Here is a 222199-nt window from a genome sequence, read left to right on the forward strand (position 1 = left end):
CCGTCAGCTGGGTGCAAAAGCTCGGCGGACTTCACGACGTTCGTATAGAGAGTGCTGAGTTCATTACGGATGCACAGTCGTTAACTCTCACACTGAATGACTTGAACGGAAATTTCACGGGTCTCCCCGAGTACGAAGGCTTTAGACCGGCGGCGCTAATCTTTCGAGAGGCTAAATCGCTGTTCTTCGACATCGACCTCACCGATGGTGGTGTGAGGATATCAAATCTTCTAATTGAGAAGACTGTCGCTGGATTCAGGCTGGGGATTCAGCTGAACATAGGCATTGGTTCGGCGTCTGAAGTGCGGCCAAGCATAATCTCCGAGTTCACCGCGCTGGTTATCAGAGATCTTCAGGACCAGAATGTCCGCTCCTGACCCAAAGCGGACATTGACGCTTAGAGAGGGCGAGATCGGCGTATCTCCGAGGGCAGACCGCGCCGATGATTTCAGGCATCATGCCCGCCGGGGATTCGCGGTTCGGAAGGGGTGAGCGGCGGTGCACAAAGAAGCCTTCGTGATGGCGGTCTACAGCGACTTCGCCGGCCAGGTGCGCGGCAAGGGGTATCCCGCGCGGGAGCTCGACGAGCGCTGGGACAAGGGCGTCGGCTGGACGCCGACCAACGTTATGATCAACTGCTTCGGCGCCATCCCGGCGACGCCCTGGGGTGCTTCCGGTGACCTGCTGCTGCGGCCGGACCGCGCCGGCGATTGCGTGATCGATTTCGGCGACGGCAGCCCTGTCGAGCGCTTCATCCTCGGCGACGTCGAGGAAATGGACGGCCGGCCCTGGGCCTGCTGCCCGCGTTCCTATCTGCAGGCGGCGATCAAGGAACTCGCCGACGACTTCGGGCTCACCCTTCGCGTCGCCTTCGAGCACGAGTTCACCCTGGTTGGGCTGGAGCCGCGTCTCGGTTCCGCTTATGGGTTGGAGGCGATCCGGCAGATCGACGATTTGCCGGAAGTGATCCTCGCCGCCATCGACCGCGCCGGCCTGGAGCCCGATACCTTCCTGCCGGAATATTCGCCGGGCCAGTTCGAGGTCACGATGCGCCCGGCCCTGGCACTCGAGGCGGCCGATCGCGCCGTGAAGCTGCGCCAGATCGTGCGCGCCGCCGCGCGGCGCAAAGGCTGGCGCGCAACCTTCACGCCGATCATGAGGCCCGGCGGCGTCGGCAACGGCGTCCACATCCATTTCAGCCTGGAAGACAAGAACGGCAAGCCGCTCTCCTACGATGCCAATGGCCCTCACGGCGTCTCCGCCGCCGCCGCGCCCTTCGTCGCCGGCATCCTGGCGCAGGGCCGCGCGCTCTGCGCGGTGACGGCGCCGAGCCGCATCTCCTATGACCGGCTGCGGCCCAATGCCTGGAGCGCCTCGGTCACCAACCTCGGTGCCCGCGATCGGGAAGCCCTGGTGCGGATCTGCCCGGTCTCGGAGAAGCCCGGCGCCAAGGTCGAGAAGAGCTTCAATTTCGAATACCGCGCCGCCGATGCCGCGGCGACGCCGCACCTGGCTTTGGGCGCGATCGTGCGCGCGGGATTGATGGGACTGCGGGGCAAGCTGGCGCTGCCCAAGGCCGCGACGGTTATCGACATCGCGAAGATGTCGGAAGCGGAGAAGAAGGCCAATGGGATCGAAGCGCTGCCGAGCAGCCTCGGCGACGCGCTCGACCAGTTGGAGCAGGCGCCCGCCGCCTTGATGCCCGAGGGATTGAAGATGCCCTATCTCATGCACAAGCGCGGTGAGCTGCAATTCACCGCGGAGATCGAGCGCGAGACCCTGTTCTCGATGTATGCCCAAGTCTACTGATCGGATCATCACGCATGTCGGCACCTGAATGGAACGGCTTCGTGCCGGGCGATCCCGATCCCGTGCTCAGCCACGGCGCCGAACGCCAATCGCCCTTCCTCCTGGTCAGCGATCACGCCGGCAACGTGGTGCCCAAGGGTCTCAACGACCTCGGCCTTTCCGCCGCGCATCTCCATGACCATATCGCCTGGGACGTCGATATCTGGCCGATCGCGATCGCGGTCGCCGACGCACTCGATGCGCCGCTGTTCGGCCAGGCCTATTCGCGGCTGGTCATCGACAGCAACCGCAAGCCCACCGCGCGCGACAGCATCGCCAAAGTCAGCGACGGCGTCCTCGTGCCGGGCAATGCCGATCTCACGGTCGACGAATGCAAGCGGCGCTACGAGTTGATCATGCGCCCCTACCAGGACCGCATCGCCGCCGAGATCGCCCGGCGACCGAAGCCGCTCTGCATCGTCGCGATGCACAGCTGCACCGCCCAGCTCTCCGGCGGCAAGCTGCGGCCCTGGCATATCGGCGTCATCAGCGGCCCGGACGACCGCATGCGCCGGCGGGTCTTCGACCTGCTCGCGGCGGATTCCGGCGGCCTCGTGATCGGCGAGAACGAGCCCTATGTCGTCAGCATGGAGAATGACTACACCCTCCCGGTCCACGCCGAGGCCGCCGGCATTCCCTATGTCGAGTTCGAGATGCGCAACGACAGCTACAAGGACCAAGCCAGCCGGAAACGGGCCGCCGTCTTGCTGGCCCGGGCGCTCAGATCCGCCTTTGCAGGCCTCTGAACTTGCCGCGACTGGAACATCGATAAACTCTTGCTTTCCTTGGATGGGCCGAAGAGGACGTTGCCGTTCACGGGCGCGGCTTGTCCGCTAAGCGCCGACAGCGGACCCCGCCCCAGTCGCGTCCGATCCTCAATGCACCGCGGCGTACATGATGCGCTGCTCTGTGGCGCTTTTGCTGTCCATTTCCTCGACGATGCGGCCTTGCCGAGCGACCAGAATGCGATCGGACAGGGCCAGGATCTCCGGGAGATAGGACGAGATCACGATCACCGCCATGCCGGTATCCGCGAGTTCGTTGATGAAGCGGTGGATCTCGACGATCGAGCCGACATCGACGCCGCGGGTCGGCTCGTCGAAGATGATCATCTTCGGCTTCTGCACCGCCGATTTCGCGATCACCACTTTCTGCTGGTTGCCGCCGGACAGCTCGATGATGCGGGCATTGGGGTCGATCGCCTTGATCGCCAGCCGCTCGGTCCATTGCCGGGCCATCGCCCGCGCCTCGGCCATGGAGATGACGGCCAGCGGGTTGACGCCCTTGGCGACGGTGCCGAGCTGGATATTGGCGGCGATCGACATGGTTTCGAAGAAGCCCTCGACCTTGCGGTCCTCGGTCACGTAGACGATGCCGTCGCGCACGGCAGGCCGCGGTGTGCGATAGCGTACCGACTGGCCGTTGAAGCTGATCGTGCCGCCGTGGAAGAAGTCGCGCTTCAGGACGCCGCTCACGATCTTCATGGTCTCGGTGCGGCCCGATCCCACCAGGCCAAAGAGGCCGGTGATCTGCCCCGAGAAGACCGAGAACGAGGTGTTGCGGACCACCGTGCCCATGGAGAGGTTCTGGATGCTCAGCACCTTCTCGCCATAGGGTCGCGGGGTGCGATCCTTTCCGCCGCCGCTGTAGAGCTCGTCGGTCAGGCTGCGCCCGACCATGGCCTGGATGATGCGGTCGCGGGTGAAATTCCGCGTCAAGTCGCTGGCGGAGACCTTGCCGTCGCGCAGCACGGTGATCCGGTCGGAAAGCTCCAGCGCCTCTTCCAGCGCGTGGCTGATGAAGATGATCGAGACACCGTCGCGCTGCAGCCGGCGCACCAGGTTGAAGAAGTGGAACTTCTCCTCCGGGGTCAAGGTCGCGGTCGGCTCGTCGAAGATCATCAGCCGCGCCTTGTGGTGCACGGCGCGGGCGATCTCCACCATCTGCTTCTTGCCGGCGCCCAGGGAGGAGACCAGCGCCATCGGATCGACGTAGAAGTTCAGCGACAGCAGGAAGCGCTGGGCCTGGATGTAGAGCCCGCGCAGCCGGTTGAACATCTTCTCGTCGCCGAGATAGATGTTCTGCGCCACCGTCATCGAGGGCACCAGGTTGGTCTCCTGGAACACCATGGCGATGCCCTGGTCGAGCGCATCGGCGGGAGAAGCGAGTTGCGCCGGCTTGCCGTCGAACAGCATTTCGCCTTCGGAGAGCTGATAGACGCCGGCCAGCACCTTGGTGAGCGTCGACTTGCCGGCGCCGTTCTCGCCCAGGATGGCATGGATCTCGCCCTTTTCCAGGGTGAAGTCCACGTCCTTGATCGCGGCGACGCCGCGGAAATCCTTGGTGGCTTTCCTGAGCTCCAGCAGCGCGGTCATCGCACGGCCCCATCCTGGAGACGCACGATCGCACCCGACCCCTTGGCGCCGGCCAGCAAGACGCCGTCCACCTCCACCAGCGAGGTAACGCCATGGATGCTGCCGTCGGCGCGGCTGTGGAAGCTTTCCAGCGGGCGCATGTTCGCGTCGCAGCGCACCACCAGGCCGTAGGACCAACTCGGCGACCAGGGCTTCAGCATGTTGAGCTTCTTGCGCGCGCCGCCCTGGATCGGCTCCAGGAAGCTCAAGCCGCTGGAAAGCGAGGGCGCAATCCAATAGGCGGGATCGATGGTCGCGACCATGCGGCGGCGATAGTCCTCCTCGCGCAGGACGAACTCGATCAGCTGGTTGCGCGGCGCGAAGAGCGCAAGCCAGAAGCCGCCGCCCGCGGCCGGTGCGATCCGGGCCGGGTAGGCCGGCAGGTCGGAGAACACGGCGCGCGACCTGCCGGCATCCAGGGCGACGATGCGGTGACGCCAGGATTCCGCGGCCAGGATCGTGCCGTTCTCGCCGAGCGCCAGGCCATACGGAAAGGCGAGATTGCGGGCGAGCGGCGTCGCTTCGCCGCTCTTGGCGAGGGCGATCCGCCAGACGCTGCCGGTCGCGCGCCGGTTCATCAGGTCGCGCTTCCAGTCGGACATCCTGTATTCGGCGGAACCGTTTGCGACGACCAATGTGTCCGGATCGAGGAACGAGGCCGCAGAAGGCGAGCGCAGCGGCACGCCGCCGGCCGCCTTGATCTCGACGCCGTCATGGCGGCCGCCCTGGACCAGGATCCCCTGCCCGTCCAGGCCGATCGCCAGCGCGCCGGCCGCGTCGGCAGCGAGGCAGGTGATCTCGCTGGAGAAGCTGCGCACCCCCGAGGCCTCCAGGGCGGCGCCGGCGGCACGCAGTCGCATCAGCGCCGCGCCGCCGGAGCAGACCAGGCCGGCGGGCGTCGCGGTCAGATTGTCGATGCCGGCCATGCGCAGCACCACGCTTGCCGCGTCGAGCGCGTTGTTCGGCTTCAGCGGCCCGTCCATCATCGGGACAGTGCTGCCGGGCTCGTCGAAGCCGCGGAAATTGGCGTAGAGCCGCTTCAGGGCTTCCATCATTCGGGGCCCCAATAGAAGTCCTGGGCGGTCCAGTTCGGATCGGCGTCGGGGAGTCTGTAACGCCCGATCCGGTTGTTCGACACACCGCCCAGGTAGAGATAGCCCTTGTGCTCGCGCATCGAGGTTATCATCGGGTGGTTCTGGCCGCCGAGATCCCAGAGCGCGTCGAGAATGTTGCCCTGCTCGTCGAATTTCACGACGCAGCCGGTGTTGATGTTGGGATAGAGCCAGAGATCCGGCGCCACGCGCCGCGCCATGCGGCGGCGGAAGGCGGGCATCGACAGCGCGAGGTCGAGGGCCGGCGTGCGCATGCCGAGGAGGGCCGCCCAGTAATTGCCATCCGAGGCGCGGTTGATGTTGTCCGGATAGCCGGGAAGATTCGAGAGGACGGTCTCGATCCTGCCCTTCTTCGGCCCGTCGAAATAATAGCGCTGGATGGTGGCGATCCAGCTTTCGGCAAAGAAGAAGGAGACGCCGTCATTCGCCATGCAGACGCCGTTCGGGAAGACCCGGCGGTGGATCTCCGTTTTGGTCGTGCCGTTGCGCGGGTCATAGACGATGATGCGGCCGTTGCCGCGGCTCTCCAGCGCGTCGGTCGCCCATTCCTCCTGCTCGTAGCGGACAGTCGCCTCGCTGAAATAGACGCGCCCGTCCGGCGCGATGTCGAGGTCGTCGGCAAGGCGCAGGCGCGAATCGTCCACCACCGAGAGGAAGCTGCGGTTGGTCTCGTCGGTGAGTTTCACCACCTCTTTCTGCGGCGTGACCTTGTAGAGACCCATGCCGCCGATGCAAACCAGCAGGTTGCCGTCGCGGTCGAACTGCATGCCGAGCGGATGGCCGCCGATATGGGCGAAGACCTCATGGCGTTTGTGGTCGGGTCCGAAGAAGCGGACGATGTCGCCGTGCCGCGTGCCGCAATAGAGGTTGTCGTCGCGGTCGAGGATCACATCCTCCGGTCCGTCGATCTGGCCGAGACCGATGATCTCCACCGAGCGCAGCCGGTCGTTGAGTGCATAGGGTGATTGGGGATCTGTCGCCGAGGGTGGCGGCGGGAGCTGGAGATAGGCCGGCGAGACATACATCTTCGACAGCCATTTGTGCCGGTTGCGCAGCCAGCGCATATCGACGAAGACCGCGGCGATCAGCACGCCGCCGAGGATGGTCGAGTTGACCGGGCCGGAGATGCCGAAGTTGGTGAGGTTGTTGCTGAGGATCAGCACGAAGAGCGCGCCCATCGCCGCTTTGGCGACCGAGCCGCGCCCGCCGCCCAGCGAATTGCCGCCGAGCACGGCGGCCGTGAGTGCGGAGACTTCGAGGCCGACGCCGGTATCCGCGCCGGTGCTGCCGATGCGGGCCGCGAACAGGAAGCCCGCCAGCGCACTCAACGCACCCGACCAGACATAGGCGAAGAACACCGTGCGCCGGACGCTGATGCCGGCATTGTAGGCCGAACGCCTTGCGCCGCCGACGGCGGTCAGGCGCCAGCCGGGCCGCATGCGCGAGAGCACGATGTGCCAGGCGATGGCGATGACCGCGGTCACCCAGAGCGAGAAGGGAATGCCGAGCACCGTGCCGGTGCCGATGAAATAGAGGAGATCGGAATCGGAATAGCCCGCGACGATCGCGGTCGACATCCGCAGGAACAGGATGTCATAGATCGAGCGGAAGATGATCAGCGTGACCAGGGTGGTGAGGAAAGCGCGGAGCCGCAGGAAGCCGATCAGGTAGCCGTTCATCGAGCCGCAGACCACACCCATCGCCACCACGCCGAAGCAGGTGAGGCCGACCGAGAGGCCCTGGACATTGGTGCCGATCAGCGAGGCCAGCACCGCCAGGGTGAAGACCGAGGCGACCGAGAGATCGATGCCGCCCGACATCAGCACGATCGAGAGGCCGAGCACGATCAGGCCGAACTCGGCCACCTGGAAACCGAGATCGGTGATGCTGGACGCGGAGAGGAAGCCCGGCGAGATCGTGCCGAACACCGCCACCAGCACGATCAGGGCCAGGAACGGGACCGCGTTGTCGATCCAGCGCTTGGCCAGGATCTCCCCGATCAGATGATCGGGGAGATACCTGTACCGGATGCGCGTGAGCGTATCGCTAGTCATGGTCTCTTTACGCCGATGCCAGTGCCTACTTCAGCTGGTCCAGGGTCCAGCAGTTATGCGACGCGACCCATTCCTTGGTCTGCAAGGTCAGCGGCGTGAAGTAGGTGGTCTGGATCTCGCCCGCCTTGGCCGGGGAGAGCAGGAGCTCGACGATCGCCTGGTTGAGCGCATTGCCCTGCAGCGGCACGTCATAGCTGACGATGAGATCGAGCAGGCCCTTGTTGATGTTGTCGCAGCCGGTCTGGCTGCCGCCGCCCGAGGTCACGATATAGACCTGGTCGGACTTGCCGGCCGCCTCGACCGCCGCACCGGCGCCGACATCCTGGTTGTCCCAGTTGCCGACGATGCCGCAGAGATCGGGATGCTGCTGCAGCACCGTCTCGGTGATGGCGCGCGCCTTGGCCGGGTCGTAGGTCGCGGCCTGGTCGGCCACCACCTTGATCTCCGGGTTCTCGGCGAAGATCTTGTAGTAGGCATAGAGCTCATAGAGGTTCGAGGCGGCGGTCGGCTGGCCTTCCAGGATCGCCACCTTGCCGGAGGTGCCGGAGCCCTTGCCGCACTTCTTCACCAGCGCGTCGGCCTGGATCAGGCCGACCTTCACCCAGTCGGCGCCGACATAATAGTCGGTCGGCACCGTGGTCTCGAGATTGACCTGCAGCACCTTGATGCCTTCCTTGACCATGCGCTGCTCGAGCCGCGCATAGGATTGCAGGTCTGGATTGTGAATGATGGCGAGGTCCGGCTTCTCGGCGATGATCGCGGTGATCGCCCGGGTGCCGGCGTCGGTGCTCCAATTCGGGTCGCGGATCTCGAAGCTGTAGCCGAGATCCTCGGCCTGGCGCTTCATGATCGCCGCCCAGCCTTCGGTCAGGTCGAAGCCCATGGCGAGCGGCACGAACACGACCTTCTTTCCCTTCAGGCTTTCATAGTAGGGATCGCGCTTGGCCTTGTTGTCGAGCCCCTTCTGTTCCTGCGCCATGGCGCCGGAGAAGACCGATGTGCCGAGTGCCACGGCGAGCGCCGCCGCGATGATCTTGAACGTCCTCATGATATCCTCCGCCTCCTGGTTCTTATGGTCGTTGTGTTCGTCTTCAGATGTCGCCCTGCTCCTGCTGCGCCGTCTGCTCGTCGCGCGGGTTGATGATGCTGTCCACGACGATGGCGCAGAGCAGGATGATGCTCTTGATCAGGTTCTGCTCGATGTAGGGCACGTCCATGATCGTCATGCCGTCGAGCAGCACGCCGACCAGCAGCGTGCCGACCAGAACGTTGCGCACGCCGCCGCGCCCGCCGGAGAGTCCGATGCCGCCCAGCACGACGACCAGCAGCACGTCATAGATCATGGTGGAGTTGTAGACCCGGGTGCTCATCCCCGATGAGGCCGCCGCCATCACCAGGCCCGCCGCATAGGCGATCAGCGCGGTGATAACGTGCTCGGCGACGATCATCGGCCGCACCGGCAGGCCGACGATGCGCGCCGCCGCGGGATTGTCGCCCATCGCATAGACGAAGCGGCCGAAACGGGTCCAGCGCAGCACCGCCCAGGTGATCAGCGCCAGGGCGAAGAAGGCGATGATCAGCATCGGCATGCCGAGGATCGTGGTGCGGCCGAGGAAGTTGAAGAAAGCGGAATCCTGTGGCGTGTTCTGCACATCGACCTGGAACAGCCAGCCGCGCCCCACGCCGTAGACCACCAGGCCCATGGCGAGCGTGGTGAAGATCGCGGGGATGGTGGCATAGGCGATCAGGATGCCGTTGACGAGCCCGATCAGCACCACGAAGCCGGCGCCGAGCGCCAAAGCCGGACCGAGCTCCCAGCCGGAATTGGTGGTGAGCGAGAGTACCCAGGAGACCGAGACCACCATGGTCGCGATGAGCGCCAGGTCGATGCCGCGGGCGATCACCACCAGCGCCATGCCGAGGCCGAGGATGCCGAGGATCGAAACGCTGCGCACCAGGGCGATCAGGTTGCCGCTGGTGAGGAAGTTGGGCAGGGTGATCGCGAAGACCACGCACATGGCGACGGCCAGAGCAAGCACGACGCCTTCCTGCGTGAGTCTGATCTTGCGCACCCGGCCTCCCACCATCCGAACCGGCGCTGCCCCATGATCGCGACGAGGAGGGTCTTGTTCGCTTGCGCCGAGCGGCGCCGACGCTCGCAACGGCCGGCGCTTTTCCCCCGCCACAATCGTCAATTTCCGCAGGCGGGCAAAGCCGCTGGGTTTGAATATCAGTTATGATAGGCGCAGCAGCCGTTCACGCGCGGGACGTCGGGTTGTATGCGTAGCGCCTGGAAGATTCAGACAGCCGAAGGAATACCGCCCGTGCCGCGAACCCCCGGAAACGCCCTGATCACCGGTGCTGCCAGCGGAATCGGCCGCGCCATCGCCAAAGCGCTTTCCGATGCGGGCCATCGCGTGGTGTTGACCGACCTCGATCTCGCAGGTGCAACGGAACTCGCGAAGGAGATCGGCGACAAGGCCGCCGCCTTGCAACTCGACATCACCGACCGCGCCCGCGTTGACGATCTTCCCAACCTGGTTCCGCCCGGATTCGGGCCGATCGACATCCTGGTCAACAATGCGGGCCATGACATCGGCGGCCGCACGCGCTTCGACCTCGGCGCCGCCGACGATTGGTCCAGCATCATCGACACCAATCTGAACGGGCTGATGCGGGTCACGCGCGCCATGCTGCCCGGGATGGTGCAACGCAACAGCGGCGACATCGTCAATATCAGCTCGATCAGCGCGATCCGGCTGGTGCCGGACATGGCGGCCTATACCGCCAGCAAGGCCGGTGTCCGTGCCTTCACCGATATCCTGCGCGGCGATCTGGCCGAGACCGGGATCCGCGTGACCGAGATCCTGCCCGGCCTGACCAAGACCAACATCATTCTGAAGCGCCATCGCGGCGACAAGGCGGCCGAGCAGGAATATTTCGAGCGTTTCAAGATCGCGCTCGACCCCGAGGATATCGCGCGCAGCGTGCTTTTCGCGCTCGACCAGCCCGAGCACGTGCAGATCGCCCAGCTCTACATCCTGCCGGTCAACCGGTGGTGAGAGACTGAGTCTGCGGCACCCCCACCCTAACCCTCCCCCGAAGACGGGGGAGGGAGAAGAAAGGGTGGCTCCCCCGAAGACGAGGGAGGGGATTCTCTTTAGTACATCACCATGCCGCCGTCGGCGACCAGTGTCGCGCCGTGCACATACGATGCTTCCGGCGAAAGCAGCCAGGCGATCGCGGCGGCGATCTCCTCTGCCGAGCCAAGCCGGTTGAAGGAGGTCATGCCTTCGATCCGCTGCTTGATGCTGGGATCGCCGAGCGGGCCGGCGGCGAAGGGCGTGTCGATCATGCCGGGGGCGATGGTGTTGACCGCGATGCCCTTCGGCCCCAGCACGCGCGCGGCATTCTTGGTCAAGGCGAGGATCGCGCCCTTGCTGCTGGCATAGGCGGCGGTCCCGGCGAGGCCGCCGCCGCGCAAGCCGGCGACGCTGGCGACGGTGCAGATCCGCGCCCCCGCCTCCATCGCCTTCGCGGCCTCGCGCATGCAGAGAAAGGTGCCGATCACGTTGACATCATGGATCCGGCGATATCTCTCGGCGGTCAGCTCGAAGAACGGCGTCGTGTCGTAGATGCCGGCGATGGCCGCCAGTGCATCCAGCCCGCCCAGGGTCCTGCGCACCTCGTCGAAGGCGCGGACCACCGCCGCCTCGTCCGCCACATCGACCGCGATCACCGGATGGTCGCCGACCACCTTCCTAGCCGCGTCGGGATCGCGGTCCATCGATACGACCTGCCACCCACGCTCGATCAGGAGTGTCGCCGTCGCGGCGCCAATGCCGCTGCCCGCCCCGGTCACCACCGCACGCTTCTTATGCTCTGCCATCATCTTCCAATCCGAGACTCGCCGCGATCAGTGGACCGCGGCATACATGATCTTCTCCTCGGTCGCCTCGTCCGCCGCGAATTCCTCGACGATGCGGCCCTTGCGCGAAACCAGGATCCGGTCGGAGAGGTTGAGGATTTCCGGAAGATAGGAGGATATGACAACCACCGCCATGCCTTCGTCGGCAAGCCGGTTGATGATCGCATGGATCTCGGCGATCGCGCCGACATCGACGCCGCGGGTGGGTTCGTCGAAGATGACCAGCTTCGGCTGCTGCACCAGGGCCTTGGCGATCACCACTTTCTGCTGGTTGCCGCCGGAAAGCTCGACCACCGGCGCATCGGCCGAGATCGCGCGGATGCTCAGCGACTTGGTCCAATGCTCGGCGACGTTGCGCATCTCCGTGCCGCTCACCACTGCACTGCGGTGCTCGGCCGAGGCCAGCAGGCCGGTATAGATGCTCTGGGCGATCGACATCGTTTCGAAAATGCCCTCGGACTTGCGGTCCTCGGTCACATAGGCGATGCCCTGGCGGACGGCCGGCGCCGGCACGCGGTAGCGCACGATCTTGTCGCCGAGGCGGGTCACGCCGCCATGGAAGAAGTTCCGCTTCACCACGCCGGCGACGATCTTGGCGCTCTCGGTCCGGCCCGAGCCGATCAGGCCGAAGATGCCGGTGATCTGCCCGGCATAGACCGCGAAGGAGCTGTTCCGCACCATCCGGCCCATGGAGATGTTCTGCACGCTCAGGACTCGCTTGCCGTAGCCCCTGGTCTTGCGGCCGGCGGCATGGGCGCCGTAGAGCTCGTTGGAGAGGCTGCGGCCGACCATGGCGCGGATGATCTTGTCGCGGTCGAAATTCGCGGTGACGTCGCTCGCGACCAGCTTGCCGTCGCGCAGCACGGTGATCCGGTCAGAGATCGCCAGCGCCTCTTCGAGGGCGTGCGAGATGAAGATAATGGCGCAGCCGCGCGCCTTCAGACGCACGACCAGGTCGAAGAAATGCTGCTTCTCCTCCGGGGTCAGGGTCGCGGTCGGTTCGTCGAAGATGATGATCCGCGCGTTCTTGCGGACCGCGCGGGCGATCTCGACCATCTGCCGTTGTGCCGCTCCCAGGGAGGCGACGTTCAGGGTGGGATCGACCGGGAAGTTCAAGGATTGCAGGAACTGCTGCGCGGCGATGGTCAGCGGCCGCAGCCGGTTGAACGCCTTCTCGTCGCCGAGGAACAGGTTCTGCGCCACGGTTAAGGAGGGCACCAGGCTGGTCTCCTGGAACACCATGGCGATGCCATGCCGCAGCGCCTCGGCCGGCGAGGCGAAGCTGACCTCCTTGCCGTCGAGCAGGATGCTGCCGTGGGTCGGATCGACCACGCCGGCGATCATCTTTGTGAGCGTCGACTTGCCGGCGCCGTTCTCGCCCAGCAGCGCATGGACCTCGCCGGCCTCCAGCGACATCGAGATGTCCTGGACCGCCGCGGCGCCGCGATATTCCTTAGTGATCTCCCGGACCTCGAGCAGGGGCGCCATCGTCAGACCTCCCGCTCCTGCGCCAGGTCGACCGAGACCAGCGCGTTGTCGCCCTTGCAGGCGACGATCAGCTCGCCGCGGGTCTCGAGGCAGCTGGTGACGCCGTGGCGCTTGCCGTCGGCGCGGCTGTGCAGCGAGGTGGTCGGGATGAAGTCGCCGTCAAGCTTCACCGCAAGCCCGTAGGAACGCGATGGCGCCCAGGGCTTGAAGATGCCGAGCGTCTTCACCGCGCCGCCCTGCATCGGCTCCTTGTATGAGAGGCCGGCACGCAAGCTGGGCGCGATCCAATGCGCGGGCTCGATGGTCTGCATCATCCAGTGGCGATAGCGGTCCTCGCGCAGCACGAACTCGACCAGCTGGCTGCGCGGCGCGAAGACCGAAAGCCAGGCGCCGCCGTCCGGCGCCGGCGAGAGGCGCCCGGGATAGCCCGGCAGGTCGTCGAGCAGGACCCGCGGCGCGCCGCGCTCTTGCGTCGGGAAATCGAGCAGGCGATGGCGCCAGGCCTCGGAGACCGCGATGCGGCCGCCGTCGCGCAGCAGCAGCCCGTTCGGGAAGGCGAGATGCGCGGCGAGGCAGACGGGATCGCCGCGCTCCAGCGGCACCCGCCAGACCGCACCGGCCGCGCGGTGCTCGAGGAGATCGCGCCGCCAGTCCTCGGCGCCATGGATGTCCGACCCGACCGCCACGAAGAGCGTGTCCGGATCGGCAAAGCAGAGTGCCGTCGGCGCGATCAGCTTCCTGTTGCCGAGCCCGGCGATGGTGCGGCCGTCATGGGCGCCGCCGACGATCGCGATGCCCGAGGCGCCGAGGCCGACCGCGAGGCTGCCATCCTCGGCTGCGGCGAGCGCGGTGATCGCGCTGTCGAATTGCAGGATCTCCTCGGGCTCTGCGCCCTCATGGTGCAGGCTGTCCAGCAGCAGCACGCGCTTGCCGCTGGTGAACAGCAAGTGATCGTCCTGCCAGACCAGGTTGTCAGGCGCCGGGCATTCCGCCAGCAAGGCCGCCTCGTCAAGCGCCCGGTTGGGACGCAGCGCGCCGTCCATCGACGGCACCGTCGCCGGCGGCCGCATCCAGGGCAGCACTTTGCCAAGCGCGCCGATCATGCTTTGCCCCAATAGCTCGTCGTGGCGCTCCAGGCGGGGTCCGCCTTCGCCAGGACATGCTTGCCGATCCGGTTGTTGAGGATGCCGCCGAGATAGAGCGCGCCCTTATGCTCGCGCATCGAGGTGATCATCGGATGGTTCTCGGCGTGGAGATCCCAGAGCGTCTCCAGCACCTTGCCCTCGCCCGATATCTTCACCACGCAGCCGGCATTGATGTTGGGATAGAGCCATTCGTCTGGCGCCACTTCCAGCGCCATGCGGCGGCGGAAGTCAGGCATGCGCAGCGCCAGATCGAGGGCGGGCGACCGCATGCCCATCAGTGCCACCCAGTAGTTGCCGTCGGAAGCGCGGTTGATGTTGTCGGGATAGCCCGGCAGGTTCTCGATCACCCGCTCGACCTGGCCCTCCCTCGGGCCGGCGAACCAGTAGCGGCTGATGCGGCAGGCCCAGCTTTCGGCGAAGAGCAGCGACTGGCCGCCGGTCTCGGCGCAGACGCCGTTCGGGAAGACCAGCCGGCGCAACACGGTGCGGGTCGTGTTCTTCGCCGGGTCGTAGCAAACGATGCGGCCGCTGCCGCGCGATTCCAGCGCGTCGGCCGGCCAGGTCTCCATGTCGTAGCGGGTCGTGGCTTCGCTGAAGAAGACCCTTCCGTCGGGCGCGATGTCGAGATCGTCGGCGAGGCGCATCCGCGAATCATCGATGATCGAGAAGGGCGAGCGGTTGGTCTGGTCGGTCGCCTTCTCGGCGCGGCCATCGGGATGGACGCGGTAGAGGCCCATGCCGCCGACGCAGACATAGAGGACGCCCGCCGGGTCGAAGGCCAGGCCGAGCGGGTGGCCGCCGATATGGGCGAAGACCTTGCCTTCCTTGTAGTCCGGCGCGTCGAAGCGCACGATGTTGCCGAGCCGGTCGCCGCAATAGAGATGGTCATTCGCGTCGAAGATCACATCCTCGGCGCCGTCCAGCCGGCCGAGGCCGATCAGCGAGACATCCGCCAGCCGGTCGTTCCGCGCATAGGGCGAGGCGGACTGCTCGGCATCGGGCGCCTCGGGCAGACGGAAATAGGTCGGCGACATGTAGAGCCGCGACAGAATCTTCTCGCGGTTGCGGATGAAGCGCACGTCGATCGCGATCGCCAGCAGCAGGATCAGGCCGAGGACCAGTTGCCCCGCCCCGCTCTGCAGCCCCATTTGCACCACGCCGAGATTGATCATCAGCACGATGATCGAGCCCATCAGCGCCTTGGCGACCGAGCCGCGCCCGCCGCCCAGGCTGGTGCCGCCGACGATGACGGCGGTCAGCGCGAAGATCTCCATGCCTGCGCCCGGATAGGAGCCGCCATTGCCGAGCCGCGCGGCATAGAGGAAGGCCGCGAGGCCGGCCAGCGCGCCGGAGAGAACGTAGGTGAAGCAGACCGTGCGCTTCACCGAGATGCCGACGTTATGCGCCGAGCGGCGCGAGCCGCCGACCGCCATCACGTGCCAGCCGAGCCGCGAGCGCGAGAGGAAAAGATGGATCGCGATCGCGACCACGATCAGCACGACCAGGCTGGTCGGGATGCCGAGCGGGCTGCCCATGCCGGCGAAATCCCAGATCGTGGAATCGTAGAACCCGGCCGAGATATCGACCGCGAATTCCAGCAGCAGCACATCGACCAGCGCACGGATCGTGATCAGGCTGACCAGGGTGGTGAGAAAGGCCCGGAGGCGGAAGTAGCCGACCAGGATGCCGTTGATCAGGCCGGCGAAGGCGCAGACCGCGATCACGCAGGGCAGGATGGCGATCACCGGCCAGTCGAAGAGATTGGAGAGCGCAAGGGCCGTGAAGTTGCCGAGGGCGAAGATCGAGCCCACGCTCAAGTCGATGCCGCCGCCCATGATGACGATCATCATGCCGAGCGCCACCAGGCCGAACTCGCCGAGCTGCCTGCCGCCGTCCGAGATATTGGCGCCGGTGAAGAAGCCGGGTGCGGCGATCATGAAGCAGCCGATCACCAGCACCATGAAGGTCGCGGGCACGGCGCTGTCGATCCACTGCTTGGACATGATCTCGCCCAAGACGTGGCTCGGCACAAGCCGCGCGCGCCACTTGACCAGCGCCTCGAAAGGATAGCGCGACGCCGACCGCTTCGAGGCGGCCGGCGCGGCGGCGAGAGTCTCGTCCATGCTCGTCATCTGCAATCGCGGAAGCGGACCGGCCGGGGCCGGCCCGCTTCCACTGCGTGCTTACTTGAAGGAATCCATGGTCCAGCAGGAGCTGGGCGTGATGTTGTCCTTGGTCAGCATCACGCCCCGGGTCGGCAGCGTGAATTTGAAGGCGTCCGGCGCCGGGTTGGTCTGCAGCAGGATGCGGATCACGGTGTTGATGTCCTGGGCCTGGCCGCGGACGTCGTAGCTGAAATAGGCCGAGTAGGTGCCGTCCTCGAGCCGGTCGCAGGCCGCTTCCTTGTAGCCGCCGCCCGATGAGACGACGAACACCTTGTCCTGCATGCCCGCTTCCTTGACCGCCGAGCCGGCGCCGATATCCATGCCGTCCCAGAAGCCAATCACGCCGCAGAGATCGGGATGTTGCTGCAGCACGGTGCGGGTGATCTCCTGGGCCTTGCCGGCATCCCAGTTGGCCGACTGGTTGGAGACGACCTGGATCTCCGGATGCTTGGAGAAGACCTCGGTGACGCCGCGGATCTGGTAGGCGCTGGCGGCGGAGGTCAGGATGCCCTGCACGATCGCGACCTTGCCGGAGCGGCCGGAATCCTTGCCGCATTTATCGACGATATACTGCGCCTCGGCCATGCCGTTCAGCTGCCATTCCTCGCCGATGTAATAGCTCGGATAGGCCGACTTGATGTTGACCGAGATGAACTTGATCCCCGCCTCGGTGCCGCGCTTCAAGAGCTTGGCATAGGATTGGAGATCCGGATTCTGCAGCACGATGATGTCGGGCTTCGAGTTGATCAGCTGGTCCATCGCCTGGACGCCGACGTCGGTGTTCCAGTTCGGGTCGCGCACGATGATCTCGTAGCCGAGCTCCTTGGCCTGGATCTCCATGCCGGCGAGCCAGCCCTTGGAGAGGTCGTAGCTCATCGAGAACGGCACGTAGCCGATCTTCTTGCCCTTCATCGATTCGAAATAGGGCGCGATGGTCGGGTCGTTGATGCCCTCGACCTCGGTCTCGGCCGCAACCGGGCGGATCGCGGTCAGCGACAGGATCGTCGCCAGGCTGAGCAGGCCGATGCCGGCCGCCTTCTTCAGATTGATCATGGTTCCCTCCTCAGATGTCCCCTTGTTGCGATGTCTGCTCGTCGCGCGGATTGATCAGCTGGTCGATGGCGATGGCGGTCAGCAGGATCAATCCCTTGATCGCGTTCTGCGCGGTGAACTGGATGTTCATAATGGTCATGCCGTTGAGGAACGTGCCGATCAGCAGAGTCCCCACCACGACGTTGCGCACCCCACCCTTGCCGCCGGAAAGGCCGATGCCGCCCAGCACCACGACCAGGATCACCTCGTAGATCAGCAAGGTGTCGGTGATGCGGGTGTTCATGCTGTTGATCGCGGTCGCCTGCACCAGGCCGGCGATGAAAGCGACGATCGCCGAGACGGTGTATTGCATGACCAGAACGGGGCGCACCGGCACGCCGGTGATGCGCGCGGTCGCGCGGTTGTCGCCGATCGCATAGGCGAAGCGGCCGAACTTGGTCTTGTTCATGACCAGCGCGATTGCCGCGGCGATCACGGCGAAGACGATGACCGGCATCGGCAATCCGTAGACGCGGCCCTTGCCCAGCTCGTCGATCCAGCCGAGATTCTTCGGCAGGTAGACCGTATCCTGGCTGATCAGGCCGAAGCGGCCGAAGCCGTAGATGCAGGCAGCGGTCGCGAGCGTCGCGAAGAGCGGCGGAATCTCGATATAGGCGACCAGGAACCCGTTCAGCATGCCGACCAGGATCGCCGCGCTGCAGCCGATCAGCATCGCCGTCGGCACCGGCATGCCGTTGTTGATGAGCTGCAGCGCCCAGGCAACCGACATCGCCATCAGCGCCACCATGGAAAGATCGATGGCGCCCGCGATGATCATGGCGCCCATGGCGACACTCAGGATGCCGAGCACCGAGACGCTCTGCAGCAGCAGGGCGACGTTGTTCGCGGTGAGGAAACCGGGCAGGAACAGCGAAAATCCGAGGAACAGCAGGACGAAGATCCCGAAGACGATCTTCTCCTGCGTGATCAGCCGCCTTCTGCCACCATCCCTTATTGCGAGCGCGGCGCGAGTCAAGGCTGCATTGCTCCGCCCGGGGCGGGCAACGGTGCAGTTCCGGCAATCATGTCATCCTCCCGGCTCCGCCCTTTCGATGCGCGATTCCACGCGCCGCGAACGGTTCGCCAGGGTCGTTCTTAGGGGAGAAGGCTGGGGAAAGGCAGTCCCGGAGTTCTCATAGCAGTTATATCGAATGTGGCGCGGCACGCTGGGGTGTGCCGCCGGCGCCCCAACACAAGCACGAAATGTGTGCGAGATGCCGGTTGACCGCGCGGCCGATCTGCAAGCACAATTGTGACTGGGCTCTGACAATTGGTCGGGGCCAGCGAAACCGGTTCCAATAACCCAGAAGTCAGCCGCAGCCGAAGGCGCGGAAAACCGGTGTCAGGGGTCGCATGGAACTGAAGCAGCTCAAATATTTCCTCTGCGTGGCGGAGCTCGGCAGCTTCTCCAAGGCCGCCGTGCAGCTCTCCGTCGCGCAGCCGATTCTCAGCCGCCAGATCCGTTCCCTGGAGCACGACCTCAACGCCGAGCTGTTCTACCGCAACGGCCGCGGCATCGTGCTGTCCGAGGCCGGCAAGCTGCTCGAGGCCTATGCCAAGGAGATCGTGCAGACGGCGGGCAAGGCCAGCTTCGAGATCATGGCGATGAAGTCCTCGCCGCGCGGCCGGATCACCATTGCCATGCCGCCCTCGATCGGCTGGGTGCTGACCGTGCCGCTGGTCATGCGCTGCCGCGGCGAGTTCCCGATGATCGCGCTGCACGTGGTCGAGGGCTTCAGCGGCCATGTCACCGAATGGCTCTCCACCGGCCGGATCGACATCGGCGTGGTCTATAACGCGCCGCGCCTGCCGTCGCTGCTGACCGAGCCGTTGCTGGAAGAGCGGCTGGTGCTGCTCGGCCCCGCCGACGACCCGGCCAATGTCGGCAGCGGCCCCGTGCCCGCCACGCGGCTGGAAGACATCCCGCTGATCCTGCCGGCACGGCCGCACGGCCTCCGCCTTTTGATCGACCGTACGCTGGAGAAGCTCGGCATCGTTGCGAATGTCCAGCTCGAGCTCGACGCCATGGCCTCGACCCTCGGCCTGGTCGAGGAAGGCGCCGGCTATACCATCTTGTGCGATGCAGCGGTGCAGCCGCTGGTGCGGGCGGGCCGAATCAAGTCCTGGCCGATCGACGCGCCGAAGATGACGCGGCAGCTGATGTTGGCGACCTCGACGCAGCGGCCGACCAGCGTCGCGACCCGGGTCGTCGCAAAGCTGATCCGGGCCCAGGTGGCGGAGCTTTTCGCAACCGCACGCGAGACCCAGGCGGCCGAATAGCGCGCCGCATATCGAAAAGCGACAGTCTGTTATGCCAATTAGACGTATGGCGCTGCCGCGCGCGACTGCCTGATAGTGCCTCTCGATTTTCACCAGCATTTCGAGATCATCGTGACAGGCAAGCATTACGGTTTCGTCGGCGTCGGACGGATGGGCGGTCTGATGGCCGGCCGCCTGCTCGACGCCGGGCATACGCTCAGCGTCTTCGACACCAGCGAGGAGGCCCTCGCGCCCCTGCTCGCGCGCGGCTGCCATCGTGCGGATTCGGCAGCCGTCGTCGCCTCCGAGGCCGAGATCGTCTTCGCCAGCCTGCCGACCCCGGCTATTGTCGAGAAGGCGGCACTCGGCGAGACCGGCGCGATCAAGGGTTCGAAGATCAAGACCTTCATAGACATGTCGACCAGCGGCCCCCGCGCCGCCCAGCGCGTGGCGCAGGGCCTTGCCGAGAAGAAGATCGTCGCGGTCGATGCCCCGGTCAGCGGCGGCCTCGCTGGCGCGAAGAACGGCACGCTCGCCGTCATGGTCTCCTGCCCGAAGCCGACCTACGACGCGCTGGAATCGACCCTCAAGAACTTCGGCAAGCTGTTCTTCGTCGGCGAGAAGCCGGGTGCGGCGCAGACCATGAAGCTCGCCAACAACCTGCTCGCCGCCTGCGCGCTGGCAATCTCCTCCGAGGCCATGGTGATGGGCGCCAAGGCCGGGCTCGACGCCCAGACCATGCTGGACGTGATCAACGTCAGCAGCGGCCGCAACAGCGCCACCCAGGACAAGTTCCCGAAATCGATCCTGCCGCGCACCTTCGACTTCGGCTTCGCCACCGGGCTTTCCTACAAGGACGTCTGCCTCTGCCTCGACGAGGCGGAATCGCTGGGCGTGCCGATGATCGTGGGTTCCGCGGTGCGCCAGCTCCTCGCCGTCACCAACGCGCTTTACGGCCCGGAATCGGACTTCACCTCCATCTGCCGGAGCGTCGAGCAGTGGGCGAAGGTCGAGGTCCGCGGCTGAGCCGCCCCTGACCATGGCGCAATCGCTCGCCCGGCGGATCGCAACGGCGGCAGCCGCGACGCATTTCGAGGACTTCGCGCCCGAGGTCGTCGCGAAAGCCAAGCTCTGCCTGCTCGACTTCTTCGCCTGCGCCTTCGAGGCCCGCGACCTGCCCTGGAGCCAGCGCGCCGCGACCGTCGCCAGCCGGCAGCCCGGCACCGCGACGGTGCTCGCGACCGGCGCCACGGCGACGATCGGCGCCGCCGCCTTCGCCAACGCCGTCGCCGGGCACGGCCTGGTGCGGGAAGACATGCACGCCGGCAGCGTCAGCCATCTCGGTGTCGTGGTCCTGCCGGCCCTGCTGGCGCTGAGCGAACGCCACACTGTGCATGGCCGCGATTTCCTCGCCGCAGCGATCGCCGGATACGAGACCGGCGCGAAGCTCGGCCGCGCGCTGATCACGCCGGAGTTCGCGCGCCTCTTCCGGCCGACCGGCTTCACCGGCCCGCTCGCCGCCGCGATCGCCGGCAGCCGACTCATCGGCAGCGATGCCGACCGCACCACGAGCGCCCTGGGCTTCGCCGCGAACACGACGGCGGGCCTCAACCAATGGCCGCACGAAGGCAGCGACGACATGTTCTTCCACCCGGGGTTTGCGGCCCGCAACGCCATCGCCTGCATCGAGCTGGCCGCACTCGGGGCGCAGGCCTCGGAAGGCGCGCTGGACGGACCGGCTGGCTTGCTCACCGCCTATCTCGGCGGCAAGGCGATTCCGGAGATCAGCCTGTTCGACGGCCCGCCCGAGCTGCTCGCGGTCTACAACAAGCCGGTGCCGGCCTGCAATTTCGCCCAGACGCCCTGCCAGGCCGCACTCGCCGCGGTGGGCGGGCAATCCCTGCCGGTCGACCGCATCCGCCAGATCCGCGTCGCCGCCTCCTATGCCGCCGTGCATTACCCGGGCTGCGACCATGTCGGGCCGTTCACGAGCCGGCTGCAGGCCAAGATGAGCATCCAGTTCGGCGTCGCCGCGGCGCTCCGTTACGGCAAGGTGGCCGAAGCGAACTATGCCGCCTTGAACGATCCCGAGGTGATGCGGCTGGCGAGCCTGGTCGAGCTGGAAGCCGATGCCGGCTTCACCGGCGCCTTTCCGGCACGCCAGGGGTCGCGCGTCGAAATCGAGACCACCGACGGCCGACAGCTTGCCGCCAGCCTGCCCGACGTCATCCCCGCAACCGCGGCGGAGATCCGTGCGCGCTGCCATGCCTCGGCGGCGGAAACACTCGGCCCGGCCGGTGCCGCAGAAATCGAACGCCTGGTCGATGACCTGGAGAATATCGCATCGGTCGGCAGCCTGCCGCGACTGGCGCAATCCCGGTCGGCCTGGCGTGCCGCCGTTCGCTAATCACGCAACAAGACAGATCAAGGAGAGAATCATGGGCAACCCGGTCTTCGAGAAGGGCATGGAAATCCGCAAGTCGGTGCTCGGCAAGGAATTCGTCGAGAAGTCCTTCGCCTCGGCCGACGACTTCAACATGCCGATGCAGGAGCTGACCACGGAATACTGCTGGGGCGCCGTCTGGGGCCGCGACGGCCTGCCGAAGAAGACCCGCAGCATGCTGAACCTTGCCATGCTCTGCGCGCTCAACCGTCCGCATGAGCTGAAGATGCACCTCAAGGGCGCGTTGACCAACGGCGTTACCAAAGAAGAGATCCGCGAGATCCTCCTCCAAGTGGCGATCTACTGCGGGATTCCCGCCGGTGTGGACGCCTTCCGCATCGCCCGCGAAACCTTCGCCGAACTGGATAAGGGGGCGTAACGCCCCCTTCTTCTTTCTGATAGAGTGCGACCGTGACTGAAAAACTGCCCGAATACGAGCTCTTCGCCATCCGCTACGCGACCCGCGACGGGCGGCGCCACGAGCATTTCATCGGCGGCGATCCGCATGACGCGCCCATGCCGATGGACTATTTCACCTGGGTCGCGATCGGCAAGGAGCGCACCTTCGTCATCGACACCGGCTTCACCGAGCCGGTCGGCACGCGCCGGAAGCGCAGCTTCCTGCGCTGCCCGGTCGATTCGCTGAAGCTGCTCGGCGTCGATCCCGATAAGGTGCAGGACGTGATCCTGACGCATCTCCATTACGATCACGTCGGCAACTTTCACAAGTTCCCACAAGCGCAGTTCCACCTGCAGGACCGTGAGCTCAACTACGCGACCGGGCGCTCCATGCGGCATTCCTACTGCTCGCATGCCTTCGAGGTGGAGGACGTGGTCGGTATCGTGCGCTTGAACTTCGGCAAGCGGGTCACCTTCCATGACGGCGATGCAGAATTGGCGCCCGGCATCTCGCTGCACCTCACCGGCGGACATACGGCCGGGCTGCAATTCGTGCGTGTCCACACCAGGCGCGGCTGGGTCGTGGTCGCCTCCGACGTCGCGCATTACTACGAGAACATGGACAGCGTCCGGCCCTTCACCACCGCCTATCACATCGGCGACATGCTCGAGGCCTATGACAAGGTGAAGGCGCTTGCGCCCAGCCGCGACCACATCATCCCGGGCCATGATCCGCTGGTGATGCAGCTCTACCCGGCGCCGCGGCCGGAACTGCAGGATGCCATCGTGCGATTGGACGTCCCACCCCGCAGGGACACATGACCGGCCGTGTTTATCTCGCCCCATTCTTCGAACATCAAGAGAGCCGTCCGCAGGCGCTCTGAAATGAGAGCCCTGAGGATTCCCAACAAGAGAAATGAGCGGTCCGACACATCGGTGACACTTTCCGCGGTTTAGCGTGGGGGGCGTCGATGCCTTGGAAGGAGTGTTCGGTGAACACCCGCGCTCGAGACCAGCCGGCCGCAATGTTGATGCGCTTGGCGTCTGGGAAGTAGTCCGGGCAGCCTGCGATGACCAGGCGCCCAGACATGAGCTCAATGGACGCTTCAACCACATGATCCCAGTCTGCCAGGTCGTCATGCGGTGTTTGCTCACGAATCTCGACCACCACGGGGACGTCCATGTTTCTGGCTGTGCCAACGCCGATTGTCCCTGGAGCCACCGCCAGTAATCGAGCAGTCGCCGTGTCATCCCAACTCTCAGACAAATCGCCAGATACCCCTTTCGTCCTGAACACAGAGCTGGAAGTGGTCGGCAAAAAGTGAAAGCTCAACTGACTGCATTTGAGATTTTATCGTTCATTCAACGTCGCGTCGGATGTCCGCTCAGGATCACGAGCGGACACGACTTGCTGCTGCTATCTCTTCGTCACGGCTTAGAGTTGGCCTTCCGCCAAGCTTCGTACTCGTTGTTGGCGTCCGGGTGCAGCGGGTAGTAGCGCTGCAAGGGCGCACCCTCGGTCAGCTTCAGGCGCGAGAAGACTTCCCACTCGTGGTGCTTCTGCGATTCTGCGATCACCGCCGGTGCCATGGCGACCGGGAGCACGACCACCCCGTCGTCATCGGCGACGATGATGTCGCCCGGGATCACCGTGACATTGCCGCAGGCGATCGGCACGTTGACGGCGTTGGGATAGATGCTGGTCTGCACATGGTAGTTCGGGGTCCAGCCGCGCAGCCAGAGGGCGAGATCGAGCTTTTCGACATTGGGCCGGTCGCGCATGCAGCCGTCGATGACGATGCCGGCACCGCCCCGACCCCTGAAGTAGGTCGACATCATGTCGCCGAAGACGCCGGAGCTCATGTCGCCGCGGGCATCGACCACGACCACATCGCCCTCCTGGACGTGATAGAGCACATGGCGATGGAGCTGCGTCTCCGGATCGGCATATTCGCCCTCATTGAAGAGGTCCGGCCGCTGCGGCAGGAATTGCAGGGTCAGCGCCGGGCCGACGATCGACTTGCCGTGGTTCTGCGCCACCGGCCCCACCATGTGCGGATTGCGGTAGCCCATATGACCGAGCGTGCCGGCGACCGTTGCTGCGCCGATATCCCGGAGCGCTTCGATCAGCTCTTTCGGCGGTCGGGTGATGTCGGGTGTATGCGTCATCATTCACTCCAGCTTGAAATGCTTCACCAGTTCGTCACCGAGCCGTCAGGGCGCCTGAGATGCGGCGCTTCCCAGAAGCGAAAGCTCTCCTTCTGCACGGCGGCTTCATTGACCTCGACGCCGAGGCCCGGCAGGTCGCTGACCGGGTAGTCGGTGCCGTCGAGGCGCGGCTGCACGGGAAAGAAGTCGGCGTTGTCGAAGCCGAGCCTGACTTCCGGTGCGCGCGTCTCGAGCCATGCAAAGTTCGCGACCGCCGCCGCCAGATGCACGGTGGCGGCGGTGCAGACCGGGCCCAGCGGATTGTGCGGCATCAAATCGACATAATGCGCCTCGCTCCAGCCGGCGACCTTCATCGCCTCGGTGAGCCCGCCGACATTGCAGACATCGAGCCGATTGAACTGATGGATGCCGCGCTCGATATAGGGCAGGAACTGCCACTTGCTGGCAAATTCCTCGCCGATCGCAAACGGGATCTCGGTCATCTTGCGCAGGGATTCATAGGCCTCCGGCGTTTCGTCCCGGATCGGCTCCTCAAGGAAATCGAGCACGCCGCGGCCGAGCTTATTGCAGAAGCTCGCCGCCTCCGCCACCGACAGGCGATGGTGATAGTCGATGCCGAGGACCACCTCGCCGCCCAGCGTCTCGCGCGCCTTGTTGAGCATCCTGGCGGTCGGGCCGATCGATTCCCGCGGATCGAACACGTCCTTGCTGCTCTGCCCGAGGGGAAAGAAGCGGATTGCCGGCCAGCCTTGCGCACGGAGTTCCTTGGCCTTTTCGATGGCCGCATCGCCCTCGGCCTCGTCGCCGGTGGAGGCGAATGTCGGAATCCGGTCGCGCTGCTTGCCGCCGAGCAAATCGTAGACCGGCACGCCGAGCGCCTTGCCCTTGATGTCATGGAGCGCGATATCGATCGCGGAGATGGCCGCCTGGAGCACGCGCCCGCCTTCGAAATACTGGCTGCGATAGGTCTCCTGCCAGATTCGCCCGATCTGCATCGGATCCCGGCCGATGAGGAATTCGCGATAATGCTCGATGGCACCGGTCACTGCCTTCTCCCGGCCGCTGAGACCGCTCTCGCCCCATCCGAAGATGCCCTGGTCGGTCTCGACCTTGACCAGCATCTGGTTGCGGATCCCTACCCAGACCGGATAGGGCTTGATCGCGGTGATCTTGAGCTTCGGAATCATCAATCAGCCTTAAGCGCCATTTCGGTTTCTCCGTCGAAAAGATGCAGGCGCTCCTGGTCGAAGGCGAGCCAGATCTGCTCATCGGGCTCGACCGCGATGCTCGGCGGCACGCTGATGTTGACGATGGCGCCGGAGAGAAAGGCCTGCACGAAGGTGACGTCGCCGGTCGGCTCGACTGTATAGGCCTTGGCCGGAATGGCGCCGGGGACGGCGCTCTTGTGCAACGTGATGGTCGAATGGCGCGCGCCCAGCACGATCTTCCTGGTTGCCGCGTTCTCGACCTTGCGGGCATTGCGCGGCGACAAGGGCAAGCTCCAGCCCTCGGCGCCGGTCAGCACCATGGTTCCATCGGCGATCGAGGCTTCGAGCGGGATCAGGCTCATAGCCGGGCTGCCGATGAAGCTCGCAACGAACATGTTGACCGGATGCGCAAAGACCTGGGCCGGCGAATCGTATTGCTGCAGGTAGCCGCCGTTCATCACCGCCATCTTGTCGGCCATGGTCACGGCCTCGAGCTGGTCGTGTGTCACATAGATGATCGTCGCCTGCAGATCGTGGTGGAAGCGCTTCAGTTCGGAGCGCATCTGCACCCGGAGTTTGGCGTCGAGATTGGAAAGCGGCTCGTCCATCAGGAAGACGGCCGGGTTGCGCACCAGCGCCCGGCCCAAAGCCACGCGCTGCTGCTGTCCGCCGGAGAGCTCGCGGGGCCTGCGCTCGAGGAGATGGGTCATGTCGAGGACCCGGGCCGCTTCCTGAACCCGGCGGTCAATCTCGTCCTTAGGGAGCTTGCGCATCTGCAACGGGAAGGCCAGGTTCTTGTAGACCGACTTCTGCGGATAGAGCGCGTAGTTCTGGAACACCATGGCGATGTCCCGGTCCTTGGGATCGAGATCGTTGACCACCTGCTCCCCGATAATGATGTCGCCGGAGGTGATCGGGATGAGGCCGGCAACCAGGTTAAGCGTCGTCGTCTTGCCGCAACCCGAAGGTCCGACCAGGGCCACGAACTCGCCGTCGTTCACCGTCAGCGACACGTCCTTGACGGCATGGAAGCTGCCGTAGCTCTTCACTAGATCTTTGAGAACGACGCTGGCCAATGCTTGACCTCCCTAATGCTTGACCGCGCCTTCTGTGAGCGCGCGCACGAAGTATTTCTGCAGGATCAGGAACAGCACCACCACCGGCACGCTCATCATGAAGCTCGCGGCCATCAGGCCGGGGAAGTCGGTGGTGTTTTCCGAGAAGAAGCGCTGGATGCCGACCGGCAGGGTCAGCTGCTCGTTCTTGCTGAGGAAGGTGTAGGCGTAGATGTACTCGTTCCAGGCGCCGATGAATGAATAGATAGCGGTGGCGATGATGCCCGGAACCGAAAGCGGCATGACGATCCGCACGAAGGCCTGGAAGCGCGTCGCCCCGTCGATGCGCGCCGCCTGCTCGAGCTGGATCGGGATATTGTCGAAGAACCCCTTCAAGAGCCAGATCGAGAGTGGCAGGCCGAAGGTGAGATAGGTCAGCACCAGCGAACCATGGGTGTTCACCAGCCCGAGCCAGCGCATCAGGATGAACAGCGGCACCAGGAAAATGACCGCCGGAAACATGTTGCGCAGCAGCACGGCGAAGAACAGGAAGTTCCGTCCGGGGAAGGTGAAGCGGGAGAAGGCATAGGCCGCCGGCACCGCGACGACCACGCCGAGGATCGTGGTCAAGATCGAAACGACGAGGCTGTTCCAGAAGAAGCGCAGGAAGTCCTGGCCGACGCTGTTCTGCGGATCCAGAAGCTTCTGATAGCTGGCGAGCGTCGGTTCGGAGGGCCACCATTGCGGTGGAAGCTGCATCGCCGCGAAGCCGGACTTGACCGAGGTGAGCAGCATCCAGAGCATCGGCACGGCCGTGTAGAACAGCATCAGCACCAGAAAGATCCGCCCGCCCCAGCGCCAGCCGTCCACGCGCTTGCGGCGTCGGGTCGGCGTCGAGGTCACAGCACCAGGCCCGGTCATGTGCCCTGCTCCTTCTTCTTGTCGCCGCTCAAGGCGCGCACATAGAAGTAGCCGAGCGTCATCAGGATGACGAAGAGCAGCACCGAATAGGCCGAGGCAACGCCCCAGCGCTGGCGGCCGAAGGCGAGTTCGTAGATATGGGTGATCCAGATATGCGAGGCGTTGGACGGCCCGCCCCCCGTCATGATCCAGGGGATGATGAAGGAATTGAAGTTGGCGACCGCGAGCAACAGGATCGTCACGGTCGAGACGTTGCGGAGATGTGGGAAGGTGACGTGCCAGAAGCGCTGCCAGGCGTTGGCGCCATCGACCTGGGCGGCGCGCAGCAGTTGATCAGGCACCGTCTGCAATCCGGCCATGATCATGATCATGGCGAAGGGGAATTCGCGCCAGATGTTGACCACGATCAGCGACGGCAAGACCGTGCCGACGCTGTCGATGAAATTGGGCGGCCGGTCGGTGATGCCAAGACCGACCAGGATCGCGCCGATGACGCCGAAATCGGAGTGATAGATCCATTTCCAGATATAGGAGGCGGCGACCGCACTGATCACCCAGGGAATGATCAGGATGGCGCGCAGGATTCCCCGCCCCATGAAATCGCGGTGCAGCGCCAGCGCGGTGGCAAATCCCAAAGCGAAGGAGATGATCGTGGAGGCGAGGGTCCAAATCAGCGTGTTCACGGTCACCCGCCAGAACACCGGGCTGACCAGGATGGCTTGGTAGTTGTCGAGGCCAACGAAGACCTTGTCCTTGAGTTGCAGCGCCGCCGGCGTCGCATAGAAGGAGAGATCGACCGTGTAGTAGATCGGATAGGCGATGACGATCAGCATCACCACGATCGCCGGGAGCACATAGGCGTAGTCGGCGCGATGCGCCCAGACCCGGCGCGGCAGGCCGGATCGTGCGAGTTTATGGGGAGCTTCGGCCTGGCCGGTCGCAATCGTCACTGCGGCGTGCCCCTGCTTTTCGGGAAGACGCCGGCTGCGCCGTCAGCGCAGCCGGCGATCCGTTGGATACGACAGCGTAGGATGCGACGGCTTAGAGTCCGCCACCGGCCATCAAGTCCTCGACCTTCTTGGCCGCATCATCGGCGGCCTGGTCGACGGTCATCGCCCCGGTCAATGCGTTCTGCAGCATGTCCGGAACAATGATGTTCATGATCTCCGGCGATTCCGGCAGCGCCGGGAAGGGGATGCCGTAGGGCAACATGGAGGTCGTCACGTCCAGGAACTTGATTTTGTCCAGACGCTCCTTCATCCACTTGGTCTTGAAGCCGTTGAGATTGCCCGGGTTGGAGCCGGCATAGGCCATCTTCAGCGACCATTCGGGGCTGGTCCAGAAGCAGATCAGCGCCTTGGCGGCCGCCTCGTCCACCTTGCCGCCGTCCACATATTCCGGCTTCAGGATGTGGATGTTGGAGCCGCCGAACACCACGGCACGCTTGCCGTCCGGCCCGGTCGGAATGAGGCCGTAGCGCATGTTGTCGATGACGGTCTGCGCCTTCTCCTTGTCGGCGCCGGTCGCCTTCTTCTGCAGATCGAGCATCACGTTGTAGTCTGAAGGGTGCGAGATCATCATGCCGAGCTGGCCGCCGAGGAAGAGCGGCTGGTTGTCGGCCTGCTGGTTGGTGAGCGCCGAGACCGGCACCGACTTATCGCGGACGTACATGTCATAGGACGCCTGCAGCGCCTTCTTGCTCGCCGCGCTGTTGAGCTGCACCTGCTTGTAGGTCGGGCTCGCGGTCGCTTCGTCGAAGACGCCACCGCCGTAGCCCCAGAGCTGTGGCATGAAGCGGTAGGGCGTGTTACCGGCATTCTTCCGGGCGACCAGGCCATAGCCGGCGATGCCGAGCTTGTCGTGGATCTGCTTCGAATACTTGACCACGTCGTCCCAGGTCGCCGGCGCCTTGTCCGGATCGAGCCCGGCGCGCTTGAAGATGTCGGCGTTCCAGATGAAGGCCATGGTCTCGTTGTTGGTCGGAATCCCGTAGGTGACGCCGTCCCAGGTGACCGCCTTCATGGCACCCGGCCAGAAGTCCTCGGTCGACCAGCCCACATCCTCTGGCTTCAGCGGCTGCAGATAGCCTTTGGCGGCGAACTCGGTGCCCCCCAGGATCTGCAGGCGGACCGCCATCGGCGCGGCATTGCCCAGGAGTGCGGTGCGAAACTTGTCGAGCAGATCGTTATAGGTGAGCGCCTGTTCCTCGAGCTGGATGTTCGGGTAGGTCTTGCGGAAGGTTTCGAAGAAATCTTTGTAATACTGGCGCAGCAGGTCGGGATCGCCTTCGAACACGCCCTGATACCAGAAGGTCAGGCGCCCCTTGTAATCGAGCGGCGTGATCTTTCCGCATTCCTTCGCGGTGTCGAATTCCGCCGTGCCGGCGATGGACCGGACGTATTCCGGCGACCATTTGCTCAGGTCGACCGGCGGCTCCGCCAGGACTGGCGTCGACACCAGCGATGCGATTGAAGCGATAACGACGGTGCCACGCAGGATGGCACCGCAGCCGAGTTTCTTCCTCGTCATCAGTATCCTCCCAGGTTCTTCTCATTGCGCGCTGCTTCGAGGCAGGCGTTTGGTCGATTGATCGCAAGCTACGGCGACTTAATTCTTATGTATTCTTTCGACGAGTTCGTACGTTTTCAGATCACAGCTTGTGTGTCAACGCGTTTAGATCGTACATTGTAGGGAGAGCCGCGCGCTGATAACAGCGTCCTGGTCCCGAAATCGTTCCCTGGACGACAATGAGCACCTTCAAAGCCAAGCCCCCCGCCGGCACCGACCTCATCGGTGCTTCCAAGGAAGGCGCCTCACTCTATGAATTGATCCGGGAAGACATCATCGAGGGTCGGCTCGCCGCCAATGAGCGACTGGTGGTCGCCGACCTCGCGCGCCGTCACGGCACCTCGACCAATCCCGTGCGCGAAGCGCTGCAATTGCTGCGCGGCGAGGGCTTCGTCGTCTTTTCTCCCAACCGCGGGGCGCGCGTCAGGCCGATCGACCAGGACTTCGTCCGCGACATCTACGAGATCGGCGTGCTGATCGAGCCGGCGCTGACGCGCTGGTTCGTCACCATGGCGACCGCCGAGGACATCTGCGAGCTGGAACGCATCCAGGGCCTGATCGAGGAGAACAATTTCGCCGACCAGTTCCGGCACAGCGAGCTCGACACCGCCTTTCACATGGTGATGTACGAGCGGCACTATAACCGCCACGCCACCGAGCTTTGGTGGAAGCATCGCGAGGTGCTGCGCGCGGTCGCCCGGCGCTTCAACTTCACCCTCGCCCGCCGGGCCGCGATCATGAACGAGCATCGCGCGCTGATCACGCTGGTGAAGGCCGGCGAACCCGACAAGGCGGCCGAGCTGGTCGCGCGCCATGTCGAAGGCTCGGGCCGGCATGTTCTCGAGCACATGCGGGCACGCAACGCGGCCCAGGCCGGATAGAGCGGAGGTCGTTCCACCTCGCCCACGCGACCATTTTCATACGGGACAGGAAGATGAAAATCACAGGCGTCCGGCCATGGCTGATCGAATCCAAGGCTTCCTATTGGGGAGAATTCTTGTTCGTCGAGGTGACGACCGACGCGGGTATCAGTGGCTGGGGCGAGATCACCACCACCACCAGGCTCGCCAACCGCGCCCTCTGCACGATCCTCAAGCAGATCGGACTCGGCGTGACGGGCGAGGATCCCGCCCAGATCGAGTATCTCTGGCACAAGATCTTCCGCAGCTTCACCTATATGGGCAGCCGTGGCGCCGCGGTCGAGGCCTTGAGCGCGATCGACATCGCGCTCTGGGACATCCGGGGCAAGGTGCTCGGCAAACCGATCTATGCGCTGCTCGGCGGGCGGGTGCGGGACGAGATCGCGCTCTATACCCATCCCGACCAGCGCAAGTTCACCAGCAAGGAAGGCGTGATCCGGGAAATCAAGGACATCCTGGAATCCGGGCACACCGCGCTCAAATTCGATCCCTTTCCGCACCAGCGCAAGGACAAGGGCGAGCTGCAGGACGGCTATCTCGACGGCAGCATGGACCGCAAGGACCAGCGCAAGGCCGCCGAGCTCACCGCCCTGATCCGCGAGACGGCGGGGCCGGATGTCGAGATCCTGATCGATGCGCATGGCCGCTTCGATGTCCCGACCGCCATTCGCCTCTGCAAGAGCCTTGAGGAAGCCGGCCAGATCGACTGGTTCGAGGAACCCTGCCCGCCGGAGAGCCTGAACGCGCTTGCGCAGGTGCGCAAGAAGGTCAGCGCACCGATCTCCTGGGGCGAGCGCGGGCATACCCGCTGGGACTTCGTGCCGGTCCTGGAGCAGAAGCTCGCCGACTACATCATGCCGGATGTCACCTGGACCGGCGGCATCAGCGAGCTGAAAAAGATCTCCACCTTGTGCGAGGCCTATTACATCCCGGTCTCGCCGCACGACGCGGCGGGGCCGATCAACGTGGTGGCCGGCGCGCAGGTGATGATGACCGTGCCGAACTTCTACAAGCTCGAAACCTCGGAGTGGAACCTGAGTAAGTACGATCACCTTATAGACCGGCCGCTCGACAATTCGAACGGCAGCCTGAAGCTCAGCTCGGCGCCGGGCCTCGGCATCGAGATGAACCGCGACTACCTGCAAGCCCACGAGATCCAGCTGGGCTAGCACTCGACCCTGAAGCATCGGCCATAGTGCCAACCAGCGGCGGTAAATCGGCCGCCCATCGGGAAGAGGACCAGCCATGTCGAAGACGCGCCGCGAAGAATCCGTCCTGAACCAGGTCAACACGAACTCGAGGCCGTCGGAGCTTCGCATCACCGACATGCGCGTCGCCGAGATCGTCGGCGCCCCGTTCACCTCGGCGCTGCTCAAGATCTACACCAATCAGGGCATCGTCGGCCTGGGCGAAGTCCGGGACGGCGCCAGCGCCACCTATGCATTGATGCTGAAGAGCCGGCTACTCGGCGAGAACCCTTGCGACATCGACCGCCTGTTCCGCCGCATCAAGCAATTCGGCGGCCACGGGCGCCAGGGCGGCGGCGTCTCGGCGGTGGAGATCGCGCTTTGGGACCTGGCCGGCAAGGCCTATGGCGTGCCGATCTACCAGATGCTGGGCGGCCGCTTCCGCGAGCACGTGCGCTGCTACTGCGACACCGATGCCAGCGTGCCGAGCGGGACCGCGACCGGCAAGCGCCTGAAGGAGCGCATGGACCTCGGCTTCACCTTCCTGAAGATGGATCTCGGCCTGATGCAGATCGCCGACATCCCCGGCTCCGTCGTCGCCCCGGCCGGCTCGCTCGAAGGCTACCGGGTCCGCCCCGACCGCGGGCCGATGAAGACCTTGGAGGAACGGCGCACCCGCAATGCAGTCTATGACGTCCACAACGTGATGCATCCCTTCACCGGCCTGCATTTCACCGACAAGGGGCTCGACCTGCTGGAGCAGTATATCGCCGAGGTTCGCGCGGTGATCGGGATGGAGATCCCGCTCGCCATCGACCATGTCGGCCATATCTCGCTGCAGAACGGGATCCGCCTCGCGCGCCGGATCGAGAAATACGTCCCGGCCTGGCTGGAGGACGTGATCCCCTGGCAATACACCGACCAGTACCGGCAGCTCCAGGAAGCGACCACGGTGCCGATCTGCACCGGCGAGGACATCTACCTCAAGGAAGCCTTCGAACCGCTGCTGAAGAACGGCGGCGTGTCGGTGATCCACCCGGACCTGCTGACCTCCGGCGGCATCCTCGAGACCAAGAAGATCGGCGACATGGCGCAGGATCACGGTGTCGCCATGGCAATCCACATGGCGGAAAGCCCGATCGCGGCGATGGCGGCGGCCCATGTCGCGGTCGCCACCGAGAACTTCATGGCGCTCGAATATCACTCGGTCGAGGTCCCCTGGTGGGACGACATCGTGACCGGCCTGCCGAAGCCGATCGTCAAGGACGGCTTCATCCATGTCCCCGACAGGCCGGGCCTCGGCATCGACGACGTGGTCGATGAGGTGATCGCCCAGCACCTGCAGCCGCACGCCACCGGCATCTGGCAGCCGACCGATCGCTGGGACGACGAGTATTCCTGGGATCGCACCTGGAGCTGAGTGCCGAGCATGAAGATCACCGATCTCCGCTGCGCCGTCATCGGCAAGCACCCGATCGTCCGCATCGTCACCGACGAAGGACTCTATGGCCTCGGCGAGGTCGAGTTCACCAAGACCTATCTCAAGCCCTGGGTGCTGCATTTCAAGGAGGCGTTGATCGGCGCCGACCCGACCGATGTCGAGCGCTGCATGCTCCGGATCCGCCAGCGCGGCAGCTTCAAGCCCTACGGCGCCGCGGTCAGCGCCATCGAGCACGCGCTCTGGGACATCGCCGGCAAGGCCCTCGGCGTCCCGGCCTACAAGCTGCTCGGCGGCAAGGTGCGCGACCAGGTGCGCACCTATAACGGCTCGATCCGAAGGAAGCGCACCGGCGACCGGCCGGAGGACTATGCGGCCGACGTGAAGTGGATGATGGAGCGGCCCGAAAAGTTCTTCATGGTGAAGCAGGGGATCTCCTTCCACTCCAACATGAAGGACACGGTCCCGGACTTCCATTACGGCGTGCGGCAGGGCCAGTCCGGCTATCACGGCATGATGGACCAGGGGGTGATCTCCGAGCGCGGCTTCAACCATATGCTCGATTGCGTCGCCGCCATGAAGGAGGTGCTCGGCGACAAGGTCAGCCTGGCGCTCGATTGCGGGCCGGGCTGGATGCTGCCCGACGCGATCAAGTTCGCCCGCGCGGTCGAGAAGTACAACCTGATGTGGCTCGAGGACATGCTGACCGGCGACTATGTGCCCTGGGTCAATCCTCAAGCCTATCGCGAGCTCACCCAATCGACCTCGACGCCGATCCATACCGGCGAGCAGATCTACCTCCGGCACAACTTCAAGGATTTGATCGAGAACCAGGCGGTGCGGGTGATCGGCCCGGACCCGGCGGATGTCGGCGGCATGGCCGAGCTGAAATGGATCGCCGAGCACGCTTATATGCACTCGATCCTGATGGCGCCGCATGGTACTGCCAATGGCCTGCTGGGCCTGGGCGCGCTGATCAACGTCTGCGCCACCCTGCCGGCCAATTACATCGCCTTCGAATACCCGAGCGCCTCAGACCCCTGGTGGGAGGAGATCGTGATCGGCCTCCCGAAGCCGATTGTGAAGGATTCGATGATCGACCTGATCGAAGCACCCGGTCTCGGCCTCGACATCGACGCCGAAGGTGCCAAAAAGTACCTCATGGAAGAAGACCGGGGATTCTTCGACTGACCTAGCCCGCCCCGCGCGCCGCCCAGAGCGCGCCGCGCTGGAACAGCGTGCGCATCTCCGGCACCTCGAACTCCTTCGCCACATGGCCGAGCGAGGAATAGAAGACGCGGCCCTTGCCGTGCCGCCGCTTCCAGGCGACCGGCATCACCACCCCTTCGACCCAGGGCAGGATGTCGCCGGAGAAGGTGGTGGTGGCGAGCACCTCGTTCGACGGGTCGACATGCATGTAGTACTGCTCCGAGCGATAAGGGAAGCTCTTGAGCCCCTGGCAGATCGGGTCCTCCGGCTTGGCGATATCGACGCGGTAGTCGATGATGTTGCCGGGATGGGCGACCCACTGCCCGCCGCACATGAACTGGTATTCGACGGATTCGCGGAAGGCATCGCCCATGCCGCCGTGCCACCCGGCCAGGCCGACGCCGCCCTCGACCGCCTTGGAGAGGTTCTGCACCTCTTCCTTCTCGATCTTGGACATGGTGATGATCGGCACGATCAGGCTCAGGTCCTTGATCGAAGGATCGGCGAATGCCTCGGTCGTATTCTCGACGTAGACCTTGAACCCCTCGGTCTCGAGCATCTCGGCGACGATCTTGGAACATTGCTCCGGCTCGTGGCCGCTCCAGCCGCCCCAGACGATCAATGCTTCGCGCATTCCTCCCTCCATCCCGTTCTTGTTCACGCCGCGAGCTTGCGCCGGACCAGGCTTTGCTCCAGCGGCGCCGGCCGCTCCGGCCGCGTGGCGATCGCGATCGCCTTGCCGCTCTTCGCCGAGCGGTTGAAGGCTTCCATCACTTCCAGAACATGCAAAGCCAGGGCGCCGCTGGCGCGATGCGGGCGCTTGCTCCGGATCGCATGCGCCATGTCCGCAAGCCCGATCGAGCGGTAGTTGCCGTCGGCATAGGGCATGTCGGTCTTCAACGGCACCCACTTGTCCTTCTCCGCGGCGAACTCGATCTCGCCGCCGAAGCGGTTGGGATCGGGCACGACCAGGCTGCCCTTGGTACCGTAGATCTCGATCGGCAGGTGTCGGTGCGCCGGCACGTCGAAGCTCATCGACATCTGTATGAGCGCGCCCGAGACGAATTCCAGCACGCCCGCGGCATGAGTCGGCACCTCGACCGGGATGCTCTCGCCCGAGCGGGGCTTCGAGGTGATGGTGCGCGTCTTCCTCGGCATCGCCGTCATCGCCGCGACCCGCGCCACCGGCCCCAGCAGGTTCACCAGGTCGGTCACGTAGTAAGGCGCCATGTCGAGCACCGGCCCGCCACCCGCCTGGTAATAGAAATCCGGCGCCGGGTGCCAGCGCTCATGGCCGGGGCACATGAAATAGGCCGTGCCGCCGACCGGCGTGCCGATCTTTCCGGCATCGATCAGCCTGCGGCAGGTCTGGTGCGCCCCGCCGAGGAAGGTATCCGGCGCGGAGCCGACCCGGAGCTTCTGCCGCGCCGCGCGCTCAACGAGTTTTTTGCCGTCCTTGAAGGCGACCCCCAGCGGCTTCTCCGAATAGACATGCTTCCCGGCATCGAGCGCCTGCAGGCCGACGGATACATGGGCCTTCGGGATGGTAAGGTTGAGGACGATCTCGATCGCGGGATCCTCGAGCAATGCTTCGACCGTCATCGCCTTCAGCCCGAACTCCTTGGCCCGCGCTTGCGCTGCCGCCGGGTTCATGTCGGCGAGGCCGCAGATGTCGAGGATCGGAAAGCCCTTGGCCGCGGCGAGATAGGCGCCGGAGATGACGCCGCAGCCGATCACGCCGATGCCGACCTTGTTCATGCATCCTCTCCGTCGCTGCCCTGTCTCGGTTTCGCCGGCCCGGTCGAGCTCCAGGGCGCGCCATAAAGCTGCTTCAGCGCCGCGGCCGCGGCGCCGCGGGCCCAATCCGTATCGTCCGCCTCGGCGTCGAGCGCGATTTCCGAGACGTCCCCGAGCCAGGCGGGCAGCGTGCGGTCGAGCGCGCTGCGCAGCGCGGTCATCAGCGGCTCGCCGAGCGCAAGGGTGGAGCCGACCAGCACCACCCGCGGCGGCGCGAACAGCGTGATGAGATTGGCGATCGCGAGGCCGAGCACTTCGCCCGCGCACCGCGCCGATGCGGTCAGGGCGTTGTCGCCGGCGGCGATCAGCTCGGCGGCCAGCGGCATGGCGCGGCCGAGCCGGATCGCCTCGCGGAATCGCGCATCCCCGGCGACCGGCGAAAGGATGGCGAGCTCGGTCGCCTGGTCGGCGAGGCGCGAGACCGCGGAACCGTTGGCGGCCATGGCGAGATCACCCAGGTTGAAGCTGATGCCCCTGGCGCCGCGGAAGAACTCGCCGCCATGCATGACACCGAGGCCCAGCGCGTGCTCCGCCGTCACCACCACGAAGTCGTCGAGATCGCGGCAGAGCCGGAACCAGTGCTCGCCGATGGTGATGGCGTTGGCGTCGCTCTCGATCAGGGTCGAGAGCCCGAGCCGCTGGAACAAGGCCTTGCTGAGCGCGACATCGGAATCCTTGAGGATCGGGCTGTGCCGGACCACGCCGGTCGCATGCTCGACGACCCCGGGCAAGGCGACGCACAGGCTCTCGACCCGGTCGAGTGTCAGCCCTGCATCGGCGACGCAGCGCCGCACGCCATCCTCGACCAGGTCGGCGATCACCTCGGCCGGCTGGCGGTCGACGCGCACAGTCTGGGCAAGGGTCGCCAGCACGTCGCCCTGGAAATTGGTGACCACATGGACGATCCGGCTGGGCGCGATCTTCACGCCGACCACCCGCGCCGCATCGGGGTTGAGCTCCAGCTGGACTCGCGGCCGACCCCGCCCGGCATCCCGGACCGTGCCCAGCTGGCGGGTGACGATGAGGCCGTCGTCCAGCAAGGCGGCGGTGATCGCCGAGACCGTGGTCGGGCTCAGCTCGGTTCGTTCACAGATCTCCACCCGGGCAATCGGTCCGTGCCGCCGGATCGCGTCCATCACATGGAAGCGATTGATCGCCCTCATAAATTCTGGGTCGGCCGTCTTCATCGCTGAGGTCGCGTTTAATTCGGGTCACTGATTTATTCCCGCAAGGCACCCTCACCTGTCAATGGCGGAGATCACCGAAAACGCAGATCCGACCAATTGCCGACTTGACAGAGATCAGTCTCGGAAGATGATTTAATCCGTGTCACAAAAAAATATAGGTCCGGAGCCAATCCGCCGGCCAACCCTGCGCAACGAAAAAAATGGGAGGAAACTGCGATGCGTATCAACAGCCTTGGGTTTCTGAAGGCGCTTGCCGGCGCCGGGCTTGCCCTCGCCCTCAGCGCGACAACTACCCTCGCCCAGGACGTCATCGTCCGGATGCTGCATGTGAACGAGACCGGCGATCCCTTCTGGAAGAAGATCGCCGAGGACTACAACGCCACGCATAAGGGCGTGAAGGTCATCGTCGATTACATGGAGAACGAGGCCTACAAGGCGAAGCTTCCGACCTTGCTGCAGTCCGACGACCGGCCTGACATCATCTATTCCTGGGCCGGCGGCGTCATGCGCGCGCAGATCGAGGCCGGCTACATCCAGGACATCAGCGCCCACAAGGCTGAGTTCGATCAGGTGATCTACCCGGCGCCGCTCGGCGCCTATGAAGTCGACGGCAAGCTCTACGGTGTCTCGGTCCAGCTGAGCGAGGTGCTGCTGATCTACAACAAGGCGCTGCTGGCCAAGGCCGGGGTCGATCCCGCCGAGCTGAAGACCTGGGACGGTTTCCTCGGCGCCCTGAAGAAGACCAAGGGCGCCGGCGTCACCCCGCTCATCATGGGCGGCGCCGACAAATGGCCGATGCACTTCTTCTATTCCTATCTCCTGATGCGAATCGGCGGCGCGGACGTGCTGACCACGGCGGAGACGACCGAAGGCGGCTTCAAGGCCCAGCCCTTCATCGATGCCGGCGCGAGGCTGAAGGAGCTTGCCGCGCTCGAGCCGTTCCAGGAAGGCTGGCTCGGCACCAAATACCTGCCGAGCCAGGGCCAGTTCGGCGACGGCAAGGGCATGATGGCGCTGCAGCTCAACGGCTTCATCCCGGGCCAGCAGAAGAACGCGACCGACGGCAAGGGCATCGCCAACGACCAGATCGGCCTCGCGCCCTTCCCGGAAGTCCCGGGCGGCAAGGGCAAGATCACCGACACCTTGGGCGGCGTGCAGGGCTTCCTGGTGACCAAGGATGCGCCGAAGGAGGCGATCGACTTCCTGAAATACTTCGTCTCCGCCGAGGCGCAGAAAGCCGCCGCGGAGGCCGGCGTCTATGTTCCGGCCACCAAAGGCACCGACGCCTTCATCAAGAACCCGCTGGTCGCGGAAGTCGCGCGCGCGATCTCCAGCTCGACCTGGCATCAGAACTTCCTGGACCAGGACCTCGGGCCCTCGGTCGGCCGCGTCGTCAACGACGTCTCGGTCGCGATCGCCGCCGGCGATATGACTCCGGAAGACGGCGCCCAGCAGATCCAGGACGCCTGGGATCAACGGTAGCCTCGGCCTGGGAGGGCTCCGGCCGCGGCCGGGCCCTCCCCCCTTTTTTTGACGCAGGATCGCGAGCAGCATGGCTGACACGACCGCGCCTCCGCCAGGCAAAGCGAGCTACACCCGCAGCGGCGGACTGACGGCGCTGATCTTCCTGCCGCCGGCGCTCACCCTCTTCACCGTCTTCGTCATCCTGCCGATCGGCGAGGCGGGGTGGTACGGCTTCTATAATTGGAACGGCCTGGCCGCGCTGGAGAATTTCGTCGGGCTCGAGAACTACCGCCAGCTTCTCGGCAACAAGACTTTCCATCAGGCCTTCGTCAACAATCTGCTGATTATCGCGGTCTCGCTGGCGGTGCAGCTGCCGCTGGCGCTGGCGATGGCGGTCCTGCTGGCCGACCGTCTGTTCGGCGCGGTCACCTTCCGCATGCTGTTCTTCCTGCCCTATATCCTGGCCGACGTCGCGGCGGGCCTGATCTGGCGCTTCATGTTCGACGGCGATTACGGCCTGATCTCGCAGACCTGGCAGGCGCTGGGCGGCGACCCGCTCTACATCCTCGCCGACCGGAGCTGGGCCTACGTCGCCGTGCTCACGGTCATCGTGTGGAAGTATTTCGGCTTCCACATGATGCTCTATGTCGCCGGGCTGCAGAGCATCGACCGCAATCTCTACGAGGCCGCTGCGATCGACGGCGCCAGTCCCTGGCAGCGCTTCCGCTACATCACGCTGCCGGGCTTGGCGCCCATGATCAAGCTCTCGGTCTTCTTCTCGCTGCTGGGCTCGCTGCAATTCTTCGACATGATCGTGTCGCTGACCGGCGGCGGGCCGCTGAACTCCAGCCATACCATGGTCTCGTTCCTCTATTACTTCGGCATCGGCCGCATGCGGATCGGCTTCGGCTCGGCCGTCGGCGTCATTCTCTTCATTCTCTGCGCCAGCGTGGCCTTCGGCTACAAGCGCTGGCTGATGCGGGACCAGGATGACTGAGACAGCGCTGCAGCCCCGCCGCTCCCGGAAGCGCGCGCCGGCCCTGCCGGGCAGCGACGTGGTGCCGGCCTCGCTGACGGCGCCGGTCACCGGGCTGCCGCGTCTCCTCATTCTCTGCTTCGTCGGGGCGCTGGTGATCGTGCCGTTGCTGGCGACGGCGATCGGCGGGTTCAAGGAGCTGGGCGAGCTCCGCACCAATCCCTTCGGCCTGCCCAGGGTCTGGCAATGGGAGAACTACGGCGGCATCCTGGCCAGCGCACGCTATTGGCGGATCCTCGGCAATTCGCTGTTCATCTCCGCAGTGACCGTCGCGCTCACGCTGGCGGTGGCGGCGCCGGCCGCTTTCGCCTTCGCGCATCTGCGTTTCTTCGGCCAGCGCTTCCTGTTCAACTACTTCATCCTCGGGCTCACCTTCCCGTTCGCGACCGCCATCCTGCCGCTCTTCATCAAGGTGCGCGATCTCGGCCTGCTCGACACCCATTGGGGCATCATCCTGCCGCAGGTCGCGTTCAGCCAGGCACTCAGCATCCTGCTCATGCGCAATGCGTTCCGGCAGCTGCCCTCGGAGCTGCTCGACGCCGCGCTGGTCGATGGCTGCGGCTATGGACGGTTCTTCCTCTCGATCGTGCTGCCGCTCTCGCGCCCGATCCTGGCCACGGTCGCGGTGATCACCTTCGTCGTAAGCTGGAACAACTTCCTGCTGCCGCTGGTGGTGATCAACACCAATGCCAAATACCCCTGGACCCTCGGGCTGATGGATTATCAGGGCGAGTTCATCGTCGCCTGGCAGCTGATCCTGGCCTTCATCACGCTGACCATCGTGCCGGCCATTCTGATGTTCATGCTGGCGCAGAAGCACATCGTCTCCGGTCTGACCGCAGGCGCCGTCAAGGGCTGACGATGCGCATGACATCGCTGTCCGTCTCATAGGTCAGGTCCGCTTCGCGCCATCAGCTGACGCTCGGCGGGGCGCCCGAAAGCTCCCGGCGGGCGCGTTCGTCTCACAATCGCAGTTGGTGGAATTGACCGGCGTGCCCGTGGCGCCGTTGCGCGATGCCCTGCGGACGCTGGAAGCTGAGGGCGTGCTCACCATTCACCCCCAAGCCGGGATTCAGTTCATCAAGCCGGGGATGGAACTGGCGCGCTCAACCTATCAGTTCCGCGGTATCATCGAGGCGGCCGCTGTCGCTGTCTATGCCGAGACCGCAGACGACGCCGCCATACTCGACCTTCTGCGTCGCCACCGCGAGGTTGAGCTATCCCTTGAGCGCGACGGGCTGACTGCGCAGAGCGCCGCAGACTTGGAACTGCTGGAAGAGTCGCTCCAAGGCACTATTGTGGCGAGCCTCAATAACCCGCTGATCGATACGAGCTATCGGCGCATTCGAAACTACCTGAGACTGCTTCGTCTCGACCGGAAGGTGACCGTGCCGCTCGCCCTGCGTTCGCTGCGTGAGCACATGGTGGTGCTGGAAGCCTGCCGCGCGCGCAACCCCGCGGCGGCCGTTGCCGCCATCCAGGCCCATTTCGCGGCTGCTTTGCAGCGCAATCTCGGGCTCTACTAGGGGTGTGAAAAGACGTTCAACAGTGCCCGCAGGACGAAATCATCAGACCGGGTGATCGCAGGAAAATGCACTGCCGTCGCCCAACCCGGATTGACGGCGCTCGCGCCTATAATTCCGACATCGATTCGGTCCATCACACCGTCGCTGTCTGCGGCGCTAAGTGCGGCCCATGGCCGCGACGACCTCGTCCGTCGAGAGCACGGCATGGGCCAGGAACCGATAGTTGATCATCGCGGCCTGGTAGCCGTCGCCCCAGACCGGATGCCGCGGCCCGGCGGTCGCGTCCTTGACCACGGCGACTTCGAAACCTTGCTCGAGGAACTCGCGCAAGTGCGATTCGACGCACATGTTCGCCAGCATGCCGCCGAGGATGATCTTGCTGATCCGGCGCTTGCGCAGCTGGAGCACCAGGTCGTTGGTCTGCGGCCCGAACACCTTGTGCGGGCTCACGACCACCGTCTTGCCGTCCTCGATATAGGGCTTGAACCGGTCTACCCAGTCGGCGCCGGAGTTTGCGAATCCTTCCAGCGAGAGCGGTCCCGTGCGCTCGAACGTGTGCGTATGGAATTCATCGGATTCGAGCGGCCCATTGAACGCCCAGGCGCTGTCGGTCGGATAGAAATAGTGCGGCGAGATGAACACGTGATAGCCGCCGGCTTTCGCCGCCTTGAAAAGCCGCTCGATGTTCTCGACCGTGTGATTCTCGGTGACGCTGGCGCCGACGGCACCCCAGTTTTTGCCAGTCTCGCTCAACACGTCGTTTTGCGGGTCGATGATCACGACTGCGGTGTCGCCGGCCTGAACCGTCAGGGCCTGGGGCTCGGCCGCCGCAGCCGAGCGCCAGAGCGCCAGCCCGGTCGCCGCACCGACTCCGCCGATCAGGAGACTGCGGCGCGATGGAGACGGAGGATCGTCGTGGTTCGTCATCGTGGGATTCCTTGCCTTTGGTCTGCGGACGGGATGGGTGGAACTAGTCGGCCTCAACCTGATCCCAGCGCACCTCGATCTCACGCATCTTCACAGCGATGTCGGTCGGCGAGAGGATGCCTTTGCGCAACAGGATGTTGGAGAACGCGACGATCCACCGCTCGTAATAGGTCAGCTTCCCGACCATCTCCGCGCCGAGCGCTTCGACGCCACAGCGTTTCTCCTCGGTGTTGATGATCTTGTGGAAGTCGAGCACGTCGGCCAAGGCGTGGCAGCGCTTCTCCCATGGCTCCAGTTCATGGTCGATCTGCCGGATTCGATCCGCCCCGAGCCCGCCGATGTCGTTGGGCAGCCGCTTAACAAGCTCTTCGGTCCGGCTCATCGTTCGGCTCCTTGCGGCGGCAGCGTGGCCGGAATGACGCCGATCATGGTATCGCGCGTGACCAGCGCGGCGAGCTCGACCTCGTTGAAGGTCTCGGTGCCGGCGGGACGCTGCGGCAAGACCAGATAACGCACCATGGCGGTTGAATCGTGGACCCGCACTTCGACGTCGTCGGCGATGATGGTGCCGAACTCCGCCAGGACGGCGCGTGGCTCCGTCACGGCGCGGGCGCGGTAAGGCTTCGCCTTGTACCAGTCGGGCGGAAGTCCGAGCACCGGACGTGGGTAGCAGGAACACAGAGTGCAGACGATCAGGTTGTGCACCTTGTCGGTGTTTTCGATGACGATGAGCTGCGTATCATCGTAGAAGGAGATGCCGAACTCCTCGCAGGCGGTCCGGCCATTGGCCAGAAGCCGTGCCTTGAAATCCGCGTCGGTCCAGGCCCGGGCGACGACCTTGGCGCCGAGCGCCGGATTGCGGGAATCCAGGACCTCGATCTGACGCCGGATCTCGCCGGCGCTGAAGTACTTCTTCTCGATCAGCAGTTCCCGGATCGCCGTCTCCAGCATGTCGTAGTAGCCGGGTCGTCCGGCCGGAGCGACCTCGGCATGGGGATGATCATGGTCGTGTTCGTGATCTGCGCTCATGGGTCAGGCCCCTTCCAGCCAGGTTTCGTAGACCTCGACGCGCAGCCCGTCCCGTGGCGAGCCGATATAGTCCGGCCAGATCTCCGTCATCGCGATCGCCAGGCGGTAGTAGTGCAGCTTCGCACCCGCGTTCCGGCCGTAGCCTTCTTCCTCGTTGTCGATCGCGACCGGCTCGATGATCGACTCGACCGTCGCCGCTTTGCCGCGGAGATAGATGGGGACGCGGTAATGCCCGATCGGCGCGCGCGTCTCGATCCGGACCCGATCGCCGGGCTTGAAGATCGGGGCCTCGCCCGTCGCCGTGGTAAGCCCAAGGGCGGCACTTTTCTCGCTCAAGGCCTGATTGGCCATCGGTCGCTCCCTCCGCAATGCAGACGCACCCTAGTGCCCTGCCGCTGCTGGTTCTTTCGGCTTCGCCGGGCGTATTGCCGGTTCGCACGGCCGGCCTCGCATTTCAGGATTTTTCAGGTCCAGCCCAATGACGCCGGGGCCGGCACGGCGAGAGATTCGGGGCCCAGCAGGGAGGGCTCTATGTCGGAAACGTCAGTCGATTGCGGGTTTCCAACCCGGTCCGCCACCGAGCCCTGGCTCGGGACCGACAGGCCGAAGAGTTTCGTGACCGAGGAGAACTGTTGGCGCCTTCCGCCCCAAGGGTACCCGGCGGTCACCGGATCGCAAATCCAGGCCACGCGCTGGCGGAGCCTCGACCGCCGGCCCCGCGACTGCAGCGCCGATGCATCGGACGCTTGTCACGTGGTCAAACTGGTGCTGCGCAGCACGGATATGTACCTGGCGGTCGGCGCAAAAACGGTCCAGGACGGGATCGCCGCCCCTGGCATGTTCCATGTCACGGAGCCGGGGACACGTGCCGCTGCCTTGTTTCGCGGCCCGTACGATGCGTTGCATCTTTATGTTCCCGATCGCCTGATGCGCGAATGCGCTGGCAGCCTGCATCGGGATGGCTCCTCGTCACTTCCTTCTATGGCGGCACTCGCCAGGGATCCGGCTGTGGATTCGCTTGCGCGCGCGCTCATGAATGCCGAGCTGTCCCAAGGAGAGGTCAGCATCCTCTATGTCGATTGCATCAGCATCGCCCTCGTCGCGCGGCTCCTTCATACCGCCGTTCCCTCGACGGGATCCAAGCGGACGAAGGTGGCGGAGATGGCGCGCTGGCGGCTGAAGCGGGCCATCGAGTTCATCGAGACCGGCTTGGAGCAGACCCTCAGTCTCGCCGATATCGCGGGTGCATCGGGTCTTTCACGGATGCACTTTGCCGCGCAATTCAGGGCTTCCACCGGGTTGCGGCCTCATGAATACGTGCTCAGGCGACGCGTCGAGCGGGCGCAGGAAATGCTGGCCCGGACCGAGAGGCCGATCGTGGATATCGCCATGTCGGTCGGCTTCCAGACCCAATCCCACTTCACGACAATCTTCAAGCGGTTCGCGGGGCAGACACCGCAGGCCTGGCGACGCAGCTTTGCGGGTTCGTAGAAGCCACGATTGGTCTGCATTATCGCGCCGCTAGGCGCCCGCAGCCGCTCTTGCCATCTTGTCGAGGCCGGCGGTCATCGTGGCGACAATTGCGTCGAACGCGGGCCCCAGACCATGGCGTCGCGCGAGCCAGCCAGGCTGGTTGTAAGACAGCCAGGTCACCCCGTTCTCGTCCTGCCAAACCAGAGTCCTTAAGGGCAGATCGACGGCGATGCTCTGCGCGGCCTCCATCAACGGCGTTCCGGTTCTGGCGATCCCGAAGATGAGCAGGTCGGTGGGTCGCAGGGACAGTCCGGCGTTGGCGGCGCCGGCCGCGTGATCGATATGCGTGAACACCGTCATCCCACTGGCGCGGACCTCCGCCTCGAAGCGATTCATCGTCTCCTCGGGACCGAAGGTGCTCCTGATCGTCGTCAGCCCGTCTACCACCGCCATCCACCCATGCGCATGCTGCGTCTCCCCGCCTCCATCATGAACCGATGGCGGCAGCCGTCTTTCGAGATCGCACGAGACGCGATACTGCCGTTGTCGTGTGAACTGGGAAGACTGCGCCATCGCCCCCCCAGCATGCTGACGGCAGTTCTGTCGAAGAGGCGGGGATGAACGAATCACCGAAGATGCGGGCCCTCATCGTTTCGGCGAGCCAGGGTGGCTTCGAAGAACGGCTGGTTGCGCGTCCGACCGCCGGCAGCGGAGAAGCCCTGGTGCGCATCGCCGCCAGCGGAATCAATCCGCTCGACACCAAGATCCGGGCCGGCGCGGCAGCGCATGCGCGGCATCCTCTTCCCGCCGTTCTGGGGCTCGATCTTGCCGGGACCGTCGTGGCGGTGGGTTCGGGCGTATCCGCCTTCAAGCCGGGCGACGAGGTCTTTGGCATGACGGGCGGTGTCGGCGGCATTCAAGGTTCGCTGGCCCAGTTTGCCGCGGTCGATGCGCGGCTGCTGGCGTTGAAGCCGCGCAATCTCTCCATGCGAGAGGCGGCCGCCGTTCCCCTGGTCTTTATCACCGCTTGGGAAGGGCTGGTCGACCGTGCCGCCGTGACGGCCGGTCAGAAGGTCCTGGTGCATGGGGGTGCGGGCGGGGTCGGACACATGGCGGTGCAGATCGCCAAGGCCCACGGCGCCGAGGTCTTCGCCACCGGGTCGGCGGCAAGCGCGGAGTATCTGCGCGCGATCGGGGCGGTCCCGATCGACTATCGCAGCGAGACGGTCGATGCCTATGTGGCGCGCTGCACCGGCGGCAACGGCTTCGACCTGGTCTACGATACGGGCGGCGGCGCCATACTGGATGCAAGCTTCGCCGCCGTCCGCCGCTTTGGTCATGTCGTCAGCTGCCTTGGATGGGGCGCCCATGCCTTGGCACCGCTCTCCTTCCGCGCGGCCAGTTATTCCGGCGTCTTTACGCTGCTGCCGCTGTTGACCGGCGAGGGTCGGGACCACCACGGCGAGATCATGACGGAGGCGGCCCGGTTGATCGAGGCCGGAAAGCTGAAGCCGAGGCTCGATCCCCGCAGCTTCACTCTTTCGGGCGCGGCCGAAGCCCATGAGGCCGTCCAATCGCAAACCGCGAAAGGCAAGGTTGTGGTCGATATCTCTCCGGCCGATGACCGGCTCGACGAGGCACTGGAAGAGACCTTCCCGGCCAGCGATCCGATCTCTCCCGCGGTCCCGCGGTGAGACGCAGCCCCCAGCAAAAGGAGCCCGCATGCCATTCGTCAATGTGAAGCTGATCGACGGAGTCTTCTCCCCGGAGCAGAAGCACGAACTGGCCAAGGCTCTGACCGACGTCATGGTGCGGTTCGAGGGTTCCGAAGCTTTCCGCGAGGTGGTCTGGGTCCTGATCGAGGAGCTGCACACCGATGGCTGGCATATCGGAGGGCGTCCGTTCGCGGGCCCGAAATCCCTCATGGAGATGCTCGGCCGTACCAAGACCGTCTATGAGGCGATCGACGGCCACCCGACCACGCGCTCCGAGTTCGCAACGGCGGCGCCGGTGGTCGACTGAGGCGCGCGCAGGGGTCATTGAGCTGTTCTGGAGAAGGATGCAAATGAGCACAGTCGATCTGACCGCGCTATCGCGCCGCACCATGCTCGCAGGCGCAGCCGGCGTCCTGGCGGCCGCGCCACTTGCCGGCTGCTCGACACCAGACAAGCAAAGCAGTCTCACGCCGCCTCCGGCAAATCCAAGCAATGGAGATCGACGCATGTCGAAGATCGTCACGAAGGACGGGACCGAAATCTACTACAAGGACTGGGGCTCGGGTCAGCCCGTGGTGTTCAGCCATGGATGGCCGCTCACATCCGACGCTTTCGAGGACCAGATGTTCTACCTCGCCTCGAACGGCTTCCGGGCGATCGGTCATGACCGGCGCGGCCACGGGCGATCCAGCCAGCCATGGCACGGCAACGATCTCGATACCTACGCCGACGATCTGGCGGAGCTGGTGACCCAGCTCGATCTCCGGGACGCCGTGCATGTAGGCCATTCCACCGGGGGCGGAGAGGTCGTGCGCTACATCGGTCGCCATGGCAACACCCGCGTCGCGAAGGCGGTCATCATAGGCGCCATCCCGCCGTTGATGCTGAAGACCGCGGCCAACCCGGGCGGCACGCCGATCGAGGCCTTCGACAAGATCCGCGCCGCGGTCGTCGCCGACCGCTCACAGTTCTGGAAGGATCTCTCCATGCCGTTCTACGGCTATAATCGGCCCGGGGCGAAGGTCTCCGAAGGAGTGCGCGAAGCCTTCTGGCTGCAGAGCATGATGGCCGGCTTTCCCGCCTCCTATTTCTGCATCAAGGCCTTCTCCGAGACGGACCTCACCGAAGACCTCAAGAAGATCGAGGTGCCGACGCTTATCATCCATGGCGACGATGACCAGATCGTCCCCATCGCGGATTCGGCCCTGCTCTCGGTAAAGCTTGTCAAGCACGCTCGGCTCATCACATATCCAGGGGCGCCCCATGGGCTTTGCAGCACCGAGAAGGATCGCGTGAACCAGGACCTCTTGGCGTTCATCAAGGCCTAATGACTCTGAGCAGGACCAGCTGGCGGCCGCCAAGCTCTTCAAGTCCGTGCCACATATTGCTAAGCTGCTCCGGGGCTATTCAAATACTGCTTTGTCGCCGCGGAGTTCTACTTGGCTCGGGACCTGCAAATCGACTACGGCCGGCGACAGCTCCGACGCGGGGGAACCCCTGTTGCCTTGGGCGATCGCGCCTTCGACGTCCTGGCGGTACTCGCGAAAGCCGAGGGGGAGATCGTATCGAAAGACGACTTGATGTCCCTGGTCTGGCGCGGCTCCGTTGTCGAAGACAATGCTCTTCAAGCCCATATATCGGCGATCCGAAAGGCGCTGGGACCCGACCGAACCATCCTGAAGACGATTTCCGGACGCGGTTATGCTCTTCAGCCTATTGGCTTGAAGACGGCAGTAGACGTGGATGGCCGGCCGGATCCTTCCACGTCTCACGCTCCGGTTTCACCGGCCAGCAATCTGCCAGTCACCGGTTCCGCTCTATATGGCAGGGATGAAGCCGTCGCCAGCCTGAAATCCATGATGATGCAGTATCGCGCGGTGACCGTCACCGGACCCGGTGGCATTGGAAAGACCGCGCTGTCTCTGAAAACAGCGCACCAGCTGCACTCCTTACTGCAAGCCAGGTCTAGTTTCGTCGATCTGGCCCCTATTGTTGAGCCGTCGCTGGTCGCAAGTGCGGCCGCCAGCGCGATGGGTCTGCACATGGGCGCCGAGACGATCTCCGGCGAACTTGTCGCCGCAAGGATCGGCGGCAGCAGGATCCTTTTGGTTCTCGACAATTGCGAGCATCTCATTTCCGCGGCAGCGTCTTTCGTTGAAGCGCTGCTCCGCCTCTGCCCTCAAATATTGATTCTCGCGACCAGCCGCGAGCCTCTCCGCGTCGCGGGCGAGTATGTCTACCGGCTCTCCCCATTGGACGTTCCCTCTTCAGAGGCCTCCGATCCGGACGTGATTCATGCCAGCGCTGCCGTGGAGCTCTTCGTTGATAGAATTCGCGCTGCGGACTCGACGGCCACGATCTCGGCGGGGCAAATTCAGGATCTGGCGACCATCTGCCGACGGCTCGATGGCATACCCCTGGCGATCGAGTTCGCCGCCGCGCGCGCGGCCGTTCTGGGGGTTACGCAGGTTGCAGAACATCTCGATGATCGATTCAGGCTCCTGACGGGAGGCCGAAGGGCCTCACTGCCGCGACAGCAAACCCTGCGGGCCACGCTGGATTGGAGCTATGAACTCCTGCCGGCGTCCGAGCAGCGACTGCTGCGGCATCTTGCAGTGTTTCCCGGCGGGTTCGCCGTGGACGCCGTCGCAGCAGTGCTGGCCGATTCCGCGGCCAGCCCAGTCGTGATTCTCGATGGCATCGGCAATCTTGTCGCCAAATCGCTCGTCGTCGCCGACCGGACGCCCGGACGCTGGCGTCTGCTTGAGACCATCAGGGCCTATGCCATGGAAAAGCTGGCGGAGGCCGGCGAGTCGCTGGGGGCGGCCCGCCGGCAGGCGCAATTCCTCTGCCGACTCTTCTCCAGCGATGTCGCCGAAGGGCTCGGCCCGCTCAGCAAGGCCAATGTCGCCCGCTTTGTCGCGGAGATCGACAATGTGCGTGCGGCTCTCGATTGGTGTTTCTCGGCGGTGGGTGATGGAGCGACGGGTGTTGCGCTGACGGCTGCCTATTCGCCCGCGTGGCAGCACTTGGCGCTGATGGCGGAATGCGGCCATCGTGTCGGCGTCGCCATAGAACGCCGGGACCCCGCTCGCGATCTCGATGAGCGTCTCCTGATGCATCTTTCGTTGCATCAAGGTGTTGCCTTCGGTTACGCGTTTCAATCGCACGAGAAGACTCAGCGTGCCGCCTTGACCGCGTTGGCGCTTGCCGAGCAGTTGGGGGATAGGCCGAGCGAACTTCAGGCTCGCCACTTGCTTTTCTCCACATACATCCTGAGCGGCAACGTCAATGCCGCGTTGCCTGTTGGGATGCGACTGCGCGACGTGGCGCGGCAGGCGGGCGACGATCTTCGAATTGCAGCGGCGGAGCGACTGGTTGGCTTTGCAATTCAGATGAAGGGCGACCTCCGTGAAGCCGAGGCTGCATTTCGCCGTGCGCTTTTGACGGCGCCCAGGCAGGAAATCGACGACTACTCGTGGTCCAGGTTCAACGAGCGGGCCATGGCACGGGCGATGCTGGCCAAGGTGCTTTGGCTGCAGGGAAAGGTCGACCAGGCCGTGGTCGAAGGACGGCGTGCTCTGGAGGAAGCCGCGGATGAGCCTAACGCGGCGACACGGTGCAATCTTCTCCGGCACTCCTTGTGTCGGATAGAGATGATGACCGGTCACCTCGATGCAGCAAGACGCTCCGTGGCGCTCCTGAAAGAGTTGTCGGAGCGTCTGGGCTATCGAGTCTTCGGTATGACGGGGATCTGTCTCGATGGCGCGTTGCTGATAAAATGCGGCGACTGCGTGGACGGAACCCAAGTTCTCCGCGCCTCCCTGGCCACATGCGCGGACAGCGGCTGGACCGGCTGGTTCACGGAGTTTCTGGCTATCCTCGCGGAAGGCCTCGTCGCGATCGAACGCTACGATGAGGCATCGGCGGCTGTGGACGAAGCACTCGAGCGATCCGCCCAGGGGGGCGAGCACTGGTATCTGCCGGAGCTCCACCGGCTCAAGGGCCGATTGGCATTGCACCAGAGGGACGAGGGGCGAGCTGAAGCCTGCTACCGCCGCTCCTTGCAGATCTCCTTGGATCAGGGTGCTCGCTTCTGGCAGCTGAAGACGGCGCTTGACCTGGCCGAACTCAAGAGGCGCCAGGAGCTGAAGGCCGAGGCCCGCGCCGTCCTCGGACCGGTCTATCAGAGCTTTACCGAGGGGTTTGGAACGCCGGATCTCAGGGCGGCCCGCACGCTCCTGAGCGCCCTACACTGAGGACGGAATCCGGTCTTCAGCAGCCGCTCTTGGTAACCTTGCAATGTTGCAGACAGAAGGCCGATGGTCGAACGCGCTGACGCTTTGAAGACGAGTGTAAGGATGACCGCCCGACCGGGCTTTCTGCTCCTGGTCCTCACCCTTTCATACATGCTGGCCTTCATCGACCGGCAGATCCTCAGTCTGCTGGTAGGGCCAATCCGGCAGGATCTCGGTATCAACGATGTCCAGATAAGCCTGCTGCAGGGCATGGCGTTCGCGCTCCTCTACATTCTCTGCGGCCTGCTCGCCGGTCGCCTGGCGGATCGACATAATCGATCGATCATGATTGCGGCAGGGATCTTCTTCTGGAGCGCGATGACGATGGCCTGCGGCTTCGCGCGGGGCTTTGGCAGCCTATTCATCGCCCGTGCCGGCGTGGGTGTCGGAGAGAGCGTGCTGGCCCCGGCGGCCTATTCGCTGTTGGCGGACGCCTATTCCCCCAAGGACCTTCCGCGCGCGGTTGGGATCTACACGATCGGCGGGATCGTCGGAATCGGCCTCGCTTATCTCGTGGGCGGCCTGGTCATTGGCTATGTGACCGACGCTGCCGCCAGCGCCGTGAACATTCCGTTTGTCGGCGATCTCAGACCTTGGCAGGCCGTGTTTGTAATCGTTGGCCTCCCTGGTCTGCTGGTCGCGGCTCTCGCAATGACGATCCGCGAGCCGTCGCGTCGCGCACTGCTGCGTGACTCTCACAAAGAGGTCGTTGCGAATGTCTCGACGACCGACGTGCTCCGGTTCATGGCGAGGGAATGGCGCACCTATGGCAGCCTCATTGCAGGCGTTTCGTCACTTTCGATCCTCGGCTACGGTTATTTCAGCTGGTTTCCCACGTTTCTGATCCGCTGCCATGGAATCAGCGCCGCCGACGCGGGGGTCCAGCTGGGGCTCGTGGTCATCGTCTTCGGACCGATGGGCGCGATCTGTGGGCCGAGAATCGCAGCGCGCCTGTCGGAACGCGGATGGACGGATGCGAATGTCCGCACCGTGCTCTTCCTTGCCCTGCTGCTCGTTCCTCTTTCATCCGGCGTGCTGGCGCCGAACAACGCCTTGGCAGTCGCCGCCTGCATTCCGACGGTCGCCATTCTCGCCGGCTATCTCGGCCTCTCGATTGCCGCGCTTCAAATCGTGACGCCGAACCAGATGCGTGCCTTCGTCGCGGCGATCTTCCAGCTCTTCGTGACGCTCCTCGGGCTGGGGCTCGGCCCCATGGTTGTCGCCCTGCTTACCGATCGGGCATTCGCGGATGACCGCGCGATCGACAAGTCGCTGACGATCGTCATGTCAGTCTCGGCGCTTCTCGCTGCCATGTTTCTAGGGATCGGACTTCGATCTTATCGCGCGATGCTGAAGAAGGCCGAATTGTGGACGCGCGAGCCGAGCTGAAGCAGAGCTTGCAACCGGATGGCCGCTTTGCGCCGCCAGAAGCGGACATTGCCAGAGATGATCTGCGTGATAGGCCGCCACTACATCCGCAACGGTTTTAGGGGGGTTCGTTAGGTCGAAGAGGCGGCGACTCTCGGCATCACTGACAGTATGGAAGAAATCCTCGCGTCTTGATCTGGGCATTCGGCCACCACAGAAGAAGCAATGATAGATCGTCGCCTTCGCGCCGTCTGCGCCGACGATGTGCCACTCCTGCATCTTCACGTCGTAAGTGATCGGAAAATTCGGCTCCGCGGCCATATGGGCGATTACCGAGCATTCACATTCCGGCGCCATCTTGTTGGGCATTCGCCGCACTCCCGGCGGTTGAGTATCATCGCTGGAATGTACTAAGTTCGAGATAGCGATCCAAGAGATTGGAGCCCCTGCATATCCGCTCCTGACCTAAGCGAACCGAAGGGCATGCGATAAGAGGCCGAGGCTGCGGCGGATTTCTTGGACCGGTAAGAAAGACCCCTCCCCCGAGATCGGGGGAGGTGAAGGTTGAAAGCCTTCGTGATGATCGATGGCGCCGCGATCCAGCTACGCCTTCACCGCCAGAACGGACATGCAGTCGCCGGTCTTGACCAGGCCGGGGAAGTGGCGGGCGGCGGCGAGGCCGGACATTTTCGCGCGGTACTCGGCGGGCTTCACGCCGGTGTGGTCGGTGGGCCAGATTCTCGCGATGAGGTCGCCCTTGGCAACGCTCTGGCCGAGGTCGATGCAAGGCTCGATCAGGCCGTCGTTCTCGCTGAAGGTGAAGCAATCGCGGTCCGGCATGTCGAGCATTTGCGACGGTTGACGCTCGATCTCGCCCTTCATCGCGCCGGCATGGATGAGCAGGTTGCGGACGCCGCGCCTGGCGATGGCGACGGTGCGGGCGGTGGTCGTGCCGCCGCCGCCGAGCTCGGTGGAGATGAAGGTCTTGCCCATCGCCTCGGCCGCGGTGTCGTACATGCCGACACTGTCGATCTCCAGCAGCATCATCGAATAGGGCGCATTGAAGGCCTCCATCGCGGCGATGCAGGCCTGCTCATGGCGCTTGTCGGGCAGGCGGTGGGCGCAGCAGAACGGCACGAACTCCAAGGTCTTGCCGCCGGAATGGATGTCGAGCACGACGTCCGCCAGTGGCAACAAGGTGCGCTGGAAATAATCGGCGATCTTCTCGGTGACGGTGCCGTCGGGCTTGCCGGGGAAGGTGCGGTTCAAGTTGCCCTTGTCGATCGGCGAGGTGCGGGTGGCGGCACGGAACGCCGGGAAGTTCATCGCCGGCACGATGATGACCCGGCCGCTGAGCGCCGAAGCCTCGATCGTGGCGGCGAGATCCATCAACGCGACGGGGCCCTCGTATTCGTCGCCGTGATTGGCGCCGGTCAGCAGCACGGTCGGCCCCTTGCCGTTCTTCGCGACAGTGATCGGGATCATCACCGCGCCCCAGGCGGAATCGTCGCGGCTGTAGGGCAGCCGCAGGAAGCCGTGCTGCACGCCGTCGTGCGTGAAATCGACGGTGGCGGAAATGGGATTGGCCCGCGTCTCTTGTTCGGACACTGCGATCGACTCCGGAATACTCAGTGGGACTTGCGGTCGGGATACTGCTTCATGCGCTGGACGCTCATGGAGATGTGGCTGCGGCGGATATGGCCGACCGCCTCGAGGTCGCCGAGCTCCATCGCCGCCAGGATGTCGGCCACCTCGCGGCGGAAGACGATGATCTCGTCCTTGAAGTTGAGATGCGGCACCGATTTCAGCCAGATCCGCGTGGTGAGATAATAGAGTCGCTCGGAAATCTCGCGTAAGGGCGCGTTGCCGATCATCGCGCTCAGCTCCTGGAAGAAATCCATGTTGAGCTGGGCCACGGATTTGGCATCCGGCGCCTTGTTCTCGTCGCAGCGCGCCAGGATCTTGCGCACGCGCGCGAGATCGGCCGGGCTGCGCGGGATCGGGTCGAGCTTGCCGATCAATTCGGCCAGCTCCATGCGCAACTGGTAGACCTGGGACAAGGCGTCGATATCGACGTCGGTCACGAAAGTGCCGACACCGTGGCGGCTCTCCAGCAGGCCTTCGCTCTCCAGGCGCGACAGCACGCGGCGGATCGGCGTCCGGGAGACCTCGAACTCGCGCGCCAGTTCTTCCTCGCCGAGGCGTTCGCCGGGCTGGTATTCGAGCAGGCAGATGCGGTCGCGGATCGTCTTGTAGATCCGCTCGAACCGCCCGCGCGACATGCTGAGCGGCCGATCCTGGTTGTCGTCGAGCGGGTTCATACCGAATCCATCACCGCGCGCAGGAACTGTTTCGTGCGTTCGTTTTGCGGCGCGGCGAACAGCTGTTGCGGCTCGCCCTGCTCGCAGATCTTGCCCTGGTAGAAGAAGCAGACCCGGTCGGCGAATTCCTTGGCGAAACCCATCTGGTGCGTCACCATCAGCATGGTCAGGTCGTGCTCGCTCCCCAATTTGCGGATTACCTGCAGCACCTCGCCGCAGAGCTCCGGATCCAAGGCCGAGGTCACCTCGTCGAACAGCATCACCTTCGGCCGCATGGCGAGCGCCCTTGCGATGGCGACTCGCTGCTGCTGGCCGCCGGAAAGCTGTGCCGGATAGTGCCCCTTCTTGTCGGCCAAGCCTACCATATCCAGCAGCTCGGCGGCGCGCTCTTCCGCCTCGCGCTTCTTCATGCCGAGCACGGTGACCGGCGCCTCCATGCAATTGGCGAGCGCGTTCATATGCGGGAAGAGATTGAAATGCTGGAACACCATGCCGATCTTGGACCGCACCCGCCGGAGGTGCTTCGGGTCCGCCGGCGCCATGCCGCCGCCCTTCTGCATATGGGTCATCGGTTCGCCGTCGACCCAGATCACCCCGCCGTCGATTCGCTCCAAGGTCATCAGCATGCGGAGCACGGTGGTCTTGCCGGAACCCGAGGGACCGATGATCGCCACTTTCTCGCCGCGGCCGACCTCGAGGTTGAGATCGTCGAGCACGGTCAAGGCGCCGTAACGCTTGGTGACCTTCTCGAACCGCACCATGGGTTGATGGCCGGCGGATTCGTTCATCGCACCCTCCTGAGATTTAGGCGCCGCTCCAGCCAGCGGATACCCGCCGAGGTGACCAGGCTGAGAATGAGGAAGATCAGCCCGACGATGGTCATCGGCTCGGTGTAGCGGAAATTCTCGGTGCCGAGATTCTTCGCAGTCTGTACCAGTTCCAGCACCGCGATCGCGGAGAGCAGCGGCGTATCCTTGAACAGCGCCACCAGATAGTTGCCTAGCGCCGGCACGATCGGCGGGATCGCCTGGGGCAGGACGATGTTCTTGAAGGTGTTCCAGCTGCTCAAGTTGAGCGCGGTGCAGGCCTCCCATTGCCCGCGCGGCACGGCTTCCAGCCCGGCGCGGTAGACTTCGGAGCAATAGCAGGCGTAGTGCACGCTGAGCGCGATGATGCCGGCGGTGAAGGCGTCCAGCGTGATGCCGAAGCGCGGCAATACGAAGTAGATGAAGAAGATCTGGATCAGGAGGGGGGTCGAGCGCACGAACTCCACGAAGGCGGCGGTGAGCCAGCCGACCACCGGGCCGCTCATCCGCATGATCGCCAGGATGAGGCCGAGGATCGCGGCGATGATGAAGCCGAGGAATGTTGCCTCGATAGTGACGATGGCGGCCCTGGCGAGGATCGGCAGAACTTCGAGCGCGTAGTCCCATCTCCAATCCATGGCCTATCCCCTCCCCCGCGCCATGCCGCGCGTCGCCCGCCGCTCGACCCAGCGCATGAAGATGGTGATGCAGAGCGAAACCACGAGATAGAGCAGCAGCGCCAGGGTGAAGATCGGGATGGTCTGCATCGTGGTGTCGTTCATGGTCTTCGCCTTGAACGTGAGGTCGGTCATTGTGATGGTCGAGACCAGCGCCGTGGATTTCAGTAGCTCGATGAAGAGATTGCCCCAGGGCGGGATCATCGCGACCAGAGCCTGGGGCAGGATGATCCGGCGCAAGGCCTGGACCCGCGTCATGTTGAGCGCGGTCGTCGCCTCCCATTGTCCGCGGGTAACGCCCTGGATCGCACCGCGCACAACCTCGGCGCCATAGGCACCGACGTTGAGGCCGAGGGTGACCACCGCCACGGTGAAGGCTTCGAAGTTGAGGCCGAAACCGGGCAGGACGAAGAAAGTCCAGAACAGCTGGACCAGCGCCGAGGTGCCGCGGAAGAACTCGATATAGCCGATCGCCAGCCAGCGCAGCGGCTTCGTTCCGTAGAGCGTGGCCAGCGCGGAGAGGGTCGCCATGACGACGGCGATCACGCAGCCGACCGCGGTGATTTGCAGGGTCAGCCACAGGCCTTCCATGAGGCCGGGCATGAAGATCGCGTTGCCGCCGCTCAAAGCCAGCGCCGCGATCGCGAGCACCGCCGCCACCAGCATGGCGGCCAGCGAGGGGATACCCATGGCGCGCCTTTTCTAGAGAAACGCGGGGCGGATCCAGGGGAGAACGACCGGAACCGCCCCGACGCGGGAGGCTATTCGCCCTTGCAGAGCTGATCCATGGTCTTGTTCGGCAGGTAGTCCTTGCCGAACCCGATCGGCGTCACCAGGGCGATATGCTCGGGCGAGCCGATGAACTTCTTCAGCTCGGCATTGAAGGCCTCGTAGAGATCCTTGTCTTCCTTGCGGAAGCCGAAGCCGCCATGGCCCTTCACCGACTTGCCGGCGACCTCGCCGAACGGCGTCGTCGACTCGACGCCCTCGCCCTTCTTCGCCATGTCGGCGATCGAAAGCGCGGTCAGCGAGGCGGCGTCGGCGCGGCCGGACTGCACCGCCTGCAGCAGGCTCGACTGATCGGGCAGCATGACGAGCTGGCTCTCCGGGACACCGGCATCCTTGGCGTAGCCGACCTCGACCGCGCCGGACATCACCGCCAGCTTCAGGTCCGGGTTGTCCTTGATCGAGGCATAGTCCTTGATGCCCTTGGGATCGCCGGCCTTCACCAGCATGGCTTGGCCGATGCCGTAGGACGGTTCCGAGAAGGCGATCTCGGCGCAGCGCTTCGGGTTGATGAACATGCCGGCGGCGATGATGTCGAAGCGGCCGGCCTTGAGCCCCGGGATCAGCGAGCCGAACTCGGTCAGCACGCCATCGACCTGGGGAATTCCGATCTTCGCCAGCACGGCTTTCGCGACTTCCGGCGCCTCGCCGGTCAATTTTCCATCCGGCGTCGCATAGCCGAAGGGCGCCTCGTTGGCGAAGCCGATACGGATGAATCCGTTCGCCTTGGCGCGCTCGAGGGTGGTTTCCGCGAAGGCGAGCCGCGACGTGCCGCCCAGAACGCCGGCGGTAGCGCCAAGACCCGCAGCGGTCAGCAACAAGCCGCGCCGCGTCAGCTTCATATTCTGGTTCATGCCTGACCTCCTCTGTTGCCTGGCCGGAAGTTTCTGCTGTTTCGAACGCCGGGAGGGCCGGACCAGCAAACCTTCCCGAAATCTTCTTCTTGGCTTGTTGTATACAACTTATCTTTCCTTGTCGCAACCAGCGAGATAGTATCCGCTGAAACAAGATATCTTGCCGACAGGGAGGCCAAGGCGTTCCTCATGATGTGTACAATAGACCATGAGCGGACCTGACCGCGCGCCGGACCTGGCGGCGATCCGGGAGGCGGCGGCCGCGAGCGTCGGCGCCGTCCTCAGGACGCCGCTGGTGGCTTCACCCGCGCTCTCCGCAGAGGCCGGACACGAGGTGCTGCTGAAACTGGAGAGCCTGCAGGCTACCGGCGCGTTCAAGCTGCGCGGCGCGACCAACGCCATCCGGCGCTTGAGCGACGATCAGCGCCGGCGCGGCGTCGGCTGCTGCTCGACCGGCAATCACGGCCGCGCGGTCGCCGCGGCGGCGAAGAGTGCCGGCATCCGCGCGATGGTGGCGCTGTCCGCACTAGTGCCGGCGACGAAAGTGCGCGCCATCGAAGCGCTCGGCGCCGAGGTGCGGCAAGTCGGCGTCAGCCAGGACCAGGCCCAGGTCGAGATCGACCGCCTGGTGAACGAACAAGGCCTGACCGACATCCCGCCCTTCGATCATCCGGACGTCATCGCCGGCCAGGGCACGATCGCGCTCGAGCTGCTGGAAGACCGGCCGGACCTGCGCGTCATCGTGGTGCCGCTTTCCGGCGGCGGCCTCATCTCCGGCATCGCCATCGCCGCGAAGGCGCTGAAGCCGGAGATCCGCATCATCGGCGTCACGATGGAGAACGGCGCGGCGATGGTCGAGAGCCTCAAAGCCGGAAAGCCGGTCGAGGTCGAGGAAGTCGCGTCGCTGGCGGACTCGCTCGGCGGCGGCATCGGGCTGCAGAATCGATACACCTTCGAGACCTGCCGCGAGCTGGTGGACGATACGATCCTGGTGAGCGAGGCCGAGATCTACCGCGGCATGCGCTTCCTGTTCCGCGAGCAGCGGCTGGTCACCGAAGGCGGCGCCGCGGTCGGGGCGGCGGCCCTGCTCGCCGGCAAGCTGAAGCTCGACGGACCAGCCGCGTTCATCGTTAGCGGCAGCAATGTCGATCCGGACCAGTTTCTGGCGGTCGCTTCCGGCGCGGCGGTGAAGATCGGCGATCAGATCGTGAAAGGCTGAACATGCGCGACATCTTCGTCCTGACCGAGCGCGACCTGCGCGGCTGCGTGAAGCTCGACGGCACGGCGATCGACGTGGTCGAGCGGGCCTTCAAGGCACTCGCCTCCGGCAAGGTGGTGATGCCGCCGATCCTCTCCATGGACCTCCCCGAGGTGAATGGCGAGGTCGATGTGAAGACCGCCTATATCCCGAGCTTCGCCGGTTTCGCCATCAAGGTCAGCCCCGGTTTCTTCGACAACCCGAAGCGCGGCCTGCCGAGCCTCAACGGCTTGATGATCCTGTTCTCGGCCGAGACCGGTTTGGTCGATGCCCTGCTGCTGGACAACGGATACTTGACCGACGTCCGCACCGCGGCGGCGGGCGCCGTGGCGGCGCGGCACCTGGCGCCGCGCAACGTCACGACAGCGGGCGTGCTCGGCACCGGCGTGCAGGCGCGGCTGCAGATCATCGCCGCGCACCAGGTGCGGAAGTTCGAGCGGGTGCTGGTCTGGGGCCGCGACGAAGCGAAAGCCGCCGCTTGCGCCAATGACATCGCGGCGGCGATCGGCGTCGAGGCCGTCGCGACCGGCGATCCCGCGGCCCTGGTGCGCGAGAGCCAGCTCGTGGTCACGACGACGCCGGCGCGGGAGCCGATTCTCAAAGCCGAATGGCTGCATCCCGGACTGCACATCACCGCGATGGGCTCCGACCAGGCGGGCAAGAACGAGATCGATCCCGCGGCCGTGATGAAAGCCGACCTCTTCGTCTGCGACCGCATCAGCCAGAGCGAGAAGCTGGGCGAACTGCGCAGCGCGCGCGAAGCCGGGTTCAAGCCCGTGCCGCCGGAACTCGGCGAGGTCGTGGCCGGCGCCAAACCCGGGCGCCGCGCCGAGAGCGACATCACGATCTGCGATCTGACCGGCACCGGCGCGCAGGACACCGCCATCGCCACGCATGCGCTGGCCGCCGCCCGCAAGGACGGCGCCGGCGCCGTCATCCAAGCCTGAGAAAGGAAGAAAACCATGGCCGCCTTCGACAAACCCTTCACCCAGGCCGAATACGCGGCGCGGGTCGCCGATACCAAGAAGCGCATGCAGTCGGCGGGCTTCGACCTGCTGGTCTGCCAGGACCCCGCCAATATGGGGTGGCTGACCGGTTTCGCCGGCTGGTCGTTCTACGTGCCGCAATGCGTGCTGGTCCATGTCGAGGAGGAATGGCCGATCTGGTTCGGCCGCGCCCAGGATGCGAAATGCGCGCATGTCACCACCGACCTGCCGGCGAAGAACATCGTCCCCTTCTCCGAGCGGCTGGTGCATCACCCGGTCGAGCATCCCTATGACGAGCTGGTGAAGCTGATCGAATCCCGCGGCTGGAGCAAGGCGCGGATCGGCGTCGAGATGGACGCGCATTACTACACCGCGCGCTGCCATGCCCATCTCACCAAGGGCCTGCCCAACGCGAAGTTCTCTAACAACGGCGACTTGGTGAACTGGGCGCGGCTGGTGAAGTCACCGGCGGAACTGAAGCTGATGCGCGAGGCCGGCAAGGTCTGCACCGAGGCGATGAATGCCGGCATCGCGAAGATGAAGCCCGGCGTGCCGCAGCATCATGTCGTGGCCGAGATCTACCACGCGCAAACCATGGGCGTTCCAGGCGGCGCCGGCGGCGACTACACCGCGATCTGCCCGCTGATGCCGGTGGGCGAAGGCACCAGCACGCCGCACCTCACCTGGACCGACACGCCGCTGCCCGCGGACACGCTGGTCATGCTGGAGATCGCCGGATCGCGCCGCGGCTATCACGCGCCGCTCACCCGCACGGTGCATCTCGGCAAGCCGCCCAAGGAAATGCTCGATGTCGCCAAGGTGGCGGTCGAGGGCGTCGATGCCGGTCTCGCGATGGCAAAGCCGGGCTCGACCGCTGAACAAGTGGAAGCCGCCTGGCAGGCGGTGCTCCGGCGCAACGGCCTCAGCAAGGAAAGCCGGGTCGGCTATTCCGTCGGACTCTCCTTCCCGCCGGACTGGGGCGAGCGCACGGTCAGCCTCCGCCCCGGCGACAAGACCGAGCTCCAGGCCGGCATGTGCTTCCACATCCAGGCCGGGCTCTGGCTGAAGGATTGGGGCGTCGCGATCTCGGAATCCTTCGAAGTCACCGAGAAGGGCGGCGCGCGGTTCTGCGACGTTGCCCGCGAGCTCATCGTCATCGATTGATTTAGGGTATGTTCCAGCGGCTCTAAGCCGCATCGCATTCGCAAGGGAGTTCATCAATGCTGCGCAACGACCAGCTCGACCAGTGGGATCGCTCGGCCTTCTTCCACCCCTCGACCCATCTTTGGCAGTTCGCGCGCGGCGAGATGCCTAACCGGATCGTCAGGACCGGCAAGGGCGTCTATATCCAGGACCGCGACGGCAACAAGCTGCTCGATGCCTTCGCCGGGCTCTATTGCGTCAATGTCGGCTACGGCCGCAGCGAGATCGCCGAGGCGATCGCGAAGCAAGCGAAGGAGCTCGCCTATTACCACGCCTATGTCGGCCACGGCACCGAGGTCTCGATCACCCTCGCGCACATGATCCTGGAGCGCGCGCCGAAGAACATGTCGAAGGTCTATTTCGGCCTCGGCGGATCGGACGCCAACGAGACCAACGTCAAGCTGATCTGGTACTACAACAACATCCTCGGCCGGCCGAACAAGAAGAAGATCATCTCGCGCTGGCGCGGCTATCACGGCTCCGGGCTGATGACCGGGTCGCTGACCGGGCTCGAACTGTTCCACAAGAAGTTCGATCTGCCGCTTGCGCAGGTGATCCATACCGAGGCGCCCTACTACTTCCGCCGCCCCGATGCGGCAATGTCAGAGGAACAGTTCTCCGCCCATTGCGCCAAGAAGCTGGAGGAGCTGATCGCGCAGGAGGGCGCGGAGAACATCGCTGCCTTCATCGGCGAGCCGGTGCTCGGCACCGGCGGCATCGTGCCGCCGCCGAAAGGCTATTGGGCGGCGATCCAGACTGTCCTGAAGAAGCACGACATCCTGCTGATCGCCGACGAGGTGGTGACCGGCTTCGGCCGACTGGGCTCGATGTTCGGTTCCGACCACTACGGGATCGAGCCGGACTTCATCACCATCGCCAAGGGCCTGACTTCGGCCTATGCGCCGCTTTCGGGTTCGATCGTCTCCAAGCGGGTCTGGGAAGTGCTGGAGCGCGGCACCGACGAGCTGGGGCCGATCGGCCATGGCTGGACCTATTCCGCACACCCGATCGGCGCCGCGGCCGGCGTCGCCAATCTCAAGCTTGTGGACGACCTCGGCCTCATCAAGAATGCCGAGGAAACCGGCGCCTATTTCCTGAAAAGCCTGCGCGACGCAATCGGCGACCATCCGATGGTCGGCGACGTACGCGGCGAAGGCCTGCTGGCTGCGATCGAGTTCGTCGAGGACAGGGCCGCCCGCAAGCTGTTCGATCCGGCGAAGAAGGTCGGACCGCAGATCGCCGCGGCGCTGGCGAAGCGCAATGTCATCGGCCGCGCGATGCCGCAGGGCGACATCCTCGGCTTCGCGCCGCCGCTCTGCCTCTCCCGCGGCGAGGCCGATATCGTGGTCTCCGCCGCGACCGAGGCGGTAAGAGAAGTCGCGAAGCATCTCTGACCGCCTTCCGGAAACCGGACCCCTCGGCAATATGCCGTCGGGGATTTTGGCGGAAGGAATGAGCAGCCGTGCATAAAGAAGCCTTCGTGATGGCGGTCTACAGCGACTTCGCCGGCCGGTTACGCGGCAAGGGATTTCCCGTGCGCGAGATCAAGGAACGCTGGAAGAAGGGCGTCGGCTGGACGTCGACCAACGTCATGATCATCCCGGCGACGCCTTGGGGCGCCTCCGGGTGAGAGTCAAATAGAGCGAGATCACCGAGACGCAGTGTTCCGCGCGATTCTTGATGCATCAGAGAGAACAATTCAGCTAAAGAAACCATCGTCCGCTAGTTGCGCCAGTGAAGTGACTGAGTCAGCTATGCGCCAGAAGCCGACATCGCACTATGCCGCAACATGTGGATCACACGACGCGAGCGGCAAATTGGTCTCTTGCCTTCTGGTGGAGAATGTCGCGCGTTGCCGCCCTCTTGCGTCGAGCTCAGAAGTGAGCTGCCCAGACAGGATCACGCGCCAGCCAGATCCTTGGGAATGAGATAGCGTGCAGCGATCAGCACCAGCACCGTGGTCAGCGCCAGGATGATGGCCACCAGCGCATTGATGTCCGGCGTGAAGCCCAGCCGCATCATCGCCCAGAGCCGCAAGGGCAGCGTGTTCTGCGTCCCGGTCACGAGCAGCGTGATCATGGTCTCGTCGAAGGAGAGCGCGAAGGCCAAGACACCGGCACCGATCAGGGCACTCTTCAAATTCGGCAGCAGCACATAAAAGAAGGTCTGCGGCGCGCTGGCGCCAAGGTCGTAGGAGGCTTCGATCATGCTGAAGCCTATCCCCTGCAGCCGCACCAGGATGGTGCGATAGACCAGGGCGAGCACGAAGACCGTATGGCCGATGATGATGGTCAGTATCGACCGGTCGATATCCACCTCGCGGAAGAAGATCAGCAGTGAGAGGCCCGAGATGATCGGCGGCATCAGGAACGGCAGGAAGACGATAAACTGCAGCAACGCCCGTGACCGCGACTTGCCGCTGTTGCAATGGAGCGCGATGACCGTGCCCAGCACCAAAGAAGCCGCCACGGCCGAGAGCCCCACGATGAAGGTGTTCTCGACCGCCTCGATGACGCCTTCATTCTCGATCAGCTTGCCATAGGCATCGAGATTCATCTGGCTCCAATCGACCGAGCCGTATTTTACGGTAAAGAACGAGGTCACGATCGGAATGAAGATCGGTCCATAAAGCAGAATGAAGACCAGCAGCGTCACGCCTGACAGCATCAGAGTCGCGAACGGATGGCGTTTCATCGTTGTACCGCCGCCTTCTCGGCCCCAAACCGCGCGCCGACCACGATCGCGACAATCACCAGCGCCGCCAGGATCACGCTCAAGGCGGAGCCGAACGGCCAATTGAAGGCGGTGCCGAACTGGCTGTAGATGATCCGGCCGAAGGTGAAGCCGCTCTGCCCGCCTACCATCTGGGGCGTCAGGAAATCGCCGATCGCCAGCACGAAGACGAAGGTCGCGGCGCTGATCACGCCGGGCAGGCTCAAGGGGAGGATCACCCGGAAAAAGGTCTGCCGGTTGGAGCCGCCGAGGTCGGCCGAGGCCTCCAGCAGGTTGCGCGGAATCCGCTCCAGGGAGAGAAAGATGGGCAGGATCGCGAAGGGCAACAACAGCGCCGTCAAGGTCAACAGCACGGCATTCAAGTTGAACACGAAGAAAGTCAACGGCTGATCGATGATCCCGAGCGCGATCAAGGTCCGGTTCAGGAACCCGTTGCCGCCGAGGATGCTGCGGATCGCGTACATCTTGATGATGTAGCTCATCAGCAGCGGCACCAGGAGGAGCATCAGCAAGGTGTATTTCTTCCGCCCCCTGAGGCCGGAGAGGAAATAAGCGACCGGATAGCCGAAGGCGATGCAAAGCCCCGCCACTTGCAGGCACAGCACCACGGTTTGCCGCAGCACCGGGATATAGATCTCATCGTTGAAGAAGCGGTGGTAGTTCACCAAGGTCAGGTCGTAATGCAGCTCCGTCCCCTCGACCCAGAACAGCGAGTAGACCAGGAACCCGCAAAGCGGCAGCAGGATGAAAAAGATCGGCAACCCGTAAGCCGCGAGCAATGCGACCGCCCGCAGGATCCGATCGCCGTCGATCGGTTTCGCGGTCATGCGGCGACCAACCGGCAGTCTTCAGCGCGCCAGCCGAGCTGCACGCGATCGCCGGCCTGCATCGGCGCGCCCTCGGCGCGGCTCGGCAGCTTCACCCGCAGCTTCACGCCGGCGACATCCACCACCGCCACTGTCGCAGCACCGCCGAAGCTGACACTGCTCACCTGCCCGGCGACGATCGTATCGGCATTCTCGCCGCCGATCCGGATCGCTTCCGGGCGGATCACCGCGAAGGCTCTGGCACCCGCCGGCACCGTTCCGTCCGCTGCGCAAGCCAGCGTGCCCAGCGGCGTTTCGACGCCACGATCCCGCGCAACGCCTTCGATCAGATTGTTGTCGCCGAAGAAGCGGGCGACGAACTCGGAGCGCGGCCGGTAATAGACCTCGGTCGGCGAGCCCAACTGCAGGATCTTGCCGTAGTTCATGACGCAGATCCGGTCCGCCATGGCGATCGCCTCCTCCTGGTCGTGGGTCACGAACAGGAAGGTGGTCTTGATCTCGCGGTGGATGTCCTTCAGGAACTCCTGCATCTGCTTGCGGAGTTCGACGTCGAGCGCCGCCAGCGGTTCGTCGAGGAGAATGAGACGCGGCTGGCAGATGATCGCCCGTGCCAGCGCCACGCGCTGCCGCTGCCCGCCGGAGAGTTGGGCGGGATAGCGGCCGGCGAAGGAACCCAGCTGCACCAGATCCAGCACCTCGCCGACCCGCTGCTTGGTGAGCGCGCTCGCTGTGCCGCGCACCTTCAGGCCATAGCCGACATTCCCGGCCACGGTCATATGCGGGAACAAGGCGTAATCCTGAAACACCGTGTTGAACGGCCGCCGGTTTATCGGGTCCTGCGCGATGTTTCGGCCGTCGAGCAGGATCGCCCCGCTGTCCGGCTGGGTGAACCCGCCGATCATCCTGAGGATCGTGGTCTTGCCCGAACCGGACGGACCCAGGATGGTGATGAACTCCCCGTCCTCGACCGCAAGGTCGATCTGCTCCAGCACCTTGGTCGCGCCGAACGCCTTGCCGACCCCTTTCAGCTCCAGAAGAACCGCCATCGCCCCCCCAAAATCGAACCGGCCCGCCCCCGCGTCAGGAGACGGGCCGGCCAGAACACTCTACCCTACTGCGCGGCTTTGATCTCGTTCCAGAGGTCGGCCCGCTTGGTCGGATCCTCGACCGTCTCGACATAGACCAGTTTGTCGTCCGGCTTGGCATTGCTGGACGGCGCGGTGGTGCTGCCGAAGCCGGTGCGCTCGGTCAGCTGCGCCCCGATCTCCTTGGTCATCAGGAAGTTGATCCATTGCTCGGCTAGGTCCTTGTCCTGAGCGCCGACCGTGACGGCCCAGGTGTCGAGCCAGGAGAGCGCACCCTCCTTCGGATTCACGTAAGCGACATGGGCGCCGGCATCCTGCAGCGACTTCACCTGCTGCTGGCCATAGTTCGCCCAGATCAGCGCCACGTCGTTGCTCTTGTAGATCTGCGTGGCCTCATCGGCGGTGGTGTAGAAGCTCAACACATTCGGCTTCAGCTTCAGCAGCTTGTCCTTGGCCGCCGCCATCTGCTCGGGCGTGAGATGGAACGGATCCTGGACACCCTGGGTCAGGGCGGTGAAGGAAAAGTTGTGCTCGCCGTTGTCGTAGGCGAGGACCTTGCCCTTGTATTGCGGGTCCCAGAGCACTTCCATCGAGGTCGGCGGGGTCTTCACTTCATCGGTGTTGTAGATGATGCCGATGGAATCGAAGCAGAACGGCACCGCATAGAGCTGGCCGTCCCGCGTCACGCCCTTCACTTTGGTGAGGTCGTTGAAGATCGGCAGCTGGTTGGCCTTCTGGTTCGGCACCTTCGCAAGATCGATCGGCTGCACCAGCTTGGCGTCGATGTAGCGCTGCAGCTGGCCGGTGTTGACGGCCATCACATCGAAGTCTTTGCCTTCGGAGCCCTTGATCTTGGCCCAGATCTCGTCGTCGCTGCCGATGAAGACGACCTTCACGTCGGCGCCGCTCTGCTTCTCGAACTCCTTCACCCAATCGTCGTCGGCATAGCCCTGCCAAGCCAGCACGCGCAGTTCCTTCGCCATGGCCGGCGACCAGCTCGCCGCCAGGGCCGTCGCCGCCACTGCCAGAACCGGCAGAGTGGCCCGCATCACCGATTTGAACATAGTGGTCTCCTTCTCCCTGTTTGTCGTTAATCCACCGCCGGCTTATTAGAGCGGTGTCACCGTCACCAAGCCCTCATCGGGCTCCAGTTCCATGCGGTTGCGCAAGGGCTGTCCGAAGGCCGGCACGTCGATCTCGAACGTGTCGCCGACCTGCGTTTTCACACCCGCGCCATAGCTCAGCACCGCTGCACCCATGAAATAGGCGTGCAGATCGCCCGGACGCCGGAACATGCGATAGCGGAAATGGAAATGTTCCAGGTTCGCGATCGAGTGCGACATGTTCACTTCGCCCAGCAGCACTTCCTCCTGCCACAGCACCTTGCCGTCCCGGATGATGCGGGAGGCACCCTTCATATCCTGTGGCAGCTCGCCGATCATGAGCTCCGGTCCCATGGAGCAGGCGCGCAGCTTCGAATGCTGGGTATAGAGATAGTTCTGCGCCTCGGTCACATGGTCGGAGAACTCGTTGCCGAGGGTGAAACCGACCCGGCGCGGCTGCCCTTCGCCGTCCACCAGGTAGAGGCCGACGACTTCCGGCTCCTCGGCGCCGGCCAGGGCGAAGGCCGGCAGCGGCATCGGTGCCTCCGGCGCCACAATCTCGGTGCCGACGCCCTTGTAAAACCATTCCGGCTGGACGCCGATCTTGCCGGCGCCCGGCTTGCCGCCCTTCAGCCCCATGCGGAAGATCTTCATGGAATCCGATTCCGGCGCGTTGGAGCCGTGGGTCGTCACATGCATCTTGTTGCGCGCATCGGCGCTGCCGAGATGGGTCAAACCGGTCCCGGTCAGGAAGAACCGCGCCGGCTCCGGATGCTCGATCGGCGGCAAGACCTTGCCCGCCTTCAACAGCGCCAGATAGTCGACCGTCTCGTTTGCGGCCGCCGCCTTGACCAGATCGGCCAGCGGGCGCTTTTGCGCGATGGCCACCTCGGCCAGGCGAAACACGCTCTCTACGCCCTCCAGGGGGTGCGCCCGCACCCCGTCTTCCGCGACCAAGCCGACGGCGCGCTTGCCCTCCGCGGGCTTATACTGAATGAGCCGCATATTGCCGGTCATACCCAACCACCATCCACAATGAAATTCTGAGAGCTGCACATGCGGCTGTCATCCGCCGCCAGGAACAAGGCCATGCGCGCGATATCCGGTGCGAACAGCCGATCGGGCAGGCATTGCCGTTCCGCGATCTGCTTTTCGCCGGCCTCATTGAGCCAGAGCTTGACCTGCCGCTCGGTCATCACCCAGCCCGGCAGCATGCAATTGACCCGGATCCGCTCCGGCCCGAACTCGCGCGCGAGCGCCCTGGTCATGCCGGTGATCGCCGCCTTTGAGGTCACATAGGCGGGGCAATCGCCGTCGCCGACCAGCCAGGTGATCGAACCGAACATGACGATCGAGCCGCCGCCCGCATCGCGCATCATCGGCCGGACCGCTTGCGCCGCGAAGAACTGATGCCGCACGTTGACCGCCATGCGGTCGTTCCAGTAGTCGACCGTCACGTCGGCCGTGGCATGGCGATCGTCGTTTCCGGCGTTGTTGAGCAGCGCGCGGATCGGCCCGAGTTCCTTCGCCGCCTTGGCGACACAAGCCTTCAAGGCGTCGATATCCCGAAGATCGCATGGCATGAACAGCGGCTTCGGATCGCCCTTGGCGGCAATCCGCTCGGCCAGCGCCTTGGACGGCGCCTCGGCGATATCGACGAAGGCGACCTTGGCGTCCTGCGCGCAGAAATGCTCGACCAGGCTCTCGCCGATCCCGCTGCCACCCCCGGTCACGAAGACGACCCGGCCTTTGAGGCTCGGATAAACGGCGGGCTGGTCGATCAGCCCATTTTTCTCGTTGCTCAATGCGACTGACGCGGAATCGCCGCGCCCCTCTGCCCCACCAGGAAATCGAAGTCACAGCCGCGATCCGCTTGCAGCACATGGTCGACATAGAGCTGCTGATAGCCGCTCTGCATTGCATGCTGCGGTGGCGACCAATCCTTGTGCCGCGCCTCGAGCTGCTCGCGCGAGACCTCGAGCTCGAGGCGCCGCCCCGCGACGTCGAGCTCGATCCAATCGCCGTCCTTGACCAACGCCAGCGGCCCGCCAACCGCTGCTTCCGGCGCGGTGTGCAGCACCACGGTGCCATAGGCCGTCCCACTCATCCGCGCATCCGATATCCGCACCATATCGCTGACGCCCTGCTTCAGCAGCTTCTGCGGCAGGGGCATGTTGCCTACCTCGGCCATGCCGGGATAGCCGCGCGGCCCGCAATTCTTCAGCACCATGACGCTGTCCGCGGTGATGTCGAGCGCCGGATCGTCCACACGCGCGTGATAGTGCTCGATGTTCTCGAACACGACCGCGGGTCCCCGATGCTGCATCAGCTTGGGTGTCGCCGCGGATGGCTTGATCACCGCGCCACTGGGCGCAAGATTGCCGCGCAACACCGCGATTCCGCCTTGCGGCGTCAGCGGGTTGTTGAGCGGCCGGATGACCTCTTCGTTGTAGTTGGTGACGCCGTCCACCAGCTGCCCGATGGTCTTGCCGCTGACCGTCATCGCATCGAGATGCAGCGCGCCGGTCGTGCTGATCGCGCGCATCACCGCCTTCAGACCGCCGGCGTAGTAGAAATCCTCCATCAGGAACCGGCCCGAGGGCATCAGGTCGACGATGGTCGGGATGTCCCGACCCAGCCGATCCCAATCGTCCAGCGAAAGATCGACGCCGAGACGCTGCGCCACCGCGATCAAGTGGATGACGGCGTTGGTCGATCCGCCGATCGCGCCGTTGACCCGGATCGCATTCTCGAAAGCCCGTTTGGTCAGGATCTGCGACATCCGCACATCCTGGTTGACCAGCTCCACGATGCGCCTTCCCGCCAGTTGCGCGAGCACGCCGCGCCGTGCATCGACCGCGGGAATGGCCGCGTTCTCCGGCATGCCGATGCCGAGCGCTTCCACCATGCTGGCCATGGTCGAAGCCGTGCCCATGGTCATGCAGCTGCCGGCCGACCGGCTCTGCCCCTGCTCGGCCGAGAGGAAGTCCTCCAGCGACATGCGGCCGGCCTTCACGTCCTCGTGGAATTTCCAGACATGCGTCCCGGAGCCGATCTTCTGGCCGCGGAAGTCGCCGTTCAGCATCGGCCCGCCGGAAACGACGATGGTCGGGAGATCACAGCTCGCGGCCCCCATCATCAAGGCCGGCGTGGTCTTGTCGCAACCGACCAGCAGGATCACACCGTCCATCGGATTGCCGCGGATCGACTCCTCGACATCCATACTGGCGAGATTGCGGAACAGCATCGCCGTCGGGCGCATGTTGGATTCACCGGTGCTCATCACCGGGAATTCCAGCGGCAGCCCGCCCGCCTCATAGACGCCGCGCTTAACATGCTCGGCCAGGCCGCGCAGATGCGCGTTGCAAGGCGTCAGTTCGGAGAAAGTGTTGCAGATGCCGATCACCGGCTTCCCGTCGAATAGGTCGTCGGGAATGCCCTGATTCTTCATCCAGCTGCGGTGCATGAAGGCGTTCTTGCCCTCGCCGCCGAACCACGCACTGGAGCGCAGCTTCCGCCGCTCTTTTGTCATGCCACCGCCCTGCTTCGCCGCGGTTTGGAGTTTTTAGTATTACCAAACCATGTTTTGTATCGCTACACTAGATCATCCGGTGAAGGTCCGCCAAGAGGGAAGTTCGGCAATGGCGAAGCAAGACGATCAAAATGCGCAGGCCGAAGATCAGCGCTATAGGGTTCAGAGCCTCGGCCGCGGTCTTGATCTCATCGACATGGTTGCCGCACGTGGAAATGACGGAGCGCGCCTCACCGACTTGGCGCCTGAACTCGGGATGTCGAAGGCCGCTGTCTATGCCCTCCTGCAGACGCTGCTGGCGCGCGGCTTTCTGACCGATTTCAGCGAGGGTGCGAACCGGCGCTATCGTCTGGGCTTCAAGCTGGCCCTGCTCGGCGACATGGCGCTTGCAAACGTCGCCATCGCGGACATTGCGATGCCGGAACTCCGGAAACTCACCGCCGATCTCGGCATGACCTCGCGCCTGGCCATCCTTGATGACGGCTATGCCGTGGTGGTGGGCCGCGTCGATGCGCCAGGCTCCATTCGCTTTGACGCCGCCCTGGGGCGCCGGGAGATGCCGCACTGCTCGGCCGTCGGCAAAGCGCTGCTGGCCGCGATGCCGCGGGATGAAGTGCGGCGAATCCTGGAGCGCGCCGAATTGCCGAGGCGTACGCCCCGCACGATTACCGACGTGCCGCGGCTGATGAAAGACTTGGCCCTCAGCCTGGAGCGGGGCTATGCGGTGGACGATGAAGAGGACACCGAGGGCGTTGCCTGCGTCGGCTCCTTTGTGCTCGGGCGGGGCGGAGCGGTCGCCGGCGCCATCAGCGTGACCGGCTTGAAGCCCCGTGATTGGCGCACCCGCGTCGTGGAGCTGGGCGATCGGGTCAGGGAAAGTGCGAGCACCGTCTCGCGCCAGCTCGGCTATACCGGTGATTAGAGCGCTTACACACGCCTTGCTCCGCCCAGGCGCTGTGACCGGTAAGCGCCATCAGCTGCCATTACCTTGCTTTAGCAGGGAGGCCGCTTGTTTCTGCTGCTCCACTGGTACATAGCCACTAAGCCGCACCAACGAAATCGGTCCCCGCGGTCAAATTGACGTGATCCTTCATCCCTAGTCCGTCACGCCAGCGGCAACATCAGATCACCCCCATAGCCTGCTGAGCTACTCCATCCGGTCGCGCTCTTGGCAGCCTTAACCGCCCTCGCGGTTGTTGACGTCGTACTCCACGATGGTCTTTCCCCCAAATAGGAATTGAATGCACCTTAGAGGATCGAGGGTGACAGAAAGCGAGGACGGCGCGCTCGCCGTGGACTGGCGGGCGAAGGCCACGCCCTTGAAAAAGACAATGGTGTTCTTGTCGCAGTGCTGCGCCAGGAAGCGGACGACTTCGCCGTATGGGTCGCGCTGGGCTTTCAGCGAGGTCCAGTGACACGCGTGTTCCGCCACAACAACACCCTGTTTCCAATCATCGCTATTGTGATGCAGTAACGACCATTTACCATTCGGCTGCGCCGCAATTGCGCGACGCGAGCCGATGAGGATGCATTGCGAGAGTCACGGTACGACATCCTGTTCGAGCCGGTGCGGATCGGACCGCTGGTCGCGCGCAACCGGTTCTACCAGGTGCCGCATTGCAACGGCATGGGCCATCGGGCGCCGTCGGGGATGGCGGCGATGCGCGGCGTCAAGGCCGAAGGCGGCTGGGCCGTGGTCTGCACCGAGGTCTGCGAGATCCATCCCTCCGGGGATATCTCCCCACATGCGGAAGCCCGGCTGTGGGACGACCGGGACATCCCGGCACTGGCGCGCGCATCCGATGCGATCCATCGGCACGGCGCCCTGGCCGGAGTCGAGCTGGGGCATCACGGTTTTCGCGCAACCAACCGGATATCACGCGAAGTGCCGATCGGACCTTCGGCCCAGGTGGTTGCAGCCTATGACCCGGTGCAGGCACGGGCGATGGATCGCGAAGATATCCGGAATCTGCGCACTTGGCACAAGGCCGCCGCCCGGCGCGCCAGGACGGCAGGCTTCGACATCGTTTACGTCTATGCGGGCCATGGTCTCGTGACGCCGATGCAGTTTCTTTCGCGCCGCTACAACCAACGCAGCGATGAGTATGGCGGCACACTCCCGAACCGCGTCCGATTGCTCCGGGAGTTGATCGCAGACACCAAGGACGCAGTCGGTGCGCATTGCGCGGTCGCCGTGCGGATCTGCGTGGACGAACTGGCCGGGCCGGACGGGATCTGCGCCGACGGTGAAGGGCGCGACGTCATCGCGATGCTCTCCGACCTGCCTGACCTATGGGACGTGACGGTCGGCGACTGGGCAAATGATTCGATGCCATCCCGCTTCGGCAGCGAGGCCGGGCAGGAGGACTATGTCTCCTTCGTCAAATCGGCAACGAGCAAGCCTGTGGTCGGCGTCGGCCGCTTCACCTCCCCGGACATGATGGCGTCGCAGATTCGGCGCGGCGTCCTCGATCTGATCGGCGCCGCCCGCCCCTCGATCGCAGATCCGTTCCTGCCGCGTAAGATCGAGGAAGGCCGGCTCGACGATATTCGCGAATGCATTGGCTGCAACATCTGCGCCTCCAGCGACATGACCTTCAGCCCGATCCGCTGTACCCAGAACCCGACCATGGGCGAGGAGTGGCGACGCGGCTGGCATCCGGAGACAGTGCCGGTGCAGGACAGCAAGGATCGGATCCTGGTGATCGGCGGCGGACCCGCCGGCCTTGAATGCGCGGTAACGCTCGGCAAACGCGGGTATGAAGTGGGGCTGGCGGAGGCGGGCGATGTTCTCGGCGGCCGCGTACTACGGGAAGCCCGGCTACCCGGTCTGTCCGCCTGGGGACGGGTGCGTGACTATCGTCTCGGCCAGCTCGACAAGCTGCCGAATGTGCAAGTCTTTCCCGGCAGCCGGATGACGGCTGCCGACGTTATGGACGCCGAATACGACCGCATCGTTCTGGCCACCGGCGCTTCCTGGCGGCGCGACGGCGTCGCACGCTACCATCGGCTGCCCATTCAAGATCTCGATGATGCGCGCATCTTCACGCCCGATGACGTGATGTCGGATCAGGAGATCACCGGACCGGTCGTGGTGTTCGACGACGATCATTACTACATGGGCGGGGTGGTGGCCGAGAAGCTCCGCCGGCAAGGTCTGGACGTCACCATCGTCACGCCTGCTCCTCTGGTCTCGCAGTGGACCGTCAACACGCTGGAGCAGGCACGCATCCAGGCGCGATTGATCGAGCTGGACGTCGCCATCGTCGCCAATCAAGCCTTGGTTCGATTCCGCGATGGGGAAGCTACGCTCGCCTGCGTCTTCACCCGCCGCCTCACGATTCTGCCGGCAGCTTCCGTCGTCTTTGTCACGTCCCGCATCGCGCAGGATGGGCTCCATCGCGCGCTCTCGGAGTCGGACCGGCTGGGCGAAGCCGGTATCAAATCGGTGCATCGTATCGGGGACTGCCTGGCGCCCGGGACGATCGCCGCGGCGGTTTTCGGTGGCCACCGCTGCGCACGCGAGCTCGAAGCCCCCGGCAGCGAGAGCGTCCCGTTCAGGCGCGAGCTGCCCGAACTCGGCGAACCGGTTTAGGCCGCACCATACCCGGTGATCGCCTTCAACTCGAGAAACTCGGCGATGCCCCAATCGGCGTATTCGCGTCCGTTGCCCGACTGCTTGTAGCCGCCGAAGGGCGAGAAGGCGTCCCAGGCGGCGTAGTTGAGCTTGACCTGCCCTGCTCGGATCTGCCGCGCGACGCGACGCGCCCGTTCCACGTCCTTGGAGACGACGCTGGCGGAGAGGCCGTAAACGGTGTCGTTTGCGATCGCGATTGCCTCCTCCTCCGTCTGGTAAGGAAGGATCGCCAGCACCGGCCCGAAAATCTCTTCTCGGGCGATGGTCATCTGCGGCTGCACGTCGCCGAACACGGTCGGACGGACGTAGAAGCCGCGATTCAATCCCTTTGGCCGGCCCAAGCCACCGGTGACGAGCGTGGCTCCCTCGGCGATGCCCGCCTCGATCAGGGCCTGGATGCGGTTGAACTGGCGCTCGTTCACGACCGGTCCCAGGTCGGTATCCGGCGCCATGGGATCACCGACCGTCATCGCTTCGGCCGCCTGCTTGGCGACGGCGAGCGCATCACCGTGCATCTCGCGCGGCACCAGCATCCGGGTCGGCGCATTGCAGGACTGGCCGGAATTGCTGAAGCAGACCTGCACGCCTTTCGTGACCGCCCATTCGAGGTCCGCGTCATCGAGGATCACATTGGGCGACTTGCCACCGAGTTCCTGGCTGACCCGCTTGACGGTATCGGCCGCATTCTTCGCGACCGAGATGCCGGCCCGCGTCGATCCGGTGAAGGAGATCATGTCGAGGCCGGGATGCCGTGACATCGCCTCGCCGACGGTGCCATCGCCGTTGATCATGTTGTAGACGCCGGCCGGGACACCCGCCTCGTGCAGGATCTCCGAGAAGATGATCGCGGTCAGCGGCGCGAGCTCGCTCGGCTTCAGCAGCATCGTGCAACCGGCGGCCAGAGCCGGCGCCACCTTGCAGGCGATCTGATTGAGCGGCCAGTTCCACGGCGTAATGAGCCCCACCACCCCAATGGCCTCGCGCGTGATGCAGCTGGTGCCACGGATCTCATCGAACGCGAAATCGCGGAGCGCCTGCAAGGTCGCCTCGAGATGGCCGAGCCCGATCGTCACCTGGCTGCCACGCGAAAGGCCGGCCGGCGCCCCCATTTCGCTGGAAAGTGCCAAAGCGAGGTCGTCCATGCGCCGGCGATAGCAGGTGACCACGCCGGCCAGCAGTTCGATGCGCTCACTCTGCGTCGCGCTCGAAGCGCGCGGGAAGGCATCGCGGGCGGCGGCCACGGCCCGGTCCACATCCGCCACCGAGCCGAGCGCAATCGTCGCAATCGACTCCTCGGTCGCGGGATTGATGACATCAAGGGTCCGAGATCCGGCCGGGTCGACCCATCTGCCGCTCATGTAGAATTGACGATGGTGCGACATGCTCTTGCCGCCTAATGCGCCGACTGCGCCTCGGCGGCGACGGGAATCCAAGTCACTGCGGTGATCTCACTGAACTCGCGCCACTCCTTGGCCCAAGTCTGTCCGCCGTCATTGCTGCGGAAGAGATGGCCGTATTTCGTGCCGGCGAAGATCAGATCGGGATCCGCGTCATTGGCGCCGAATGCCCAGACGCAGGAATTGGGGTTGCTCGGCAACGGCATCGGCTTCCAGGTCTTACCGGCATCGTTGGAACGCAGGATGACGCTGGTCGTGCCGGGCGTCCCGTCGGAGATGCCGAGGAGCACGTTGCTGCGGCTCTTGGGCTGGGCGAGCAGGACGCGGGCATAGCGGAGACCAAAGGCGTCGCGCGACACGCGCATATCCCAGGTCTTGCCGCCGTCGACACTCCGGTGCAACGCGTTGACCACCAGGACGAGGATCACCTTGGGTTCGCCGGGCACAATCACCACGCTGTGGATGTCGGTGTTCTGGATCCCGCCATCGGGCGCGTCGACGCGGTTCCAAGTGTCGCCGCCATCGGTACTGCGGAACAGCCCGGTTTCCTCGACACCGGCCCAGATCGACTTAGGGTCGGTGGGGTCGATGGTCAGCGTGACGAAACGCGGCCGGCCCACGCCTTTGCAGCGCTCCTCGAGATCCGGCGTGAGCCGTGACCAAGTCGCCCCCCGATCCTTCGAGCGATAGAGTGCCGCCCGCGTCGGCGAGCCGGTGCCGGCGAAAATGGTGTTCGGATTGGTCGGATCGAAGGCCAGCTGCCAGATCGTCTGATCGTTCAGGATCGTGTCGATCCGTTTCCAGTTGACGCCGGCATCGGCGCTGCGACAAAGGCCGCGCTCAGTGCCCGCAAAGACGACGCCTGGATGGTCCGGATCCGGCGCCAGGCAACGCACGGTGCCGTCGAAATCGATGTCCTGCTCGGTGTCGAGACGCTGCCAGGATTTGCCCTGGTCGGCGCTGCGCAGGATACCCTGGCCGTCGGTCGCCACGAGGATCGTCATTCCGTCTTTCATGCTCTGGCACTCTGCAGCTGTTCGGACACGTGAGCGCGCCGGCTCACATGTAGATCCCGCGGGTGTAACCGCCATCGACCGCGATCGATTCCCCAGTCACGGCATCCGCGAGGGGCGAGCACAGGAACAGGATCGTGTGGCCGATCTCCTCCGGTTCCAGCAGCCGCCGGATCGGCGTGTCGGCGATGTCCGGCGCCATCATCTCGTCGCGCGAAATGCCCTTCTTGCGCCCAAGCTCCTCATACATTTCGAGGATATGCTCGGTCGCGGTGATGCCCGGATGGATCACGTTGACGGTGATCCCATCCGGACCCAGCTGATCGGACAGGGTTTTCGTCATGTGCACGATCGCGGCATTGCGCATGCCGCTCAGGGCCTCGGTACTGCGGGCGGTAAGGCCGCCGATATGGATGATGCGGCCCCACTTGCGGCTGCGCATATGCGGCGCCGCCGCCTTGCTGCAGCGGAAGTAGCCGACAACCTTGGTGTTGATGTCGTGCAGCAGCGCCTCATCGCTGGCCAAAGCGAGATCGCTGCGAACGGCACCGCTCGGCGCCGCCGCGCTGTTGATCATGATGTCCAGCCGGCCGAATCGCTCGACCGTCTGGGCAACCAGCCGCTCGACCGAGCCCCAGTCCGTGGTGTCCGCCACGACCGGCAGGACGCTCTTGCCGGTCTTCGCCTTGAGGTCCTTCTCGGCGGCGGCGAGCACTTCCATTCTCCGGCCGCAGATCACGACCTCGACGCCTTCGAGCAGAAGCTGACCGGCGACGGTCTTGCCGATGCCGGTCCCGCCGCCGGTGACGACCGCCACCTTGCCGTTGAGTTTAAGGTCCATGGTTCCTTCCGAGTTGCGATGGCTCAGGGCCGACGCGTTGCTAGAAACTGCCCTCGAGCGCGATCTCGGCGATCGGCCGGCGGTCGGACGGGGTCTCCATCTTCTGCAGTTCCTCGTCCATCGCAGCGGCCGAGCCGGGGCGGCCGACGGCGACCATCGCCTCGACCGTGAAGTCCTCCGGGACGCGCAAGGTCGTTCGCGCGGTGTCGTAGTCGAAGCCTTCCATGCCATGGACGACCAGACCCATCTTGGCGCCCTGCAAGGCGAGGTTCTGCCAGGCGGCGCCGGCGTCGAAGGAATGGGTCCGTGCCGGGTTGCCGTCCCATTCGAAGGTCTTGCGCGAGACGACCACGATCAGCACGGCGGCCTTGGTGGCCCAGCCCTTGTTGAAGTCGTCGAGCAAGCCGCAGAAACCGGCCCAGGTCTTGGAGTCGCGCCGGGCATAGACGAAGCGCCAGGGCTGGCCGTTGTAGGAGGACGGCGCCCAGCGCGCCGCTTCGAACAGGGTCATCAGTTCGCGGTCGGTGATCGCCTCGCCTGACATGGCGCGCGGCGACCAGCGATGAAGGATCATCGGCTCGACCGCATACTGGGATTTGCGAATGTCAGCGACCGAGGATTTGACCAGATCTGAAGTTGCCGTCACGGAACCACGCTCCAACTGCTTGCTCACGGAATTGCTCGAACGGCGAAGAATCTCCGCCGGTGGAACTCGCGTGGAAGCATGAGCAAAAGCACCGTTCGCTACAATGTAGCGAAACAGCGATAGACTGTTGCACGTGCGGAACTATGCAGCGGGGATGAAACGCGTGGTGGCTAGCGATGCAGCCAGCCGCCCGTCTTCAGCGTCTCCCGCAGGAGATCGACGAAGGCCCGCACCTTGGCGGAAGATCGCCGGTTCTGCGGAAAGACGGCATAGATCGGATAAAGCGCGTCGAGATACTCGGTCAGGAGAGGGCGCAGCCGTCCAGCCTTGACGTCATCATGCACCAGGAATGACGGCAGGAAGGCCAGACCCTGGCCGGCGACGGCGGCGGCCCGGGCCATTTGGCCGTTGTTGGTCCGCAGCCGTCCGTTCACCTTGATGGCACGACCCTTGCCGAACATCCAGACCGCGTTGGAATCGTCGGAGGTCTCGATGATGCATTCGTGCTTGGCGAGATCCGAAGGCTTCGTCGGGATCCCGTGTGCCTTCAAATAGCGCGGCGCGCCGCAAACCAAGAGCTTGCAGTCGCCGAGATGCAGTGCCACCAGTGACTCATCCATCGGATCGCCCAGCCGCAAGGCAACGTCAAAGCCCTCCTCGAGGAGATCGACCTTGCGGTCGCTCAGCATGACGTCGAGGCGGAGCTCCGGCATCTGCTCGAGCATCCGCGGCACCAGCTCGCCCAGTTGCAGCACTGTGAAGGCGAGCGGCAGCGTGGCGCGCAGCATGCCCTTCGGCTTGGAGTCGAGCGCCGTCACTTCCGACTGCGCCTCCAGATAGCCTTCGATGATCGTCGCGCAGCGGCTGTGGAACTCTTTGCCGGCGGGCGTCGGCGCGATCGCGCGGGTGGTCCGCTGCAGCAGCTGCACGCCGAGCCGCTCCTCCAGTTCCGCGATCTGCCGGCTGATCGCAGCCTTCGATCGGCCGAGCGCCTTGCCCGCCGCGGTCAGGCTGCCGCGATCCACGGCAATCGCGAAAGCGACCATGGCCGGGAGATTGTTGAGGTCTCGGTAGTTGCTCATATGCAACAACATGTTGACATACGCGGCTATTGTCAACGCTGCTCGACAATCTAAACTTCGAAATGGCGAAGGGTGTGGCCGCGTTCCAGTGGTGCGCGCGTCATCCACGAAGAAGAGTCGCGTGCATCAAAGCACCGCCAGGGAGGCTGCCCGTGTTGTTGATCGTCGCCGGTACAGGCGAGCGCGATGGCTAGCGTGCCAGGTCGGACGGTGGAGTTGGTTCGCCACGCGCCGCTGCGGAGCTTGTGGACGCGATGCCTGCGGCCGGCGACGCTTCGCGGCTATATGCTGCTGGCGCCTACTCTGCTGATCATCCTCGCGGTGCTGATCCTGCCGGTGACCGACCTGCTGCGCAGCAGCTTCTGCACCCAGGTCTACCTGAAGATCGATTGCTCTTTCACGCTGGCGAACTACGCAGCGATCTTCGCGCCGAGCGGCGAGATCGGCTACTTCTTCGGCTTCATTCCCTACCCCAAGCTCGAAACGCCGATCTATGCCGTGCTGCTGGCACGATCGCTCTGGATCGCCTTTGTGGCCACCGTCGCGGTCATCCTGCTCGCCTATCCGATGGCCTACTTCCTGGCCTTCCGGCTTCACCGCAACAAGATCCGATGGATCATCCTGATCACCGTCCCGTTCTGGACCAGCTATCTGCTCCGGGTCTTTGCCTGGAAGATCATCCTCGGCTTCGGCGGCGTCATCAATTCCGGCCTGATCAAAGTGGGCCTGATCCGCGAGCCGCTGCAGATCCTGCTCTACAACCCGGTCGCGGTGATCATCGTGCTGGCGCACGCCTGGCTGGCCTTCGCTGTGCTGCCCATTTACGTCTCGCTGGACAAGATCGACCGCTCGCTGCTGGAGGCCGCCACCGATCTCGGCGACAACCGGTTCGAGCGCTTCTGGCATGTGACCCTGCCGCTCTCCATGCCGGGCGTCCTGGCGGCGAGCCTGCTGGTCTTCATCCCTACCGTCGGCGACTACATAACGCCGTCGCTGGTGGGCGGGAGTTCGGGCATGATGCTGGGCAGCGTCATTCAGTCGCTGTTCGGACAGGCGAACAACCAGCCGCTCGGCGCCGCGGTCTCTGTGACGATGATGACCATCGTCACCCTCCTGGTCTGCCTCTACCTGAAGTTCGCCGGCCGTCCCGCCGTGCCCAAGGAGGCTTGAGGGATGGCGAGGCGTCCGATCCGACTCCTGAGCATCTACGCCGTGGCGTTTGTCGCCCTGCTATATGGTCCTTTGCTCCTCTTGCTACTGTTCTCATTCAACGACAGCCTCTATGTCGCCTTTCCGTTCAAAGGCGCGACCCTTAAATGGTACGCCGGCCTGTTCGACTACCCGGGCTTGCTGGCCGCCCTTGGAAACAGTGTCAGCGTCGCCATTCCGGTTTCGATCACATGCACGGCGGTGGGATTGCTGGCCGCCCGAGCCTTGACGCGCTATCGGCTGCCCGGACGCCGCGCGATCACCGGCCTGATCATGATCCCACTGGTCGTTCCGTTCATCATCCTCGGCATCGCGCTGCTGACCACCATTCGCAAGACGCTCGACCTGCCGCTGTCGCTGTGGACTGTCGGAATCAGCCATCTGCTGGTCTGCCTCCCGTTCTCGGTTCTGGTCCTGCTGTCGCGGTTCGAGGGCCTCGACCGCAGCCTGGAAGAGGCCTCGCTCGATCTCGGTGAGAGCGGATGGATGACCTTCTGGCGGGTCACCTTTCCGATCGCCCTGCCGGGCGTGATCTCGAGCCTGCTGCTCTCGTTCACGGCCTCGCTCGATGAGTTCCTGCTGGCCTTATTCCTCAGCGGCGACCGACCGACGCTGCCGATCTACATCTGGAGCCAGCTGCGCTTTCCGCAGAAACTGCCGGGCGTGCTCGCTCTCGGCAGCTGCATCCTGGCTTTCTCTTTCTCGCTCATCATTTTCGCCGAGTGGATCCGGCGCCGTGGCAATGCTGCGGGCAACGTTCAACACAGCGCAGGGCCATGACGCAACCAGACGATACCTACATCGCCATCCAGAATGTCTCGAAGCATTTCGGCCCGCTCTGCGCCGTCAACGACATCTCGTTCGGCATCCGGCGCGGCGAGTTCTTCTCGCTGCTCGGCCCTTCCGGCTGCGGCAAGACCACGCTCTTGCGCATGCTCGCCGGCTTCGAGGCGCCGGATAGCGGCGAGATCCTGATCGATGGCGAGCGGATGTCGCATGTCCCGCCGAACGCGCGGCCGACCAATCTCGTGTTCCAGAACTACGCGATCTTCCCGCATCTGACCGTCGGGCAGAACATCGCCTACGGACTGCGCAAGAAGAAGCTGTCTAAAGCCATGCTGACTGAAACCGTGGAACGCGCGCTGGAACAGACCCGGCTGGGTGGCTACGCCGGTCGCTATGCACACCAGCTTTCCGGCGGACAGCGGCAGCGCGTCGCCTTGGCGCGCGCCATCGTTTGCCGGCCCAAGGTGCTGCTGCTGGACGAGCCGCTTGGCGCCCTGGACAAGAAGCTGCGCGAGGAGATGCAGATCGAGCTCCGGGAGCTGCAGCGCTCGCTCGGCATCACCTTCGTCTTCGTGACCCACGACCAGGAAGAAGCGCTCGCCCTCTCCGACCGGATCGCCGTCATGTCGCGCGGCGAAGTGCTGCAGGTGGACAATGCCTCGCGCCTCTACGAGGCGCCGACCAGCCGAGAGGTCGCAGCCTTCATCGGCACGATGAACTTCTTCGACGGCATGATCACGGAATGCGCCGGCGGCCGCGCCGTGGTCGAGGCCGGGCCGGCGGGGCCGCTGGTTGCCCAATCCGGCCAGCGGCACTTCGATCCGGGCGCGTCGGTGTCCGTCGCCGTCCGCCCGGAGAAGCTGGGCCTGCATTGGCAGGAGCCGAAGGACTACGTCAACTGCATAGCCGGCACCGTGGCGGCCGAGGCCTATTTCGGCGATCGCAGTCACTATTACGTGGCGATCGACGGACGGGACCAGCCCGTCGCCGTCGCTCTGCAGAACGCGCAGCGCGCGATCGACGTTACCGAAACCCGCGGGCGCCGCGTGTGGCTGGTCTGGTCAACGGAGTCCGCGGTCCTGCTGCCGCGTTGACGATCCGTTGCCTTGTGGCGGTCATTTCTCGCGCTGAAAAGCGAAAGCACCCGGGCCGGCGAAAATCAGATACAGGAAGAAGAAGCAGTAAAGGATCGCAGCATCGCCGCCATTGTTGGCCGGATAGAAGCTTGCGGGCGCATGGTACATCCAATAGGCCACGGCCATCTGGCCGCTCAGGATGAAAGCGACCGGTCGCGTGAACACGCCGAGCAGCAGCAGAAGGCCTCCGAGCAGCTCCAACGTGCCGGCGAGGCCGAAGAAGGACATCCACTCCACCATGCCGTCTTCGCCGGCCGGAAAATTGAACAGCTTCTGGGTGCCGTGCTCCATGAAGATGAGCGCGGCGACGATTCGAACGATGCCTAGCGCCTGGGGCGCCAGACTGCTGAGACGTTGGACAAGAGCTTCCATGGTGCAGTTCCTCGTTGGATGAAAGGATTATTGTTCTTCGCCGGCGCCCCTCTTCACGCCTCGGCGAGGAAAGCGGCATCTTCGCGCACTTCGATGAGCGTCGGGCGATCGGTTGCAAACGCCGACCGAAGCGAGTCCTGAAACTCCGCAATGCTGCCCGGCCGCGCGGTGTGGCAGCCGAAGGCTTCGCCGAGCTTGAGGTAATCGGGGTTGCGCAGGCGAACGCCGATCTCCGGAATGCCGCGCTCGTTCATACCCTCGGCGATCTGGCCCAAGGCATCGTTGTTCCAGAGCAGAATCGCCATCGGCAGACCGAGCTCGACGGCGCTGGCCAGCTCCTGCACCGTGAACAGCAGACCGGCATCGCCGACGATCGAAACCACCGCGCGCTGCGGCATGGCGACCTTGGCGCCGATTGCCGCTGGCAGACCATAACCGAGCGTCCCATAACCAACCGGATGGAACCAGCATCGCGGGCGCGCGCAAGGAAACAGATAGCTGCCGGTATAGGCAAGCTGGGTCATGTCCGTGGCGACGATCCCGTCCGGCGGCAGCACCTGCCGCAGCGCATCCAGCAGCTTCAGATGCTTGCGCTGCAACGGCGGCTGCGAGCCGATGATCCGGTTTCGGAGCGACGAGACCTCGGCGTGATCGATCCGGCCATTGGCGCCGGTGACGGCGGCCCCGAGCGCCGCGAGAGCGAGGCCGGCATCGGCGTGTATGGCGATCTCCGCGGGATAGTCGCGATGCAGTGCCGCGGGATCGATGTCGATGCGAACGAGCTTGCCCGTGATCGGCAGGCGATCGATCCAGACATCCGCCTCGCCGCCGAGCTCCGTGCCGATGGCGATGACCAAGTCGGCGGTAGTGAGGAATTCCTGCACCATAGGAAAGGAAAGCGTTGCATTCAGGCTGAGGGAATGGCTGTCTGGCATTGCGCCCTTGGCGGCGATGGTCGGGATCACGACCGCACCGGTCTTCTCAGCGAGATGAGTCAGCGCCGCGCCATGATCCACCACGCCGCCGCCGGCGAGGATCACCGGCCGGCGCGACGCCGCAATCAAGGCGGCGGCCTTGGCGATCAGGTCGGGATCGGCCGCCCGTCGCGTCTCCGGCGGCGCGGCTTCGAGGCGGCGGGGTGCCGGGCCTGCGAGCACATCCAGCGGCACCTCGATATGCACCGGGCGGGGACGCTCTGCCGCGAAAACCCGGAAGGCATCGGCATAGGCGGCCGACAGTTCTTCCGCCGCGTGGATGGTGCGGCTGAACGCGGTCAACGGGGCCATCGCCGCTTGCTGCGACGTGAGCTCATGGAGGCGCCCGCGTCCCTTGCCGAGATCGCCCGTGGCGGCGACGCTCGAGAGGATGAGCATCGGAACCGAATCGGAGAAGGCCTGGGCGATCGGCGTCGCTGCGTTCGTGAGACCGGGCCCGCTGATCAAAACGCAGACGCCGGGTTTTCCGGAGGCGCGGGCGTAGCCGTCGGCCATGAAACCGGCGCCTTGTTCATGGCGGACCGAGACGTGTCGGATGCTACTGCCGATCAGGCCGCGATAGAGTTCCAGCGTATGCACTCCGGGCATGCCGAACACGGTGTCCACGCCGTAGCCTTCCAGCAACGCGATGGCCGCCTGGCCGCAAGTTCTGTTGGCTGTCAAAATTCCGTTCCTGTCCGAGCGAAGGCAAAAGTCCGGGAGAAGATGGCGCGCGGCGGCGCCACGTTCTCCCGATGAAGTCTCTCTGAGGGTGAGGGAGAGCTCAGAGGCCGGCCTGGACGTCTTCCCAGAGCTTGATGTAGCGAAGATCGACTTCGGGCTTGAGCGGCCGGAACAAGGTGCTTTCCTTCAACATTGTCGCCGGGTCGGAAAGGGCCAGGGATTCGAGGCGCTTCTTGTCGACCAGCTGGTAGGCCTTGCTGTTGGAATGCGCGAGCCCGTAGGTCGAGAGCAGGAACTGCCCGACCTCAGGTGAGATCCAGTTGTCGATCAGGTCGTAGACGGCCTTCTCGTCCGCCGTCCCGCCCTTGATCCGCACCAGGCCGGAAACCCAGGTCCAGATGCCCTCCTTGGGCTTCGCATACTTGACCGGCACGCCCTGCGCCATCAGGTTCGACAGGGAATTGTTCCAGGCATGCATCAGCACAACCTCGCCCGAAGCCATGGCCTGCTCCGCCTGGGTCGGATCGTCCCAATAGAACCGGGTGAGATCGCGCTGCTTGCGCAGGAGATCCAGCACCGGGCCGCGCAACTTGTCGTCGGGCACATTGAACATGTCGAGGCCGAGGATCGCCGCCGCGGCATAGACATTGTACTTCTGCCGCCACGGGCTGATCCTTCCCTTGTAGCGCTCGTCGAACAGCATGGCCCAGCTCTCCTCTCCCTCGTAGAGATCGGAGCGGTAGAGAATGGAGGCATTGCCGAGGTCGGCCGGGATCATCAGCATCTTGCCGTCGAAGCTGGTGCCGCCGAGATTCTGCAGGTCGGGGAACACATCCGGCCAGTTCGACAGGCGCGATGTGTCGATCGGCTCCAGGATTCCGGAATCGTGCCACTTGATCATGTCGTCGACCGAGGGATGGCCGACATCGACCACATAGCCGGCCAGCATCTTCTGCAAGGCCTCCTCCTGGTTCGCCATGATCGCGACCCGAGGCATGCCGCCGTGCTTTGCCACGTAGGGTTTGAAGAGGTCGGGTGCGTCATAGCCCGACCAGGTGTAGAACAGCGGCTCATCCGCCGCATGCGCCAGCCGCGCGACCGGCATGCTGACGACCGCAAGCCCGAACGAGGCCATCCACCGCGTCATCTGGCGCCGGCTCAGCTTGCCGTCGCGGAACCGCTCCACCATGCCTTTTGGATCTTTGTGCATTGCTTCGCCTTCCCTGTTTCGAGACGCACCGCTGCGTCTCGGGCGTCCGGTTCTTCAAGCGAGGCGCCGACGCGCCTCGGTTCACTGCACACAGTCGCGAAATGTTAGACGCGACCATGGGTCGCAACAATAACGACACTTGAGAAGAACTGTTTCGCCACCAAGACAATCCCCACTTACCCGGCGACGGCGCTAAGGAACGCGCTCACTTCGCGGTTGTAGTCTTCCGGATTGTCGTCGTGCACATAATGCGAGGCGCGCGCGATTTCGACCCAGCGGAGATTCTCGTTCCGCTTGGCCATTTCCTCGGCCGTCGCACGGCTGAGGAAATCGGACTCCGCGCCGCGCACCACCAGCGTCGGGCAGCGGATACCGGAAACATAGGGCCAGAGATCGACCTGCAGCGAGGGATCGAGCCGCGCCCGCCGAATCCCTTCCAGATCGTAGCGCCAGGTGAGCCGTCCATCCGCCTGCACCCGAAGCGTATGCTCCATGCGCGCGCGCACCGCCTCTTCCGGTGCGTTCGGGCGCCGCGCCCGCCAATAGGCTTCGGCTTCGGCCCATGACGCGAATGACTCCGGCGTGCCGCCGAGCTCGCTTCTGATCCGGGTCGATCCATCCGACGAAGTCGAGGCACCCGGCCCCATATCCTCGATCACCAGGGCGGCGACGCGCTCGGGATGCCGCGCCGCATAGACGATCGCATTGGCGCCGCCCATGGAATGCCCGATCAGTACGAACTTGCCGAGGCCAAGCTGGTCGACGAAGGATTCCAGATCGGCGACGTATTGCTCAACCCGGTATTCCTGCCAGGGACCCCATTCGCTGCCACCGCGACCGCGCTGATCCAGCGCCAGCAATCGGAACCGGTTGCCGAGCGAATCGCTGAGCGACTCCCAGGTCTCGGCATAGCCGCGAAGGCCGTGCAACATCACCGCCGGGATGCTGCTCCGTCCTTCCCAGTCGATGTATCGCAGTCGCAATCCGTTGATGCGCAGATAGCGTTGCGACGGTGATTGCGTGTGCCGGCTCAACGCAGCCCGTCCAAGCCGACGATCTCGTCGGCCCGGAGCCCGCCGAGCCGTGCATGGAGCCGGCCCCGGGTCGCCACCGCGACGCAGACCACCACTTCATCGGGCGCCGGCGCATCGGTGAAGGTGGCGGTGATCGTGTCGTAATGCGAACGCACATAGAGCGCGTCCTTGTGCGCGAGCGGAATGTCGATCGCGGTGCCGGCCGAGCCGCGCTTGCCGGTCGACGGAAACCAAGACTTTCCGCCGCCGACGGCATCCCGGATCGGATCGGCAAAGGCGTTGGTCAGGAAGGCGTTGCCATGCTCGTACTCGCCGGCGGCGCCGACGATGGCGGCCTTGCCGTAGCTCTCGACCGGTTGACCCGCGAGCGCTACGGCGAACCGGCGGCCGAACTCCGCGCCCAGCAGAGCCGACTTCGCGACGATCTGGTCCAGGGTCTCACTGAAGCTTCCTGCATAGGGGTTGTGGATCGCGGCGGCGATCACGACCTTGCGGAGCGGCGTGCCGTCGGCCAGGGCGCCCGACTCCAGCGCATGTGTCTCCTCGACGAAATGATACCATTTCCGGACGTGATAGCCGTGGCAGTTTGCCGGCTTCAACGCGTCCGAGCCGCCGGGTTTCTGCGTGCTGTTCATTTCGGGGCGATCGATTCGATGGTGATCGGGCGGGCGGGCGCATTGAGGTCGTGCAACAAGCGGCGCGCCTGCTCGCCATGCGCCAGGCGGGCGAAGACTTCGAGCTCATTGCCGTCCAGGTCCAGGAAATAAACTCCCCAGGCGATGCCATGGTCGGCGATCTCGGTGATCTTCACGTCGTTCGCCAGAAGGTGCGCGTAGTGAGCCCGCAGCTCCTCGGCGCCGCCTTCGATTTCCATCCCGACATGCTGGAGCCCCAGCTTGCTCGGCTGCGCGCCTGGCGGCGCGGAGAACAAAGCGATGTCGTGATCCTGTTCGCCGAACGAAAGGAAGATACCGCCTTCGCCGCGTGCCGTCTCGATCATGCCGAGCACGTCCTTGTACCAGCGGGCGGATGCTTCGGGGTCCCGCACATTCAAGACGACGTGCCCCACTTTCTTCACGGCCCGGGTTTTCGACATGCAGCATCTCCTTTGCGCGCGACTGTTGCCGATGAAAGGATGGAAGCTGCCCCGCCTGCGGACAATACGCCTGGGAAGCGATAGACTGTTGCAGCCACGGAACTATTGGGCCGCACGGCGATCAATCTCTGCGGGCGCCGTTGCGCTGAAGGAACAGCCTGTTCCCGAAGCTCCGTATTGTTATGCGAGACCCAGCCTCTACCATCGCCGGACCGCCTGGCCCGGAGAACCTGGATGAGCTCGCGCAACTACCCCAACGCCTTCCTGCACCCGTTCTCGAACCTCGCCACGCTCGCGGAGTCCGGGCCGGTCATCGTCGATCGTGGCGCCGGCATCTACATCTTCGACGACCAGGGCAATCGCTACATCGAGGCCAATTCCGGATTGTGGAATGCGGTGCTCGGCTTCGACAATGCCGAGCTCATCGCAGCGGCACAGCGGGCCTATGCCAAGCTGCCGGTCTATCACGCCTTCTTCGGGCGGGTCGCGCAGTCGGCACTGGACCTCTCGGAGCAGCTGGTCAAGATGGCGCCGATGGAGGCCGGGAAGGTCTTCTATGCGAACTCCGGCTCGGAGGCGAACGACACCGTCGTCAAGCTGCTCTGGTTCCTGGCTGAATCGGAGGGAAAGCCGCACCGCCGGATCCTGCTCAGCCGCCGGAATGCCTATCATGGCATGACCGTGGTTTCCGCCAGCCTGACCGGCAAGGACTACGTGAAGTCGGCTTCCGGCCTGCCGATCGCGGAGGTGCGCCACCTATCCTCGCCGCATCACTGGCGCGAGGCGAAGCCGGGCGAGTCCGAGGAGGCCTTCTCGTTGCGCCTCGCCGACGAGCTCGAGCAGACGATCCGCAACATCGGCGCCGATTACATAGCCGGCTTCTTCGCCGAGCCGGTGATGGGCGCCGGCGGCGTGATCCCGCCGCCGCGCGGCTACTTTTCCGCCATGCAGCCGGTCCTGAAGAAGTACGGCATTCCCTTCATCGCCGACGAGGTGATTTGCGGCTTCGGCCGCACCGGCGAGTTCTGGGGCTCGATCAAGTACGACATCAAGCCGGACATCGTGGTTGCCTCCAAGGTCATCACCGCCGGCTTCTTCCCGATGGGCGCCGTGATTCTCTCGACGGAGATGGCCGATCGCGTTGCGAAGGCTTCGGCCAAATATGGACAGCTGCCGACCGGATTCACCACCGGCGCGCATCCGGTAGGATGTGCCATCGCCATCGCCGTGCTCAAGCAGCTGCTCGATGGCGGCAGTTTCAAGGCCGCACAGGCCGCCTGTGTTCCCTTCCAGGCCGCCTTAAGGGCCATGGCGGACCACCCGCTGATTGGCGAGGCACGCGGCGTCGGCCTGATGGGCGCCCTGGAGATTGTGGCGGACAAGGAGACCAAGGTTGCGCATGCGCCGGCTTTAGATGTCAGCGAGCGGATCGCGCGGCAAGCCCTGCGCAACGGTTTGATCTGCCGTCCGCTCGGGCCCGCCATCGTACTGGCGCCGCCCTTCATCATAGAAGAGGGCGAGATAGCCGAGTTGTTCCGACTGCTGCGCTTGACACTCGACGAGGTTCACAGAGATCTGCGCTAACGACAGCAGACGCGACACGCCCGCTTCGAATCCAACTGATTCATTGATATTCTGGCGCACCCGATACGATTCGAACGGACGACCTTTGCCTTCGGAGGGCAGCGACCACCCGCGGCGCGCCTCTCCAGCACAAGTTCAAAATCATTCCTGCGCGCATCAAGCTACCGGTGGCTTAGCATAGCGATCCAGGAACGGCCGGATCGCCATCGCTACAGGCTCGGCATGGGTCTTCAGCAGTAGATGGCCAGCACCGGCAATCTCTGACACCCAGAAAGGACCCTCGTAGGTCTCACCGATCCTCAACTGGTCCTCCGCTGAGAAATAGGCGCCCGGTTCCTCCGTTTTCTGACGATCCCACGCTTTGCGACTGCCAGTGACCATCATGAGGGGCAGTCTTAGGCCCTCCAGGCAATGAAAGAACGTGAGCGGTGTCAGCGTGCGCCGCGCGACATCGAATCCGAAAAAACTTGCGCTGAGGCCAGCAATCGAGTGTCGCTGCTCGACACTGGCTCGATGATATTTCTGGAACAAGACAGCGAGAGAGTCCGACATGCGCAGGTTGTCGAACGGCGTGTCGAGCATCACGAGGCATTGCAGCCGCGGTAAGAGTCGCGACAGTTCCACTGCGACAATGCCAGAGAAGGATGCGCCGATCACCGCGAAGGGGGCATCACCAAAGTTGGCCGCTATCGGTGCCACGAGATCGGCAGCCAGTGCGGCTGGTTCATAGCCGGAGGCTGTCATGTCCGAGTGCCCATGGCCCCGAAGATCGCAGAACATCAGATTGAACCCTGCTAATCGGGGACCAAGGTGCAAGAGGCGTTCGGAACTGCCAAGTGCTCCGTGCAATACGACAAGGTTGGGCTGCGTCGCCACAGGACGAATCGCATAGCTTGCGATCGGACCGGTCTTCGTCTGAATGAACTCCATGCTTCAGCTTAAAATGCTTTGGCTTCCAAGCGATAGATAGCATCGCCCGCAATGAACCCAAACCTTCGCTTCCGCGGCAAGCCGCGCCAGTTCGCGTAACTGCCAGCTGCGACCGTGCTCCTTTGCTTGCTTGAGTCTTGGCAGTGACGAACAACCAGACGGGCTACCCCATCGGCAGCCTGAATCCGATCGAGCTTGTGGTCGTTGCCTCCGTACCATTTCGAGATGATGGCACTGTCGAGGGTGCCGCAGATTGACATGATCATCGTCGTTGCTACGCGCAAACCAGATCTGGTCGGTAGCCGCTGGCGCAGGGGGGGTCGCTTCACCTCCCGCCGGCTCATTTCAATATTGAGGGTCGCAAAGCGGCCTCAACCTGCCCGAGCAACTGGGATGGCCTGCACTTGTGCCGATCTCTTTCGGTGATCTGGTTGCTCAATATATTGAGCATGCCGATAAATATCTTGACCACGCCCCCTGGCCTTCGCTTATATCCCTGGCCCAAGCGATCCGCCCTCGCCGTGGACCGTCGCTGACCTATATTGCCAATCCAAAATCCGAGCACCCGGGAGAGCGCATCATGAGATCCATCCATCATTTTATCGGCGGCCAGGAAGTCCAGGGGAAGAGCGGCCGCACGGCCGAGGTCTTCAACCCGGCGACCGGCGAAGTCCAGGCCAAGGTGGCGCTCGCCTCGAAGGCCGAGCTCGACGCCGCGGTGAAGGTCGCCGCCGCCGCTTTCCCCGGCTGGGCCGGCACGCCGCCGCTGACCCGCGCCCGCATCATGTTCAAGTTCAAGCAGCTCTGCGACGAGCGGGCCGATGAGATTGCCGCGGCGATCACCGCCGAGCATGGCAAGGTCATCTCGGACGCCAAGGGCGAGTTGACCCGCGGCCTGGAAGTGGTCGAGTTCGCCGCCGGCGCGCCGCAGCTCCTGAAGGGCGAGTTCTCGGAGAATGTCGGCACCAACGTCGATTCCTGGGCGATCCGCCAGCCGCTCGGTGTCGTCGCCGGCATCACGCCGTTCAACTTCCCGGCCATGGTGCCGATGTGGATGTTCCCGATCGCGCTGGTCGCCGGCAACACCTTCATCCTGAAGCCGTCGGAGCGCGATCCCGGCCCGACCCTGCTGATCGCCAAGCTCCTGAAGCAGGCCGGACTCCCGGACGGCGTCTTCAACGTGGTGCATGGCGACAAGGAAGCGGTCGATGCGATCCTGGAGAATCCGGAAATCCAGGCGGTGAGCTTCGTCGGCTCGACCCCGATCGCCGAGTACATCTATCACACCGGCACCGCCCATAATAAGCGGGTGCAGGCTTTGGGCGGCGCCAAGAACCACATGATCGTCATGCCGGACGCCGACATGGACCAGGCCACCGACGCGCTGATGGGTGCGGGCTACGGCTCGGCCGGCGAGCGCTGCATGGCGATCTCGGTCGCGGTTGCCGTCGGCGACAAGGTCGGCGACACCATCGTCGACAAGCTCGCGCCGAAGGTGCGCGCGCTGAAAGTGGCGCCGGGCACCGACCCCGAGGCCGAGATGGGGCCGCTGGTCACCAAGCAGCATTTCGAGAAGGTGAAATCCTACGTCGATCTCGGCGTCAAGGAAGGCGCCAAGCTGGTCGTGGACGGACGTTCGCTGAAGCTGCAGGGCTATGAGAACGGCTACTTCCTCGGCGGCTGCCTGTTTGACAACGTCAAGCCGGAGATGCGGATCTACAAGGAAGAGATCTTCGGCCCGGTTCTCTCGGTCGTGCGTGTGCCGGATTACGCCAGCGCGGTGAAGCTGGTGAACGAGCACGAGTACGGCAACGGCACCGCGATCTTCACTCGCGACGGCGACGCCGCCCGCGACTTCGCCTCGAAGATCAAGGTCGGCATGGTCGGCGTGAACGTGCCGATTCCGGTGCCGATGGCCTTCAACAGCTTCGGCGGCTGGAAGCGATCGCTGTTCGGCGATCACCACATGCACGGGCCGGAAGGCATCCGCTTCTACACCCGGCTGAAGACCATCACCTCGCGCTGGCCCACCGGCATCCGCGCCGGCGCCGAGTTCGTCATGCCGACCATGAAGTGATGGTGCGCCTCTCCCGCCGCACGCTTCTGGCATCGCTGGGTGCCTCGCTGACGCTGCCGGCGTCGGCGGCCCCCGGCAGCGGCGGCGAGATCGTGTTTGCGACCTGGGGCGGGACCGAGATCAAGAATCTCACCCGCGCCTTCGCCACCCCGTTCCAGAACGCCGGCGGCCCGACCATCGTCTTCGACGGCACCGGGCCGACCGAGGGCGCCATCCGCAACATGGTCGATTCCGGGGACGTGGGCTGGGATGTCTGCGATGCGGATGGATATTCGGCGATTCGCCTCGGCCGCACCGGTGCCCTGAGCGCGATCGACTATTCGATCGTCGACCGCAATCTCATTGAAACGCCCTTCGCCTTCGACCACGGCGTCGGCGGCTACACCTATGCCTATGTGCTGGCCTATGACACCGAGCTCTACAAGGAGCATCCGCCCCAGAACTGGGCCGACTTCTGGGACGTGAAGCGCTTCCCCGGCAAGCGCGGCCTCTGGCGCTGGATGAACGGCGGCTTCGAGGCGGCGATGCTCGCCGCCGGTGCCCCGCGCAACAAGGTCTACCCGATCAACCTCACCGTGGTCATGGACCGGCTGAAGCAGTTGAAGCCGCATCTCCAGACCTGGGAGAGCGGCGCGCAGTCGAAGCAGATGCTGGTCGATCGCGTGGTCGGCATGTCCTGCATCTGGCATTCACGCGCGGTGCAGCTCGCCGCGGAAACCAATGGCCGGATTGGTTGGACCTGGGCCGACGGCATTCTCTATCCCGGCGTCTGGGTGGTGCCGAAGAACAACCCGGCAGGGTCGCAGGCCTTCAAGTTCATCGCCTCGATGCAGGAGGCGCAGCGCCAGGTCAACTTCACCGGCCTGCAAGGTGTCGGCCCGTGCAATCCGAACGCCACCAAGGCGATGCCGGCTAGTCTGAGACAGCTGGATCCGACCCAGCCGGAGAACCGGTCGCAGCTGGTGACGGTCGACAGCGCCTGGTGGGCGGACAACTACGACCTCGCCATGAAGCGGTTCCAGGACCTGCTGAACCAGGCGTAACGCCCGGTCTTTGCCCGCAAATCTTCCGGTCAGGCAAAATCCCGCACTGGTCATCGGGAACACCTTCCTTTACCAATACAGGTAAATCGACCTAAGTCGACCCGCCTGCGCTAGCCCGAGACCTTATGGACCTGCCGCTCCATCTTCTGCCCGCGACCCGTCTGCTTGAGCTTTACGCTTCTCGAGAACTCTCGCCGGTCGAGGCGACCAAGGCCGCGCTGGCGGCGATCGACCGGCATAACCCGCGCTTCAATGCTTTCTGCGTGGTCGACCCGGAATGCGCGCTGAACTACGCGCGGCAATCGGAAGCGCGTTGGAAGGCCGGGGGAACCCTGGGCCCCTTGGACGGTGTTCCCACCACCGTCAAGGACCTGATCCTGGCTCGAGGCTGGCCGACTTTGCGCGGCTCCCGCAGCGTCGATCCGGATCAGGATTGGGCCGATGACGGCGTGCTGGTCGCCAGCTTGCGGCGGTCCGGCGCCGTCCTGCTCGGCAAGACCACGACACCGGAATTCGGCTGGAAGGGCGTCACCGACAGCCCGATCCACGGCATTACGCGCAATCCATGGAAAGCGGAGCTGACACCGGGCGGCAGCAGCGGCGGCGCGGCGGTGGCGGCGGCCTGCGGCATGGGTGCCTTGCATGTCGGCACCGATGGCGGCGGCTCGATCCGGATTCCCGCGAGCTTCACCGGCGTGGTCGGATTCAAGCCGACCTACGGCATCGTGCCGCGCCACCCGCCTTCGCCCTACGGCACGCTTTCGACCGGCGGGCCGATCACCCGCAGCGTCGCCGATGCGGCGCTAATGATGGAAGTCCTGACCGAGCCTTTCCCGGCGGACTTCTATGCCTTGCCGCTCAAGGACCGCGCGTTTCGCGCCGGCCTCGCGGGCGGAATCAAGGATTGGCGCATCGCCTTCTCCCCAACGCTCTCCGGCGCCAGGGTCGATCCGGAAATCGCCGCGATCGTCGCCGCCGCGGCCAGGCGCTTCGCCGAGCTCGGCGCCGAGGTGGTCGAGGTGCCGCCGGTGTTCGAGGACAGCCTGCTCACCTTCCAGCACCACTGGTTCGTCGGCGCCGCGCTGCAGGTCCGGGGCATGACGGCGGCGCAGCGTCGGCGGCTCGATCCCGGCTTTGCCTATATCGCCGAGCAGGGCAGCCGGCTGCCGGCGGTCGAATACGCCGCCTCGATCAAGGCGCGCGAGGCCTTGGGCTCGAAGATGCTGGCCTTCTTCCAATCCTGGGACCTGCTCATCACGCCGACCATGCCGCTCGCGGCCTTCGCCGCCGGGTCGGATTATCCGCCCCAGGCCGGGCGCGGCGAGTGGAACGACTGGAGCCCTTTCACCTATCCCTTCAACCTGACGCGGCAGCCGGCCATCTCGGTTCCCTGCGGCTTCACCAAGGCCGGCCTGCCGGTCGGGCTGCAGATCGTCGGCCCGATCCTCGGCGACCACCGCGTGCTGCGCGCCGCCCAGGCTTTCGAGCAGATCCAGCCGTTCCGGATGCCGGAACTCTGAGGCCGCGGACGGCAACCCGGCAGCGGCTGCGGGGTTAGTGGGCTATGCGCTGGCCCCGGGGTAGACCAAGGTAGCCGCGCCCTCCCCTCCCATCGGAGCCGCGCGTGCGCTTACGCCAGATCGCGATCGTCATCCTCTCCCTGCTGCTGGTCGTCGTGCTGCTGGCCGGCGCCGGCGTGCTCTGGGCGATGAGCCTCGACTATCGCAGCTACGCCGAACGCGAGGGCAGCGAGGCGCTCGGCCGCAAGGTCACGATCGGGGCGCTGCAGATCGGCTGGGGCGATCCGCTCCACGTCGAGATCCGCGACCTGCGCATCGCCAATGCGCCCTGGGGCACGCGCCCGGAGATGGCCAGCGTCGAGCATATCCTGGCTCAGGTCGATGTATGGCCGCTGCTGGAAGGCAAGATCCGCTACCGCCGCCTGGACGTGACGCGCCCCGACATCCTGCTCGAGCGCGACGAGAAGGGCACCGGTAACTGGAAGTTCCCGAGCAGTGCCGGCCCGGGCGGCCTCGCTCTGGTGCCGAAGGACCGGACCGAGTTTCCGACCTTGCTCGACTTCGCGCTGCAGGACGCGACCATCACCTACCGCACCAGCAGCGGCAAAGCGCTGGTGATCGCCTTGAAGCAGGCGACGGTGCAGTCAGCGGGCGACGACCGGCCGGTGATGGTCGCCGGCGAAGGCGCCTATAACGATCTTCCCGCGACGCTGAAAGCGACGACGGATTCCTTCGACGCGCTGCGCGACGGCTCGGTCCCCTTCCGCGAGGAATTCACGCTGTCCAACCAGGACAGCATGGTCGCCTTCAACGGTTCTCTCATGAACCCGCTGGACTTCGACGCGATCGACCAGGCGGCGCTCGCCATCGAGGCGAAGAACTTCGGCAAGCTGCTGGAAGCCTTCGACGCCGGCCTCGCCGCGGGTTTTCCGGTGAAGCTCGACGGCACCCTCTCCCACCAGGGCAGCCACTGGCAGATCGATGCGATCAAGGGCGCGACGGCGGAGAACCCCGTGACCGGCAGCTTCGCCCTCGACGAAGGGCCGCGCGGCGGCACCGACAAGATGGCGGTCACGGCGCGCTACGATACGCTGGTGCTCGACCGCATGCTCGGCGAGCAGCAATCCGGTACCGACTGGAAATCGATCGCGCTCCAGCTGCCGGAAAAGACCGCGCCGGCGATAGCGGCCGACCTCGCGGCCAAGAAACTGAAATACGGCAAGACGACACTGACGGGTTTCGCGCTGGTCGGAAATGCCGCACCGGGCGCGGTCGATATCGACAGCGTCAAATTCGCCATGGCGGGCACGACGTTCGAAGCGAACGGCACCGCGAAGAGCAAGGGCAAGGCCACGCGCTTGCACCTCAATGCCGGGCTGCCCGGGGGCGATCTCGCCGATCTCCTGAAGGCATTCGGCGTGGCGACCAGCGAGATCGCCGGCAAGATCAGCGCAAGGATCGCGCTCGACGCGAACGCGGCCAGGCTCGGCGAGGTCCTGTCGCAGGGCCAGGGCAGCGCGGTCTTCGCAATGACCGAGGGCAAGGTCTCGCGCGACATCCTCGAGAAGGCCTCGGTCGATCTGCGGACGATCTTTCGCAAGGGAAAGGGTATGTCCGCGGTCAGATGCCTGCTCGGCGTCGCCACGGTGAAGAACGGCGTCGCGCAGGTCTCGCCGCTGATCCTGCGGACGCCCGATGCGACGCTCACCGGCGGCGGCAGCATCGACCTTGCGAAGAACAGCGTCGATCTCACCATCCGCTCGGATCCGGAATCGACCGGCTTCTTCGCGCTCGACATCCCGATCCGCATTTCCGGCGCTCTCGACGCGCCCAAGGCGGCTCCGGATTCGAAATCGGCGCGCGAGACCAGCCTCGCGCTGCCGGAACTGCCGAAGCCGATCCGCAAGGTGGCGGAAGAGAGCCGCTGTGTCGAAGGATAGAGAGCCTAGTTGGCGACGGCCTTGTCGCGCTTCAGCAGCCGTTCCATGCAGGCATCGGGGGTGAGCGGCTTGCCGAACAGCCAGCCCTGGCCGTATTCGCAGGACAGCGCCCGCAACAGCTCGGATTCCTCGTTGCGCTCGATGCCCTCGGCCACGACCTTGAGACGGAACAGGCGTGCCAGCTGCAGGATCGCTTCCACCATCCGCACGCCGGCGGAATCGACGCCCATCGAGGAGACGAAGGAGCGGTCGACCTTCAAGGTGTCGATCGGCAGCCGCTTCAGCAACGAGAGCGACGAATAGCCGGTGCCGAAATCGTCCAGCGACAGGCCGGCGCCGATCGCCCGCAGGCGATTGAGCAGGCCCAAGGTCACCTCGAAATCGCGCATCACCGCGCTCTCAGTGATCTCCAGCTTCAAGCGCGCCGGCTCCAGCCGGTTGGTCTCGAGCGCAGAGCGCACGATGTCGGGCAGCGACGGCCCGTCGAGCTGGCGGCTTGAGACGTTGACGCTGACGAAGAGCTCGGGATTGGCGCCGGCATCGATCCAGGCCCGCGCCTGGCGGCAGGATTGCTGCAACACCCAGGTGCCGATCGGCACGATGAGCCCGGTCTCCTCGGCGATCGGGATGAAGTCCATTGGCGAGACCATGCCGCGCGTCGGGTGGTGCCAGCGCACCAGCGCCTCGAAGCCGGAAAGCTCGCCGGAATTCAGGTCGACGATCGGCTGGTACAGCACCAGCAGCTCCTCGCGCCGCAGCGCCTGGTGCAGGTCGGCTTCGATCCTGAGGCGATCGCGGGCGCGGCGCTGCATTTCAGGGTCGAACACGACCTCCTGGCCGCCGCCCTCGTCGCGCGCCTTGTTCAAGGCCGCGGTCGCGTCCTTGATCAGCTCGTCGGCGATCTCGTGATGCGGCTGCGCCTGGGCCATGCCGATCGAGAGCGTCAGCATGACCGATTCCTCGCCCATGGTGATCGGCTCTTCGGCGGCTTTCTTCACCCGGTTGGCGACGCGCACGAGATCGGTGTCGTCGCGCATCACATCGACCAGGATGCACATGGTGTTTTCCGACATGATGGTCAGCGTGTCGGTGGTGCGCAGCGTGCCGATCAGCCTTTGCGCCACCGCCTTCTGCACCAGGTCGCAGAATGCCTGGCCGTAGGCCTCGCGCATCGTCTCGTAGCGGTCGATCTGCAAGAGGATGATGCCGAAGTTGGCGGCCGGACCGGCGCTGCCGGCGGCGCCGGCGCGCCGCTTGGTCTTGATGATCGACTGGTTGATGCGGTCATAGAGCACGATGCGGTTCGGCAGGCCGGTCATTGCGTCGGTCAGCTTGCGCTCGCTGATGTCGCTGATCGACCCCGCGACCCGCCAGGCCTTGCCGTATTCGTTCCTGAGCGAGGTGCCGCGCACCAGGAACCAGCGATAGGTCATGTTGGCGTGCTGGATCCGGCATTCGATCTGGAACGCCAATGAGATGCCTTCGAGATGGTTCCGGAGCGCCAGCTGGAACGCGTCCACGTCGTCGCGATGCAGCATGCCGACCCAGCTGTCCATCGTGTCGACCGCCGCGTCGCGGTCGAGCCCGAGCAGCTCGAGGCAGCGCGGCGAGAAGTAGAGCTGGTCGCTCTTCATGATCCAGTCCCAGATGCCGTCGCTCGAGCCCGCGACGGCGAGCGCGAAGCGCTCCTGCTCGCTCTTGTTGGCGGCAATCGCCGCGCAGCGCGCGAGATGCGAGCGGATCCGCGCCATCGCCACGGGGAGATGCAGCGGCTTCGAGACGTAATCGTCGGCGCCGTCATTGAGCGCGCCGGCGACCAGATCGTCCTCGCCGACGTCGGACATCATGATGATCGGCAGCTCGTCGGGCCGCAGCACCTGGCGCACGCGGTAGAGCACCTCGAGCCCGCCCATCTCCGGCATGCTCAAGTCCAGCATGACCAGGTCGAAATGCTGCGCATCCAGAAGGTCGAGCGCCGCCTGCCCGCCGGCCGCGGCCGTGACGGTATAGCCCGCCTGGCGCAGCTGCTGTCCGAGCTGCGTCAGGCCGGCAATATCGTCATCCACGCAGAGGATATGCGCGATGCTCACCCTTCAATCCCCGATAGCCCAAGAATCCCGTGCTCCGCATCATATACGCGATTCGTACCAAATTCTTAATTTCTTGGGATAAATGCGGGAATCCGGATGCAGCGGCGCCGAGGACTCCGCGCCTAAGCCGTTGCCCGGGAAGGTTTGAAAGCCTTGCTACGCCTGACGTCCCAGGCGATGCAGGGCGAGCACCGCGCCGCCGGCGACCAGGCCCCAGAAGGCCGCGCCGATGCCGAAGACCGAGAAGCCGGACGCTGTGGTGACGAATGTCACAAGCGCTGCGTCACGCTCCTTCGCTGCGCTGAGAAAGGCGAGGCTCGACGAACCGAAGGCGCCGAGCAGCGCCAGGCCGGCCACCGCCTCGATCAGGATCGGCGGCGATGCGGTGATGAATCCGGCTGCGAACGGGGCCAGGATTCCCATCGCCACGTAAGCGACACCCGATGTGACCGCGGCGATGTAGCGCTGCTTCGGATCGGGATGCGCATCGGGCCCGGCGCAGATCGCCGCGGTGATCGCGGCAAGATTGACCGCATGCCCGCCGAAGGGTGCTGCCATCAAGGTCGAGACGCCGGTGCCGACCAGCAGCGGCGCGGACGGCGGCTCGTAGCCGTTGGCGCGCAAGACTGCGAAGCCCGGAATATTCTGCGACGCCATTGTGACCAGGAAGAGCGGCAGCGCGATCGAGACCACCGCCGACCAGGAGAAGACCGGCGTCACCCATTCGAGCGACGGCCACTGCCAGCCGCCGGCGAGCGGCGCCACCGCGGCAGACTCGCTGCCCGGCAGCAGGCCAAAGGCGGCCAGCGCATACATCAGCACCGCGATCACCACCGCGGCGGGCGCCGCGTAGAGCCGCGCGAAGCGCGCGACCACGACCCAGCCGATCACCACGGGCAGCGCCATCATCGGCACTTCGGCGACGGCCTTGACCGGCGCGATGCAGAAGCTCAGGAGCACGCCGGCCAGCATCGCGTTGGCGAGCGGCGCCGGGATCGCCAGCACCGCGCGGCCCAGCGGCTTCCACAGGCCCGCGACAACGACCAGCGCGCCGGCGACGATGAAGGCGCCCACCGCGGCGGCAAAGCCGCCCGCGATCACCCCGGTTGCCGCGAGCAGGGCCGCGCCGGGCGTCGACCAGGCGATCGCGACCGGCATGCGGTACTTCAGCCCGAACACGACCGCGGCGAGTCCCATCATGGTGCCGACGGCCAGCAATCCGGATTCCGCCTGCGCCGGTGTCGCGCCGACGCCGATCAGGCCCTGCAGCACGATCGCGAAGGAGCTGCCATAGCCGACCACCGAGGCCAGCAGGCCGGCCAGGATCGGCGGCCAGGGTCCGACCGCCTTCGCCGGCACTTCGCCGCCCATCGTCTCTGACCCAAGGCTCATCGCACTTCCCCAGCAGCTAGCGGCGGCATTGCCCCCGTCTCGGCCTCTAGCTATACTGAAATTGGATCCAATCGACAAACAGATATTAATAAGGAATTTCAATCTATTGGCCACGCTCGCCAAATTGATCGATGCCCGGCAGCCGCGTTTCCGCACGGCCACGGAATATGTCGAGAGCACTTTGAAGGAGGCGATCCTGACCGGAGCGCTGCCCGGCGGCACGCCGTTGCGACAGGAGGATCTCGCCGCCGAGTTCGGCCTCTCGCGGATGCCGATCCGCGAGGCGCTGCGCCAGCTCGAGGCACAGGCGCTGGTCGACTTCTATCCGCACCGCGGCGCGGTGGTGACGGAGATCTCGGCCGCCGAGGGCGCCGACAATTACGCGATCCGCGGAGCACTCGAGCCCGCGGCCTTGCGCCTTTCGGTGCCGCATCTCACCAAGGAGGATATCAAGCGCGCGCGCGAGATCGTCGACGAGATGGACGCGCAGCAAGGCCAGTCCCGCCTGGGCGAATTGAACCGCCGCTTCCACATGACGCTCTACGGCCGCGCCGGACGGCCGCGCCTCTTGACCTTGGTCGACCAGCAGCTGGCGGCGGCGGATCGCTTCCTGCGCTTTCACCTGGCGGCGATGGGCCGCAATCATCTCTCTCAGGAAGAGCACCGCGGCATGATCGACGCCTGCTCGGCGCGCGACGCCGACGAAGCCTGCGCCATCCTCACCCAGCACATCGAAACGGCGGCGCGGAATCTCCAGGAGTTCTTCGCACCGCGCTAACTCTGCATAGGCGAGCGCACCGCTGCACCCCCTCTCCCTACGGGCGAGGGAGTGCAGCGGAGCACTTGCCGACAGAGAGTCCTCGCTACCCCCAGAGCTCTGGCGCGTTCGGGTGCATGGTGCTGCCGGTGAATTTGAAACCGTGCGGGCGATCCTCGGCGAGGAGCAGCGGGCCGTCGAGGTCGACGAATTCCGCGCTCTGCGCCGCCAGGAAGGCTGGGGCCATCGAGAGCGAGGTTGCGACCATGCAGCCGACCATTACCTGGAACTCCAGCCGCCGCGCCTCGGCGACCATGGCCAGTGCTTCCGTCAAACCGCCGGCCTTGTCGAGCTTGATGTTCACGCACTGATAGCGGCCGTGCAGCGTCCGGAGCGACGAGAGGTCGTGGCAGCTCTCGTCGGCGCAGACCGGCACCGAGCCCTTTACCGCCAGGATCGCGAGATCGTCCTCGGCCGGCAGCGGCTGCTCGATCAACACCACGCCCAGGTTCTTCAGCAGGGGCGAGAGCGCCTTGTAATCGTCGATCGACCAGCCCTCGTTGGCATCGACCATCAGCTTGGCATTGGGCGCCGCCTGGTGCACGGCTTTGACGCGCTCCAGGTCCTCCGGTCCGGCGAGCTTCAGCTTCAGGAACGGCCGGCTGGCATTCGCCTTGGCCGCCTCCGCCATCTTCGCCGGCGTGTCGAGGCTCAGGGTATAGGTCGTCACCACGTCATGGGGCTTTTCCAGCCCGGCCATCTCCCAGACCGGCTTGCCCGACAGCTTGGCCTCGAGATCCCAGAGCGCGCAGTCGATGGCGTTGCGCGCGGCGCCCGGCTTCAAGAGGTTGCGCAGCCGCTGCCGGCCGACGCCGCCTTCGATCGCGTTGCGCATGCTTTCGACGATCTCGGTGACGCTGCCGACGCTCTCCTTGTAGCGCGCATAGGGCACGCATTCGCCGCGGCCGGTCTTGCCGTCCTCCTCGATCTCCACCACCACCACTTCAGCCTCGCTCTTCGAGCCGCGCGAGATGGTGAAGGTCTGGGCGAGCTTGAAGCTCTCGGACCGGATGGCGAGCTTTCGCGTCATGACAGCCGATCGGCGATACGGCCGACTCCCGTGCGGATTGGATCGACGGTGGGCAATCCGATCTCCCGCTCGACCTTGGCGAGATAGTCGTTCGCCGCCGCTTCATCGAGCCCCTTGGTGTTGATGCTGGCGCCGACGAATTTCACATTGGGATTGGTGAGCTTCGCCGCGGCGAGGTTCGCTTCCATGCAGGCCTTGAGATCCGGCAGCGGATAATGCGGCAGGCCGCGCATGTGCTTCCGCGTCGGCTCATGGCAGAGCACCAGCGCATCGGGCTGCGCGCCGTGCAGCAGGCCGAGGCTGACGCCGGCATAGGAAGCATGAAACAGCGACCCCTGGCCCTCCACCAGATCCCAATGGTCGGCGTCGTTGGCCGGCGAGAGCCATTCGACCGCGCCGGACACGAAGTCGGAGACCACCGCGTCGATCGAGACGCCGGAGCCGGCGATGAAGATGCCCGTTTGACCCGTTGCGCGGAAATCCGCCTTGGCGCCGCGCTGCTTCAGCTCCTTCTCGAGCGCCAGCGTGGTGTACATCTTGCCGACCGAGCAGTCTGTTCCGACGGCCAGCAGGCGCTTGCCGGAACGCTTGGCGCCGGTCCCGACTTCGAACTCGCGGGTCGGGTGGCGGACGTCGTGGAGTTCCCGGCCGAGCCGCTTGGCGGTCTCGACCAGCTGCGGATGATCGGAGAGGCGCTGGTGCAGCCCGCTCGCCAAGTCCATGCCGAGCTCCATCGCGCCGGCCAGCATGTCCACCCAATCCGGCGACAGCACGCCGCCGCGATTGGCGACGCCGACGATCACCGTCTTCGCCCCGGCCTTGGCCGCCTCTTGGAAATTCATGTCCTTGATCTTGAGGTCGGCATTGCACCCTTCGAGCCGCATCTGGCCGAGGCACCAATCCGGACGCCAATCGAGGATGCCCTGGGCGGTCTTGGCCGCCAGCTGGTCCTTGGCGTTGCCCAGAAACAGGAGATAGGGACGTCGAATCTCAAAGCCGGTCACGGGTAAGCCCTTCTGTGCAGACCACCGGGAAATACAGTGGATCGGGGGAATTTATCGAAGATCTCTGGTCTTGTCTCGCTGCCAACCTCTATAGTGTGGGCGGTTTCGGGGCGCAATTACTCCATGTCATCGTCCGATTTGCCGCAACTCACGGCCACCCTGTCCTCGGCATTCCCGGGGCAGGCCGTGCCGCCGTCCTTGAACCGGCGGATCTGGTCGATCGCCTTCCCGGCGATCATGGCCAACCTGACCACCGTGCTTCCCGGCCTCTGCGACATGGCGTTCATCGGCCGCAGCGGCGATGCGGTCGAGCAGGCCGGCGTCGCGCTCGGCGCCGCCTTCACCGCCCTGACGCTCTGGGCCTTCGGCTTCCTCAGGATGGGCACCACGGGCATCACGGCCCAGGCCAACGGCGCCCGCGACCTCCGGGAAATGCGCGAGGCACTCACCTGGTCACTGGTGCTCGCCGTCGGCATCGGCCTGCTGCTGATCCTGGCCGCCTTTCCGCTGGCCGCGATCGGCCTGCCGATCTATGGCGGCCCGGCCCAGGTGCAGGACTACGCCGCACAGTATTTCCACATCCGCCTGCTGGCGGCACCCTTCGACCTTTCGCTTTATGCGATGATGGGCTGGCTGATCGGCATGCAGCGCGCCCGCGTCATGTTCGCGCTGCAGCTCCTCCTGAACGGCCTCAACATCGCGCTCTGCTATCTCTTCGTCGTTGAGCTCGACTATGACGTGATCGGGGTCGCCAGCGCCACGGCGCTGGCGCAGGCGACGACCGCGCTCATCGGCTTCCTCTGGACCCGCCGCATCTCGAAGAAGCTGGGGCCCCTGCTCTCACGCGGCACCACCTTCGCCTTCGAGATGCTGGGGCGGCTGGCCCGGATCAACCGCGACATCTTCATCCGTACGCTCGCGCTGATGCTGGTCTTCAACTACTTCATCCACCTGAGCGCCCGGCAGGAAGAAGTGACGCTGGCCGCCAACCAGATCCTGATCGGCTTTTTGGGCCTGATCGCCAACGCGCTCGACGGCTTTGCGCAATCGGCCGAGACCCTGGTCGGCGAGGCGGTCGGCGCCAAGGACAGGAAACGCCTCTCGGCGGCGCTCTGGGCCAATCTCGGCTGGAGCCTCGGCCTCGCCGCCCTGCTCGCCGTCCTGCTCTGGCCGGTCGGCGCCTTCATGCTTCCGGTCTTCAGCGCCAATGCCGAGGTGGTGGCGGCGGCCGAGAAGGTCTTCCCCTGGGTGATCGTGGCGCCGGTCGTCTCGGTCTGGTGCTTCCTGCTGGACGGCGTCTTCATCGGCGCCACCCGCGGCCGGGAGCTGCGCGACGGCATGCTGGTCTCGGCCGCGCTCGGGCTGGTGGCGCTGCAATGCGCCTTCTGGTTCGACGGCAATGCCGGATTGTGGGCGGCGCTGACCCTGTTTTTCGGCATCCGCGCCCTGCCCTTGGCCTTCTGGTACCGTCGGATTCCGGCTGCGTTGGCAAGCTAAGCCGCTTTGTGGCAGAGTCCCCGGCCGCTGAACGAGGTTCTCCAAATGCCGTCCTTCGACATCGTCTCCAAGACCGATCTGACCGAGATCGACAACGCCATCAACGGCGCCCGCCGCGAGATCGACACCCGCTTTGACTTCAAGGGCTCGAAATGCACCATCGAGCGCAAGGAGGAGACGATCACGCTGCTGGCCGATGACGACATGAAGCTGCGCCAGATGCAGGAGCTGCTCCGCGGCTATGTCACCCGCCGCAAGCTCGATGCCGGCGCGCTGGAGTTCAAGGACGAGGAGCGGGCCTCGGGCAACGCCGTGCGCCAGCAGGTCATCGTCAAGCAGGGCATCGACCAGAAGCTCGCCAAGGAGATCGTGAAGGCGATCAAGGACGCGAAGCTGAAAGTCCAGGCCTCGATCCAGGGCGACGAGCTCCGCATCACCGGCAAGAAGCGCGACGATCTCCAGGACACCATTGCCATGGTCCGCGGCCTGAAGATCGAGCAGCCGCTGCAATATGTGAATTTTCGCGACTAAGAGACAAAGAGATGCCGAAGAAGAATCCGCTGAACCTGAACGCCCTCCAGCTGAAGACGCTGACCTTGTTCCAGGAGCTGGCCAAGATCGAGGGCTTCGCCAAGCCGGCCGACCAGCCCGGCCATATCATGATCACCGGCATGCCGCGCCCGCACGGCAACCACTTCCACCTCGGCAACTACGTGCTCTCGTCCAAGGACGCTTCGGGCCTCTCCAACGAGAGCGCCTGGATCGCGCTCGAGCGCAAGGGCCTGGTGAAATCCTTCTGGCCGCAAGCCTGCCAGATCACGCCGGAGGGCCTGAGCTACGAAACCGGCATGCGCGACGAGATTTTGCACGAAGGCGGCCATCACTAACTCAGCGCCGTCATCGCCGGGCTTGACCCGGCGATCTGTTTCCAGCGGGCGCGAGATGCCCGGATAAATCCCCGGATCAAGTCCGGGGACGGGCATGACGGAGAATGAAATGATCCTCTATCGCTATCTCACCGGCGTGGACGACGCCGCCTTCTGCCATCGCATCACTGCGTTGCTCAACCGAGGCTGGCTGCTCTACGGCCAGCCGACGCTGACCTACGACGCCGAGCAGAAGCGCGTGGTCTGCGGCCAGGCCATCACCAAGGACGTGCCGGATCGCGAGTATGATCCGGGGATGGATCTGTCGACGTTTTGACCGCCTGTCCCTTGTGAAGTCGGGTCGCTGGCTCGATCAGTTTTCCTGAGCGTAGTCAGGGCAACCTTCGTCAGCGCAGTTGTGAGTCGAATGGTGATGGAACTGCATCTCTATGCCACCGGCGCTAAAGTGCTGATGCGGATTTCCCAGAAAGATAACTCGATAGCAGTATTTTGTTACATGTAGGCGTGTTCCAAAAATATCCCGATACCGCGCCCATCCCCATACGTATAGGTACTTCTTTCCATCACGAACGTCAGCAAGATCGGTAGCATCGATGGATATTGCCTTTCCGCTTACGGAAGCCTTTGGCCCAATGAAGGTTGGCGTCGGAGACCCGATTGAAGGAAAATTGTAGTCGGTTGGGATATCGGTGACGTCAAGCCACCGCCCCGACATAAGGTACACTTCCTTTGTCGGCGTATTTCCGCTGTTCTCCCAACCTGGATGTATCGACCACCAGTATGTGCCACTCAAGGGGTCGTGATGCGACAGATAGGCTGGCCCGTTTGGAAAGACGAATGCGCGATTCGTTTTCAATGCCAAATCAGCTGAACTTTTTGCTGCTTCAGCTGTCAACCTAGCCGTTTCGTCGGCTGAGTTTAAAAAATATAGCTGCAGCAAGGCGCCGCCGGCCAGGACAGCTGTTACGATGACCAACCATTTTGTATACTCAGCGATTGCTTCATCTGCCGTTTGAGCCTGTTCTTCGGTAGGTGATGGTGGAGGAGAGTCGGACTCGCCGCCACGTCTGTCGGCCAATACTGCGGACAACGCCACAGACACGAAAAGTACAATCCAGAACCCCGCAACGAGACGTTCCTTCGTTCTGCTAGAAAACATTCGTCATCCCCGATGACATAGTAGTTGACCTAGTGGCTAAGCCGGCACCTTCGCCCGCACATATTCATCCAGCCAGGGCGTGCGATAGCCGTCCTCGCGCCAAAGGATGGGGAAGTAGCTCTCGTCCATCGCGGTGTCGCCGACGCGTTTGTAGCGGTTGTAGATGTAGGAAATCTTCGTCGGGTGGAACTTCGCCGCCGACGACATGCAATGCGTGACCGCCGAGCGGCGCGGGCGTTCCGCGGCGTTGGCGCCGGAGCCGTGCCAGCACCAGCCGTGATGGAAGGCGCAGCCGCCGGCCGGCACTTCGACGAAGGCGATCTCCGGCTCCTTCCCCAGGCTGTGCGCCGCCGCGACCATCTCCTTGCGATAGTCTTCCGGCGCGTGGAACTGCTTGGCCGGCGGGAAGCGGCCCCATTTGTGCGAGCCCTTCACGTATTCGATCGTCCCGCCCGCGGCACTGGTGTCGTCGAGCGCCACCCAGCAGGTCAGCATGTTCGGCGGGTCGATCCAGTCGTTGTAGGAATTGTCCTGGTGATAGCCGAGCGACTTCGCTCCGGGCGGTTTCCAGATCACGTTGTCCTGGGCGATCCGCGCGCCCGGCCATCCCGCGAGCTGGGCGCAGAGCTTGCCGATCTCGCGGCGCAGCACCAGCGAAGCGACGGTGCGGTCGGATTTCCAGCCGTTGCAGATCTGCCGGGTCCGGTCGGGGCGATCGCGGCCTTCCTGCCAGTTCCATTCGTCCGGATAGAGACCGGTCTCGAACTTGCCCTTGAACAGGCCCTCGAAACGCGCGGCGACTTCTTCCGCCTCATGGCGCTCGATCAGCTTCGGCAGGATCAGGAATCCGTCGGCGTTGAAGCGCGCGACCTGCTCTTCGCTCAATGTGTCGATCATTGCTGCCTCCCGAGGCGGCATGATAATCAAGACATACTCAACCGTCATCCCGGCACTTGGTGCCGGGATCCACGCCTTCTTCTCGAGCCCAAGGCGTGGATCCCGCGACCTAGTCGCGGGATGACGGCGGAGTAGCGGTGAAAGCGAAATCAGCTCTGCGGGAATTCCCATGGCCGACCTCGAACTCAGCTACACGCCCGCCCATGAACTGGCGGCGCGGATCCGCAACGGCTCGCTGAGCCCCGTGACCATCGTCGAGAATGCGCTCGACCGGATCAAGACCGTGAACGCGAAGCTGAACTGCTTCTGCTTCGTCTATCCCGAGGAATCGGTGGAACTGGCGCGGGCGATGGAAACCGAGGCCAAGGCCGGCAAGTTCCGCGGGCCCCTGCACGGCATCCCCTTCGCGATCAAGGACCTGACGCCGACCAAGGGCAAGCGCACCACGCTCGGCTCCTATGCCTATGAGCATTGGGTGCCGGACACCGACGCGCCGATCGTCGAGGCGCTGAAGAATGCCGGCGGCATCATGATCGGCAAGACCACGACGCCGGAATTCGCCTATTCGAGCTTCACCGAGAGCCCGCTCTGGGGCATCACCCGCAACCCGTGGAACCCGGAGCGCTGCGCCGGCGGCTCGTCGGGCGGCTCGGGCGTTGCGGTCGCCACCGGTTGCGTGCCGTTTGCAGAGGGCTCGGACATGGGCGGATCGGTGCGTATCCCGGCGAGCTTCTGCGGCGTGCTTGGGTTGAAACCCTCATTCGGCCGTATCCCCTTCACCATCCTGCCGAGCCAGTTCGACCAGATCTCGCACTTCGGGCCCTTGGCGCGCAGCGTCCAGGATCTCTGCCTGTTCATGCAGGTGACGCAAGGACCGGACGAACGGGACATCCAATCGCTGAAGCCGGCGCTCGACTTCCTGCAGCCGAAGCCCACCGACCTCAAGGGCAAGCGGCTCGGGCTGCTGCTCGATTTCGGGAAAAGGGTCTGGCATCCGGATGTCGAGGCGGCGATCCGCCGCGGCGCCGAGGTCCTGCGCCAGGCCGGCGCCGAGATCGAGGAAATCTCGATGTCCTGGAGCCTCGACCAGGACGAGCTCTGGTCGAAGCATTGGGAGGTCTATCTCGCCACCTTCTTCGGCCATGTGCTGCCGGAGTTCGGCAAGAAGATGGACCCGATCGTGCGCGGCGTGATCGAGCGCGGCCTGAAACAGTCGGCGGTCGAGTTCAAGAAGCTCGAGTTCGGCCGCACCGAGATGTGGAAGGAGCTGTCGCCGATCCTGCAGAAGTTCGACGCCATCCTCTGCCCGACCATGGCGCAGCCGGCGCCGACCCATGGCCGCAGCGACCAGGATTTCTGGCGCCTGGACGACCAGGGCCGCTACATGGCACTCGACGTCACCTCCTGCTGGAACTTCGTCAGCCAGTGCCCCGCCCTCTCGATCCCGGCCGGGTTGACAAAGGACGGCCTGCCGATCGGGTTGCAGGTGATCGGCCGGCGCTTCGACGATCTGACGCCGATCAATATCGCCGCGGTGCTGGAAAAGCGCCAGCCCTGGGCCCAGCAGCGGCCGCCCATTTGACCTCCATTTGACCCTGGGCCCTCCGGCGCGGTAATTCAGCGCCAGAGACTGTGGGAGCGGATCATGTCGGGATTGCGAACGGGCGGCCAGGTGCTGGTCGATGCCTTGAAGAGCCATGGCGTCGATATGGCCTTCGCCGTGCCGGGCGAGAGCTATCTGGCGGTGCTGGACGCGCTGCATGACGCCAGCAACCAGATCCGCCTGATCACCTGCCGCCAGGAAGGCGGCGCCGCTTACATGGCCGAGGCCTATGGCAAGCTGACCGGCAAGCCCGGCATCTGCCTGGTCACCCGCGGCCCCGGCGCCAGCAACGCGACCGTCGGGCTGCACACCGCCTTCCAGGATTCGACGCCGATGATCCTGCTGATCGGCCAGGTCGCCCGCGACCAGGCCGAGCGCGAGGCCTTCCAGGAAGTGGATTTCCGGCGCCTGTTCGGCCAGGTCACCAAATGGACCGCGCAGATCGAGGACGCCCGCCGCATCCCCGAATATATGAGCCAGGCCTTCCACCGCGCCATGAACGGCCGCCCTGGCCCGGTGGCCTTGGCACTCCCCGAGGACATGCTGACCGACAAGGTCGCGGTCAAGGACGCCGGCCATTACATCACTGCGCGCGGAAACCCGAGCGCCGAGCAGATGGAAGAGCTGCGCGTGCGCCTGGCCAAAGCCAAGCGGCCCTTCGTCATTCTCGGTGGCGGCGGCTGGGACAACCAGGCGGTCGCCGACATCCAGGCCTTCGCCGAGAACAACAACCTGCCGGTTGGCGCCTCCTTCCGCTGCCAGGATTTCTTCGACAATGACCACAAGAACTATGCCGGCGATGTCGGCATCGGCATCAACCCGAAGCTCGCCGAGCGGGTGAAGAAGGCCGATCTCCTGCTGGTGGTCGGCGCGCGCCTCGGCGAGATGACGACCAGCGGCTACACCTTGCTGGAGCCGCCGGTGCCGCAGATGGATCTGGTCCATGTGCATGCCGCACCCGAGGAACTGGGCCGCGTCTACCAGGCGGCGCTGCCGATCAATTCCGGCATGCAGGGTTTCGCGAAGATGGCGCGGGCGATGAAGCCGGTCGATCATGCCGCCTGGGATGCCGAGACCAAGCAGGCCCGCGCCGACTACGAAGCCTGGCAGAAGCACGATGCCAATGCCGGCGCGGTGCAGATGGGCGAGATCCTCGCCTATCTCCGCGACAAGCTGCCGAAGGACGCGATCGTCACCAACGGCGCCGGCAACTACGCGACCTGGTGGCACCGCTTCTACCGCTGGCGCTCCTACCGCACGCAATTGGCGCCGACCAACGGCTCGATGGGCTACGGCGTGCCGGCGGGGGTCGCCGCGAAGCTGGTGCATCCGGAGCGGATCGTGGTCTCGGTCAACGGCGACGGCTGCTTCCTGATGAACGGCCAGGAAGTCGCGACCGCCGTGCAGCACAATGCCAATGTGATCTTCCTGGTGGTCAACAACGGCATGTACGGCACCATCCGCATGCACCAGGAGCGCGAATATCCCGGCCGCGTCTCCGGCACCGACTTGAAGAATCCGGACTTCGCCGCCCTCGCCCGCGCCTACGGCGCCCATGGCGAGACCGTGAAGGAGACGGCCGAGTTCGCGCCGGCCTTCGAGCGCTGCCTGAAAGCGGGCAAGCCCTCGCTGATCGAGATCCAGCTCGATCCCGAGGCGCTCACGCCGCGGCTGGGGCTTTCGCAGATCCGCGCCAACGCCCTCAAGGCCAAATGAGCGAAGGCCGCATCGCCACCGAGCTCTGGGTGATGGCGCATATCCGCCAGTGCAGCGCCCAGGGCATCATGGCGACCGTCGTCAAGCGCGGCGACGACTGGGGCGGCGCGGTGATCGTGAAGCTGAACCTGCTCGGCCCCGGCTTCAAGGTGCTGACCCAGAGCCGCGACATCGACGGCAACATCGCCTGGCTGCAGGCCAAGGACGGCGCCGTCCTCAACGAGACCGACGCCGACGACTATATCGCGCGCCAGACCGCGCGCGATCCCGATCTCTGGGTGGTCGAGATCGAGGACCGCAGCGGCAAGATTCCCTTCGCCGGCAAGCTGCTCTAATCCAGAATGTAGATGTGGTGATCGAGCTCGGGGCGCGGCCCGTTCGCGACCACCCGGCGGGTGACCGCGAAACCGGCTGCGCGCGCCAGTTCCTCGAAGCCTTCCGACCGAAAGCCCGACCACAGCAGCACGCGGCCGTTCTCGTTGAGCGCGCTCCGCAGCAGGTCTAGCCCGGCGCGATCATAGAGCGTCGCATTCGTGGCGCGCGTGAAGGGCTCGGGACCGTTGTCGATGTCCAGCAGGATGAGATCATAGCGCGCGCCGGACTTGAGATGCGCGATCGCATCACTCTCGAGGATCTCCACGTTCTTCGGCGTCTCCGGCAGCACCGAAGCGCGGACATGGCGCTCGAACCAGCCGATCACCGCGGCTGAGAATTCGGCGACCGTGATCCTGCCGCGCACCCCGAGCGCCGCAGTGGCCGCGGCCAGCGTATAGCCGAGCCCGAGGCCGGCGATCAGAATGCGGGGCGATGCGTTGGGCGCCAGTTCGGCGACGAGCTGGCCGAAAGCGGTTTCGGAGTCATGGGCGAAGCCGTTCATCAACTCCAGCCCATTGGCGCGGATCATGTAGACCCCGTCCTTGGCGTAGAGTTCGAGATGGCTGTCTCCGTCCCGCGCGGAATCGATCCGTTCCCAAGGCATGCCGGCGTCCGCTTCGACCCGCTACTGGCTCTGGGCGAGTGTCCCCGCCTGATGCATTTCCGCCACCAATGCGGCGATCCGGTCTTCCACCTGGAACAGGGTCTTGAAGTTCTGCAGCTCCAGCGTGATCCGGTATCGAATATAGAGCGAGAGCAGGTTGATCTCGCGCGCATCGGCCTCGGCCGTCGGCGCGTCAGGGTCGAGCCGCGCCGTCGGCCAGCCGACGCCGAGGGCATCCGTGGTGTTGCGCATCAGGCAGTCGCTCACCCGCCGGGTCCGCGTCGCGGTCGAGCGCACCACCACCACGGCTGCGGTCATGAGGCTGGTCGCCGGGTCGGTGGCGGTCTGTCGCCAGTCGCAGTCGATCTGCGCCTGCGGCAACGCGGCCTGCGTCAAGGCCCGCCAGTCGGCAGGATCGATAGCATTGCCGATGAGAAAGTAGGTGATCGCCGGCTTCACCCGCCCGAGGCAGGGCTCGATCCGATAGGGCAGCCGCGCATTGAGCTGGGCGATGACGCCGGACAGCGTCGCCTCGCCCACGGCGCCACGCGCATTGCCGAGCTTGTAGCAGGGCGTCTCGGCCCAGCGTGCGACCTGACTGACGCCCCGCAGGGTCAACGGCAGCCGCACCGCGTTCAGCACTTCATCCTGGACGCGGTCGAGCGAAAGCCCGTCGATCGTGAACACATAGCTGCCGCTGCGATAGGTGTCGGCGCGAGCACCCGAACACGCCGCGATGCACGCCACCCCGACAGCGAATGCCGTCGCCAGCCAACATCCGTTCGAGCGCCGCATCCCCGATGCTCCAGAAACCGCGACTCAGACCGCGTTCCGAGGATAGCAGAGTTTGACCAGTTTATGACGGTGACATGAATTTTACGAGTTTATGGCAGTCGGCGCGCAATTCATTGCCCGAGCTTCTCGATCACCAAATCGAGGAGTCTTCGCAGGCGCGTCAACCGCTTGAGGTCGCGGTGATAGCCGACATGGGTGTCTCGGCCCGGCGGCGCCTCCGGCAAGCGCAGTTCCTGCAGGGTGGAGTAGGACCGCGCCAGCGGCCTCGGCAGCACGGCAATGCCGGCGCCTTCCGCGCAGAGCCGCGCCTGCGCATCGCGGTTGTTGCTGCGGGCGCCGGTCTCCGCCTTCGGGAAGGTGCGCCGCAGCCAGGCGACATCCGGCAGCCCTCCGAAAGCCTCGTCCATGGTGACCAGGCGGAACCCCGCGCCGTCGCCCGCCTTCGGCCGCTTCGCGCCCCGGGCGATGTAGGCGCCATAATCGACGTGCAGGAGCTTGCGCGAGATCACGTCCGGCTCCTTGAACGGCGTGATGCGAAAGGCGAGATCCGCCTCGCGGCGCGAGAGGTTGACCTGGCGAGCGTCGGTGATGAGTTCAACCGTCACCTTGGGGTTCGCGCGGCTGAACGCGGCGATCACCGGCGTCAGCAGATGCGCGCCGAACCAGTCCGACGACGAGACCCGGATTGTGCCGCTGAGTTCCGTCTCCTGGCCGGTGACGATCCGCTGCAGCGACAGCGCCTCTTCTTCCATGCGCTCGGCATAACCCAGCGCCGCCTGCCCCTCGTCGGTCAGCACGAAGCCGTCGGCGGTGCGCTGGAACAAGGTCTGGCCCAGGGCCTGCTCCAGCGTCTTCAGACGCCGCCCCATGGTCGGCTGGGTCTGGCCGAGCGCCCGCGCCGCCGCTCCCAAGGTGCCGCGGCGCGCAATCGCGAGGAACACCTCGACGTCGTTCCATTCCATCGGACTCGCCCATGCATTTATGCATGAGTATTGAACATGATCTTTCATTCTCATGCAACGCTGCCGCGCCCATTCTCACTGCAGCCAACATGCAGGAGACTTCGATGACCACGATGCAGGCCGCCATTCTGGAGCAACCTGGCCAGCCCTTGCGCCTGGCCGCGATCGGCCGCCCCAGGCCCCAGGCCGGTGAAGTGCTGGTGCGGGTGAAAGCCAGCGGAGTCAATCCGCTCGATCTGAAGATCAAGGCGGGACAAGCCGCGCATGCCCGGCAGCCGCTGCCGGCGATCCTCGGCATCGATCTGGCCGGGGTGGTCGAGGCGGTCGGCGCGGACGTCGCCGGGTTCCGCGCCGGCGATGAAGTCTATGGCATGACCGGCGGTGTCGGCGGCGTGCCCGGCTCGCTGGCGGAATACGCCGCGGTCGATGCGCGCCTGCTGGCGCCGAAGCCCGGCAACCTCACGATGCGCGAAACCGCGGCCCTGCCGCTGGCCTTCATCACCGCCTGGGAAGGCCTGGTCGATCGCGTGAAGCTCGATCCCGGCACGACCGTGCTGGTTCTGGGCGGCGCCGGCGGGGTTGGCCATATGGCGATCCAGATCGCGGCGGCGCGCGGCGCCAAGGTGTTCGCGACCGATGGAAAGTCGAAGACGGAGATCCTGCGCGGCTTCGGCGCGGTGCCGATCGACCGCGACCAGCCGATCGAGCGCGCGGTTGCCGCGCATACCGGTGGCAAGGGTTTCGCCGTCGTCTATGACACGATCGGCGATTTCGACACCGCGTTCACCGCGGTCGCAAAGCACGGCCATGTGGTCAGCAGCCTCGGCTGGGGCACCCACGCCCTGGCGCCGCTCTCCTTCAAGGCCGCGACCTATTCCGGCGTGTTCACCCTGCTGCCGCTGCTGACCGGCGAAGGCCGCGCGCATCACGGCGAGATCCTGCGCGAAGCCACGCGCCTGGCGGAAAGCGGCGCGTTGGCGCCGCGGCTGGACCCGCACGCCTTCTCGCTCGCCGAGGTCGAAGCGGCGCACCGCCTGGTGGCGGCGCGGCAAGCGGCGGGGAAAGTGGTGGTGTCGGTTGGTTGACCCCTGCCCCACGCGCGCGGGAGGGGCCGCTTCCCTTACCCGACCAGGCCCATCATCGGCGGGCGGCCGTTCGGGCCGGCGCCGAAGCGCGGGGCTTGAGCAGCGGAGTCGTCCTTGTCCTCGCCCATCGCCTTGAAGTCGCGGCGGAGGCGGAACTCGGATGAGGTCACCAGGGTCTCGGCCGCGCCGGTGCGCTCCTCCAACTCGCGGAACTTGTCCTTGAGCGCGGCGAAGCGGAGCTCCGGCGGCAGCTCTTCTTCCGCCGCCTTCTCACGTGCGGCCTGCTGCGCCGAGCTGCCGGCGTTGACCTCCGACGCGCCACCGTCGGGACGCGGCTCCGGCATCGGCTTGATCAGCCAGGTCGCCAGCGCGTAGCCGCTGATCGTGAGGAACGGGTTGATGAAAGCGCAGACGATCATCGCGATGCGGATGAGCTTCAGGTTGATGCCGTAATAGCCGGCTATGCCGGCGCAGACGCCGCTCACCCGGCCGCGATAAGGATCGCGCCGCAGGCCGCTCAGGATCCGGAAGTTGCGGCCGCTGAAGCCGCCCTCACCCCAAGTCGCGGAAGACGCCCCGCCGCGATTCCAGGGACCGCCGTGCCAGCCGCAGCCGGCCCCGTCACGCTTCCAATGCTTGCGGCTCATAATGACTTCCCTCGCCAGCCCGGCGCCTCGGCGTCGAGCAGTTTTTCCAAAGCCGCCACCCGGTTCTCCAGGCGGCGCGCGGTCTCCCACATCGTGTTCAGCGCGCCCGGGTCGGCGCGGCCGGCGTTGCGCTGGGTCTTCCAGACGGTGACGTAATGGAAGATCAGCCAGAGCGGCGCCACGATGACCATGAACAGCACGGCCGGGACGAACAGCAATTCGAGCAGTTGAGCCATCTGCAATCCTTAAGAACTCGACAGGTCCCCGCCAGACCGGAGCGGCGCCATGATAGATGGCGCAGGTCCGACTTGGCTTCAAGCAGCCGTCCAGGGGTTTCCAGGCTACTTGTTCAGCCGCTGCTTCAGGGCCTCGAGCTCGGCTTCGAGACCGTTCTCGGCCTCGAGTGTCGCGAACTCCTCCTCGAGCGACTTGGTCTTGCCCATGTCATAGACCTCGGCCTTGCCCTCGAGCTCGTCGATCCGGCGGTGCAGCGCCTCGAAGCGCGCCAGCGCGTCGTCGACGCGGCCGTCGGCATAGGACTGACGCATCTGCACCCGCTTCTTCGCAGTCGCCATGCGGATGGTGAGCGCCTTCTCCTTGGCCTTGGCTTCGGCGAGCTTCGACTGCAGGCGCGCGAGATCCTCGTCGTGGCGGGCCAGCGCCTCCTCGACCGCCTTCTGCTCGCCTTCCATCTGCTTGGCGGTCTCGGAGAGCTTGCGCTTGGCCAGCAGCGCGCCCTTGGCGAGATCGTCGCGGCCCTTGGAGATCGCGAACTCCGCCTTCTCCGCCCAGTCGGCCTCGGCGGCGGCGAGCTGCTCCAGGCGGCGCTGGATTTCCTTCTTCTCGGTGATGGTGCGAACCGCGGCCGAGCGCACCTCGACCAGCGTGTCCTCCATCTCCTGGATCATCAGCTTCACCATCTTCTCCGGGTCCTCGGCGCGGTCGAGGAGCGCGTTGATGTTGGCGTTCATGATGTCGGTGAGGCGCGAGAAAATACCCATGGCGTCGGTTCCTTCGGGGGATGTCGGATGCGGGTTCTGGGAGGGGGGTGGCGCGCTGCTTAGAAGAGGATCGCGCCGAGCACGATGCCGGCGGCGAAGAAGCCCCAGTCGGCGGCGGTCCTACGGCTCAGATAGCCGCGCACGCGGTCGATGAAGCTGTCGGCCTCATTGGCGAAGCGGTAGTAGCGGTAGTGGCGCGTCTCGTCGGACATGATGCTCTCCAGGTGAAAGACGCGCTTCTATTGGCAGAAGTCGTGCCAACTACCTTCGGTAATGACTTCAAAGGGTTAGCCTGCATTCGCCCTGTCTTATAGCAATTTTAGCTGTACATAATCGCCAATATTGGCGATTATCGCCATCATGGCAGACAACCTCAACCCGCCGCCGAGCCTGATCGGCGCCGACCCCGCCTTCCAGGCGGTGCTGGAGCAGGTCTCGCGCCTGGCCCCGCTCGACCGCCCGGCCCTCGTCATCGGTGAGCGCGGCACCGGCAAGGAGCTGATCGCCGAGCGCATGCACTTCCTCTCCAAGCGCTGGGACGGGCCCTTCGTGAAGGTGAATTGCGCGGCCTTGAGCGAGACCCTGCTTGAAACCGAGCTGTTCGGCCATGAGGCCGGCGCCTTCACCGGCGCGCGCGCCCGGCACCGCGGGCGGTTCGAGCGCGCCGACGGCGGCACCCTGTTCCTGGACGAGATCGCGACCGCCTCGGCGCGGGTGCAGGAGCAGGTGCTCCGGGTGATCGAATACGGCGAATACGAGCGGGTCGGCGGCGAGCGTGTGATGACCACCGACGTACGGGTCATCGCCGCGACCAATGTCGATCTGCCGGCGCTGGCGGCCAAGGGCGAGTTCCGCGCCGACCTGCTCGATCGCCTCGCCTTCGACGTCGTGACCCTGCCGCCGCTCCGGGCACGGCCGGCGGACATCCTCGATCTCGCCAATGCCTTCGGCCTCGCCATGGCGAAGGCACTGGGCCTGCAACTCTTCCCCGGCTTCTCCCATGACTGCGAGGCGAAGCTGCTCGCCTATGCCTGGCCCGGCAACGTGCGCGAGCTCCGGAACGTTGTGGAACGCGCGGTCTATCGCGCGGAAGGCGAGGGCCCGATCGAGACCATCACGATCGATCCCTTCGAATCACCCTGGCGGCCCGGAGCTGCCGTTGCGACGGAGCAGGCCGAGGTGCGGCTACCGAAGGACTTCGCTGCAGCAGTTGCTGCGTTCGAAAGCGACCTGGTGCGGCGCGCGCTGGCAGCGACCGGCGGCAGCCAGAGCGAGGCTGCTCGGGCGCTCGGCCTAGGCTACCACCAGTTTCGCAGGCTGCTGCGGAAGTATGGGTGACACTACAGCCAGCCGGCCTTGCGGAAGCGCCAGTACAAGCCGGCGCAGATGATCGCGATGAAGACCATGGTGGCGTAGAAGCCGTAGGTCCAGTCGAGCTCCGGCATGTGGACGAAGTTCATGCCGTAGATGCCGGTGACGGCGGTCGGGACCGCCAGCATGGCGGCCCAGGCCGCCAACTTCTTCATCACCTCGTTCTGCCGCATGGCGTTGAGCAGCATCTTCGATTCGACCACGCCCTTCACCATTTCGCGCAAGCTGTCGATCCGCTCCAGCATGATGTGGCTGTGGTCAAACACGTCGCGGAAATAGGGATGGGTGTTGGCGTCGATGATCGGCACGTCGTAGCGCATCAGCCTTTGGCAGATGTCGGGCAGCGGCGCCACCGCGTGGCGCATCTCCAGGAGGTCGCGGCGGAGCTCGGCGATCTCCTCCAGGGCGTCGCGCTCCTCCTTGCCGGCGAAGACCCGCTCCTCGAGGTCCTCCACCAGCTCTTCCAGATGGTCGATGATCGGGAAGTAGCGGTCGACGATGAAATCCATGAGGGCATAGACGATGAAGTCCTCGCCCTTCTTCAGCTTCTCCGGCGCGTTCTCGCAGCGGGCGCGGACGTCGGCATAGCCCATGGAAGGGCCGTGGCGGACCGAGATCACATAGCCCTTGCCGACAAAGAAGCAGGTCTCGCCCATGGCGACATGCTCGCCGACGAACTGGCCGGTCTTCATCACCACGAACAGGGTGTCGGCGTAGACCTCGAGCTTCGGGCGCTGGTGGGCGCGGTAGGCGTCCTCGACCGCCAGGTCGTGCAGGCCGAAATAGCCCTGCAGCTTGATCAGCACGTCCTGGGTCGGCTCATGGAGCCCGATCCAGATCACCCGTCCGGCCTTGGGCTTCATCTGCTCCGGGTCGTTGATGTCGAGGTCGGTGACCCGGCGGCCGTTCTCGTAGGCGGCGCAGTTGACGACAGTGGCCATGGCAGGGCTCCGCAGGACGGCGTTACGGGCCGGTGATTAACCCAGCCCGGAGAGGACGGCAAGCCGGTTAAGACCGCGGCAAACCGGCCAAAAAATGGACAAGACCCCTGCCCTCGGCTAGCTTCTCTGGGTTCCGGGCAGGGGCGATGAGCCACCTGCAACCCAGGCATATCAGGCATTTATGAAGAAATTCCGGCAAAGCTTACATTTTCCGGAACCGGATCGCCGGTTCGGGCGACGGACAGGATGAAGATGGCCGGATCGCGGGGGAAAAGCGGGGACGGCGCCGCCGATGTCGCGCTGCTGCAGCGCGTCGCGGCGGGAGACCGCAACGCCTTTTCGGAGCTCTATCGCCGCCTGCAGCGGCCGCTCTTCGGCTACCTGATGAAGCTGGTACGGGAGCGGGAGATGGTCGAAGACGTCCTCAACGAGACCATGATGGAGGTCTGGCGCCAGGCGTCGCGGTTCGAGGGCCGCGCCTCGGTGAATACCTGGGTATTCTCAATCGCGCATCATCGCGCGGTCAGCCGGTTGCGCAAGAAGCGCGAGACGGCGCTGGACGAAGAGCAGGCAGCGGCGATCGAGGACGAGGCGCCGACGCCGGACGAGAATGCGATGACCGGCGACATGAGCCGGCTGATCGGCGCGCTGATGGAGCAGCTCTCGTTCGAGCACCGCGAGATCCTGCATCTCGCCTATTACCAGGAGTTTTCGGTCCAGGAGATCGCGGAAGCGCTGGACCTGCCGGCCAACACGGTGAAGACGCGGATGTTCTATGCGCGCCAGCGGCTGAAGGCGCTGCTCGAGAAATCCGGCGTCGAGGGAATGGTGGCATGACGAACCAAACCGCTAGAGTCGAATCCCTGACCGACGAGGACGTGCTGGAGCTGCTGCCCTGGTATGTCAGCGGCAAGACCACGGCCGCCGAAAGCGCGGCGATCGCGCAGAGGCTCAGCAGCAACCCGCGGCTGCAGGCGGAGGCCGATCTGGTGCGCCGGGAGAAGCAGGTGTCGGTCGAGAGCGTGAAAGCGCTGGGCGAGCCCGGCCCGGATCTCCTCAACCAGATGCTGGGCCAGCTCGACAACGTCCGGCAGCTGCCGCCGATCGCGCGCGACGAGCCGGAGAAGGCGCCGGGCTTTTTCGCGCGCCTGTTCGGCTTCACGCCGACGCCGGCCCTGCGCTTCGCCATGGTCGCCGCCTGCCTCCTCATCGTCGCCGAGACCGCCGCGCTGCTCAAGCTGACCACCGGCGGCGAGCAGGCGGGCTTCCAGACCGCCTCGGCGCCGGAAGCGGCGACCGGACCGGAACTCATCGTGCGCTTCCAGCCCGATGCGAAGATGAGTGCCATCACCATGCTGCTCTCGGATCTCGACGCCACGGTGGTCAGGGGACCGATGCCGGACGGCGCCTTCGTGATCGGCCTGCAGAAGGACGCCGATCCCAATGCGGCGATCACGGTGCTGCGCGGCCATGCCGACCTGGTGGCCGGCGTCGATCAGGGATCCTAGAGCGATGCGCGGCGCGCCGACCGTGACGATGCGGTTGGGGCTGCTGCTGATCGCGGCCGCGGCGCTGTGGCTGTCCGCGGGGATCGCCGAGGCGCAGCCGCGCACCGGCGGCTCCACGCCGGGCACGGCGCCGCGCCTGCCGACCACGCCGCTGATCGGCGATGAGCTGCCGGGCCTGCCCGGCGGCGCCCCGGGCGTCCAGCCGAACGGCAACGCACCGCATGCGCCGGATCTGCTGGTCGCGGTGTTCCGGCCGGATACGCCCGACGAAACCCCGAATGCCTTTGCGGAATCGCTCAATCTCCAGATCGAGCGAAGCTATGAGATGGCGGGCCTGCGCCTGCGCGTCTTCCTGCTGCGGATTCCCGCCGGCGGCAATGCGGATACGATCCTGCAGCAGGCGAACAACGACCGCCGGCCGCTTTGGGTGCAATTCGACTTCGCGCACCGGACGATGGACGGTGCCAACGCGGCGGCGAGCCAGCAATACGCGCTGGCCAAGATCCGCGCCGACTCCCTGCCCCAGGCGGCGCGCGGCCAGGGTGTCAGCGTGGCGCTGATCGACAGCGGCGTCGCGCTTGAACATGAATCCCTCAACCGCGACAACATCACGGCGATCGACCTGGTCGACGAGAAGAAGACGCCGCCGGGCGAGACCCACGGCACCGTGGTCGCCAGCATCATCGCCGGCTCCGGCAAGGTGAAGGGCCTGGCGCCGGCTGCCGAGATCATCGCCATCCGCGCCTTCAGCGAAATCGACCCGAAGAGCGGCGCTTCGACCTCGGACTCCTATCACGTCTCGCAAGCGATCTCGGTCGCGCTCGAGAAGAAGGCGCGCATCATCAACATGAGCATCGGCGGGCCGAACGATCCGCTGGTGCGGATGGTGGTGCAGCAGGCGGTGCTGACCGGCGTCGTCGTGATCGCGGCCGCGGGGAATTCCGGACCCGATGCGCCGCCCTGCTATCCGGCGGCCCAGCGCGGCGTGATCGCGGTGACCGCCACCGACGACAAGGATCGTCTCTTCAGCGGCGCCAATCGCGGCGACTATGTCGCGGTCGCCGCACCGGGCGTCGCGGTGATCGCCGCGAAACCGGGCAAGGGCGGCGGCAGCGCCTACGATTACTTCACTGGCACCTCGATGGCGACCGGCTATGCAACGGGCTTGGCCGCGGTGCTGCTCTCGGCCGATCCCAAGCTCACCTCGATCGACATCCGGCGCATCATGGAGAGCAGCGCCACCGACCTCGGCGCGCCGAAGAAGGATCCCGAGTTCGGCTGGGGCCGCATCGACGCCGCCGCCGCGTTCTCCTCCACGCCCAAGATCGGCGCGGCAAACTAGCTGCCCCGCGATCGTCATGCCCGGGCCCCGTCCGCGAATGCGGACATTCGTCCGCGGGACCCGGGCATCTGGTTCCGGCCTTGGCGCGAGATTGCCGGGTCAAGCCCGGCAATGCCGAATTTCACCAGGAACCGATCAGACGCTTGCCGGCGAGCCGCCAGATATCGCGTGGGCTGGCTTCGATGCTGCGCGGATCGAAGAGATCGTGACCATGCTCCCGGAGGCGCGCGAGATGCGCGCGCGCCAGCGTGCCGATGCGCAATGCCGGCAGCAGCGACTTCGGCGCAGGCAGGCGCCGGGCGGCATCGAGATGGCCGCGCGCGGTCGCGGCGAGCTCGGCGATGGCCGCGTTCAATCCGGGTTGCGGCTTCAGCTCATAGAGCTGGTCCAGCGAGACGCCGTGCTTCCGTAACAGACTCACCGGCAGCAATGTCTGCCGTCGCCTGGCGAGATAGAGCGTCGCCCGGGCGATGCCGGTGAGGCCGAAGCCGATGCCGACGTGGCGAATGAGAGCAGCGGTCTCACCCGATCCGGGATCGATTCCGGCGGACTCGGCCGCGAGACGCAAAAGATCGCCGGAGGTCGCATCGGCATAGGCCTGGAGGGCTTCGAGGTCGGCCGGAAGGGCGTCGTCGAACTCGGTCTCGCGGGCGTCGATCAGGCGCTCGAAGTGGACCCGGCTGAGCGGCGCGCGCGCATGCAGGGCGGCGAGGCTTTCCAGCACGGCGTGGCGCCGCGGGCGGCCTTCGTAGAGCTCCGCCAGCGCCTCGCGCCACCATTGCAGGCGGATGCGGCCCAGCATCGGCTCGGTCACCGAGTCGCGCACCAGCGCGATCTCCAGGTTGAAGGCGTAGAGGACGGCGAGGTCGGCCGCGGCTTCCCGCGGCGCCGCGAGCACCGTCAGGGTCCGGTCGCGGTCGTAGCGCCGGATCTGCGCCAGGCAGTATTCGATGCCGGATTCGTCGGTCACGCGCAAAGCCCTAGAACATCAGGGGATTTCTGTAATCCCGTTGTCACCCTTAGCCCATTCTGTAGAATGCCGCGAGCGCCTGCCGCGCCCGACTCCGTGATGACCGGGGCAGTTTTTCGGGCGGCGAATGCGCCATCAAGGGGGAGTCACATGGGTAAGATTCTGGAAAATCTGCACCGCACCTTGGGCCTCGGCCTGGTGCTGGCGATCATCGTCGCGGTCCTGCGCCATCCCGATTACCTGGCGACCGAGGCTTACTGGGCCGGCATCATGCGCTGGGTCCATGTCTTCTTCGGCATCCTCTGGATCGGCCTGCTCTACTACTTCAACTTCGTGCAGATCCCGACCATGCCGAAGATCCCCGCCGAGCTCAAACCCGCCGTCGGCAAGCATATTGCGCCCGCCGCGCTGTTCTTCTTCCGCTGGGCCGCCTTGCTGACCGTGGTGTTCGGCATCCTGACCGCCGCCGCCAGCCGTTACATCGTCGAGGCGCTCAGCTTCCAGAGCGGCTTCGCGACGATCGGCATCGGCATGTGGCTGGCGCTGATCATGGCCGCCAATGTCTGGTTCGTGATCTGGCCGAACCAGAAGAAGGCGCTCGGCATTGTCGAGGCCACCGCAGACCAGAAGACCGCGGCCGCCCGTCTAGCCATGCTCGCCTCGCGCACCAACACCATGCTCTCGATCCCCATGCTCTATTGCATGGTGATGCAGAAGATGGGCTGAGACCCGGTCCTCACCGCTCGCGGAAACGGCGCCGAAAGGCGCCGTTTCTTTTTTGGCCTGAAAGCGACTGCAGTTTTCCTCTGCCCGGCCACACCCCGGCCACTTTGCCCCCGCAGCCTTTCCAGCTGAAGCATTGGGGGAAGGCAGGCATGTTCTGGGTTTTCATCTTCGCGCCGGCGGTCGTTCTGTTCGTGATCCCCTGCCTGCTGTCCCGGCGCTGGCTCGGCGTGTTCGCCCTGGTGGCAGGCATCGGGCTCGCCTTGCTCTGGCAGAACAGCCTGGCGCATCGCGGCGAGGGCAATGGCATCTCGGAGGCCTTTGCCCTCTTTTCCCTCCATGTCATGACGGCCGCAGCCCCCCTCGGTATTGCGACCCGTGCCCTGATGCTGAGGCTGCGCCGGTGGAAATTGCGCTGGCGGTACGCCTGGCTGCCGGCGCCGATCGCACTCGCGGGCCTGGTCGCATGGCCCTTCGCAATGGAGTGGTACCAGGACTGGACGCGCCGTCCGCCCTCCGATGCCTGCCTTGCCGCGACGTATCCGATAACGCTGGCAGGGCGAAATCTGCGCATTCCCATGGCCCCGGTCATCGTCCTCTTCGGTCGCAGCGAAGCCGACAAGATCTACAGTCTGCATATTGGAAGCTCGGCCCGGGCCTTCTGCGCCCAAGCCACGGACGGAGCGCCGATGGACACCCGCTTCCTTTGGCTAGAGTTCGAACCATACATCCTGCGCAACCGCTCGCTCTGGGGTCCCGTGCTTTGCGACAGCATCACCCATCGGCCATGGCTGCACACCTTTTGCGCGGAGCCGGTCGATGCGACCGCCGCGCATTATCCGCGGCGACTGGAGCTGCAATCCTTCGATGATGCGGGACGAGACCCGGGCTTCCGCGATCTCGCAGCCCTGCTTCGGTCCGAAGGCCCTGCGAAGGATCCGAAGGTCCGGCGATTGGAGACGGCACGCGGACCGCTGATCGTCTTCTGCAAGGGCGGCGCGGTCATGTGTCGCGCGGCGCTCGAACCTCGACCCGGTGTCGCGGCCGTTTTCGAGTTCGTCGCGGAACCGGATCAAGGCGAGCGTGAAGCCGTGGCGATCGCGAACACGGTCGCCGAAATCATCGACGACCTGTTCGGTCGGGAATAGCCGTCAGTCCTCGTTGGCAGCCGGCAGGTTGTAGGTGCGGGCGGTGGGCTTGTGTCCGTGGGGTCGGCGAGGCCTATCGTTCTCGCGAATGGATGGTCCAGCTCATGCCGGGGCCGAAGACACCGATGATCTCGATCTCGCGTCCGGATTCACGGACGAGGAAGATGTAGCCCTCCTTGGTCACCTTCCTGGCACCGGCTACCGGCGATTCCGGCCAGCGTCGCGGCTCGATCGTCTCAGCGAAATCGAGCAACCAATGGCAGACGTCGTCCGCCCTTTCAGGGCTGTTCCATCGCTCTTGATGTCGCCAGATGGCATCGAGGTCCATCTGCGCTTCAAGTGACCAGGTCGCCACGTCAGCGTGAACTCAGCCGGCGTCCCTTCGCTTTGGCACGATCATGCTGCCGTTGGCGCAACTCGTCACGGAGCTGCTGGGTGGTCTTTCCCGCTCCGGAGTCGAGCGAAGCAATGCGGCGTTTGACGTCCGCTTCCAGCTCCAGCTGGGTGACGCCAAATTCCGGCAGGATTTCGTTTCTATCGCGCTTGTCTTCCTTGCCCATGGGGCATCTCCAGAGCCGCTTTGCCAAGATACTGGCATAAGACCGCCTTGACTTCGAGATGTGGTCGATAACGGCCTGTTTCCAGGGCCTTATCGGACTCAGACCGCGATCAGCGCGGCGGCGACCTTGCGGCCTTCGGCGGCCAGCACGTTGTAGGTGCGGGCGGCGGCACCGGTGTCCATCGGCTCGATGACCACGCCGTGGCTCCGAAGCGCGGCGCGGAGCTTCTGCGGGATCAGCGACATCCGGGGACCGCAGCCGATCAGCAGCAGCTCGATCATGCCCGCGTCACCCGCGGCGGCGATGCCGGCGAGGCTTTCCTCGGTGAGCGCGTCGCTGGTCCCGACCGGCCATGCCACGGTCTTGTCGGGATAGACCAGGACCGAACCCTGGTGCACGGCGCCGGTGACGCGGAAGCGGCCGTCGCCGTAGCTCTCGATGATCTGCCGGCCCTGCGGGACGAGCGGGGTCAGATCCATTGCGGGTCAGGCGCCTTGCTGCGCGGGCTTGTCAGTTTTTTTTTGATCCGAACCGGGCTTGCTGTCCTTCTCGCGGATGCGGTGGAGATGCATGTACAACAGCAGCGGCGAGGCGACGCAGATGGTCGAGTAGGTGCCGATGACGATGCCCCAGATCATGGCGATCGAAAAACCGAACATCACCTCGCCGCCGAACAGCGCAAGCGCCAGCACCGAGAGCAATGTCAGGCCGCTGGTGACCGTGGTGCGGCTCAAGGTAGTGTTCAGCGCCAGATTGAGCAGATCGGCCATCGGCATGGTCTTGTAGCGCCGCATCTCGTAGCGGATGCGGTCGTAGATCACGACCGTGTCGTTCACGGAATATCCGGCGATGGTGAGCACCGCGGCGACCGTGGTGAGGTTGAACTCCAGCCCGGTCAGCGAGAAGAACCCGACCGTGGTCAGGCAGTCGTGGAACAGCGCCAGCACCGCGTTGATGCCGAACTGCCATTCATAGCGGAACCAGACGTAGCCCATGATGCCGAGGATCGCCAGGATCGAGGCCCAGACCGCGCTCGACTTCAGCTCGGAGCCGACCTTGGGGCCGACGGTCTCGGTGCGGCGGTAGTCCCACTGGTCGCCCAAGGCCGTCTTCACCTTGCCGACCGCTTCCTGCGTGGCGCCCTCGCCGCCGTGCTGCTGCGGGATGCGGATCAGCACGGTGTTCGGCGCGCCGAAGGTCTGCAGCACGATCTCGCCGATCTCGAGGCCGTCGAGCTTGCCGCGCATCGCGCCGAGGTCGACCACCTGCTCCTGCTTCGACTGCACTTCCATGAGCACGCCGCCCGCGAAGTCGATGCCGTAGTTCAGGCCCTTGGTGAACAGCAGGATGATACTGCCCACCACCATGATGACCGAGAGCAGCAGCGCCGGCTTGTGGTAGCGGATGAAGTCGATCTTGGTGTTGGCGGGGACGAGGTGAATGGGCTTGTACATTTTTCCTGGCCTCAGAGCGGCAGTGCCTTGGGCCGCGCGCGGCGCAGCCAGACCGAGGTCATCAGCCGGGTCACGTAGACCGAGGTGAAGAAGGAGGTGACGACGCCGATCAGCAGCGTGATGGCGAAGCCCTTGATCGGCCCCGAGCCGAACCAGAACAGGAACAGGGTCGCGATCACGTGGGTGACGTTGGCGTCGATGATGGTGGCCTGGGCCTCGCGGTAGCCGGATTCCATCGCCGTCACCGGCGAGCGGCCGTACCGCATCTCCTCGCGCACGCGCTCCAGGATCAGCACGTTGGCATCCACCGCCATGCCCAGCGTCAGCACCAGGCCGGCGATGCCGGGGAAGGTCAAGGTCGCGCCGAGCGCGGAGAGGCCGGCCAGGATCAGGATCGCGTTCAGGACCAGCGCCACGTTGGCGATCAACCCGAAGAAGCCGTAGAGCACCAGCATCGCGACCACGATCAGCACGATGGCGATGATGCAGGCCTTCTTGCCGGCCTCGATCGAATCCGCGCCGAGGTCGGCGCCGACGGTGCGCTCCTCGATCACGGTCAGGTCGGCGGGCAGTGCGCCGGCCCTGAGCAGCAGCGCGAGATCGCCGGCGCTCTGCACCGTGAAGCTGCCGCTGATGATGCCGCTGCCGCCGAGGATCGCGTCCTTGATCACCGGCGCGGTGATGACCTTGCCGTCGAGGATGATGGCGAATCGCTTGCCGACATTCTGCGCGGTCACCTGGCCGAACTTCTTGGCGCCGATGCTGTCGAACTTGAAGGACACCACCGGCTGGCCGCCGCCTTCGAAAGTCTGCTGCGCATCGGTCAGGTTCTGGCCCGAGAGCAGCGCAACCTTCTGCACGATGAGCTGGGTGGCGCCGTCTTCCCGGGGATTGGCGACCGGGACCACCATGTCGGTCGGCGCCGGCTGCCCGCTCACCTCTGCGGCCTCGTCCACCATGTGAAACGACATCTTCGCGGTCGTTTTGATGATCTTCTTGATCTCCTCCGGCTCCTTCAGGCCGGGGAGCTGGATGACGATCCGATCTTCACCCTGGCGGATGATGGTCGGCTCCTTGGTGCCGGTCTCGTCGATGCGCTTGCGGATCACCTCGATCGACTGCTCGATCAGCTGGGCCTTCAGGCGCGCCAGGGTCTGGTCGGTATACCTGGCGACCACCTTGCCGTCGCTGGAGATCTGCAGCTCCATGTCGGTGGTGGCCTGCTGCAGCAGCGGCCGCGCGGCGTCGATCTGCGTCGGATCGCGCAGGGTCAGGGTCACCGCATCGGCGCTCGCCTGGAGATTGAGATAGCCGAACTTGGTCTCGCCCTTGGTCAGCTTGTCGCGGATGTCGTTCTCCACGGCATCCAGGCGCTCCTTCAGGAACTTCTCGGTATCGACTTCATAGAGCAGGTGCGAGCCGCCCTGGAGATCCAGCCCGAGGCTGACCACCGTCTTCGGCACCCAGCTCGGCAGGCTGTCCAGCTTGTCGCGCGGCACCAGGTTGGGCGCGGAGAAGATGACCCCCAGCAGGATGATGCCGAGGATGATGGTGACCTTGAATTTGGAGAACTGGAGCATCGCGCCTTGCTTGGGGTCTTGCGAACGCGCCGATCAGGCGTCGTTCGCGCCCTCCTTGGTTTCCTTGCTGTCCTTGGCCGCCGGCTTCGCCGCTTCCGGATTGCGGTTCATGATGTCGGCGATGGCGTGGCGCATGACGCGGATCTTCACGTCCTTGGCGATCTCGACCTCGACGTCGTTATCGGCCTCGTTCGCCTTGGAGATGGTGCCGATCAGCCCGCCCGAGGTGACGATGCGGTCGCCGCGCTTGGCCGCCCGGACCATCGCCTGATGCGCCTTCTGCTTCTTCTGCTGCGGCCGGATCATGAAGAACCACATGACGATGAAGACGAGGATCAGCGGCACGAAAAAGCCGATATCGCCCATCGGGCTGGCCGGCGCGGCGGCACCGGCGGTCTGCGCTAAGGCCTCGGAAACAAACATTTTTTCATCCCATATCGTTGGCGGATCGCGGGGGCGGACGCCGCGGCCGGGACTATACCGATCAGTCCCGGAAAAGCAACGCGGATGACGGAAGTGTTAACGCAGCAGAGCGGCGTCAAGTGGGGCCACGTGGAGTCAGTCGGCGCCGCCGTGCTGCAGGTAGTCGGCGAGGATGCGGCGGAGATGGATGGCGCCGAAATCGGCGCGCTGGCGGGCGAGGTCCGGCGAGACGCCGGCGGGTGCGGCACCCGGGGCCCAGTCCAGGATGTTGGCGACGGCGACGCTCCGCATGCCGAGCGCGCGGGCGATGATCGCCTCGGGGATCAGCGAGACGCCGACCATCTCGGCACCCTGGTCGCGCGCCGCCGCGGGCGACGCCGCGCCCCAGCCGAAGCAGCCGGCGGCGAGCGGCACCTCGACCCGCGCCGAGGCCGCGACCAGGCGCTCGGTGAGCACCGGCTCATAGGCCGCGTGCCAGTCGATCGGATAGCGGGTGCCGAAACCCTGGCTCAAGGACATCGGATCGCCGAGCATGGCATGGCCGGTCACCAGCGCCAGGCGTCCGGGGCCGAGATCGGTGCGCAGCGAATGCGCCGCCGCGGTGAGCAACACCTTGCCGCAGCCGAGTGCGGCCGCAACTTCCAACGGCTCGCGCATCGCATCGACCCGGCCGGCGCGATAGTAGTCCTCGTGACTCTCCAAGAGCGCCACGCTGTGTCCCGCCAGCTTGCCGAGCAGCAGGCGGCCGCGATGGCTGGCGACGGCGCTTTTCGGAAAGCCGGGCAGTTCCGCATAGGCGAAGACGGTCGGATCCTCGACATCGCCGTCCACCGCCTGCAGGCCGGTCGAGAGCACGATCGCGAGTTTCGGCTGGCGGTGACCGATCCGCTCGAGAATGCGTTCGACCGTCGCCGCGGTGCTCATCAGACCGAAGGCTGCCGGCGCAAGGTTTCAAGCAGCGCCTTGTTGGCATAGCCGTCCTGGGGCAGGCCGACCTTGGCCTGGAACAGACGCGCCGCCTTGCGGGTCTTCAGGCCGAGCACGCCATCGACCTTGCCGACGTCATAGCCCTGCGCGGCGAGACGCGTCTGGATCTCCTCGCGCTCGGCAAGATTGAGCGGCGGCTCGGACGTCGGCCAGGCCGCCTGCACGCCCGGCCCGCCCAGGATGCGCTGGCCGAGATAGGCGACCGAGAGCGCATAGGAAGTCGAGTTGTTGTAGCGCAGGATCGCCTTGAAATTCTTGGTGATGAGGAAGGCCGGGCCCTTCCAGCCCGTGAGCACGATGATCGAGGTGCCGCCGGGATATTCCGGCAGCGGCATGCCGCTCACCGTCTTCACCCCGAGCTGGCGCCAATGGGCGATCGGCTGCTCGAGATCGAGCTCGGCCTCCTGATAGGGGAAGCCGGCCGGCAGCTTCACTTCCATGCCCCAGGGCACGCCGGCGATCCAGCCGCCGCCGGCCTTGGTCAGGTGGTTCGCGGTCGAGGCGAAGACGTCCGGCATCGAGGTCCAGAGATCCGGCGCGCCGGAACGATCGGCATCGACACCGAGCTCGATATAGTTGCTCGGCAGGAACTGGCTGTGGCCCATGGCGCCCGCCCAGGAGCCGATCATCTTATCGACCGGAATCTTGTCGCGGTTGGCGATGGTCAGCGCCGCGGCCAGTTCCTTGCAGGCGAAGTCGGTGCGCTTGGCGCCGTAGCCGAGGTTGGAGAGCGCCTCGAACACGTTGACGTCGCCGAAGTTGCGGCCGAAATCGGTCTCGATGCCCCAGATCCCCATCAGCGTCCCGGAATCGACGCCGTATTGCCGTGCCGCCTGGTCGACCACGGCGCGGTTGAGCAGGTATTGCTGCTGGCCGCGCGCCACGCGGTCGTCGGAGACCGCGCGCGATAGATAGGTCCAGACCGGGGTCACGAATTCCGGCTGCTTGGCCTGCTTCACCGTGATGTCGGGATTCTCCTTCACCTTCTCGAAGGCGTCGGCGATCAGCTCCTTCGGCTGGCCGTTCTTGTAGGCGAAGGCCTCGTAGCGCTCGACCCACTCGACGAAGCTCTTGGCCTCGGTCGGGCAGGTCTTCTGGTCGATCTTGGTGAAGGCGTAGCGGTCCTTGGCGGGAATCGGCCCGGCCGGCTGCACCGGCGCCGGCGGCTGCGTGGCGCAGGCGGCGAGCAGCAGCAGCGCGCCAAGCAGTGCAATCTTTCGCATCGGAACCCTTCTTCCCGGTCGATTCCCCAGGCCGGCAGGATAGTCTGGAATCACCGCTAAAAACCATGGGCGAATACCAGCCAGAGGCCGCGCCCGAGATAGGCGGCGCCGACCCCCAGGACCAGCCGTCGACTCCAGCGAAGGAAGGTCTGGTTGGACAGGCGATCGAGCACGATTCTGGCCGAGCTGGTGCCGACGAACGCTGTTCCGACCGCCGCGGCATAGACCGCCAGCGGCAGGACCGGATCCGCGGGATCGTTGCCGATCACCAGTGCGAAATAGCCGAACTTCCAGAGATGACCGAGGGTCTGGATCATCGCCTTGGTGGCGACGATGGCGCGGCGGTCCAGCGCCGTGCGGACGAAGAAGACGTCGAGCGCCGGCCCGGACACGCCGGCGAGGACGCTGAGGCCCATCACCAGAAAGCCGACCAGCGTCGGCGCGCCGCGCCGCTCGATGTCAAGCGCCCAACCCCGCGGCAGCGCGGCGGTGGCGAAGGGCAGCGTGCCGAGCGCGAGATAGACCGCTGCTGTCGGCGGCGAGAGCGCGATCCAGGCGAAGAGCGCGAAGGCCGCTGCCGAACCGGCGAGATAGCCCGGCAGCACGTTCCATTTCACGTGGTCGCGCCAGAGCAAAGCGCGCCAACCGTTCGACGCCATCTGGGTGATCGCGTGCAGGCTCATGGCCAGCGGCACGGGGAGGAGCATCAGCAGGACGCCCATCAGGATCAGGCCGCCCACCATGCCGAAGATGCCGGAGAGAAACGATGTCGCGAGCACGCTGGGAAAGACCGCGCCCAGCAGCAGCCCGAGAGAGATCCCGATCGAAGCCATGCTCCAACCCACCCAAGTTCGGGTCGGAGTGTTGCGCGTCGCGCTGCTTGCCCGACAGCGCGGTTATGGCAGAATAGCCTGAGGAAAAGTTGGACAAACCTATGAATCTTCCAAGTTTAAAGGGGCTTAGGGCCGTCGAGGCCGCCATCAGATTGGGCAGCTTCACGCGGGCGGCGGACGAGCTCAACGTCACCCAGACGGCGATCAGCCGGCTGGTGCGCGAGGTCGAGCTCTGGCTCGGCCATGCCCTGTTCGAGCGCCGCGCCAACACGCTGGAACTCTCCGAATCCGGGCGGGTGTTCGGCCCGCGGCTCTCCGACGCCTTCCGCGAGCTGGAAGCCGCGGTCTCCAGCCTGCAGCGGAGGCCCGGCGGACCCGCGGTCACCATCGCGGTCGGGCCGACCTTCGCCATGCGCTGGCTGATCCCGCGCCTCCCCGGCTTCCAGCGCGCGCATCCCGGCATCGAAGTCCGGGTGGTGACCGCGATCGGCGATCCCAGCGAGCTCCGGCCCGACTGGACGGCGACCATCCGCCTGGCCGACGGGCCCGGGGCCGGCCATGCCGGGCGGCAGCTCTTCACCGCCGCCCTGTTCCCGGTCGCGGCCCCCGCGCTGGCCGCGCAGTTGAAGAAGCCGGCCGATCTCGCGCGGCAGACCCTGCTCGAGGTCGAGCATTCGCCCCAGGACTGGCCGCGCTGGCTGGCGGCGGCCGGGGTCGATCCGGCCAAGCTCAGGCGGCGCCTGTCCTTCGACTATTCGGCCTTTGCGTTGCAGGCGGCGCTGGATGGATTGGGCGTCGCCTTGGCGCGGGCGCCCTATGTGGCGGACGATCTCGCCGCGGGCCGGTTGGTGAAGCCCTTCGACCTCACCGTCGCGGAGGAGCGGCGCGCCTGGTATGTCATCCACCGCCCGGGCGCGGAGAAAGAGGCGCCGTTCGCAGTTTTTTTGGAATGGTTGGCGGCGGTGGTTTCTTCCGGTGCGTGATGGCGCTGGATCGATCGGCGCGTTTCATCCTCAAGAACCACGGCTGCAATCAACCCCCACCCTCACCCGCCCCCATCTTGGGGGCGGGAAGAAGGTGAGAATCTTCGCATTCAGTTTGAACAGCGCCTTCATAGATCCCCCGCCCCCAAGATGGGGGCGGGCCGGGGCGGGGGTTGATGCAGCCGTGATGTAGCCAGTACGACCACGACACTAGAGCCAGCGCTCCAGCGCCTCGCATATCAGCCATGAGCCGCCGCCGCTTGCGGCCCCACTGCCCTCGCCTGCTAATCTCCGCCGCGGATTTTCAGGGGTGAGAAATGCCGGGCGCGATCGAGGCGCATCGCAAGGGTGCCATTCTGGTTCTGGGTGCGGCCTTCTGCTGGAGCAGCGGCGGGCTGATCGCGCGGCATATCGAGGCCGACATCTGGACCCAGGCGGCGGGGCGCGGCTTCTTCGCCGCGGTCACCCTCCTGCTGTTCCTGCTGGTGCGCGACGGGCGCAACACCTGGGCGCTGTTCAAGGCGCTCGGCGTGCCGGGCATCGTGGTTGCCGGCTGCTTTGCCGCCGCCTCGCTCTCGTTCATCGTGGCGCTCAAGGAAACCACCGTGGCGCTGATCCTGGTGATCCAGAGCACGGCGCCGTTCATCGCCGCCGTCATCGCCTGGGTCTGGATGCGCGAGCCGCCGGGCTGGATCCGCAGCCTCGCCATGCTCGTCGCATTGTTCGGAGTCTGGTACATGGTCTCCGGCGGCGAGAGCCGCAGCTCCAGTCTCGGCATCGCGCTGTCCTGCGTCATCGCGCTCGCGATCGGCGTCGCGACGGTCATGGTGCGACGCTACCACGCGATCCGCATGACGCCGGCGATGTGCCTGGCCACGATCATCATCATGCTGGTCGGCCTGGCGGTGCGCGACCCGCTGCCGGTCGCCGTCGACGACATCGGCCTGCTGTTCCTGTTCGGCGCGATCCAGCTCGCCATCGGCCTGATCTGGTTCTCGACCGGCGCGCGGCTCATTCCCGCCGGCGAGGCGGCCCTGCTCGGCCTGCTGGAATGCGTGCTGGGGCCGCTCTGGGTCTGGCTGTTCCTGGACGAGGATCCCGGCACGCAAGCGCTGATCGGCGGCGCGCTCACCCTGGCCGCGGTCGCCGGCAACACGCTCTACGACATGGCCCGCGCCAGCCGCGCCGCCCGCAGCCTGGCGAAAAGCCCGGTCGGCGGGTCGGTTTGAGGAGGGCAAGGGGCATGCACCCGTCGCCCCCTCACCCTGTCCCTCTCCCGCAAGGGGAAAGGGAAGGACGCTGCTGCGCAAGCCTTCCAACCCAGGCAAATCCATCAATCGACGCAGCGAATAGTATCCCCCTCTCCCCTTGCGGCAGAGGGCTGGGGTGAGGGGTCGAAGACTCTCACCGCGGTTGTCCCCTGACATGGCGCCAAGTCAGCAGCACCCTGGCAAAATCACCCCCCGCCTGATCGCCGGCGTGATCCTGCCGTTTTCCTGCGGCTACCTGATCTCCTATCTCTTTCGCACCGTGAACTCGGTGATCGCGCCGGACCTGATCGCCGAGCTCAAGCTCGACGAGGCCGGGCTCGGGCTCATCACCTCCTCCTATCTCTACGCCTTCACCTTGTTCCAGCTGCCGCTGGGGCTGCTGCTCGATCGCTACGGACCGCGGCGGACGCATGCGGTGCTGCTCGCCATCGCCGCCTTCGGCAGCCTGCTCTTCGCCCTGGGGCCGGATCCCCTCACGCTCACGCTCTCGCGCGCGGTGATCGGGATCGGGCTCTCGGGCGGCTTGATGGCGGCCTTCAAGGCGAACGCGCTCTGGCTGCCCGCGGCGCGGGTGCCGCTCGCCAATTCGGTCGTGGTCGCCTTCGGCGGGCTCGGCGTCTTCGCGGCGACCGGCCCTTCGGACTGGATGGCGAGCCAGTTCGGCTGGCGCAGCCTGTTCTACCTGCTGGCGGCGGTGACCCTGCTGACGGCGATCCTGGTCTACTGGCTGGCGCCGCACGGCAACGGCCACGCGACCAACGCACCGCGAGGCTGGCGCGCGCAACTGAAGGACATCGGGCCGATCCTCGCCACCCCCACCTTCTGGGGCATCGCGCCGATGGTCGCCTTCGTCACCGGCGGCTTCATCGCGATCCAGAGTCTCTGGATCGCGCGCTGGCTGACCGATGTCCGGCTGCTGGATCGGGCGGACGTCGCCGGCGACCTGATGGCGATGGCGATCACCTTCTCGAGCGGATCGCTGATCACCGGCTTCGTCGCCGACTGGGCGCATCGCAACGGCATCGGCCTGAGGGCGGTGATGATCGGCTGCTTCGTCATCCTCGCTTTCGCCGAGCTCGGCATCATCCTCGATGTACCGCTGCCCGCCTGGCTGCTGGTCGGCGTGCTGGGCCTCGCGGGCTCCGGCGCGAACCTCGCCTATGTGACCCTCGGCGATCAGTTCGGGCCGGCGCTGGCCGGCCGCGCGCAGACCAGCCTCAACCTGCTGCTGTTCCTGGCCGCGGCCTTGATCCAGTCCGGCATCGGCTGGGCGCTCGATCTCTTGACCGCGATCGGTTTCGGCGCCGGCGCGGAGACTCGCTACACCACCGTGCTCGGGCTGATGCTGGCGGTGCAGGTGCTCTCGGTGATCTGGTTCGCGAAAACGACGCATGAGCGGCGCTGACGTCGCGATCCGCCCGGCGCAGCCCGGCGACGCACCAGCCCTCGCCGCACTGCACGTCGCGGTCTGGCGCGCAACCTATCGCGAGCTCGCGCCGCCGGATGCGGTCAGCATCCTCGACCTCCCTTATCGCCTGCCGCGCTGGGTCGCGATGCTGGAAGGCGGCGCGCGCACGGTCCTGGTGGCGGAGCGCGCTGGCCGGATTGTCGGGATTGGCACCGCCGGTGCGCCGACCGTGCCGGAGCTCGGCGGGCACGGCGAGATCCTCTATCTCTACGTCGATCCCGCCCATGGCCGCGGCGGGATCGGCAGGGCGCTGATGCAGCGGCTGGCGCTCGCCTTGCAGGCAAAAGGTTACCGGAGCGCGGCGTTGGGCGTGGTCGAGGGCAATCAGCCGGCGATCGACTTCTACAAGAAACTGGGCGGACGGCTGGCGGGTTGCTACATCGATCCCGGCCCGGTCTGGCGGTCGCGGAACCGGATCGTCGTCTGGGACGATATAGAGACGCTCATCGACCGGACGCGCTGAAGGGCCGGCGCCGCGCCGCGACAGGTTCCGCTCATCCCAGCCTCAGTTCGCCGTCAGGCATTGCGTCTATCACTCGGCACTCGATCAAACCTATGGAGATGCTCATGACCCGTCCCTCCCGTATTCTCGCTCCCCTCGCACTCCTTGTCGCGGCGGTCGCGGCGGCCGGTGCCGTCCGGGCGGCCGAAACCAGGACCGTCACGATGGATCTGATCTCGCCGGACGGCGTCGGCGCCGCGATCGGCACCGTGACGCTGGAGGATTCCGCCGGCGGGCTGCTGCTGAAACCGGCCCTGAAGGGCCTGCCGCCCGGAGAGCACGGCTTCCACCTCCACATGAACGCGAGCTGCGCGCCCGGCATGCAGGACGGAAAGATGGCGTCGGGCATCGGCGCCGGCGGCCATTTCGATCCCGACGCCACCAAGAAGCATCTCGGCCCCGACGCGATGGGCGGCCATCGGGGCGATCTGCCGGTTCTGAAGGTGGCGGCCGACGGCACCGCGACCGGTTCGCTGCTGGTGCCGCACCTGAAGCTCGCCGACATGAGCGGCCATGCGCTGATGATCCATGCCGGCGGCGACAACTATTCGGACCAGCCGAAGCCCCTCGGCGGCGGCGGCCCCCGCATCGCCTGCGGCGTGGTGCAGTAATAGATTCCGTCATGCCCGGGCTTGACCCGGGCATCTGGTTCCGGCCTGCGCAAGATTGCCGGGTCAAGCCCGGCAATGACGGGCTTCTTATGAATGCGATCAGTCCGGATACACGATCAAGAGAATCTCCAGCTCTTCGGGTCCGCTGGGCGTGCGCACGGTGACGGTGTCGCCGACCCGCTTCTGCATCAGGGCGCGGGCGACCGGCGAGGTCCAGCTGATGCGGCCGGGCGCGAAGGTGGTCTCGTCGATGCCGGTGATGGTGACCGTTGTCTCGCTGTCATCCTCGCGCACATAGGTCACGGTCGCGCCGAAGAACACCTGGTCGCGCCGGGTTTGGCGCGCGGGATCGACCGGCACCGCGGCGGCGAGCCGCTTGTCCAGGAAGCGCAGGCGGCGGTCGATCTCCCGAAGCCGCTTCTTGCCGTAGATGTAGTCGCCGTTCTCCGAGCGGTCGCCGTTGCCCGCGGCCCATTCGACCACCCGGACGATTTCCGGCCGGTCCTGGGTCCAGAGCTGGCGCCGCTCCGACTTCAGGCGCTCGAATCCCTCCGGGGTGATGTAGTTCTTGCCGCCGGGGACCGACTCGGTCTCTTCGTCATCATCGGCGGCGGCGTTGGTTTCGCTGGCCATGCGCGCTCTGCGCTCCTTATCTTCCTAGACCCCTTTGCCAAAAACCCCCGCCGGGGACAAGTCCGGGCTATATCCTTGCTTCTTATGTGCAATTCCGCGCCAAGGATTAAATTTCTGTGTCGCCCGTTGCTTAAATCCGCTGTGATTGGCGGTTTGCAGCGGTTCCAGTAAAGTGAATTTCTGCTAGGGTGGGGGCCATGGGGACGATTGTTGCGACGCCGGAGGCCAGCCGAAGGCTGGGGGATTTCAGCCTGCTCGAGGAGCTGACCGAGCAGGAGAAGCGCGCCATCGAGCAGCGCTGCCACAAGCGCACCTATTCCCGGAACGAAACCATCCTCGACAAGGGCTCGCAGAGCCGCGAGGTCTTCTTCGTCCTCAAAGGCTCGGTCTCGGTCATCACCTTCTCGCCCGCCGGGCGCGAGGTCACCCTGGCCGCGGTCAAGGCCGGCGACTTCTTCGGCGAGCTGGCGGCGATCGACGGCCAGCCGCGCTCCGCCAGCGTGACCGCGATCGAGAAGAGCGAGATCGCGATCATGCCGCCGGAAATGTTCCTGGAGGTCGTCCGCGGCCATCCGACCGTCGCCTTCCAGCTGATGCAGCGCTTGGCGCGCATGGTGCGGGCGAGCGGCTTGCGCATCCTGGAGCTTTCGACCCTGCAGGCGGCGCAGCGCGTCTACGCCGAGCTGCTGCGCATGGCGCAGCCCGACGCCGCGGTGCCGGGCCTGTTCGTGGTACGGCCGCTGCCGCCGATGCACGAGATTGCCAGCATGACCTCCACCACGCGCGAGACGGTCAACCGCGCGATCAGCCAGCTCTATGACAGCGGCGTGCTGAAGCGCAAAGGCCGCAACCTCTACATCATGGACCGCTCGAAGCTGGAAGAAATCGTCCAGTCGCTGCAGGCCCATCACCTGCACCGCTGAGGGCTGCAGTCGCTGGATCTTTGTTCAGCGCTCTTTCTGATATTTCACAGCTGCACGTCCCCCCATCCCTACCTTCCCCCTGAAGGGGGAAGGAGTTCGGTCGTGCAGGCGCGCGGCTAAAGCCATCGCTACCAAGAGCAGCAGCCTCTTCCAAGAGTCCCTCCCCCCAAGATGGGGGGAGGCTAGGTAGGGGGTTGATGCAGCCGTGACGCTTCCAATCCCGCGCGCTCAACGATCCAGCGCTCGCAATCAGATCAGAGATGATCCGCGTCCGCGTCGTTGACTGGTGACGCGGCGGTCGGCATCGGGCGTTGCTGCTGCAGGCGGCGATGCGACGCGACGCTCAAGGGGATGCTGCCGATATAGGCGAGCAGGATCAGCAGCAGCGTCGCGAAGGGCTCGGCCAGCGCCAGGGCGGTCAGCACCGCGACCACGATCATGGTCGGCAACACCAGCGCCTGGCTGATCTTCAGGCGCTTGAAGGAGAAGGTCGGGATGCGGCTGACCGCGAGACCCGCGACCGCCAGCATGACCGGGCCAACCACGTAGGGGCTGCGCAGGATTTCGAGATCCGGGAACTGCAGAGAGGCGACCAGCGGCAGCAGCACCAGGCCGGCCGCGGCCGGCGCCGGGACGCCGGTGAAGAAGCGGCTGTGCCAGGCCGGCAGGTCCGCATTGTCGAGCTTGGTGTTGAAGCGCGCGAGGCGCAGCGCCATGCCGGCGCTGAACAGCAGCGTCAGCGCCCAGCCGATGCCCTTCACATCCTGCATGACCCACATGAAGAGCACGACCGCCGGCGCCACGCCGAAGCTGACGAAGTCGCTCAAGGAGTCGAGTTCGGCGCCGAACTTCGAGGAGGAGTCCAGCAGCCGCGCGATGCGGCCATCAAGCGCGTCGAACACAGCGGCGAACAGGATCGCCAGCACCGCATGCTCCCAGCGCTGGTCCATGGCGAAGCGGATGCTGGTGAGGCCCGCGCAGAGCGCGAACAGCGTCAGCATGTTCGGGATCAACCGGTTGATCGAGTGATCCTTCAGCCGGTTGCGCCGCATCCGCATCAATCCGTCCTTGCGCATCTTCTCTTCTCCAGCCGCTTTCAGCGGCGTTCGCCCGGCCGCTCTCAGCGACGTTCGCCAAGCCGCGTCGGCTCGTCGGAATTCAGGTCGGCGATCACGGTCTCGCCGGCCAGGGTTGTCTGTCCCACCGCCACCAGCGGCTGCACGCCGTCCGGCAGATAGACATCGACCCGGCTGCCGAAGCGGATGATACCGAACCGCTCCCCGGCCCGCACCCGCATTCCGGCGGTCAGGTCGCAGTGGATCCGCCGCGCGACCAGCCCGGCGATCTGCACCAGACCGACATCGCGACCGTCGGCCAGGCGCAGATGCACCGATTGCCGCTCGTTCTCCTCGCTCGCCTTGTCGAGCGAGGCGTTCACGAATTTGCCGGGGCGATGCGCGAGGGTCACGACCTCGGCATCGACCGGAATCCGGTTCACATGAACATTGAACACATTCATGAAGATACTGATCCGCATCAACGGCCGGCCGCCCATATTGATTTCCGGCGGCGGCGAAGCGGGCTGGATCATCTGCACGATGCCGTCGGCCGGGCTGATGACCAGCCCCGGGCGGCTCGGCGTCACGCGGTCGGGGTCGCGGAAGAAATAGACGCACCAGGCGGTCAGGATCACGCCCAACAGCCCCAGAGGGGTCCAGAGCCACCAGAGCAGCACGCTCGCCGCGGCAAAGACCGCGATCAGGGGCCAGCCCTTGCGGTGGATCGGGGTTAACACGGTCTCGAACAATGGCGCCTCTCTGGGTCGGTGTTCTCGGCTGTCAGGAATATGGGGAGGACCCCCAAGTCCTTCAAATGCCACACTTCGCCCCATTGGTCACCTGCGACCAGGCGCTTCACCGGGGAACGGCAACGCGCTTTACATATCGTTAAGAGGGTACAGGGTACTTTCCCAGTCCAGAAATTAGCACCCGGCATACCCTCGTGAACCTGAAAGCCCTCCCGTTGCTGAAGCTGCAACAACTGCCACCGGAAGAGCCGCGCTTGCGGATCAATGCCGATGGCTCGCTGCAGATCGGGCGCAAGGACGGCCAGATCGAGTTCGCCTTCAATTATCTCGGCATCACCTTCGAGGCCAACACGCGCCCGACCGCCCACGGCACTGTGGTTCAGCTCGCCGCCGAAATCGCCCCGCTGCCCTATTCGGCCGAAGGCGTCGCCACCCGGCGCGCGGTCATCGCCATCATCGACGCCTCACAGACGCTGCACGAGGCGCGGCTGGTGATCAGCAAGCACCGCTGGATCTATTGCATCGGCAAGGCTGCACTGCCGGGCCATTGGGAGCCGCAGGACGTCATCACCGCCGCGACCCGCCTCGTGCTCGAGGTGAAGCCCTATCTCGTGATGCTGCAGGAAGCCCTGCCGCCGCGCCCGCAGACGGCGCACTGACTCCGTACCCTGTGAGCCGTCATTGCCGGGCTTGACCCGGCAATCTCGCTCCGATCGGCACCGGATGCCCGGGGCAAGCCCGGGCATGACGATTCAAGTCAGTTCTGCTTCTTCGGCAGGTTGAAGATCTGGCCCGGATAGATGAGATCGGGATCGCGGATGTGGTCCTTGTTGGCTTCGAAGATCACCGTGTACTGGACGCCGCTGCCGTAGGTGCGGCGGGCGATGCGCCAGAGGCTGTTGCCCGGCTGCACGATGACGCTGTCATCGCTCAAGGCGATGGTCGAGAAATCCGGCTGCGAGAACGGCACCTCGACGCGGGCCTGCACCTTGCCGGCAGCGTCGACCAGGTCCACCCGCAGCTTGTGGTCGCCGGCCGGCGCCTTCTGCTCCGGCACGAAGGTCCAGCGGCCGGAGCCGTCGGCCTTGGCGTTGCCCATCGTCCCGTTGTCGAGATAGAGCAGCAGGTCGCCGCCGGGCAGGGTGTGCCCGCTCAGCATGGCGCGGCCGTCCTGGGTGTAGTCGATGGTGTCGAGGCTCAAGGGCGCCGTCTGCGGCTGGGCGGCGGGGTTGTCCTGCGAGGCCGCGGTGACCGGGGCCGGCGGCGTCGCCGATGCCGCGCCCGGCGAGTTCAGGAGCTGGGTCGGCCCCTCCCCCTCCTTCGGCACTTCGATCGCGAGCGCGCCGGATGGACGCGTCACCGGCTGGCCGGCGATATCCTCGGCCGGCTTCGGCACCACGACGATGACTTCCTTCTCGGAATCGAGGCTCTTGCCGCCGTCGTCGGTGGCGCGCACCGAGAATTTGTGCTGGCCGGGATCGACCGCGGAATCCGGCAGCAGCACCCACTCGCCACGATCGTCCGCTTCCGCCGAGCCGACCGCCTTGCCGTTGTCGAGCAGCGTGATCTTGGTGCCGGGGGCGGCACGTCCGGCGATCACCGCGTCGCCGTTCGGGTTGACGCGCACCACGTCGAAGCTCGGCTTGATCTCCGGCGCCGGTGCCGGCGCCGGATTCTGGGCGGCCGAGGCAACCTGCTCGCTGCCGGCGGCCGGCGGTTGTGCGGCCGGCGTCTCGGTGGTCGCCGCCTGGCTCTGCGGCGGATTGATCGGCTGCGGCTCGGTGGCGCCGGTGATGGACGATTGCGGGACGGGCTGCTCGCCGGCCCCAGCGGGCGGCTGCGCCGCCGGCTCTCCGGCGGGAGCGGAGGACGGCTCGGCCGGCGCCGGATTGGCGGGCGGGCTGGCCGGCTGCGCGGCGGGCTGCGCCGGTTGCACCTGGGCGGTGGGCTCGGGGGTGTCGTCCACGTCCTGCTTCGACACCGCGTAGATCAGGCCCAGGATCGCCGCAACCAGGACGGCACCGATGGTTGCGACCAAGGTCAGCCGGTTCATGAAAATCGCTCGATTCGTCTCATTACAGTTCCGTCACACCGTAATGCGGAACCCGAATCCGCGCAATCAAGGGGGTTCCCTTAGCCCATTTGCCGGGTGTCCTACCCAGCGGTTTTATGGGTCTCCCGCGGCGCAATATCGGGTTGACGGCATTCGGAATAGGCCCCAAAACACCCGCATTGAAAAGGTTTAAAAACCCCTCCTTTCCCGGCTCTCCTGGCCCCCCTTTGGGCGCCACGCAAGCTGGGGCCAAATGGGCCTCTCCAAATCCATGACCTTGATTAGATCCATCTGTGTCTATTGCGGCTCGGCGCGCGGCCGCTCGCCGCGCTACGTCGCCGCCGCCCGCGAACTCGGCGAAGCCATGGCCGAACGCAAGATCCGCCTCGTCTACGGCGGGGCCCGCATCGGCATGATGGGCGAGGTCGCCGACGCCGTGATGAAGAACGGCGGCGAGGTGATCGGCGTCATCCCGGAGCATCTGCAGACCAGCGAAGTCGGCCATTCGGGCATCACCGAGCTCAAAGTCGTCGAGAGCATGCATGTCCGCAAGAAGCTGATGTTCGATCTCTCGGACGGTTTCGCGGTGCTGCCCGGCGGCTACGGCACCCTGGACGAGCTGTTCGAGATCGTGACCTGGCGGATGCTTAAACTGCACGACAAGCCGGTCGTGGTGCTGAACATCGACGGCTATTGGGATCCCTTCCAGAAGCTGATCGACCAGCTGATCGGCGAGGGCTTCGCGCGCGAGGATTCGCGGCAGTATTTCTCGGTGGTGAACTCGGTGGGGCGGATGTTCGACCTCCTCGACCAGCCCGCCGACATCCAGGTTACGGAACACCCGGAACGCATTTAATTCTTGAAACGGAGGATATCGAGATGGCGAAGATCAAGGTCAAGACGCCGCTGGTGGAGCTGGACGGCGACGAGATGACCCGGATCATCTGGGCCTTCATCAAGCAGAAGCTGATCCTGCCCTATCTCGACATCGATCTGAAATATTACGATCTCGGCGTCGAGAAGCGCGACGAGACCAACGACCAGATCACCATCGATTCCGCGAACGCGATCAAGCAGTACGGCGTCGGCGTCAAATGCGCCACCATCACCCCGGACGAAGGCCGGGTGAAGGAGTTCGGGCTGAAGCAGATGTGGAAGTCGCCGAACGGCACCATCCGCAACATCCTCGACGGCACCGTGTTCCGCCAGCCGATCATCTGCAAGAACGTGCCGCGCCTGGTGCCGAACTGGACCCAGCCGATCGTGGTCGGCCGTCACGCCTTCGGCGACCAGTACCGCGCGACCGACTTCATCGTGCCCGGCAAGGGCAAGCTCACCATGAAGTTCGTGCCCGAGGGCGGCGGCGAGCCGATCGAGAAGGAAGTGTTCAACTTCCCCGGCGCTGGCGTCGCCATGGGCATGTACAACCTCGATGACTCCATTCGCGGCTTCGCCCGCGCCTGCTTCAACTACGGCCTGACGCTCGGCTGGCCGGTCTATCTGTCGACCAAGAACACCATCCTCAAGGTCTATGACGGCCGCTTCATGAACATCTTCCAGGAGGTGTTCGACAAGGAGTTCGCCGACCAGTTCAAGGCCAAGAACATCCGCTACGAGCACCGCCTGATCGATGACATGGTCGCGGCCGCGCTGAAATGGTCCGGCGGCTTCGTCTGGGCCTGCAAGAACTACGACGGCGACGTCCAGTCCGACACCGTCGCGCAAGGCTTCGGCTCTTTGGGCCTCATGACCTCGGTGCTGCTCTCGCCCGACGGCAAGGTGGTCGAGGCGGAAGCCGCGCACGGCACGGTGACCCGGCATTATCGCGAGCACCAGAAGGGCAAGGAGACCTCGACCAACCCGATCGCCTCGATCTATGCCTGGACCCGCGGCCTCTATTACCGCGGCAAGTTCGACAACACCCCGGACGTTCAGAACTTCGCCGAGACCCTGGAGCGGGTCTGCGTCGAGACCGTCGAGAGCGGCTACATGACCAAGGACCTGGCGCTGCTGATCAGCCCCGACCAGAAATGGCTGACCACCACGCAGTTCCTCGACAAGCTGGACGAGAACCTGAAGAAGGCGATGGGGTAACCGCCATGAACGTCACCCGCCGCTTCGTGATCGCCGCCGCGCTGGTGCTCGGCGCGGCAATGCCGGCCCACGCTCAAGATGCCAACACGCTCTATCTCGACTTCAAGGACGGGCGGGTGACCATCCAGCTCGATCCGGTCGCGGCGCCGAAGACCGTCGCGCATATCCAGGACCTGGTCCGGAAGGGCTTCTACACCAACACGCCGATCCACCGCGTCATCCCCGGCTTCATGGCGCAGATGGGCGACCCGACCGGCACCGGCGGCGGCCCCGGCTCCGGCACCACCGTCCCCGCCGAGTTCGGCCCGACGCCGTTCGAGCGCGGCACCGTCGGCCTGGCGCGGACCGAGGACCCGAACAGCGGCGACAGCCAGTTCTTCATCATGTTCGCGCCGAACGACTATCTCAACGGCAAGTACACCGCTTTCGGCAAGGTCGTAGACGGCATGGATGTCGTGGACAAGATCAAGGCCGGCACCCGCGAGAACAACGGCGTGGTCGACAACCCGGACAAGCTCCTCAAAGCCACGCTCGGCGATATGCAGTAAGCCGCTGCTAGGCGGCGGCGGACTTCCGTCGCCGCCAGCCGACCAGGCCCAGCCCGCCCAGCGCCGCGGCGAACAGCGGCAGTGCGGCGGGCAGCGGCGTCGTCGCGACGGCAACCGGCGTGGCCGTGATATGCGCGATGCCGTGATAGGTCTCGTAGAGGCCGCCGTAACCCGCCTGCATGTACATCGCGTAGATCGGTTGGAAACCGCCGAGCGAGAAGTTGGAGATATCGAAGACCAGGTCGTCGGTGCCGACATGGATGCCGCTCACGCCGCCCCCGTTGGCGAGCCCGCCGATCCGCAACTGGTCGAAGAAGTAGAAGTAGCCCAGCGTGCCGACATTGAGGTTGATGAAGCTCGCGTCCACCGCCCCGCTCGCGAAGTTCACCAGGTCGGCCGTGAACTTGAACTCGGCCAGCACGGCCGGGGCCGGCAACGGGTCGGCGCCGCCGAGCACGTCGGTGAAGTCCCAGGCCGAGAAGGTCACCGTGTAGTCCATGGTGGTGGCCGCCGCCGGGCGCGCCACGCCGGCCAGCAGGACAACGCCGGCGAGCGCCAGCAGCAGACGCCTGATCATCGATTCACCCCATTTGATTCAAATGCCCGGCGCGGATCTTAAGATCAACCCCCGGCTGCAACAACCGCAATGATGGTATGGCGTCGGCGAAACAGGGTTAAGGTCGGCAGCGCCGAACGACCGGCAACCGCGCGGCGGCGTCAGGCGGCGGCGGATTTCCGGCGCCGCCAGCCGACCAAGCCCAGACCGCCCAGCGCCGAGACCAGCAGCGGCAGCGCCGCCGGGATCGGCGTCGTCGCCACCGCCGACTGGGTCACATGGACCAGGCCGCTGGCAGCCCCGAAGACATTAGGGACGCTGGCCTGTTCGTAGAGCAGGCTGCCGAACAGCGGCGTGCCCGAGGTGAAGTTCAAGACGACCAGCGAGAAGTCGTCGATGCCGAAGGTAAGCCCGGCGGCGCCGCCCGTGGTGCCGCCGATGGTCAGGGAATCGGTCCCCGCGCTGTAATTGAACGACAGCGAATCGCTGAAGACGAGCGGATCGATGAAATCCAGCGTGGCGGTCGAACCTTCGATCACATTCGCCGTCGGGTCGAAGGTCAGGTTCAAATGCCCAAGCACGAAGGGCGCCGGCGCCGCGCCCGGCCCGAACAGGCCAGTGAAATTCGAGGCGCCGAAGGTGACGTCGAAGTTGATCGGCGTGGCGGCAGCCGGCTTGATGGCGGCGAGCGCCATGACGGCACCGCCCAATGCAAACAGCCAGTTCCGGATTTTCACGATCTACGCCCCCGTCCTGAAGAATTGACTCAACTTTTAGGCATCGCCGCGCCCTCTTGGCAAGCGACGATCGGTGACACCGGCGGCAAACAGCGTTAATGCGAGGAACGCCGGCCTATTCCCAGCGATTTGCCGCGCCGCCGGGCCCCGCGTTCGGCCATGCCGACAGGTCTCGGCGCTACTGCTTGAACCGCACCAGGATGCCGAACAGCGCCAGCATCGGCGAGAACAGCAAAGCCACGGTGGCGATCACGCTGGCGCGGAGCTCCGCCGGCGAGACCTGGCTCAGGTCGGTCGGCTGCGGCTGGTCCTGCATCTGCATGCCGGCGATCACCAGGGCGACGATCGAGGCGACCAAGCCCATGCCGCCGACGATGATGATGACGTCGCCGATCTTGCGACAGCGCCGGCGCAGCGCGAGGTGCCGCTCGAAGGCCTGGCGACCGGCCTCGCCCAGGTCGGCCGCATTCTGGGCCGCGTCATATTCGCGGCCGCAAATCCTGAGCTGGCGCACGAACAGGATCAGCGCGCAGACCACGACGCCGAGCACGCAGGGGATGGCGATCGGCAGCGCCTGCATCACCGTCTCCGGCTGGATCTGCTCGGTGCGGAAATATTCCAGCAGCGGCCGCACCAGGCCCCAGTCGAACAGCGAATGCGCCAGCGCCGCGACCGCATAGCCATAGAGGATGAAATCCCAGCGCCGCCAGCCGCTGCGGACGAAGGCGGCGATGAACGTGCCCATGAACATCGCCATCATGCCGTGCACGAAGCTGGCGACGATGCCGCGGCCGAGCGCGATCCATTCCGCCGCCTCGGGCAGCGCCCGCGCATATTGCAGGTTCTCCAGCGCCGCGAAGCCCAGCGCCACCACCAGCCCGGCCTGGAACGCCTCGGCCGGCGTCAGGCCGCGGCGGAACAGCAGCAGCACGATCATGGTGGCGAGCAGCTTCACCGCCTCCTCCGGGAGTCCTGCGGCGAGCGCCATCGCCTTCAGCGCGCTCCAGGCATCGACGATGCCGACCAGGCGATCCTCGGCCGGCGGCAGGATCGCCGCATAGCCGGCGGTGATCGCCATCCCCGCCACGAAGGCGGCGCCGATCAGCAGCCAGCGCGCCGGCCGCGGAAACAGCCACTGATAGAAGCCGGTGAGCAGCCCGGCGCAGGCCAGCACCGCGACGATGGCCAGGATCGGAGGCAAGCCGGCGGGATGGGGCAAATCTGTCTCTTTTGGTTCTAGGTTCTAGATGGAGAGACTTGGCGCTGGATCGAATGCATCACGGCTGCATCGACCCCCACCCCAACCCGCCCCCATCTTGGGGGCGGGGGATCTTCTAGACCGTCATGTGCCGCAGAAAAAGAGTCCCTCCCCCCAAGATGGGGGGAGGCTAGGTAGGGGGTTGATGCAGCCTGAGCGCTCAAGATCCAGCGCGCCGCCGTCCCCCCGGCCAATCTCAAGCCGCCTTGATGCGGTCGCCGATCGCGGCTTCGATCGCGGCGATGGCGTTCTGGGCGTTGGCCGCGTCGGGACCGCCGGCCTGCGCCATGTCGGGACGGCCGCCGCCGCCCTGGCCGCCCAAGGCAGCACTCCCCGCCTTCACCAGGTCGACCGCCGAGAGCCGGCCGGTGAGGTCGTCGGTGACGCCGACCACCACGCTGGCCTTGCCGTCCGCGGTGGCAATCAATGCCACCACGCCGGAGCCGAGCTGCTTCTTCAGCGCGTCGGCCATGCTCTTCAGCTCCTTGGCCGGCACGTCGGGCAGCAGGCGCGCCGCCAGCTTGATGCCGTTGATGTTCTTCGCATCGCTGCCGGCGTTCGAAGCACCGCCGCCGCTTCCACCCACCGCAATCTGCTTCCTGGCCTCCGCCAGCTCGCGCTCCAGCTTCTTGCGCTCTTCCAGCAGCGACACGATGCGCTGCCCGAGATCCTGCGGCACCGCGCGCAGGGCTGCCGCCGCCTCATGGACGATCTTCTGCTGCTCCTCGACGAATTTCTCGGCGGCCGCGCCGGTCACCGCCTCGATGCGGCGCAGCCCCGCGCCGACCGCGCTTTCGCCGACGATCTTCAGGAATCCGATATCGCCGGTCCGCCGCACATGGGTGCCGCCGCAAAGCTCGGTCGAGAACTCCTTCACTTCCTCCTCATCGCGACCGCCCATGGAGACGACGCGCACTTCCTCACCGTATTTCTCGCCGAACAGCGCCATGGCGCCGGCCTCGATCGCGGCATCGGGCGTCATCAGCCGGGTGCCGACATCCGCATTGGCGCGGATCCGGCGGTTCACCTCATGCTCGATCCAGGCGATATCCTCGGGCGTCAGCGCCTTGTTGTTGCTGAAGTCGAAGCGCAGCCGGTCGGGCGCCACCAGCGAGCCCTTCTGGGTCACATGCGCGCCCAGGCGCCGCCGCAGCGCCTCATGCAGCAGATGCGTCGCCGAGTGATGCGCGCGCAAGCCCGAACGGCGTTTGCCGTCGACCTTCATCTCGACCGCCTCGCCTTTGCTGATCGAGCCCTGCACGACCTTGCCCAGATGCACGAACAGCTCGCCGAGCTTCTTCTGCACGTCATGCACTTCGATCACGCCGCCCTCGGCCGTGGTGATGCGGCCGGTATCGCCCATCTGGCCGCCGCTCTCGCCATAGAACGGGGTCTGGTTGGTGACGATCGCGACCTCGTCGCCCTTGCCCGCCGCATCGACTTCCTTGCCGGCCTTGACCAGCGCGGTGACGATGCCCTGCGCGCTCTCGGTCTCATAGCCGAGGAACTCGCTGGCGCCGACCTTCTGCTTCAGGTCGAACCAGATGGTCTCGGTCGCCGCCTCGCCGGAGCCGGCCCAGGCAGCGCGCGCCGTCGCCCGCTGCCGCTCCATCGCCGCGTCGAACTGCGCCTGGTCGACCTCGCGATTCTGGCCCTTGAGCACATCCGCGGTGAGATCCAAGGGAAAGCCGAAGGTGTCGTAGAGCTTGAACGCGACCTCGCCGTTGAGCTTCTGGCCCGGCTTCAGCCCCGCGGTCTCCTCGTCGAGCAGCTTCAGCCCGCGCTCCAAGGTCTGCTTGAAGCGGGTCTCCTCGAGCTTCAGGGTCTCGGTGATGACCGCCTGCGCGCGGCCGAGCTCCGGATAGGCCTGGCCCATCTCCAGCACCAGCGCCGGAACGAGCTGCCACATCAGCGGCTCTTTGTAGCCCAAGAGATGCGCATGCCGCATCGCGCGGCGCATGATCCGCCGCAGCACATAGCCGCGGCCTTCGTTCGAGGGCAGCACGCCGTCGGCGATCAGGAAGGCGGAGGCGCGCAGATGGTCGGCGATCACCCGGTGCGAGACCTTGTGCACGCCGTCCGCCTCGGTCTTAGAAATCTCCGCCGAGGCTTCGATCAGCTTGCGGAACAGGTCGATGTCGAAATTGTCATGCTTGCCCTGCAGCACGGCCGCGAGCCGCTCCAGCCCCATGCCGGTGTCGATCGAGGGCTTCGGCAGGTTGATGCGCTCGGTCTTGGTGACCTGCTCGAACTGCATGAAGACCAGGTTCCAGATCTCGACGAAGCGATCGCCGTCCGCATCGGGCGAACCCGGAGGCCCGCCGAAGATCTTGTCGCCATGGTCGTAGAAGATTTCCGAACAGGGCCCGCAGGGCCCGGTATCGCCCATGGACCAGAAATTGTCCGAGGTCGAGATGCCGATGATCCGGCTGTCCGGGAAGCCGGTCACCTTCTTCCACAGCGCCCGCGCCTCGTCGTCCTCGGAGAAGACGGTGATGGTGAGCTTGTCCGGCGAGAGCCCGTATTCCTTGGTCAGCAGGTTCCAGGCGAGCGGGATCGCCCGCTCCTTGAAATAGTCGCCGAACGAGAAGTTGCCGAGCATCTCGAAGAAGGTGTGATGCCGCGCGGTATGGCCGACATTCTCGAGATCGTTATGCTTGCCGCCGGCCCGCACGCATTTCTGCGCGGTTGTCGCCCGGCTATAGGCGCGCTTCTCCTGCCCGGTGAAGACGTTCTTGAACTGCACCATGCCGGAGTTCACGAACATCAAGGTCGGATCGTTCCGCGGCACCAGCGGCGACGAAGCCACGACCTCATGCCCCTCCTTGCGGAAGTAGTCCAGAAACACGCGGCGAATTTCGTTGGCGGTATGCATAGGCAGAAGCGTCCGATCTCGATGGTTGGTCAGTGGGTTAGCGGATGGTTGAAGGTGCAGCACATCGCCCGGAAAGGTATCGCGAGCGCGGTCTGTTAGTATTTAGGGTTTTTTCTGGCGGGGCAAGGGGTTGCTCCCCGCGGAAGCGCAGGCTCCATCCCTCCGGCCCGCGCCAGACCCGCGTGGCAGCGCATGCCTCGGCCTGGTGCACCGGTCCTGTGTCACGGCTGCATAACGATCGCCATGGGATCTGGTCCACGGGGACATTCGCAGGAGGGACAGATGGCATCGACATTCTTGAAAGAAATGATGGCGAGATCGGAGGTGACCGACACCGAAGCCAAGATCCTAGCCACGGCCGACGTGACATCGGCAGAGGACCTTGACGCCTTGCTCCGGGCCTTTCCATCCCTGGCATCGCAAGGAATCGGCCGACAGCGGCTGGCGAGTGCCGTGGCATCGCAATTGAAGGCCGCGTACAGCGCGGTGACCGGCATTGGCGAGGCGCCGCCACATCCCGCGCCGCTTGGCGCCCTTCCACCGCCGAGCGCCACCTTCAAGCCGGGCGACCGGGTGCCACTGACGGCGATGGCACCGATGGGCGGCGTCGCCGCACCACCTCCGCCGATCGATCTGCGGCTACCGCACTGGCCGGTCCGCGATCAAGGGCAGCGCGGAACCTGCGTTGCCTTCGGCGCAACGGCATGCTCTGAGCACCTGACGCAGGTGCCGGATCTTTCCGAGCAGTTTCTCTATTGGGCGATCAAGGACCACAGCAACGATCCGTATCACGGCAGCGATGGCACCTGGCTCGAATACGCCAGGGACATGCTGGCGCAGGACGGGATCTGCACCGAACCTCTTTGCCCCTATGTGGGAACGCCGGTGGTGCCGGTTTCCGGAGCAATACCCTCGGCCGCCGCGAAGGCCGATGCTGCCGCCCGCAAGATCACGGCAACGACCTGGGCGCAGACGCCGGCCAATGCCGCCAGCGGGCTCCTGCAGCTGCTCCAGCGCGGCCGACCAGTCGGGATCTGCCTCCCCGTGTTCGGCGATCCGAGCACGCCGAACGGACCGACCAACTGGACCACCAATGTCGGCTGGGCCTATGGACGGGTGCTGAATCCTCCGCCGACCGCACAGGTCGTGGGCGGTCACTGTGTCTGCGTCACCGGCTTCGCGCCCGATCCCAATGAGCCTTTCGGCGGCTACTTCATCATCCGCAACAGCTGGAGCATCGCCTGGGCGAACCGCGCCCCGGCGCCCGGCAACAGCCATTCCCCCGAGCCGGGCTACGGCGAGGTTTCCGCCTATTACGTGAACGCTTATTGTTGGGAGATCCTTCAACTCTGACCTAGGCTGGCCTTGATGAAGCCGCCTTCGGAATGAAAATGGCGCCTCTCAGGATTCTGCCCTATGACGTGAGCAGCCGTCGCGGCGACTTCCAGGCGAAGCTCTCCGAGGACGCCCTGCTCCTCCCACGCGAGGTTTCGGATGCCGCTGCCCAACAGGGCATCCGAACTGCGGAGGATCTCTTGTCTTATTTGCAGGCCTTCCCCACCGCTATCGCCAGCCAACTGCAATGGCGGAACGAAGACGTGACACTAGCCACCCAGCGTCTGCGACAGCAGCTTGCCGGCCGCGTGAACCCGGTCCACCTGGACCAGACACAGCGTCCCAACCCGCCCTTCGGTGCCCGCCCGCCGAGGGGCAAGCGCTAGCCCCGCGCTCGATGCGGCTGCACTCATGATCTCCGTCGCGCGCGCAAGCCGTCGACGCCGGACGTATCCTTCTCCCAAGGTGAGAAGGGATGCCAGCTACCGCCCCTCCACCCCCCGCGCCGGCAGATCCGGCGCTCCCGCCGGCACCGGATTGCGCTCAAGGTCGGCGATCAGCTGCTCCATCTCGCCGATCTCCCGCACCTGGGCCTCGATGATGCCGTCGGCGAGTTCGCGCACGCGGGGATCGCGGATATGGGCGCGGGCGCTGGTCATGATGGCGATCGAGTGGTGCGGGATCATCGCCTTCATGTAGGAGACGTCGTCCACCGTCTCCTGGCTGCGCACCAGCCAGAGCGATGCGGCGAAGACGACGACCGCGCCCGCGGCGATGCCGGCATTGGCGCGGCGGCTCGGGTACATCTTCAGCATGAAGCCCAGCATGACGACCGCCATCACCGCGCCCATCAGCAGCGCCATCCACGCCCGTGTCTGGCTGAACCAGACATGGTCCAGCGCGAAGGTGTTGAGATACATCAGGCCGTACATGACCACGGTCGAGGTCGTGATCATCGCAGCGAAACGGGCATAGGACATGGCTCACCTTTGTCGGAGCGTTCCGGGGATAAGAGGGGAAGCCCGCATCCGCCCCCTCGTTCCGAAGTCGGGCACCGCCCGGCTTGATCGCGAGGCCGGGACTGCGCATCCTGGAGCCAGGTTCCGCCCGCAGATCCTATCCGACGAAGGATGCCGCCCATGGCCGCTTCACCCTCCCCCACCGACATCGCCTTCAACACCCCCGCCCCCGCCTTCTCCCTCCCCGCCACCGACGGCCGCAGCTACACGCTCGACGACATCGTCGGCCGGAAGGGCACGGTGATCGTCTTCATCTGCAATCACTGCCCCTATGTGAAAGCGGTGGTCGACCGGCTGGTGGCGGATGCGAAGCTGCTGCAGGCCGAGGGCATCGGCGTCGCCGCGATCTGCGCCAACGACGCACGCACACACCCGGAAGATTCCTTCCCGAAGATGAAGGAATTCGCGCGGCTGCACGGCTTCACCTTCCCCTATCTGCATGACGAGAGCCAGGCGGTGGCGCGCGCCTACAACGCGGTCTGCACGCCGGACTTCTTCGGCTACGACGGCGCGCGCAAGCTGAAGTATCGCGGCCGGCTCGACGAAGGCGGCCGCGCCACCCCGGCGCCGGGCGCCAAACGCGAGCTGGTCGAGGCAATGCGCGCCATCGCCGCCGGCCGCGATCCGGCTGAGCAGACGCCGTCGATCGGCTGCTCGATCAAGTGGAAGGCGGCCTGAGCGCGACTGCGACCCGACGACCTGGACAGGCGGGCACCCTTAGGGGGATGTCCCCTTCTGTATAAAATCGCTCCTCCGAATCTTCGGAGGTGGCTCGCACTCCAGCCGATAGCGTTCTTCTCCGGAATACTTGACGGAGCTGCATTGCAGCATCGTGCCGGTCCAATGGTCCAGCATGAAGGTTCCGCCCATCGGAGAGGAGACCATTTCCCAGCGGCCGATCCAGAGCACGGCACCGGCAATCGCGGTGGAGCCAATAACGACGGCAACTGAGATCTTCATCCGCAAACGATGGGCCACACGGCCCGATCGGGTCAAGGCTGCGCTGGACTTCGGACCGCGATGCTGCCCTCAATACATCCCACCCCGCGCCAGACGGGGACATCCTGGGAGAGCCGCCATGCCAGACGACAAGCCGCAGGCCGCACCGGTCCCGAGCGGCCGGCCCGATCATGACCGGGTTACCGCGGACCAGACCTACGAGATCGAAGCGCTGATGGCCAAGCACCATAAGACGCAGAAGCAGGTGCTCGAGGCGATCAAGAAGAAGGGGCCGCTGCGGGTGCAGATCGAGCGCGCGCTGCGGAAGTAGCCCCCGCGCCCTGCCCCTCACCCCCCGGCCGAGGGATGTCCGCGATCCGTTCCAATTCGGCGCGCGCCCGCCCGGTTCAGAGGCAGCGGATGACGCCGAGGTGGAAGTATTTCGGCTTTATCGCCGCCGGCGTCGTCGGTTCCGTCTGGATGACGAAGCCGCCCGGGATCTCGCCGGAGAATCCGGAATAGTTGGCCTCGGCGTAAAGCTGCGGCAAGCGATTGAGATCGACGTCCGGATTGAGCTTCAGCAGATGCAGCGATCCGGTCTCCGCCGCAATGGCGCTCATCGTGCCGGTCGGCGCCGAGTTCGGTGTGTTCGCCGGCGCGCCGCTGAAGGCCATGCGCAGCGCCACCGCGCCGAGGGTCACGCCGCCGACGGCCAGCGCCTTCTTCATCTGCTCGGCGGCCACCTCCCGCGCCAGGGCGCGCGCCGTGGCCTTCTCGATCTCGGTTTGCGCCACCTGCTTCAGCTGGCGCTCGGCCAGGACCCGGACCTCGCGCTCGGCGATCCGCCGCCCGGCCTCCTCCGTGATGGTGGTTGCCGATTTCTGCAGCATCTGCTGCATGGCCTTCTCGCCCATCGGCAGCGCCTCCTCGACCATCGGCAAGGCGGCATCCTTGATGGTTTCGCCGGCGAGCCCGCGCGCGAGGCCGGTCCCGAGCGGCGTCTGCAGGCCGGCACCGGCCGGCGCGCCCGCGCCCGCTGCGGATCCGGCCGCCGGCGCTGCGGCGAACAGCGCGCCACCGGTCGCAACCGTGCCGGCCACCACCAGCGCCGTGCCGTAAACCACGGCGCCGCCGATGACCAGCGAGTAGGCCGGATTGGCCTCCAGCCAGCGCTGCGCGGCGCGGAAGTTTTCGGGGCTGTGGAACAGCTCGAACGGGCTGTCCGCTACCTTGGCGACGACGTAGAGCGCCGCCAGCATGTAGCTCATAGGCACGGCGATGCCGCCGGCCAGTGCCAGCGCGCCCTGGACCGGAATCGGCGGGCGGACCTGCAGGTTCTTCAGGAGCTTGCTCTGGCGAACCTTCTGCGGCAGCTTGATCTCGTTCTCGAGAAAGGTCTCGTCGCAGCAGACCAGGAACTGCTCGCCCGGCAGGCCGCGCAGCCGGCTGAACAACGCCTGGCCGAGCGCGCTCAGCATGTTGTCGAGCTCCGGCACCAGGTTGATCTTGTCGACCCGGAACTGCTCTTCGGCGTCGAGTGCCCGCACCACTCTGGGATCCGGCGGCGGCTCCGGAACCGGCTTGCCCTGCTTGTCCATCACCCGGTAGCTGGCGGCGACGTTGAGCTCGGCGATCCTGCGCGCGGTCTCCGCGGTCTCGGTCAGCGCCTCGTAGAGCCGGCGGATCACCCGCTGCGCCACCTTCTCCGCGCCGTCGAAGTCGAGGTCCATCTTGACGCAGATCTTGTAGTAGAGAAGCCCCGCGGTGCGCCGCTCGATCTCCAGGAGCACGCTGTTGATGCGCAGCGTGGCGCCGAGCGCCCGCATCGAGCTCATCATGCGCCGCAGCCGATACCAGAAGCTCGCCTCGATGTAGGGCATCTGGTCGAAGGACACCTGCTTGCGCGCAATGACATCGGGCCCCGCCGGCGCCGGGTACCAGGAGCCGAGCTTGTAGCCGCGCAGCCCGAGGTCGCGATGGTTGTCCTCGATGCCCTTGAGCTTCTCCAACCCCTTGAGCATGCCCCAGGCGGAATCCGGCTTGATCTCATAGAGCTCGTTGCGATCCGCCGGCCGGGTTGGATCGATCGCCTTGTTGCGCTGATGGATCCCCTTCCAGGTCGAGATGTCGGGAATCTTTAGCCGCTTCATGCCCCGCAGCTGCTGCTCGTTGATGCCCGGATGGTGCCGCTCCAGCAGGATAACCTTGTAGTGCTCGCGATTGCCGGTGTCCCACCAGTCCTCCTTGGTCGCCTGCGGGGACTGAAACCGATTGGGCGGCGTGCGGGAGCATTCGTTGAAGTAGTCGCGCAGGATGGTTTGTTCGACCACGCCGCCCATGGTCGAGGCCTCGCCGCGGCTGAGCGCGACGCTGGGCGCCATGCAGATCTCGACGCTGCGGACGACACCCATGCCCAGGCTTTCAGGCGATGACGGCCGGGGCGGTGTTGGCTTCGATGTCGATGCCGCTTGTCGGCGTGTAGTCGAACCAGCTGCTGATCATGGAGGCGCCGGCCGCCGAGGATATGTCGGCGTCGATATCCTCGCCGCCTTCCGCGCCGTCGGCTCCGAGCGATATCAGGTCGTAGTCGTTGCCGCTGCCCGGCATCTTGTAGACCAGCGGATTGCCCCACGCGTCGTTGGTGTCGAGCGGGCCTGGAATGTCGCTGAGCTTCTCCGGATAGGCGCCGTTGTCGGCGAAATACTTCTCGATCGCCGCGATCACGACCTGCATCTTGTCCCAGCTCTTGCGCTGTTGCGGATAGAGCTGCGGCCTGGCGTGCTTCTCGGGATTGGCCGGTGGGATGCCGGCATAGTTGGTGTGGGCGAAATTGGCGATCTCCTGGGCGATCGGAATATAGGGCGAGCTGCTGGTGCCGCCGAGCATGCCGCTCTCCATCAGCCTGGTGAAATCCTCCTCGAAGCCCGGGCGCACCGTCACGACGACGCGCGCATAGCCCGCCCGCACGAAGTTCTGGTGCTCGGGATCGGGATGCTCGAACAGGAACTTGTCGGTGGCCTGGGTGTCGGAGCCCCAGAAATACGGATAGAGGAAGTAGAGCAGGTTCTCCCATTCGATGGCCTGCTGCAGGAACCTCACGGTCTCGCCGAACAACAGCGAGCGCGACCATTCGCTGGAGCTCAGGTCGACGAAGGTCGAGATGTTCGCGCCGTCCGCGATCTTGCGCTCGGCCTTGAGCAACTCGTCGATCGCCGCCTCGACGTCGGCCGGCGCGGTCGAGAAGCCGGAACCCGGGCCGAACAGCCACATGCAGATCAGGCGCAGCAGTTCCTCGCGCTCCAGCCGGCGCAGCGACAGCGTGTCCTTGCTGGCGAGCAGCCGATAGAGCCGGTCGCGGCGCTCGCGCAGGCGGCCGATCTCCTGGTCGTACTTGGCCTGCGCCGCGTTGCGGAAGGTGGTCCAGGTCTTCAGGCGCCAGGCCTCGAACAGGTCGCTGCGCCGGTGCGCGTTCGAGGTGAGCACGATCCAGAGCCCGAAGTCGGCCGGCTCGCGCAGCACGGTGAATGTCGCCTTCTGCCCGCCGGACACGCCTTTCAGCGCCACCTTGAAGACACCCGTGCCCGGTCCGGTCGGCGTCAAGGTCGCCGTGCCGCTCATCGCATAGATCATGTTCGGCTGACCCGGAGGGCCGGAATAGGTGATGCTGCCGGCCGCCTCGCCGGTCGCCAGGTATCCATCCGGGAAGGCGAACTCGAAGATCCCGTCGCTGTTCTTGCCAATGTCGTAGGTGCGCGAGATCTGCTGCTTCACGCCTTCGGGCATCGGCGCCTCGACCACGGCGCCGTACTTGGCGGCAAGCGCGGGCCAGGTCGCATCGGTGATATCCTCCGGCTTCAGGTCGAAGGCGAAGGGTGTGGCGATCAGGGCGTCGAGCTGCTCGATCTTCTTCCAGTAGGCCCAGAAGCGCAGCCCCGGCGTCGGGATGGTGATGTCGTAGGTCATCCGCAGGCCGTAGCGGAAGAGGTCGGTGCGCCACTTGCGCATCATGCGGTAGTAGTCGATCCGCACCGCGGCATTGGTCGGGTTGGTGATGGTCTTGAAGCTGCTGTCCTCCGTGCCCTTCTTGGTCTCCAGCTTCATGCTGACCTTGTGCTCCTGGCGGGAGCGCGCGGAGGCCTTCTCCGTCACCTCGCGGTTCTTCGACATCGATTCGGTGACGGACTGGCTCTGCTCATTGGCGTTGTTCAGGCCAAAGTTGGTGGTCATCGAGACCGGGCCGTAGGAGGCCGAGACGCTGGCGCCGAAGTTGAGGGTGCTGGAATGCTTGGCCTCGTTGGTGGTGGACATCGAGGCGTCGGTCTTCTCGGCCACGCCGCGCTCGCTGTAGCTCTCGAAATAGTCCTGCACGATCTGCTCGAACTCCTGCGAGCTGGTGGACCATTCCTTGTGCGAGACCGTCTGCGTCTCGCCGGGTGCCAGCGGCACGGTATAGACCAGCTCGCCGCGCTGGATGCCGACCGGGTACATCTCGATCCGCTCGAGATAGAGCCGGCCGATCGGCGAGATCGTCTGCTGGGCCTCGAAGCTGTCGATGGCCGGCGCAAGCGCCGCCCCATGGTCTGAGATGCCGACGGCGAGCTTGGCGAAGGCGACCAGCGCGGCGTCGGGAATCTCGGCGACCTTCTGTGCCACCGTCAGGTACTGCTCGGGACGCTGCTCCAGGGTCTGCGACAAGTTCGCGACGCGCTTCACCGTGTCGGCGTCGAGCGCCGGATCCGCGATCCGTTCTGCCGCGGTCAGGCGCTGCAGCGCCTCACGGTTGAGGTTGAGCGATTTCAGGAAGGACGCCTTGCGGAAGGCGCCGGTGGGCTTGCCGGCCTGATGCCTGATATCGGATGGGGAGAGCTTCGTGGCCACATGACTGGCCGTGAAGAGCAGACGCTTGCTGTTCACCAATTCCATGACCGCCTCCGGTGGCAATTGGGACTAAAGCTCGAGGCAAGCGTATGCGAAGCGTGACGCCCTGGCGCGCGCAAACACGGCCGCACATGACCAACGTCACTCGGGTAAGAGTTGGACGGCGAACATCCAGCGGGGTGTGGGATCGGCGTTCAGCAATGCCGTGCGAGATTCTGCATCCGGTCTGACGCTCATGCGCGTAGATCTCCGGCCACGGCGGCGTCCTGAATACGCGCTTGTGATAGCGATGCGCATAGCCGTATGTGCCCAACGCCGGCGCGCCAGTCACGTGCTCCAGAGCCGCCGCGGCGGCAAGGCCGTGCCGCCGTGCGCCGTCTCTTCACGGACGATGCGGCGGCCGGGCTCCTCTGCCGTGGCAGGACCGCGGCGGGCGAGCTCTTCGCGCAAACTGGACTTGGCGCCCGAGCAGCCGGAAATCGCCACGAGGCGTTGCATCTCCACCTCGCTCCACGCTTGATCTTCGAGAGAGGAGAGCTTACATTTATGTGTGATACTCGGCCTGGATTCCGAGAACGTGAGTATTTTCAGATGTTGCCGGCAAGGCAGCTACGGGCCGGCCTTTACAGAATCCGCCAGCATGGACCGGACCGTTACCAGACACGCGAACCCAACTTGAGACTTGAGAAACCCGTCTGTGTCGACCGCGCCCTTAACTGATTGCGGCGACCGGATTTTTTGTTCAACCCACGCAGACAGGACGCAGACAAAAGCAATATTTTCTCGCCCCGCGCAGACCGATCCGCCCAGGCAGACAGGACGCAGACGAAACTTCAAACCCGGACAGGACCCGGACGGATCAGCCAACGCAGGCCGGACGCAGACACCTTTAAGCAGGGCCGGCCCGGACATTGTTAACCGGCCGCGAACAGCCCATCTTGCCGTCCGGCCCTGGTGCCGGGGCGCTGCCGTGGGCACCTTCGACCGACCCTGCATAGACCCAGCATGTACGAGGACGAGGCGATGAGCACCCATCTGGCTGAAGTCGAAACCGGCACCGAGCGCCGCGTGGTCGCGGTGATCCGCGGCGTGCCCACTTCGGACGGCGCCGGGGTGAAGCTCACCCGCGTCATCGGCCAGCGCGCCCTCCCCGACCTCGATCCCTTCCTGATGCTGGACGAGTTCGGCTCCGAGAAAGGCGCCGACTATATCGGCGGCTTCCCCGACCACCCGCATCGCGGCTTCGAGACCGTGACCTATATGCTCGACGGCCGCATGCGGCATTGGGACAACAAGGGCAATTCCGGCCTGCTGGTCCCGGGCTCGGTGCAATGGATGACCGCCGGCAGCGGCCTGGTGCATTCCGAGATGCCGGAGCAGGAAGACGGCCTGATGCGCGGCTTCCAGCTCTGGATCAACCTCCCCGCCAAGGACAAGATGTGCGCGCCGCGCTACCAGGAATACGCGCCGGAGCAGATCCCGGTCGCCCAGCCTGCGCCCGGCGTCGCGGTCAAGGTGATCGCCGGCGAAGTCGCGGGCATTCGTGGCCCGATCGGCGGCGTCGCCACCGATCCCATCTATCTCGACATCTCACTCGAGAAGGGCGCCCGCTTCGCGCATCGCCTGCCGAAAGAGCACAACGCCTTCGCCTATATGTTCGAGGGCGCCGGGATGATCGGTGTCAAAGCGGTGGAGAAGCAGCAGCTCGCCGTGCTTTCCCAAGGCGAGATCTTCAACGTCACCGCCGACGAAGGACCGGCGCGGCTGATCCTGGTCGCCGGCAAGCCTTTGCGCGAGCCGGTGGTGAAATACGGCCCCTTCGTGATGAACACCGCCGAGGAAATCCACCAGGCCGTCGCCGACTTTCAGGCCGGGCGGCTCTAATAAATCCCCCTCTCCCCCTGCGGGAGAGGGCTGGGGTGAGGGGTCGACGGGTCTATCCGCGCTGGTTCCTCCGCCACAGCTCGACCACGCCGAGCGTGACGAGCCCGAGCAGCAGCGGCAGCAGATAATAGAGCGCGCGGAAGGCGAGCAGCGCGCCGACCGCCGGCGCCGCGAGTGACGCGGACGGCGCCATCAGCAGCAGCACGCTGGATTCGAAGACGCCCAAGCCCCCCGGCACGCTGCTGGCGATGCCGAGAGTGAGCGAGACCACGGCGATGCCGAGCACGGTCGCGTAGTCGGCATTGAGGTCCGCGGGCAACAGCGCATAGGCCGCCGCGGCGAGGCAGGCGATGTCGAGCACCGAGCAGAGGACTTGCGGCAGGACGGTTCGGAACGGCGGCGTCTCGATCTTGCGGCCGAGGAGATGGAACGGGCGCGCGCGCAACGTCGCGGCCAGGAGAGTGAGCGAGACCAGCGCCAGGCCGATGCCGATGTCGCGCGTGAGGCTGTGCGGCAACAGGATCTCATGATCGAGAAGTCCGGGATGCAGGATCATCGCCGCGGCGATCTGCAGGCAGAGCGCCAGCGCGAGTGTGCCGCTGAACGAGGCCTGCACCTTCGCCACCTCGGCGAAACGCGCGCCGAACATAGAGTAGAGCCGATAACGCAACCCGCCGCCGACCGCGACCGAGAAGCCGCTGGAATGCCCGATCGACTGCGCCATGAATCCGCCGAGCGCCGCCACCGGGAAGGCCAGCGGTCGCCCCGCGGTCTGCAATGCGAAATACTCCTGGCCGGCGATCGCGAGGAAGCTGCCGCCGGTGAAGAGCAGCGCGATCACGATCTCGTGCAGGCGCAGGCCACGCAATGCCTGCAGCACCTTGTCGAACTCGACATGGCGCAGCGCGCCATGCAGGCCATAGAAGGCAAGACCCACTACCGCCAGCGAGAACAGCAGCGAGGCCGGTCCGCGCAGGCGCTGGAAGAGTCGATGCTGCAGTGATGTCATGCCAACCTTAAGCCAACCTGAAGGAGCCGCCACCATAGCGGCCGCCCCATGCCGATCAAGGGCTGACGCGGATCAAGCGTCGAGAGGACGGTACCGACGCAGGGACAGTGTGCGGTAAGTCCCCGCCGTTAGCATCCTGGCCATCGACAACAAAGCGATGGCAGCGATGCGCCGCAATTCGAGACCCCAATCCGATCTCACCCTCGCCGAACATGGCGCGCATGATCGCGCGGCGGTGACGGAGTTCATCCGCAACCGCTTCATGCAGGATCACCAGGCGCAGCTCACCCACCTGATGCCGCGGCTGTTCTCGCTCAGCACAGCGGCGGGACAAATGATTGCCGGCTTCGGCCTGCGCGAGGCGGCGCAGTCCCGGCTGTTCATGGAATGCTATCTCGACGAGCCGGTCGAGGCGCGGATCGCCCGGCTCGCCGGCCGCACGGTCGCCCGCGGGGGCATCGTCGAGGTCGGCAACCTCGCCTCGCGGCCGGGCGGCGCGCGGGCGATGATCGCGCTGCTGACGCGGCATCTCCACGAGCACGGCTTCGAATGGGTGACCTTCACCGGCGTCGCCCGGCTGCGCTCCGCCTTCCACCGCCTGGGCCTGCATCCGCTCGAGATCGCGCGGGCGACGCCGGACCGCCTCAGCGAGAGCGAGCGGCGCGCCTGGGGTCGCTATTTCGAGAGCCGGCCGATCGTGATGGCGGGGCATGTGCCGAGCGGCTTCCGTGCGCTGTTCCGCAGCCAGCCGCGCGCGCTGCCTTGCGCGGCGGCCGAGGCAACCGCACCATGAGCGCGGTCCTGCAGGCGCTGCGCCGTCACGCGGCCGAGCGGCCGCATGCTACGGCGATCATCGGCGGCGACCGCGCGCTCGATTATGCCGGCCTCGCCGAGCGCGTGCTCAGCGTCGCCTCGACCTTGCTCGCCGGGCGCAGTCGCCGCTGCGGGCTGCTGCTCGACAACGGCATCGGCTGGGCGGTCTGCGATCTCGCCGCCCGCTGGACGCGCACGCCGCTGGTGCCGATCCCGACCTTCTTCAGCCCGCAGCAGCTTGCGCATGTGATCGCGAGTTCGGGCATCGACAGCCTGATCACCGACCGGCCGCTGGCGGAGTTGGAGACGATCCGGCGCGAGGAGATCGGCAGCCTGATCGGGCAACGCGCCTCCTGCCTGCGCCTGCAGCCCGCGCGCGCCACCGTGCTGCCGGGACGGACCGCGAAGGTGACCTATACCTCTGGGACGACCGGAGCGGCGAAAGGCGTCTGCCTCGCCGATGCCGCGACCGATCGGGTCGCGCAGTCGCTGCTGGAGGTAAGCCGGGGCAGCGCGGAGGACCGTCATCTCTGCCTGCTGCCTTTGGCGACCTTGCTCGAGAACATCGCCGGCATCGACGTGCCGATCCTGGCCGGCGCCGCCACCGCCATCCCCAGCCTCGCTGAAGTCGGCCTCGGCGGCTCGTCGCAGCTCGACACCAGGGCGATGCTGGCGGCGATCGAGAAATACGCGCCGACCAGCATCGTCACCGTGCCGCAGACCTTGGCCGGCCTGCTGTTCGCGATCTCCCAGGCGGGCCGTCGCCCGCAGCAGCTGCGCCTGGTAGCAGTCGGCGGCGCGCCGATCGCGCCGGCGGTGTTGCAACAGGCGGATGCGCTCGGCGTGCCGGTTTACCAGGGCTACGGCCTCTCGGAGCTGAGCTCGGTCGTCGCCTTCAACGGACCCGGCGCCAATCGCCTGGGCAGCGTCGGCAGAGTGCTGCCGCATGCCGAGCTGCGCCTCGCCGCGGACGGCGAGATCCTGGCCAAGGGCGCGGTGTTCGAAGGCTATGTCGGCGGCGCCGAGGCGCAGACCACGGACGGCTACTGGCCGACCGGCGATATCGGCCATCTCGACGCGGACGGCTACCTCCATCTCGACGGCCGCAAGAAGAACATGTTCATCACCGCCTTCGGCCGCAACGTCGCGCCGGAATGGGTCGAGTGCGAGCTGACCGCGCGGCCGGCGATCGCGCAGGCTGCGGTGTTCGGAGAGGCGCGCCCCTTCAACGCCGCGGTGCTGGTGCCGCGGAATGCCGCATTCACCGCGGCGGTGGAAGCTGACCTCCGCAAGGTGAATGACAGTCTGCCCGACTATGCCAGGGTCGGTCGCTGGATCGTCGCGGACGAGGCCTTCTCGCCGCTGAACGGCATGGCGACGCCGAATGGCCGGCTGCGACGCGAGGCGATCTTCGCGCGCTATCGCACGCGGCTCGAAGGGCTTTATGAGGGCGAGGCAATCCATGTTTCATGACGAGTTGGTGACGCAGACGGCCACGGACCGGAATACGCTGCTGGCAGCGCCGATCATCCAGTTGGCGCTGGCCGGCCGGGTGACGCGCGACCAGTACATCGCGTTTCTGACCGAGGCCTACCACCACGTGCGGCACACCGTGCCGCTGCTGATGCTCTGCGCCGCGCGGCTGCCGGAGCGGCTGGAATGGCTGCGCAAGGCCGCGGTCGAATACATCGAGGAGGAGATCGGCCACGACGAGTGGATCCTCGCCGACATCGCGGCCTGCGGCGCCGATTCCGAGGCCGCGAGGCGCGCCGGCCCCGGCATGGCGACCGACGTGATGGTCGGCTATGCCTTCGACACCGTGCAGCGCCGCAACCCGCTCGGCTTCTTCGGCATGGCGCATGTGCTGGAAGGGACCAGCGTGGCACTCGCCACCCGCGCCGCGGCTGCGCTGCAGGCGGCGCTCGACCTGCCCGATCAGGCCTTTACCTATCTCAACTCGCACGGCGTGCTGGATATCGACCACACCGCCAACTTCGCACAGCTGATGAACCGGCTGGAAGACGACGACGATCGCGCAGATGTGATCCGCTCGGCGAAGACATTCTTCCGGCTCTATGGCGACATCTTCCGGTCGATCGCATGACGAGGGCCATGGCCGAGACGCCGCGCCATATCCTGCTGACCGGCGCCAGCGGCGGTATCGGTGCCGCGACCGCCGCAGCCCTGGCCGCACGCGGCAGCCGGCTGACTTTGGTCGCGCGCGATCCCGCGCGGCTGCGGCGGCTGGCAGATCGGCTGGCACCGCGCGCCGCCGGCACGGCCGTGATCGCCGCCGACCTCGGCGTCTCCGGGACGGCGGCGCGGGTGATCGCGCAGGCGACGGAGATGCTGGGCGGCATCGATGTCCTGGTCAACTGCGCCGGCGTCAATGATTTCGGCCGCTTCACCTTCGCCGCGCCGGAGCGGATCGAGGCCCTGATCGCGACCAACCTGCTGGCGCCGATCCAGCTCTGCCGCGCCGCGCTGCCGGGCATGCTGGCACAGGGCCGCGGCCGGATCGTGAACGTGGGATCCGTGATGGGCGGCGTCGGTTTTGCCGGCTTCGGTGTCTATTGCGCCAGCAAGTTCGGCCTGCGCGGCTTCTCCGAGGCGCTGCGCCGCGAGCTGCGGGGCAGCGGAGTCTCGGTCACTTATGTGGCCCCGCGCTACACGCGGACCGCGCTCAACACCGACGCCATGGATCGCATGGCGCAAGACGTACGGATGAATACCGATGCACCGGAGACCGCGGCCGGCGTCATTGCCGCCGCGGTATTCGGCACCAAGACCGAGCACACCATCGGCGCCATGGAGCGCCTGCTGGTCCGCCTCAACGGGCTGCTGCCCGGCGTCGTGGACCGTTCCCTCGCCACGCTCAATCGCCGCATGCTCGACCATGCCGATGAAGCGGGCGGGATTGTCGAGAGGAGAGCCTGACCATGAAGAAGCGCGTATTGTTGGCAACGATCGGCCTGGCCACGCTGCTGCAGATCAGCGGCGCCGCTGCGGCCGATGAAATGGGGACCGGGATCTCCGAGCTCGGCCATGCCTGGGCGAAGGTCTATTACCAGACCCCGGAGAAGCAGCAGGAAGCGCAATATCCGGCCCTGGTCGCGCAAGCCGACGCGCTGGCCCGGCAGTATCCCGCCAAGGCCGAGCCGATGATCTGGCAGGCGATCATCCTCAGCTCCTATGCCGGCGCGAAAGGCGGCCTGGGGGCCCTCGACCTGGCGGAAAAGGCGCGCGACATCGCCATGGCCGCCGCCAAGATCGACGAGAAGGCGCTGGACGCCGGCGCGCTCACCTCGCTGGGCGTGCTCTATTACAAGGTCCCGGGCTGGCCGATCGGCTTCGGCAGCGACAAGAAGGCGAAGCAGTATCTCGATCGCGCCCTGGCCATCGCGCCGAGCGCGCTCGACGTCAACTTCTTCTACGGCGACTTCATGATCGAGCAGGGCGAGAAGGAGAAGGCGCGGACCTTCCTCGAGAAGGCGTTGCAGGCGCCGGCCCGGCCCGGTCGCGAGGATGCCGATATCGGCCGCAAGCAGGAGATTCAGGAGGATCTGGCCAAGCTGAACGGCTGACGCAACGAATCGGGACTTTTGCTACCATCGAGCGCCGCGCGCGCCGGTTCCGCGCCCGGCGAAATAAATAAATTTCCTGTTCTACATCATGCCCGCGGTGTTTGATTGCCGCCGCTCAATCACGCAGCCGCGGCGTGAATGCAGTGCGTTTCGCTAAACGGATGGAGTCTCAGCGCATTAGCACCTAGCCGTGATTCCGGCCACGGCTCCCCGCCGGAGTTCTCGTCATTCGCTGAGCCCCGTGCTAGGAGCAGCATCCTCCGACCTGCTATCGATGATAACAAGTTGTTAAGATTCGTACCCCTAGCCTGACGGGCGCATCGAAGACAACCGCGGCGGGTCCCCCGATGGAAGCAGCCGGCCAGAATCGTCCCATCACCCTGATCGTCGATGACGAGCCCGGTATCCGGAATTTCGTGCAGCACGTCGCCGAATCCGTCGGCATGCAAGCGGTGGGCGCGGTCTCCGGCAGCGATGCGCTCAACAAGCTGAAGACGCTCTCGCCGACCATCATCGTCATGGACATGCAGATGCCCAATGGCGACGGCGTCCAGCTGATCCAGGGCCTCGCCGGGCTCGGCATCCAGGCGAAGATCGTGATCATCTCCGGCGCCGACACGCGCCTCCTGGAGGTGAGCGCCGAGATCGCGCGGCAGCGCGGACTCGACATCGGCGCGGTGCTGCACAAGCCGGTGCGCTTCGAGGAACTCCGGCGCACGCTCTCCGATCTTTACAGCACCACCATGCCGTTCTCGGCCGCGACCCTTCGGGGTATCATCGACGGCGATGCGCCGATCCTGCATTACCAGCCGAAGATCCGGTTGAGCGATGCCGCCTTCTGCGGCGTCGAGGCGCTGCTGCGCTGCCGCGACGCCGCCGATCGGCCGGTGGCACCGGAGCTCGCGATCTCGATCGCCGAGGAGGCTGGGTTGATGCCCGCGCTCAACGACCGCATCTTCCGCGCGGCGATCGAGCAGCGCCGCCAGTGGAGCGAAAGCGGGCGCGAGCTCGACGTTGCCATCAACCTCTGCGCCAGCGTCTCCTTCGAGCAGGATCTCCCCGATCGCCTGGCCGCGATCTGCGCCGAGCACAAGGTTCCCAACACCGCGATCACCCTGGAGATGACCGAGCGCGCGCTGGAGCGCGACAATCTGGTGGCCATGGAGACCATGACCCGCCTGCGGCTTATGGGTTTCCGCCTCTCGATCGATGATTTCGGCACCGGCCATTCCTCGCTGGTGCGCCTGCGGCAGATGCCGTTCTCGGAGCTCAAGATCGATCGCTCCTTCGTCATCAAACTCGAACGCTCGGCGGAGAACGCGGTGATCGTGCGATCGCTGGCGCAACTCGCGCAGAATCTCGAGATGCGCTGCGTGATCGAGGGCATCGAGGATGCCTATGCGCTGAAGTTCGCGACCCAGCTCGGCTGCAACGAAGCCCAGGGCTTTCACATCGCCCGGCCGATGGCGCCCTCGGAGATTCGCGAGTTCGAGCTGACCTGGCGCTGGCGGCGGTCATCGATCGAGACGCCGGTCGACCATCCCGCTGCCGCCCAGGCGAAGGCCGAGGGACTCAAGCCGGGCGCCTGAGGCCGGCCTTCATAACGTCTTCATGAGTGCGCGACTCTCGCGGTCGAGCTCCTGCAGCAAGCGGTGCACCTTGCGCTTGGCGGCATGGAAACCGGCGAGCGCCGGATTCGGCGCCGCGATCTCGCCGATCTTCGACATGGCGTGCATCGCGGAATCGAGCGAGGGATAGACGCCGCCCGCAACCGCACCCAGCATCGCCGATCCGAGCAGCACCGGCTCGGGCGTCGCCGGCAGCGCCACTGCGAGGCCGGTGGTGTCGGCCATGATCTGCCGCACCAGCGGGCTCTTCGCGGCGCCACCGCTGATCACCATCAGGCCGCACTGGATCTCCTGCGCGCGCATCGCATCGACCACGTCGGCCAGGCCATAAGCGAGGCCGCAGAGGCCGGCGACATAGAGCTGTTCCAGGCTCTCGATCGTGCGCTCGAGGTCGAGGCCGGCGATGATCGCCCGGGCGTCGGGATCGGCGAAGGGCGAGCGGTTGCCGAGAAACTCCGGCAGGACATGGTATTCCCTGGCCAGCCGCGCAGCGTCCGAAAGCGACGGACTCCGCGCCAGCACCCGGTGCTCGAGAAGCTCCAGGATGCCTTGTCCCGCCTTCTCCGCAACGGCCTCGGCTTCGCCGAAGGCCGGATGCGCGCGCACCAGATGGTCGATTCCGGCGCCGGCCGCCGACTGGCCGCCTTCGTTCAGCCAGCGCCCGGGCAGCATCGCGGAATAGTATGGCCCCCAGACGCCCGGCACGAAACGCGGCTCGGCGGTCGAGGCCATGATGCAAGCCGAGGTGCCCATGATGTAGGCGAGACGATCCAGTGCATCGACGGTCTCGTGCCCATGGCCGCAGACACTGCCGCCGATCGTACCGACCGCGCCGGCATGGGCGTCGATCAGCGAGGCGGCGACCGGCGTGCCGGCGCTTAAGCCGAGATCGGCGGCGGCCTGCGCCGTCAGACCGCGCCCAAGCGCCGTCGCCGGCTCGACGATGCGGTTGCCGATGCGCGCGTGGTTGTCGGTGATGAGTTCCGCGAGGCCGACTTCACGGAAATAGTCGTCGTCCCAGCCGTCGTCATGAGCGAGATAGGTCCATTTGCAGGTGACGGTGCAGATCGATCGGGCGGCATCGCCGCTGGCGCGATAGGTGAGATAGTCGGCGAGATCGAAATACTGGGACGCGGCGGCATAGGTTTCCGGCAGCTGCTCCTTCAGCCAGAGCAGCTTCGGCGTCTCCATTTCCGGCGAGATGATGCCGCCGACATGGCGCAGCACCGCGTGGCCGGTCTTGCTGATCCGCTCCGCCTGCTGGGTCGCGCGGTGATCCATCCAGACGATGACGTTGCGCCGTGGATCGCCGGAGCGGCTGACGGTGAGCGGCCGGTCGCCGTCGGCCAGGGCGACCAGCGAGCAGGTGGCGTCGAAGCCGATGCCGCCGATGGCATCGGGGGCAAGCTTCGCTTCGGCCATGGCGGCTCGGATCGCGGTCGCACAGGCCCGCCAGATGTCCTCGGAAGACTGCTCGACGATGTCGCCGGGCTCGTGCCAGATCAGGATTGGATGCTTCGCCGTCGCCAGCAAGCTGCCGGCTCCATCGAAGATCCCGGCTCTCGCACTTGTCGTGCCGACATCGACGCCGATGAAGGCTCGCCCGCTCTCCCCCACGCCTGCTTCCCCTCGACCCGGTTTGTTGCGCCGATCTTAGAGGGTGTAGCGGCGGGAGGGAAAGGGCGCTTGCGGCGCCTACCAGCAGGTATAGCCGCCGTCGGCCAGGACGATGCTGCCGGTCAGCAGGCTGGCGGCGTCGGAGGCCAGGAACAGCACCACCGAGGCGATCTCCTCGACCTCGCCCAGGCGCGCCATCGGCGTGCCGCCGATCCAGGCGTTGTACATGTCCGGCTTGGACTTCACGAACTCGTTCAGGGGCGTCGCGATATAGGTCGGGGCAACCGCGTTGACCCTGACGCCGCGCGCACCCCACTCCGCCGCCAGCGACTTGGTCAGGTGATGCACCGCCGCCTTGGACGCGTTGTAGTAGGACTGCTCCTGCGGCTTGTTGACGATGAAACCGGACATCGAGCCGATGTTGACGATGGTGCCTGACTTCCGCGCCAGCATATGCTTGCCGAACTCGCGGCAGCACCAGAAGGTGCCGTTCAGGTTCACGTCGATCACATTCAGCCAATGCTCGTCGGTGACCGTCTCGGCCGGGGTCTCGCTGCGGGCGATGCCGGCGTTGTTGACCAGGATGTCGATCTTGCCGTGCCGCTTCACCACGTCGTTGGCGACCTTGCCGACCTGGTCGGTCTTGGTCACATCCATCAGCACCGTTTCGACGTCATAGCCCTTGGCCTTCATCGCCTTCTGGCCTTCGGCGGCCACCGCGGCATCGAAATCGGCGATGATGACCTTGGCGCCGGCCTCGGCCAGCGCCTCGACGCAGGCCAGGCCGATGGCGCGGCCACCGCCGGTCACCAGGGCGTTGCGTCCGTTGAGCTTGAATTTGTCGAGATACATGATGCTTCTCTTATGGCTTCGGGGAGTAGTTCAGCTCATCCAGTTGCCGCCATCGACGTTGAGCGTCTGGGCGACCACGTAGTCGGAATCGGATGAGGCGAGGAAGACGGCGGCGCCGGTATGGTCGTCGGGCAGACCCATGCGGCCGAAGGGCACAGCCTCGCCGACCAGGCGCTTCTTCTCGCCGATCGGACGTCCTTCGTATTTCGCGAACAGAGCATCGACGCGCTCCCACATCGGGGTGTCGACCACGCCCGGCGCGATGCCGTTGACATTGATGCGGTGCTTGATGAGGCCGAGGCCGGCGGACTGGGTGAGGCTGATGACCGCCGCCTTGGTCGCGCAATAGACCGCGACCAGCGGCTCGCCCCGGCGGCCGGCCTGGGAGGCGATGTTGATGATCTTGCCCCGCCGTTCGGGCGCGGCCTCGTTCTGGGCGATCATCCGCTTCGCCACGGACTGCAGAGTGAAGAACAGACCCTTGGTGTTGACCGCGAACTGGCTGTCCCAGCTCTTCTCGGTCACCTCGACGATCGGCCCCATGTCGAAGATCGCCGCGTTATTGACCAGGATGTCGATGCCGCCGGCACGAGCCACGACCGCATCCACCATGGCCTCGATCGAGGCGATGCGGGTGACGTCGACCGGCAGCGAGAAGGCATCTCCGCCGATCGCCTTGGCCGTTGCCAGCGCGTCGTCGGCCAAGAGATCGGCGATCACAACCTGGGCGCCCTCCGCGGCGTAGCGCGTTGCGATGGCGGCGCCGATGCCGCGGGCGCCTCCGGTGATGACGGCGACCTTGCCCTCCAGCTTCATGCGGCGAGTGTCCTGCCCTCGGGGTCGAAGCGATGGATGCGCCGTTCGTCGGGGCGCAGCCGAATGCGGTCGCCGACCCGGATTCCCATCTCGCCGACGGTGCGCGCGGTGAGCGTCCCGATCTGGGGCACGTCCACATAGACGAAGGTGTCGCTGCCGAGATGCTCCGCCACGCCGACCGTGCCTTCCCAACCGTCGCCATCACGCCCCACCGTGATGTGCTCCGGGCGGACGCCGATGGTGGCCGCACCGAACTGCCCGGCCACCTGCTTGCCGATGAAGTTCATCTTCGGCGAGCCGATGAAGCCCGCGACGAAGAGATTGGCCGGATGCTCGTAGAGCTCCAGCGGCGAGCCGTATTGCTCGATCCGGCCGGCGTTCAGCACCACGATGCGGTCGGCCATGGTCATGGCCTCGACCTGGTCGTGAGTCACGTAGATCGCCGTGGTGGCCAGTTGGCGCTGCAGCCGCGTCACCTCCTGGCGCATCTGCACGCGCAGGGCAGCGTCGAGGTTGGACAGGGGCTCGTCGAACAGGAAGGCCTTGGGTTCGCGCACGATGGCGCGGCCGATCGCGACGCGCTGGCGCTGGCCGCCGGAGAGGTCGCGCGGCTTGCGCTCGAGATAGGGTGTCAGATTGAGGATCGAGGCGGCGCTTTCGACCTTGCGGTCGATCTCCGCCTTCGGCGTCCCGGCCATCTTGAGGCCGAAGGCGATGTTGCCGCGGACGCTCATATGCGGATAGAGCGCGTAGGACTGGAACACCATGGAGAGGCCGCGCTTGGCCGGCGGCACATTGGTGACGTCGGCGCCGTCGATCAGGATGCGGCCGCCGGTAACGTCCTCCAGCCCGGCGATCAAGCGAAGCAAAGTGGTCTTGCCGCAGCCCGAAGGGCCGACGAAGACCACGAAGGATCCGTCGTCGATCTCCAGCGAGGCGCCCTGGATGATCTTGGTGGCGCCGAAGGCCTTCTCGACGTTTTCCAGAGTGATGCTGCCCATCTGCCGGTTCCCCTGTGTCTTCTTATTTCACGGCGCCGAAGGTGAGGCCGCGCACCAGCTGCTTCTGGCTGAACCAACCGAGAATGAGGATCGGTGCGATGGCCAAGGTCGAGGCGGCCGAGAGCTTGGCCCAGAACAGACCTTCCGGGCTCGAATATGAGGCGATGAAGGTGGTGAGCGGCGCCGCGGCCGAAGTCGAAAGGTTGAGCGTCCAGAAGGCCTCGTTCCAGGCCAGGATCACGTTCAGGAGCAAGGTCGAGGCGATGCCGGGCAAGGCCATCGGCGTCAGCACGAAGAAGAGCTCCTTGGCGATGGTGGCGCCATCCATGCGTGCCGCCTCGAGGATGTCCTTGGGGATTTCCTTGAAATAGGTGAACAGCATCCAGATCACGATCGGCAGGTTGCCGAGGCAGAGCACGACCACCAGGCCGAATTTGGTGTCGAGCAGGCCGAAGTCGCGGTAGATGAGATAGATCGGCACCAGCACGCCGACCGCCGGCATCATCTTGGTGGAGAGCATCCAGAGCAGGATGTCCTTGGTGCGCTTGGTGGGCGCGAAGGCCATGGCCCAGGCGGCCGGGATCGCAATCAGCATGGCGACCAGCGTCGAGCCGCCGGCGGTGACGATCGAGTTGATCGCATGCAGCATGTAGTCGCTGCGCTCCTGGACCACGCCGTAGTTCTCCGTGGTCCAGTGGAAGAACAGGAATTGCGGCGGGATCGCGAAGGCGTCGAGCTCGGTCTTGAAGCTGGTCAGCATCATCCAGAGGATCGGGAAGAAGATGATGAAACCGACCAGCCAAGCCGCGGCGGTGCTCACCACCATCCTGGTGCCGGTGACTTTGCGTGCCATGGCTCAGGCCTCCAGGTTCCGTCCGACGATGCGGACCAGGAAGAAGGCGAGGATGTTGGCGATCACCACGGCGACCAGACCGCCGGCCGAAGCACTGCCGACGTCGAATTGCAGCAGGGCCGCCTGGTAGATCAGGAAGGCGAGATTCGTGGTCTGCAGGCCGGGGCCGCCGCCGGTGGTGACGAAAATCTCTGCGAAGACCGTCAGCAGGAAGATGGTCTCGATCAGGATCACGACCGTGATCGGCCGCGCGAGGTGCGGGATGGTGATGTAGAAGAAGGTCGAGATCGCCCCCGCCCCGTCCATCTCCGCCGCTTCCTTCTGCTCCTCATCGAGCGACTGCAGGGCGGTCAGCAGGATCAGGGTTGCGAAGGGCAGCCATTGCCAGGCGACGATCAGGATCACCGAGAGCATCGGCACCTCGGCGAACCAGTCGATCGGCTCCAAGCCGACCAGGGTCATCAGCCAGGCGAACAGGCCGGAGACCGGGTGCATCAGCAGGTTCTTCCAGACCAGCGCGCTGACGGTCGGCATGACGAAGAAGGGCGCGATCACCATCAGGCGCACGATATTGCGGCCGTAGATCGGCAGGTTCATCAGCAGGGCGATGAAGGTGCCCAGCACGATGGTGATCAGCAGCACCGAGCCGACCAGAACCAGCGTGTTGAACAGCGCCGTGAAGAAGGCCGGGTCGGTCAGGAAGTATTCGAAATTGTCGAGGCCGGCGAAACTCTCCTCGCCGGGATTGAGCAGGTTCTTGTACTGGAGCGAGAAGTAGATCGTCATTGCCAGCGGGACGATCATCCAGACGAAGAGCAGCCCGACCGCCGGTGCGATCAGGACCCGGCCCAAGGTGCGTGTCTGTTGTGTCGCCATGACAGAAGTTCCCCTGGGCTTCGTCACCGAAACAAGGCGGCCATCCGACCGGGTGCGTGGTCGGTCGGATGGCCCTAGGTCACCGGGTGGAGTTTACCCGGTCCACGATGAAGTGGGAGGCTTGCCTTACTTGATGTAGCCGGCACGCTTCATCTCTCGCTCCACCGCCTTCTGCGCCGCCGCGAGCGCTGCATCGACGGTGGTGGCACCGCTGAGCGCCGCGGAGAATTGCTGGCCGACGGTGGTGCCGAGGCCCTGGAACTCCGGAATGGCGGCGTATTGCACGCCGACATAGGGCACCGGCTTCACGGTCGGATGGCTGGGATCGGCCGAGTTGATCGAGTCGATGGTCATCTTCGCGAAGGCCGCGGCCTTGGTGTATTCTGGGTTGTTGTAGAGCGAGGTGCGGGTGCCCGGCGGCACGTTGGCCCAGCCTTCCTTCGAGGCGACGAGCTCGGTGTAGCCCTTGCTGGTCGCCCAGGCGACGAACTTCTCCGCGGCTTCCGTCTTCTGCGAGCCCGCCGGAATGGCGAGGCTCCAGGCCCAGAGCCAGTTGGCGTTCTTGCCGAGGCCCTTGTTCGGGGCCAGCGCGAAGCCGACCTTGTCGGCGACCTTGGAATCCTTCGGGTTGGTCACAAAGGAGGCCGCCACCGTCGCGTCGATCCACATGCCGCACTTGCCGGCATTGAACAGCGCGAGATTCTCATTGAAGCCGTTGGAGCTGGCGCCCGGAGGGCCCGCTTCCTTCATCAGGTTGACGTAGGTGGTGAGCGTGTCCTTCCATTCCGGCGAATTGAATTGGGGCTCCCACTTCTCGTCGAACCAGCGGGCGCCGAAGGAGTTGGACATGGCGGTCAGAAAGGCCATGTTCTCGCCCCATCCGGCCTTGCCGCGCAGGCAGATGCCGTAGACGTCATTCGCCTTGTCGGTCATCTTCTTCGCCGCATCGATGACGAAGTCCCAGGTCGGGCTGTCCGGCATCTTCAGGCCGGCCTTCTCCATCAGGTCGGTGCGGTACATGATCATCGAGCTTTCGCCGTAGAACGGCGCGGCGTAGAGCTTGCCATCGACCGAGAGCGCGTCGCGGATCTTCGGCAGCAGGTCATCGACGTCGTAATCGGCCGGCAGCTTGTCGAGCGCCACCAGCCAGTTCTTCTTGGCCCAGATCGGCACTTCATAGGTGCCGATGGTCAGAACGTCGAACTGCCCGCCCTTGGTGGCGATGTCGGTGGTCACCTTCTGGCGGAGCACGTTCTCCTCCAGGGTCACCCATTTCACCTTGATGTCGGGGTTCTTGCCCTCGAAGTCCGAGGTCAGGCCCTGCATGCGGATCATGTCGCCGTTATTGACCGTGGCGACGGTCAGCGTGGTTTCCGCGAAGGCGGGCATTGCCGCAAGCAGCGCAGCCGCACTGAGTGCGGCTCCGATCAACCGTTTCATTTTATCCTCCCAGTTACCGTCGTGAGTGTTTGCTCCGACATTGAGCATACGCTCACACCCCGGCGCAGCGGAGTCAATGGCAATTCGATGACGCGCCGCAGCATAGAAAAAGGCCGGTGGATCGCTCCACCGGCCTCCGTGCTGGCACCGGACCCGCGGGTCAAGCCCGCGGGTGACGGCCTATTTCGTCATGCGCGGACTTGATCCGCGCATCTCGCGCGGGCTACTGCGCGGCCTTCAGCGACTTCGCGGCTTTGAGCTGCTGCGCAACGAAGTCCCAGTTGACGATGTTGTTCAGCACCGACTCGGCGAACTTCGGGCGTGCGTTGCGATAATCGATGTAATAGGCGTGCTCCCAGACATCCAAGGTCAGGAGCGGCGTGACACCGTCATGGACGACCGGCGTGTCCGCGTCGTGGTAGGAGGTGACAGCGAGCTTGCCGTCCTTCACCACCAGCCAGGCCCAGCCGCTGGCGAAATGGCCCACCGCCTCTTCCTGCAGCTTCTTCAGCAGCGCTTCCAGCGAGCCGAAGGTGTTGTCGATCTGCGTCTTCAGCTCGCCCTCGGGCTTCTTGCCGGGGGCCGCGAGGCAGTTCCAGAAGAAGCTGTGGTTCCAGATCTGCGCCGTGTTGTTGAACAGCGGCTTGTCGCCCGCCTTCGCGGCCGCGCGGATGATCTCCTCGAGCGGCTTCTTGGCGAGATCCTTGCCCTCGAGCAGCGAGTTCGCCTTGTCGACATAGGCCTTGTGATGCTTGCCGTGGTGATATTCCAGCGTCTCGCGCGACATATGCGGCGCGAGGGCATCGATCGCGAACGGCAGCGGGGGAAGTTCGAGGGCCATGGATGATCCTTTCCGGGAGCTGTGGTGGCAGGAACACAGTCGCGGCAGCCTTCGGGGGACGATGAGGGCTGCGCGATCCAAGCGTCCTAGCCCAGAGATAAGTCAGCCACAATCACCCGAGGGTATCAGTCTCGGCATGGCTGCGATGCATCAGGGTGCCAGCAACTGGCGCGGGACTTGAGCGGAGCCTAGGCTTTCAACAGGGCCTGCGCCGTGGCCTCGTCGGTGATGAGGCCGTTGACGATGCGGCCGATGAGTGCGGCGCGGATCGGCACGACTTTGGAGGCGCCGAGCGCCGCGGCAACTGTCAGATTCTTGGCCGGGATCGGCAGCGGCATGCTGGTCAGGCGCTTGTTGGTGCCGCCGTTGATCACCCGGCCCTCGGCATCGATTGCCCAAGCCGTCACCTCGCCCACCGCGCCGAGCCGGAGCATTTCCAGCAGCTGGTCGCGGGTCACAAAGCCGTCGCGGTAGACCTGGGCATCCTGGTCGAGCTGGCCGATGCCGACCAGGCGCAGGTCCGCCTTCTCGGCGAGCGCGCGGACCCGCGAGACCGGCGCGATCTTCAGAACCTGCTGGCGTTCGGCGTCGGATGCCAGGAACACCGGCAGCGGCACCGGATAGTGCCGCGCCTTGGTGAGGTCGGCGAGCCGCGCCAGGGTGTCGAAGAAGCTGGCCGAACCGTCCGGCGAGATGTTGCCGACCAGCGAGACCAACTGATGGTTCGGGCAGTCCATCGGCGGCACTTGCTCGACCGCGGCCCGCATGGTGCGGCCGGTGCCGATCGCGATGATGGCCGGCTTCTCGGCGCGCAAGGTGGATTCCAGCAGAGCCGCGGCGCGGTTCGCGACCCCGGTCACGGCATTGGGCGCGACGGAATCGGTCGGCACCACCTCGCAGAGGCGCAAGGTATATCTTTCGGTGAGCCGGGCCGCCAGCTCCATGCAGGCCGCGATCGGGTGTTCCAGCTTGAAGGTGATAAGCCGCTCGGAGAGACAGAGCGAGACCAGGCGCTGGGCCGTGGCCCGGCTGACCTTCAGCTTCTTGGCGATCTCGTCCTGGGTATTGCCGGCGATGTAATAGAGCCAGCCGGCGCGCGCCGCGTCTTCGAGCTTGGATCGTTCGTTGTCGGCCGCCATCGCAGGATCACGAGGTCAGAGAGCGTTTGAGGTCGCTCATCTTATCGAAGACCTGCGCGGCACCGGAAGCCTCCAAAGCGGCCCGACCCTCCCGGCCCGCATAATGGGCGCCGCCGGTGAAGCCCCAGACGGTCATGCCGGCCGCCTGGGCGGCGATGACGCCGGCGACGCTGTCCTCGATCACCAGCGCGCGTTCCGGGGCGACGCCCATGACCGCGGCGGCGTGCAGGAAGAGATCCGGCGCCGGCTTGCCCCGCTTCACCATCTGCGAGGTGAAGACATGGCCGCCGAAGAACTCGGTCAGCTTCGCCAGCGAGAGCGAAAAGGTGACGCGGTCGAGATCGCTGGATGAGGCGATGCAGACCGGCGTCTGCAGGCTCTTCAGGAGATCGATCACGCCCGGCATGGCCGCGAGCGAGGCCGAGAAGGCCAGGCGGATCGCCGCCTCCCACTTCGCGCGGAAGTCCCCGGGCACCGGCTCGTTGCGCCAAACGCGATACTGATCGGCGACGGTCTGGAAATTGCGCCCGAGGAAGCGCTGATAGACCTCGGCGAGGTCGATCTCGATGTCATGCTGGCGCAACAGCGTGAGCAGGCAGCCGCAGCTCAGGATCTCGCTGTCCACCACCACGCCATCGCAATCGAAGATGATGAGATCGAACCCGCTCATAGCCTCGGGCGCCCCCTTGCCCGGCTTGTTCCCGCGCGGAATTAGATCATATGCCCAAGAGCTGGGCAATCACCCGTGAAAGTTCATCGGCAGGGAAAGCGCTCGGTCATCGCGGTGACGATTCCGGAGATTGCGGGTTTGGCCTTTTCGCCCGGATTGGTCGACTCCCAGAGACGGAATGCGAGGCTCATGTCGTCGGCGCTGAGACCGCTCTTGGGATAACAGAACGGGATCTTCGCGCCGTATTGCATCGCCGAGGTCTTGAAGGCGTCCATGACGCCGAGCAGGTAGGAGCCGCACATCTGTCGATCCGGAAGCTCGTGGCTCTTGCAGATCTCCGCCAGCATGTCGACGGTCATCTCGGCCGACGCCGGGCGGGCCAACACGATGGAAGCGGAGAGGCAGAACAGGGTGACCGTCGCGATGCGCCGCATCATGATTGCACCATGGACCAGTCGAGGGGCTGTCCGCGCTTCAGCGCCTTCGCCGCCTTCTTGCCGAGCACGGCTTCCAGATGCTTGGGTGCGAGACCTTTGCCGGGCCGGATCGAGCGGACATGCGCCTCGGTGATCGGCTCGCCCGCGGCAAGATCCTTCACCACATAGAGCGAACGGCGCAACGGCCGGATCGCGCGCTCGCTGGGCGAGACCTGATAATGGACGCGGCCGAGCGCCTCGAAGGCGGTGCGACAATCCTCCACCAGTCGCTTCAATTCCTCCGGCTCGAGGCTGAAATCGGAATCGACGCCGCCATCGGCGCGGCGCAAGGTGACGTGTTTCTCGATCGCACAGGCGCCCAATGCCACCGCGGCGACCGGCACCGCCGTGCCGTAGGTATGGTCGGAGAGCCCGACCAGGCAGTCGAATTTCGCCGCCATATCGGGAATGGTGCGCAGGTTGCTCTCCGAGGCCGGGGTGGGGTAGCCGCTGGTGCATTGGAGCAGGATGAGATCCTTGCAGCCGCCGGCGCGGGCCGCCGCGACCGCCTCCTCGATCTCCGAGATTTCCGAAGCGCCGGTCGAGACGATCATGGGCTTGCCCGTCGCGGCGATACGCCGGATGAGCGCGATGTCGCCGGTCTCCAGCGAGGCCACCTTGTAGGCGGGCGCATCCAAGGACTGCAGCAGGTCCACAGCGGTCGCGTCGAAGGCGGAGCTGAAAATCGTGATACCGATCTCCTTCGCGCGCCGGAACAGCGGTGCGTGCCATTCCCAGGGCATGGCGGCGGATTGATAGAGCTCGTAGAGCCGGCGGCCGGCCCAGAGGCCCTCGTTCAAGAGAAACTCCGGCCCGTCGTGATCGATGGTGATGGTGTCGGCCTTGTAGGTCTGCAGCTTGATCGCATCGGCGCCGGAGGCCTTGGCCATGTCGACGATCGCCAGCGCGCGGTCGAGGCTGCCGTTATGGTTGGCCGACATCTCGGCGATGATATAGGGCGGCTCGCCGGGGCCGATCTTGCGCCCCGCGATTGAAATCGTGCCCATCGGTCTCAAACCTCCCAAGCCCTAGTCCAGATTGCCCAGATGGAAATAGCCGTCCGGCCCCAGGGCGTAGCCGCAACCGCGGAATAGCGCAAGCGACGCCGCGTTCTCGGCCAGGACCTTGGCATAGAAATGCGCTCCCGGCGCCAGGCTGCGCGCCGCCTTCAGCAGGGCCGAACCGATGCCGCGCCCCTGCTGCCCCGGGGCGGCGGCGATCGAGACCACGTATTGGGAGCGATCCTTGTCGGCGCCGAACCAGTCGAGCCGGACGAAGCCAGCTGGCTTGTTTCCGGCTTCGCCGATCAGCAGCAGGTCGCGTCCATTCTCCAGCTTGGCCTTGAGCCAGCGGCCATGGTCCTCGAAGGAGAAGGGCATCCGGTTCAACGCAAAGCGCCGCGTTTCCGGCGCCTGTTGCCAATCATAGAGCATTTGCGCATCCGCCATCTCGGCCAGCCTCAGATTGAGCGGCGTACCATCCCTCAGGCGCGCGGCCGGCACGACGGCGGCCGCAAGGCGCAGGGCACCGCGCCCATCGCAAAGCGCGAGGGCCGCCTCATGCAGGCGCCGGTAGAGATCGGGATCATGGCGCAGGCGGTCGAGCTGGGCGCGCAATTCGGCCGCGACCTTGTCCTCCGCGTCGGCCGGCAGGAAGCCGCAGATCAAAGCCGCGCCCCGCGCCGCCACCGTCTCGGCATTGATCTTCTGGTTGGGGGCAATGCCGACCAGCAGGCTCGGCAGGCCGAGGCAGGCGCGCTCCCAGGTCCCGGTCCCCGGCGCACCGATGACGAGATCGGCCTTCGCCATGGTCGTCGCGACCTCGGCCACGTCGAGCAGCATGTGGACGCGGCCGCCCATGCGCGAGGCCTGCGCGCGGACGGCATCAAGATGAGCGGCCTTGGCGCCCAGCATCACGTCGACGTGCTCGATGTCGGTCGGCTCGAGCGACTTCAGTGCGATTCCGGTGCCGTTTGCCGGATCGGTGCCGCCGAAGGCAATCAGCACGCGCGCGATCCTGCCTTGTCCGGCGATGCGCCCCGCGGCTTGCGAACGCGCGGCGGCAAACTGCGCGCGCAGGAGGGCGTTCCCGGGCCCGAGCAGGAAACGTGTCTCGGGCCGCGCGATGGCGCGATAGGCCTCCGGCAGGATGTCCGGTGCCGGGTTGAGGATGATGTCGGCGTCGGATCGCGCCGCTATGAGGTCGTCGAACACAGCAACGGTCGCACCGGCGCGCGCCATCGCGCGTTCGAGGTCGAGCGTCGCGCCATAATGGTCCACCACCAGGAGTTCGCAGCTGCCGCCGCAGGCCTGCAGGATGGCGGCCGCCTGCTCCTCCGCGGCACCGCGGGTCACGTCGATGATCGCGCCGGGCGGGGTGCTTTCCTTGAGGAAGGCGGCGGAGGTTTCGGACAGGGCCCAGAACACGCGCCAGCCGAGCTGATCGAGCAGGCTGGCGAAGGCGTTCGAGCGCATGGCATGGCCGACGCCGATCGTCCGGTCGGCCTCGAAGCGGAAGACAGCGGCCGGCGCGGAAGCCGGCTTCGCGCCGGGGCCGCCGATGCGGCGATGGGCGTTGATCGCGACGATCTCCGGATGGGCGGCGAGGATTCCGAGCACCTCGTCCATGCCGGCGATACGGTCCTGCGGCAGCAGCGGGAAGAGCGCCGCGAAGAAGTCGTAATCCTCCGGGAAGTCCAAAGTCCAGCGCTGCTGCACGGCGGGCCAGCCGGGGCCGATCAGGCTGGTCCGCCTCACGTCGGCCGTGCGGCGCAGCCAGGGCGTCACATGCTCGCGGTCGTAAGGCGCGGTGGCCGTGGCATCGGCTCGTTCCAGCGCGGCGCGGGTGAAGACCTCGCAATCCAGGCCATGCGGGTAGAGCCGCGGCATGTTGTTGGCGGCGTAGTCGGCACCGGCCTCGTCACGAAGCCGGACCACGCGGTCGCAGATGCCAGGATCGATCAGCGGGCAGTCGCTGGTGACGCGCAGCACGACATCGGCTTCCGCCAATTTCGCCGCGCCAGCATAGCGGGACAGCACATCCTCGGCCGAGCCGCGATGCACCAGCGCGCCGGCCCGCTCCGCCGCAGCGACGATGGCGCCGTCTTCTTTGCGTTCGGTGGTCGCGATCACCACCGCGTCCACCGAGGGAATGGCGCGGCAACGCCGGATCGCGTGGTCGAGCACGACGCCCTTCCCCAGCGGCTTCAGCACCTTTCCCGGCAGTCGCGTCGAACCGAAACGCGCCTGGATGATGGCGACGGTCTTGGTCATGGAGCTTCAGATACAGCGACGCCGGTCCGGCGTCACGTCCCCGTGCGGAAGTCGTAGAAGGCGCCGGCCAGCGAACGGCGGAACCGGACAAAGGGCGCCATGCGGTGGTTGCTGATCAGCAGCACCTTGCTGCCGCAATACTCGACCTCGGGCATGAGGTCGATGCCGAGCGCCTTGGCGATCTTCTGCAGCCGTCGCACCACCGCCTCGCGATCGAGGCTTGGAAAGAGCTCGGCGCGCACATTCTTGTCCGGGATGTGCCAGCGGTAGTTCTGGTCCGGGCGCCAGGAGCTGGCGCTGCCGGGCGCGCTGAAGGCCTCGCGGCGCTCAACGGCATTGACCAGCTGCTCGATGATGATCTGCGCGCCCAGCCGGTCGTCCTCGAACGACATGGCATGGTGGAAGGTATCGACCATCTGCGGCGTGTAGAGACTGGCGACGCTGCCCGACAGGATGCGCTCGGCCAGCGCCAACGTCTCCTCGACCGAGCGCGCCACCGGATTGACGCGATTGGAGAGATAGCGCTGGCAGATGGCGTTATCGAGCGGCATCACGCAGATCGCCGGCTTGCCGAGCGCGATCGCCTCGGTGCCGGTCGTGCAATTGGTGTGCACCAGCAGCGTCGAAGCCAGGATCCAAGGCACGGCGGAGCCTTCGCGGATCACCTTGATCCTCGCATCGCCGGGGAAAGCCTCGGTCCAGGTCGCAATGCGCTCGCTCGGGTGCGGGCGGATGACCAGGGTGCGATCGGGATGTGCCTTCCGGAGACCGGCCACGACCTCGATGACCGCCGCCTTGTTCGCGTTCTCCATCTCGACGATCGAGTTCACATAGGCCATGTGCTCGGTGTTGGCGGGATCGATCTTGCCGAGCCGGACCTGCTCCCTGAGGATGTCGTCCTTGCTGCCCTTCTCGGAATTGGTGAAGCCCTGGTTGGTGTTGACCAGGATGAAATCGCCATACGCACCGCGGATCTGCGCAACTTCCTCGTCGAACATCGAGCGTAAGGTGCTGCGCAGCAGGTCCCAGCGCGGGTTGAGCGCCATATGAACCTTGGCCTTGGCGGCCGGGAAGCGGGCCATGAAGGACTGGGTATTGCCCTCGCCGGCGATGAAGATCGCTTCGCTCTGTTCGACAGCCTCGGGTGCGATCCAGCGCAATTCCTCGGGCTTGGTCACCAGGCCCGGCATTTCCTCGTCGATCGCCGCCGGGAAATAACCACGTGCGCGCGCCTTGGCAAGGCTCTCGGCATCGCGGCGCGTCATGGTCTTGGAAAGATAGATGCCGCCGGGCATCCGGCGAATATTGCTCTCGATCAGCCATTTCTGGCCGATGACGACTTCGAATCCGTAGGTCAGGGCGATGACGGAAAGCAGCAGCCGGGAGTCCAGCTCCCGTGAGGCAATTTCCATCGGTAGATAGAGGAGTCTATTCATCCTGCCGAGAACGCAACCCGGAATCGTTGAACAAGTACACCGCAGTCTCTCCCCGAGCGGCGCAGCCGGGTTCGGGCACTAAGTGACTCTACCGAGCCGAACCCCGGTTTGCCATGCACTTCTTACTGCCTAAGCCATCCAGACAAAAGGGAAAAAGCCCGCAAGAGTGGTGTCAGGAAGCCGCACCTGAGGGGCATCTTAGCCAATTGCCGCGGCGATTTGTTGCCGGATCGGCGGGTCGAATCGGGGGCGCCGGCTATTCGGAGACAAAACGGGGCCGGGCAACCAGCCCGACCCCGTTTGAAGAACCCCTGCTTCGCGGCCTCAGTGATTGTCGCGGGGCAGGCCTTTTTCCTGGGCGACCTTCTGGTATTTGATCGCCGGCTCCAGGACCATGCCCTGGTCGAGCTGGGCGACGATGCCGCGCTGGATCTCCTGCCAAGGCGTCTGGTGGGCCGGGTATTTGTAACCGCCGGCATCGAGCAGGGCCTGGCGACGGCTCTTGATCTCGGCTTCGGAGATCAGGACGTCGACCTTGCTGTTCTTGAGATCGACGCGGATCTTGTCGCCGTTCTTCAGGATTGCGAGGTTGCCGCCCGCGGCCGCTTCCGGTGCGCAGTTCAAGATCGACGGCGAGCCCGAGGTGCCGGACTGCCGCCCGTCGCCCATCGTCGGCAGCGAATGGACGCCCTGCTTGATGAGGTAGGCGGGGGCCCGCATGTTCACCACCTCGGCAGCGCCCGGATAGCCGATCGGCCCGGCGCCGCGGATCACCAGGATGGAATCCGCCGTGATGCCGAGCTTCGGGTCATCGATTCGGTGGTGATAATCCTCCGGCCCGTCGAACACGAAGCAAGTCACCTCGAAGGCATCGGGGTCCTTCGGATTCGAGAGATAGCGCTTGCGGAACTCGTCGGAAATCACGCTGATCTTCATAATGCCGCTGTCGAAGATGTTGCCCTTCAGCGCGACGAAGCCGGCGGCTTTCTTCAGCGGATTGTCGAAGGTCTTGATGACGTTCGGATCGACGATCTTGGCGCCGCGGCAGTTGTCGCCGATGGTCTTGCCGTTGACGGTCTGCGCTTCTTCTTCGATCAGGCCCTGCTTCATCAGCTCGGCCACCACCGCCGGCACGCCGCCCGCGTGGTGATAGTCCTCGCCGAGATACTCGCCGGCGGGCTGCAGGTTCACGATCAGCGGGATGTCGCGGCCATAGGTCTGCCAATCCTCGACATCAAGCCGGACACCGAGATGGCGGGCGATGGCATTGAGGTGGATCGGCGCGTTGGTCGAGCCGCCGATCGCGGAATTGACCCGGATCGCGTTGATGAAGGCCTTCTTGGTCATGATGTCGGAGGGCTTCAGGTCCTCCTTCACCATCTCGACGATGCGACGGCCGGTTTCATAGGCCATCTGCTGGCGCTCGCGGTAGGGCGCCGGGATCGCCGCCGAGCCGGGGAGCTGCATGCCCAGTGCCTCGGCCAGCGAGTTCATGGTGGTCGCCGTGCCCATGGTGTTGCAATAGCCGGTGGACGGCGCCGAGGAAGCCACCAGCTCGATGAAGCCCTTGTAGTCGAGTTCGCCGGTCGCCAGCAGTTCGCGCGCCTTCCAGACGACGGTGCCGGACCCGGTGCGCTCGCCCTTGAACCAGCCGTTCAGCATAGGTCCAACAGACAGCGCGATCGCCGGGATATTGACCGTCGCGGCGCCCATCAGCATGGCGGGCGTCGTCTTGTCGCAGCCGATGGTCAGTACCACCCCGTCCAACGGATAGCCGTAGAGCACCTCGACGAGGCCGAGATAGGAGAGGTTGCGGTCGAGCATCGCGGTCGGCCGCTTGCCGGTCTCCTGGATCGGATGTACCGGGAACTCGATGCATATGCCGCCCGCCTCGCGGATGCCTTCGCGAACCCGCTTCGCCAACTCGATATGGTGGCGGTTGCAGGGCGAAAGGTCGGAGCCGGTCTGGGCGATGCCGATGATCGGCTTGCCGCCTTGCAACTCATCCAGGGTGAAGCCGTAGTTCAGATAGCGCTCGAGATAGAGCGCCGTCATGTCGACGTTGTCGGGATTGTCGAACCAGGCGCGCGACCGCAGCTTGCGCGCCGCCGTGTCGTGACCGTTGGCCTTCTTGCTGGACATGGGATGCTTTCTGGCAGGGGTGCTTTAACCGATTTTAAGACCTTGAAGTATTTCGCCCAAGCGGGGCACGTCAAGAGCCCATTCCGGGTATTTGTACGAGAAATAGACCTCTCCCGCAGTGCAGCGAAAACCGCGTCGCTTGTGATAGGCTGAATGTGACAGTTCGCGGCGGCGCAAGATCGGCTTGGGACCGCCGGAACTCTCCCGATTGTCTTCCATTGGCGCTGCATGGACCCGGACCGAGCCGCCCTCACCGCAGCCTTGAAGCTGCGCCTGATCTGGATCGCAGTCGCCGGTCTGATTGTCGCGGGCCTGGCCGTGGCTATGCTGGCGGCGACCGGGCCGGTCACCTTCCATCTCGCCGCCGCCGTGGTCCTCGGAGCTTTCTTCACCTTTCTGCTCGGTGGCGGGCTGTTCGCGCTCTCGTTCTACAGCGCCCGCAGCGGCTTCGACGCCGAGGCCGCGCAGCCGGATGACGAGGATCACACGCGCCGCGGTTGACGGAGATTAAGCGGCCGACCAAAGTCCTCCGGCATTGGCGATCGGGGGCATGCGCGATGATCCGGCTGTTCGGCTTTTCTGTCCTGCTGCTTGCGTCGGCGCTTTGGCATCGCCCGGCGGCGGCCAGCTTCGACATGTGGTGCGAGCCGTCATGGACCCTGGTGCACCGCGACCTGACCGGATGCGACGACACAGCGATTCTCGGGCCCGGCAACGACACGCGGGTGAACCTGCTGCTGCTCCTGCTCGACCAGCGCGGCAAGGCCATCGAGGCGCCGGCGGGCACCGGGACGCCCGACCCCTTCGCCGAATGGCCGCTCTTCGCCCACCGCTTCACGCTCGCGCCGGCCGATGAGGAGGGCAACGACGAATACGCCTATGGCGAGGGCTCGCGCTGCCGCAGCAACGAAGCCGGCACCGCCGCCTTCGTCGCGCAGGTGAATGCCGCCACCGAAATTCCGGAAGCCGAGCGCGCGACCCTCATCGCCGCGCGCCAGGGCCTGCACCCGGATTGCGCGGCGGCGCCTGCCGGCGGTGCGGCGCTGGCGGAAGCGCTGCAAGCGGTGCAGTCGCCGCTCGGCCAGAGCTTCGCCGCCTATCTCCAGGGCGCACAGGCTTTCTATGACGGCGATTACGATGCGGCGAAGACGCAGTTCTCCGGTCTCACTTCGGTTGCCCAGCCCTGGCTGGCCGAGACCGCGCGCTACATGCTGGCCCGCGTCGAGGTGAACCGGGTGCAGATCGATGCCTTCGACGAATACGGCTATCGGAAGGATGAGCCCATCAATCCGCAGTCGATCGACGCGGCAGACGCCGCGTTTCGCGATTATCTCGGCGCCTATCCGCAGGGTGCCTATGCCGTCTCGGCGAAAGGCTTGCTGCGCCGGGTCTACTGGCTCGGCCGGCGCGCCGACCTGCTGGAAGGCGCCTATGGGGAGATGCTGGCAGCCCCGGCATCCTCCGGCCCTGGCGGGCCTGGGGACATCGCGCTGCTGGACGAAGTCGACAACAAGCTTCTGTTTGGCGAAAACCCGGCCAAGGAGCCGATCCTGCTCGCGGTCGAGGATCTGCGACGCATGCGCAGTGGCGGCAAGCAGCTCGAGCGCGCCGAGATCGAGGCGCAGCGTGCGCGCTTTGCATCAAATCCCGCGCTCTTTGAATACCTCCTGGCCGCCCACGACTTCTATATCGGGAACAAGCCCGAGGCGGTTTTGGCCGCGATCCCGGCCGTGACGGCGCAGGCGCCGCTCAGCTATTGCGAATTCAGCCGGCAAATGCTGCGTGGCATGGCGCTCGAAGCGCAGAAGGATGTCGGTGCGCGCGACCATTGGCTGGCGCTGCTGCCGGCCGCGACCCAGCCGATGCAACGGCCGGCCGTCGAGCTGGCTCTGGCGATGCATGACGAGCGTAGCGGCGCGCTCGACAAAGTGTTCGCGGCGGATTCCAAGGTCACCAATGCCAGCATGCGCGAGATCCTGCTCCGCAAGATCGCCGATGCGGATCTCCTGCGGCGCCAGGCCAAGGACGAAACCCTGCCGCAGCACGAGCGCGACACCGCGCTCTACGTGCTGCTCTACAAGGAGGTGACGCGCGGTCACTATGCCGACTTCGTGAAGGATCTTGCGCTGGTCCGCGCCGATGCGCCGGTCGAAGGCTATACCGGGGGCTTGAGCACCAGCGAGCCGGCGCCGCTCGGCATCTTCACCCAGACGACGACGCTGGGCGACTACGGCTGCGGACCGCTTAAAGAGACGGCGGCGAAGCTCGCCAAGAATCCGAAGGCGCCGAAGCCGCTGCTCTGCCTCGCCGATTTCATGCGGGCGAACGGGTTCGACCAGAACCAGCTCGACTGGCAGCCAGAGGCAGACCAGCTCGGCGGGACGAAGTCGCTGTTCGAGGGCGAGCCCTATGCGCGGTTCGACGTCTACAAGTCGCTGATCAAGAGCAGCAAGACGCCGCCCGAGGACAAGGCCTATGCGCTCTACCGCGCGGTGCGCTGCTACGCGCCGGCGCAGATCAATTCCTGCGGCGGCGAGGACGTGCCGGAGGAGCAGCGCAAGGCCTGGTTCCGCGAGCTGAAGAAGCGCTATGCCAGTTCGAAATGGGCAAAACAGCTGGAGGGTTACTGGTAACGCCGATGCGCGCCATCCTGGCGGCATTGATGATCGTGCTGGCATCGCCTGCCTTGGCGGCGCCGACCGACGCCGCCGACTACGACGCCTTCTTCCTCTGGGCCGGCGTGAAACCGCAGTCGGTGCTGGCCGAGGCGCGCAGCCTCTATCTGCTGCAAGGCCAGGTCGGTGGTAGCGATCCAGTCCGGCTGGTCTCCCAGCGCCCTGCTCTGCCGCGTGTGGCCAATGCCGATGTCTGGATGGTGGTGCGCGTCGAGACGCTCGACTGGCCCGACGAAGTCTATAAGCAGGTGCTGGCGACGCTCGCGCGCTGGCGCGCCGCTGGAAACAAGGTCGTCGGACTGCAGATCGATTTCGACGCGGGCACGCGGCATCTCGAGAACTACGCCGCTTTCCTCGCCGACCTGAGGAAGCGCCTGCCGAACGATACCCGCCTCTCCATCACCGGCCTGCTCGACTGGAGCAGCAACGGCGATCCGGCCGGTCTCGCGGCGCTCGGCGGCGTGGTCGATGAGGTCGTGCTGCAGATCTATCAGGGGCGGCGCGTGATCCCGGGCTATGCCGGCTATCTCGCAGCGCTACAGCGGCTGGAGCTTCCGTTCCGCATCGCCCTGCTGCAGGGCGGCGACTGGGAAGCGCCGGATCACCTCGCCGGTAATCCCTGGTTCCGCGGCTACGTCGTATTCCTGGTCAACGAGTAGCGCGCGCCAAGCCGCCGGCTTGCGGTTTCCGCAAGGTGATGAAGGTGGTGGCGCAGGCCAGGATCGCGCAGAGGGCGATCAGGGCGACCATCGGCTTGGCACCGGCCTCGGCGAAGAGACCGCCGAGGGACATGATGACGGCCCCGGTCATCATGCCGAGCGCGCCGCCCAGCGCCGAAGCCGCGCCGGCGATCGATCCGTGATGCTCCAGGGAGAGCACGCCGGCGGTCGGCAAAACCAGGCCCAGAAATCCGTAGCCCATGAAGAGGCCGACGATCATCACCGGCAGGCTGTCGAAGCCGGACAGCATGACCGCCGCCAGGATCGTCATCGCCACCGCCATGCCGGCGACCGCGGCCCGGACGACCGGTACAAGGCCGAAGCGCTTGGTCAGGGTGCCGGTGAGCTGGCTGAAGCCGAAGAAGGATGCGGCGTTCAGGGAGAAACAGAGGCTGAAGCCCCACTCCGAAAGCCCGTATTGCTCTTTCAGCACGAAGGGCGAATTACCGAGATAGACGAAGAAGGCCGAGAGTCCGAAGGCGCCGACCATCGAGAGCCCGACGAAGCTCCTGTCCTGCATGAGATGGATATAGGCGCGGAAGGCGCCGCCCCAGCTGCTGCCGCGGCGGGCCTCGTGCGGCCGCGTCTCCTCGAGCGCGATGACGGCGAGCAGGATGGCGATCAGCGCCGCCACGGTCAGCGCCCAGAACACGCCGCGCCAGCCGATGACGGCGATGACGCCGCTGCCGAACAGCGGCGCCATGATCGGTGAGACGCTCATCACCAGCAGCAGGAGCGACATCAGCCGGGTCGCCTCATGACCGGTGTGGAGATCGCGCACGATCGCCCGCGGCACCACCATGCCGGCGCAGGAGCCGAAAGCCTGCACGACACGGAATGCGATCAAGGTCTCTATGTCGGGGGCGAGCGCGCAGCCGACGCTGCCGATCGCAAACAGCACCAAGCCGGCATAAATCGGCAGCTTGCGGCCGAAGATATCCGCGAGCGGACCGTAGAACAGCTGGCAGACGCCGAACACGATGAAGAAGGACAAGAGACTGGCCTGGACGCCGGCCGTGCTCGCGTTCAGGCTGGCGCCGATCGTGGGCAGCGCCGGCAGATACATATCGACGGCGAAGGGACCGACCGCGGTGATGAGACCCAGCACCACGGCCATGCGCAGATAGTGATTCATGATTTGGCCGTGGTGATCTGGTGTTCGGTGATCTGGTCTACTGTGCGGCGGCGACGCGGTCGAGCGTCGGGTAGTCGGTATAGCCTTCCGCCCCTTGGGTGTAAAACGTTTCGGGGTTCGCCGGGTTCAACGGCGCGTTGGCCTTCAGCCGGGCGACCAGATCGGGATTGGCGAGGAAGGTGCGACCGAAGGCGATTGCATCGGCGCGGCCCGAGGCGAGTGCCGCGCTCGCATCCTCGAGGTGATAGTCGGAGTTGATGATCAGCTTGCCGCGATAGGCCTTGCGGATCTGCGGCACGAGATCGCGCGTGCCCGGGCGGAAGGTGCTCTCCGGTCGCGAGGCCCGCATCTCCAGGAAGGCGAGATTGAAATCGTTGAGGGCGGTCACTGCGGCGAGGAACAGAGCCTCCGAATTGGAATCGCCGCAGCCCTGCGGATCGTCATTCGGAGAAAGGCGCACCGCCGTGCGCTCGGCGCCCACGATCTCGACCAATGCCTGGGTCGCCTCCTTCAACAGGCGGATGCGGTTCTCGAGCGGTCCACCATAGGCATCGGTCCGTTTGTTGGTGCCGTCGCGCAGAAACTGGTCGATCAAGTAGCCGTTGGCGGCATGGAGCTGCACGCCGTCGAAGCCGGCGGCGAGCGCGTTCCGCGCCGCCTTGCGATAGTCCTCGACCACGCCGGGGATTTCGTCTTGCTCCAGGGCGCGTGCCTCGGCATGGGGCACCTTGCCTTCATAGGTCCGGATCTCGCCGGGCGCGGTGGTCGCGGAAGCCGAGACCGCTTTGGCGCCGCCGAGGAAGTTCGGATGAACGATCCGGCCCATATGCCAGAGCTGGGCGAAGATGCGGCCACCCGTCTGGTGCACGGCGGCGACCACCGGTTTCCAGCCCTCGATCTGCGCTTCGGTCCAGAGTCCGGGCGCATAGGCCCAGCCGAGACCTTGGCGGCTGATGCCGGTCGCCTCGGAGATGATGAGGCCGGCGCTCGCTCGCTGTGCGTAGTATTCACCCATGATCGGCGTGGGGACATGATCGCGGGTAGCGCGGCCGCGGGTGAGCGGCGCCATCAGGATGCGGTTGGGCGCATGAATGGCCCCAAGCTCAATCGGGTCAAACAGGGTCGGCATGTGCGGGGATTCCTGTCAGCGGGAGAGGTGGATTTCTATCTTGATCGCGCCGCTTGGATATTCAAGGGGCACGAGATTTCCTCTCGCCGAAGACTAACCCGCATACGCGCATGGTTTTGTGTCAAGGTCCCGCCTGCTGATAGACCGCGCGGATGCCCTCGACCTGATCGGCGCAGCGGCCGAGCGCGTCCTGCATGCGCGCGGTGAGGCCGAGGAGATCGACATCGGTCTCAATCTCCGCCGGAGTCCAGCTCGGCTTGGCACAGGGTGCGAGCAGCGCATCCGGGAGATCGCGATAAACCGTCACGATCTCGACCGGCGGCGGAAGCGGCACCGGGCGGTAAGCGTCACTGCTGCAGGCTTGGCAGAGCGTCGCGCACGATAGGACCAAGCAGACGAACGTCGTCGGGCCTCGCATGGGCGGCCTCCTTCAGGTGAGAGATCTTCGCTTCGAGCACGGCGATCCGCTGCGCCGCCTGGTCGGCATGGGAGGCGGCGATGGCGCGCGCCGCCTGGCCGTCGCTTTCCAGGCGGCGCAAGCTCTGCGCCTGACGCTCGATCACGCCGGCGCGCTCCGCGGCGGCACCCTGCCAGCGCGCGGCATCGGCGGCGGCGAGGTCGCGCTGTTGCGTGAGGCTGGCGATCGCCGCTTCTTTAGCGTCGAGGCGCGACCAGAGAACGGCTGTGGTCGCGCCGAGCAGGACGGTCGCCAGTGCCATGCCGAGGAAGACGTAGAGCCTGATGCTCGAGAGGCCGAACATCATTCCGCCTCCATCATGCCGCGCCAGCGCGCGATGCGACGCAGATAGTCGGTGGTCTGGCGCGCATTCGCCGGCCCGCTCACGGCGGCGAGGCAAGGTGCAATCGCCGGCCAGAGCCTGGCATCGCCGCAGACCGCCTGCGCCTTGAGGATCGTGCCGGCGCCGGCATTGTAGCTGGCAAGGCCGAGGTCATAGGCTTCCATCAACGTTCGATCGCGGCCGGACCAGATCCGGGCCATGCGCGCCTGAAACCAGACGCCGCCGAAGATGTTGTGCGGCGCCGAATGCGGGGAGATGCCGCGCCAGCCCATGGCCCTCTGGATCTCCGACCAGGTTCCCGGCATCACCTGCATGACGCCGCGGGCGCCGACCGGCGAGACGGCGGCGGGATCGAGGCGGCTTTCCTGAACGCCCTGCGCCTTGGCCCAGCGCCAATCGGGGCCGTTCGGGAGCCAGTGTGTCACCGCGCGCTGGAACTCAGAATCGAACCGTGGCGAGAACGAGTCCGACCAGCAGGGCGGCGCCGATATTGCGCTTGCCATAATAGTCAGCGGCAGCACGAGGATCGGTGAGGATGAGTGCCAGCGGACCGCCCTGCCCTTTGAAATGGGTCCAGCCACCGGCGAGCACGTCGAGGAAACGCAACGCGCCCCACCATCCAAGAATGGCCGCGAAAGCAAAGGCGAGATTGGCAGCCAGCGAAGCCAGCTGCGCCAGGAAGATCGAAAGCATTCAGGGAATCCTTTCATGGCTGTTTGCCGCTCATCGAGATCGCCGCCTCGGCGAGGCGCGCGAGGACCGGCACCAGGTTGCTGATCATCTGGTCGACTTTCGCCGTCATCACTTCCTGCCCGCGCTCGAGGCGGTGGATGTCCTCGCGCAGGTCATCGCGCCGCACGTAGTCGCGCCGGAGCTCGGCGTCGGCCGCCTCGGCGCGGTCGATCCGTTCATGCAGCTTGGCGGCGGAGCCAGAGATGCGGTTGTTCAGCACGCCGTAGACCGTGCCGAGCGAGCCGGCGCCGCCGAGCACCAGGGTCGCCAGCTGGATCCAGAACTCAGGCGTCATCGCTTGCTCCGGTCAGGCGGGATTGCCATAGGCGATCTTGAAGGTGAACTCGGTCAGCCAGTTGTTGGTGAAGTTCACGCCGGCGCCCTCCTTCATCCACTTGCCGTAGCGCAGGCCGGCAAAGGGATAGCCGAAGACGGGTGTCACCAGAGTGTCGGCATTCCAAGTGTTGCCGCCGAAGCGGCTCCAGTTGCCGAGGTCGGGGCCGGCCCACCAGCCCCAGGCCCCCATGTTGGCGCCGGTCTTGAAGTCGATGCTGATCTCCTCGACGAAGACCGGGACACCGAAATCGAACAGGATGTGGTCGCCATCGGCAATCGCGGTGCCGCCGGTCCCGGGCATGTCGATCGCATCGCCGGAGCCAACCGCCGTGCTGCCGTCCACCAGGTTGTCGAAGGTGCCGCCGTCCGGTGTGAAGCTGCCGCTGACGGTGATGAGGCCCGTGCGGTTGCCTTGGCCGAGAATATGCGCGTAGTCGGTGATCGGCTTCGGCGCCTGCGCGGCACCGCGGCCGGGTGCAATGAATGGCGGCAGACCCGAGCGCGCATTGGTGCCGCGCACCGGATAGGGCCGTGCGATCAGCGGCGGCCGGGCGGGCGATGGACTAGGCATCCGGCACCAGCTCGGCATATTCGGCGACGAATGCGAAGGCGTCGGTGACCGCGGAGCCGGCACGAACCTGCGCATAGAGCCGGTCACTGGCTTCCAGGCGCAGCGGCGCGGTCTCGCTGTAGGCGAAGTCATCCGCCGCCGGCGCCGTGGTCACGGCCCAGGTGTAAGCCGCGTGGGCAATGCTCCGCAGGCGTCGCATGGTCGTGCCGCCGTCCTTCGAGAGATAGAGATTGAGCTGGCAGGCGGTGGCGAGGTTGGGCTCGACCAGCTGCGCGGAGAGGCGGGTCACGGCGCAGCCGCCGGCCGGCGCCGTCATCAGCAGCGCCGTCCCCGTCGGTGTATCGTCGAGATCGGTGTTGGCGATGGCGGTGGCACTGCTCACCTTGGCGCTGGCGGTCTTCTGCGTCGCACCGTAGACCGGGTTATGGTTGAGAAGCGTCATGGGGTCATTCCCTTCATCGGCTGAGGGTGAATTGCGCGAGGCGCGTGGCGATCTGGAGCTGGGAGAGCAGCGCCGTGTTCGCGGCGAGCGTCGCGGCGAGGGCGGAGTTCGCGAGCTTGCGGGCGGTGATGAAGTCGCTGTCGTTGGTGCCGCCATCGACCAGCGCCTGGGTGGCGATCCGGGCGATGCCGGCCTGCGCCTCGGTCGCGTTGGTGACGGCACCCTGCAGCGCCACGTCCTTGTTCTCGAGCGCGAGGCCGTCGGCCGACCAGCCGAGCAGCCTGCCGCCGAGCGGATCCGGCAGCACAGCGGAGACGCCGGGCGCGATCGTCACCGGAAAGGTCAGCGCCCGATCCTGCCCGTCCTTCAGCTGCTGGTCGCGCATGACGGCGCGATCGAAGCCGCCTTCCAGCGTGTCCGCCGGCAGCGGATCATCCTCGACATAGTCGTCTTCCTGCGTGAACGGGATCTCGCGATAGATCGTGAGCGTGCCGCCGGTCGCCGGCGGCACCGTGGCGACCAGCGATCCGCCCGCACCGCCGCCGCCGATCAGCGAATAATCGGCATTCAGCGCGAGGGGCGTCGCGTTGCCCAATGCATCGACGAAGATCGCCTTCACGTCGGTATCGTTGAAGAAGGGGAAGTGGATGGTGAAGGCGGTGGTGACGCCGTTGGTCGCGTATTGCTCGCGGTTGATGGTACTGGAGACGGTCATGCCTGGACCTCTTGGGTTCCCATGGGCGATAGAGAGGCAGAGCACAGGGCTCAGCGTGACCACACTATAGTGTTAGTTTTGGGGAAAATCCAGGATTATTTTGGCAAGCCGTGTTGGCGCGTCCCGGACCTCTTGGACTACTTGTGTGGTCACATGGCTTTGAAGCGGAAGTCCTGGGCGCAGAGATGGACACCCGTGAGTTTCATGCTGAACCCGGGGTTTTCCATACTTGCGATATGCTTGAATCCGACGGATCTCCAACGCCTGGCATGCTCGAATACGCATTCTTGGCGCGTGCTACATATCCTTCACTGCGCGCTGCAAGTAGCCAGGCGACATCATGTCTTGCAGCTGATGGAGCAATGCTGTGTTGAGCACCCGGCGCGTCACCTGCAGCCTATCGAGAGCACTACCCTGTCCTTTGGCCCACTCAGCCAAAGCGGCGCGCATGTCATCGCCGTTTCTCGCCTGACGCCAAATACGGAGCGCCGACGCGAATGCGGGATTGAGTATTTCCGTCACGGCGGAAAGCGGCGTCGATTTCAGGCCCGTCGTATCGCCGAATAGGAGATCGGCGCAAAGCCCCAGCGCGCCGCCGGCCATCGCCGCTTCGAACCAAGGTGCATCATCGTCCTCTTCATCATCTCCCTTTTTTGCTTCTGGCGGCGTGGATGCCCCGTCACGGATGAAATCGAAACTTAACTGTTTCAGCCGTGCAAAAAGCACGGTCCACGTGAGGAGGCTTGCAAGAGCCGGAAGTCCATCGCCCTCCGCCATCGCCTCATGCATGGCCCGATCGGCCTCGCGCACCTCGGCTTTGCCATGTGCCTTGGGCAAGAAGGGCGCGCGAAACTGGCGAAACTGCGCGAGGAAGCGGAGCAATTCGCCTTCGGCCGTAAAATCCGCCACGCCTCGCATGAAGCGGCGGTGAGCTTCCTCTTCGATACCAAGCGATGCAACAACGATCCGATCGCCCAGCCATGCGTCCGTCCCGCTGCGCGCCTCCCTCAATACCGCTTCGGACGGCGGTGTATCGAGGCGCACGACCCCGAATATTGCTCGGACCACCTCCCACTTCCCGGCATCGAGACCGTATTGCGATAGCGTGGCGGCGAAAGCCGGATCGATTTTAGAGAAGCCCACTCGCATCTTTTCGCCCAGGAATGCGCTGAGCGCCATATGCGAGGCGCGCCGCGTCACTTCCGTCCACCAAAACACGACATTGAGCTTCAGGAACTGGCGCAAGAGCTCCGCCGCCCTGCCGGGCGGGCTATCCAGCGAAACAAAACGATCCGCCAGCGCTGCGTTGAAGGCCGTGCTGAACATGCCTACCCCGAGAGCGAAATCGGGCCGTTGCTCTGGCGCGTCTACACCGGCGCCGGCGATGAACTTTCCGAGCTGCGCATCGATCGCATCGAACAAGGTGGTTCCATCGAACGGCACATCCGCGCTGAACGCCGGCATGTCCTCGAGCTCCGGGAACAACGCCTCGCCAAGATCCACCAGATTCTGGCGTGCTGCAGCCGTAATCTCGCGTTCGGTCTGCGCATCGAGATGACCGGGCCAAATCGGCGCCAGACCGGACAGGGTACCGTGAAGCAGCATGCTCACCCGCGGATCGAACGTCTTCTTGGTTTCCTGCTCAAATGCGCGGAGAACGCCGTTCAAAACCTCGGCCGGCTGCGTACCGAGCACGGCGGTGAGACCCGCGCGCCGCGTGGCGCGTTCGAGTCCGGCAACCACAGCATCGCGCAATGTTACCAAGCCGAAGCGCAGGTTGTATTCGATCCAGCTATCGGCATCTTTGAAATAGAGGAGAAGTCTCGGGTCATCCTGATATAAGCCGATGCTGTCGAACGCGAGATCGAGAAATACATCGCGACGGATATGCTCGAATGTCCGATCGTCGAGCAGGGGCTCGATGAATGAGATCCAGCTCTCCTTGCCTGCCCGCTTGAGCTTCAAGCTGTCGTGGCTTCCGCCGATCAACTCGCCAGGATAGGCATGGCGATAGCCGCCTTCCTTGTTCTGCACATTGCGCGCGATCCTGACATAGTTCGCAATGATTTCCGCCATCGCGACAGCTTGCGCCGGAGGATGGCCGTTCGCGTTCGCAGGATGATTCGCACCGGCAAGCTGCCAGAGTGCACGGGCGACAGCTCGGTCGAAATTCGGCCCGCCGCTGGTCCAAAGCGAATAGAGATTGCTCTTCTCAAGGTCCGAAACCAAGGCGCCCAGCAGGAGCACCAACAGCTCGTGGTGCCGTGCCTTTGCCGACCAGAAGGGCACCGGCCCTCCGGCTTTGACTTGCGAGAGAGTGTCGGGATCTCCGATGAGCGCAGCCTGGAGCCCCGCGGCCAGATCGTCGGTCCCGCGTTGAAGCAGATAATCGATCAGGACGTGGCCACGCCGCTCGTTGTGCGCAGGCTCGTGCTCGGCGATTGCCGCGCGGATCTCGTCGTCGGTCATCTCGCTCACGGGTTTTTTACTTCTCGTCATGGTTGTTTCTCCCGTTCCGACTATCGTTCACTTTTTGTACCATAACATCGGGCCGAGGTCTAGATGCACGCCGCCGAGGTCCGCGCTTCGGAAGGTACTGCCTGGGATCTTTGCCAGCGGCCAGCAGCTTCTTCTTTCCGGCTTTCGTCAGGAACTCCCGCCATCGAGGATTGTAGTCGTCCCATGCTCCGATGACCTTCTGGATCAGTGCATCCATGTGCGGCTGAACGACATCCGTCCGATAGAGCAAGACCACCCCCTCCACTCCGAACGTCTCCTGGTATCCGAGAGCTTGTTCTTTGCCTTTGAGAATCCCGCTGAGTGACTCCGGTTTCATTTCGACAGCCAGCGGGACGTGATCCGTGCTCAAGAAGCTATCAGGCACCTTTTTATCCAACTTGAAGGCTCGATGCAGAACCTTGCTGCGATCGGCATAGCCGCCCAACCCGGTGTGAACAGCGGTACCGATAGCGTTTTCGACCTTGTAGCCCCCGTCGGCTTCCGGCGGATAGAGCTTCAAGGGATCGTCTTTAAATACTGCATTCAGCTTCGCCACTTCCGACATTTGCACATGCGTCAGCTCACGATTGAGTTCCTCCGGCGCTTTCATATAGAGCAACCGGCTGGCCCGCCGCGATGCCTCTGCGTCTTCCACCATCCTTCGCTCAGAGAGAGGGCCGGCATAGTTCGGATCATCAGCCTTGAGACGCCGAACCAGAAACACTTCCCGACCTTCCGAGGCGCTTTCAGCTACGGAATATTCAAGTATTTGGTCGCCACTATTCATCCGATAAATCTCCTCCGTCGCCGATTTCTTAACGGGGAGATAATCGCGAAGCACGGGCTTGATTCCAGCAAGATCACTCAGATCAATCTCCTCGCTTGGCACCACCATGTAAGTGTTGGGGGGAAGCGATGACGCAGTCGCGATAAATCGTGATGTTTCACCTTCAACAGAGCCGGGAATGACCTTCGCATCGTGCTCCGCGGCAGCAGCGGCGAACGGCTCCATCTTCTCTGCCGCACCCAGTCGCCCGGCAGAGTCGTCAATGACTCGGCCAAAGGCGTCCAGGCTCAGGTCGCGGCGCAGACGCATGCCGCGATAGAGATCGATTCCAACTCCCCCGAGGGCGTGGACTACGCCACCCGCGACCGCGCCAAGCCCAACATTCATCAAGCTGCTGGCCAGGTCGTAGTCGTCGCCGGTGGCTCGACCCAGCGCATAGTCCAGCGGCTCGGTGATTGCCGTTCCGGTCACCCCTTCGTAGGCTCCGACACCGGCACGCTTGGCGAACCTGCTCAGCGCCGAACCGAACCTTGCCGTCCCTCTTGCAATCCAATAGCCAAGCTTTTCTTCTCCGACACCAGGAACGAACAAGGTGGCAAGATTGATCGGATCGACAAACTCGGCGCCAAGATCAGTCGCCCCAAGCATCAGTTGAGTGCCGAGGCTTCTGTCAGCGCGCGCGACCAGGGTCTCGTTTTCAATCTCCTCGCGGCTCCGCTCCATCAATAGATCGAGCTTCCCCTGCCGCATGCCCTCTTCGACCCCGACCCGCCCATCGAGACCTGCTTGATGAACCTGCTCCTCCGCCTCGCGGAGTGTCAGCTTGCGTGAAGTCGGTTTCTCGTGCTTGCCGAAGCGGCCGCCGCCGGTCAGTCGCCCGAACTGGGCTTCATTGAGTTCGCTGTAGAAGTCGAGGCGCGATATCGGCCCCTTCATCCACGTCAGGCTGAACTGGGCGCCCAGCGCCTCGTCGATGGGCGTGACAATGTGGGCGGAGAGCAGCGGCGGATCGGGATTGCCATAGGTCGCGATATACTGGGTCATCGCGAATAGGCACCCGTCGTGCGCGATCCTTTGGCTTGCCGCGCGCGCCTGCTCATTCCCAGGCGGGCGAGCTCTGCCCAGCTCACTTTGATCGGCTTGCCACCGATCTTGGCCGCATGCTTCGAGTAAAAACGCAGCTCCAGGCCGCTTTCATCGGACGCGGTGACCCAGAAGCCGTGGTCCTGCAGGCTACCCGCAATTCTGTCGAGAGGAGTGTACGCGTCGGCCGTATTGTCGAGCGGCAGCGTGGCCAGCTGCTCCAGGTATTCATCAGCGCCGCTCGCGATCAGTCCCGCTTCATACGTGCGAGGGACGCGATAGACATAACCGCGGAATTGTCGGAAGGCAAAGTCGCCGGCACCGAGCTGTTGCGCAGCGATAGCAGCTGCCTCGGCGGGACTCTTCTGGTTGTGGTAAACCTGATACAGGGCGAGTGCCTGGACCGATCTCTCCAGATTGGCTGAGATAGTGCTTCCCGCCGGCTGCTCCGCATAGCTCGCCTTGAAGTCCTTCATTCCTTCGTAGACGAAGCTCTGGAGAACGCTTTTCTGTGAGTTCGTCAGACTCGCATTCCGCTCAAGATCGGCGTACGCCTTTGGATCGCGGCTGAAAGCAAGAAGGATTTCTTGCGTCTCCCCCTGATGCGGCTCGAGGAGCAATGCCGTCGCAAAGTATGGATCCGCGGTCGGCGGCAGGGCCGCCACGAAGTGCGGATAGTCGGTACCGAAGCTCCGCTGGAGGTAAGCAATGTTGGACGCGTTGCCCTTCCGCCTAAGCTGGTCCTGCAATCCATTGGCAATCCTGAGTGGGATCGGCCGCATGGATTCGGCCGACACACCCAGTCTGCGCAATTCTTGCTTGGTGGAGATGAGGGCCTTTGTGACCTTCTCCGGGGCGGCGTCACTCGAAAGGACGTCATCCCAGTCGGCGCGTACGTGGGGATTTATCGTGCTGGCATATTCCGCCGCGTCGGCCTGGATCGCTTTGTTCTTGGCTACAATAGCGTCGGTGACCAACTCCAGCCGGCGCCGAGTGCGTTCGGTATGTTGCGCCTCATCCGCCTTTTGAAGGCTATCGAGAAGGATCCGGTCTTCAGAAAGCGGCTGCTTTTCGACTTTGACCAAGTCGGCGTGGGTATCGGCTCTGAAGGCGAGTTCGGCGAGTGCATCATATGCTGCCTTCTCGCTGCCCAGGGCTTTCTTCAACTTGTCGAAAGCGATGCCGTCATAAGTCCCCTTGGTCCCGGCCTCATTGAGCTGCCTATCCAGCTCAGCCAGGGTGTCGCTGTTTGATTTCGCATTCGCCTGCTCATGCTCGTTTTTTATCTCGAGGTCGCGCAGCTTCTGCTCGCGCTCCATGGTCGCAAGCAGATCCTGTTTGCCATCGATGCCTAACTCTTTGTCATACTTTCCGGAGCTCACCTCCTGCAACGCTGCATCGAGGTCCCGCCTCTTTAGACCCTTCAGTCCGGCCGAAACGATTGCCGCCCTGCTGATGCGGCTGAGTTCCGCCTTCTGGTCGGCAGTGAAATGCTGGTTGCCATTGATCATGTCATCCACCAGCTTGGTCGCGGATTCGAGCCGGCCAAAGTCGTCGGCCACCTGAGAGGCCTGCCCGCTAACGAGGTCGTGCAATGCTCCAGCGTCGAGCGCGAACCTGGCCACGGTTCTGTCCTTGACGCCTGATTCGATCGCCGAGACCCGGTAACCGTCCATATGTGTGCGCACGTAGCGCTGAAAGCGCGGGTTGGAATTGTCTCTCAGCGCCTCGTCCGTCGTGCGGGTAACAGCGCCGTTGATCATATCGGGGTAGTCGGCGAGCCCCGGCGCGGCCTTTGCTTTCAGTTCCGGCAGTTGCTCGGCGATGCGCAGCTGTAGGTCGTTGACCAAGGCAGCCGCTTTCGGCTGGTCGATGACCTCCCACTCCTTCTCGTCGTGCCACTCGTCCGTCTTGCGGATGGACTCGATCGCGCCGGACGCGGCGGTGGCGAGATCGGCGAAGCCCTTGCCGAAGGATTCGGCGAGGCTCGGACCGCTTTGAGGTGCTATGGGCCGGGCTTGCGGCAGCAACTGTCGGTCCCAGGCCTGAAATTCAGCCATGTCAGAAGCCTCCGCTATGGGCATTGCGCTGTGGGTAGCGTGGCCCGTAGCTGGGCTCCTCCTCGCGGGCGGCCAGCTTCGCCCTGATGTCGTCGCGCGCTTTCGCGTCGTACCAGTTGGCATAGCCGGAGATGGCGGAAGTACCAGCGCCGAAGAAGCCGCCGACCAGGGCGCTGGCGCCGGCCTTCTTGGAGGCTTTCGCCTGCGCACGATAGTTGGCAGCTTCCACCTTGCCGTTCCAGAGCGCGGTTTGCGCATCGAGCTCAGCGTTGATGTCGCTGTCGGCAAGCGCGTCGAGATAGGAGCCCGCGAGATCGACGCCGGAGGCGCCGATCGCCGCGCGATTCTGACCAGCGAGGCGACGCGCCTTCTCGCGGATCGCCTGCGCCTGGGTCTCCGCCTGCTGCTCGGCGAGTCTGGCATTGGTTCTGGAGTAACCCGCCTGGCTCTTGGCCTGTGCGTTCTGCGAAACGCCGGAGACGATCGAGCCGACCGCCTGAACCGCGGCCATGGCAATGGGAGCCCAAGTCATGCGTAAGCTCTTTCCCGCGGCGCCTGCGCTCCACGCTTGTCAGCGAGAGCCTTTGGCTCTAATGTTGATGCTCGCGTCCGGGTTGAGTGATCTTCGAGATTGTCTGGATGAACTACATCCTGTCCCTGGCGGCCGGCTTCGCCGTCGGCTTCTTTATCCCGAGCCGAAACTGGGTTCTGGTTCCGGTGGCGACGATTGCTGTCAACCTGTTCGCCGCCCTCTACCTCGGCGGCTCGTTCTTCTGGGTTGTTGTCCTGATCAATATCGTCGTCGCCTATTCCACGGCGCTGTCGATCAATCGGTTCATGTATGATTGATCGCTCGCCCGCGCCGGCCTTGAGGAACACGAACGCCTGATAGTCGCAGCCCTGGTGGAACTGCCGCAGCACGCCTTCCGGCATGAAACCGAGCAGTTCCGCCCAGCGCGCCGCCGGTGCGAACCCCATCAGCGCCTGAGCCTCGATGCGCACGGCCGGATGGCGCCGCAATCCGCGGCGTGCGGCGCGGGTCAGTGCGAGCATGTGGCGGCCGGCTTCCGCGCCGAGGATCGCCCAAGCGATGGCGCGGCCTTCCCAACATTCCTGGAAACCGCCGCAAGCAATCGGCTCTCGATCCACCAAGGCTGTCCAGCATGGACCCGCGTCGCTTACCCGCTCGGCCCAGCCCCTTTCGCGCAAGGCCACGCCGAGATGCTCCTGGTGCGGCTGCAGGGCGAGACGTTGCAGGTGGTGCGGTGCGTAGGGAACGATCAGCATGCGCGTCAACCCTTGTCGTAAGTCGTGACCTGCGGCAGGACCGCGATCACGGTCATCGGAAACGGTGCCGATTGGCGCAGCGCGATGCGGCCCTTGGTCTCGTAGCCCTTCTCCCAAAGGACGCGGCAGTCGTCGTCGCCGATCGGCGGCGGCTCGCCCAAGGGAATCGACGTGGTGCGGTACTTGAGCGGCACCATGCTGGCGAAGTCCGGCCCCGCCTCGCCACCCAGCGACTGCAGCACGCGGAAGGTGACTTCATTGATGCGCTTCACCTTGCCTTGCGCCGTCCCATCGACGGCGCCGGCCTCGATGCGCATGGTCTGGAGCCGCGAATGGAACTTCAGGCCCGCGACCGCGTAGCCGACCGCGCGGGTCAGCGGCGCGCGGCCGTTGACGACCACGATGTCGGGATGCGTGGCGCCCTCGGCGTTGACCGAAATGGTCTCGCCCTCGAGATGCCAGAGATTGGAGAGCGCGCTCGCCGAGAGACGCCAGCCGTTGGCGGGGACGACATCCAGACTGGGCCAGGCGGCGAGAATGGTCGCCGTGACCTGCGTCGCCGAGCCGAATGCAGTGATCCGCGCCTTGGCCGAGATCCAGGCGCCCTGCACCGCCGGGTCCTCCGGATCCAGCGCCGTGTAGTCGAACCAGCGCATCGAGATCTCACGGCCGACATCGGCCGGCTTGAACACGTCGCCGCCGGCGGTGAAGACGACGCCGGTGGTTCCCTTCACCGTGGCGCCGGCGCCGGGCTGCAAGGTCTTGGACTGGCGGCCGTCGAAGATCAGGCCGGAGTCGACGTAGAAGGCCTGCTCCTGGTCGTCGGAGTTCTCCCATTCCGGCGCGAAGAGCTCGACATAGCGCTCGATGCGGCCGTTGATCATCCGCTGCACGATTAGCCAGACCTCGTCACGGGCGTCGTTGGGATCCGGGATGGTGCAGACGGAGCGCACGATCGGCGGGCGGCGGCGCGCCGCGTCCTGATAGCCGCCGAGGATCTGCCGCGACCAGCCGATCTTCTGCTCGTCGCGGTCATAGGTCAGCACCGGAAGCTGACCGTCGCCGCGCGTCATCCAGACCCAGCCCTCGGGCTCCGACTGGAAGGCGAGCTGGCCGAACTCCAAGCGTCCGATATGGCCGGAGAGGATGGTGAGATCGCCGGCGTTGAAGCCGTCGATTTCGTAGGTGTAGTTGAGGTTGCGGATCTTGCGCCGCTTCCGCTGCACGAAGATCACGTCCTTGCCGGTCCTGACCGGCTGCGAGCCCTCGTAGGAGCCGTAGGTGGTGGCGCGCGTCGCCTTCACGTTGGTTGGCGTCAGCGCGCCGTTGAGGGTGTTGGCGCGCACCACCCATTCGCCGCCCTTGGTGCCGACCAGCAATCCCTTCTCGTCGTCCTTCATCCAGAGCACGTTGTTGACGTCGCCGGAATCCAACGGATAGGCGACGGCGTTGTCGTCGGCGACCACGGCGGCGGTCGATGAAGGCGAGAAGGTCTCGTAGTTCGACGACATCGAGCCGTCGACCCGGGTCGGGGTCAGCGGGCAACCGCCCCAAAAGAGGCGTCCTTCATAGAAGGTGACGCAGGAGGGATAGCCGCCGCCCTGGCTGTAGAGGCCGAGCCGCCAGCTCGACGACGCCGTGGTGCCGCCGAAATTGCTCAAGACGTCCGCGGTCACCGACACGGCGCTGGAATAAGCGGTGATCTTGGCATAGCCCCAGGTGCTGGCATGCTGGATGCGGACCAGGCGGCCGAGATCGGTCGGCTCGAAGATATGCGGCTTCGCCGTGCCGCCGCTGGTATAGGCATTGGCGAAGACCGAGCCGTTGAGGTCGTAGGTGTTGGCGTTGACGCGCGAGACCGTCCAGGTGGCGTTGGCCTCGGTGGTGCCGAGGATGCCGCTGATGTCGATCTTGTCGCCGGTCTTCCAGCCGTGGTTGGCCGAGGTGATGCGGATGGCGCCGGCGCCGTTGTTGGCCGCAGCGGTTACCGCCACCGAGAGCCCGGAAGAGATGGTGATCCCAGCCCCGGAGGCCGCCGACGGCGTCAACGTCGTCTGCGCATTGTTGACCGGCAGATAGGGTCCGTCCTGGAAGTCGATCTGCGACAGCACCCAGTTGGTGGCGCCGTAGCGCTGCAGCTTGCGCGGCACGTATTCGGTATGGGCGATGTAGAGAATGTCGGCCGACTGCGCGAATTTCAGTTGGTTGAGATCGCCTTCCTGATAGGTGGTGGTGAGCGTGTAGACTCGCGCCGCCGCGCCGCCGGAGGTGTAGACCGAATAGCCGGTGCCGTTGACCGGGCTGCCATGCTGGTCGGTAAGTTCGACCGTGTTGGTATTCACATTGGCGACGCGGAACCGCCGGCCGTTGAGCTGCGTCATGCCGGCAACGCCGCTGACCTCGATATCCTCGCCGTTGGCATAGCCGTGGTTGAGGATGGTCAGGACGACCGGGTTGGTTTGGGCCGCGCCTGAAATCGGCTTGCTCGCCTCGAGCAGCGGCCCGTCATTGCGATAGAAACGCACATAGAGATGGCCGAACTCCAGCACGTAAGCCTGCTCGGTGGAATATTCGAACCGCACCAGCAGCGCGTCCTGGGCGGGAAAGCGCGTCGAGGCGATGAACGACGTGCCCGGCCGCCGCGAGGCCGGCCCCACCACGCGCGGAATGAAGTTCTCCAGGATCCGGCAGGCGAACCCATAGCGCGAGAGATCGGTGCGACCCTCGGTGATCGGCGCGAACTCGCCGGCATCGAAGGCGTTGAAGTTCGGACTGGCTCTAACCATGCGTCAGCCGTTGGTGGTGAGGATCGGGAACTGGGGCGACTGGTCGCGGGCCTGCAGGAAGGAGAAAGCCGGATAGGGCTCCGGCTGCTTCTGCATGCCGTTGATCCGCTTGGCGCGGGTGAGCGCGACACCCAGCGCCTGCGCGGCGTCCTGCTTCTTGGTGTTGGACTGCGTCAGGTCCTCGGCCAGGTCGTAGGCCAGCCAGCGCGCCAGGGCCTCGACCGCATGCGGTGGAAAGCGGCCGGCATCGGCCACGTCATAGAGATAGAGGATGTCGAGCGGCGCTGACGCGTCGCTCAGGATCCATTGCGAGCCGGTGGCATCGGCCTCGAGGCTGAAATCCGGCCCGTTGCGGACCGCGAGCAAGCGGAGGAAATCCGCCGGCACCGGGAAGCCGCGGGTAAAGCCCCAGACCGGCGTCGCGGCGGAGGCCGGCAGCGACGCCCGCTTCTTGGCGAAATGCCAGGGATGGTCGCAGAGGAAGGCGCGGCGGGTGATGTCGTAGACACGCCGCAGCGCCTTCGCCTGCTTGGTATCGTCGTCGATCGAGACGATCGGCGCATCGCCCAGGCATTCGAGCGCCCGGTTGCAGATCGAGGTCTGTGAGGCCATTTCGAATCCCTGGGAAGTTCCGCGCTATTGGGCGAAGGGGGTCGCGCGGGTGTTGACGATGAAGTCGCGGAGCTTGTCGAGGCTGTCGAGCACCTCCTTGCGGGTGATGCCGACGGCGTCGTTCACAGCGAGCTCGATCTGCCGGCCGGTCGTGGACGTGCCGGAGGCGATGTCCGAGTTCTGCTGGCCGCGGTTGATGCCGATGTATTGGATCGCCATGGCATCACCACGAGAACACGCCCTGGAGGGCGAGCGTGCCCGAGGCGGAGATCGCCGCGGTCAGGGTGAGGGCCACGTCGTATTCCAGGTTGGGATCGGCGGTGAGGCCGAGCAGTTCCCAGATCCGCTTCTCGACATTGGCGACGTCGTCCGCTTCGAAGCGCGCGTTGATGCCGGTCGCGTTGGCGCTGGCGATCGACTGGGCGGAGGCGAAGAGCGCGGCGCTGACCACCGTACCGCCATCGGCCGCCGCGCGGTAGAGTCCGAGATCGGCGGCCCCGCCGGTCAGCGCGTCACAGAACAGGGTGAGCGAGACCGGCCGCATCCAGGAACCGACCCGGAAGAAGCGATAGGTGGAGCCGATGGAATCGCCGGTCACGGCCTCGACCGTGCCGGCGAACTGCTTGGAATTGCCGCCATGCACCCAGGGATTGGCACGCAGGATCGGCGTCGCGTCGAGATTGGTGATGGAGACGGTCTTATAGGCGTTGACGGCCATGGGAGTTGTCCTTTCGCCGGAATGGCACCGGGCTTAGCAGGATGGGTCAGGTGTGCGTCAGAGAGTGCCGATCAACGACACCAGACGCGGACGACCTTCTTCTCTTCGATGCGGGTCGCGCCGATCATCATGTCCATGTAGATCTGCCAAGGCTGGAGCTTGAGGTCGGTGCGCTGGGTGATATTGGTGGTCTGGTCGATCCAGACGCCGAGATGCATGCCGGAATTGACCCAGAAGGGAATCCCGGTGCTGCTGCCGGCAAGATCGTCGGTTCCGGCACAGTTGCCGGTCACTTCCTCGGTCAGCACGAAGTTGATGCCCATGAAGCGGCGGATGCGCCCCTCCTCCAGCACCGGCTTGGTCTGGTAGTCCATCGAGGTGACCTGGATCTCGCCCAGAAGCGAGTCATGGGCCTTGGCGTTCAGGGCGCCGGTGATCTGCTCGCGGTCGAGATCGACGTTGTTAGTGAGGAAGGTCTTCACCACTTCGCGCAGCTTGGCGACGGTCAGGTTGGTCGCTGCGGATGCGCCTTGGCTCACCGAGACATTCTGCCCGCCGGCGGTGGTCAACGTCGTGCCGAAAGCGACCGAGCCAGCGGCGAGCTCGCCGGTCTTGGCCGTGGCGAAGAAGGCGCCGAGGATGACGTCGTCCTTCGCGCGGCCCATGGCATTGGCCGCGTTCATGACCAGCGACGGCTTCGGATCGCCGAGCATTTGCAGCTCATCGAACTTGTCGACCAGTTGCGCATGCTCAAAGGGCAGCGGGAAGACCCAGCGCCGGTCGAAGGCCGCGTCCTGCCGGTCGATCGGCGTGAAGCGTTCGGTGACGGCCACCGCCGCGGTCGGCGCCACCTGGTTGACGGGCGAGGCCTGTTTGCCCTGATACTGGCCCTGGGCGACCAGGCCCTGCAGGCGCGAGCCGAACTGCTGCGAGAGCAGCGCGAACTTGTCGGAAAACTGAATCGTGCGGAGGTTGATGAGATTGGCGGACATGTGTGTGCCTCAACTGTGAACGCGCCCGCAACGTGGGGCGCACTGACGGTCGATGGCTTGTCCGCTTCAAATGCCCGGGCCGCGGGATTGAACAGCGACGGCTTATCGGGCACGGCACGGGGCCGCTCTCGCGGGTGACGTCCGCTAGACGGTCAGGATCCGGCGAGACGCGGGGCCATCTCTACAGGGAGAGGGCGTATCCGCAGCAGGATCAGACAGCGCACACTATAGTATAAGCTTGTGACCGCGTCAACAGGAGTTGGCGCCGACCGCCTGCCAGTGCGGATCTTTAGATGACTTCGCGAACCCGGGCGAGTTGGGCGCGGTCTTCATCACGCTGCATTGGAAACGCCGCCAAGAACCAATCCACCACCGCCGCCCGAGTGGGCGGCGTCTCCCCGTGCCAATCCGTAGCAACAAGATCAACGAGTGTGGACACGGCGGCATGCGCCTTGTCCTTGTGCCCGAGCTGAAGCCAGGCCGCCGCGGACCAGCCGGGAGTGTCGGCGATAAGGTTGTTCGAGCGATCGGCGGCCACGATGGCGCCCTGAAAATCGCCCACCATGTACCGGATCGTCGCGACGTAGGACCATTGATAATCCAACAACAGTGGCGAGAGCGCCACTGCGCGATCCATCAACATCTTCGCGGTGGCTCCGTATCCCATGAAGGCGAGTCCAAGTGCTGCGGAGATCAGCATCTTCGGGCTGCAGGGATTGAGGTCGGCTGCGAGGTCATAGTGAACCTCGGCCTGGCTGTAGCGCCCGTACAAGGCCAGAACCCAGGCCAGGTTGAGCTGCGCGCGCGCACTCAACGGGTCGAGTTCGACCGCGCGATTGCCGAGGTCGAGCGCGCGCAGCGTTGTCTCGGGATTGGGTTTCACGCCCGGCCGCGTGAGATGTCGCGAACTGAGGACACTCGACAGGCTTGAATATGCCGGTGCGAAATTGGGGTCGCGGGCAATAACCTGCTCGAACAACAGCGCGGCGGCGTCTTCCTCCGCCGCCTTCCAGTGAGTCAGCAGGTGCTCGCCCTTCACCCAGATGTCGTAGGCATCCGGATGCGCGTGATCCGCCAGGGTGCGGGTCAGCCGGTCGTGCGACACGTAGATCTCCAGCGCGGACGCAATGCGGCTGACGAGGTTCCGTTGAAGTTCGTTCCAGGAGATCGCGGAAACCAGAAACTTCTCGCTCCAGATTATTTGCCCCGATTCCGGCCGTCGCAAGAGCACGAACAGCTCCGTCTGGTCCCCATGCTCCGCGCAGGTTCCGGTAACAATGTAGTCGCAACCTGGCGCGCTGCTGTTCTCATGCGCCTCCAGGATCGTCCATTCCCGAAAACGCGACAGATTGGCGATCAAGTCCGCGCGGAAGCCGAATGCGGAATCGCTCAACGCCGGCATGCGCGCGACGAACTCGCCGATCGCAATAGCCGGCCGGCGGGCACGGCCGAGGACCGGATCCGCCGGGGATCGGCTCGATTCCGCGGGAGTCATCGAAGTCTTGAGCAGGCTGGTCGTATCGGCCCCCGGCTCGAGGGAGAACCGTTCGCGCATCTCCCGCGCCAGGAGATCATAGACGCGCGACGCGGCGGAACGGTTTCCGATCGCCGCGTAGTGCCGCATCAGACTTTGGGCGGCTCGTTCATGGCAAGGCTCCGCAAGCAACAACGCAGATGCCGCGAGCCGAACCTGGAGTTCCGTGGGCTCGAACCGTTCGAGCATGGCCTCCAGGAGCCCGGCGATCTTGTCCTGCCAGTTGCGCCGGCTGACCTTGAGCCAGCTGTTGAAGACCGGGCTGACGTCCTCAAGGCCGAACAGGATCGCCTCGGACCAGTCCGAGCGCTCCAGCAGCAATTCATTGACCTTGCCGGAGGCAAGATCGCGCAGGATCGCCAAAAGGTCGATTTCAGTCCATGCCGAGTTGAGCGACAGAAAATCGCCATGCCGGCTCAAGACGGCGAACTTCGCGTGACCGAGTACTTGCTCGACCTTGCTCACGCACCGCGTCAAGGCATGTCTTGCCTCCGACAGCGGGCGATCGGGCCAGAGCATCGCCGCCAGCCGGTCCTGGCTCTCCTGCGATCGGGTGGAGAGCGCCAGGAAACCGATCAGCGCGCGCGCCTTATCCGATTTCAGCGGCAGTGAGTCGCCGCTGTCGGTGAACATCGAAAGCCCGTCGATGGTGGTGATCATCAGACGGATATCCGGCCGGTCCTGCGGCCGTGTCGTGCCGGCGACCACGTGAAAGATTGACACCGGCTCCGGCATGTTCTTCAGAGTCGCGCGACCGCCGAACCTGAACTCGAACTGCGAACCTTTGTGTGCGGCGCTGTAGACGTCCTGCGAGACGCAGATTCCCCCGGGCTCCGCGAGACCCTCCAGGCGTGACGCAAGATTGACCGCATGTCCGAACGCGTCGCCGTCGCGCCGGAAGACTTCGCCCATGTGCAGTCCGATGCGGAATCGCGGTTGATTTTCGCCGCCGGCTCGCGCGTCCCGCAAGCGCTCCTGGATCCGCATGGCGTAATCGACGGCGGCCGTGGCGCTGTCGAACAGAATCAGGACGCCGTCGCCGGTGGTCTTGATGAACTCGCCTTCCGATCGGCTGCACTCTTCCTTGAAGATCTGAAAGCAATCCTGAACGAAGGAGAGCGTCTTGATCTCGTCATGGGCGACGAGCCGGCTATACTGATGCAGGTCAGCGAAGAGAACCGCCTTCAGGGTCGAGCGTTCGGGGTGCGTCTGCATGGCCGAGCCGGTTTCGGTAAGATTACAATCATATCCCCGCATGTGATAAAACACTATCCTGGGCAACCATGACGGGCGTCACATGCAATGGGATGATTTGTACGACGTCGTCATGCTGCCCGGGCCGGAACCCATACATCTGGCGGTCGCGCTGCCCAACGATCGTTACCGTGCGCGCGCAGATCTTCCCCGCGCCGCCTTGCCCGAGTCAGGGCGCATCGCGAGCGGTCGCGGGCTGACCGCGGCGGCTTGCCGCCAGAGCTGCCTCGGCGAAGCCGCTGAGCTGATGTCGTGTTGCGCCTGGGGCGACGAGACGCTCATCACAGCGAGCGCCCGGGCCTTGGGCAGCCGTGCCCTGCCGATCCGTTCCTTGGACGGCCTTTCGCCGGCGCAGATCGCGGCACGGGCGGGCTGGAACCGTGACCATGGCGGATTCGACTGGCGGCCCCGCGCGTTCGATCCTGATGCAGCGATCGACTGGTTCCCGGTGACGAACGCATTCGACCAGACCACGCAGCTCGCCCCGGCGGATTTCATCTTCATCGGCCGGAGCGAGGTAGGCGACGAAGCCGCGGTTGCGGTGGCCGACAGCAATGGTTGCGCGGCGGGCGAAACCGCCGAGGCCGCCAGGTTCGCGGCGCTCCTGGAATTGATCGAGCGCGATGCAACCGCGCGCTGGTGGTACGGACGCCGAGCACGCCGGTCGATGACGCTCGAGCAGCTCAGCGCGGGGCTATCCGGAGACGCGCAATCCGCCATCGCCATGCTTGCGTCCGGAAGGGGCGATCGTCGCAACAGGGTCTTCGACATCACGACCGACCTCGGCGTGCCGGCTTTCGCCGCCGCGTCGGCCGCCCCGGACGGACGTGGCGTCGCCCTCGGCTTCGCCGCCAAGCCGAGCCAGGCTGAAGCGGCAATGTCCGCGATCACCGAGATGCTGCAGATGGAGTTCTCCCTGGCGGTCGCGCAAGCGGAACCCGACGCCGCGCCGCAATGGAGGGAGTGGATCGAGAAGGCGACACTGGCAATGCCGCCGCTGGATGCCGAGTTGGCCAGCGATGACCCGTGCTTCACGACAGAGACCGCGCCGATCACGCTGGCATCGGCCCTCGAGGCTTGCACCAGACTCGGTGTCGGACTCTGGTTCGCGGATTTGACGCGGCCCGCGATCGGCATCCCGGTATTCCGCGCGCTGTCGACCGAACTTTGCCACTACAAACCGCGATTTGGACGCCCACGATTGCTTGCTGCAGATCTGCGCGATCTGGCCGCAACGACACCTGACGCGGAAAGCCAGGTGCCGCTGCTGGTCTAGGCGATTACCGACACCGAGTCAGCATCATCACGCCGAACATGAACTTGTAGCACTTGGGTCGGGTCGCGGCGTTGCTGTAAAGCGCGGCTATCTTCGCCGCATACGGTTCGAGATAGCTGAAGTCGGTGATCTGAGCATCGGGAAAGGGCATCGTGATCCGTGTCTTTTTCCGGCCGGGCCTAACCCTTGTGTCGTTTTGTGCGAAGATCTTGCAATTGGTTCCGTCGATCGCGATCTGCTTGGGTTGCCCCGCAGGTACGTCGAGCTTTTGCTGGGTGACGACGAACGCCGGCACACCAGCCGGTGGCGGCAGTCCGACTTTTGCGAACGCCTGTAGCATGTCAGCCCGTTCGTCGGGCTCGGCGTCTATAAAATCCTGAAAATTCGCGCTGCTTCCCGGAGTTGCAGCATTGATCAATTGATCAACGACGTTGACGTAACCATCCTCGTAAAGGACGGTTTCATTATCATTGCATATTTTCAGTTTCGCCATTCTCGCTCTCCTGCTGGGTGGGTGTTACCGGGCCGCCGAGTGGATCTGGATTGCCTGCGAACGCGACAAGGTCCGCAAAGGTAAAGCGGTCGGGTTCAGCGCGCGGCAACGTCGGCGTCCAACCGCTGCCGTCCAGAATGGAAATCTCGCTGGCATCGATGGCGGCATGGAGAGTCTCCATGACGATACGCCCGACGAAAGATCCCAGGTGCCTGCCGCCGGTTTGCACCTCAGCTTCGCGCAGCATGTAGAACCAGAGCGGAGTCTTGACGAAAAGCTCTCGATGCGCACTGAAGGCGCCGCTCTCCGGGTTTCTGGAGAGGTCGCAGATCTCATGGTCGGTCAGCGGTCGGATGGCATCCGCCTTGCCGAGCGAGCAATTCAACTTTTCCAGTGCGCACTGGGCAGAAGCAAGATGGCACCAGCGGCCACGGAGCAACGTCTGGGCGGCGAGATTGAACTCACCGAGCGGATTGGGCGGGCTCTCAAGGAGTTTATTGGGCAAGTGGCCGAGCGGCTTCGCCAGGCGGGTGTCGATCAGGTTAGCCATGATCGGCCTCTGCGCGTGATGGCGAAGGCTCGTATCGGAAAAGTCCAGGAGTTCGAACCAATCGAGCAGCCAGCGCATCTTTAGGGCGTATCCCGACCACGCCAAGCCGTCCCCATTCCGATAGCTGTTGAGGATGAACTCGGTCATTGTTGTTGTTGCGCCAAGCCGGTTCCATGGCTGATAGCTGTTTCGGATCATGCTGTGGCCGTAGCGCCCCAGCGCCGCAGCGAACTCAAGCGGCATCCAGTTGACATCGCCGGCGTCCAGCGGACGACGGTCGGCCGTAAAAAATGGCTTCGGGTGAACAAACGCTCGGCCATGGTTCATCACGGCCTGATGCGTCGCACGACCTACGATTCGTGGCAGGTAGTCGTGGAGCACCGCGGCCTGGAAGTGCTTCACCCACATCTCCCTGATGGTGCGCGCATTCTCCGCTGACTGTCCGGTGAGCCAGCCAATTCCCAGCCATTGTGCGATTGCGTTGTAGAATTTCAGGAGCAGTAGGTGACACTGTGAGAGTGGAAGAAAGTTATCATTGCGCGGATCCGCAATGATCGGTTCACCGCGTGGTCCTTCTACCTGGCGCGGAATGTCCTGCGGAAATGGAGGACCGTCCGACGTGCTGCCTATGGTGAGCGGGCCGAGCTTCGGACTTCCGCCACCCATGTACGGTGTCGGATCCTTCTCTGGCAGAACGCTATCGAGGTCCAAAGCGGGAGAGCGACCGTTGCTTGCCATGTTCACGTCGAGATAAGTGATGTCGTGAACAATCAATTGGCCCAGATAGGTGTAGCCGGCCGGTATGCAACGATCGGGGTGCGGACAGACATCATCGACGTCGTTGTCCGGTCTGGTGCGCATCGCCTCGCCAAGATCGATCAGCGCTTGATCGCCGGGAATGTCGGACAGTTCCGCTTTTCCGAAGATGTGGGAGTAGGCGTAGGTCTCAGTAGGGGGCGTGTCCGCGGACCGCGCCTTCGAAACAGGAGCAATCTCAATTTTGTCCCGGCTGTAGCGATAGACCTTTCCGTCGGTGCCTTCCACCAGATAGCTGGCCCGGCCATGCTCCCCTGTCATCTCGATCCCCCGAAGACAGAAGTCGTCATTGCTAGTTTCGCTCTTGGGTCGCTTTCGCGCAAGGAAATCTAAGCCCGATGCGAACAGGGACTACGCGTGGCACAAACGTCATTAAAAGAACGCACCCGGAAGATAGCCAGCCGCCTCCCCCCAACGGGGTATGCGCTCTTCGGCCGTCACTACCAGTCCGCACCGTTAAGCTTCTCGACCAGAGCCGCGGCAGGCACCGCAGGCTGAACAGGTCGCGCCATTTTCCTTTCGAAATCCGGTGTGGCGCGCTCCCACCACATGACGCTGCGGCAGTGCTTGCAGTGGACGGAGGCGAGTTCCTTGCTGCCCAGGAATACCGCCCGAGTGCATCTCGCTTAGCCCCTGCTCGCCACCGCGCTGATCAGTCGGTCGTACTCCGCGATCGCGCTCTTGTCGCCGGCGAAGTAGCGCTGGGTCCATTCGCGGTCGCCGCGCAGCTCGACCAGGCGGGCATTGGCGGCTTCCGGGGTCAGCCAGCCGCCGGAACCGAAGCCGCCGGCGCCGCTGCCGCGGTCCTCGGAAATGGCGGTGCCGATCTCGGCCAGCAAGGTCAGCATCGAGCGGGTGCCGATCGCGCGCTCGATCTTGCCCATGGTCGCGGGCTCGAGGCCGAAGGCGCGCGACGCGCGCTGCGCTGCGGCGAGGCGGCTGTCGGCCTCGCCGCCCCATTCACGGCGCAGCGCCTCGAAATCCTGTGCCGATGTGCGCTGGAAGGCGTCGTTGTCGGCGGCGGTCAGCATCGCCTGCAGCTTGGCATGTTCGGTCGCCAGCGCGCTCGCGGTCTCGCGGCCGACGCCGAGCTTCAGGAAGACTTGCGCCATGCCATCGGCATAGCTGCGGTCGGCGGCTTCGTCCGGCTTGCCGTCGGCGCCGAGCGGAACCAGGCCGTAGTCTTCCCAGCTGCTCGGCACACCCATGCGGCGGTGGATCTCGGCCCAGGCGGTCTTGTCCTGGGCATCCTTCGGCCAGACCACCTTGTCGCGGCCCATCATGCTTTCGAGGCTGCGATGGGCCCGCACCATTTGCGCGAGACCGTCCTCCGCCGCGGTCCAGCCCTTGTTCTCCAACCAGCCTTGGGTGTCGCCGTCGAAGTTCGCGAACCAGCTCTCGCCGCTAGCGCCCGCCGGTTCGACCGTGCTCGCCGTGCCGCTCTCGATCTCGCCTTCCATTCATCGACCTCCTTGTCGTGCTTGCGCCGCCTGCATGCGCTCGCGTTGCGCCAGCGCCCAGGCCTGCGATGAATCCATTTCCAGCATGGCGCGGATCCGCAGCCAGACCTCGCGGCGCCCTTCTGCGATCGCCATCGCGTAAGGGTCGACTGCCTTCTGGCCGCTGACCCGCACCGAGGATTGCTGCTCGCCACAGAAGACCGCGAGATCGCCCAGCACCGCGTCGCGCGCCAGCCCGCCGCCGAACACCTGTTGATAGGCGCGCACCAGATCCGCGCGCGGCAGAACCCGATCGAACAGACTCATAGGCGCGCCTCTACTGTGGTTGTGGCTGGGCCGCGGCTTCGGCCTGCGCCAGGTCCTTGATGCTGCCGGTGACCGCCGGCAGGGCCGCGGCGGCCTGCGCCGCCTGCTGCGCCTGGGCGCGGCCCTGGCGCAGCGCGTCGAGTTCTTCCTTGGAGCGGATCCACTTCGCCGGCACGCCGTTGATCTCGGCGAGGCCCGGGGCAATCTCGTCGGGATTGAACACGTCCATCACGGCGGGATCGGCGCCGGCGAGCGGCGCCAGCGCCTCGATGGTGCGCAGCAGGCCGACGCCCTGGTCCGCCTTCATCGCGCGGGTCAGCGGCGAGTCATATTCGAGCTTGTAGCCGCCGTTGCGCTCGAGCATGACCGGCGGCGGTGGCGGCAAGGCACCGGCCCGCGCCAGCAGGTCGATTTCGCGCTCGACGATCGGCCCCAGCAATTCCGACTGCTGCCGGCCGGTGGTCGGCGCCAGCAACGCACCCTTCTCCTGTGCCCGGAGAAGCGCCTCAGTCGCCGTCATCTGCGGCGTCTCGACCAGGATCTGGAACAAGGTCACCAGGAAGGCGGCGTTCACCGACTGTCGGCGCTCGGCGATCTCTTCCTTGACCGGCGCGAACTGGCTGCCGCGGTTGAGCGCATGGATGAGCGGCCGGCCCTGGTCATCGACGCCGCCGTAGTTGATCGCGGCCGGCAGCAGAGAGACGCCGTCGCCGAGCGCCGAGAGCACGCCATCATTCGGCGCCAGCAGCGGCGGCGCGATCGAGAGCTGCGCCTCCTGCACCATGGTCTGCGCCATCGTGTTCAGCATCTTGGTGTCGGCCAGCGCCAGCATGCCGGGGCTGTCACCATAGACCTGGCCCGGCCGCGTGACATAGCGCGAGACCGCATAGGGAAAGGTGCGGAAGCCGCCCTGCCCCACCACCTGCCGCGCATCCTGGCAAACCCACCAGGATTCATAGGTCATGCCGCTGCGGCCCTTCCCGCCGTGGACCCGCGAGTTGTTCGGCCGCACGCAATGGAGATAGGTCGCCTTGTCGTCGGGGCGCGTCTCGAGCTTGGTGCGGATCTGCTCGGGCAGCCGGTCGGCGCCGAAGCGCTGCGCCGCCTGCTCCGCGGTCAGCTCCAGCTTGTAATGCGCGGTGCGGATCCGACCTTGGTAATCCTCGACCACGTAGAGGCCGGCGAGATTGCAGGCGCGATAGGTGATGCCGGCTCCCGGCGATTCCTCGGAGAAGATGCCGCCGGTGCCGAAGGCGCCGAGCGAACCGTAGACTTCATGGATCTGCGAGGCGAAGTTGGAGCGCGGCGAGTAGCGGAAGGCGAACAACCGGCGCGTCACTTCGCTGCACCAGCGCTTCACCTCGATGTCGTCGGCCAGGTCGTCGTCCAGCGGCTTCAGCATGTGCCAGGTCTGCGCGCGCGGCGTCAGCATACTCTCGAAAGCGGCGGAGAAGCGGTCGAGCGCCAGGACCGCGGTCGAATCGAAGACCTGCGGCCGCAATTGCGGCGTGCCCTTATAGGTAAACACGCCGGCCCGCGGCAGCATGAAGTCGGCGATCTCCTGCCAGAGCGGCTCATAGATCGCGCGCTCGGCCTCCAGCTGCTGCTGGCGGCGGATGATCTCGCCGGCGACGTCGCGGCTGTCCATCCTGGCGCGACCATTCACAGCTGGCGCCGCGGGCTTGTGTGTGGCAATGGCTTCGGTGCCGATCATGCGGTGCCGATCCTCGGGATGTTGCGGAAGGGACGTGGCCGATCAGGTATTGGCAATCGCCGAGACCTTGGCGGCCGATCCATCGGCAGGAATGCCGCGGAGCTCCGTCTGCCCGGCGGCGAGCCGCGCGTCGTTGACCGTCGCAGTCGGGTTGGCGGCGAAGCGCACCGAGCAGACAGCATCGCTGTGCAGGCGCACGAAGCGGGTCTTGGCGTTGAAGGCTGCCGAGGGCGTCGCGCCGGAGGTGAAGTCCACGACCTGGGTCGCGACCGGGGGCTCCTCGGGCGCCTGGACCAGGGCATTGCCGGGACCGCTCGCCTGGGTCACACGCGCGTATTCAGAGATGTAGAGTTTGCTCATGGCCGCGGTCTCCGTCGGTCTTGCAGTTCGGGAATGTCGGGATCGGTGATCGGCGGCGCGGCCGTCTCCGGCTTGCGGTCGCCGATCGGCGTGCCCGGAATCTCGGGCTCTGGCTCGACTGCGCCTTCGGGCGCGGTTTCGGGATCACCCATTGGTCAAGGTCCTTGAACCGGTGAGTTCGGTGCCGACGCCGCTCGCGCCGGTCAGCATGGTCGAGGCCATGCCCTGCAGCGCGGCGCGGCGACGCTTGGCTTCATCTTCCTGCTGCTGCAGCGTGTCGGCCGCGGTGTCTCGGGTCGGCGGCGGCTCGACCTTGGGCGGCGGCGACGATTTGAAAAAGCTCATGCCGGAGCTCCTGCAAGGATGGATGACGGAATTGAAGCAGCGACTTCAGGCGGCGCCGGCGATCCGGAGCAGCCAGCCTGCGGGATAGAGCGGCGCCAGGCGACAGGCGGCGAGATCGGGCAGGCCTTCGGCGTCGCGGGCGACGAAAGGCATGCTCTTGAACTGGAAGCCGCCGATCGCCAGTGCGGTGTCGATCATGATCGGCAGTTTCAGGTTGAAGTCGTGGATGCTCTGCTGCGCCGCGCTGCCGAGCGCGTCCCCCAGCGCGGTGTTGCCGTCGCGCATCGCGCGCAGCGCCGCGCGCAGCTCGGCGACCGCGTCGTCCAGCCGCTCGACATTGCCGAGCTGCGCCTTGACCAATACACGGACCGCTTCGGCCTGTTGCGCAGCCTGCTGCTGCCCGGCGGCGGCCGCCTCGCTCTCGGACCGTGCCGCGGCCTCGCATCGCGCAGCGCCGAGGCGCTGCAGCTCGGCATCGAGCTTGACGATGTCCTGTTCGAGCATGGCCAGCAGCGCGGGCGCTTCCGCATCGCCCTCGGAAACGGCCAGACTCACCCGACCGTATTCCTCTTGCGCAGCCGCGCGCTTCCGCCCGGCCTCCTCGGCCAGTGCGGCGAGGGAGGCCGGTGTTGCCTTCACATCCGTCATGCGTTGTCGCTTCCTTCCGCCGCTTGCGCGACAGCCGTGTTGTCGCCAAGGGAATTGTGGGGCGAGGCCGCGTCCCACTGGGCCCGCGCTGCGCTGTCGCCCGCCGTGTAGCGCGCGACGAAATCGGCATCGTTGATCAGCGCCAGCGCCGCGGCGCTGGTATAGGGCGTCTCCGCCGCCTGCATCGCGCCGACCGCATCATGATAGGGCTGCGTGCCGGCAGCCCTCAGCGCGGTCAGCTGGTCGTAGAGCGCCACCGCCTCGGCATCGCCCTTCAGATAGCGCTGGCGGAAGCCTTCATCACCCGCCAGGCGGTTGAGTGCGAGCGTCGCCCGATAGCCGCGTTCGATCTGCGGCGCGAAGGGAGTCATCGCGCGATCGAACTCGGCATCGGTCATCCCGAGCCGCCGCCCGCTCACAGCATGGTCTCCAGCATCTGCTTCAGTCCCGGTTTGCGGCGATCGGCCAGCGTAATGTCGGAAAAATCCCCAGTCGCCCGCGCGGCGGTCTCGCTCGCCTGATCGTCGCTCCCGGTGCGGCTCGCCGAGCCGGTTGCGGTCTGCGTGAACGGCTCCCGCGGCTGCGTGCCGCGCTGCGCACGATCGCGGCCGGGAGTCATGCTGGGATCGGCCGACCATCCGGTCTGCTGGCCAAGACTCTGGCCAAGCATGGACTCCGTCGGATCCTCACCCGCCAGCCCCAGTCCGAGCGCACTCACGACGCCGCCGCCGATGCCGGCCAGAACCCGCGCGGCGACGCCGATCGGATCCGCCCCTTCGACAAAGGGCGTGGCGCCCATCGGCTTCGGCTCCGTCAGCGGCGTGACGCCGGTCGGGAGATTGCGCTTTGGCTCATTCTGCGTAGCTGAGCTGCCGTCGCCAGCTCGAACCGCCCGCCCGTTCTGAACGGAGCCGCCTGCAGCTGCGAAATTCTTGTCGGCTGCCTTCGCCGATCCTGGAGCTTGATATTTCGTTCCTGCGGAGACAACAGCCCCAGTGGCGGTTCCCTTACTGGGGTTCGACTTTGGCCTATCGGAACCGATGTTCCCCGTTGGGTTGCGGTCCTTGCCTCCAAAATACCCAGCCATGAGCCACCTCGCTTTATTCGATAGCTCACACTATAGGGTGATTTGCCGCAGTTTTCAAGGAAAGATTCAGCGCATTTCATCAATTTGCTTTTCTACCAACGGGCGGAGTTCATCTATTAATTTGCTAACGATGTCCTCAGCATCTGCTTGGCTGAAACTATACGGAGGGCGCAGGTAAACATTGGTGAGTACTCGGCGCTGGTCACCGCAAGCGGCAAAAGCTGCATCCGCTGCGGCTCTTGGCGTCATTTCCGTCTTGGCCAAAGCCGGGAGTTGCGCCTTTTCGCAGTCGATGAATTTTTCCATCCACGGCCGAACGACACGTTCGAAGTGAGGATCTTCGCTCTGCCCCCACGCCGGCCCAGCCGTAAGCAGCAGTCCCAGTATCAACCACTTCCTACCACCCATGCGGTTTCCCTCCCTTCGGCGCACCGGCGGCGAAACGCGGCCGGCTAGCAGCAGATCGTACACCCGAAGAGAGCAGAGGGTCAGTCAAAGGTTGGCGATCAATCAACGACCGCCCCAGCCCGATGCACAGATAGCGGAACGCATCCGCACAATGCGAGGTGAAGTCGTGCAGCGGCACCGGTTTCAGCACCTGCCGCTTATCGTCCCATTCGGAGCGGTATTGCCGCAGCAGCTTGAGGCCGGTACCGCAACGCTCGGCGTTGAACCAGCATTTGCGCAGGATGAACCGTGCCTGGCTGATGCCGTCGTCCACGCTGGATTGCGGCAGTACCGTCGGCGAGAGGCCGAAGCCGCGCAGCACGTCGACGCGGGACAGGCCTGATCCAAGTTCCTTCACCCGGAGATCGTGCGGGAAGAAATGCTGGCCGTAGATCCAATGCGCGCGATGGCCGGCGCGGAGCTGCGCCACATAGTGTTCGAGCCCGACCCCCGAGGCCTCGTAGTAATCGATCAGGCGCGGCTCGCCATGTGCGACCTGGGCGAACCAGATGCTGGTGGCATCGCCGATCCCGAGGTCCCAGCCGGTATGCACCGGCAGGGCCGGCTCATGGGCGAAGGGCCGGACGCGGCCCAGCCGCTCCGCTTCGGCGAGGATCTGCGCATAGTATGCACCGGGAATCGCGGCGTCGAACGAGCATTCGAACTCCTGCGCATACTGGTCGGGCGTCATCGCGCGCTGCGCGGCTTCCAGCTCCGCAGCCGGAATGATGCCCGTCTCCGAGGCCTTGAACATGAAGGCCGCCCAGTCCGGATCGCGCCGGCGCGCGCTCTCGCCGTCCGGGAAGCCGTCGCGCGCGCCCTCGAACAGGTCGCAGAAGCCGTTGCGGCCCATCGGCGTGCCGATGAAAAGCGCCCAGCCCTGCCGGTCGGCGAGCGCCGGGCGCACCACCTCCGACCAGACGCGCGGGTGCATCTGGGCATATTCGTCCAGCACCACGCCGTCGAAATAGAGCCCGCGCAGGCGGTCGGCGTTGTCGCTGCCATAGAGCCGGATGCGCGCGCCAGCGGCATCTCTGCCGTGCTCGAGCCGGGGCGGCAGCTCAACCCAGAGCTCGGATTCATTGACGGCGATATCCGGGATCTTCGCCGTGTAGCGCTTCAGGTAGGACCAGGCGACGTCCTTCGCCTGGATGTGGAACGGCGCCAGATAGGCGAAGCGCGGCTCGCGCAGCTTGCAGGTCTTGGCGGAGGAGATGAGTTCGTTGACCGCGAAGACGGTCTTGCCGAAGCGGCGATGCGTAACCAGAACCTTGAACCGGCCGGGTGCGGCATGCAGCAGCCGCTGCTGCGGCCGCGGCACATGGCCGGTCGAAACTCTAGCCCGCATAGCCGTCGTCGACGATCACATGCACGATCACGCCACCGGCCTGCTCGCTTTGCGCGGCGCGCCCGAAGCCGCGGTCGAGCACTTCCTTGATGGCCGCCAGTTTCACCGGGTCCGACTTGGATTGACGGGCCAGCTCCATCAAGCCTTCGAGCGCTTCGCTGGCTGCCGCGCGTGCCTTGGCGCGCAATGCCGCGGCCTCGGCGTCGGTCGGCGCCGCGCCGCTCGATTTCACCCGCCCTGGCATGGAATCACCCGCCCCGGACGAAGGCCGCCAGCGATTCCAGCAGCTGGGCGACCCCGCCGGTATCGGCGCGGTTGTCCTTGCCCATCAGCACCGAACCGGCGAAGCGGTTGCCGTTCATGGCGATGCTGATGCCGAATCGCCGCTTGCCGGCGGCATCGGTGAAGCTCCGGGCGCGGAACTGCGGCGGCTTCGGAGCGACCCGGCGCGACGCCGGCACCGACTTGCAGGGGCTCATTGCGCCACCCGCCATTTCTTCGCCATCCTGCCGCTGGCATTGAGTCCGAAGTCGCCATTCGCGACGATGCGCTCCCGCTTCACCAGTTCCGAGACCCGGGGCCGGACATAGAGGATCGAAAGGTCGAGCCGCTCGGCCAGTGTGTCGGCGGTGAGTGCCGGCCCTCGCGCCAGCAGGTCGATGATTGCGCGCCGCGTTTGCTCCGCTTTGGTATCGGTTGTGCCCGGATTCATCTTGCCTCCTCTGCTTCTTTTTCCGGCGTCTCTTCCTCGCCACCTTCGGCCCCGTCCTCCGCCACGCGCGGCATGTAGGCGCGCGCGCAGTGCTCGATGCAGAAGGGTCGGCGCGGCGCAGTGGCTGCGCCGCACATCAAGGCATCGGCAGCCCTGTCCTCGTCGGCGACGATCCAACGGCACTGCTCGGGCCCGATCGCCCACTGCCGGACGACGGCGGCGCCGAGATCGGGTGATGCTTCGAGAAAAGTTGCGGCCGGCACCGAGGGGTCCTCGTCGGGGTGCGAGGCGATGCCGGCCGCAGGCTCCGCCGCCGAGGGAGGGGTTGCAGCGGCGGGAGGGGATTTGCGTTCGACCATGAACATGCGCTTGCTTTTAGCGATTATCGCATATATTGTCAAGCGATATTCGCTTAAATCGCAATAGACGGAGGTTTGCGTGATTCGCAAACTGCAGGCCATGACCCCGATCGAGATCAAAGCGGCGCTCGAGCGCCACCGCGTGACCCAGACCCGCCTCGCCCAAGCTGCCGGGATCGAGGTCGATAAGCTCAACAAGGTGCTGGCCGGACGCCGGCGCCTGCAGCTCGACGAGAATGCCCGGATCGAGGCTTTCTTCCGCCCGCTCGATGGCGGCGAGGCCTATCCAGCCGGTCTGGCGGAGGATCGCCTGCCGGCACCCAATCTCCGCGCGGCGCCGTTGCCGCCGCGCCCGGATCGCCAGAACAAGATCCCGCTGCTCGGCAGCGGCCAGGCCGGGCCGGACGGCGTGTTCGAGTTGAATAACGGCGAGCCGATCGACTATGTCGACCGCCCGCCAGGCCTCGCCGGCAAGGCCCGGATCTATTGCATTTATGTCGACGGCGATTCCATGGAGCCCGCGCATATGCACGGTGATCTCCTGTTCGTCGATGCCGCGCGCAAGCCCTTCCCGGGGCGCGATGCCGTGGTCGAGTTGCTCCCGGACAGCGACGGCGCCCCGGCCCGCGCCTTCATCAAGCGCATCGTCAAGCTGACGCCGGAATTCGTCGAGCTGTTCGAATTCCGGCCGAAGGAACGAACCTTCCGCCTCGCCCGGTCCAAGA

Annotated in this window: 221 protein-coding genes and 1 tRNA gene (2 of these 222 running past the window's edge); 79 read left to right on the forward strand and 143 right to left on the reverse strand. The window is 65.4% G+C overall.

Annotated elements, in window-relative coordinates; translation table 11 throughout:
• From ACYQ4T_RS10360 to ACYQ4T_RS10370, 3 genes are all read left to right on the forward strand, one after another.
• Positions 1-377, forward strand: partial view of a hypothetical protein gene (locus tag ACYQ4T_RS10360; protein WP_459853414.1) — the 3' portion only. The gene continues 34 nt to the left of window position 1, outside the view; 377 of the gene's 411 nt are visible here — the last part of the coding sequence; its start codon lies off the left edge, out of view; its stop codon occupies positions 375-377.
• 121 nt (positions 378-498) lie between these two features.
• On the forward strand, positions 499-1809 hold the full coding sequence (locus tag ACYQ4T_RS10365; protein ID WP_459853416.1) for a type I glutamate--ammonia ligase: 1311 nt from the start codon (positions 499-501) through the stop codon (positions 1807-1809).
• 14 nt (positions 1810-1823) lie between these two features.
• Positions 1824-2594, forward strand: a complete 771-nt coding sequence (locus ACYQ4T_RS10370) for an N-formylglutamate amidohydrolase (RefSeq protein WP_459853418.1) — start codon at positions 1824-1826, stop codon at positions 2592-2594.
• A 129-nt stretch (positions 2595-2723) separates the two neighbouring features.
• Here the strand turns inward: ACYQ4T_RS10370 and ACYQ4T_RS10375 are convergent, their stop codons facing one another.
• From ACYQ4T_RS10375 to ACYQ4T_RS10395, 5 genes are read right to left on the reverse strand one after another with little or no spacing between them, the layout of a single operon-like run.
• A complete protein-coding gene (locus tag ACYQ4T_RS10375) occupies positions 2724-4223 on the reverse strand; it encodes a sugar ABC transporter ATP-binding protein (protein WP_459853420.1) in 1500 nt (499 codons plus the stop codon).
• Positions 4220-5317: a hypothetical protein gene (locus ACYQ4T_RS10380; protein WP_459853422.1), complete on the reverse strand. Its 1098-nt coding sequence runs from the start codon at positions 5315-5317 to the stop codon at positions 4220-4222. The genes ACYQ4T_RS10375 and ACYQ4T_RS10380 overlap by 4 nt, the downstream gene beginning before the upstream one ends.
• Positions 5314-7428, reverse strand: coding sequence for an ABC transporter permease (locus ACYQ4T_RS10385; protein WP_459853424.1), 2115 nt, complete (start codon positions 7426-7428; stop codon positions 5314-5316). Before ACYQ4T_RS10385 ends, ACYQ4T_RS10380 begins: the two co-directional genes overlap by 4 nt.
• A 25-nt stretch (positions 7429-7453) precedes the next feature.
• A complete protein-coding gene (locus ACYQ4T_RS10390) occupies positions 7454-8476 on the reverse strand; it encodes a sugar ABC transporter substrate-binding protein (protein ID WP_459853426.1) in 1023 nt (340 codons plus the stop codon).
• Between the two features lie 43 nt (positions 8477-8519).
• Positions 8520-9500: an ABC transporter permease gene (locus ACYQ4T_RS10395; RefSeq protein WP_459853428.1), complete on the reverse strand. Its 981-nt coding sequence runs from the start codon at positions 9498-9500 to the stop codon at positions 8520-8522.
• Between the two features lie 252 nt (positions 9501-9752).
• Here ACYQ4T_RS10395 and ACYQ4T_RS10400 point away from each other — a divergent pair, with 252 nt between their 5' ends.
• Complete coding sequence (locus ACYQ4T_RS10400) at positions 9753-10490, forward strand: SDR family oxidoreductase (RefSeq protein WP_459853430.1); 738 nt, start codon at positions 9753-9755, stop codon at positions 10488-10490.
• Positions 10491-10588: 98 nt separating this feature from the next.
• Here ACYQ4T_RS10400 and ACYQ4T_RS10405 read toward each other — a convergent pair whose 3' ends face one another.
• The 6 genes from ACYQ4T_RS10405 to ACYQ4T_RS10430 are packed head-to-tail and all read right to left on the reverse strand — an operon-like array spanning position 10589 to position 18222.
• Positions 10589-11320 carry an SDR family NAD(P)-dependent oxidoreductase gene (locus tag ACYQ4T_RS10405; RefSeq protein WP_459853432.1) on the reverse strand — a complete coding sequence of 244 codons (732 nt, stop codon included), beginning with the start codon at positions 11318-11320 and terminating at the stop codon, positions 10589-10591.
• Positions 11321-11344: 24 nt separating this feature from the next.
• On the reverse strand, positions 11345-12844 hold the full coding sequence (locus ACYQ4T_RS10410; RefSeq protein ID WP_459853434.1) for a sugar ABC transporter ATP-binding protein: 1500 nt from the start codon (positions 12842-12844) through the stop codon (positions 11345-11347).
• A gap of 2 nt (positions 12845-12846) precedes the next feature.
• A complete protein-coding gene (locus ACYQ4T_RS10415; protein ID WP_459853436.1) occupies positions 12847-13947 on the reverse strand; it encodes an SMP-30/gluconolactonase/LRE family protein in 1101 nt (366 codons plus the stop codon).
• On the reverse strand, positions 13944-16121 hold the full coding sequence (locus tag ACYQ4T_RS10420) for an ABC transporter permease (RefSeq protein ID WP_459853438.1): 2178 nt from the start codon (positions 16119-16121) through the stop codon (positions 13944-13946). The genes ACYQ4T_RS10415 and ACYQ4T_RS10420 overlap by 4 nt, the downstream gene beginning before the upstream one ends.
• A gap of 51 nt (positions 16122-16172) precedes the next feature.
• A complete protein-coding gene (locus tag ACYQ4T_RS10425; RefSeq protein ID WP_459853440.1) occupies positions 16173-17207 on the reverse strand; it encodes a sugar ABC transporter substrate-binding protein in 1035 nt (344 codons plus the stop codon).
• 10 nt (positions 17208-17217) lie between these two features.
• A complete protein-coding gene (locus ACYQ4T_RS10430; protein WP_459853442.1) occupies positions 17218-18222 on the reverse strand; it encodes an ABC transporter permease in 1005 nt (334 codons plus the stop codon).
• A gap of 377 nt (positions 18223-18599) precedes the next feature.
• Between ACYQ4T_RS10430 and ACYQ4T_RS10435 the strand changes: the two genes are divergently transcribed.
• The 5 genes from ACYQ4T_RS10435 to ACYQ4T_RS10455 all read left to right on the forward strand — a co-directional run bounded on the left by ACYQ4T_RS10435 (position 18600) and on the right by ACYQ4T_RS10455 (position 23169).
• Positions 18600-19526, forward strand: a complete 927-nt coding sequence (locus tag ACYQ4T_RS10435) for a LysR family transcriptional regulator (protein WP_459853444.1) — start codon at positions 18600-18602, stop codon at positions 19524-19526.
• 75 nt (positions 19527-19601) lie between these two features.
• Positions 19602-20531 carry an NAD(P)-dependent oxidoreductase gene (locus tag ACYQ4T_RS10440; protein ID WP_459853447.1) on the forward strand — a complete coding sequence of 310 codons (930 nt, stop codon included), beginning with the start codon at positions 19602-19604 and terminating at the stop codon, positions 20529-20531.
• Between the two features lie 13 nt (positions 20532-20544).
• Complete coding sequence (locus ACYQ4T_RS10445) at positions 20545-21912, forward strand: MmgE/PrpD family protein (protein WP_459853449.1); 1368 nt, start codon at positions 20545-20547, stop codon at positions 21910-21912.
• Between the two features lie 31 nt (positions 21913-21943).
• Entirely contained in the window at positions 21944-22327 is a 384-nt protein-coding gene (locus ACYQ4T_RS10450; RefSeq protein WP_459853451.1) for a carboxymuconolactone decarboxylase family protein, read from the forward strand.
• 32 nt (positions 22328-22359) lie between these two features.
• On the forward strand, positions 22360-23169 hold the full coding sequence (locus tag ACYQ4T_RS10455; protein WP_459853454.1) for an N-acyl homoserine lactonase family protein: 810 nt from the start codon (positions 22360-22362) through the stop codon (positions 23167-23169).
• Between the two features lie 606 nt (positions 23170-23775).
• On the opposite strand, the gene ACYQ4T_RS10460 is transcribed toward ACYQ4T_RS10455, so the two are convergent.
• The 6 genes from ACYQ4T_RS10460 to ACYQ4T_RS10485 form a co-directional block, all read right to left on the reverse strand.
• Entirely contained in the window at positions 23776-24519 is a 744-nt protein-coding gene (locus tag ACYQ4T_RS10460) for a ribonuclease activity regulator RraA (protein ID WP_459853457.1), read from the reverse strand.
• A gap of 20 nt (positions 24520-24539) precedes the next feature.
• The gene (locus tag ACYQ4T_RS10465) at positions 24540-25703 is read right to left on the reverse strand and encodes a mandelate racemase/muconate lactonizing enzyme family protein (RefSeq protein WP_459853460.1); all 1164 of its coding nucleotides are present in this window, start codon (positions 25701-25703) and stop codon (positions 24540-24542) included.
• The gene (locus tag ACYQ4T_RS10470) at positions 25703-26800 is read right to left on the reverse strand and encodes an ABC transporter ATP-binding protein (RefSeq protein WP_459853462.1); all 1098 of its coding nucleotides are present in this window, start codon (positions 26798-26800) and stop codon (positions 25703-25705) included. The genes ACYQ4T_RS10465 and ACYQ4T_RS10470 overlap by 1 nt, the downstream gene beginning before the upstream one ends.
• A gap of 12 nt (positions 26801-26812) precedes the next feature.
• Entirely contained in the window at positions 26813-27700 is an 888-nt protein-coding gene (locus ACYQ4T_RS10475) for a carbohydrate ABC transporter permease (protein WP_459853465.1), read from the reverse strand.
• Positions 27697-28650, reverse strand: coding sequence for a carbohydrate ABC transporter permease (locus ACYQ4T_RS10480; RefSeq protein ID WP_459853467.1), 954 nt, complete (start codon positions 28648-28650; stop codon positions 27697-27699). The genes ACYQ4T_RS10475 and ACYQ4T_RS10480 overlap by 4 nt, the downstream gene beginning before the upstream one ends.
• A gap of 91 nt (positions 28651-28741) precedes the next feature.
• Positions 28742-30229 (reverse strand): ABC transporter substrate-binding protein, encoded by a 1488-nt coding sequence (locus ACYQ4T_RS10485; RefSeq protein WP_459853469.1) that lies wholly within the window; start codon positions 30227-30229, stop codon positions 28742-28744.
• Positions 30230-30447: 218 nt separating this feature from the next.
• Here ACYQ4T_RS10485 and ACYQ4T_RS10490 point away from each other — a divergent pair, with 218 nt between their 5' ends.
• The 4 genes from ACYQ4T_RS10490 (at position 30448) to ACYQ4T_RS10505 (ending at position 35004) form a co-directional block, all read left to right on the forward strand.
• A complete protein-coding gene (locus ACYQ4T_RS10490) occupies positions 30448-31149 on the forward strand; it encodes a GntR family transcriptional regulator (RefSeq protein WP_459853472.1) in 702 nt (233 codons plus the stop codon).
• A 53-nt stretch (positions 31150-31202) separates the two neighbouring features.
• Positions 31203-32357: a mandelate racemase/muconate lactonizing enzyme family protein gene (locus ACYQ4T_RS10495; protein WP_459853474.1), complete on the forward strand. Its 1155-nt coding sequence runs from the start codon at positions 31203-31205 to the stop codon at positions 32355-32357.
• A gap of 76 nt (positions 32358-32433) precedes the next feature.
• Positions 32434-33795: a mandelate racemase/muconate lactonizing enzyme family protein gene (locus ACYQ4T_RS10500; RefSeq protein ID WP_459853477.1), complete on the forward strand. Its 1362-nt coding sequence runs from the start codon at positions 32434-32436 to the stop codon at positions 33793-33795.
• Between the two features lie 9 nt (positions 33796-33804).
• Positions 33805-35004 (forward strand): mandelate racemase/muconate lactonizing enzyme family protein, encoded by a 1200-nt coding sequence (locus ACYQ4T_RS10505; RefSeq protein WP_459853479.1) that lies wholly within the window; start codon positions 33805-33807, stop codon positions 35002-35004.
• 1 nt (position 35005) lies between these two features.
• Here ACYQ4T_RS10505 and ACYQ4T_RS10510 read toward each other — a convergent pair whose 3' ends face one another.
• The 3 genes from ACYQ4T_RS10510 to ACYQ4T_RS10520 are packed head-to-tail and all read right to left on the reverse strand — an operon-like array spanning position 35006 to position 37982.
• Positions 35006-35656, reverse strand: coding sequence for a ThuA domain-containing protein (locus ACYQ4T_RS10510; RefSeq protein ID WP_459853481.1), 651 nt, complete (start codon positions 35654-35656; stop codon positions 35006-35008).
• A 23-nt stretch (positions 35657-35679) separates the two neighbouring features.
• A complete protein-coding gene (locus ACYQ4T_RS10515) occupies positions 35680-36780 on the reverse strand; it encodes a Gfo/Idh/MocA family protein (protein ID WP_459853483.1) in 1101 nt (366 codons plus the stop codon).
• Positions 36777-37982: an ROK family protein gene (locus ACYQ4T_RS10520; RefSeq protein WP_459853485.1), complete on the reverse strand. Its 1206-nt coding sequence runs from the start codon at positions 37980-37982 to the stop codon at positions 36777-36779. The genes ACYQ4T_RS10515 and ACYQ4T_RS10520 overlap by 4 nt, the downstream gene beginning before the upstream one ends.
• Before the next feature lie 240 nt (positions 37983-38222).
• Between ACYQ4T_RS10520 and ACYQ4T_RS10525 the strand changes: the two genes are divergently transcribed.
• The 4 genes from ACYQ4T_RS10525 (at position 38223) to ACYQ4T_RS10540 (ending at position 42032) form a co-directional block, all read left to right on the forward strand.
• Positions 38223-39488, forward strand: coding sequence for an ABC transporter substrate-binding protein (locus ACYQ4T_RS10525; protein ID WP_459853487.1), 1266 nt, complete (start codon positions 38223-38225; stop codon positions 39486-39488).
• Between the two features lie 70 nt (positions 39489-39558).
• Positions 39559-40467: a carbohydrate ABC transporter permease gene (locus ACYQ4T_RS10530; RefSeq protein WP_459853489.1), complete on the forward strand. Its 909-nt coding sequence runs from the start codon at positions 39559-39561 to the stop codon at positions 40465-40467.
• Positions 40460-41365, forward strand: a complete 906-nt coding sequence (locus tag ACYQ4T_RS10535; protein WP_459853490.1) for a carbohydrate ABC transporter permease — start codon at positions 40460-40462, stop codon at positions 41363-41365. Before ACYQ4T_RS10530 ends, ACYQ4T_RS10535 begins: the two co-directional genes overlap by 8 nt.
• Before the next feature lie 28 nt (positions 41366-41393).
• The gene (locus ACYQ4T_RS10540; protein WP_459855179.1) at positions 41394-42032 is read left to right on the forward strand and encodes a GntR family transcriptional regulator; all 639 of its coding nucleotides are present in this window, start codon (positions 41394-41396) and stop codon (positions 42030-42032) included.
• 156 nt (positions 42033-42188) lie between these two features.
• Here ACYQ4T_RS10540 and ACYQ4T_RS10545 read toward each other — a convergent pair whose 3' ends face one another.
• The 4 genes from ACYQ4T_RS10545 to ACYQ4T_RS10560 are packed head-to-tail and all read right to left on the reverse strand — an operon-like array spanning position 42189 to position 44339.
• Entirely contained in the window at positions 42189-42959 is a 771-nt protein-coding gene (locus tag ACYQ4T_RS10545) for a cysteine hydrolase family protein (protein WP_459853492.1), read from the reverse strand.
• A gap of 43 nt (positions 42960-43002) precedes the next feature.
• Positions 43003-43341, reverse strand: coding sequence for a hypothetical protein (locus tag ACYQ4T_RS10550; RefSeq protein WP_459853495.1), 339 nt, complete (start codon positions 43339-43341; stop codon positions 43003-43005).
• Complete coding sequence (locus ACYQ4T_RS10555) at positions 43338-43988, reverse strand: nitrile hydratase subunit alpha (protein WP_459853497.1); 651 nt, start codon at positions 43986-43988, stop codon at positions 43338-43340. The genes ACYQ4T_RS10550 and ACYQ4T_RS10555 overlap by 4 nt, the downstream gene beginning before the upstream one ends.
• Positions 43989-43991: 3 nt before the next feature.
• On the reverse strand, positions 43992-44339 hold the full coding sequence (locus ACYQ4T_RS10560) for an SH3-like domain-containing protein (RefSeq protein ID WP_459853499.1): 348 nt from the start codon (positions 44337-44339) through the stop codon (positions 43992-43994).
• Positions 44340-44741: 402 nt separating this feature from the next.
• Here ACYQ4T_RS10560 and ACYQ4T_RS10565 point away from each other — a divergent pair, with 402 nt between their 5' ends.
• Positions 44742-45479: a helix-turn-helix domain-containing protein gene (locus ACYQ4T_RS10565; RefSeq protein ID WP_459853502.1), complete on the forward strand. Its 738-nt coding sequence runs from the start codon at positions 44742-44744 to the stop codon at positions 45477-45479.
• Between the two features lie 30 nt (positions 45480-45509).
• On the opposite strand, the gene ACYQ4T_RS10570 is transcribed toward ACYQ4T_RS10565, so the two are convergent.
• The gene (locus ACYQ4T_RS10570) at positions 45510-45914 is read right to left on the reverse strand and encodes a DUF302 domain-containing protein (RefSeq protein ID WP_459853504.1); all 405 of its coding nucleotides are present in this window, start codon (positions 45912-45914) and stop codon (positions 45510-45512) included.
• A 164-nt stretch (positions 45915-46078) separates the two neighbouring features.
• On the opposite strand from ACYQ4T_RS10570, the gene ACYQ4T_RS10575 reads away from it, so the two are divergent.
• The 5 genes from ACYQ4T_RS10575 (at position 46079) to ACYQ4T_RS10595 (ending at position 52863) form a co-directional block, all read left to right on the forward strand.
• Positions 46079-47155: a zinc-dependent alcohol dehydrogenase family protein gene (locus ACYQ4T_RS10575; RefSeq protein WP_459853507.1), complete on the forward strand. Its 1077-nt coding sequence runs from the start codon at positions 46079-46081 to the stop codon at positions 47153-47155.
• Positions 47156-47183: 28 nt separating this feature from the next.
• Positions 47184-47483 (forward strand): tautomerase family protein, encoded by a 300-nt coding sequence (locus ACYQ4T_RS10580; RefSeq protein ID WP_459853510.1) that lies wholly within the window; start codon positions 47184-47186, stop codon positions 47481-47483.
• 199 nt (positions 47484-47682) lie between these two features.
• Positions 47683-48504 (forward strand): alpha/beta fold hydrolase, encoded by an 822-nt coding sequence (locus tag ACYQ4T_RS10585; protein ID WP_459853512.1) that lies wholly within the window; start codon positions 47683-47685, stop codon positions 48502-48504.
• Positions 48505-48615: 111 nt separating this feature from the next.
• On the forward strand, positions 48616-51435 hold the full coding sequence (locus ACYQ4T_RS10590) for an ATP-binding protein (RefSeq protein WP_459853515.1): 2820 nt from the start codon (positions 48616-48618) through the stop codon (positions 51433-51435).
• A gap of 102 nt (positions 51436-51537) precedes the next feature.
• Positions 51538-52863, forward strand: coding sequence for a spinster family MFS transporter (locus tag ACYQ4T_RS10595; protein ID WP_459853517.1), 1326 nt, complete (start codon positions 51538-51540; stop codon positions 52861-52863).
• Here ACYQ4T_RS10595 and ACYQ4T_RS10600 read toward each other — a convergent pair.
• The 7 genes from ACYQ4T_RS10600 to ehuB all read right to left on the reverse strand — a co-directional run bounded on the left by ACYQ4T_RS10600 (position 52792) and on the right by ehuB (position 58286).
• Positions 52792-53211 carry a DUF6980 family protein gene (locus ACYQ4T_RS10600; RefSeq protein WP_459853519.1) on the reverse strand — a complete coding sequence of 140 codons (420 nt, stop codon included), beginning with the start codon at positions 53209-53211 and terminating at the stop codon, positions 52792-52794. The genes ACYQ4T_RS10595 and ACYQ4T_RS10600 overlap by 72 nt on opposite strands.
• A 234-nt stretch (positions 53212-53445) precedes the next feature.
• The gene (gene doeB, locus ACYQ4T_RS10605; protein WP_459853522.1) at positions 53446-54450 is read right to left on the reverse strand and encodes a N(2)-acetyl-L-2,4-diaminobutanoate deacetylase DoeB; all 1005 of its coding nucleotides are present in this window, start codon (positions 54448-54450) and stop codon (positions 53446-53448) included.
• Between the two features lie 20 nt (positions 54451-54470).
• Positions 54471-55163 (reverse strand): GntR family transcriptional regulator, encoded by a 693-nt coding sequence (locus ACYQ4T_RS10610; protein WP_459853524.1) that lies wholly within the window; start codon positions 55161-55163, stop codon positions 54471-54473.
• Positions 55160-55951, reverse strand: coding sequence for an ectoine/hydroxyectoine ABC transporter ATP-binding protein EhuA (ehuA, locus tag ACYQ4T_RS10615; protein ID WP_459853527.1), 792 nt, complete (start codon positions 55949-55951; stop codon positions 55160-55162). Before ehuA ends, ACYQ4T_RS10610 begins: the two co-directional genes overlap by 4 nt.
• A complete protein-coding gene (ehuD, locus tag ACYQ4T_RS10620; RefSeq protein ID WP_459853530.1) occupies positions 55948-56607 on the reverse strand; it encodes an ectoine/hydroxyectoine ABC transporter permease subunit EhuD in 660 nt (219 codons plus the stop codon). The genes ehuA and ehuD overlap by 4 nt, the downstream gene beginning before the upstream one ends.
• Before the next feature lie 3 nt (positions 56608-56610).
• Complete coding sequence (ehuC, locus tag ACYQ4T_RS10625) at positions 56611-57336, reverse strand: ectoine/hydroxyectoine ABC transporter permease subunit EhuC (RefSeq protein WP_459853532.1); 726 nt, start codon at positions 57334-57336, stop codon at positions 56611-56613.
• A 71-nt stretch (positions 57337-57407) separates the two neighbouring features.
• Positions 57408-58286, reverse strand: a complete 879-nt coding sequence (gene ehuB / locus ACYQ4T_RS10630) for an ectoine/hydroxyectoine ABC transporter substrate-binding protein EhuB (protein ID WP_459853534.1) — start codon at positions 58284-58286, stop codon at positions 57408-57410.
• Between the two features lie 208 nt (positions 58287-58494).
• Here ehuB and eutB point away from each other — a divergent pair, with 208 nt between their 5' ends.
• From eutB to ACYQ4T_RS10655, 5 genes are all read left to right on the forward strand, one after another.
• A complete protein-coding gene (eutB, locus tag ACYQ4T_RS10635; RefSeq protein ID WP_459853537.1) occupies positions 58495-59505 on the forward strand; it encodes a hydroxyectoine utilization dehydratase EutB in 1011 nt (336 codons plus the stop codon).
• A gap of 2 nt (positions 59506-59507) precedes the next feature.
• Positions 59508-60491 (forward strand): cyclodeaminase, encoded by a 984-nt coding sequence (locus ACYQ4T_RS10640; RefSeq protein WP_459853540.1) that lies wholly within the window; start codon positions 59508-59510, stop codon positions 60489-60491.
• A gap of 15 nt (positions 60492-60506) precedes the next feature.
• Entirely contained in the window at positions 60507-61694 is a 1188-nt protein-coding gene (locus tag ACYQ4T_RS10645) for a M24 family metallopeptidase (protein ID WP_459853543.1), read from the forward strand.
• 56 nt (positions 61695-61750) lie between these two features.
• The gene (locus tag ACYQ4T_RS10650) at positions 61751-63127 is read left to right on the forward strand and encodes an aminotransferase (protein ID WP_459853546.1); all 1377 of its coding nucleotides are present in this window, start codon (positions 61751-61753) and stop codon (positions 63125-63127) included.
• A 68-nt stretch (positions 63128-63195) separates the two neighbouring features.
• Complete coding sequence (locus ACYQ4T_RS10655; RefSeq protein ID WP_459853548.1) at positions 63196-63363, forward strand: hypothetical protein; 168 nt, start codon at positions 63196-63198, stop codon at positions 63361-63363.
• A gap of 269 nt (positions 63364-63632) precedes the next feature.
• Here the strand turns inward: ACYQ4T_RS10655 and ACYQ4T_RS10660 are convergent, their stop codons facing one another.
• From ACYQ4T_RS10660 to araD, 7 genes are all read right to left on the reverse strand, one after another.
• Entirely contained in the window at positions 63633-64427 is a 795-nt protein-coding gene (locus ACYQ4T_RS10660; RefSeq protein ID WP_459853550.1) for an ABC transporter permease, read from the reverse strand.
• Complete coding sequence (locus ACYQ4T_RS10665; protein WP_459853553.1) at positions 64424-65293, reverse strand: ABC transporter permease; 870 nt, start codon at positions 65291-65293, stop codon at positions 64424-64426. Before ACYQ4T_RS10665 ends, ACYQ4T_RS10660 begins: the two co-directional genes overlap by 4 nt.
• Complete coding sequence (locus ACYQ4T_RS10670; protein WP_459853555.1) at positions 65290-66339, reverse strand: ABC transporter ATP-binding protein; 1050 nt, start codon at positions 66337-66339, stop codon at positions 65290-65292. The genes ACYQ4T_RS10665 and ACYQ4T_RS10670 overlap by 4 nt, the downstream gene beginning before the upstream one ends.
• 65 nt (positions 66340-66404) lie before the next feature.
• Positions 66405-67442 (reverse strand): ABC transporter substrate-binding protein, encoded by a 1038-nt coding sequence (locus ACYQ4T_RS10675; protein ID WP_459853558.1) that lies wholly within the window; start codon positions 67440-67442, stop codon positions 66405-66407.
• Positions 67443-67487: 45 nt separating this feature from the next.
• The gene (gene araD1 / locus ACYQ4T_RS10680) at positions 67488-68498 is read right to left on the reverse strand and encodes an AraD1 family protein (RefSeq protein ID WP_459853561.1); all 1011 of its coding nucleotides are present in this window, start codon (positions 68496-68498) and stop codon (positions 67488-67490) included.
• Entirely contained in the window at positions 68495-69286 is a 792-nt protein-coding gene (locus ACYQ4T_RS10685) for an SDR family NAD(P)-dependent oxidoreductase (protein ID WP_459853564.1), read from the reverse strand. The genes araD1 and ACYQ4T_RS10685 overlap by 4 nt, the downstream gene beginning before the upstream one ends.
• A complete protein-coding gene (gene araD / locus ACYQ4T_RS10690; RefSeq protein WP_459853567.1) occupies positions 69283-71013 on the reverse strand; it encodes an L-arabinonate dehydratase in 1731 nt (576 codons plus the stop codon). Before araD ends, ACYQ4T_RS10685 begins: the two co-directional genes overlap by 4 nt.
• Before the next feature lie 109 nt (positions 71014-71122).
• Here araD and ACYQ4T_RS10695 point away from each other — a divergent pair, with 109 nt between their 5' ends.
• Entirely contained in the window at positions 71123-71935 is an 813-nt protein-coding gene (locus ACYQ4T_RS10695) for an IclR family transcriptional regulator (RefSeq protein WP_459853570.1), read from the forward strand.
• A 255-nt stretch (positions 71936-72190) separates the two neighbouring features.
• Here ACYQ4T_RS10695 and ACYQ4T_RS10700 read toward each other — a convergent pair whose 3' ends face one another.
• Positions 72191-72445 (reverse strand): hypothetical protein, encoded by a 255-nt coding sequence (locus ACYQ4T_RS10700; protein WP_459853573.1) that lies wholly within the window; start codon positions 72443-72445, stop codon positions 72191-72193.
• Positions 72446-72544: 99 nt separating this feature from the next.
• Between ACYQ4T_RS10700 and ACYQ4T_RS10705 the strand changes: the two genes are divergently transcribed.
• Positions 72545-74608, forward strand: coding sequence for an oxidoreductase (locus ACYQ4T_RS10705; RefSeq protein ID WP_459853576.1), 2064 nt, complete (start codon positions 72545-72547; stop codon positions 74606-74608).
• On the opposite strand, the gene ACYQ4T_RS10710 is transcribed toward ACYQ4T_RS10705, so the two are convergent.
• The 5 genes from ACYQ4T_RS10710 to ACYQ4T_RS10730 form a co-directional block, all read right to left on the reverse strand.
• Positions 74605-76032: an aldehyde dehydrogenase family protein gene (locus tag ACYQ4T_RS10710; RefSeq protein WP_459853579.1), complete on the reverse strand. Its 1428-nt coding sequence runs from the start codon at positions 76030-76032 to the stop codon at positions 74605-74607. The genes ACYQ4T_RS10705 and ACYQ4T_RS10710 overlap by 4 nt on opposite strands.
• 11 nt (positions 76033-76043) lie before the next feature.
• Positions 76044-77051 carry a WD40/YVTN/BNR-like repeat-containing protein gene (locus ACYQ4T_RS10715; protein WP_459853582.1) on the reverse strand — a complete coding sequence of 336 codons (1008 nt, stop codon included), beginning with the start codon at positions 77049-77051 and terminating at the stop codon, positions 76044-76046.
• Positions 77052-77106: 55 nt separating this feature from the next.
• Entirely contained in the window at positions 77107-77901 is a 795-nt protein-coding gene (locus ACYQ4T_RS10720; RefSeq protein WP_459853585.1) for an SDR family oxidoreductase, read from the reverse strand.
• Positions 77902-77941: 40 nt separating this feature from the next.
• On the reverse strand, positions 77942-78547 hold the full coding sequence (locus tag ACYQ4T_RS10725; protein ID WP_459853588.1) for a nitroreductase family protein: 606 nt from the start codon (positions 78545-78547) through the stop codon (positions 77942-77944).
• 170 nt (positions 78548-78717) lie between these two features.
• Complete coding sequence (locus tag ACYQ4T_RS10730) at positions 78718-79629, reverse strand: LysR family transcriptional regulator (protein ID WP_459853591.1); 912 nt, start codon at positions 79627-79629, stop codon at positions 78718-78720.
• Positions 79630-79815: 186 nt separating this feature from the next.
• Here ACYQ4T_RS10730 and ACYQ4T_RS10735 point away from each other — a divergent pair, with 186 nt between their 5' ends.
• The 3 genes from ACYQ4T_RS10735 to ACYQ4T_RS10745 are packed head-to-tail and all read left to right on the forward strand — an operon-like array spanning position 79816 to position 82718.
• The gene (locus tag ACYQ4T_RS10735; RefSeq protein WP_459853594.1) at positions 79816-80799 is read left to right on the forward strand and encodes an ABC transporter permease; all 984 of its coding nucleotides are present in this window, start codon (positions 79816-79818) and stop codon (positions 80797-80799) included.
• A gap of 3 nt (positions 80800-80802) precedes the next feature.
• Positions 80803-81618 (forward strand): ABC transporter permease, encoded by an 816-nt coding sequence (locus tag ACYQ4T_RS10740; protein WP_459853597.1) that lies wholly within the window; start codon positions 80803-80805, stop codon positions 81616-81618.
• On the forward strand, positions 81615-82718 hold the full coding sequence (locus tag ACYQ4T_RS10745; protein ID WP_459853600.1) for an ABC transporter ATP-binding protein: 1104 nt from the start codon (positions 81615-81617) through the stop codon (positions 82716-82718). Before ACYQ4T_RS10740 ends, ACYQ4T_RS10745 begins: the two co-directional genes overlap by 4 nt.
• 21 nt (positions 82719-82739) lie before the next feature.
• On the opposite strand, the gene ACYQ4T_RS10750 is transcribed toward ACYQ4T_RS10745, so the two are convergent.
• From ACYQ4T_RS10750 to ACYQ4T_RS10775, 6 genes are all read right to left on the reverse strand, one after another.
• Positions 82740-83132: a DoxX family protein gene (locus ACYQ4T_RS10750; RefSeq protein WP_459853603.1), complete on the reverse strand. Its 393-nt coding sequence runs from the start codon at positions 83130-83132 to the stop codon at positions 82740-82742.
• Between the two features lie 53 nt (positions 83133-83185).
• Positions 83186-84790, reverse strand: a complete 1605-nt coding sequence (locus ACYQ4T_RS10755; RefSeq protein WP_459853605.1) for a 5-guanidino-2-oxopentanoate decarboxylase — start codon at positions 84788-84790, stop codon at positions 83186-83188.
• A 100-nt stretch (positions 84791-84890) separates the two neighbouring features.
• On the reverse strand, positions 84891-86000 hold the full coding sequence (locus ACYQ4T_RS10760) for an ABC transporter substrate-binding protein (protein ID WP_459853608.1): 1110 nt from the start codon (positions 85998-86000) through the stop codon (positions 84891-84893).
• A 176-nt stretch (positions 86001-86176) separates the two neighbouring features.
• A complete protein-coding gene (locus ACYQ4T_RS10765; RefSeq protein WP_459853611.1) occupies positions 86177-86983 on the reverse strand; it encodes an alpha/beta fold hydrolase in 807 nt (268 codons plus the stop codon).
• A gap of 47 nt (positions 86984-87030) precedes the next feature.
• Positions 87031-87669: an amino acid synthesis family protein gene (locus tag ACYQ4T_RS10770; protein ID WP_459853614.1), complete on the reverse strand. Its 639-nt coding sequence runs from the start codon at positions 87667-87669 to the stop codon at positions 87031-87033.
• Positions 87666-88130: a VOC family protein gene (locus tag ACYQ4T_RS10775; RefSeq protein ID WP_459853617.1), complete on the reverse strand. Its 465-nt coding sequence runs from the start codon at positions 88128-88130 to the stop codon at positions 87666-87668. Before ACYQ4T_RS10775 ends, ACYQ4T_RS10770 begins: the two co-directional genes overlap by 4 nt.
• Before the next feature lie 234 nt (positions 88131-88364).
• Between ACYQ4T_RS10775 and ACYQ4T_RS10780 the strand changes: the two genes are divergently transcribed.
• The gene (locus tag ACYQ4T_RS10780; protein WP_459853620.1) at positions 88365-89714 is read left to right on the forward strand and encodes an aminotransferase; all 1350 of its coding nucleotides are present in this window, start codon (positions 88365-88367) and stop codon (positions 89712-89714) included.
• Positions 89715-89766: 52 nt separating this feature from the next.
• Here ACYQ4T_RS10780 and ACYQ4T_RS10785 read toward each other — a convergent pair.
• Positions 89767-89832, reverse strand: a tRNA-Ser gene (locus ACYQ4T_RS10785).
• A 38-nt stretch (positions 89833-89870) separates the two neighbouring features.
• Positions 89871-90644, reverse strand: coding sequence for an alpha/beta fold hydrolase (locus ACYQ4T_RS10790; RefSeq protein WP_459853623.1), 774 nt, complete (start codon positions 90642-90644; stop codon positions 89871-89873).
• A gap of 580 nt (positions 90645-91224) precedes the next feature.
• Here ACYQ4T_RS10790 and ACYQ4T_RS10795 point away from each other — a divergent pair.
• The 4 genes from ACYQ4T_RS10795 (at position 91225) to ACYQ4T_RS10810 (ending at position 97224) form a co-directional block, all read left to right on the forward strand.
• Positions 91225-92721 (forward strand): CoA-acylating methylmalonate-semialdehyde dehydrogenase, encoded by a 1497-nt coding sequence (locus ACYQ4T_RS10795; RefSeq protein ID WP_459853626.1) that lies wholly within the window; start codon positions 91225-91227, stop codon positions 92719-92721.
• Positions 92721-93764, forward strand: a complete 1044-nt coding sequence (locus ACYQ4T_RS10800; RefSeq protein WP_459853629.1) for an extracellular solute-binding protein — start codon at positions 92721-92723, stop codon at positions 93762-93764. Before ACYQ4T_RS10795 ends, ACYQ4T_RS10800 begins: the two co-directional genes overlap by 1 nt.
• 125 nt (positions 93765-93889) lie before the next feature.
• Positions 93890-95284 (forward strand): amidase, encoded by a 1395-nt coding sequence (locus ACYQ4T_RS10805; RefSeq protein ID WP_459853631.1) that lies wholly within the window; start codon positions 93890-93892, stop codon positions 95282-95284.
• 104 nt (positions 95285-95388) lie between these two features.
• Positions 95389-97224, forward strand: a complete 1836-nt coding sequence (locus tag ACYQ4T_RS10810) for an AsmA family protein (protein ID WP_459853634.1) — start codon at positions 95389-95391, stop codon at positions 97222-97224.
• A gap of 5 nt (positions 97225-97229) precedes the next feature.
• Here the strand turns inward: ACYQ4T_RS10810 and ACYQ4T_RS10815 are convergent, their stop codons facing one another.
• Together ACYQ4T_RS10815 and ACYQ4T_RS10820 are read right to left on the reverse strand one after the other, a co-directional pair.
• On the reverse strand, positions 97230-99314 hold the full coding sequence (locus tag ACYQ4T_RS10815) for a putative bifunctional diguanylate cyclase/phosphodiesterase (protein ID WP_459853637.1): 2085 nt from the start codon (positions 99312-99314) through the stop codon (positions 97230-97232).
• Between the two features lie 156 nt (positions 99315-99470).
• The gene (locus tag ACYQ4T_RS10820; protein ID WP_459853640.1) at positions 99471-100706 is read right to left on the reverse strand and encodes a benzoate/H(+) symporter BenE family transporter; all 1236 of its coding nucleotides are present in this window, start codon (positions 100704-100706) and stop codon (positions 99471-99473) included.
• 106 nt (positions 100707-100812) lie between these two features.
• On the opposite strand from ACYQ4T_RS10820, the gene ACYQ4T_RS10825 reads away from it, so the two are divergent.
• Entirely contained in the window at positions 100813-101484 is a 672-nt protein-coding gene (locus tag ACYQ4T_RS10825) for a GntR family transcriptional regulator (protein WP_459853643.1), read from the forward strand.
• 85 nt (positions 101485-101569) lie between these two features.
• On the opposite strand, the gene dgcA is transcribed toward ACYQ4T_RS10825, so the two are convergent.
• Positions 101570-102553, reverse strand: a complete 984-nt coding sequence (dgcA, locus tag ACYQ4T_RS10830; protein WP_459853646.1) for an N-acetyl-D-Glu racemase DgcA — start codon at positions 102551-102553, stop codon at positions 101570-101572.
• A complete protein-coding gene (gene dgcN, locus ACYQ4T_RS10835; protein WP_459853649.1) occupies positions 102550-103557 on the reverse strand; it encodes an N-acetyltransferase DgcN in 1008 nt (335 codons plus the stop codon). Before dgcN ends, dgcA begins: the two co-directional genes overlap by 4 nt.
• Before the next feature lie 123 nt (positions 103558-103680).
• Between dgcN and ACYQ4T_RS10840 the strand changes: the two genes are divergently transcribed.
• From ACYQ4T_RS10840 to ACYQ4T_RS10855, 4 genes are all read left to right on the forward strand, one after another.
• Positions 103681-105054: an MATE family efflux transporter gene (locus ACYQ4T_RS10840; RefSeq protein WP_459853651.1), complete on the forward strand. Its 1374-nt coding sequence runs from the start codon at positions 103681-103683 to the stop codon at positions 105052-105054.
• Positions 105055-105099: 45 nt separating this feature from the next.
• Positions 105100-105585, forward strand: coding sequence for a YajQ family cyclic di-GMP-binding protein (locus ACYQ4T_RS10845; protein WP_459853654.1), 486 nt, complete (start codon positions 105100-105102; stop codon positions 105583-105585).
• Positions 105586-105596: 11 nt separating this feature from the next.
• Entirely contained in the window at positions 105597-105941 is a 345-nt protein-coding gene (locus ACYQ4T_RS10850) for a hypothetical protein (protein WP_459853657.1), read from the forward strand.
• A gap of 94 nt (positions 105942-106035) precedes the next feature.
• Entirely contained in the window at positions 106036-106257 is a 222-nt protein-coding gene (locus ACYQ4T_RS10855; RefSeq protein ID WP_459853659.1) for a DUF1737 domain-containing protein, read from the forward strand.
• A 36-nt stretch (positions 106258-106293) separates the two neighbouring features.
• Here ACYQ4T_RS10855 and ACYQ4T_RS10860 read toward each other — a convergent pair whose 3' ends face one another.
• Positions 106294-107100: a hypothetical protein gene (locus ACYQ4T_RS10860; RefSeq protein WP_459853662.1), complete on the reverse strand. Its 807-nt coding sequence runs from the start codon at positions 107098-107100 to the stop codon at positions 106294-106296.
• A gap of 36 nt (positions 107101-107136) precedes the next feature.
• Positions 107137-107997 (reverse strand): phytanoyl-CoA dioxygenase family protein, encoded by an 861-nt coding sequence (locus ACYQ4T_RS10865; RefSeq protein ID WP_459853664.1) that lies wholly within the window; start codon positions 107995-107997, stop codon positions 107137-107139.
• A 169-nt stretch (positions 107998-108166) separates the two neighbouring features.
• Between ACYQ4T_RS10865 and ACYQ4T_RS10870 the strand changes: the two genes are divergently transcribed.
• The 3 genes from ACYQ4T_RS10870 (at position 108167) to ACYQ4T_RS10880 (ending at position 111651) form a co-directional block, all read left to right on the forward strand.
• Positions 108167-109579 carry an amidase gene (locus ACYQ4T_RS10870; RefSeq protein ID WP_459853666.1) on the forward strand — a complete coding sequence of 471 codons (1413 nt, stop codon included), beginning with the start codon at positions 108167-108169 and terminating at the stop codon, positions 109577-109579.
• A gap of 63 nt (positions 109580-109642) precedes the next feature.
• Positions 109643-111316, forward strand: a complete 1674-nt coding sequence (locus ACYQ4T_RS10875) for a thiamine pyrophosphate-binding protein (protein ID WP_459853669.1) — start codon at positions 109643-109645, stop codon at positions 111314-111316.
• On the forward strand, positions 111313-111651 hold the full coding sequence (locus tag ACYQ4T_RS10880; protein ID WP_459853671.1) for a DUF1491 family protein: 339 nt from the start codon (positions 111313-111315) through the stop codon (positions 111649-111651). Before ACYQ4T_RS10875 ends, ACYQ4T_RS10880 begins: the two co-directional genes overlap by 4 nt.
• Here the strand turns inward: ACYQ4T_RS10880 and ACYQ4T_RS10885 are convergent.
• From ACYQ4T_RS10885 to ACYQ4T_RS10895, 3 genes are all read right to left on the reverse strand, one after another.
• Positions 111648-112295, reverse strand: coding sequence for a hypothetical protein (locus ACYQ4T_RS10885; RefSeq protein WP_459853674.1), 648 nt, complete (start codon positions 112293-112295; stop codon positions 111648-111650). The two genes, ACYQ4T_RS10880 and ACYQ4T_RS10885, sit on opposite strands and share 4 nt — an antisense overlap.
• Before the next feature lie 21 nt (positions 112296-112316).
• Positions 112317-113090 carry a hypothetical protein gene (locus ACYQ4T_RS10890; protein ID WP_459853677.1) on the reverse strand — a complete coding sequence of 258 codons (774 nt, stop codon included), beginning with the start codon at positions 113088-113090 and terminating at the stop codon, positions 112317-112319.
• A gap of 110 nt (positions 113091-113200) precedes the next feature.
• The gene (locus ACYQ4T_RS10895) at positions 113201-114052 is read right to left on the reverse strand and encodes a LysR family transcriptional regulator (RefSeq protein WP_459853679.1); all 852 of its coding nucleotides are present in this window, start codon (positions 114050-114052) and stop codon (positions 113201-113203) included.
• A 104-nt stretch (positions 114053-114156) separates the two neighbouring features.
• Between ACYQ4T_RS10895 and ACYQ4T_RS10900 the strand changes: the two genes are divergently transcribed.
• Entirely contained in the window at positions 114157-115137 is a 981-nt protein-coding gene (locus ACYQ4T_RS10900; protein ID WP_459853682.1) for a zinc-dependent alcohol dehydrogenase family protein, read from the forward strand.
• 35 nt (positions 115138-115172) lie between these two features.
• On the opposite strand, the gene ACYQ4T_RS10905 is transcribed toward ACYQ4T_RS10900, so the two are convergent.
• From ACYQ4T_RS10905 to ACYQ4T_RS10920, 4 genes are all read right to left on the reverse strand, one after another.
• Positions 115173-115784, reverse strand: coding sequence for a PspC domain-containing protein (locus tag ACYQ4T_RS10905; protein WP_459853684.1), 612 nt, complete (start codon positions 115782-115784; stop codon positions 115173-115175).
• Positions 115781-116020, reverse strand: a complete 240-nt coding sequence (gene pspB, locus ACYQ4T_RS10910; RefSeq protein ID WP_459853686.1) for an envelope stress response membrane protein PspB — start codon at positions 116018-116020, stop codon at positions 115781-115783. Before pspB ends, ACYQ4T_RS10905 begins: the two co-directional genes overlap by 4 nt.
• 105 nt (positions 116021-116125) lie before the next feature.
• Complete coding sequence (gene pspA, locus ACYQ4T_RS10915) at positions 116126-116785, reverse strand: phage shock protein PspA (protein WP_459853688.1); 660 nt, start codon at positions 116783-116785, stop codon at positions 116126-116128.
• Between the two features lie 59 nt (positions 116786-116844).
• On the reverse strand, positions 116845-116997 hold the full coding sequence (locus ACYQ4T_RS10920) for a hypothetical protein (protein WP_459853691.1): 153 nt from the start codon (positions 116995-116997) through the stop codon (positions 116845-116847).
• Positions 116998-117145: 148 nt separating this feature from the next.
• On the opposite strand from ACYQ4T_RS10920, the gene pspF reads away from it, so the two are divergent.
• Complete coding sequence (gene pspF, locus ACYQ4T_RS10925; protein ID WP_459853693.1) at positions 117146-118123, forward strand: phage shock protein operon transcriptional activator; 978 nt, start codon at positions 117146-117148, stop codon at positions 118121-118123.
• Positions 118124-118125: 2 nt separating this feature from the next.
• On the opposite strand, the gene corA is transcribed toward pspF, so the two are convergent.
• The gene (corA, locus tag ACYQ4T_RS10930) at positions 118126-119097 is read right to left on the reverse strand and encodes a magnesium/cobalt transporter CorA (protein WP_459853695.1); all 972 of its coding nucleotides are present in this window, start codon (positions 119095-119097) and stop codon (positions 118126-118128) included.
• A gap of 252 nt (positions 119098-119349) precedes the next feature.
• Between corA and ACYQ4T_RS10935 the strand changes: the two genes are divergently transcribed.
• Genes ACYQ4T_RS10935 through ACYQ4T_RS10945 form a run of 3 tightly spaced genes read left to right on the forward strand, consistent with a single transcriptional unit; the run spans position 119350 to position 121947 of the window.
• On the forward strand, positions 119350-119934 hold the full coding sequence (locus ACYQ4T_RS10935) for a sigma-70 family RNA polymerase sigma factor (RefSeq protein WP_459853698.1): 585 nt from the start codon (positions 119350-119352) through the stop codon (positions 119932-119934).
• On the forward strand, positions 119931-120605 hold the full coding sequence (locus ACYQ4T_RS10940; RefSeq protein WP_459853700.1) for a hypothetical protein: 675 nt from the start codon (positions 119931-119933) through the stop codon (positions 120603-120605). The genes ACYQ4T_RS10935 and ACYQ4T_RS10940 overlap by 4 nt, the downstream gene beginning before the upstream one ends.
• A gap of 4 nt (positions 120606-120609) precedes the next feature.
• Positions 120610-121947, forward strand: coding sequence for a S8 family serine peptidase (locus tag ACYQ4T_RS10945; RefSeq protein ID WP_459853702.1), 1338 nt, complete (start codon positions 120610-120612; stop codon positions 121945-121947).
• A gap of 121 nt (positions 121948-122068) precedes the next feature.
• On the opposite strand, the gene ACYQ4T_RS10950 is transcribed toward ACYQ4T_RS10945, so the two are convergent.
• Positions 122069-122917, reverse strand: coding sequence for a squalene/phytoene synthase family protein (locus ACYQ4T_RS10950; RefSeq protein WP_459853705.1), 849 nt, complete (start codon positions 122915-122917; stop codon positions 122069-122071).
• Between the two features lie 150 nt (positions 122918-123067).
• Between ACYQ4T_RS10950 and ACYQ4T_RS10955 the strand changes: the two genes are divergently transcribed.
• Both ACYQ4T_RS10955 and ACYQ4T_RS10960 read left to right on the forward strand, forming a co-directional pair.
• A complete protein-coding gene (locus ACYQ4T_RS10955) occupies positions 123068-123643 on the forward strand; it encodes a urate hydroxylase PuuD (RefSeq protein WP_459853708.1) in 576 nt (191 codons plus the stop codon).
• Positions 123644-123792: 149 nt separating this feature from the next.
• Positions 123793-124788 carry a hypothetical protein gene (locus tag ACYQ4T_RS10960; RefSeq protein ID WP_459853710.1) on the forward strand — a complete coding sequence of 332 codons (996 nt, stop codon included), beginning with the start codon at positions 123793-123795 and terminating at the stop codon, positions 124786-124788.
• A 73-nt stretch (positions 124789-124861) separates the two neighbouring features.
• Here ACYQ4T_RS10960 and ACYQ4T_RS10965 read toward each other — a convergent pair whose 3' ends face one another.
• The 9 genes from ACYQ4T_RS10965 to ACYQ4T_RS11005 all read right to left on the reverse strand — a co-directional run bounded on the left by ACYQ4T_RS10965 (position 124862) and on the right by ACYQ4T_RS11005 (position 131848).
• A complete protein-coding gene (locus tag ACYQ4T_RS10965; protein WP_459853712.1) occupies positions 124862-125116 on the reverse strand; it encodes a hypothetical protein in 255 nt (84 codons plus the stop codon).
• 28 nt (positions 125117-125144) lie between these two features.
• Positions 125145-125348, reverse strand: coding sequence for a hypothetical protein (locus ACYQ4T_RS10970; RefSeq protein ID WP_459853714.1), 204 nt, complete (start codon positions 125346-125348; stop codon positions 125145-125147).
• A 98-nt stretch (positions 125349-125446) separates the two neighbouring features.
• Positions 125447-125827, reverse strand: coding sequence for an Mth938-like domain-containing protein (locus tag ACYQ4T_RS10975; protein ID WP_459853716.1), 381 nt, complete (start codon positions 125825-125827; stop codon positions 125447-125449).
• Positions 125828-125833: 6 nt separating this feature from the next.
• On the reverse strand, positions 125834-126802 hold the full coding sequence (secF, locus tag ACYQ4T_RS10980; protein WP_459853718.1) for a protein translocase subunit SecF: 969 nt from the start codon (positions 126800-126802) through the stop codon (positions 125834-125836).
• An 11-nt stretch (positions 126803-126813) separates the two neighbouring features.
• Positions 126814-128382 (reverse strand): protein translocase subunit SecD, encoded by a 1569-nt coding sequence (gene secD, locus ACYQ4T_RS10985; RefSeq protein WP_459853720.1) that lies wholly within the window; start codon positions 128380-128382, stop codon positions 126814-126816.
• 33 nt (positions 128383-128415) lie between these two features.
• Positions 128416-128805, reverse strand: a complete 390-nt coding sequence (gene yajC, locus ACYQ4T_RS10990; RefSeq protein ID WP_459853724.1) for a preprotein translocase subunit YajC — start codon at positions 128803-128805, stop codon at positions 128416-128418.
• Positions 128806-128940: 135 nt separating this feature from the next.
• Positions 128941-129729 (reverse strand): phosphorylase family protein, encoded by a 789-nt coding sequence (locus ACYQ4T_RS10995; RefSeq protein ID WP_459853726.1) that lies wholly within the window; start codon positions 129727-129729, stop codon positions 128941-128943.
• Positions 129729-131015 carry a lytic murein transglycosylase gene (locus ACYQ4T_RS11000; protein ID WP_459853729.1) on the reverse strand — a complete coding sequence of 429 codons (1287 nt, stop codon included), beginning with the start codon at positions 131013-131015 and terminating at the stop codon, positions 129729-129731. Before ACYQ4T_RS11000 ends, ACYQ4T_RS10995 begins: the two co-directional genes overlap by 1 nt.
• Positions 131016-131071: 56 nt before the next feature.
• On the reverse strand, positions 131072-131848 hold the full coding sequence (locus ACYQ4T_RS11005) for a TSUP family transporter (RefSeq protein WP_459853732.1): 777 nt from the start codon (positions 131846-131848) through the stop codon (positions 131072-131074).
• A 101-nt stretch (positions 131849-131949) separates the two neighbouring features.
• Between ACYQ4T_RS11005 and ACYQ4T_RS11010 the strand changes: the two genes are divergently transcribed.
• The 5 genes from ACYQ4T_RS11010 to sodC all read left to right on the forward strand — a co-directional run bounded on the left by ACYQ4T_RS11010 (position 131950) and on the right by sodC (position 136683).
• Complete coding sequence (locus tag ACYQ4T_RS11010; RefSeq protein ID WP_459853734.1) at positions 131950-132831, forward strand: LysR substrate-binding domain-containing protein; 882 nt, start codon at positions 131950-131952, stop codon at positions 132829-132831.
• A gap of 317 nt (positions 132832-133148) precedes the next feature.
• Positions 133149-134060, forward strand: coding sequence for a DMT family transporter (locus tag ACYQ4T_RS11015; RefSeq protein ID WP_459853736.1), 912 nt, complete (start codon positions 133149-133151; stop codon positions 134058-134060).
• Positions 134061-134310: 250 nt separating this feature from the next.
• The gene (locus tag ACYQ4T_RS11020; RefSeq protein ID WP_459853738.1) at positions 134311-135507 is read left to right on the forward strand and encodes an MFS transporter; all 1197 of its coding nucleotides are present in this window, start codon (positions 134311-134313) and stop codon (positions 135505-135507) included.
• The gene (locus ACYQ4T_RS11025) at positions 135494-136033 is read left to right on the forward strand and encodes an N-acetyltransferase family protein (RefSeq protein WP_459853740.1); all 540 of its coding nucleotides are present in this window, start codon (positions 135494-135496) and stop codon (positions 136031-136033) included. The genes ACYQ4T_RS11020 and ACYQ4T_RS11025 overlap by 14 nt, the downstream gene beginning before the upstream one ends.
• A 104-nt stretch (positions 136034-136137) precedes the next feature.
• Positions 136138-136683 (forward strand): superoxide dismutase [Cu-Zn] SodC, encoded by a 546-nt coding sequence (gene sodC / locus ACYQ4T_RS11030; protein ID WP_459853743.1) that lies wholly within the window; start codon positions 136138-136140, stop codon positions 136681-136683.
• 99 nt (positions 136684-136782) lie between these two features.
• Here sodC and greB read toward each other — a convergent pair whose 3' ends face one another.
• The gene (greB, locus tag ACYQ4T_RS11035; RefSeq protein ID WP_459853745.1) at positions 136783-137316 is read right to left on the reverse strand and encodes a transcription elongation factor GreB; all 534 of its coding nucleotides are present in this window, start codon (positions 137314-137316) and stop codon (positions 136783-136785) included.
• Positions 137317-137513: 197 nt separating this feature from the next.
• On the opposite strand from greB, the gene ACYQ4T_RS11040 reads away from it, so the two are divergent.
• Positions 137514-138239 (forward strand): Crp/Fnr family transcriptional regulator, encoded by a 726-nt coding sequence (locus tag ACYQ4T_RS11040; RefSeq protein WP_459853748.1) that lies wholly within the window; start codon positions 137514-137516, stop codon positions 138237-138239.
• Positions 138240-138493: 254 nt separating this feature from the next.
• Here the strand turns inward: ACYQ4T_RS11040 and ACYQ4T_RS11045 are convergent, their stop codons facing one another.
• A complete protein-coding gene (locus tag ACYQ4T_RS11045) occupies positions 138494-139315 on the reverse strand; it encodes a CDP-alcohol phosphatidyltransferase family protein (RefSeq protein WP_459853750.1) in 822 nt (273 codons plus the stop codon).
• A 44-nt stretch (positions 139316-139359) separates the two neighbouring features.
• On the reverse strand, positions 139360-140046 hold the full coding sequence (locus tag ACYQ4T_RS11050) for a phosphatidylserine decarboxylase (RefSeq protein WP_459853753.1): 687 nt from the start codon (positions 140044-140046) through the stop codon (positions 139360-139362).
• A 194-nt stretch (positions 140047-140240) separates the two neighbouring features.
• On the opposite strand from ACYQ4T_RS11050, the gene ACYQ4T_RS11055 reads away from it, so the two are divergent.
• A complete protein-coding gene (locus tag ACYQ4T_RS11055) occupies positions 140241-140705 on the forward strand; it encodes a hypothetical protein (protein WP_459853755.1) in 465 nt (154 codons plus the stop codon).
• 98 nt (positions 140706-140803) lie between these two features.
• Here the strand turns inward: ACYQ4T_RS11055 and ACYQ4T_RS11060 are convergent, their stop codons facing one another.
• Entirely contained in the window at positions 140804-142099 is a 1296-nt protein-coding gene (locus tag ACYQ4T_RS11060) for an Ig-like domain-containing protein (protein WP_459853757.1), read from the reverse strand.
• A gap of 271 nt (positions 142100-142370) precedes the next feature.
• Here ACYQ4T_RS11060 and ACYQ4T_RS11065 point away from each other — a divergent pair, with 271 nt between their 5' ends.
• Genes ACYQ4T_RS11065 through ACYQ4T_RS11075 form a run of 3 tightly spaced genes read left to right on the forward strand, consistent with a single transcriptional unit; the run spans position 142371 to position 144741 of the window.
• The gene (locus ACYQ4T_RS11065) at positions 142371-142955 is read left to right on the forward strand and encodes an LOG family protein (protein ID WP_459853759.1); all 585 of its coding nucleotides are present in this window, start codon (positions 142371-142373) and stop codon (positions 142953-142955) included.
• A gap of 23 nt (positions 142956-142978) precedes the next feature.
• Positions 142979-144193, forward strand: a complete 1215-nt coding sequence (locus tag ACYQ4T_RS11070; RefSeq protein WP_459853761.1) for an NADP-dependent isocitrate dehydrogenase — start codon at positions 142979-142981, stop codon at positions 144191-144193.
• Positions 144194-144198: 5 nt separating this feature from the next.
• Entirely contained in the window at positions 144199-144741 is a 543-nt protein-coding gene (locus ACYQ4T_RS11075; protein ID WP_459853763.1) for a peptidylprolyl isomerase, read from the forward strand.
• Between the two features lie 7 nt (positions 144742-144748).
• Here the strand turns inward: ACYQ4T_RS11075 and ACYQ4T_RS11080 are convergent, their stop codons facing one another.
• The 4 genes from ACYQ4T_RS11080 to alaS all read right to left on the reverse strand — a co-directional run bounded on the left by ACYQ4T_RS11080 (position 144749) and on the right by alaS (position 150167).
• Positions 144749-145318 carry a hypothetical protein gene (locus ACYQ4T_RS11080; protein ID WP_459853764.1) on the reverse strand — a complete coding sequence of 190 codons (570 nt, stop codon included), beginning with the start codon at positions 145316-145318 and terminating at the stop codon, positions 144749-144751.
• Positions 145319-145458: 140 nt separating this feature from the next.
• Complete coding sequence (locus ACYQ4T_RS11085; protein WP_459853766.1) at positions 145459-146034, reverse strand: VPLPA-CTERM sorting domain-containing protein; 576 nt, start codon at positions 146032-146034, stop codon at positions 145459-145461.
• Positions 146035-146212: 178 nt separating this feature from the next.
• Positions 146213-147253, reverse strand: coding sequence for a PrsW family glutamic-type intramembrane protease (locus ACYQ4T_RS11090; RefSeq protein ID WP_459853768.1), 1041 nt, complete (start codon positions 147251-147253; stop codon positions 146213-146215).
• 235 nt (positions 147254-147488) lie between these two features.
• Positions 147489-150167, reverse strand: coding sequence for an alanine--tRNA ligase (alaS, locus tag ACYQ4T_RS11095; protein ID WP_459853770.1), 2679 nt, complete (start codon positions 150165-150167; stop codon positions 147489-147491).
• Positions 150168-150449: 282 nt separating this feature from the next.
• Here alaS and ACYQ4T_RS11100 point away from each other — a divergent pair, with 282 nt between their 5' ends.
• Entirely contained in the window at positions 150450-151520 is a 1071-nt protein-coding gene (locus ACYQ4T_RS11100) for a C1 family peptidase (RefSeq protein ID WP_459853772.1), read from the forward strand.
• Positions 151521-151558: 38 nt separating this feature from the next.
• A complete protein-coding gene (locus ACYQ4T_RS11105; protein WP_459853774.1) occupies positions 151559-151888 on the forward strand; it encodes a hypothetical protein in 330 nt (109 codons plus the stop codon).
• 96 nt (positions 151889-151984) lie between these two features.
• Here ACYQ4T_RS11105 and ACYQ4T_RS11110 read toward each other — a convergent pair whose 3' ends face one another.
• Positions 151985-152482: a DUF305 domain-containing protein gene (locus tag ACYQ4T_RS11110; RefSeq protein ID WP_459853776.1), complete on the reverse strand. Its 498-nt coding sequence runs from the start codon at positions 152480-152482 to the stop codon at positions 151985-151987.
• 159 nt (positions 152483-152641) lie between these two features.
• Between ACYQ4T_RS11110 and ACYQ4T_RS11115 the strand changes: the two genes are divergently transcribed.
• Together ACYQ4T_RS11115 and ACYQ4T_RS11120 are read left to right on the forward strand one after the other, a co-directional pair.
• Positions 152642-153199 carry a thioredoxin family protein gene (locus ACYQ4T_RS11115; protein ID WP_459853778.1) on the forward strand — a complete coding sequence of 186 codons (558 nt, stop codon included), beginning with the start codon at positions 152642-152644 and terminating at the stop codon, positions 153197-153199.
• A gap of 400 nt (positions 153200-153599) precedes the next feature.
• Complete coding sequence (locus tag ACYQ4T_RS11120) at positions 153600-153791, forward strand: hypothetical protein (RefSeq protein WP_459853780.1); 192 nt, start codon at positions 153600-153602, stop codon at positions 153789-153791.
• A gap of 76 nt (positions 153792-153867) precedes the next feature.
• On the opposite strand, the gene ACYQ4T_RS11125 is transcribed toward ACYQ4T_RS11120, so the two are convergent.
• The 3 genes from ACYQ4T_RS11125 to ACYQ4T_RS11135 all read right to left on the reverse strand — a co-directional run bounded on the left by ACYQ4T_RS11125 (position 153868) and on the right by ACYQ4T_RS11135 (position 158836).
• Positions 153868-155871, reverse strand: coding sequence for a hypothetical protein (locus ACYQ4T_RS11125; protein WP_459853782.1), 2004 nt, complete (start codon positions 155869-155871; stop codon positions 153868-153870).
• 10 nt (positions 155872-155881) lie between these two features.
• Positions 155882-158383 carry a type II secretion system protein GspG gene (locus ACYQ4T_RS11130; protein ID WP_459853784.1) on the reverse strand — a complete coding sequence of 834 codons (2502 nt, stop codon included), beginning with the start codon at positions 158381-158383 and terminating at the stop codon, positions 155882-155884.
• 282 nt (positions 158384-158665) lie between these two features.
• On the reverse strand, positions 158666-158836 hold the full coding sequence (locus ACYQ4T_RS11135; RefSeq protein ID WP_459853786.1) for an AAA family ATPase: 171 nt from the start codon (positions 158834-158836) through the stop codon (positions 158666-158668).
• Positions 158837-159361: 525 nt separating this feature from the next.
• Here ACYQ4T_RS11135 and ACYQ4T_RS11140 point away from each other — a divergent pair.
• A complete protein-coding gene (locus tag ACYQ4T_RS11140; protein WP_459853788.1) occupies positions 159362-160222 on the forward strand; it encodes a pirin family protein in 861 nt (286 codons plus the stop codon).
• Positions 160223-160274: 52 nt separating this feature from the next.
• On the opposite strand, the gene ACYQ4T_RS11145 is transcribed toward ACYQ4T_RS11140, so the two are convergent.
• The gene (locus ACYQ4T_RS11145; RefSeq protein ID WP_459853791.1) at positions 160275-161231 is read right to left on the reverse strand and encodes a hypothetical protein; all 957 of its coding nucleotides are present in this window, start codon (positions 161229-161231) and stop codon (positions 160275-160277) included.
• A 166-nt stretch (positions 161232-161397) separates the two neighbouring features.
• On the opposite strand from ACYQ4T_RS11145, the gene ACYQ4T_RS11150 reads away from it, so the two are divergent.
• The 6 genes from ACYQ4T_RS11150 to ACYQ4T_RS11175 all read left to right on the forward strand — a co-directional run bounded on the left by ACYQ4T_RS11150 (position 161398) and on the right by ACYQ4T_RS11175 (position 167217).
• Complete coding sequence (locus ACYQ4T_RS11150; RefSeq protein ID WP_459853793.1) at positions 161398-162024, forward strand: thermostable hemolysin; 627 nt, start codon at positions 161398-161400, stop codon at positions 162022-162024.
• A complete protein-coding gene (locus ACYQ4T_RS11155) occupies positions 162021-163517 on the forward strand; it encodes an AMP-binding protein (protein WP_459853795.1) in 1497 nt (498 codons plus the stop codon). The genes ACYQ4T_RS11150 and ACYQ4T_RS11155 overlap by 4 nt, the downstream gene beginning before the upstream one ends.
• Complete coding sequence (locus tag ACYQ4T_RS11160) at positions 163507-164148, forward strand: TenA family transcriptional regulator (RefSeq protein ID WP_459853797.1); 642 nt, start codon at positions 163507-163509, stop codon at positions 164146-164148. The genes ACYQ4T_RS11155 and ACYQ4T_RS11160 overlap by 11 nt, the downstream gene beginning before the upstream one ends.
• An 8-nt stretch (positions 164149-164156) precedes the next feature.
• Positions 164157-164981 carry an SDR family oxidoreductase gene (locus tag ACYQ4T_RS11165; RefSeq protein ID WP_459853799.1) on the forward strand — a complete coding sequence of 275 codons (825 nt, stop codon included), beginning with the start codon at positions 164157-164159 and terminating at the stop codon, positions 164979-164981.
• A 2-nt stretch (positions 164982-164983) separates the two neighbouring features.
• Positions 164984-165628 (forward strand): tetratricopeptide repeat protein, encoded by a 645-nt coding sequence (locus ACYQ4T_RS11170; RefSeq protein ID WP_459853801.1) that lies wholly within the window; start codon positions 164984-164986, stop codon positions 165626-165628.
• Between the two features lie 347 nt (positions 165629-165975).
• Positions 165976-167217 carry an EAL domain-containing response regulator gene (locus ACYQ4T_RS11175; protein ID WP_459853804.1) on the forward strand — a complete coding sequence of 414 codons (1242 nt, stop codon included), beginning with the start codon at positions 165976-165978 and terminating at the stop codon, positions 167215-167217.
• A 9-nt stretch (positions 167218-167226) separates the two neighbouring features.
• On the opposite strand, the gene ACYQ4T_RS11180 is transcribed toward ACYQ4T_RS11175, so the two are convergent.
• The 15 genes from ACYQ4T_RS11180 to ACYQ4T_RS11250 form a co-directional block, all read right to left on the reverse strand.
• On the reverse strand, positions 167227-168873 hold the full coding sequence (locus ACYQ4T_RS11180) for an FGGY-family carbohydrate kinase (protein WP_459853807.1): 1647 nt from the start codon (positions 168871-168873) through the stop codon (positions 167227-167229).
• A 78-nt stretch (positions 168874-168951) separates the two neighbouring features.
• The gene (locus tag ACYQ4T_RS11185) at positions 168952-169725 is read right to left on the reverse strand and encodes an SDR family NAD(P)-dependent oxidoreductase (RefSeq protein ID WP_459853809.1); all 774 of its coding nucleotides are present in this window, start codon (positions 169723-169725) and stop codon (positions 168952-168954) included.
• 30 nt (positions 169726-169755) lie between these two features.
• The gene (locus ACYQ4T_RS11190; protein WP_459853812.1) at positions 169756-170541 is read right to left on the reverse strand and encodes an L-iditol 2-dehydrogenase; all 786 of its coding nucleotides are present in this window, start codon (positions 170539-170541) and stop codon (positions 169756-169758) included.
• Positions 170538-171542 carry an ABC transporter ATP-binding protein gene (locus ACYQ4T_RS11195; RefSeq protein ID WP_459853815.1) on the reverse strand — a complete coding sequence of 335 codons (1005 nt, stop codon included), beginning with the start codon at positions 171540-171542 and terminating at the stop codon, positions 170538-170540. Before ACYQ4T_RS11195 ends, ACYQ4T_RS11190 begins: the two co-directional genes overlap by 4 nt.
• Before the next feature lie 22 nt (positions 171543-171564).
• Positions 171565-172395 carry a carbohydrate ABC transporter permease gene (locus tag ACYQ4T_RS11200; RefSeq protein ID WP_459853817.1) on the reverse strand — a complete coding sequence of 277 codons (831 nt, stop codon included), beginning with the start codon at positions 172393-172395 and terminating at the stop codon, positions 171565-171567.
• 3 nt (positions 172396-172398) lie between these two features.
• Positions 172399-173271: a carbohydrate ABC transporter permease gene (locus tag ACYQ4T_RS11205; protein ID WP_459853820.1), complete on the reverse strand. Its 873-nt coding sequence runs from the start codon at positions 173269-173271 to the stop codon at positions 172399-172401.
• A gap of 126 nt (positions 173272-173397) precedes the next feature.
• Entirely contained in the window at positions 173398-174711 is a 1314-nt protein-coding gene (locus ACYQ4T_RS11210) for an ABC transporter substrate-binding protein (protein ID WP_459853822.1), read from the reverse strand.
• A 223-nt stretch (positions 174712-174934) separates the two neighbouring features.
• Positions 174935-175552: a superoxide dismutase gene (locus ACYQ4T_RS11215; RefSeq protein WP_459853824.1), complete on the reverse strand. Its 618-nt coding sequence runs from the start codon at positions 175550-175552 to the stop codon at positions 174935-174937.
• A 188-nt stretch (positions 175553-175740) separates the two neighbouring features.
• Positions 175741-176691, reverse strand: a complete 951-nt coding sequence (locus ACYQ4T_RS11220; protein ID WP_459853827.1) for a sugar-binding transcriptional regulator — start codon at positions 176689-176691, stop codon at positions 175741-175743.
• 7 nt (positions 176692-176698) lie between these two features.
• On the reverse strand, positions 176699-177361 hold the full coding sequence (locus ACYQ4T_RS11225) for an HAD family hydrolase (RefSeq protein WP_459853829.1): 663 nt from the start codon (positions 177359-177361) through the stop codon (positions 176699-176701).
• 83 nt (positions 177362-177444) lie between these two features.
• Entirely contained in the window at positions 177445-177798 is a 354-nt protein-coding gene (locus ACYQ4T_RS11230) for a Rap1a/Tai family immunity protein (protein ID WP_459853831.1), read from the reverse strand.
• Positions 177795-178844, reverse strand: a complete 1050-nt coding sequence (pseI, locus tag ACYQ4T_RS11235) for a pseudaminic acid synthase (protein WP_459853833.1) — start codon at positions 178842-178844, stop codon at positions 177795-177797. Before pseI ends, ACYQ4T_RS11230 begins: the two co-directional genes overlap by 4 nt.
• A gap of 21 nt (positions 178845-178865) precedes the next feature.
• Positions 178866-181109 carry a UDP-2,4-diacetamido-2,4,6-trideoxy-beta-L-altropyranose hydrolase gene (gene pseG / locus ACYQ4T_RS11240; RefSeq protein WP_459853836.1) on the reverse strand — a complete coding sequence of 748 codons (2244 nt, stop codon included), beginning with the start codon at positions 181107-181109 and terminating at the stop codon, positions 178866-178868.
• Between the two features lie 32 nt (positions 181110-181141).
• Positions 181142-182521: a surface carbohydrate biosynthesis protein gene (locus ACYQ4T_RS11245; RefSeq protein WP_459853839.1), complete on the reverse strand. Its 1380-nt coding sequence runs from the start codon at positions 182519-182521 to the stop codon at positions 181142-181144.
• 348 nt (positions 182522-182869) lie between these two features.
• Positions 182870-184687: an IlvD/Edd family dehydratase gene (locus ACYQ4T_RS11250; protein WP_459853842.1), complete on the reverse strand. Its 1818-nt coding sequence runs from the start codon at positions 184685-184687 to the stop codon at positions 182870-182872.
• Between the two features lie 228 nt (positions 184688-184915).
• On the opposite strand from ACYQ4T_RS11250, the gene ACYQ4T_RS11255 reads away from it, so the two are divergent.
• The 3 genes from ACYQ4T_RS11255 to ACYQ4T_RS11265 are packed head-to-tail and all read left to right on the forward strand — an operon-like array spanning position 184916 to position 188021.
• On the forward strand, positions 184916-185188 hold the full coding sequence (locus ACYQ4T_RS11255) for a hypothetical protein (protein WP_459853845.1): 273 nt from the start codon (positions 184916-184918) through the stop codon (positions 185186-185188).
• 56 nt (positions 185189-185244) lie between these two features.
• Positions 185245-187320 (forward strand): hypothetical protein, encoded by a 2076-nt coding sequence (locus tag ACYQ4T_RS11260; RefSeq protein WP_459853848.1) that lies wholly within the window; start codon positions 185245-185247, stop codon positions 187318-187320.
• 5 nt (positions 187321-187325) lie between these two features.
• Complete coding sequence (locus ACYQ4T_RS11265) at positions 187326-188021, forward strand: DUF3142 domain-containing protein (protein ID WP_459853850.1); 696 nt, start codon at positions 187326-187328, stop codon at positions 188019-188021.
• On the opposite strand, the gene ACYQ4T_RS11270 is transcribed toward ACYQ4T_RS11265, so the two are convergent.
• The 21 genes from ACYQ4T_RS11270 to ACYQ4T_RS11370 form a co-directional block, all read right to left on the reverse strand.
• Positions 188011-189216 carry a multidrug effflux MFS transporter gene (locus ACYQ4T_RS11270; RefSeq protein WP_459853853.1) on the reverse strand — a complete coding sequence of 402 codons (1206 nt, stop codon included), beginning with the start codon at positions 189214-189216 and terminating at the stop codon, positions 188011-188013. The two genes, ACYQ4T_RS11265 and ACYQ4T_RS11270, sit on opposite strands and share 11 nt — an antisense overlap.
• A gap of 37 nt (positions 189217-189253) precedes the next feature.
• Complete coding sequence (locus ACYQ4T_RS11275; RefSeq protein ID WP_459853855.1) at positions 189254-190345, reverse strand: alkene reductase; 1092 nt, start codon at positions 190343-190345, stop codon at positions 189254-189256.
• A 121-nt stretch (positions 190346-190466) separates the two neighbouring features.
• Positions 190467-190679: an Rz1-like lysis system protein LysC gene (lysC, locus tag ACYQ4T_RS11280; RefSeq protein WP_459853858.1), complete on the reverse strand. Its 213-nt coding sequence runs from the start codon at positions 190677-190679 to the stop codon at positions 190467-190469.
• A 13-nt stretch (positions 190680-190692) separates the two neighbouring features.
• Positions 190693-191109 (reverse strand): hypothetical protein, encoded by a 417-nt coding sequence (locus ACYQ4T_RS11285; protein WP_459853860.1) that lies wholly within the window; start codon positions 191107-191109, stop codon positions 190693-190695.
• Positions 191106-191570 carry a transglycosylase SLT domain-containing protein gene (locus ACYQ4T_RS11290; protein ID WP_459853863.1) on the reverse strand — a complete coding sequence of 155 codons (465 nt, stop codon included), beginning with the start codon at positions 191568-191570 and terminating at the stop codon, positions 191106-191108. Before ACYQ4T_RS11290 ends, ACYQ4T_RS11285 begins: the two co-directional genes overlap by 4 nt.
• A gap of 13 nt (positions 191571-191583) precedes the next feature.
• Positions 191584-191838: a hypothetical protein gene (locus tag ACYQ4T_RS11295; RefSeq protein ID WP_459853865.1), complete on the reverse strand. Its 255-nt coding sequence runs from the start codon at positions 191836-191838 to the stop codon at positions 191584-191586.
• 13 nt (positions 191839-191851) lie between these two features.
• Positions 191852-192172 (reverse strand): hypothetical protein, encoded by a 321-nt coding sequence (locus ACYQ4T_RS11300; RefSeq protein ID WP_459853867.1) that lies wholly within the window; start codon positions 192170-192172, stop codon positions 191852-191854.
• 12 nt (positions 192173-192184) lie between these two features.
• The gene (locus ACYQ4T_RS11305; RefSeq protein ID WP_459853869.1) at positions 192185-192784 is read right to left on the reverse strand and encodes a hypothetical protein; all 600 of its coding nucleotides are present in this window, start codon (positions 192782-192784) and stop codon (positions 192185-192187) included.
• Complete coding sequence (locus ACYQ4T_RS11310) at positions 192777-193226, reverse strand: hypothetical protein (RefSeq protein ID WP_459853871.1); 450 nt, start codon at positions 193224-193226, stop codon at positions 192777-192779. The genes ACYQ4T_RS11305 and ACYQ4T_RS11310 overlap by 8 nt, the downstream gene beginning before the upstream one ends.
• Before the next feature lie 13 nt (positions 193227-193239).
• Positions 193240-193941: a hypothetical protein gene (locus ACYQ4T_RS11315; protein WP_459853873.1), complete on the reverse strand. Its 702-nt coding sequence runs from the start codon at positions 193939-193941 to the stop codon at positions 193240-193242.
• 297 nt (positions 193942-194238) lie between these two features.
• Positions 194239-196410 (reverse strand): hypothetical protein, encoded by a 2172-nt coding sequence (locus ACYQ4T_RS11320; RefSeq protein WP_459853875.1) that lies wholly within the window; start codon positions 196408-196410, stop codon positions 194239-194241.
• A 16-nt stretch (positions 196411-196426) separates the two neighbouring features.
• Positions 196427-198271, reverse strand: coding sequence for a hypothetical protein (locus ACYQ4T_RS11325; RefSeq protein WP_459853877.1), 1845 nt, complete (start codon positions 198269-198271; stop codon positions 196427-196429).
• A complete protein-coding gene (locus ACYQ4T_RS11330) occupies positions 198268-200370 on the reverse strand; it encodes a hypothetical protein (RefSeq protein ID WP_459853879.1) in 2103 nt (700 codons plus the stop codon). Before ACYQ4T_RS11330 ends, ACYQ4T_RS11325 begins: the two co-directional genes overlap by 4 nt.
• 1 nt (position 200371) lies before the next feature.
• Positions 200372-200902 (reverse strand): hypothetical protein, encoded by a 531-nt coding sequence (locus ACYQ4T_RS11335; RefSeq protein WP_459853882.1) that lies wholly within the window; start codon positions 200900-200902, stop codon positions 200372-200374.
• On the reverse strand, positions 200899-201657 hold the full coding sequence (locus tag ACYQ4T_RS11340; protein ID WP_459853884.1) for a hypothetical protein: 759 nt from the start codon (positions 201655-201657) through the stop codon (positions 200899-200901). Before ACYQ4T_RS11340 ends, ACYQ4T_RS11335 begins: the two co-directional genes overlap by 4 nt.
• A 5-nt stretch (positions 201658-201662) precedes the next feature.
• Positions 201663-204443, reverse strand: a complete 2781-nt coding sequence (locus ACYQ4T_RS11345; RefSeq protein WP_459853887.1) for a hypothetical protein — start codon at positions 204441-204443, stop codon at positions 201663-201665.
• Between the two features lie 3 nt (positions 204444-204446).
• The gene (locus ACYQ4T_RS11350; RefSeq protein WP_459853889.1) at positions 204447-205055 is read right to left on the reverse strand and encodes a hypothetical protein; all 609 of its coding nucleotides are present in this window, start codon (positions 205053-205055) and stop codon (positions 204447-204449) included.
• A gap of 24 nt (positions 205056-205079) precedes the next feature.
• Entirely contained in the window at positions 205080-205274 is a 195-nt protein-coding gene (locus tag ACYQ4T_RS11355) for a hypothetical protein (protein ID WP_459853891.1), read from the reverse strand.
• Positions 205275-205278: 4 nt separating this feature from the next.
• Entirely contained in the window at positions 205279-205773 is a 495-nt protein-coding gene (locus ACYQ4T_RS11360; RefSeq protein WP_459853893.1) for a hypothetical protein, read from the reverse strand.
• A gap of 71 nt (positions 205774-205844) precedes the next feature.
• The gene (locus ACYQ4T_RS11365; RefSeq protein WP_459853896.1) at positions 205845-206765 is read right to left on the reverse strand and encodes a phage capsid protein; all 921 of its coding nucleotides are present in this window, start codon (positions 206763-206765) and stop codon (positions 205845-205847) included.
• A gap of 289 nt (positions 206766-207054) precedes the next feature.
• A complete protein-coding gene (locus ACYQ4T_RS11370) occupies positions 207055-209514 on the reverse strand; it encodes an adenylate/guanylate cyclase domain-containing protein (RefSeq protein ID WP_459853898.1) in 2460 nt (819 codons plus the stop codon).
• A gap of 97 nt (positions 209515-209611) precedes the next feature.
• Between ACYQ4T_RS11370 and ACYQ4T_RS11375 the strand changes: the two genes are divergently transcribed.
• Positions 209612-210829: a YcaO-like family protein gene (locus tag ACYQ4T_RS11375; protein WP_459853900.1), complete on the forward strand. Its 1218-nt coding sequence runs from the start codon at positions 209612-209614 to the stop codon at positions 210827-210829.
• A 4-nt stretch (positions 210830-210833) separates the two neighbouring features.
• On the opposite strand, the gene ACYQ4T_RS11380 is transcribed toward ACYQ4T_RS11375, so the two are convergent.
• From ACYQ4T_RS11380 to ACYQ4T_RS11460, 17 genes are all read right to left on the reverse strand, one after another.
• On the reverse strand, positions 210834-211322 hold the full coding sequence (locus ACYQ4T_RS11380; RefSeq protein WP_459853902.1) for a hypothetical protein: 489 nt from the start codon (positions 211320-211322) through the stop codon (positions 210834-210836).
• Positions 211297-212949 carry a peroxidase family protein gene (locus ACYQ4T_RS11385; protein ID WP_459853904.1) on the reverse strand — a complete coding sequence of 551 codons (1653 nt, stop codon included), beginning with the start codon at positions 212947-212949 and terminating at the stop codon, positions 211297-211299. The genes ACYQ4T_RS11380 and ACYQ4T_RS11385 overlap by 26 nt, the downstream gene beginning before the upstream one ends.
• 365 nt (positions 212950-213314) lie before the next feature.
• Entirely contained in the window at positions 213315-214148 is an 834-nt protein-coding gene (locus tag ACYQ4T_RS11390; RefSeq protein WP_459853906.1) for a hypothetical protein, read from the reverse strand.
• Entirely contained in the window at positions 214149-214454 is a 306-nt protein-coding gene (locus ACYQ4T_RS11395; protein ID WP_459853909.1) for a Bbp19 family protein, read from the reverse strand. It abuts the gene before it with no gap.
• Positions 214455-214464: 10 nt separating this feature from the next.
• Positions 214465-216168 carry a portal protein gene (locus ACYQ4T_RS11400; protein ID WP_459853911.1) on the reverse strand — a complete coding sequence of 568 codons (1704 nt, stop codon included), beginning with the start codon at positions 216166-216168 and terminating at the stop codon, positions 214465-214467.
• Positions 216169-216210: 42 nt separating this feature from the next.
• Entirely contained in the window at positions 216211-216528 is a 318-nt protein-coding gene (locus ACYQ4T_RS11405) for a hypothetical protein (protein WP_459853913.1), read from the reverse strand.
• Positions 216525-216680, reverse strand: a complete 156-nt coding sequence (locus ACYQ4T_RS11410; protein ID WP_459853916.1) for a hypothetical protein — start codon at positions 216678-216680, stop codon at positions 216525-216527. Before ACYQ4T_RS11410 ends, ACYQ4T_RS11405 begins: the two co-directional genes overlap by 4 nt.
• Entirely contained in the window at positions 216673-216873 is a 201-nt protein-coding gene (locus ACYQ4T_RS11415) for a hypothetical protein (RefSeq protein ID WP_459853918.1), read from the reverse strand. The genes ACYQ4T_RS11410 and ACYQ4T_RS11415 overlap by 8 nt, the downstream gene beginning before the upstream one ends.
• Positions 216874-216918: 45 nt before the next feature.
• Positions 216919-217521: a hypothetical protein gene (locus tag ACYQ4T_RS11420; RefSeq protein ID WP_459853921.1), complete on the reverse strand. Its 603-nt coding sequence runs from the start codon at positions 217519-217521 to the stop codon at positions 216919-216921.
• The gene (locus ACYQ4T_RS11425) at positions 217518-217940 is read right to left on the reverse strand and encodes a hypothetical protein (RefSeq protein WP_459853923.1); all 423 of its coding nucleotides are present in this window, start codon (positions 217938-217940) and stop codon (positions 217518-217520) included. The genes ACYQ4T_RS11420 and ACYQ4T_RS11425 overlap by 4 nt, the downstream gene beginning before the upstream one ends.
• Positions 217937-218320, reverse strand: coding sequence for a hypothetical protein (locus ACYQ4T_RS11430; protein ID WP_459853926.1), 384 nt, complete (start codon positions 218318-218320; stop codon positions 217937-217939). Before ACYQ4T_RS11430 ends, ACYQ4T_RS11425 begins: the two co-directional genes overlap by 4 nt.
• 354 nt (positions 218321-218674) lie before the next feature.
• Positions 218675-219016 carry a hypothetical protein gene (locus ACYQ4T_RS11435; RefSeq protein ID WP_459853928.1) on the reverse strand — a complete coding sequence of 114 codons (342 nt, stop codon included), beginning with the start codon at positions 219014-219016 and terminating at the stop codon, positions 218675-218677.
• Positions 219006-220403 (reverse strand): hypothetical protein, encoded by a 1398-nt coding sequence (locus tag ACYQ4T_RS11440; protein WP_459853930.1) that lies wholly within the window; start codon positions 220401-220403, stop codon positions 219006-219008. The genes ACYQ4T_RS11435 and ACYQ4T_RS11440 overlap by 11 nt, the downstream gene beginning before the upstream one ends.
• Positions 220393-220647 carry a hypothetical protein gene (locus tag ACYQ4T_RS11445; protein WP_459853932.1) on the reverse strand — a complete coding sequence of 85 codons (255 nt, stop codon included), beginning with the start codon at positions 220645-220647 and terminating at the stop codon, positions 220393-220395. Before ACYQ4T_RS11445 ends, ACYQ4T_RS11440 begins: the two co-directional genes overlap by 11 nt.
• A 4-nt stretch (positions 220648-220651) precedes the next feature.
• Positions 220652-220897 carry a hypothetical protein gene (locus tag ACYQ4T_RS11450; protein WP_459853934.1) on the reverse strand — a complete coding sequence of 82 codons (246 nt, stop codon included), beginning with the start codon at positions 220895-220897 and terminating at the stop codon, positions 220652-220654.
• Positions 220879-221115, reverse strand: a complete 237-nt coding sequence (locus ACYQ4T_RS11455; protein WP_459853936.1) for a winged helix-turn-helix transcriptional regulator — start codon at positions 221113-221115, stop codon at positions 220879-220881. The genes ACYQ4T_RS11450 and ACYQ4T_RS11455 overlap by 19 nt, the downstream gene beginning before the upstream one ends.
• Entirely contained in the window at positions 221112-221576 is a 465-nt protein-coding gene (locus tag ACYQ4T_RS11460; RefSeq protein ID WP_459853939.1) for a GcrA family cell cycle regulator, read from the reverse strand. The genes ACYQ4T_RS11455 and ACYQ4T_RS11460 overlap by 4 nt, the downstream gene beginning before the upstream one ends.
• Here ACYQ4T_RS11460 and ACYQ4T_RS11465 point away from each other — a divergent pair.
• Positions 221554-222199, forward strand: partial view of a S24 family peptidase gene (locus tag ACYQ4T_RS11465; RefSeq protein ID WP_459853941.1) — the 5' portion only. Its footprint extends 44 nt past the window's final position; the window shows 646 of its 690 coding nt (coding positions 1-646); the start codon lies at positions 221554-221556; its stop codon lies beyond the right edge, outside the window. The two genes, ACYQ4T_RS11460 and ACYQ4T_RS11465, sit on opposite strands and share 23 nt — an antisense overlap.

The organism is Dongia sp. agr-C8 (assembly GCF_054658695.1).

Excerpts from the sequence above, each read along its gene's own strand:
- ACYQ4T_RS11360 (WP_459853893.1), bottom strand. The coding sequence starts at position 205,773 with ATGGCCGTCAACGCCTATAAGACCGTCTCCATCACCAATCTCGACGCG.
- ACYQ4T_RS10515 (WP_459853483.1), bottom strand. The coding sequence starts at position 36,780 with ATGAACAAGGTCGGCATCGGCGTGATCGGCTGCGGCGTCATCTCCGGC.
- ACYQ4T_RS10410 (WP_459853434.1), bottom strand. The coding sequence starts at position 12,844 with ATGGCGCCCCTGCTCGAGGTCCGGGAGATCACTAAGGAATATCGCGGC.
- secD (WP_459853720.1), bottom strand. The coding sequence starts at position 128,382 with ATGCTCCAGTTCTCCAAATTCAAGGTCACCATCATCCTCGGCATCATC.
- ACYQ4T_RS11175 (WP_459853804.1), top strand. The coding sequence starts at position 165,976 with ATGGAAGCAGCCGGCCAGAATCGTCCCATCACCCTGATCGTCGATGAC.
- ACYQ4T_RS10935 (WP_459853698.1), top strand. The coding sequence starts at position 119,350 with ATGGCCGGATCGCGGGGGAAAAGCGGGGACGGCGCCGCCGATGTCGCG.
- greB (WP_459853745.1), bottom strand. The coding sequence starts at position 137,316 with ATGGCCAGCGAAACCAACGCCGCCGCCGATGATGACGAAGAGACCGAG.
- ACYQ4T_RS11385 (WP_459853904.1), bottom strand. The coding sequence starts at position 212,949 with ATGACAGGGGAGCATGGCCGGGCCAGCTATCTGGTGGAAGGCACCGAC.
- ACYQ4T_RS11170 (WP_459853801.1), top strand. The coding sequence starts at position 164,984 with ATGAAGAAGCGCGTATTGTTGGCAACGATCGGCCTGGCCACGCTGCTG.
- ACYQ4T_RS10435 (WP_459853444.1), top strand. The coding sequence starts at position 18,600 with ATGGAACTGAAGCAGCTCAAATATTTCCTCTGCGTGGCGGAGCTCGGC.
- ACYQ4T_RS11225 (WP_459853829.1), bottom strand. The coding sequence starts at position 177,361 with ATGAGCGGGTTCGATCTCATCATCTTCGATTGCGATGGCGTGGTGGTG.
- ACYQ4T_RS11255 (WP_459853845.1), top strand. The coding sequence starts at position 184,916 with ATGGACCCGGACCGAGCCGCCCTCACCGCAGCCTTGAAGCTGCGCCTG.
- ACYQ4T_RS11155 (WP_459853795.1), top strand. The coding sequence starts at position 162,021 with ATGAGCGCGGTCCTGCAGGCGCTGCGCCGTCACGCGGCCGAGCGGCCG.
- ehuB (WP_459853534.1), bottom strand. The coding sequence starts at position 58,286 with ATGAACCAGAATATGAAGCTGACGCGGCGCGGCTTGTTGCTGACCGCT.
- ACYQ4T_RS10880 (WP_459853671.1), top strand. The coding sequence starts at position 111,313 with ATGAGCGAAGGCCGCATCGCCACCGAGCTCTGGGTGATGGCGCATATC.
- ACYQ4T_RS11070 (WP_459853761.1), top strand. The coding sequence starts at position 142,979 with ATGGCGAAGATCAAGGTCAAGACGCCGCTGGTGGAGCTGGACGGCGAC.
- ACYQ4T_RS10415 (WP_459853436.1), bottom strand. The coding sequence starts at position 13,947 with ATGATCGGCGCGCTTGGCAAAGTGCTGCCCTGGATGCGGCCGCCGGCG.
- ACYQ4T_RS11150 (WP_459853793.1), top strand. The coding sequence starts at position 161,398 with ATGCGCCGCAATTCGAGACCCCAATCCGATCTCACCCTCGCCGAACAT.
- ACYQ4T_RS11455 (WP_459853936.1), bottom strand. The coding sequence starts at position 221,115 with ATGAATCCGGGCACAACCGATACCAAAGCGGAGCAAACGCGGCGCGCA.
- ACYQ4T_RS11450 (WP_459853934.1), bottom strand. The coding sequence starts at position 220,897 with ATGGCGGGTGGCGCAATGAGCCCCTGCAAGTCGGTGCCGGCGTCGCGC.
- ACYQ4T_RS11125 (WP_459853782.1), bottom strand. The coding sequence starts at position 155,871 with ATGGGTGTCGTCCGCAGCGTCGAGATCTGCATGGCGCCCAGCGTCGCG.
- ACYQ4T_RS10505 (WP_459853479.1), top strand. The coding sequence starts at position 33,805 with ATGAAGATCACCGATCTCCGCTGCGCCGTCATCGGCAAGCACCCGATC.
- ACYQ4T_RS10520 (WP_459853485.1), bottom strand. The coding sequence starts at position 37,982 with ATGAGGGCGATCAATCGCTTCCATGTGATGGACGCGATCCGGCGGCAC.
- ACYQ4T_RS10875 (WP_459853669.1), top strand. The coding sequence starts at position 109,643 with ATGTCGGGATTGCGAACGGGCGGCCAGGTGCTGGTCGATGCCTTGAAG.
- ACYQ4T_RS10600 (WP_459853519.1), bottom strand. The coding sequence starts at position 53,211 with ATGCCCAACAAGATGGCGCCGGAATGTGAATGCTCGGTAATCGCCCAT.
- ACYQ4T_RS11345 (WP_459853887.1), bottom strand. The coding sequence starts at position 204,443 with ATGGTTAGAGCCAGTCCGAACTTCAACGCCTTCGATGCCGGCGAGTTC.
- ACYQ4T_RS11355 (WP_459853891.1), bottom strand. The coding sequence starts at position 205,274 with ATGGCGATCCAATACATCGGCATCAACCGCGGCCAGCAGAACTCGGAC.
- ACYQ4T_RS11305 (WP_459853869.1), bottom strand. The coding sequence starts at position 192,784 with ATGCCTAGTCCATCGCCCGCCCGGCCGCCGCTGATCGCACGGCCCTAT.
- ehuD (WP_459853530.1), bottom strand. The coding sequence starts at position 56,607 with ATGGATTGGAGATGGGACTACGCGCTCGAAGTTCTGCCGATCCTCGCC.
- ACYQ4T_RS10445 (WP_459853449.1), top strand. The coding sequence starts at position 20,545 with ATGGCGCAATCGCTCGCCCGGCGGATCGCAACGGCGGCAGCCGCGACG.
- ACYQ4T_RS10555 (WP_459853497.1), bottom strand. The coding sequence starts at position 43,988 with ATGAGCGCAGATCACGAACACGACCATGATCATCCCCATGCCGAGGTC.
- ACYQ4T_RS10870 (WP_459853666.1), top strand. The coding sequence starts at position 108,167 with ATGGCCGACCTCGAACTCAGCTACACGCCCGCCCATGAACTGGCGGCG.
- eutB (WP_459853537.1), top strand. The coding sequence starts at position 58,495 with ATGAGCGGACCTGACCGCGCGCCGGACCTGGCGGCGATCCGGGAGGCG.
- ACYQ4T_RS11430 (WP_459853926.1), bottom strand. The coding sequence starts at position 218,320 with ATGGGCGCCACGCCCTTTGTCGAAGGGGCGGATCCGATCGGCGTCGCC.
- ACYQ4T_RS10975 (WP_459853716.1), bottom strand. The coding sequence starts at position 125,827 with ATGGATCTGACCCCGCTCGTCCCGCAGGGCCGGCAGATCATCGAGAGC.
- ACYQ4T_RS10770 (WP_459853614.1), bottom strand. The coding sequence starts at position 87,669 with ATGAACAGCACGCAGAAACCCGGCGGCTCGGACGCGTTGAAGCCGGCA.
- ACYQ4T_RS10895 (WP_459853679.1), bottom strand. The coding sequence starts at position 114,052 with ATGGAATGGAACGACGTCGAGGTGTTCCTCGCGATTGCGCGCCGCGGC.
- ACYQ4T_RS11110 (WP_459853776.1), bottom strand. The coding sequence starts at position 152,482 with ATGTCCTATGCCCGTTTCGCTGCGATGATCACGACCTCGACCGTGGTC.
- ACYQ4T_RS11005 (WP_459853732.1), bottom strand. The coding sequence starts at position 131,848 with ATGGCTTCGATCGGGATCTCTCTCGGGCTGCTGCTGGGCGCGGTCTTT.
- ACYQ4T_RS10775 (WP_459853617.1), bottom strand. The coding sequence starts at position 88,130 with ATGTCGAAAACCCGGGCCGTGAAGAAAGTGGGGCACGTCGTCTTGAAT.
- ACYQ4T_RS11065 (WP_459853759.1), top strand. The coding sequence starts at position 142,371 with ATGACCTTGATTAGATCCATCTGTGTCTATTGCGGCTCGGCGCGCGGC.
- ACYQ4T_RS10450 (WP_459853451.1), top strand. The coding sequence starts at position 21,944 with ATGGGCAACCCGGTCTTCGAGAAGGGCATGGAAATCCGCAAGTCGGTG.
- ACYQ4T_RS10865 (WP_459853664.1), bottom strand. The coding sequence starts at position 107,997 with ATGATCGACACATTGAGCGAAGAGCAGGTCGCGCGCTTCAACGCCGAC.
- ACYQ4T_RS10595 (WP_459853517.1), top strand. The coding sequence starts at position 51,538 with ATGACCGCCCGACCGGGCTTTCTGCTCCTGGTCCTCACCCTTTCATAC.
- ACYQ4T_RS10535 (WP_459853490.1), top strand. The coding sequence starts at position 40,460 with ATGACTGAGACAGCGCTGCAGCCCCGCCGCTCCCGGAAGCGCGCGCCG.
- ACYQ4T_RS11390 (WP_459853906.1), bottom strand. The coding sequence starts at position 214,148 with ATGGAAGGCGAGATCGAGAGCGGCACGGCGAGCACGGTCGAACCGGCG.
- ACYQ4T_RS11080 (WP_459853764.1), bottom strand. The coding sequence starts at position 145,318 with ATGATCAGGCGTCTGCTGCTGGCGCTCGCCGGCGTTGTCCTGCTGGCC.
- ACYQ4T_RS10665 (WP_459853553.1), bottom strand. The coding sequence starts at position 65,293 with ATGACCGCGAAACCGATCGACGGCGATCGGATCCTGCGGGCGGTCGCA.
- ehuA (WP_459853527.1), bottom strand. The coding sequence starts at position 55,951 with ATGAACGAATCCGCCGGCCATCAACCCATGGTGCGGTTCGAGAAGGTC.
- ACYQ4T_RS10845 (WP_459853654.1), top strand. The coding sequence starts at position 105,100 with ATGCCGTCCTTCGACATCGTCTCCAAGACCGATCTGACCGAGATCGAC.
- pspF (WP_459853693.1), top strand. The coding sequence starts at position 117,146 with ATGGCAGACAACCTCAACCCGCCGCCGAGCCTGATCGGCGCCGACCCC.
- ACYQ4T_RS11260 (WP_459853848.1), top strand. The coding sequence starts at position 185,245 with ATGATCCGGCTGTTCGGCTTTTCTGTCCTGCTGCTTGCGTCGGCGCTT.
- ACYQ4T_RS10580 (WP_459853510.1), top strand. The coding sequence starts at position 47,184 with ATGCCATTCGTCAATGTGAAGCTGATCGACGGAGTCTTCTCCCCGGAG.
- ACYQ4T_RS11015 (WP_459853736.1), top strand. The coding sequence starts at position 133,149 with ATGCCGGGCGCGATCGAGGCGCATCGCAAGGGTGCCATTCTGGTTCTG.
- ACYQ4T_RS10730 (WP_459853591.1), bottom strand. The coding sequence starts at position 79,629 with ATGAGCAACTACCGAGACCTCAACAATCTCCCGGCCATGGTCGCTTTC.
- ACYQ4T_RS10385 (WP_459853424.1), bottom strand. The coding sequence starts at position 7,428 with ATGACTAGCGATACGCTCACGCGCATCCGGTACAGGTATCTCCCCGAT.
- ACYQ4T_RS11130 (WP_459853784.1), bottom strand. The coding sequence starts at position 158,383 with ATGGAATTGGTGAACAGCAAGCGTCTGCTCTTCACGGCCAGTCATGTG.
- ACYQ4T_RS10570 (WP_459853504.1), bottom strand. The coding sequence starts at position 45,914 with ATGGCGGTGGTAGACGGGCTGACGACGATCAGGAGCACCTTCGGTCCC.
- ACYQ4T_RS10965 (WP_459853712.1), bottom strand. The coding sequence starts at position 125,116 with ATGGACCTCGATGCCATCTGGCGACATCAAGAGCGATGGAACAGCCCT.
- ACYQ4T_RS10760 (WP_459853608.1), bottom strand. The coding sequence starts at position 86,000 with ATGCACAAAGATCCAAAAGGCATGGTGGAGCGGTTCCGCGACGGCAAG.
- ACYQ4T_RS11010 (WP_459853734.1), top strand. The coding sequence starts at position 131,950 with ATGAATCTTCCAAGTTTAAAGGGGCTTAGGGCCGTCGAGGCCGCCATC.
- ACYQ4T_RS10695 (WP_459853570.1), top strand. The coding sequence starts at position 71,123 with ATGGCGAAGCAAGACGATCAAAATGCGCAGGCCGAAGATCAGCGCTAT.
- ACYQ4T_RS11330 (WP_459853879.1), bottom strand. The coding sequence starts at position 200,370 with ATGGCTGAATTTCAGGCCTGGGACCGACAGTTGCTGCCGCAAGCCCGG.
- pspA (WP_459853688.1), bottom strand. The coding sequence starts at position 116,785 with ATGGGTATTTTCTCGCGCCTCACCGACATCATGAACGCCAACATCAAC.
- pseG (WP_459853836.1), bottom strand. The coding sequence starts at position 181,109 with ATGACCAAGACCGTCGCCATCATCCAGGCGCGTTTCGGTTCGACGCGA.
- ACYQ4T_RS10585 (WP_459853512.1), top strand. The coding sequence starts at position 47,683 with ATGTCGAAGATCGTCACGAAGGACGGGACCGAAATCTACTACAAGGAC.
- corA (WP_459853695.1), bottom strand. The coding sequence starts at position 119,097 with ATGGCCACTGTCGTCAACTGCGCCGCCTACGAGAACGGCCGCCGGGTC.
- ACYQ4T_RS11120 (WP_459853780.1), top strand. The coding sequence starts at position 153,600 with ATGCCAGACGACAAGCCGCAGGCCGCACCGGTCCCGAGCGGCCGGCCC.
- ACYQ4T_RS10530 (WP_459853489.1), top strand. The coding sequence starts at position 39,559 with ATGGCTGACACGACCGCGCCTCCGCCAGGCAAAGCGAGCTACACCCGC.
- ACYQ4T_RS10510 (WP_459853481.1), bottom strand. The coding sequence starts at position 35,656 with ATGCGCGAAGCATTGATCGTCTGGGGCGGCTGGAGCGGCCACGAGCCG.
- ACYQ4T_RS10660 (WP_459853550.1), bottom strand. The coding sequence starts at position 64,427 with ATGAAACGCCATCCGTTCGCGACTCTGATGCTGTCAGGCGTGACGCTG.
- ACYQ4T_RS10645 (WP_459853543.1), top strand. The coding sequence starts at position 60,507 with ATGGCCGCCTTCGACAAACCCTTCACCCAGGCCGAATACGCGGCGCGG.
- ACYQ4T_RS11040 (WP_459853748.1), top strand. The coding sequence starts at position 137,514 with ATGGGGACGATTGTTGCGACGCCGGAGGCCAGCCGAAGGCTGGGGGAT.
- ACYQ4T_RS11365 (WP_459853896.1), bottom strand. The coding sequence starts at position 206,765 with ATGTCCGCCAATCTCATCAACCTCCGCACGATTCAGTTTTCCGACAAG.
- ACYQ4T_RS10905 (WP_459853684.1), bottom strand. The coding sequence starts at position 115,784 with ATGAGCCGCAAGCATTGGAAGCGTGACGGGGCCGGCTGCGGCTGGCAC.
- ACYQ4T_RS10955 (WP_459853708.1), top strand. The coding sequence starts at position 123,068 with ATGGGTAAGATTCTGGAAAATCTGCACCGCACCTTGGGCCTCGGCCTG.
- ehuC (WP_459853532.1), bottom strand. The coding sequence starts at position 57,336 with ATGGGTATCCCCTCGCTGGCCGCCATGCTGGTGGCGGCGGTGCTCGCG.
- ACYQ4T_RS10735 (WP_459853594.1), top strand. The coding sequence starts at position 79,816 with ATGGCTAGCGTGCCAGGTCGGACGGTGGAGTTGGTTCGCCACGCGCCG.
- ACYQ4T_RS11325 (WP_459853877.1), bottom strand. The coding sequence starts at position 198,271 with ATGACCCAGTATATCGCGACCTATGGCAATCCCGATCCGCCGCTGCTC.
- ACYQ4T_RS11060 (WP_459853757.1), bottom strand. The coding sequence starts at position 142,099 with ATGAACCGGCTGACCTTGGTCGCAACCATCGGTGCCGTCCTGGTTGCG.
- ACYQ4T_RS11300 (WP_459853867.1), bottom strand. The coding sequence starts at position 192,172 with ATGACGCCTGAGTTCTGGATCCAGCTGGCGACCCTGGTGCTCGGCGGC.
- ACYQ4T_RS11350 (WP_459853889.1), bottom strand. The coding sequence starts at position 205,055 with ATGGCCTCACAGACCTCGATCTGCAACCGGGCGCTCGAATGCCTGGGC.
- ACYQ4T_RS10795 (WP_459853626.1), top strand. The coding sequence starts at position 91,225 with ATGAGATCCATCCATCATTTTATCGGCGGCCAGGAAGTCCAGGGGAAG.
- ACYQ4T_RS11265 (WP_459853850.1), top strand. The coding sequence starts at position 187,326 with ATGCGCGCCATCCTGGCGGCATTGATGATCGTGCTGGCATCGCCTGCC.
- ACYQ4T_RS10710 (WP_459853579.1), bottom strand. The coding sequence starts at position 76,032 with ATGTCGCACCATCGTCAATTCTACATGAGCGGCAGATGGGTCGACCCG.
- ACYQ4T_RS10780 (WP_459853620.1), top strand. The coding sequence starts at position 88,365 with ATGAGCTCGCGCAACTACCCCAACGCCTTCCTGCACCCGTTCTCGAAC.
- ACYQ4T_RS10885 (WP_459853674.1), bottom strand. The coding sequence starts at position 112,295 with ATGCCTTGGGAACGGATCGATTCCGCGCGGGACGGAGACAGCCATCTC.
- ACYQ4T_RS10970 (WP_459853714.1), bottom strand. The coding sequence starts at position 125,348 with ATGGGCAAGGAAGACAAGCGCGATAGAAACGAAATCCTGCCGGAATTT.
- pseI (WP_459853833.1), bottom strand. The coding sequence starts at position 178,844 with ATGGGCACGATTTCAATCGCGGGGCGCAAGATCGGCCCCGGCGAGCCG.
- ACYQ4T_RS11000 (WP_459853729.1), bottom strand. The coding sequence starts at position 131,015 with ATGCGAAAGATTGCACTGCTTGGCGCGCTGCTGCTGCTCGCCGCCTGC.
- ACYQ4T_RS10640 (WP_459853540.1), top strand. The coding sequence starts at position 59,508 with ATGCGCGACATCTTCGTCCTGACCGAGCGCGACCTGCGCGGCTGCGTG.
- ACYQ4T_RS11340 (WP_459853884.1), bottom strand. The coding sequence starts at position 201,657 with ATGCTGATCGTTCCCTACGCACCGCACCACCTGCAACGTCTCGCCCTG.
- ACYQ4T_RS11320 (WP_459853875.1), bottom strand. The coding sequence starts at position 196,410 with ATGACCGACGACGAGATCCGCGCGGCAATCGCCGAGCACGAGCCTGCG.
- ACYQ4T_RS10900 (WP_459853682.1), top strand. The coding sequence starts at position 114,157 with ATGACCACGATGCAGGCCGCCATTCTGGAGCAACCTGGCCAGCCCTTG.
- ACYQ4T_RS11245 (WP_459853839.1), bottom strand. The coding sequence starts at position 182,521 with ATGGAAATTGCCTCACGGGAGCTGGACTCCCGGCTGCTGCTTTCCGTC.
- ACYQ4T_RS10370 (WP_459853418.1), top strand. The coding sequence starts at position 1,824 with ATGTCGGCACCTGAATGGAACGGCTTCGTGCCGGGCGATCCCGATCCC.
- ACYQ4T_RS11200 (WP_459853817.1), bottom strand. The coding sequence starts at position 172,395 with ATGGCACGCAAAGTCACCGGCACCAGGATGGTGGTGAGCACCGCCGCG.
- ACYQ4T_RS11415 (WP_459853918.1), bottom strand. The coding sequence starts at position 216,873 with ATGAGCTTTTTCAAATCGTCGCCGCCGCCCAAGGTCGAGCCGCCGCCG.
- ACYQ4T_RS11315 (WP_459853873.1), bottom strand. The coding sequence starts at position 193,941 with ATGACCGTCTCCAGTACCATCAACCGCGAGCAATACGCGACCAACGGC.
- ACYQ4T_RS10390 (WP_459853426.1), bottom strand. The coding sequence starts at position 8,476 with ATGAGGACGTTCAAGATCATCGCGGCGGCGCTCGCCGTGGCACTCGGC.
- araD1 (WP_459853561.1), bottom strand. The coding sequence starts at position 68,498 with ATGACCGGCAATATGCGGCTCATTCAGTATAAGCCCGCGGAGGGCAAG.
- ACYQ4T_RS11045 (WP_459853750.1), bottom strand. The coding sequence starts at position 139,315 with ATGCGCAAGGACGGATTGATGCGGATGCGGCGCAACCGGCTGAAGGAT.
- ACYQ4T_RS10550 (WP_459853495.1), bottom strand. The coding sequence starts at position 43,341 with ATGAGCCGGACCGAAGAGCTTGTTAAGCGGCTGCCCAACGACATCGGC.
- ACYQ4T_RS11295 (WP_459853865.1), bottom strand. The coding sequence starts at position 191,838 with ATGCTTTCGATCTTCCTGGCGCAGCTGGCTTCGCTGGCTGCCAATCTC.
- ACYQ4T_RS11145 (WP_459853791.1), bottom strand. The coding sequence starts at position 161,231 with ATGACATCACTGCAGCATCGACTCTTCCAGCGCCTGCGCGGACCGGCC.
- ACYQ4T_RS10460 (WP_459853457.1), bottom strand. The coding sequence starts at position 24,519 with ATGATGACGCATACACCCGACATCACCCGACCGCCGAAAGAGCTGATC.
- ACYQ4T_RS10995 (WP_459853726.1), bottom strand. The coding sequence starts at position 129,729 with ATGAGCACCGCGGCGACGGTCGAACGCATTCTCGAGCGGATCGGTCAC.
- ACYQ4T_RS11275 (WP_459853855.1), bottom strand. The coding sequence starts at position 190,345 with ATGCCGACCCTGTTTGACCCGATTGAGCTTGGGGCCATTCATGCGCCC.
- araD (WP_459853567.1), bottom strand. The coding sequence starts at position 71,013 with ATGACAAAAGAGCGGCGGAAGCTGCGCTCCAGTGCGTGGTTCGGCGGC.
- ACYQ4T_RS10860 (WP_459853662.1), bottom strand. The coding sequence starts at position 107,100 with ATGTTTTCTAGCAGAACGAAGGAACGTCTCGTTGCGGGGTTCTGGATT.
- ACYQ4T_RS10525 (WP_459853487.1), top strand. The coding sequence starts at position 38,223 with ATGCGTATCAACAGCCTTGGGTTTCTGAAGGCGCTTGCCGGCGCCGGG.
- ACYQ4T_RS11105 (WP_459853774.1), top strand. The coding sequence starts at position 151,559 with ATGGCGCCTCTCAGGATTCTGCCCTATGACGTGAGCAGCCGTCGCGGC.
- ACYQ4T_RS10790 (WP_459853623.1), bottom strand. The coding sequence starts at position 90,644 with ATGGAGTTCATTCAGACGAAGACCGGTCCGATCGCAAGCTATGCGATT.
- ACYQ4T_RS11195 (WP_459853815.1), bottom strand. The coding sequence starts at position 171,542 with ATGGGCAGCATCACTCTGGAAAACGTCGAGAAGGCCTTCGGCGCCACC.
- ACYQ4T_RS10425 (WP_459853440.1), bottom strand. The coding sequence starts at position 17,207 with ATGATCAATCTGAAGAAGGCGGCCGGCATCGGCCTGCTCAGCCTGGCG.
- ACYQ4T_RS11405 (WP_459853913.1), bottom strand. The coding sequence starts at position 216,528 with ATGAGCAAACTCTACATCTCTGAATACGCGCGTGTGACCCAGGCGAGC.
- ACYQ4T_RS11460 (WP_459853939.1), bottom strand. The coding sequence starts at position 221,576 with ATGGCCTGCAGTTTGCGAATCACGCAAACCTCCGTCTATTGCGATTTA.
- ACYQ4T_RS11100 (WP_459853772.1), top strand. The coding sequence starts at position 150,450 with ATGGCATCGACATTCTTGAAAGAAATGATGGCGAGATCGGAGGTGACC.
- ACYQ4T_RS11185 (WP_459853809.1), bottom strand. The coding sequence starts at position 169,725 with ATGTATCTCGACAAATTCAAGCTCAACGGACGCAACGCCCTGGTGACC.
- ACYQ4T_RS10420 (WP_459853438.1), bottom strand. The coding sequence starts at position 16,121 with ATGACGAGCATGGACGAGACTCTCGCCGCCGCGCCGGCCGCCTCGAAG.
- ACYQ4T_RS10575 (WP_459853507.1), top strand. The coding sequence starts at position 46,079 with ATGAACGAATCACCGAAGATGCGGGCCCTCATCGTTTCGGCGAGCCAG.
- ACYQ4T_RS10560 (WP_459853499.1), bottom strand. The coding sequence starts at position 44,339 with ATGGCCAATCAGGCCTTGAGCGAGAAAAGTGCCGCCCTTGGGCTTACC.
- ACYQ4T_RS11250 (WP_459853842.1), bottom strand. The coding sequence starts at position 184,687 with ATGTCCAGCAAGAAGGCCAACGGTCACGACACGGCGGCGCGCAAGCTG.
- ACYQ4T_RS10945 (WP_459853702.1), top strand. The coding sequence starts at position 120,610 with ATGCGCGGCGCGCCGACCGTGACGATGCGGTTGGGGCTGCTGCTGATC.
- ACYQ4T_RS11075 (WP_459853763.1), top strand. The coding sequence starts at position 144,199 with ATGAACGTCACCCGCCGCTTCGTGATCGCCGCCGCGCTGGTGCTCGGC.
- ACYQ4T_RS11135 (WP_459853786.1), bottom strand. The coding sequence starts at position 158,836 with ATGCAACGCCTCGTGGCGATTTCCGGCTGCTCGGGCGCCAAGTCCAGT.
- ACYQ4T_RS10375 (WP_459853420.1), bottom strand. The coding sequence starts at position 4,223 with ATGACCGCGCTGCTGGAGCTCAGGAAAGCCACCAAGGATTTCCGCGGC.
- ACYQ4T_RS11435 (WP_459853928.1), bottom strand. The coding sequence starts at position 219,016 with ATGGGTGGTAGGAAGTGGTTGATACTGGGACTGCTGCTTACGGCTGGG.
- alaS (WP_459853770.1), bottom strand. The coding sequence starts at position 150,167 with ATGCATACCGCCAACGAAATTCGCCGCGTGTTTCTGGACTACTTCCGC.
- ACYQ4T_RS11440 (WP_459853930.1), bottom strand. The coding sequence starts at position 220,403 with ATGCGGGCTAGAGTTTCGACCGGCCATGTGCCGCGGCCGCAGCAGCGG.
- ACYQ4T_RS10850 (WP_459853657.1), top strand. The coding sequence starts at position 105,597 with ATGCCGAAGAAGAATCCGCTGAACCTGAACGCCCTCCAGCTGAAGACG.
- ACYQ4T_RS10545 (WP_459853492.1), bottom strand. The coding sequence starts at position 42,959 with ATGACGAACCACGACGATCCTCCGTCTCCATCGCGCCGCAGTCTCCTG.
- ACYQ4T_RS10675 (WP_459853558.1), bottom strand. The coding sequence starts at position 67,442 with ATGTTCAAATCGGTGATGCGGGCCACTCTGCCGGTTCTGGCAGTGGCG.
- ACYQ4T_RS10380 (WP_459853422.1), bottom strand. The coding sequence starts at position 5,317 with ATGATGGAAGCCCTGAAGCGGCTCTACGCCAATTTCCGCGGCTTCGAC.
- ACYQ4T_RS11220 (WP_459853827.1), bottom strand. The coding sequence starts at position 176,691 with ATGGCGGCCGACAACGAACGATCCAAGCTCGAAGACGCGGCGCGCGCC.
- ACYQ4T_RS10745 (WP_459853600.1), top strand. The coding sequence starts at position 81,615 with ATGACGCAACCAGACGATACCTACATCGCCATCCAGAATGTCTCGAAG.
- ACYQ4T_RS11380 (WP_459853902.1), bottom strand. The coding sequence starts at position 211,322 with ATGGCGAAACTGAAAATATGCAATGATAATGAAACCGTCCTTTACGAG.
- ACYQ4T_RS10805 (WP_459853631.1), top strand. The coding sequence starts at position 93,890 with ATGGACCTGCCGCTCCATCTTCTGCCCGCGACCCGTCTGCTTGAGCTT.
- ACYQ4T_RS11160 (WP_459853797.1), top strand. The coding sequence starts at position 163,507 with ATGTTTCATGACGAGTTGGTGACGCAGACGGCCACGGACCGGAATACG.
- ACYQ4T_RS11230 (WP_459853831.1), bottom strand. The coding sequence starts at position 177,798 with ATGATGCGGCGCATCGCGACGGTCACCCTGTTCTGCCTCTCCGCTTCC.
- ACYQ4T_RS11215 (WP_459853824.1), bottom strand. The coding sequence starts at position 175,552 with ATGGCCCTCGAACTTCCCCCGCTGCCGTTCGCGATCGATGCCCTCGCG.
- ACYQ4T_RS11025 (WP_459853740.1), top strand. The coding sequence starts at position 135,494 with ATGAGCGGCGCTGACGTCGCGATCCGCCCGGCGCAGCCCGGCGACGCA.
- ACYQ4T_RS10405 (WP_459853432.1), bottom strand. The coding sequence starts at position 11,320 with ATGATGGCAGAGCATAAGAAGCGTGCGGTGGTGACCGGGGCGGGCAGC.
- ACYQ4T_RS10855 (WP_459853659.1), top strand. The coding sequence starts at position 106,036 with ATGACGGAGAATGAAATGATCCTCTATCGCTATCTCACCGGCGTGGAC.
- ACYQ4T_RS10840 (WP_459853651.1), top strand. The coding sequence starts at position 103,681 with ATGTCATCGTCCGATTTGCCGCAACTCACGGCCACCCTGTCCTCGGCA.
- pspB (WP_459853686.1), bottom strand. The coding sequence starts at position 116,020 with ATGGCTCAACTGCTCGAATTGCTGTTCGTCCCGGCCGTGCTGTTCATG.
- ACYQ4T_RS11420 (WP_459853921.1), bottom strand. The coding sequence starts at position 217,521 with ATGACGGATGTGAAGGCAACACCGGCCTCCCTCGCCGCACTGGCCGAG.
- ACYQ4T_RS11115 (WP_459853778.1), top strand. The coding sequence starts at position 152,642 with ATGGCCGCTTCACCCTCCCCCACCGACATCGCCTTCAACACCCCCGCC.
- ACYQ4T_RS10490 (WP_459853472.1), top strand. The coding sequence starts at position 30,448 with ATGAGCACCTTCAAAGCCAAGCCCCCCGCCGGCACCGACCTCATCGGT.
- ACYQ4T_RS10750 (WP_459853603.1), bottom strand. The coding sequence starts at position 83,132 with ATGGAAGCTCTTGTCCAACGTCTCAGCAGTCTGGCGCCCCAGGCGCTA.
- ACYQ4T_RS10920 (WP_459853691.1), bottom strand. The coding sequence starts at position 116,997 with ATGTCCGACGAGACGCGCCACTACCGCTACTACCGCTTCGCCAATGAG.
- ACYQ4T_RS11165 (WP_459853799.1), top strand. The coding sequence starts at position 164,157 with ATGGCCGAGACGCCGCGCCATATCCTGCTGACCGGCGCCAGCGGCGGT.
- ACYQ4T_RS10465 (WP_459853460.1), bottom strand. The coding sequence starts at position 25,703 with ATGATTCCGAAGCTCAAGATCACCGCGATCAAGCCCTATCCGGTCTGG.
- dgcA (WP_459853646.1), bottom strand. The coding sequence starts at position 102,553 with ATGACGCGAAAGCTCGCCATCCGGTCCGAGAGCTTCAAGCTCGCCCAG.
- ACYQ4T_RS11400 (WP_459853911.1), bottom strand. The coding sequence starts at position 216,168 with ATGATCGGCACCGAAGCCATTGCCACACACAAGCCCGCGGCGCCAGCT.
- ACYQ4T_RS10720 (WP_459853585.1), bottom strand. The coding sequence starts at position 77,901 with ATGGACCTTAAACTCAACGGCAAGGTGGCGGTCGTCACCGGCGGCGGG.
- ACYQ4T_RS10940 (WP_459853700.1), top strand. The coding sequence starts at position 119,931 with ATGACGAACCAAACCGCTAGAGTCGAATCCCTGACCGACGAGGACGTG.
- ACYQ4T_RS11190 (WP_459853812.1), bottom strand. The coding sequence starts at position 170,541 with ATGAAGCTGGAGGGCAAGGTCGCCGTCATCACCGGAGGCGCCCGCGGC.
- ACYQ4T_RS10820 (WP_459853640.1), bottom strand. The coding sequence starts at position 100,706 with ATGAGCCTTGGGTCAGAGACGATGGGCGGCGAAGTGCCGGCGAAGGCG.
- ACYQ4T_RS11140 (WP_459853788.1), top strand. The coding sequence starts at position 159,362 with ATGAGCACCCATCTGGCTGAAGTCGAAACCGGCACCGAGCGCCGCGTG.
- ACYQ4T_RS11270 (WP_459853853.1), bottom strand. The coding sequence starts at position 189,216 with ATGAATCACTATCTGCGCATGGCCGTGGTGCTGGGTCTCATCACCGCG.
- ACYQ4T_RS10610 (WP_459853524.1), bottom strand. The coding sequence starts at position 55,163 with ATGAACCCGCTCGACGACAACCAGGATCGGCCGCTCAGCATGTCGCGC.
- ACYQ4T_RS10740 (WP_459853597.1), top strand. The coding sequence starts at position 80,803 with ATGGCGAGGCGTCCGATCCGACTCCTGAGCATCTACGCCGTGGCGTTT.
- ACYQ4T_RS11210 (WP_459853822.1), bottom strand. The coding sequence starts at position 174,711 with ATGAAACGGTTGATCGGAGCCGCACTCAGTGCGGCTGCGCTGCTTGCG.
- ACYQ4T_RS11285 (WP_459853860.1), bottom strand. The coding sequence starts at position 191,109 with ATGATGTTCGGCCTCTCGAGCATCAGGCTCTACGTCTTCCTCGGCATG.
- ACYQ4T_RS10890 (WP_459853677.1), bottom strand. The coding sequence starts at position 113,090 with ATGCGGCGCTCGAACGGATGTTGGCTGGCGACGGCATTCGCTGTCGGG.
- ACYQ4T_RS10715 (WP_459853582.1), bottom strand. The coding sequence starts at position 77,051 with ATGACGATCCTCGTGGCGACCGACGGCCAGGGTATCCTGCGCAGCGCC.
- ACYQ4T_RS11205 (WP_459853820.1), bottom strand. The coding sequence starts at position 173,271 with ATGGCGACACAACAGACACGCACCTTGGGCCGGGTCCTGATCGCACCG.
- ACYQ4T_RS10670 (WP_459853555.1), bottom strand. The coding sequence starts at position 66,339 with ATGGCGGTTCTTCTGGAGCTGAAAGGGGTCGGCAAGGCGTTCGGCGCG.
- sodC (WP_459853743.1), top strand. The coding sequence starts at position 136,138 with ATGACCCGTCCCTCCCGTATTCTCGCTCCCCTCGCACTCCTTGTCGCG.
- ACYQ4T_RS10495 (WP_459853474.1), top strand. The coding sequence starts at position 31,203 with ATGAAAATCACAGGCGTCCGGCCATGGCTGATCGAATCCAAGGCTTCC.
- ACYQ4T_RS11335 (WP_459853882.1), bottom strand. The coding sequence starts at position 200,902 with ATGACTTGGGCTCCCATTGCCATGGCCGCGGTTCAGGCGGTCGGCTCG.
- ACYQ4T_RS10500 (WP_459853477.1), top strand. The coding sequence starts at position 32,434 with ATGTCGAAGACGCGCCGCGAAGAATCCGTCCTGAACCAGGTCAACACG.
- ACYQ4T_RS10960 (WP_459853710.1), top strand. The coding sequence starts at position 123,793 with ATGTTCTGGGTTTTCATCTTCGCGCCGGCGGTCGTTCTGTTCGTGATC.
- ACYQ4T_RS10475 (WP_459853465.1), bottom strand. The coding sequence starts at position 27,700 with ATGACCGGGCCTGGTGCTGTGACCTCGACGCCGACCCGACGCCGCAAG.
- ACYQ4T_RS11395 (WP_459853909.1), bottom strand. The coding sequence starts at position 214,454 with ATGAGTCTGTTCGATCGGGTTCTGCCGCGCGCGGATCTGGTGCGCGCC.
- ACYQ4T_RS11370 (WP_459853898.1), bottom strand. The coding sequence starts at position 209,514 with ATGCAGACGCACCCCGAACGCTCGACCCTGAAGGCGGTTCTCTTCGCT.
- ACYQ4T_RS10485 (WP_459853469.1), bottom strand. The coding sequence starts at position 30,229 with ATGACGAGGAAGAAACTCGGCTGCGGTGCCATCCTGCGTGGCACCGTC.
- ACYQ4T_RS11410 (WP_459853916.1), bottom strand. The coding sequence starts at position 216,680 with ATGGGTGATCCCGAAACCGCGCCCGAAGGCGCAGTCGAGCCAGAGCCC.
- ACYQ4T_RS10800 (WP_459853629.1), top strand. The coding sequence starts at position 92,721 with ATGGTGCGCCTCTCCCGCCGCACGCTTCTGGCATCGCTGGGTGCCTCG.
- ACYQ4T_RS11445 (WP_459853932.1), bottom strand. The coding sequence starts at position 220,647 with ATGCCAGGGCGGGTGAAATCGAGCGGCGCGGCGCCGACCGACGCCGAG.
- ACYQ4T_RS11310 (WP_459853871.1), bottom strand. The coding sequence starts at position 193,226 with ATGACGCTTCTCAACCATAACCCGGTCTACGGTGCGACGCAGAAGACC.
- ACYQ4T_RS10650 (WP_459853546.1), top strand. The coding sequence starts at position 61,751 with ATGCTGCGCAACGACCAGCTCGACCAGTGGGATCGCTCGGCCTTCTTC.
- secF (WP_459853718.1), bottom strand. The coding sequence starts at position 126,802 with ATGTACAAGCCCATTCACCTCGTCCCCGCCAACACCAAGATCGACTTC.
- yajC (WP_459853724.1), bottom strand. The coding sequence starts at position 128,805 with ATGTTTGTTTCCGAGGCCTTAGCGCAGACCGCCGGTGCCGCCGCGCCG.